The 230686-nt window shown below is 62.4% G+C and carries 213 protein-coding genes and 3 pseudogenes (1 of these 216 cut by a window edge); 104 read left to right on the plus strand and 112 right to left on the minus strand.

The window, feature by feature from the left end; genetic code table 11:
- Positions 1 to 181: 181 nt before the first annotated feature.
- Positions 182 to 1093: a cation transporter gene (locus PCS43_RS06580; protein WP_058228554.1), complete on the minus strand. Its 912-nt coding sequence runs from the start codon at positions 1091 to 1093 to the stop codon at positions 182 to 184.
- A 72-nt stretch (positions 1094 to 1165) separates the two neighbouring features.
- The gene (locus PCS43_RS06585) at positions 1166 to 1864 is read right to left on the minus strand and encodes a haloacid dehalogenase type II (RefSeq protein ID WP_007735269.1); all 699 of its coding nucleotides are present in this window, start codon (positions 1862 to 1864) and stop codon (positions 1166 to 1168) included.
- A 110-nt stretch (positions 1865 to 1974) separates the two neighbouring features.
- Here PCS43_RS06585 and ggh point away from each other — a divergent pair, with 110 nt between their 5' ends.
- The 3 genes from ggh (at position 1975) to PCS43_RS06600 (ending at position 9073) form a co-directional block, all read left to right on the plus strand.
- Positions 1975 to 3312 carry a glucosylglycerate hydrolase gene (gene ggh / locus PCS43_RS06590; RefSeq protein ID WP_042449890.1) on the plus strand — a complete coding sequence of 446 codons (1338 nt, stop codon included), beginning with the start codon at positions 1975 to 1977 and terminating at the stop codon, positions 3310 to 3312.
- A 107-nt stretch (positions 3313 to 3419) separates the two neighbouring features.
- Positions 3420 to 4115, plus strand: coding sequence for a glycoside hydrolase family 25 protein (locus PCS43_RS06595; protein ID WP_374192586.1), 696 nt, complete (start codon positions 3420 to 3422; stop codon positions 4113 to 4115).
- A 986-nt stretch (positions 4116 to 5101) separates the two neighbouring features.
- A complete protein-coding gene (locus tag PCS43_RS06600) occupies positions 5102 to 9073 on the plus strand; it encodes a DUF7927 domain-containing protein (RefSeq protein WP_245361515.1) in 3972 nt (1323 codons plus the stop codon).
- A 79-nt stretch (positions 9074 to 9152) separates the two neighbouring features.
- Here PCS43_RS06600 and PCS43_RS06605 read toward each other — a convergent pair whose 3' ends face one another.
- Positions 9153 to 11234 carry a PhoX family protein gene (locus PCS43_RS06605; protein WP_058039323.1) on the minus strand — a complete coding sequence of 694 codons (2082 nt, stop codon included), beginning with the start codon at positions 11232 to 11234 and terminating at the stop codon, positions 9153 to 9155.
- Between the two features lie 234 nt (positions 11235 to 11468).
- On the opposite strand from PCS43_RS06605, the gene PCS43_RS06610 reads away from it, so the two are divergent.
- The 7 genes from PCS43_RS06610 (at position 11469) to PCS43_RS06640 (ending at position 16956) form a co-directional block, all read left to right on the plus strand.
- The gene (locus tag PCS43_RS06610; protein ID WP_223304396.1) at positions 11469 to 11705 is read left to right on the plus strand and encodes a hypothetical protein; all 237 of its coding nucleotides are present in this window, start codon (positions 11469 to 11471) and stop codon (positions 11703 to 11705) included.
- Positions 11702 to 12640 carry an ABC transporter ATP-binding protein gene (locus PCS43_RS06615; protein WP_064442868.1) on the plus strand — a complete coding sequence of 313 codons (939 nt, stop codon included), beginning with the start codon at positions 11702 to 11704 and terminating at the stop codon, positions 12638 to 12640. The genes PCS43_RS06610 and PCS43_RS06615 overlap by 4 nt, the downstream gene beginning before the upstream one ends.
- Positions 12637 to 13428, plus strand: a complete 792-nt coding sequence (locus tag PCS43_RS06620; RefSeq protein ID WP_209910614.1) for an ABC transporter permease — start codon at positions 12637 to 12639, stop codon at positions 13426 to 13428. Before PCS43_RS06615 ends, PCS43_RS06620 begins: the two co-directional genes overlap by 4 nt.
- A gap of 21 nt (positions 13429 to 13449) precedes the next feature.
- Complete coding sequence (locus PCS43_RS06625; RefSeq protein ID WP_007735262.1) at positions 13450 to 14592, plus strand: sensor histidine kinase; 1143 nt, start codon at positions 13450 to 13452, stop codon at positions 14590 to 14592.
- A complete protein-coding gene (locus PCS43_RS06630; protein ID WP_003946002.1) occupies positions 14589 to 15203 on the plus strand; it encodes a response regulator transcription factor in 615 nt (204 codons plus the stop codon). Before PCS43_RS06625 ends, PCS43_RS06630 begins: the two co-directional genes overlap by 4 nt.
- Positions 15204 to 15355: 152 nt before the next feature.
- Positions 15356 to 15763: a YciI family protein gene (locus PCS43_RS06635; RefSeq protein WP_003945999.1), complete on the plus strand. Its 408-nt coding sequence runs from the start codon at positions 15356 to 15358 to the stop codon at positions 15761 to 15763.
- Positions 15764 to 15771: 8 nt separating this feature from the next.
- Positions 15772 to 16956 carry an RNA polymerase sigma factor gene (locus tag PCS43_RS06640; RefSeq protein WP_209911745.1) on the plus strand — a complete coding sequence of 395 codons (1185 nt, stop codon included), beginning with the start codon at positions 15772 to 15774 and terminating at the stop codon, positions 16954 to 16956.
- On the opposite strand, the gene PCS43_RS06645 is transcribed toward PCS43_RS06640, so the two are convergent.
- From PCS43_RS06645 to PCS43_RS06695, 11 genes are all read right to left on the minus strand, one after another.
- Entirely contained in the window at positions 16942 to 17688 is a 747-nt protein-coding gene (locus tag PCS43_RS06645) for an amino acid ABC transporter ATP-binding protein (RefSeq protein WP_003946070.1), read from the minus strand. The two genes, PCS43_RS06640 and PCS43_RS06645, sit on opposite strands and share 15 nt — an antisense overlap.
- 4 nt (positions 17689 to 17692) lie before the next feature.
- Positions 17693 to 19510 carry an ABC transporter substrate-binding protein/permease gene (locus PCS43_RS06650; RefSeq protein WP_003946057.1) on the minus strand — a complete coding sequence of 606 codons (1818 nt, stop codon included), beginning with the start codon at positions 19508 to 19510 and terminating at the stop codon, positions 17693 to 17695.
- A 151-nt stretch (positions 19511 to 19661) separates the two neighbouring features.
- The gene (locus tag PCS43_RS06655; protein ID WP_209910610.1) at positions 19662 to 20576 is read right to left on the minus strand and encodes an SMP-30/gluconolactonase/LRE family protein; all 915 of its coding nucleotides are present in this window, start codon (positions 20574 to 20576) and stop codon (positions 19662 to 19664) included.
- A 31-nt stretch (positions 20577 to 20607) separates the two neighbouring features.
- Positions 20608 to 21807, minus strand: coding sequence for a zinc metallochaperone GTPase ZigA (gene zigA / locus PCS43_RS06660; protein ID WP_042450649.1), 1200 nt, complete (start codon positions 21805 to 21807; stop codon positions 20608 to 20610).
- Positions 21808 to 21905: 98 nt separating this feature from the next.
- Positions 21906 to 22544 carry a nitrile hydratase subunit beta gene (gene nthB, locus PCS43_RS06665; RefSeq protein ID WP_209910606.1) on the minus strand — a complete coding sequence of 213 codons (639 nt, stop codon included), beginning with the start codon at positions 22542 to 22544 and terminating at the stop codon, positions 21906 to 21908.
- Positions 22545 to 22570: 26 nt separating this feature from the next.
- Entirely contained in the window at positions 22571 to 23194 is a 624-nt protein-coding gene (nthA, locus tag PCS43_RS06670) for a nitrile hydratase subunit alpha (RefSeq protein WP_003946052.1), read from the minus strand.
- Positions 23195 to 23267: 73 nt separating this feature from the next.
- Entirely contained in the window at positions 23268 to 24833 is a 1566-nt protein-coding gene (locus PCS43_RS06675) for an amidase (RefSeq protein WP_064075483.1), read from the minus strand.
- Positions 24834 to 24947: 114 nt separating this feature from the next.
- On the minus strand, positions 24948 to 26354 hold the full coding sequence (locus PCS43_RS06680; protein WP_050655937.1) for a substrate-binding protein: 1407 nt from the start codon (positions 26352 to 26354) through the stop codon (positions 24948 to 24950).
- A 44-nt stretch (positions 26355 to 26398) separates the two neighbouring features.
- Positions 26399 to 26767 (minus strand): ArsR/SmtB family transcription factor, encoded by a 369-nt coding sequence (locus tag PCS43_RS06685; RefSeq protein ID WP_007735244.1) that lies wholly within the window; start codon positions 26765 to 26767, stop codon positions 26399 to 26401.
- A 115-nt stretch (positions 26768 to 26882) separates the two neighbouring features.
- On the minus strand, positions 26883 to 27944 hold the full coding sequence (gene oxdA, locus PCS43_RS06690) for an aliphatic aldoxime dehydratase (RefSeq protein ID WP_050655939.1): 1062 nt from the start codon (positions 27942 to 27944) through the stop codon (positions 26883 to 26885).
- Positions 27945 to 28148: 204 nt separating this feature from the next.
- The gene (locus PCS43_RS06695; protein ID WP_003945977.1) at positions 28149 to 29129 is read right to left on the minus strand and encodes a helix-turn-helix domain-containing protein; all 981 of its coding nucleotides are present in this window, start codon (positions 29127 to 29129) and stop codon (positions 28149 to 28151) included.
- 175 nt (positions 29130 to 29304) lie between these two features.
- On the opposite strand from PCS43_RS06695, the gene PCS43_RS06700 reads away from it, so the two are divergent.
- Genes PCS43_RS06700 through PCS43_RS06710 form a run of 3 tightly spaced genes read left to right on the plus strand, consistent with a single transcriptional unit; the run spans position 29305 to position 33184 of the window.
- A complete protein-coding gene (locus tag PCS43_RS06700; protein ID WP_030537647.1) occupies positions 29305 to 29940 on the plus strand; it encodes a TetR/AcrR family transcriptional regulator C-terminal domain-containing protein in 636 nt (211 codons plus the stop codon).
- 36 nt (positions 29941 to 29976) lie between these two features.
- Entirely contained in the window at positions 29977 to 31482 is a 1506-nt protein-coding gene (locus tag PCS43_RS06705) for a class I adenylate-forming enzyme family protein (RefSeq protein WP_030537646.1), read from the plus strand.
- 10 nt (positions 31483 to 31492) lie between these two features.
- Positions 31493 to 33184, plus strand: a complete 1692-nt coding sequence (locus tag PCS43_RS06710) for an acyl-CoA dehydrogenase family protein (protein ID WP_058228167.1) — start codon at positions 31493 to 31495, stop codon at positions 33182 to 33184.
- Here the strand turns inward: PCS43_RS06710 and PCS43_RS06715 are convergent.
- Positions 33181 to 34059: a LysR family transcriptional regulator gene (locus PCS43_RS06715; RefSeq protein WP_058228176.1), complete on the minus strand. Its 879-nt coding sequence runs from the start codon at positions 34057 to 34059 to the stop codon at positions 33181 to 33183. The genes PCS43_RS06710 and PCS43_RS06715 overlap by 4 nt on opposite strands.
- A 146-nt stretch (positions 34060 to 34205) precedes the next feature.
- Here PCS43_RS06715 and PCS43_RS06720 point away from each other — a divergent pair, with 146 nt between their 5' ends.
- The 3 genes from PCS43_RS06720 to PCS43_RS06730 are packed head-to-tail and all read left to right on the plus strand — an operon-like array spanning position 34206 to position 38517.
- Positions 34206 to 35576 (plus strand): MFS transporter, encoded by a 1371-nt coding sequence (locus PCS43_RS06720; protein ID WP_058228168.1) that lies wholly within the window; start codon positions 34206 to 34208, stop codon positions 35574 to 35576.
- Positions 35576 to 37291: an acyl-CoA dehydrogenase family protein gene (locus PCS43_RS06725; RefSeq protein WP_058228169.1), complete on the plus strand. Its 1716-nt coding sequence runs from the start codon at positions 35576 to 35578 to the stop codon at positions 37289 to 37291. Before PCS43_RS06720 ends, PCS43_RS06725 begins: the two co-directional genes overlap by 1 nt.
- Positions 37288 to 38517 (plus strand): CaiB/BaiF CoA transferase family protein, encoded by a 1230-nt coding sequence (locus PCS43_RS06730; RefSeq protein WP_058228170.1) that lies wholly within the window; start codon positions 37288 to 37290, stop codon positions 38515 to 38517. The genes PCS43_RS06725 and PCS43_RS06730 overlap by 4 nt, the downstream gene beginning before the upstream one ends.
- On the opposite strand, the gene PCS43_RS06735 is transcribed toward PCS43_RS06730, so the two are convergent.
- Positions 38439 to 39233, minus strand: coding sequence for an LLM class F420-dependent oxidoreductase (locus tag PCS43_RS06735; protein WP_209910600.1), 795 nt, complete (start codon positions 39231 to 39233; stop codon positions 38439 to 38441). The two genes, PCS43_RS06730 and PCS43_RS06735, sit on opposite strands and share 79 nt — an antisense overlap.
- A gap of 283 nt (positions 39234 to 39516) precedes the next feature.
- Here PCS43_RS06735 and PCS43_RS06740 point away from each other — a divergent pair, with 283 nt between their 5' ends.
- Positions 39517 to 40125, plus strand: a complete 609-nt coding sequence (locus tag PCS43_RS06740; protein WP_007735229.1) for a ClpP family protease — start codon at positions 39517 to 39519, stop codon at positions 40123 to 40125.
- 4 nt (positions 40126 to 40129) lie between these two features.
- Positions 40130 to 40717 (plus strand): ATP-dependent Clp protease proteolytic subunit, encoded by a 588-nt coding sequence (locus tag PCS43_RS06745; RefSeq protein ID WP_003945993.1) that lies wholly within the window; start codon positions 40130 to 40132, stop codon positions 40715 to 40717.
- Here the strand turns inward: PCS43_RS06745 and PCS43_RS06750 are convergent, their stop codons facing one another.
- The 3 genes from PCS43_RS06750 to PCS43_RS06760 are packed head-to-tail and all read right to left on the minus strand — an operon-like array spanning position 40718 to position 42463.
- Complete coding sequence (locus PCS43_RS06750; protein WP_003946041.1) at positions 40718 to 41086, minus strand: helix-turn-helix domain-containing protein; 369 nt, start codon at positions 41084 to 41086, stop codon at positions 40718 to 40720.
- 58 nt (positions 41087 to 41144) lie between these two features.
- A complete protein-coding gene (locus PCS43_RS06755) occupies positions 41145 to 41642 on the minus strand; it encodes a TIGR04338 family metallohydrolase (protein ID WP_039973474.1) in 498 nt (165 codons plus the stop codon).
- Positions 41639 to 42463, minus strand: a complete 825-nt coding sequence (locus PCS43_RS06760) for a DUF2786 domain-containing protein (RefSeq protein ID WP_030537724.1) — start codon at positions 42461 to 42463, stop codon at positions 41639 to 41641. The genes PCS43_RS06755 and PCS43_RS06760 overlap by 4 nt, the downstream gene beginning before the upstream one ends.
- Positions 42464 to 42577: 114 nt before the next feature.
- Here PCS43_RS06760 and PCS43_RS06765 point away from each other — a divergent pair, with 114 nt between their 5' ends.
- The 6 genes from PCS43_RS06765 (at position 42578) to PCS43_RS06790 (ending at position 49674) form a co-directional block, all read left to right on the plus strand.
- A complete protein-coding gene (locus PCS43_RS06765; protein ID WP_003946073.1) occupies positions 42578 to 43651 on the plus strand; it encodes an ABC transporter ATP-binding protein in 1074 nt (357 codons plus the stop codon).
- A 170-nt stretch (positions 43652 to 43821) separates the two neighbouring features.
- Positions 43822 to 45111 carry an ABC transporter substrate-binding protein gene (locus PCS43_RS06770; protein ID WP_007735225.1) on the plus strand — a complete coding sequence of 430 codons (1290 nt, stop codon included), beginning with the start codon at positions 43822 to 43824 and terminating at the stop codon, positions 45109 to 45111.
- A 20-nt stretch (positions 45112 to 45131) separates the two neighbouring features.
- Positions 45132 to 46307: a carbohydrate ABC transporter permease gene (locus PCS43_RS06775; protein ID WP_209910596.1), complete on the plus strand. Its 1176-nt coding sequence runs from the start codon at positions 45132 to 45134 to the stop codon at positions 46305 to 46307.
- On the plus strand, positions 46304 to 47140 hold the full coding sequence (locus PCS43_RS06780; protein WP_003946046.1) for a carbohydrate ABC transporter permease: 837 nt from the start codon (positions 46304 to 46306) through the stop codon (positions 47138 to 47140). Before PCS43_RS06775 ends, PCS43_RS06780 begins: the two co-directional genes overlap by 4 nt.
- A 22-nt stretch (positions 47141 to 47162) precedes the next feature.
- A complete protein-coding gene (locus PCS43_RS06785) occupies positions 47163 to 47372 on the plus strand; it encodes a hypothetical protein (protein ID WP_019746112.1) in 210 nt (69 codons plus the stop codon).
- Positions 47373 to 47484: 112 nt separating this feature from the next.
- Positions 47485 to 49674, plus strand: a complete 2190-nt coding sequence (locus PCS43_RS06790; RefSeq protein ID WP_158171299.1) for a transglycosylase domain-containing protein — start codon at positions 47485 to 47487, stop codon at positions 49672 to 49674.
- Between the two features lie 24 nt (positions 49675 to 49698).
- On the opposite strand, the gene PCS43_RS06795 is transcribed toward PCS43_RS06790, so the two are convergent.
- Both PCS43_RS06795 and PCS43_RS06800 read right to left on the minus strand, forming a co-directional pair.
- Positions 49699 to 50997, minus strand: a complete 1299-nt coding sequence (locus PCS43_RS06795; RefSeq protein WP_209910592.1) for a T3SS (YopN, CesT) and YbjN peptide-binding chaperone 1 — start codon at positions 50995 to 50997, stop codon at positions 49699 to 49701.
- Between the two features lie 140 nt (positions 50998 to 51137).
- Positions 51138 to 52196, minus strand: coding sequence for an SDR family oxidoreductase (locus PCS43_RS06800; RefSeq protein WP_042450615.1), 1059 nt, complete (start codon positions 52194 to 52196; stop codon positions 51138 to 51140).
- Between the two features lie 91 nt (positions 52197 to 52287).
- On the opposite strand from PCS43_RS06800, the gene PCS43_RS06805 reads away from it, so the two are divergent.
- A complete protein-coding gene (locus tag PCS43_RS06805) occupies positions 52288 to 52599 on the plus strand; it encodes an ArsR/SmtB family transcription factor (protein ID WP_007735219.1) in 312 nt (103 codons plus the stop codon).
- A 150-nt stretch (positions 52600 to 52749) separates the two neighbouring features.
- Complete coding sequence (locus PCS43_RS06810; RefSeq protein ID WP_209910590.1) at positions 52750 to 54174, plus strand: amidase; 1425 nt, start codon at positions 52750 to 52752, stop codon at positions 54172 to 54174.
- On the opposite strand, the gene PCS43_RS06815 is transcribed toward PCS43_RS06810, so the two are convergent.
- Positions 54139 to 54864 (minus strand): MBL fold metallo-hydrolase, encoded by a 726-nt coding sequence (locus PCS43_RS06815; RefSeq protein WP_209910588.1) that lies wholly within the window; start codon positions 54862 to 54864, stop codon positions 54139 to 54141. The genes PCS43_RS06810 and PCS43_RS06815 overlap by 36 nt on opposite strands.
- A gap of 97 nt (positions 54865 to 54961) precedes the next feature.
- Between PCS43_RS06815 and PCS43_RS06820 the strand changes: the two genes are divergently transcribed.
- Positions 54962 to 55507 carry a hypothetical protein gene (locus PCS43_RS06820; protein WP_230691665.1) on the plus strand — a complete coding sequence of 182 codons (546 nt, stop codon included), beginning with the start codon at positions 54962 to 54964 and terminating at the stop codon, positions 55505 to 55507.
- Here PCS43_RS06820 and PCS43_RS06825 read toward each other — a convergent pair.
- The 3 genes from PCS43_RS06825 to PCS43_RS06835 are packed head-to-tail and all read right to left on the minus strand — an operon-like array spanning position 55475 to position 58021.
- Positions 55475 to 56134 (minus strand): enoyl-CoA hydratase-related protein, encoded by a 660-nt coding sequence (locus PCS43_RS06825; protein WP_007735215.1) that lies wholly within the window; start codon positions 56132 to 56134, stop codon positions 55475 to 55477. The two genes, PCS43_RS06820 and PCS43_RS06825, sit on opposite strands and share 33 nt — an antisense overlap.
- Entirely contained in the window at positions 56131 to 56790 is a 660-nt protein-coding gene (locus tag PCS43_RS06830) for a TetR/AcrR family transcriptional regulator (RefSeq protein ID WP_003946066.1), read from the minus strand. Before PCS43_RS06830 ends, PCS43_RS06825 begins: the two co-directional genes overlap by 4 nt.
- Positions 56791 to 56833: 43 nt before the next feature.
- Complete coding sequence (locus tag PCS43_RS06835) at positions 56834 to 58021, minus strand: CaiB/BaiF CoA transferase family protein (protein WP_007735214.1); 1188 nt, start codon at positions 58019 to 58021, stop codon at positions 56834 to 56836.
- Between the two features lie 282 nt (positions 58022 to 58303).
- Here PCS43_RS06835 and PCS43_RS06840 point away from each other — a divergent pair, with 282 nt between their 5' ends.
- From PCS43_RS06840 to PCS43_RS06850, 3 genes are all read left to right on the plus strand, one after another.
- Positions 58304 to 59419 carry an XdhC family protein gene (locus PCS43_RS06840; RefSeq protein ID WP_007735213.1) on the plus strand — a complete coding sequence of 372 codons (1116 nt, stop codon included), beginning with the start codon at positions 58304 to 58306 and terminating at the stop codon, positions 59417 to 59419.
- Positions 59420 to 59521: 102 nt separating this feature from the next.
- Positions 59522 to 61165 carry a PucR family transcriptional regulator gene (locus PCS43_RS06845; protein ID WP_007735212.1) on the plus strand — a complete coding sequence of 548 codons (1644 nt, stop codon included), beginning with the start codon at positions 59522 to 59524 and terminating at the stop codon, positions 61163 to 61165.
- A gap of 148 nt (positions 61166 to 61313) precedes the next feature.
- The gene (locus PCS43_RS06850; protein ID WP_003946008.1) at positions 61314 to 62747 is read left to right on the plus strand and encodes a uracil-xanthine permease family protein; all 1434 of its coding nucleotides are present in this window, start codon (positions 61314 to 61316) and stop codon (positions 62745 to 62747) included.
- A gap of 87 nt (positions 62748 to 62834) precedes the next feature.
- On the opposite strand, the gene PCS43_RS06855 is transcribed toward PCS43_RS06850, so the two are convergent.
- The 4 genes from PCS43_RS06855 to upp form a co-directional block, all read right to left on the minus strand.
- On the minus strand, positions 62835 to 64346 hold the full coding sequence (locus PCS43_RS06855; RefSeq protein ID WP_007735211.1) for a carboxyl transferase domain-containing protein: 1512 nt from the start codon (positions 64344 to 64346) through the stop codon (positions 62835 to 62837).
- Positions 64343 to 65569, minus strand: coding sequence for a CaiB/BaiF CoA transferase family protein (locus PCS43_RS06860; RefSeq protein ID WP_007735210.1), 1227 nt, complete (start codon positions 65567 to 65569; stop codon positions 64343 to 64345). The genes PCS43_RS06855 and PCS43_RS06860 overlap by 4 nt, the downstream gene beginning before the upstream one ends.
- A 289-nt stretch (positions 65570 to 65858) precedes the next feature.
- Complete coding sequence (locus PCS43_RS06865) at positions 65859 to 67556, minus strand: PucR family transcriptional regulator (RefSeq protein WP_003946020.1); 1698 nt, start codon at positions 67554 to 67556, stop codon at positions 65859 to 65861.
- 92 nt (positions 67557 to 67648) lie between these two features.
- A complete protein-coding gene (gene upp / locus PCS43_RS06870) occupies positions 67649 to 68272 on the minus strand; it encodes a uracil phosphoribosyltransferase (RefSeq protein WP_209910586.1) in 624 nt (207 codons plus the stop codon).
- A 223-nt stretch (positions 68273 to 68495) separates the two neighbouring features.
- Between upp and PCS43_RS06875 the strand changes: the two genes are divergently transcribed.
- A complete protein-coding gene (locus tag PCS43_RS06875; RefSeq protein ID WP_007735206.1) occupies positions 68496 to 69605 on the plus strand; it encodes a ring-opening amidohydrolase in 1110 nt (369 codons plus the stop codon).
- Here PCS43_RS06875 and PCS43_RS06880 read toward each other — a convergent pair.
- The gene (locus PCS43_RS06880; RefSeq protein ID WP_155277953.1) at positions 69599 to 69739 is read right to left on the minus strand and encodes a hypothetical protein; all 141 of its coding nucleotides are present in this window, start codon (positions 69737 to 69739) and stop codon (positions 69599 to 69601) included. The genes PCS43_RS06875 and PCS43_RS06880 overlap by 7 nt on opposite strands.
- Here PCS43_RS06880 and PCS43_RS06885 point away from each other — a divergent pair.
- The 10 genes from PCS43_RS06885 (at position 69731) to PCS43_RS06930 (ending at position 84203) form a co-directional block, all read left to right on the plus strand.
- Positions 69731 to 71209, plus strand: coding sequence for an amidase (locus PCS43_RS06885; protein WP_209910582.1), 1479 nt, complete (start codon positions 69731 to 69733; stop codon positions 71207 to 71209). The genes PCS43_RS06880 and PCS43_RS06885 overlap by 9 nt on opposite strands.
- 40 nt (positions 71210 to 71249) lie before the next feature.
- Entirely contained in the window at positions 71250 to 72473 is a 1224-nt protein-coding gene (locus tag PCS43_RS06890) for an aminotransferase family protein (RefSeq protein WP_047269349.1), read from the plus strand.
- Positions 72474 to 72765: 292 nt separating this feature from the next.
- Complete coding sequence (locus PCS43_RS06895; RefSeq protein ID WP_208690052.1) at positions 72766 to 74205, plus strand: uracil-xanthine permease family protein; 1440 nt, start codon at positions 72766 to 72768, stop codon at positions 74203 to 74205.
- 89 nt (positions 74206 to 74294) lie between these two features.
- Positions 74295 to 75197 (plus strand): FAD binding domain-containing protein, encoded by a 903-nt coding sequence (locus PCS43_RS06900; protein WP_042448023.1) that lies wholly within the window; start codon positions 74295 to 74297, stop codon positions 75195 to 75197.
- Positions 75198 to 75199: 2 nt separating this feature from the next.
- Entirely contained in the window at positions 75200 to 75844 is a 645-nt protein-coding gene (locus PCS43_RS06905) for a (2Fe-2S)-binding protein (protein ID WP_003946048.1), read from the plus strand.
- Entirely contained in the window at positions 75841 to 78363 is a 2523-nt protein-coding gene (gene cutA / locus PCS43_RS06910; protein WP_270923005.1) for an aerobic carbon-monoxide dehydrogenase large subunit, read from the plus strand. Before PCS43_RS06905 ends, cutA begins: the two co-directional genes overlap by 4 nt.
- Positions 78360 to 79031 carry an SRPBCC family protein gene (locus tag PCS43_RS06915; protein WP_054187233.1) on the plus strand — a complete coding sequence of 224 codons (672 nt, stop codon included), beginning with the start codon at positions 78360 to 78362 and terminating at the stop codon, positions 79029 to 79031. Before cutA ends, PCS43_RS06915 begins: the two co-directional genes overlap by 4 nt.
- Positions 79032 to 79312: 281 nt before the next feature.
- Complete coding sequence (locus tag PCS43_RS06920; RefSeq protein ID WP_007735491.1) at positions 79313 to 81412, plus strand: hydantoinase/oxoprolinase family protein; 2100 nt, start codon at positions 79313 to 79315, stop codon at positions 81410 to 81412.
- Positions 81412 to 83355 (plus strand): hydantoinase B/oxoprolinase family protein, encoded by a 1944-nt coding sequence (locus PCS43_RS06925; protein ID WP_007735492.1) that lies wholly within the window; start codon positions 81412 to 81414, stop codon positions 83353 to 83355. The genes PCS43_RS06920 and PCS43_RS06925 overlap by 1 nt, the downstream gene beginning before the upstream one ends.
- Positions 83356 to 83369: 14 nt before the next feature.
- Entirely contained in the window at positions 83370 to 84203 is an 834-nt protein-coding gene (locus PCS43_RS06930; RefSeq protein WP_030537953.1) for an NmrA family NAD(P)-binding protein, read from the plus strand.
- Positions 84204 to 84209: 6 nt separating this feature from the next.
- On the opposite strand, the gene PCS43_RS06935 is transcribed toward PCS43_RS06930, so the two are convergent.
- The 11 genes from PCS43_RS06935 to PCS43_RS06985 form a co-directional block, all read right to left on the minus strand.
- Positions 84210 to 85220 carry a YdcF family protein gene (locus tag PCS43_RS06935; RefSeq protein WP_209910578.1) on the minus strand — a complete coding sequence of 337 codons (1011 nt, stop codon included), beginning with the start codon at positions 85218 to 85220 and terminating at the stop codon, positions 84210 to 84212.
- A gap of 25 nt (positions 85221 to 85245) precedes the next feature.
- Positions 85246 to 85551: a hypothetical protein gene (locus tag PCS43_RS06940; protein ID WP_245361514.1), complete on the minus strand. Its 306-nt coding sequence runs from the start codon at positions 85549 to 85551 to the stop codon at positions 85246 to 85248.
- 20 nt (positions 85552 to 85571) lie between these two features.
- Positions 85572 to 86855 (minus strand): reverse transcriptase family protein, encoded by a 1284-nt coding sequence (locus PCS43_RS06945; protein WP_209910575.1) that lies wholly within the window; start codon positions 86853 to 86855, stop codon positions 85572 to 85574.
- 240 nt (positions 86856 to 87095) lie between these two features.
- Entirely contained in the window at positions 87096 to 88037 is a 942-nt protein-coding gene (locus PCS43_RS06950; RefSeq protein ID WP_003946000.1) for an ABC transporter substrate-binding protein, read from the minus strand.
- Between the two features lie 41 nt (positions 88038 to 88078).
- Positions 88079 to 88792: a class II aldolase/adducin family protein gene (locus PCS43_RS06955; RefSeq protein WP_209910571.1), complete on the minus strand. Its 714-nt coding sequence runs from the start codon at positions 88790 to 88792 to the stop codon at positions 88079 to 88081.
- Positions 88789 to 89943, minus strand: coding sequence for an LLM class flavin-dependent oxidoreductase (locus tag PCS43_RS06960; RefSeq protein ID WP_007735501.1), 1155 nt, complete (start codon positions 89941 to 89943; stop codon positions 88789 to 88791). The genes PCS43_RS06955 and PCS43_RS06960 overlap by 4 nt, the downstream gene beginning before the upstream one ends.
- Entirely contained in the window at positions 89940 to 91049 is a 1110-nt protein-coding gene (locus PCS43_RS06965) for an LLM class flavin-dependent oxidoreductase (protein WP_030537944.1), read from the minus strand. The genes PCS43_RS06960 and PCS43_RS06965 overlap by 4 nt, the downstream gene beginning before the upstream one ends.
- Positions 91046 to 92086, minus strand: coding sequence for an ABC transporter substrate-binding protein (locus PCS43_RS06970; protein ID WP_209448160.1), 1041 nt, complete (start codon positions 92084 to 92086; stop codon positions 91046 to 91048). The genes PCS43_RS06965 and PCS43_RS06970 overlap by 4 nt, the downstream gene beginning before the upstream one ends.
- Complete coding sequence (locus tag PCS43_RS06975) at positions 92070 to 92912, minus strand: ABC transporter ATP-binding protein (RefSeq protein ID WP_209910567.1); 843 nt, start codon at positions 92910 to 92912, stop codon at positions 92070 to 92072. Before PCS43_RS06975 ends, PCS43_RS06970 begins: the two co-directional genes overlap by 17 nt.
- Complete coding sequence (locus tag PCS43_RS06980) at positions 92909 to 93766, minus strand: ABC transporter permease (RefSeq protein ID WP_209910562.1); 858 nt, start codon at positions 93764 to 93766, stop codon at positions 92909 to 92911. The genes PCS43_RS06975 and PCS43_RS06980 overlap by 4 nt, the downstream gene beginning before the upstream one ends.
- Positions 93767 to 93770: 4 nt before the next feature.
- Positions 93771 to 94823: an NrtA/SsuA/CpmA family ABC transporter substrate-binding protein gene (locus tag PCS43_RS06985; RefSeq protein ID WP_209910559.1), complete on the minus strand. Its 1053-nt coding sequence runs from the start codon at positions 94821 to 94823 to the stop codon at positions 93771 to 93773.
- A gap of 247 nt (positions 94824 to 95070) precedes the next feature.
- On the opposite strand from PCS43_RS06985, the gene PCS43_RS06990 reads away from it, so the two are divergent.
- The 4 genes from PCS43_RS06990 (at position 95071) to PCS43_RS07005 (ending at position 98517) form a co-directional block, all read left to right on the plus strand.
- Positions 95071 to 95820 carry an IclR family transcriptional regulator gene (locus PCS43_RS06990; RefSeq protein WP_209910555.1) on the plus strand — a complete coding sequence of 250 codons (750 nt, stop codon included), beginning with the start codon at positions 95071 to 95073 and terminating at the stop codon, positions 95818 to 95820.
- 118 nt (positions 95821 to 95938) lie between these two features.
- Positions 95939 to 96409, plus strand: a complete 471-nt coding sequence (locus PCS43_RS06995; RefSeq protein ID WP_270923019.1) for an NfeD family protein — start codon at positions 95939 to 95941, stop codon at positions 96407 to 96409.
- A complete protein-coding gene (locus tag PCS43_RS07000; protein WP_030537940.1) occupies positions 96406 to 97221 on the plus strand; it encodes a slipin family protein in 816 nt (271 codons plus the stop codon). The genes PCS43_RS06995 and PCS43_RS07000 overlap by 4 nt, the downstream gene beginning before the upstream one ends.
- 57 nt (positions 97222 to 97278) lie before the next feature.
- Positions 97279 to 98517: an HNH endonuclease signature motif containing protein gene (locus PCS43_RS07005; protein ID WP_209910551.1), complete on the plus strand. Its 1239-nt coding sequence runs from the start codon at positions 97279 to 97281 to the stop codon at positions 98515 to 98517.
- A gap of 65 nt (positions 98518 to 98582) precedes the next feature.
- Here PCS43_RS07005 and PCS43_RS07010 read toward each other — a convergent pair whose 3' ends face one another.
- Positions 98583 to 99290 carry a pyridoxamine 5'-phosphate oxidase family protein gene (locus PCS43_RS07010; RefSeq protein WP_161120463.1) on the minus strand — a complete coding sequence of 236 codons (708 nt, stop codon included), beginning with the start codon at positions 99288 to 99290 and terminating at the stop codon, positions 98583 to 98585.
- Positions 99291 to 99387: 97 nt separating this feature from the next.
- Here PCS43_RS07010 and pdxR point away from each other — a divergent pair, with 97 nt between their 5' ends.
- Both pdxR and PCS43_RS07020 read left to right on the plus strand, forming a co-directional pair.
- On the plus strand, positions 99388 to 100773 hold the full coding sequence (pdxR, locus tag PCS43_RS07015) for a MocR-like pyridoxine biosynthesis transcription factor PdxR (protein WP_042448051.1): 1386 nt from the start codon (positions 99388 to 99390) through the stop codon (positions 100771 to 100773).
- A 59-nt stretch (positions 100774 to 100832) separates the two neighbouring features.
- A complete protein-coding gene (locus tag PCS43_RS07020) occupies positions 100833 to 102950 on the plus strand; it encodes an NAD(P)/FAD-dependent oxidoreductase (RefSeq protein ID WP_193594736.1) in 2118 nt (705 codons plus the stop codon).
- 8 nt (positions 102951 to 102958) lie between these two features.
- Here PCS43_RS07020 and PCS43_RS07025 read toward each other — a convergent pair whose 3' ends face one another.
- The 6 genes from PCS43_RS07025 to PCS43_RS07050 form a co-directional block, all read right to left on the minus strand.
- Positions 102959 to 104017: an isopenicillin N synthase family dioxygenase gene (locus tag PCS43_RS07025; protein WP_230793187.1), complete on the minus strand. Its 1059-nt coding sequence runs from the start codon at positions 104015 to 104017 to the stop codon at positions 102959 to 102961.
- Between the two features lie 143 nt (positions 104018 to 104160).
- Entirely contained in the window at positions 104161 to 105264 is a 1104-nt protein-coding gene (locus PCS43_RS07030; protein ID WP_003945979.1) for an inositol-3-phosphate synthase, read from the minus strand.
- Entirely contained in the window at positions 105257 to 105820 is a 564-nt protein-coding gene (locus tag PCS43_RS07035) for a PadR family transcriptional regulator (RefSeq protein WP_003946014.1), read from the minus strand. The genes PCS43_RS07030 and PCS43_RS07035 overlap by 8 nt, the downstream gene beginning before the upstream one ends.
- Positions 105821 to 105936: 116 nt before the next feature.
- The gene (locus tag PCS43_RS07040) at positions 105937 to 106707 is read right to left on the minus strand and encodes a DUF1707 SHOCT-like domain-containing protein (protein ID WP_193594737.1); all 771 of its coding nucleotides are present in this window, start codon (positions 106705 to 106707) and stop codon (positions 105937 to 105939) included.
- Positions 106708 to 106716: 9 nt separating this feature from the next.
- Positions 106717 to 107538 (minus strand): DUF1707 SHOCT-like domain-containing protein, encoded by an 822-nt coding sequence (locus tag PCS43_RS07045; RefSeq protein WP_209910548.1) that lies wholly within the window; start codon positions 107536 to 107538, stop codon positions 106717 to 106719.
- Positions 107539 to 107547: 9 nt separating this feature from the next.
- A complete protein-coding gene (locus PCS43_RS07050; protein ID WP_007735521.1) occupies positions 107548 to 108387 on the minus strand; it encodes a DUF1707 SHOCT-like domain-containing protein in 840 nt (279 codons plus the stop codon).
- 128 nt (positions 108388 to 108515) lie between these two features.
- Here PCS43_RS07050 and PCS43_RS07055 point away from each other — a divergent pair, with 128 nt between their 5' ends.
- The 3 genes from PCS43_RS07055 to PCS43_RS07065 all read left to right on the plus strand — a co-directional run bounded on the left by PCS43_RS07055 (position 108516) and on the right by PCS43_RS07065 (position 113262).
- Positions 108516 to 108935, plus strand: coding sequence for a DUF5318 family protein (locus PCS43_RS07055; protein ID WP_042448217.1), 420 nt, complete (start codon positions 108516 to 108518; stop codon positions 108933 to 108935).
- A gap of 562 nt (positions 108936 to 109497) precedes the next feature.
- The gene (locus tag PCS43_RS07060) at positions 109498 to 111645 is read left to right on the plus strand and encodes a transglycosylase domain-containing protein (RefSeq protein ID WP_007735524.1); all 2148 of its coding nucleotides are present in this window, start codon (positions 109498 to 109500) and stop codon (positions 111643 to 111645) included.
- Positions 111646 to 111684: 39 nt separating this feature from the next.
- On the plus strand, positions 111685 to 113262 hold the full coding sequence (locus PCS43_RS07065; protein ID WP_064073503.1) for a glycosyltransferase family 87 protein: 1578 nt from the start codon (positions 111685 to 111687) through the stop codon (positions 113260 to 113262).
- Positions 113263 to 113264: 2 nt separating this feature from the next.
- Here PCS43_RS07065 and PCS43_RS07070 read toward each other — a convergent pair whose 3' ends face one another.
- Positions 113265 to 113564, minus strand: coding sequence for a helix-turn-helix transcriptional regulator (locus PCS43_RS07070; RefSeq protein WP_003941253.1), 300 nt, complete (start codon positions 113562 to 113564; stop codon positions 113265 to 113267).
- Between the two features lie 186 nt (positions 113565 to 113750).
- On the opposite strand from PCS43_RS07070, the gene PCS43_RS07075 reads away from it, so the two are divergent.
- Positions 113751 to 117593: an nSTAND1 domain-containing NTPase gene (locus tag PCS43_RS07075; protein WP_209910545.1), complete on the plus strand. Its 3843-nt coding sequence runs from the start codon at positions 113751 to 113753 to the stop codon at positions 117591 to 117593.
- A 6-nt stretch (positions 117594 to 117599) separates the two neighbouring features.
- Here PCS43_RS07075 and PCS43_RS07080 read toward each other — a convergent pair whose 3' ends face one another.
- Genes PCS43_RS07080 through PCS43_RS07090 form a run of 3 tightly spaced genes read right to left on the minus strand, consistent with a single transcriptional unit; the run spans position 117600 to position 120364 of the window.
- Complete coding sequence (locus PCS43_RS07080; RefSeq protein ID WP_003941240.1) at positions 117600 to 118379, minus strand: DUF4190 domain-containing protein; 780 nt, start codon at positions 118377 to 118379, stop codon at positions 117600 to 117602.
- Between the two features lie 45 nt (positions 118380 to 118424).
- Positions 118425 to 119009, minus strand: a complete 585-nt coding sequence (locus tag PCS43_RS07085) for a GNAT family N-acetyltransferase (RefSeq protein ID WP_054188362.1) — start codon at positions 119007 to 119009, stop codon at positions 118425 to 118427.
- Positions 119009 to 120364: a glycosyltransferase family 87 protein gene (locus tag PCS43_RS07090; protein WP_209910542.1), complete on the minus strand. Its 1356-nt coding sequence runs from the start codon at positions 120362 to 120364 to the stop codon at positions 119009 to 119011. The genes PCS43_RS07085 and PCS43_RS07090 overlap by 1 nt, the downstream gene beginning before the upstream one ends.
- Before the next feature lie 210 nt (positions 120365 to 120574).
- Here PCS43_RS07090 and rpsF point away from each other — a divergent pair, with 210 nt between their 5' ends.
- The 5 genes from rpsF (at position 120575) to dnaB (ending at position 125373) form a co-directional block, all read left to right on the plus strand.
- Complete coding sequence (rpsF, locus tag PCS43_RS07095) at positions 120575 to 120862, plus strand: 30S ribosomal protein S6 (protein WP_003941237.1); 288 nt, start codon at positions 120575 to 120577, stop codon at positions 120860 to 120862.
- Between the two features lie 64 nt (positions 120863 to 120926).
- The gene (locus PCS43_RS07100; RefSeq protein ID WP_003941248.1) at positions 120927 to 121451 is read left to right on the plus strand and encodes a single-stranded DNA-binding protein; all 525 of its coding nucleotides are present in this window, start codon (positions 120927 to 120929) and stop codon (positions 121449 to 121451) included.
- Between the two features lie 39 nt (positions 121452 to 121490).
- Positions 121491 to 121733: a 30S ribosomal protein S18 gene (rpsR, locus tag PCS43_RS07105; protein ID WP_003941245.1), complete on the plus strand. Its 243-nt coding sequence runs from the start codon at positions 121491 to 121493 to the stop codon at positions 121731 to 121733.
- An 18-nt stretch (positions 121734 to 121751) separates the two neighbouring features.
- Positions 121752 to 122207, plus strand: a complete 456-nt coding sequence (rplI, locus tag PCS43_RS07110; protein ID WP_007735531.1) for a 50S ribosomal protein L9 — start codon at positions 121752 to 121754, stop codon at positions 122205 to 122207.
- A gap of 508 nt (positions 122208 to 122715) precedes the next feature.
- Positions 122716 to 125373 carry a replicative DNA helicase gene (gene dnaB, locus PCS43_RS07115; RefSeq protein WP_270923006.1) on the plus strand — a complete coding sequence of 886 codons (2658 nt, stop codon included), beginning with the start codon at positions 122716 to 122718 and terminating at the stop codon, positions 125371 to 125373.
- A 98-nt stretch (positions 125374 to 125471) separates the two neighbouring features.
- Here the strand turns inward: dnaB and PCS43_RS07120 are convergent, their stop codons facing one another.
- The 14 genes and pseudogenes from PCS43_RS07120 to PCS43_RS07185 form a co-directional block, all read right to left on the minus strand.
- Positions 125472 to 125822 (minus strand): hypothetical protein, encoded by a 351-nt coding sequence (locus tag PCS43_RS07120; RefSeq protein ID WP_245361512.1) that lies wholly within the window; start codon positions 125820 to 125822, stop codon positions 125472 to 125474.
- Between the two features lie 163 nt (positions 125823 to 125985).
- On the minus strand, positions 125986 to 126447 hold the full coding sequence (locus tag PCS43_RS07125) for an Hsp20/alpha crystallin family protein (protein ID WP_099698640.1): 462 nt from the start codon (positions 126445 to 126447) through the stop codon (positions 125986 to 125988).
- Positions 126448 to 127701: 1254 nt separating this feature from the next.
- Positions 127702 to 128142: a DUF1931 family protein gene (locus PCS43_RS07130; protein WP_024487875.1), complete on the minus strand. Its 441-nt coding sequence runs from the start codon at positions 128140 to 128142 to the stop codon at positions 127702 to 127704.
- Between the two features lie 13 nt (positions 128143 to 128155).
- Positions 128156 to 129883: an FAD-dependent oxidoreductase gene (locus PCS43_RS07135; protein WP_007735546.1), complete on the minus strand. Its 1728-nt coding sequence runs from the start codon at positions 129881 to 129883 to the stop codon at positions 128156 to 128158.
- Positions 129861 to 130127 carry a UBP-type zinc finger domain-containing protein gene (locus tag PCS43_RS07140; protein WP_007735548.1) on the minus strand — a complete coding sequence of 89 codons (267 nt, stop codon included), beginning with the start codon at positions 130125 to 130127 and terminating at the stop codon, positions 129861 to 129863. Before PCS43_RS07140 ends, PCS43_RS07135 begins: the two co-directional genes overlap by 23 nt.
- Positions 130124 to 130576: a thioredoxin gene (trxA, locus tag PCS43_RS07145; RefSeq protein WP_007735549.1), complete on the minus strand. Its 453-nt coding sequence runs from the start codon at positions 130574 to 130576 to the stop codon at positions 130124 to 130126. The genes PCS43_RS07140 and trxA overlap by 4 nt, the downstream gene beginning before the upstream one ends.
- Positions 130577 to 130592: 16 nt before the next feature.
- Positions 130593 to 133226, minus strand: coding sequence for an ATP-dependent chaperone ClpB (gene clpB / locus PCS43_RS07150; protein WP_054188357.1), 2634 nt, complete (start codon positions 133224 to 133226; stop codon positions 130593 to 130595).
- On the minus strand, positions 133208 to 133537 hold the full coding sequence (locus PCS43_RS07155; protein WP_020971358.1) for a chaperone modulator CbpM: 330 nt from the start codon (positions 133535 to 133537) through the stop codon (positions 133208 to 133210). Before PCS43_RS07155 ends, clpB begins: the two co-directional genes overlap by 19 nt.
- Positions 133534 to 134439 carry a DnaJ C-terminal domain-containing protein gene (locus PCS43_RS07160; RefSeq protein WP_007735552.1) on the minus strand — a complete coding sequence of 302 codons (906 nt, stop codon included), beginning with the start codon at positions 134437 to 134439 and terminating at the stop codon, positions 133534 to 133536. The genes PCS43_RS07155 and PCS43_RS07160 overlap by 4 nt, the downstream gene beginning before the upstream one ends.
- A gap of 6 nt (positions 134440 to 134445) precedes the next feature.
- On the minus strand, positions 134446 to 134970 hold the full coding sequence (locus PCS43_RS07165; RefSeq protein ID WP_209910534.1) for a nucleotide exchange factor GrpE: 525 nt from the start codon (positions 134968 to 134970) through the stop codon (positions 134446 to 134448).
- Between the two features lie 8 nt (positions 134971 to 134978).
- Positions 134979 to 136853, minus strand: coding sequence for a molecular chaperone DnaK (gene dnaK / locus PCS43_RS07170; RefSeq protein ID WP_209910531.1), 1875 nt, complete (start codon positions 136851 to 136853; stop codon positions 134979 to 134981).
- Between the two features lie 1072 nt (positions 136854 to 137925).
- On the minus strand, positions 137926 to 138339 hold the full coding sequence (locus PCS43_RS07175) for a GlcG/HbpS family heme-binding protein (protein WP_007735555.1): 414 nt from the start codon (positions 138337 to 138339) through the stop codon (positions 137926 to 137928).
- A pseudogene (locus PCS43_RS07180) lies at positions 138336 to 138467 on the minus strand (DJ-1/PfpI family protein); the annotation flags it as partial. The gene PCS43_RS07175 and the pseudogene PCS43_RS07180, both read right to left, overlap by 4 nt.
- Before the next feature lie 85 nt (positions 138468 to 138552).
- The gene (locus PCS43_RS07185; protein WP_024487877.1) at positions 138553 to 139692 is read right to left on the minus strand and encodes a glutathione-independent formaldehyde dehydrogenase; all 1140 of its coding nucleotides are present in this window, start codon (positions 139690 to 139692) and stop codon (positions 138553 to 138555) included.
- A gap of 350 nt (positions 139693 to 140042) precedes the next feature.
- Here PCS43_RS07185 and PCS43_RS07190 point away from each other — a divergent pair, with 350 nt between their 5' ends.
- Positions 140043 to 140339, plus strand: coding sequence for a putative quinol monooxygenase (locus tag PCS43_RS07190; protein ID WP_020971354.1), 297 nt, complete (start codon positions 140043 to 140045; stop codon positions 140337 to 140339).
- A gap of 1935 nt (positions 140340 to 142274) precedes the next feature.
- On the opposite strand, the gene PCS43_RS07195 is transcribed toward PCS43_RS07190, so the two are convergent.
- From PCS43_RS07195 to PCS43_RS07230, 8 genes are all read right to left on the minus strand, one after another.
- Complete coding sequence (locus PCS43_RS07195; RefSeq protein WP_042922064.1) at positions 142275 to 142802, minus strand: AAA family ATPase; 528 nt, start codon at positions 142800 to 142802, stop codon at positions 142275 to 142277.
- Between the two features lie 365 nt (positions 142803 to 143167).
- Positions 143168 to 143362: a hypothetical protein gene (locus PCS43_RS07200; RefSeq protein ID WP_193594744.1), complete on the minus strand. Its 195-nt coding sequence runs from the start codon at positions 143360 to 143362 to the stop codon at positions 143168 to 143170.
- Positions 143363 to 143553: 191 nt separating this feature from the next.
- Entirely contained in the window at positions 143554 to 143982 is a 429-nt protein-coding gene (locus tag PCS43_RS07205; protein WP_007735566.1) for a limonene-1,2-epoxide hydrolase family protein, read from the minus strand.
- Positions 143983 to 143990: 8 nt separating this feature from the next.
- The gene (locus tag PCS43_RS07210; protein WP_064445145.1) at positions 143991 to 145127 is read right to left on the minus strand and encodes a PDR/VanB family oxidoreductase; all 1137 of its coding nucleotides are present in this window, start codon (positions 145125 to 145127) and stop codon (positions 143991 to 143993) included.
- A complete protein-coding gene (locus PCS43_RS07215; RefSeq protein ID WP_161120473.1) occupies positions 145124 to 146029 on the minus strand; it encodes a metal-dependent hydrolase in 906 nt (301 codons plus the stop codon). The genes PCS43_RS07210 and PCS43_RS07215 overlap by 4 nt, the downstream gene beginning before the upstream one ends.
- A gap of 78 nt (positions 146030 to 146107) precedes the next feature.
- On the minus strand, positions 146108 to 146761 hold the full coding sequence (locus PCS43_RS07220; protein ID WP_020971347.1) for a TetR/AcrR family transcriptional regulator: 654 nt from the start codon (positions 146759 to 146761) through the stop codon (positions 146108 to 146110).
- A 40-nt stretch (positions 146762 to 146801) separates the two neighbouring features.
- Positions 146802 to 147992 carry a CaiB/BaiF CoA transferase family protein gene (locus PCS43_RS07225; RefSeq protein WP_037133871.1) on the minus strand — a complete coding sequence of 397 codons (1191 nt, stop codon included), beginning with the start codon at positions 147990 to 147992 and terminating at the stop codon, positions 146802 to 146804.
- A 2-nt stretch (positions 147993 to 147994) separates the two neighbouring features.
- On the minus strand, positions 147995 to 149944 hold the full coding sequence (locus PCS43_RS07230; RefSeq protein WP_051649580.1) for a flavin-containing monooxygenase: 1950 nt from the start codon (positions 149942 to 149944) through the stop codon (positions 147995 to 147997).
- A gap of 153 nt (positions 149945 to 150097) precedes the next feature.
- On the opposite strand from PCS43_RS07230, the gene PCS43_RS07235 reads away from it, so the two are divergent.
- Complete coding sequence (locus PCS43_RS07235; RefSeq protein ID WP_231782708.1) at positions 150098 to 151744, plus strand: class I adenylate-forming enzyme family protein; 1647 nt, start codon at positions 150098 to 150100, stop codon at positions 151742 to 151744.
- Complete coding sequence (locus PCS43_RS07240) at positions 151731 to 152411, plus strand: TetR/AcrR family transcriptional regulator (protein ID WP_007735574.1); 681 nt, start codon at positions 151731 to 151733, stop codon at positions 152409 to 152411. Before PCS43_RS07235 ends, PCS43_RS07240 begins: the two co-directional genes overlap by 14 nt.
- A gap of 79 nt (positions 152412 to 152490) precedes the next feature.
- Here the strand turns inward: PCS43_RS07240 and PCS43_RS07245 are convergent, their stop codons facing one another.
- The 8 genes from PCS43_RS07245 to PCS43_RS07280 form a co-directional block, all read right to left on the minus strand.
- A complete protein-coding gene (locus PCS43_RS07245; protein WP_209910528.1) occupies positions 152491 to 153660 on the minus strand; it encodes an iron-containing alcohol dehydrogenase in 1170 nt (389 codons plus the stop codon).
- Between the two features lie 997 nt (positions 153661 to 154657).
- Entirely contained in the window at positions 154658 to 155674 is a 1017-nt protein-coding gene (locus PCS43_RS07250) for a hypothetical protein (protein WP_209910525.1), read from the minus strand.
- A gap of 595 nt (positions 155675 to 156269) precedes the next feature.
- Complete coding sequence (locus PCS43_RS07255) at positions 156270 to 157253, minus strand: NAD(P)H-dependent flavin oxidoreductase (RefSeq protein WP_208690067.1); 984 nt, start codon at positions 157251 to 157253, stop codon at positions 156270 to 156272.
- Between the two features lie 80 nt (positions 157254 to 157333).
- Positions 157334 to 158470, minus strand: a complete 1137-nt coding sequence (locus tag PCS43_RS07260) for a CaiB/BaiF CoA transferase family protein (protein ID WP_209910518.1) — start codon at positions 158468 to 158470, stop codon at positions 157334 to 157336.
- Positions 158467 to 159564 carry a hypothetical protein gene (locus PCS43_RS07265; protein WP_209910515.1) on the minus strand — a complete coding sequence of 366 codons (1098 nt, stop codon included), beginning with the start codon at positions 159562 to 159564 and terminating at the stop codon, positions 158467 to 158469. Before PCS43_RS07265 ends, PCS43_RS07260 begins: the two co-directional genes overlap by 4 nt.
- A gap of 50 nt (positions 159565 to 159614) precedes the next feature.
- Positions 159615 to 160571 carry an ABC transporter substrate-binding protein gene (locus PCS43_RS07270; protein WP_003943065.1) on the minus strand — a complete coding sequence of 319 codons (957 nt, stop codon included), beginning with the start codon at positions 160569 to 160571 and terminating at the stop codon, positions 159615 to 159617.
- 60 nt (positions 160572 to 160631) lie between these two features.
- A complete protein-coding gene (locus PCS43_RS07275; protein ID WP_037126877.1) occupies positions 160632 to 161405 on the minus strand; it encodes an ABC transporter ATP-binding protein in 774 nt (257 codons plus the stop codon).
- An 11-nt stretch (positions 161406 to 161416) separates the two neighbouring features.
- Entirely contained in the window at positions 161417 to 162289 is an 873-nt protein-coding gene (locus tag PCS43_RS07280; RefSeq protein ID WP_030537155.1) for an ABC transporter permease, read from the minus strand.
- A gap of 234 nt (positions 162290 to 162523) precedes the next feature.
- On the opposite strand from PCS43_RS07280, the gene PCS43_RS07285 reads away from it, so the two are divergent.
- The 3 genes from PCS43_RS07285 to PCS43_RS07295 all read left to right on the plus strand — a co-directional run bounded on the left by PCS43_RS07285 (position 162524) and on the right by PCS43_RS07295 (position 165384).
- Positions 162524 to 163414, plus strand: coding sequence for a LysR family transcriptional regulator (locus tag PCS43_RS07285; RefSeq protein ID WP_209910512.1), 891 nt, complete (start codon positions 162524 to 162526; stop codon positions 163412 to 163414).
- Positions 163411 to 164337 (plus strand): LysR family transcriptional regulator, encoded by a 927-nt coding sequence (locus PCS43_RS07290; RefSeq protein WP_209910510.1) that lies wholly within the window; start codon positions 163411 to 163413, stop codon positions 164335 to 164337. The genes PCS43_RS07285 and PCS43_RS07290 overlap by 4 nt, the downstream gene beginning before the upstream one ends.
- A gap of 186 nt (positions 164338 to 164523) precedes the next feature.
- Positions 164524 to 165384, plus strand: coding sequence for an alpha/beta hydrolase family protein (locus PCS43_RS07295; RefSeq protein WP_050654936.1), 861 nt, complete (start codon positions 164524 to 164526; stop codon positions 165382 to 165384).
- Positions 165385 to 165447: 63 nt separating this feature from the next.
- Here the strand turns inward: PCS43_RS07295 and PCS43_RS07300 are convergent, their stop codons facing one another.
- Together PCS43_RS07300 and PCS43_RS07305 are read right to left on the minus strand one after the other, a co-directional pair.
- Positions 165448 to 165936, minus strand: a complete 489-nt coding sequence (locus PCS43_RS07300; protein ID WP_209910493.1) for a hypothetical protein — start codon at positions 165934 to 165936, stop codon at positions 165448 to 165450.
- A gap of 67 nt (positions 165937 to 166003) precedes the next feature.
- Complete coding sequence (locus PCS43_RS07305) at positions 166004 to 166903, minus strand: LysR family transcriptional regulator (RefSeq protein ID WP_054188344.1); 900 nt, start codon at positions 166901 to 166903, stop codon at positions 166004 to 166006.
- 119 nt (positions 166904 to 167022) lie between these two features.
- Between PCS43_RS07305 and PCS43_RS07310 the strand changes: the two genes are divergently transcribed.
- The 5 genes from PCS43_RS07310 to PCS43_RS07330 all read left to right on the plus strand — a co-directional run bounded on the left by PCS43_RS07310 (position 167023) and on the right by PCS43_RS07330 (position 171865).
- A complete protein-coding gene (locus PCS43_RS07310) occupies positions 167023 to 168249 on the plus strand; it encodes an MFS transporter (protein ID WP_209910489.1) in 1227 nt (408 codons plus the stop codon).
- Positions 168250 to 168287: 38 nt separating this feature from the next.
- The gene (locus tag PCS43_RS07315) at positions 168288 to 169748 is read left to right on the plus strand and encodes an amidase (protein ID WP_209910485.1); all 1461 of its coding nucleotides are present in this window, start codon (positions 168288 to 168290) and stop codon (positions 169746 to 169748) included.
- 54 nt (positions 169749 to 169802) lie between these two features.
- Complete coding sequence (locus PCS43_RS07320) at positions 169803 to 170321, plus strand: MarR family winged helix-turn-helix transcriptional regulator (protein ID WP_003943230.1); 519 nt, start codon at positions 169803 to 169805, stop codon at positions 170319 to 170321.
- 238 nt (positions 170322 to 170559) lie between these two features.
- Positions 170560 to 170943: a hypothetical protein gene (locus PCS43_RS07325; RefSeq protein WP_270923007.1), complete on the plus strand. Its 384-nt coding sequence runs from the start codon at positions 170560 to 170562 to the stop codon at positions 170941 to 170943.
- A gap of 10 nt (positions 170944 to 170953) precedes the next feature.
- Positions 170954 to 171865, plus strand: a complete 912-nt coding sequence (locus tag PCS43_RS07330; RefSeq protein WP_245361511.1) for an NmrA family NAD(P)-binding protein — start codon at positions 170954 to 170956, stop codon at positions 171863 to 171865.
- 42 nt (positions 171866 to 171907) lie between these two features.
- Here the strand turns inward: PCS43_RS07330 and PCS43_RS07335 are convergent, their stop codons facing one another.
- Entirely contained in the window at positions 171908 to 172156 is a 249-nt protein-coding gene (locus PCS43_RS07335) for a DUF3253 domain-containing protein (RefSeq protein ID WP_030537164.1), read from the minus strand.
- Between the two features lie 105 nt (positions 172157 to 172261).
- Here PCS43_RS07335 and PCS43_RS07340 point away from each other — a divergent pair, with 105 nt between their 5' ends.
- Both PCS43_RS07340 and PCS43_RS07345 read left to right on the plus strand, forming a co-directional pair.
- Positions 172262 to 172888 (plus strand): class I SAM-dependent methyltransferase, encoded by a 627-nt coding sequence (locus PCS43_RS07340; RefSeq protein WP_209910478.1) that lies wholly within the window; start codon positions 172262 to 172264, stop codon positions 172886 to 172888.
- 128 nt (positions 172889 to 173016) lie between these two features.
- Positions 173017 to 173484 carry a hypothetical protein gene (locus PCS43_RS07345; RefSeq protein WP_031331426.1) on the plus strand — a complete coding sequence of 156 codons (468 nt, stop codon included), beginning with the start codon at positions 173017 to 173019 and terminating at the stop codon, positions 173482 to 173484.
- A 19-nt stretch (positions 173485 to 173503) separates the two neighbouring features.
- Here the strand turns inward: PCS43_RS07345 and PCS43_RS07350 are convergent, their stop codons facing one another.
- The 3 genes from PCS43_RS07350 to PCS43_RS07360 form a co-directional block, all read right to left on the minus strand.
- The gene (locus tag PCS43_RS07350) at positions 173504 to 173941 is read right to left on the minus strand and encodes an SRPBCC family protein (RefSeq protein WP_007735601.1); all 438 of its coding nucleotides are present in this window, start codon (positions 173939 to 173941) and stop codon (positions 173504 to 173506) included.
- A gap of 96 nt (positions 173942 to 174037) precedes the next feature.
- Positions 174038 to 174724: a hypothetical protein gene (locus tag PCS43_RS07355; RefSeq protein WP_054188336.1), complete on the minus strand. Its 687-nt coding sequence runs from the start codon at positions 174722 to 174724 to the stop codon at positions 174038 to 174040.
- Entirely contained in the window at positions 174721 to 175641 is a 921-nt protein-coding gene (locus tag PCS43_RS07360; RefSeq protein ID WP_054188335.1) for a LysR family transcriptional regulator, read from the minus strand. Before PCS43_RS07360 ends, PCS43_RS07355 begins: the two co-directional genes overlap by 4 nt.
- A gap of 95 nt (positions 175642 to 175736) precedes the next feature.
- On the opposite strand from PCS43_RS07360, the pseudogene PCS43_RS07365 reads away from it, so the two are divergent.
- The 3 genes and pseudogenes from PCS43_RS07365 to PCS43_RS07375 all read left to right on the plus strand — a co-directional run bounded on the left by PCS43_RS07365 (position 175737) and on the right by PCS43_RS07375 (position 178658).
- A pseudogene (locus PCS43_RS07365) lies at positions 175737 to 176883 on the plus strand (YbfB/YjiJ family MFS transporter).
- Positions 176884 to 176928: 45 nt separating this feature from the next.
- A complete protein-coding gene (locus PCS43_RS07370) occupies positions 176929 to 177957 on the plus strand; it encodes an NAD(P)H-dependent flavin oxidoreductase (RefSeq protein WP_047272371.1) in 1029 nt (342 codons plus the stop codon).
- On the plus strand, positions 177954 to 178658 hold the full coding sequence (locus tag PCS43_RS07375; RefSeq protein ID WP_042448125.1) for a hypothetical protein: 705 nt from the start codon (positions 177954 to 177956) through the stop codon (positions 178656 to 178658). Before PCS43_RS07370 ends, PCS43_RS07375 begins: the two co-directional genes overlap by 4 nt.
- A gap of 18 nt (positions 178659 to 178676) precedes the next feature.
- Here PCS43_RS07375 and PCS43_RS07380 read toward each other — a convergent pair whose 3' ends face one another.
- From PCS43_RS07380 to PCS43_RS07390, 3 genes are all read right to left on the minus strand, one after another.
- Positions 178677 to 179162: a hypothetical protein gene (locus PCS43_RS07380; RefSeq protein WP_042448127.1), complete on the minus strand. Its 486-nt coding sequence runs from the start codon at positions 179160 to 179162 to the stop codon at positions 178677 to 178679.
- A 20-nt stretch (positions 179163 to 179182) separates the two neighbouring features.
- Complete coding sequence (locus tag PCS43_RS07385) at positions 179183 to 181018, minus strand: acyl-CoA dehydrogenase (protein ID WP_042448130.1); 1836 nt, start codon at positions 181016 to 181018, stop codon at positions 179183 to 179185.
- 397 nt (positions 181019 to 181415) lie between these two features.
- Entirely contained in the window at positions 181416 to 182438 is a 1023-nt protein-coding gene (locus PCS43_RS07390; protein WP_042448132.1) for a zinc-dependent alcohol dehydrogenase family protein, read from the minus strand.
- A gap of 134 nt (positions 182439 to 182572) precedes the next feature.
- Between PCS43_RS07390 and PCS43_RS07395 the strand changes: the two genes are divergently transcribed.
- The gene (locus PCS43_RS07395) at positions 182573 to 183469 is read left to right on the plus strand and encodes a helix-turn-helix transcriptional regulator (protein ID WP_042448134.1); all 897 of its coding nucleotides are present in this window, start codon (positions 182573 to 182575) and stop codon (positions 183467 to 183469) included.
- A 27-nt stretch (positions 183470 to 183496) separates the two neighbouring features.
- Here PCS43_RS07395 and PCS43_RS07400 read toward each other — a convergent pair whose 3' ends face one another.
- The gene (locus PCS43_RS07400) at positions 183497 to 184705 is read right to left on the minus strand and encodes an MFS transporter (protein WP_042448245.1); all 1209 of its coding nucleotides are present in this window, start codon (positions 184703 to 184705) and stop codon (positions 183497 to 183499) included.
- A gap of 178 nt (positions 184706 to 184883) precedes the next feature.
- On the opposite strand from PCS43_RS07400, the gene PCS43_RS07405 reads away from it, so the two are divergent.
- Both PCS43_RS07405 and PCS43_RS07410 read left to right on the plus strand, forming a co-directional pair.
- Positions 184884 to 185969, plus strand: a complete 1086-nt coding sequence (locus tag PCS43_RS07405; protein WP_042448136.1) for a PQQ-dependent sugar dehydrogenase — start codon at positions 184884 to 184886, stop codon at positions 185967 to 185969.
- Positions 185970 to 186078: 109 nt separating this feature from the next.
- Positions 186079 to 186483, plus strand: coding sequence for a DUF4259 domain-containing protein (locus tag PCS43_RS07410; protein ID WP_042448139.1), 405 nt, complete (start codon positions 186079 to 186081; stop codon positions 186481 to 186483).
- A 25-nt stretch (positions 186484 to 186508) separates the two neighbouring features.
- On the opposite strand, the gene PCS43_RS07415 is transcribed toward PCS43_RS07410, so the two are convergent.
- Positions 186509 to 187192: an SDR family oxidoreductase gene (locus PCS43_RS07415; RefSeq protein ID WP_007735616.1), complete on the minus strand. Its 684-nt coding sequence runs from the start codon at positions 187190 to 187192 to the stop codon at positions 186509 to 186511.
- 77 nt (positions 187193 to 187269) lie between these two features.
- Between PCS43_RS07415 and PCS43_RS07420 the strand changes: the two genes are divergently transcribed.
- A complete protein-coding gene (locus PCS43_RS07420; RefSeq protein WP_214660268.1) occupies positions 187270 to 187878 on the plus strand; it encodes a TetR/AcrR family transcriptional regulator in 609 nt (202 codons plus the stop codon).
- Between the two features lie 93 nt (positions 187879 to 187971).
- Here PCS43_RS07420 and PCS43_RS07425 read toward each other — a convergent pair whose 3' ends face one another.
- Entirely contained in the window at positions 187972 to 188937 is a 966-nt protein-coding gene (locus tag PCS43_RS07425; RefSeq protein WP_054825301.1) for a hypothetical protein, read from the minus strand.
- A 283-nt stretch (positions 188938 to 189220) separates the two neighbouring features.
- Here PCS43_RS07425 and PCS43_RS07430 point away from each other — a divergent pair, with 283 nt between their 5' ends.
- Positions 189221 to 190117: an SDR family oxidoreductase gene (locus PCS43_RS07430; protein WP_050654950.1), complete on the plus strand. Its 897-nt coding sequence runs from the start codon at positions 189221 to 189223 to the stop codon at positions 190115 to 190117.
- A 39-nt stretch (positions 190118 to 190156) separates the two neighbouring features.
- Here PCS43_RS07430 and PCS43_RS07435 read toward each other — a convergent pair whose 3' ends face one another.
- Positions 190157 to 190783 carry an FMN-binding negative transcriptional regulator gene (locus tag PCS43_RS07435; protein WP_209910474.1) on the minus strand — a complete coding sequence of 209 codons (627 nt, stop codon included), beginning with the start codon at positions 190781 to 190783 and terminating at the stop codon, positions 190157 to 190159.
- 79 nt (positions 190784 to 190862) lie between these two features.
- Between PCS43_RS07435 and PCS43_RS07440 the strand changes: the two genes are divergently transcribed.
- Both PCS43_RS07440 and PCS43_RS07445 read left to right on the plus strand, forming a co-directional pair.
- Complete coding sequence (locus PCS43_RS07440; RefSeq protein WP_223257969.1) at positions 190863 to 192197, plus strand: aminotransferase class I/II-fold pyridoxal phosphate-dependent enzyme; 1335 nt, start codon at positions 190863 to 190865, stop codon at positions 192195 to 192197.
- 108 nt (positions 192198 to 192305) lie between these two features.
- Complete coding sequence (locus PCS43_RS07445) at positions 192306 to 193010, plus strand: SDR family NAD(P)-dependent oxidoreductase (protein ID WP_209910471.1); 705 nt, start codon at positions 192306 to 192308, stop codon at positions 193008 to 193010.
- Between the two features lie 50 nt (positions 193011 to 193060).
- Here the strand turns inward: PCS43_RS07445 and PCS43_RS07450 are convergent, their stop codons facing one another.
- Positions 193061 to 193429, minus strand: a complete 369-nt coding sequence (locus PCS43_RS07450) for a hypothetical protein (RefSeq protein WP_042448254.1) — start codon at positions 193427 to 193429, stop codon at positions 193061 to 193063.
- Between the two features lie 25 nt (positions 193430 to 193454).
- Positions 193455 to 194801 (minus strand): APC family permease, encoded by a 1347-nt coding sequence (locus PCS43_RS07455; protein ID WP_270923008.1) that lies wholly within the window; start codon positions 194799 to 194801, stop codon positions 193455 to 193457.
- 146 nt (positions 194802 to 194947) lie between these two features.
- Here PCS43_RS07455 and PCS43_RS07460 point away from each other — a divergent pair, with 146 nt between their 5' ends.
- Both PCS43_RS07460 and PCS43_RS07465 read left to right on the plus strand, forming a co-directional pair.
- The gene (locus PCS43_RS07460) at positions 194948 to 195619 is read left to right on the plus strand and encodes a DNA alkylation repair protein (RefSeq protein WP_030537444.1); all 672 of its coding nucleotides are present in this window, start codon (positions 194948 to 194950) and stop codon (positions 195617 to 195619) included.
- 99 nt (positions 195620 to 195718) lie between these two features.
- Positions 195719 to 196834: an ABC transporter substrate-binding protein gene (locus tag PCS43_RS07465; RefSeq protein ID WP_270923009.1), complete on the plus strand. Its 1116-nt coding sequence runs from the start codon at positions 195719 to 195721 to the stop codon at positions 196832 to 196834.
- A gap of 8 nt (positions 196835 to 196842) precedes the next feature.
- Here PCS43_RS07465 and PCS43_RS07470 read toward each other — a convergent pair whose 3' ends face one another.
- Positions 196843 to 197787 carry a GlxA family transcriptional regulator gene (locus PCS43_RS07470; protein WP_003942841.1) on the minus strand — a complete coding sequence of 315 codons (945 nt, stop codon included), beginning with the start codon at positions 197785 to 197787 and terminating at the stop codon, positions 196843 to 196845.
- Positions 197788 to 197992: 205 nt separating this feature from the next.
- On the opposite strand from PCS43_RS07470, the gene PCS43_RS07475 reads away from it, so the two are divergent.
- The 4 genes from PCS43_RS07475 (at position 197993) to PCS43_RS07490 (ending at position 200968) form a co-directional block, all read left to right on the plus strand.
- Positions 197993 to 198667: a DJ-1/PfpI family protein gene (locus PCS43_RS07475; RefSeq protein ID WP_042448156.1), complete on the plus strand. Its 675-nt coding sequence runs from the start codon at positions 197993 to 197995 to the stop codon at positions 198665 to 198667.
- Between the two features lie 34 nt (positions 198668 to 198701).
- On the plus strand, positions 198702 to 199172 hold the full coding sequence (locus tag PCS43_RS07480; RefSeq protein WP_064689078.1) for a DUF2269 family protein: 471 nt from the start codon (positions 198702 to 198704) through the stop codon (positions 199170 to 199172).
- An 82-nt stretch (positions 199173 to 199254) separates the two neighbouring features.
- The gene (locus tag PCS43_RS07485) at positions 199255 to 199920 is read left to right on the plus strand and encodes a HEAT repeat domain-containing protein (protein ID WP_197487711.1); all 666 of its coding nucleotides are present in this window, start codon (positions 199255 to 199257) and stop codon (positions 199918 to 199920) included.
- A gap of 13 nt (positions 199921 to 199933) precedes the next feature.
- Positions 199934 to 200968 carry a HEAT repeat domain-containing protein gene (locus tag PCS43_RS07490; RefSeq protein WP_042922925.1) on the plus strand — a complete coding sequence of 345 codons (1035 nt, stop codon included), beginning with the start codon at positions 199934 to 199936 and terminating at the stop codon, positions 200966 to 200968.
- Positions 200969 to 201012: 44 nt separating this feature from the next.
- Here the strand turns inward: PCS43_RS07490 and PCS43_RS07495 are convergent, their stop codons facing one another.
- Entirely contained in the window at positions 201013 to 201384 is a 372-nt protein-coding gene (locus PCS43_RS07495; RefSeq protein WP_209910468.1) for an SdpI family protein, read from the minus strand.
- Positions 201385 to 201758: 374 nt separating this feature from the next.
- Between PCS43_RS07495 and PCS43_RS07500 the strand changes: the two genes are divergently transcribed.
- From PCS43_RS07500 to PCS43_RS33425, 3 genes and pseudogenes are all read left to right on the plus strand, one after another.
- Positions 201759 to 202235 (plus strand): hypothetical protein, encoded by a 477-nt coding sequence (locus PCS43_RS07500; protein WP_030537437.1) that lies wholly within the window; start codon positions 201759 to 201761, stop codon positions 202233 to 202235.
- Between the two features lie 133 nt (positions 202236 to 202368).
- Positions 202369 to 202527, plus strand: a pseudogene (locus PCS43_RS33420) (mini-circle protein); the annotation flags it as partial.
- Between the two features lie 79 nt (positions 202528 to 202606).
- Complete coding sequence (locus PCS43_RS33425; RefSeq protein WP_370852753.1) at positions 202607 to 202699, plus strand: mycothiol transferase; 93 nt, start codon at positions 202607 to 202609, stop codon at positions 202697 to 202699.
- Between the two features lie 62 nt (positions 202700 to 202761).
- Here the strand turns inward: PCS43_RS33425 and PCS43_RS07510 are convergent, their stop codons facing one another.
- On the minus strand, positions 202762 to 203223 hold the full coding sequence (locus PCS43_RS07510) for a DUF6389 family protein (RefSeq protein ID WP_054188324.1): 462 nt from the start codon (positions 203221 to 203223) through the stop codon (positions 202762 to 202764).
- Between the two features lie 356 nt (positions 203224 to 203579).
- On the opposite strand from PCS43_RS07510, the gene PCS43_RS07515 reads away from it, so the two are divergent.
- Positions 203580 to 204236 carry a response regulator gene (locus PCS43_RS07515; RefSeq protein ID WP_030537435.1) on the plus strand — a complete coding sequence of 219 codons (657 nt, stop codon included), beginning with the start codon at positions 203580 to 203582 and terminating at the stop codon, positions 204234 to 204236.
- 27 nt (positions 204237 to 204263) lie between these two features.
- Here the strand turns inward: PCS43_RS07515 and PCS43_RS07520 are convergent, their stop codons facing one another.
- Entirely contained in the window at positions 204264 to 204638 is a 375-nt protein-coding gene (locus PCS43_RS07520; RefSeq protein WP_030537434.1) for a response regulator, read from the minus strand.
- Positions 204639 to 204713: 75 nt separating this feature from the next.
- Between PCS43_RS07520 and PCS43_RS07525 the strand changes: the two genes are divergently transcribed.
- Complete coding sequence (locus PCS43_RS07525) at positions 204714 to 206540, plus strand: sensor histidine kinase (RefSeq protein WP_030537433.1); 1827 nt, start codon at positions 204714 to 204716, stop codon at positions 206538 to 206540.
- Between the two features lie 120 nt (positions 206541 to 206660).
- Complete coding sequence (locus PCS43_RS07530) at positions 206661 to 207482, plus strand: alpha/beta fold hydrolase (protein WP_030537432.1); 822 nt, start codon at positions 206661 to 206663, stop codon at positions 207480 to 207482.
- A gap of 111 nt (positions 207483 to 207593) precedes the next feature.
- On the opposite strand, the gene dmpG is transcribed toward PCS43_RS07530, so the two are convergent.
- Genes dmpG through PCS43_RS07545 form a run of 3 tightly spaced genes read right to left on the minus strand, consistent with a single transcriptional unit; the run spans position 207594 to position 210387 of the window.
- Positions 207594 to 208622: a 4-hydroxy-2-oxovalerate aldolase gene (gene dmpG / locus PCS43_RS07535; RefSeq protein WP_020909650.1), complete on the minus strand. Its 1029-nt coding sequence runs from the start codon at positions 208620 to 208622 to the stop codon at positions 207594 to 207596.
- Positions 208619 to 209563, minus strand: a complete 945-nt coding sequence (locus tag PCS43_RS07540) for an acetaldehyde dehydrogenase (acetylating) (protein WP_003943168.1) — start codon at positions 209561 to 209563, stop codon at positions 208619 to 208621. Before PCS43_RS07540 ends, dmpG begins: the two co-directional genes overlap by 4 nt.
- On the minus strand, positions 209560 to 210387 hold the full coding sequence (locus PCS43_RS07545) for a 2-keto-4-pentenoate hydratase (RefSeq protein ID WP_007735684.1): 828 nt from the start codon (positions 210385 to 210387) through the stop codon (positions 209560 to 209562). The genes PCS43_RS07540 and PCS43_RS07545 overlap by 4 nt, the downstream gene beginning before the upstream one ends.
- A gap of 69 nt (positions 210388 to 210456) precedes the next feature.
- Here PCS43_RS07545 and PCS43_RS07550 point away from each other — a divergent pair, with 69 nt between their 5' ends.
- Entirely contained in the window at positions 210457 to 211218 is a 762-nt protein-coding gene (locus PCS43_RS07550; RefSeq protein ID WP_003942865.1) for an IclR family transcriptional regulator, read from the plus strand.
- Here the strand turns inward: PCS43_RS07550 and helR are convergent.
- Positions 211180 to 213402, minus strand: coding sequence for an RNA polymerase recycling motor ATPase HelR (gene helR / locus PCS43_RS07555; protein WP_209910465.1), 2223 nt, complete (start codon positions 213400 to 213402; stop codon positions 211180 to 211182). The genes PCS43_RS07550 and helR overlap by 39 nt on opposite strands.
- 281 nt (positions 213403 to 213683) lie before the next feature.
- Between helR and PCS43_RS07560 the strand changes: the two genes are divergently transcribed.
- From PCS43_RS07560 to PCS43_RS07575, 4 genes are all read left to right on the plus strand, one after another.
- On the plus strand, positions 213684 to 214148 hold the full coding sequence (locus PCS43_RS07560) for a hypothetical protein (protein ID WP_270923010.1): 465 nt from the start codon (positions 213684 to 213686) through the stop codon (positions 214146 to 214148).
- A 302-nt stretch (positions 214149 to 214450) separates the two neighbouring features.
- Positions 214451 to 214687, plus strand: coding sequence for a microaggregate-binding protein 1 (mbp1, locus tag PCS43_RS07565; protein WP_003943084.1), 237 nt, complete (start codon positions 214451 to 214453; stop codon positions 214685 to 214687).
- Between the two features lie 142 nt (positions 214688 to 214829).
- Positions 214830 to 216998 (plus strand): catalase, encoded by a 2169-nt coding sequence (locus PCS43_RS07570; protein ID WP_209910462.1) that lies wholly within the window; start codon positions 214830 to 214832, stop codon positions 216996 to 216998.
- Between the two features lie 87 nt (positions 216999 to 217085).
- Positions 217086 to 217355, plus strand: a complete 270-nt coding sequence (locus PCS43_RS07575) for a DUF7218 family protein (protein WP_003943161.1) — start codon at positions 217086 to 217088, stop codon at positions 217353 to 217355.
- A gap of 57 nt (positions 217356 to 217412) precedes the next feature.
- On the opposite strand, the gene PCS43_RS07580 is transcribed toward PCS43_RS07575, so the two are convergent.
- Positions 217413 to 217718, minus strand: a complete 306-nt coding sequence (locus tag PCS43_RS07580; RefSeq protein WP_007735689.1) for a hypothetical protein — start codon at positions 217716 to 217718, stop codon at positions 217413 to 217415.
- A 159-nt stretch (positions 217719 to 217877) separates the two neighbouring features.
- On the opposite strand from PCS43_RS07580, the gene PCS43_RS07585 reads away from it, so the two are divergent.
- Together PCS43_RS07585 and PCS43_RS07590 are read left to right on the plus strand one after the other, a co-directional pair.
- On the plus strand, positions 217878 to 219026 hold the full coding sequence (locus tag PCS43_RS07585) for a glutamate--cysteine ligase 2 (RefSeq protein ID WP_136471030.1): 1149 nt from the start codon (positions 217878 to 217880) through the stop codon (positions 219024 to 219026).
- 77 nt (positions 219027 to 219103) lie between these two features.
- Entirely contained in the window at positions 219104 to 219631 is a 528-nt protein-coding gene (locus PCS43_RS07590) for a CinA family protein (protein ID WP_050654955.1), read from the plus strand.
- 298 nt (positions 219632 to 219929) lie between these two features.
- Here PCS43_RS07590 and PCS43_RS07595 read toward each other — a convergent pair whose 3' ends face one another.
- Together PCS43_RS07595 and PCS43_RS07600 are read right to left on the minus strand one after the other, a co-directional pair.
- On the minus strand, positions 219930 to 220550 hold the full coding sequence (locus PCS43_RS07595) for a hypothetical protein (RefSeq protein ID WP_245361510.1): 621 nt from the start codon (positions 220548 to 220550) through the stop codon (positions 219930 to 219932).
- Between the two features lie 138 nt (positions 220551 to 220688).
- Positions 220689 to 221387: a TetR/AcrR family transcriptional regulator gene (locus PCS43_RS07600; RefSeq protein WP_225320187.1), complete on the minus strand. Its 699-nt coding sequence runs from the start codon at positions 221385 to 221387 to the stop codon at positions 220689 to 220691.
- Between the two features lie 219 nt (positions 221388 to 221606).
- Between PCS43_RS07600 and PCS43_RS07605 the strand changes: the two genes are divergently transcribed.
- The 3 genes from PCS43_RS07605 to PCS43_RS07615 are packed head-to-tail and all read left to right on the plus strand — an operon-like array spanning position 221607 to position 225108.
- Positions 221607 to 222977 (plus strand): MFS transporter, encoded by a 1371-nt coding sequence (locus PCS43_RS07605; protein ID WP_042448184.1) that lies wholly within the window; start codon positions 221607 to 221609, stop codon positions 222975 to 222977.
- A gap of 14 nt (positions 222978 to 222991) precedes the next feature.
- Positions 222992 to 223456 (plus strand): MaoC family dehydratase, encoded by a 465-nt coding sequence (locus tag PCS43_RS07610; protein WP_209910459.1) that lies wholly within the window; start codon positions 222992 to 222994, stop codon positions 223454 to 223456.
- Between the two features lie 14 nt (positions 223457 to 223470).
- Positions 223471 to 225108 (plus strand): AMP-binding protein, encoded by a 1638-nt coding sequence (locus PCS43_RS07615; protein WP_161120592.1) that lies wholly within the window; start codon positions 223471 to 223473, stop codon positions 225106 to 225108.
- A gap of 7 nt (positions 225109 to 225115) precedes the next feature.
- Here PCS43_RS07615 and PCS43_RS07620 read toward each other — a convergent pair whose 3' ends face one another.
- The 3 genes from PCS43_RS07620 to PCS43_RS07630 all read right to left on the minus strand — a co-directional run bounded on the left by PCS43_RS07620 (position 225116) and on the right by PCS43_RS07630 (position 226726).
- Complete coding sequence (locus PCS43_RS07620) at positions 225116 to 225478, minus strand: hypothetical protein (RefSeq protein WP_225320185.1); 363 nt, start codon at positions 225476 to 225478, stop codon at positions 225116 to 225118.
- A gap of 88 nt (positions 225479 to 225566) precedes the next feature.
- On the minus strand, positions 225567 to 225974 hold the full coding sequence (locus tag PCS43_RS07625; protein ID WP_270923011.1) for a hypothetical protein: 408 nt from the start codon (positions 225972 to 225974) through the stop codon (positions 225567 to 225569).
- A 26-nt stretch (positions 225975 to 226000) separates the two neighbouring features.
- Positions 226001 to 226726: a TetR/AcrR family transcriptional regulator gene (locus PCS43_RS07630; protein WP_209910452.1), complete on the minus strand. Its 726-nt coding sequence runs from the start codon at positions 226724 to 226726 to the stop codon at positions 226001 to 226003.
- Positions 226727 to 226826: 100 nt separating this feature from the next.
- Here PCS43_RS07630 and PCS43_RS07635 point away from each other — a divergent pair, with 100 nt between their 5' ends.
- Complete coding sequence (locus PCS43_RS07635; protein WP_030537422.1) at positions 226827 to 227204, plus strand: VOC family protein; 378 nt, start codon at positions 226827 to 226829, stop codon at positions 227202 to 227204.
- Here PCS43_RS07635 and PCS43_RS07640 read toward each other — a convergent pair.
- A complete protein-coding gene (locus tag PCS43_RS07640; protein WP_209910448.1) occupies positions 227192 to 228808 on the minus strand; it encodes an AraC family transcriptional regulator in 1617 nt (538 codons plus the stop codon). The two genes, PCS43_RS07635 and PCS43_RS07640, sit on opposite strands and share 13 nt — an antisense overlap.
- A gap of 105 nt (positions 228809 to 228913) precedes the next feature.
- Between PCS43_RS07640 and fepB the strand changes: the two genes are divergently transcribed.
- Together fepB and PCS43_RS07650 are read left to right on the plus strand one after the other, a co-directional pair.
- Positions 228914 to 229927, plus strand: coding sequence for a Fe2+-enterobactin ABC transporter substrate-binding protein (gene fepB, locus PCS43_RS07645; RefSeq protein WP_058038432.1), 1014 nt, complete (start codon positions 228914 to 228916; stop codon positions 229925 to 229927).
- Between the two features lie 4 nt (positions 229928 to 229931).
- On the plus strand, positions 229932 to 230686 hold the 5' portion of the coding sequence (locus PCS43_RS07650; RefSeq protein ID WP_242430651.1) for a FecCD family ABC transporter permease. The gene runs 292 nt beyond the window's last position; 755 of the gene's 1047 nt are visible here — the first part of the coding sequence; the start codon lies at positions 229932 to 229934; its stop codon lies off the right edge, out of view.

Consider the following 230686-nt stretch of genomic DNA (forward strand, 5'->3'; position numbering starts at 1 on the left):
ACACCCACGGCGGAGCTGTTGACCACGTCGGTGACAGCATCTTCGGTGATGTTGATCGTCATGAGAACCCCCCGTTCTACCTTCCATCATACTCGAACATACTTTCGAGTCAAGGGCGTTTTCGGGAAGGTGAGGTGGGCCCGGCCGTCGTGATTCTGTTGTTCGAGAGCAGATTCCGTCGCTAGAGCATCAGCGCCGGATCTGTAGTCAGTTCGATGTTCAGCCACGGTTCGTAGGGGAGATCGGCGAGGCTGGTGGCGAACGAGCGTCGTACTGCGTCTTCACCGTCGATGTCCCAGCTGTGTGGCGCGACCATGAACGTCGCTTCGACATACAGCTTGCGACCCACCTTGCTCATGGTGAGAGTCGGTTCGTCCAAGCCGAATTCGTCGCGGACGACGGCGATGGCATCGTGCACGCGGGCCTGAACGTTTTCGCCGGGAGCACCTTCGAGGAGTTCGATCAGTGCGGTTCGCAGAAGTGCGTACGGTTGCGGGACCAGCATCGCGCAGCCGAGGAGGACCAAGACGGAGTCGACATATCGGTCGGCGTCGGAGAAATCGGTGCGGCCCAGGATCATTGCGACGACAGCACCGACTGCGACCAGCGCGCTGAAGGCAGTCGACGCTCCCCATTGCCTGGCTTCGGCGACGAGCAGATCAGATGTGCGGTCGACTTGTCGGACGTAGCGCCAGATGATGATCGACACCACCGCGCTGACAGCGCCGTATGCCACCAGAGACCCCGCGGTGACGTCGGCTCCGCCCGCGAGGATGACACGAACTGCCTCGACTGCAGCGTAGGCGAGCGTCGCCAGTAATGCCATGCCCTGGACAGCGATGACGACCGGGATCAATGCCTCCTTACCGAACGGGAAGCGTGCGGTGGGGCCCGAGTCGGCTATCCGCGAGACCCGCAGTGAGAGCGCCGTCAACACCATTCCGATGAGGGCGTACACACCGTCGAGCAGGATCACCTGGGACTGCGAGATCCAGCCCCAGAATGCGGCGAGCACAGCCAACGCCGTTGCGACCACGAGCGAGTACCGCAGGGCCTTGCGTTCGCGGGTAGCGCTGTCTTCCTTGGTGCCCATGAATTCCAAACCGCCTGTCCGTTTCGATATTCCTTCACGTAGGAATACCAGCAACGACGCGCAGGCACGGGATCAGTGGACCAATTGCGCTGCCAGATCGAGAAAGTCCTCGGCGTTGATGTCGAACTCGTCGGAGAAGGACACATCGGGATTGCCCCTGGCTCCGAATTCGAGTGGTCGAGCTATGAAGGCTGTGCGGAATCCGAGAGCTTTGGCCGCCCGGATGTCATATTTGTGACTGGCAACCATCATGATCTCGGCCGGGTCGTACCCGAGATATCGAGCGGCCAGGTGGTAGATCTTCGGATCTGGTTTGAAGACGCCGGCCATTTCGGCAGTGAAGACGGCATGCCATGGCAGATTTCCGTGCCGGGAGATGCTGACTGCGGCATTCACGTCGGCGTTGGACAAGGCAGCGATTGTGTACTGCTGGCGCAGGGTTGTCAGGCCGGCGACAGTGTCGGGCCACGGGTCCAGGAATTTCCAGGCGGTGGTGAGTTCTTCCTGTTCGGCATCGGAAAGTTCGATGCTCTCGCGGGCCAACAGCTTGCGCAGAGCCTCGCGGTACACCGAATGTACTGTCACCCATTCGCCTGTGGAGTCGTCGGCCTCGGAGGTGTTCGCGAAGTACTCAGCGCGCCAGAGATTGACGAATCTTGGCCAGTCCACGTCGGCGTCGGTGATTCGACGGGCCTCTCGGCACAGTGTGCTGTGAAAATCGGTCGCTGTGCCCTGGACGTCGAACAGCAGTGCTTTGATCTTCTCGCGCACTAGGCCTCCTCTCCGAGATCACCTGACGGACTTCCTTCATTATTGCGGCTGCGGCGCCGGATTCGTGCTCGGTGAGCGCAAAGGCTCGACGCGTCGCAAAATAGACATCTATGGCCGACCGCGGATTTACCCCGACTCAGCTCGCCGCCCGAGCTGCCTACTTGCTGCGCGGAAACGACCTGGGCACGATGACCAGCGCTGCCCCGAAGCTGTATCCCCACATGTGGAGCTGGGACGCCGCGTTCGTGGCGGTAGGTCTGGCGCCGCTCAGCGTCGAACGGGCGGTAGTAGAGCTCGATACCTTGCTCTCGGCTCAGTGGAAGAACGGAATGATTCCGCACATCGTGTTCGCGAACGGTGTCGACGGCTACTTCCCCGGCCCGACGCGGTGGGATGTCAATGCGTTGGCAGCGCATGCTCCTTTGGGTACCGCTACATCGGGAATCACCCAACCCCCCGTTCACGCGATCGCGGTGCAGCGGATTCTCGATCATTCGCGTCGGCACGGACGTACGACGCGTGCGGTCGCGGAAGAGTTTCTCGACCGGCGCTGGAGCGATCTGGTTCGGTGGCACCGGTGGTTGGCGGAGGCCCGCGATCTCGACGGCAACGGCCGTATCGCGCTCTATCACGGGTGGGAATCTGGGATGGACAACTCTCCGCGTTGGGATCTGGCGTACGCGAATGTTGTTGCGGGACAAGTGCCTGCGTATCAGCGTGCTGATCTCGCTGTGGTGACGGACCTGTCTCAGCGGCCCACGGATAACGAATACGACCGCTACCTTTGGCTTCTCGAAGAGATGAAGGCCGTGCGGTACGAGGATTCTCAACTCGCCACTGCCATGAGTTTTGCCGTCGAGGACGTGTTTGTCAGTGCGGTTTTCTCGATGGCATGCGACGTCTTGGCAACTATCGGTGAGGAGCATTCGCGGCCGAACTCCGACGTCCGTGATCTGCGCGGTTGGGCAGATCGATTCCGGCAGGGCGTGATTGCCACCACCGATGAACGATCAGGTGCAGCAAAGGATTTCGATCTTCGCACCGGGCGATGGGTTCATACCGAAACCATCGCGATGTTTGCGCCGTTGCTGTGCGGCGGCCTGAGCCGCGATGCCGAGCGCGCTCTGTTGCGCACTTTCGAGGGGCCCAAATTCTGTGGTCACCCGGACATGCGGTTTGCTGTCCCACCGTCGACGTCTCCGGTTTCCGGCGATTTCCGCCCGCGGGAGTATTGGCGTGGCCCGGTGTGGCCGGTGATCACGTGGTTGTTCTCGTGGGCGTTCGCGCGTCGGGGGTGGGCCGAGAGATCGCACGTGTTGCGTTCGGAGGGTTTGCGGCAGGCCAGCGATGGCAGTTTTGCCGAATACTACGAGCCTTTCACCGGTGAGCCGCTGGGCAGTATGCAACAGTCGTGGACCGCTGCGGCTGTTCTCGATTGGCTCGGTTGAGTGAACATTCCTTGAATTAGGGGACAAAACGGACTAGTCGACCTTAGTCTCGGGAAATGGTCGAGCGACGGATCGTCAGGACACTGGGCAAGCTCACCCCGATCGCGATGGCAGCTGCCATCGCGATCACGGCACCTGGCCTCGCCGCTGCCGACGCTCCCCGTGGCCCGGACGTCTCTTCGTGGCAACACGTGGACGGAACCGGAATCGACTGGTTCCGGGTCAAGGCGTCAGGGCACGAGTTCGCGATGGTCAAGGCCACCGAGTCGCTCAACTACGTCAATCCGTACTTCATCCAGGATTGCCTGGTCATGCGTGCTGCCGGCGTCTCGCGCGGGGCCTACCACTACGCAGACGTTCGCCAGTCCCCCGAAGCCCAGGCCGCCTTCTATTCGGCGATCGTCCTGGGTATCAACGGACCTGGTGACCTCCCGCCCGTTCTGGATCTCGAGGACGCGAAGGGACTGCCCGCCGGGCAGGTCATCGACTGGACTCATCGCTACTTGAATACAGTCCAGACACTCACCGGGCGGCAGCCCATCATTTACACGTATCCCAACTTCTGGCGTACTCAGATGGCCAACACCACCGAGTTCAACCACTACCCGCTGTGGATCGCCGATTACAACGGGCAGAACGCACCGGGGCCGCTACCCGGCGGTTGGTCCAACTGGACTTTCTGGCAGTACACCAGCACCGGACGCATCCCCGGAATCACCGGAAACACAGATATCAACGTCTACAGCGGAGCCCAGGGCGATTTCGATCGCTACGCCAACAGTGTGGGGTTCGGCAGCAGCTAGGTTGCGGCGGGGCCTTTGGCTCCGTGGCGCCCGTTTCCCGTTTCGGGCCCTTTCCCCCTCGAGGCATTTGTCGCGAGGCATGTGGAAGGGCCCTTTTCGACGCCTTTGCCTCGCTTGGCTGGTTAGTCCGGTTGTTGCTCGACAGTTACGAGAATTCTGCCGGGCGGTAGCCACGGTCGCTGAACTTTCGACTAGCTGAGCAGGATCGGAAAATAGCTACGGCAGAAAATGAGCAGAACTGCTCTGCCTGAAAAGCTACAAAACGGACTTGAAGTTGGGTTTGAATCGAAGGCGGCCGCCCGGTTTCAGGCGAAGTTGGTGCCTCGCAATCCAATTATCGGAGCCTCGGGATGCTTCGTTACCGGCAGCCGTCGCTGAGTGTGGTCTGGATCAATTCGATCAATTTCGACGGGCTCGCACGCGTGATCGGACTCCATGCAGGACGGGGTTTCCGAACGTCGTTCGAGGGTCTGTGGCGCATCCAACAGGCCTTATCCATATTGGGCATTTGTCCAGATTCCATATCTTCCTCGAGGTTGGTCGTCACCCGATCTGGTCAGCGGAAACGTTGAATGTCATCGCGTTCGCCGCGGTGCCGCACTCCGAGGGCTGAATTGTCCGCTCGGACAACACTGCTCCTCGAAGCTTGTCCGATCTACGAACAAAAACGTCGATCGGTCTGCTTTGTCCGACTTTCGATGGGCAAGCTCCCGGTTATCTGTTATCTTGTTCCTGATAACTGGAAGGTTGCTCTCGATTTGCGCGGATTTCGAGGGCCAAGGTCCTGTTCAGGGCGGCTCTTCCAACACGCAGGTGTTTCCGAAGAGGAGCTCGAATGACAGGACCGGCAACAGCGTCCGGTGTGAGGTCGATCAGCCGAAAACAGGCGCATCGACCCGAACCAACCGATCAACCGGGAGTTCGCGCCAGCGCTCTCGCATCTCCGTCCATCGAACATCGATCAGGCACATCCTGGGGAGTAAGAAATGCCTAACGACATACCGCCGACAAGGTCGGCCATATTCACCGCAGGGCTCCCGCCCTGGGTGCGAGCGTGGACGGTGGTGTGGACCGCCATCGCGATGATTCTCGGTATCTCCGGCGCGACGGCAGTGGTTGCGTCAGCGCAGCCGGCCGCGACGCTCGGCGGCCCCGTTCAGGCTCAGGCGCCGGCTCGCGCCGCTGTTCTTCCGGATGAACAGCCTGCAAAAGGCTGCGCATTCAGCGCCCCCGGCACCGGTCCGTTCTCGCAGAACATCTGCTGGATCGATATGTCGACGCTCGATGCGGCAACGGCTGCTTCTGCGGCAGGGCAGTCGATGGAAATCCAGCTCACCGACGGTTACAAGATCAACTTCAAGGCTTTCCTCACCGACTCGGTAGCGGGAAAGACACACCAGGGGATCGAAACCAGGGAACTTCCCACCCTGCACTACGCAGCTCTTGGCTCGTCTGCGTACACGGGTGTGCCGTCGACGATCAAGCCTGCGATCTATCAGAAGTCCGCTGACAATGGTCAATCCGGCGGAACGGTGTCGCTGAAGAACATCGTGATGACCGGGCCGAACGGCCCGATTTACAACTACGGCCTCGTCGCTGCTGACGCCGAGTCGACTGACGCCAACACGTCGACCGACAAAGAGTTCCTGACCTTCAATTCTGACAAGCCTCTCCGCCAGATCGCACGCACGGTTGGTGCGGATGCGCCCGGCTACCCCGGAATTCGGGCTTGTGACGGTGGGCTGACGGCTATGCCCGCCACCACCGTCCGATGCGATTCGTGGAACCTGGTCAACAACAAGGAGTATTCGCCAGGCACTTTGGTTGTGGCATCGACCGCTCCGACCAACTTCGCGGCGACGTTCGGAAATACTGTTCTGGACACCTCTCGTCAGGGTCTGGCGTTCGGTGTTTTGCTGTCGAAGGTCAAGATCGACAAGGACCTCACGCGCGTCACCCCCGGTGACGATTTCACTATCGGCATGAGCACCGGACACCACGCTGATGCAGGCGCCGCTGCAGCAACCGAGATCAAGAGCACCACGACCGGTGCGACTGATACGACGGCATCGACTGGCTGGCGGACGCTCCTCGCAGATACCACGCCCACCCCTGTCACGTTCTGGGAGAAGCCAACTACCTCGGCGACCAAGACCGCGAACTATGCGACATCGTGGGATTGCCAGGTAAACGGCGTGACCCAGGCCCTCAGGGTCGGTGACGTTGCGCAGGCAGCACTTACACCGGGTGACAACGTGTATTGCAAGGTCAAGAACACCCCGGTTCTCGTGAAGAAGTCGTCGTCACCACCTACCGGTGAGACGGTCAATATCGGCCAATCAATCACCTACACTCTGAATTTCGAGAATCCGGGCACTGCGCCGGCAACGATCGACTACACGGACTACCTCGCCGACGTCATTGATGACGGAACGGTTGCGGTCGGTGCTGCAACCGGCGGACTCACCGCCGCATTGAACGGCGCCGACAAGATCAAGGTCGGCGGCACGTTGCCGGCCGGCGGCAAGGGGACAGTCACATACACCGTCACTGTCAAAGACGGCGGCAACAAAGTTCTGAACAACTATCTGGTTCCGGGGACTACAACTCCCCCCACAACATGTGATCCTGCAACCAATCTCTGCACGACGCATCCCATGCCTGGTTTCACGCTGACCAAGACGGCTGATCCGGTTTCCGGTTCGACGGTTCAGGCCGGCGAGTCGATCAAGTACACCGTCACCGGTGCCAACACCGGCAGGACGGCCCTGACTCCCGCGACGATCACCGATGATCTGAGTGCGGTTCTCAACAATGCTGCTGTCGTTCCGGGCTCGCTGAAGGCGACCATCGACGGTGCTCCTGTTGCTGCTCCGACTCTTTCGGGCAGCACTTTGTCGTGGTCCGCGAATCTCCCGGCCGGTAAGTCTGTTGTTCTGACATACCAGGTGAAGGTCAATGCCGGCGTTGCCGCGGGAACGGTTCTGAACAACAAAGTCACCGGTACTGCGAAGCCGCCGACCGGTCCGGACATCACTCCTCCTCCGGTGGAAACGAATCACTCGGTTCCAGGTTTTACGCTGGCGAAGACTGCCGATCCGATCTCCGGTTCGACGGTTCAGGCCGGCGAGTCGATCAAGTACACCGTCACCGGCACCAACACCGGCAAGACGAAGCTTGATCCGGTACAGATCAATGACGATCTGGGTGCGGTCCTCAATAATGCTGCTGTCGTTCCTGGTTCGCTGAAGGCGACCATTGACGGAGCTTCCGTGGCTGTTCCGACTTTGTCGGGTACGACGCTCTCGTGGACTGGCGTTCTCGAAGCCGGCAAGTCGGTTGTCCTGACCTACGAGGTGAAGGTCAACGACGGTGTCGCTGCGGGTACGGTCCTGAACAACAAGGTCACGGGTACTGCGAAGCCGCCGACCGGTCCGGACATCACTCCGCCGCCGGTTGAGACGAATCACTCGGTTCCCGGTTTCACTGTCGCGAAGACTGCGGATCCGGCATCGGGTACCGGCGTCAATGCTGGTCAGACGATCACGTATACGGTGACCGGTACGAACACCGGTAAGACGACGCTCAATCCTGTTGTGTTGACTGATGATTTATCGAAGGTTCTCGACAACGCGACGTTGGTGGACGGTTCGCTGAAGGCGACTGTCGACGGTGTCGACGGTGCTGCTCCGACCCTGTCGGGCACCACGCTCACCTGGACCGGTGGATTGGAAGCTGGTAAGTCGGTTGTTCTGACCTATCAGGTGAAGATCAATGCCGGTGTTGCCGGTGGCACGTTGATCAACAACAAGGTCACCGGTACTGCGAAGCCGCCGACCGGTCCGGAGATCACTCCTCCGCCGGTGACGACCGAGCATCCGGTGGATGGCACACCCGCGATCGAGGTACTGAAGTCCTCTGTTCCGTCCACCACGAACCGTGTGGTTGGCGGCCAGGAGATCACGTACACGCTCACGTTCAAGAATGTGGGCACCGCGGATGGTGAGATCAGTTTCTACGACGATCTGACCGATGTTCTCGACGATGCAGTAATGACGAAGGATCCGGCTACCACTTCCACGCTGGTTGTTTCGGGTGTCGTCGACAACGTCTTCACGGTCACCGGCAAGCTGGCCAAGGGTGAGAGCGCGACCGTGACGTACACCGTCAAGGTCAATCCTGAGATCGGAACGTTGTCAGGTCCCGGATTCACTCCGGGTGTCCTGAACAACTACCTGGTGGTTGGTGGCGAGAACCCGCCAGTGGACTGTGTCCCGGGCGACGCTCTCTGCACCGAACACCCGATAGACCCGCCGGAGACCACCACTACGGTGCCGCCGACGACCACCACGACGCCGCCGGTCACGACGGAGCCCTGTGTTCCTCCGACGACGACCACGCGGATGGTTCCGACGACAACGGTTGCGACGACGACGGCTAGCGCGATCACTGCCGGTGACGCTGATGTGACCGGTACGGAGGAATCCACCACCGCGGAGGAGACCACCACAGAGGAGACCACGACAGAAGAAGTTGTCGCGGAGGAGATTGTGGATCCGTGTGGCGTGACGACAACGACGCCGCCGACGACAACGCCGCCGGTCACGACAGTTCCGCCGACCACGACGGTTCCGAACACGACGGTGCCGGTTACACCGACGATCATCATTCCCCCGATCGTCGTTGTGCCTCCGATCGTCGTACCGCCGACGGTTCCGGGTCAGCCGGTTCCGAGCACGGTTCCGGGACAGCCGAAGCCGCCGACAGCAAACCCGGGTCAGCCGGGTCAGCCGAAGCCGTCTGCTCCTCAGGGCGGGACGATCAACTCGGGTGGTGGCGCTGGTGAGAGTGGCGTGAACACCGGGTTGCTCGCAGCAGGTGGATTGGTTCTGCTGCTGGCGCTGGGAACGGGTGTTGTTCTCCTGACGCGTAAGCGTCGCGAGGACGGTGACAACTGATTCTCTTGAGAATCTGAGGCAAACGACGTGGGGCAGATCGCAGAGTATGCGATCTGCCCCACAGTCGTTTTCGTGTGTGTTACGAGCCGAGCCGAGATCCGTCCTTCTTCCAGGCTGCAACTACCGACGGGCGAGGCTGGGCGGAACCACCGTCGGGCCAATGGGATGCGGGGCTTTCTATGCTGGCGTCGTCGGTCTCGCCGGGGTGCTGGACGCAGACGATGACGCGCTTCTCGTCCACGATGGGGCCGCAGGTTTCGGCGCCGACGGGAACGGTGAGGAACTGCTTTGTCTCACCGCGGTTTTCGCCTTCGAGGACAACGCTGAACAGCCCGTCGTTGGACTTGAGTGCGTTGCCGTCGGTGGAGATCCACAGATTGCCGTGCGGGTCGAAGGCAAGGTTGTCCGGGCATGAGATGGGGCTGACCTTGCTCTTGTCGAACCCGCCGAAGTAAGTATCGGCTGTGGCCGGATCTCCGCAGACGAGAAGAAGATTCCAGCCGAAGGTGGTGCCGGCGTGGTCGTCGGTGATTTCGAGGACCTGGCCGTTCTTGTTGTTGTTCCTCGGGTTCGCCTCGTCGGCCGCGGCGCCACCGTCGACTCCGCGCTTGGTGTTGTTGGTCAGTGCGACGTAAACCTTGCCGCTCTTCGGGTTTGCCTCGAAGTCCTCGGGGCGGTCCATCTTCGTTGCCCCGACCTTGTCACCGGCCTGGCGGGTGAAGACGGCGACCTCTTCGGCGCTCATACCGTCTACCAGCGATTCGCCCTTGCCGTCTTCGCCGGTGCGCAGGATGGCTACCCACTCGCCGGTTCCGTCGAACTTGCCGTCCGACGGAAGTTTGCCGCTGCCGTCGATCTCGCCGGCGGAGTTTCCGCTGAGCTTTGCGACGTACAGTGTTCCGGCGTCGAGCAGAGTCATGTTGTGGCGCATGGCTGCTTGACTCTTGCCGTCCTGCATCTTTCGGCTGGAGACGAACTTGTACATGTAGTCGAAGCGCTCGTCGTCGCCGCTGTAGGCGACGACGGTGCCGTCCGCCGTGATGTAAATGGTGGCGGCTTCGTGCTTGAAACGTCCGAGCGCTGTGTGCTTGATCGGAGTCGACGACGGATCCCAGGGATCGATCTCGACGACGTATCCGAATCGGTTGACCTCGTTGGGTTCTGCGACCAGATCGAACCGCTTGTCGAAGCGTTCCCACTTGCGCTCGGAAGCGGCGCCGGCAAGACCGTAGCGCTTCAGTCGCGCTGCGACCGTGGGATCGGTGACACCCTCGGCGTTCGCGAAGTACTGGTTGAAGTTCTCTTCGCCGGAAAGCACTGTGCCCCAGGGGGTGACGCCGCCGGCGCAATTGTTGAGGGTGCCGAGCACTTTGGTTCCCGTGGGATCGGCACTCGTCTTGAGGAAGTCGCTACCTGCAGCGGGGCCGGTCACGACAAATTCCGTGGTTCCGGTGATGCGGCGGTTGTTCGATCCGATCTCCGGTACGAGCTTGCCGTTGTCGGATTCGCCCTTGACCTGGACGACCGACAGTCCGTGGCTGGCGAGGCCGATCTTGAACTGCTCCTCGGTCGGGTTCTCCGCATCGTAGCCGCGGAACATCGCCGGCTCGGTGGAGTATTCGTGATTGACCACGAGTAGGTAGGTGTTGGGCTGCCCGTCGACCGGGAGCAATCCGGCGAAGTCGTTGTTGAATCCGAACTGCAGTTCCTGCGCTGCAGCAGTCTGCTTGTCGAAGTCGAAAGCCGGGGCGCCGGCGAGAACGGCGTCACCCCAGCGAATCACGACGGCTTGATCGTATCCGTCAGGGACGGTGACCTTGTCTTCCTTGTTGGGCGCGACGGCGCCGAAGTTCGTCCCCGCTGGTGTTGATCCGCTGCTGCTGCCGCTCGTCGATCCGGTTCCCGGTTCGGCACTTGCGGATTCGTCCGAACAGGCAACGAGGGCGCTGCCCGCTCCCACCGCGAGCACTGCCATGCCGCTGCCCCGGAGCAAGCCGCGACGACTCAGCGCTGTGCGTGCGATGTCGCGGAAGTACTCGCCGCCCGAGGTGTTGGGGACCTCGTGAGAGCACGCGTTTCCGCACTTGTACTGGCAGGTGATCGACGCGCGTGCAGACACGCCGTCGTGTTTGACGAACAAGGCCAAAGGCTTGATAGCCACCGTGAACTCCCGAGATTCGATGTACGGACTTCGGGAACCGTAGAAGCTCGAAGCAAGGGTAAAGGAACGTAAAAATGAACGGCAAAACAACGAGGTGACCCTTACCCGCGGTTTACGACGCGTCCCCGCGGGGACGTCGCATGACATTTGTCATCGCTGATCCGTGACGGTGTCACCGCAGGTGATGACGCTGTGCACTGTTTTCGGCTCTGACTTCCCGCGAAGCTTGGATGCATGAGAGAACCACATGAGGGAAGCCTCCTGACGGACCTGATGGACATCGGACCCGCACCCACGATGGGCCGCGAACTTGTAGTGATCGTGGTGAACATCGCGATCGTCGGAGTGGTGTTCGCGATCATCGGCTCCAATCCGGTGTTCTGGATCCTTGTTGCCGCTCTCGCTGTCTATGCGGGTATTCGATTCGCGATCGGACTGCGCGGCTGGAACCGAGCGGAGGCGCAGCGATGAAGGGCGATCCCGTGATCGACGTAGTCGGAATGTCGCGGCGTTACGGCTCCGGTAAGGAGGCGTTCGATGCTGTTCGCAATCTGGATCTGAGTGTTCAGGAAGGCGAGCTGTTCGGCCTCCTCGGAACCAATGGTGCCGGCAAGACATCCACCCTCGAAGTGATTCAGGGTCTTTCACGAGCCAGTGCCGGAACGGTGCGCGTTCTGGGCATGGATCCGGTGCGCAACCGCAAGCAGATTCGCCCGTCGCTTGGCATCATGCTCCAGAAGGGTGGCTTGCCCCAAGACCTGACTGCTCGTGAGAGTTTGGCGATGTGGGCCGGAACCTGCTCGAATCCGCTGCCCGTGGACGAGGTGCTCGAGCGCGTGGACATGCGTGACCGTCGTGATACCCGCGTGAAGTTCCTCTCGGGAGGTGAGGCGCGGCGACTGGATCTGGCGTGCGCGATCATCGGCCGGCCACTCGTCCTGTTTCTCGACGAGCCGACTACTGGTTTGGATCCCGAAAGTCGACGTAACACTTGGCAATTGATCGCTGACTTGAAAGCGTCGGGCGTCACCATCATGTTGACGACGCATTACCTGGACGAAGCCGAGTCCCTGTGCGACCAGTTGGCGATCATGCACCGAGGATCGGTGGTGCGCAGCGGAACCGTGGCGGACGTCGTCGCGGATCATCCTGCCCAGATCAAACTGCACCGTCCCGGTCTTCCGCTCCCGGCCCTGGCCGGCGCCGAGGTACGCGTCGAAAACGATCTGGTGGTGATCACCACTCGCACAGTGCAGGAGACGCTGACGGAACTGCTGCTGTGGGCACAGCACAACAACATCCTGCTGACCGGCCTGGATGCCCGCGCGGCATCCCTGGAGACCGTATTCCTCTCCATTGCAGACCAATTCGATCATCACGCAGCTCTCGAAGGAGCGTCGGCATGAACCGCATAGCAACCCTGTCTCGTTCGGAGTTCACGCTCCTGGGACGAAATCGACTGTTGCTCTTCAACGCAATCGTCCTCCCGTTGATCTTTCCCGTGGGAATGCTGTACCTGTCGCGCGATGGCGGGTTGTCCGACAAGTCGGTGTCGGCAGGCCTCGAGGTGTTTGCACTCTTCCTGCTCGTGTTCGTGGTCTTCTACAACCTCCTGTCGGTGTACGCGACGCGTCGTGACGAGTTGGTTCTCAAGCGACTACGGACAGGGGAATGCAGCGACGCCGAGATCCTCGCGGGCCCGGCAGTGCCGTCGTGGGTTCTCACCGGCCTGTTGACGGTGGTGATCGGAATCGCCGTGATGGTTCTGGGCGGTAGTGCTCCGGTCAATCCGGTCCTGGTGCTGGTCGCGGTGATCGGCGGCGCCGCGCTCTTCACGGCGCTGGCGTTGATCACTTCGGCTGTCACGCGAAATGCAGAGGCGGCGCAGATCACCTGCATGCCGATTCTGATTCTGGCGACGGCAGGTATGTCCTCGATCAGGAATGTCCTGCCGGACAACGTTGCTCGCATTCTCGATTTCACCCCGCTGGCCGCAGTAGTGGACCTTCTCAATCTCGGATGGCTGGGGCGGACCACTGGCGAACTGGCTGATCTGGGCGATGCGCCCGGTGCGGCAGCGGGATTTGTCGACACCTTCGGTTCGGCTGCGCAACCGCTGTTGGTCATGCTGGCGTGGATCGTCGGTTCGGTTCTGATCGCGAACGTCCACTTCCGCTGGGAACCGCGTTCGTAGAACTCTGAGAAGGTAGTGGGCATGATCGCGCAGAACTTCGGACGCTGGAATCCGAGACGGACGTGGCGAACCGCGTCGAACGTCGACAAGGTTCGCCTCTACACGCGGCAATCGTTCATCATGGTCGCAGTGGTTTTCGGTGGCTTCGGTGCGGTCACCGAGATAGTTGCGGATCGGTACCTGTCGGGTGTCTTCCTCGGAATCAGTGCCGTTGCGTGCGTCATCGCCGTGTCTCGGATGCCTGATCTGGGCGGAGTCGTGGCCAAGCCCGTCCAGATTCCTCTTGCCGTGATGACGTTGTCGGCGTTCTGCTCGGCGGGAATTGCCTTGGGAAGCAATGGCGAGAACGGCCCGTACTTCTGGCTGGCGGCAATCCTTGTCGTGCCCCTTGCGGGGTTGACGTCGTTGCGCTGGCTGATCGTGGGCTCGGTGGCCGCCGGGGTTGTACTGGGACTGCTTGCGGGTCCGGAAAGCGGCGTGTCCGTCGGAATCGTCGCCGCCTTCATGGGGCTGACCGTCTACATGTCGGTGTGGCTGCTGCGGATGGTCACCGAATTGGACGAGGCACGCGGAGCCGCTGCCGCTCTGTCCGTCGCCGAGGAACGGTTGCGATTTTCACGCGATCTCCATGACGTCGTCGGGCGGGCACTGTCTGCAATTGCGGTGAAAAGTGAACTTGCAGCTACTCTTTCACGACGCGGCGACGATCGTGCCGCCGCGCAGATGGACGAAGTACGCGAACTTGCGCAAGATTCACTCGACGAAGCGCGCGAGTTGGTTCGGGGATACCGGTCCATCGCCTTGGCGTCCGAGCTGGCCGGTGCGCAGTCTCTGCTCGAGGCCGCCGGAATCTCCACTGCGATACGTGGATCGGCAGATCAGCTGCCGGTGGAACTGGCCGAAGCTGCCGCCTGGGTCGTCCGTGAAGGCGTCACCAACATTCTCCGGCACTCCAGTGCCGAGAATTGCAGCATCGAAGTGTTCGCGGACGGCGTCGTGATCGCCAACGACGGCGCACGGATCGCAGAGCCGAACAACGGAACCGGCCTGAACGGATTGCGCGAGCGCGTCGGCGCCGTCGGAGGAATTGTCGAAACCGTGCAGGATGAAGATCGCTTCACCCTCACCGCCCACTTTCCGTCCCGAACGAAGGAGTCTCGGTGACCGAGCCGATCAAGGTACTGCTGGCCGACGACGAGAACCTGATCCGCTCGGCTCTGGCCATGATGTTGTCGCTCGAGGACGACATAGTTGTCGTCGCGGAAGCCGAATCGGGCGAGGATGCCGTGGTCGCTGCTGCAAAACATCAACCTGACGTAGCCGTGCTCGACCTTCAAATGGCAGGTATCGACGGCATCGAGACGGCGCAACAGATTGCGCAGACGGTCTCGGGGTGCGTCTCGATCATCGTGACGAGCCACGGGCGTCCCGGGTATCTGAAGAAGGCACTGTCAGCAGGCGTCCGAGGATTTCTGCCGAAGACGACGCCTGCGGCGACGCTCGCCGAGGTGGTCCGCAGCGTCCACGCGGGCGGGAGGTACGTCGATCCGTCGTTGGCTGCCGAGGCAATCGGCGCCGGCGACTCACCGCTTACTCCGCGCGAAGCGGACGTACTCGAGTACGCGGCCGACGGAGCATCCATCGAGCAGATCGCTTCCCGGGCACACCTCTCGGCAGGAACCACCCGGAACTATTTGTCGTCAGCTGTCACCAAACTCGGTGCAGCCAATCGGCACGAAGCTGCAGTGATCGCCCGCCGGCAGGGGTGGATTTAGGGCCTTCGGCCCCGTGCGCCTTTCTGGTTGCGGGCACTACCAAAAAGGCGCACAGGGCCGAAGGCCCCGCAATGTCGAGAATCCCCGACTTGCTTCGTCCCTGTAGTGAAGTGCGACCAGAATGGGTGGCACCGACACAGAGGAGATTCACGATGGCCAAGTACTTGCTGCTCAAGCACTACCGCGGCGCTCCGGCGGCAGTCAACGACGTGCCGATGGACCAGTGGACGCCGGACGAGATCACGGCCCACGTGAAGTACATGCAGGACTTCGCGGATCGGCTCGAGAAGGCGGGCGAGTTCGTCGACGGTCAGGCTCTCGCTCCTGAGGGCACTTTTGTCCGGTACGACGGTGAGGGTCGCCCGCCGGTCACCGACGGTCCGTTCGCGGAAACCAAGGACCTCATTGCCGGCTGGATGGTGATCGACGTCGACAACTACGACCGTGCCGTCCAATTGGCCGGCGAGCTCTCGGCCGCGCCCGGCGCAGGCGGGAAGCCGATTCACGAATGGCTCGAACTGCGCCCGTTCCTCACCGAGCCGCCGACCATCACGGACTGAAACCTGTCATGGACGACGCCCTGCTTCGGAGTCTGACTCCGAGTGTGCTCGGCATCCTCGTCCGCCGCGGAGCAGATTTCGCGTCGGCCGAGGACGCCGTGCAGGACGCTCTGCTCGAGGCGGTCAGGGTCTGGCCGGACAACCCGCCGCGGGACCCGAAGGGCTGGCTGGTCACGGTGGCCTGGCGGCGGTTCCTCGACGGGATCCGGTCGGATGCGGCTCGCCGTAAGCGGGAGTTTCTGGCTGACGAGCAGCCAGGCGAGCGGCCGGTCAGCGGGTCGGTGCCGGGCGTGGACGACACACTCCAGCTCTACTTTTTGTGCGCGCACCCGTCGTTGACGCCGTCGTCCGCCGTCGCACTCACGCTGCGCGCTGTCGGCGGGCTGACCACCCGCCAGATTGCGCAGGCCTACCTGGTGCCCGAGGCGACTATGGCTCAGCGCGTCAGCCGAGCCAAGCGCACGGTCTCCGGCGTCCGGTTCGAGCAACCCGGCGATGTCGCCACCGTCCTGCGTGTCCTTTATCTGGTCTTCAACGAGGGGTACTCCGGCGACGTCGACCTGGCTGCCGAGGCCATCCGGCTCACCCGGCAGTTGGCGGCCGCGATCGATCACCCCGAAGTCGCAGGGTTGCTCGCACTGATGCTGCTCCATCACGCTCGTCGAGCCGCGCGAACTGCCGCGGGCGGCAGTCTGGTTCCGCTAGCCGAGCAGGATCGCAGCCGGTGGGACACCGATTCGATTGCCGAAGGAGTCGCAATCCTCCAGTCAGCTCTCGCCCGCGACCGGCTCGGTGAGTTCCAGGCCCAGGCCGCCATTGCCGCACTCCATGCCGACGCTTTCACAGCAGACGAGACCGACTGGGTGCAGATCGTGGAGTGGTACGACGAACTCGCAGCCTTGACCGACAGCCCGATCGTCCGGCTCAACCGAGCGGTGGCCGTCGGCGAGGCAGACGGACCACGCGCCGGATTGGCAGCTCTTGCAGCGCTGGACGATTCACTTCCACGCCATGCCGCAGTCGAGGCCTATCTGCGTGAACGCGACGGAGACCTCGAGTCGGCGGCGAGGTTGTATGCCGATGCAGCGCACAAGGCATCCAACCTCGCCGAACGCGACCATCTGATGCTTCAGGCGTCCAGGATCAACGCCCGTCGATCTCCTGCAAGCGCCCCTGAGTCAGAGAACCTGTGAGAGGAACGCTTGCAGTCGATCTGTTTCGGGATCGTCGAAAAGCTGTTCCGGAGTACCGGTTTCGACAACGGCACCGCGATCCATGAACAGCACCTTGTCGGAAACGGAACGCGCGAAACCCATTTCGTGCGTCACGACGACCATAGTCATGCCGGACTTCGCGAGATCGGCCATCAATGCCAGAACACCCTTGACCAGTTCGGGGTCGAGAGCTGACGTCGCCTCGTCGAAGAACATGACCTCGGGCTTCATCGCCAGGGCGCGGGCAATGGCGACGCGCTGCTGCTGACCACCCGAAAGGTTGCCGGGCCGCGAGTCGGCCTTCTCCCTGAGCCCCACCAGATCCAGCTGCTCGAGCGCGAGCGCCCGAGCTTGCTCCTTCGACAAACCCTTGAGCTTGTTCGGCCCGAGTGCGATGTTCTCGGCGACGGTCTTGTGTGGGAACAGGTTGAAGTGCTGGAACACCATGCCGATCCGCTGGCGTAGCTCGTCGGGGTTGTCCTTCAGGACGGACTTCCCGTCGAGCAGCACGTCACCCTGCTCGGGCTCGTGCAGACGGTTCAGCACGCGCAGGAGCGTCGACTTGCCCGAACCGGAGGGCCCGATGACGGTGACGGTGTTTCCGGCGTCGACGTGCAGGTTGACGCCGCGAAGCACCTTGTTGGTGCCGAAGGACAGATGCAGGTCCTTGCCGGTGAGCGATACGGACTTCAGTTCAGAGCTGGTAGTCATGTCCTCAGCCCCTTTCCACGACGATGGCCTGCTCGAGCGGATCCAACGTGCCTGAAGTGTCGGCGCGTCCGGTCCGGAGTCGGTTGTCGATGTAGTTGACGAGGTGCGTCAGCGGGATGGTCAGAGCAAGGTAGAACAAGCCTGCCGCAACGAGCGGGGACAGGCTGCCGGTCTGGGCGTTGAGATCACGTCCGACGGCAAAGAGTTCCCGCTGGGTGACGAGCAGACCGAGGAAGTAGATCAGCGACGAGTCCTTGATCAGCGAGATGAACTGGTTCATCAACGCCGGCAGAACGCGTCGTACACCCTGCGGGATGACGACCAGCGACATGGACTTTCGGTAGCTGAAACCGAGGGCACGTGAAGCCTCGAGCTGCCCGGACTCGACGCTCTGGATTCCGGATCTGAAGATCTCACCGATGTATGCCGACGCGAGCAGTGACAGCGCCGCGACACCGAGCCAGTACGGATTGCTACCGGTGATTCCCTTGACGATCGGTCCGACGCCGAGCCCGATGATCAAGATGATGACGACTGCGGGCAGGCCACGGAAGATATCGGTGTAGACGCGGGCCGGCCAGCGCAGCCAACGGGTGCGCGAGATACCGGCGACAGCGAGCAGCATGCCGAGGATCGTGCCGATGATGCCGGACGCGAGCGCAAGGATCAGGGTGTTGGGAAGACCGGTCTTGAGGAGATCGGGGAATGCCTTCTTGTACAGATCCCAGTCGAAGAACGTGTCCTTGAGCTGTTCGAGCGTCGACTTCGGTTGGTACGACGCGGTATCGCCACCGTCGCCGTTTGCTGCGTTTTCCGCGGCAATGGCTGCGAAGTCGGGCAGTTCCGGAGTGGCCGCGGCCTTGGATCCGGGCTTCCAGCCTTCAGGGAGTTGGCGCGGTACCCAGTCGGCGTACAGCTGAGACCAGGTTCCGTCGTCGATGACTGCGTCGAGGCCGGAGTTGAGGGCGTCGATCAGCGGCTGGTTTTCCTTGTTCACCGCCCAGCCGACGAAGTTGTTGACCGAGAAGGTGTTCTGGATGATCGAGGTCGGGTCACCGGGAGCGATTGCACCTTCGGCCTGCTGAGACGGAGCTACCCAGGCGTCGATCTGTCCGGACTTGAGGTTCGCGTACGCCGTGGCGTAGTCGGGAAACTTCACGGGATCGAGCTTGAGCGTGTTCACGACGTAGTCGTCCTGCACGGTTCCCTGCACGACGCCGATGCGCTTGGAGGCATCCAGGTCTCCGAAGCCGGTGATCGGGCTGCCGTTAGGCACGACGAGGGAGAAGTATCCGAAGTCGTAACCGTTGGTGAAGCCGACGGTGTTGCGACGGTCGTCCGTGGTGGTGATGGACGACGAGCCGACGTCGAAGCGTCGACCGGCAACCTGGGCGAGAAGCCCGGCGAACTCGGTGCCGACGAACTCGACCTTCAGGCCCAGCTTGTCCGCGACGGCCTTCAGCAGCTCGTTGTCGTATCCGGTGTACTGATTCTCGGAGTTGACGCAGATGCTCGGGGGCGCGTCACCGAGCGTGCCGACCGTGATGACCCCGGGTTTGATCAGATTCAGCTTCGAGGTGTCGATCTGATCGACCGGGGTGACGGTGGCCGTGGTGTAGCGGTCTTCGGCGCCCGCACCCGCTGCCGCGTCCAGATTGGTGGGCGCCGCGGTTGCAGCTCCCACTCCTGGAGGTGCACACAGGTCTGTGGGGGCTGCCGACGAATCCGAGCCACTCGAGCACGATGACAGAGTCAGCGCCAGGAGGGCAGTGAGGAGCAGTGCCACCACCAGGCGGATCTTCGCTGCGACGGAAGAAAACATGCGTGCAGCGTAATCCTAAGGGTAGCCATTTCTCCGTGTAGAACTGTTGACAGTTTTCGGACAAGGGGCCGTTGCGCTGCGGGCATGCCTTCAAATCAGCGTGATTTTAAGTATCGCCAGGTCGGGGAATCTCGTGCCGTAGAGATCGGCGTCAGCGGACGGGTGCGAGTTCGACGCCCGACGGAGGTACCAGGCGGCGCAGCGTTCCGTCGAAGCCGGTGACGTAGAGCGCCCAGCCGTCGCCGTCCTGTCCTATACGCACTGAACTCGGCCCGTTCCACCCACTCGACAGACCCGAAGCGACGACGCAGGAAGTGCCGGTTTCAGGGTGTACGCGATAGATCGAGCCTTCGACGTGAGCAGCGGCGTAGAGCATTCCATCCTGCGACATGGTCAGATCGTCGAGGCCGGGTATCAGGCTCGGGACCGTCGCTACAACTGTCCACGCGTCAGGGGTATCCAAGGGCACTCGAATGATCTGACCGGTGAACAGGTCATCGGTGTACACGGCTCGATGATCCGGACTGAGCGCGAGTCCCTCCGAACGCGGCACTGTCGACCAATTGGGAACGACGGCTCCGGAGTCGTGCAGATAGCGCGAGACGCCCTTTGGCGGACCTCCTTCTGTTCCGACCCACGTGGTCAGCAGATCGCCGTCGGGAAGCCGGAGCAGGCCGTTGCCCGCGAAGTCGACGGGTGCGGACAGCTGATCCGTCGAGGTGTCCAGGTGCCACAGCTTGCCGTCCTGTCTGGTGAGGAAGGACAGCCTCGAACCGTCGAGTTGCAAACCGCCAGGGGCAGCCATGTCGTCGAGGACAGTTCGTACCTGTCCTGCGGCGTCGACGTGATAGATCTTCGACTCGCCGGAGAGGTAGAACCCGCCGTCGTCATCGGGCTCGAGGTTTTCGAGCTGTTCCAACCCTTGGGCTACGGTCTCGACCTGCCAATCGCCGCAGATCGGCGCGGTTGTCCAGGTGGCCTTCGCCGGCGTCGCCGCGGCAGCGGTCCCGGCTGCGATTGCCGCGACGATCAACAACGCCCGAGTTCGGTTGCGTGATAACCCCATTGCGCACAACTTACGGCAAACCGGACCAATATCAAACGGTCTGGTCGGTATAGCCGACGCCCAGGGGGTCGCTCCAGGTGGTCCACACGTCTGGCCCGAGTTCGATCTCGGCTGTGGTGAGTAGACACGCGTCGAGTTCTCGGTGCAGTCGAGACGGGTCGATGGATTGGCCGATGAAGACGAGTTCTTGTCGGCAGTCTCCGACGGGTTCTTCCCACTTGTCGAGGATTCCGTCACGACGGTAATCGTCGGCCGGCCACTCGTCACGGGGTAGAAACTTCCACCAACGGCCGACGTATCCGTGGCGAATGAGATGACCGGCCTGAGAAATACTCCCGATCTCGGTGAACCGGCCGGCATTCCAGTAGTAGCCCTTGGCCCGAAGTAACTTTCCGTTGGTCCACTCGCTGCTGAGGAAATCATGCAGCCGTTGGGGGTGGAAGGGTGCGCGCTCGCGGTACACCACCGAACTGATTCCGTACTCTTCGGTTTCGGGGATGTGTTCACCTTGGAGTTCTTGTAACCATCCGGGGGCCTGTGCAGCCTTTTCGAGTGAGAACAAACCGGTGTCGAGAATCGTGTCGAGTGGGATGCGACCGAGCGTCATCGGAACTATCGCAGCGGATGCGTTCAAAGAGCGCAGGACTGCGGTCAATTCGACCAGGTGCTGGTGCGAGACGAGATCTGCCTTGCTCACCAGGATGACGTCGGCAAATTCGATCTGATCGACAAGCAGATCCGCGATGTCTCGTTCGTCTTCCGGGGCATCGGCTTCGACGCGGCCCCCAGCCGTGTAGTCGCGCAGAAAACTGTGGCCGTCGACGACGGTGACCATGGTGTCGAGTCGGGCGACGTCGGCGAGGGCGTGGCCGTCGGTATCGATGAATGTGAACGTCTCTGCGACGGGAAGCGGTTCGGAGATGCCGGAAGATTCGATGAGTAGGTAGTCGAATCGGCCATCGGCGGCCAAGGCACTGATCTCGGAGAGAAGATCCTCTCGCAGAGTGCAGCAGATGCAGCCGTTCGTCATCTCGACCAGTTTCTCCTCGGAGCGACTGAGCGAGATCTCACGCTCGACTTCTGCACTGTCGATGTTGATTTCGCTCATGTCGTTGACGATCACCGCGACCCGCCGACCCTCTCGATTTCGCAGGATCTCGTTGAGTAGTGTCGTCTTCCCGGCGCCCAGGAAACCTGACAGCACCGTGACCGGAAGTCGTGTGTCGACCATGATTTCCAGTGTCCTTCCGAATGAGAGAATTGCTGTGATCAGGCGGCGGTCACGCGAAACGCTGTGATCGCGTGACCGCCGCCCGGAATGTTGGACGATCAGGCCGCAGGCTCGAGGTAACCCTCGAAAAGGTCGACTACGACGCTGCCGCCGTCGGTGTCGCTACCGAACAATTCCTCGGCGGCGAACTTCACGTGGTACGTCGGTTCTTCGCCGGCGTCGTTGCGCCCGTGGCCGATTGCGTCGGGAAATGGCCACTTCTCGGTAGTCCGATGAGAGATGGTTCCCACTCGTCCGCGGCAGTACGCAGGCATTCGAATATGCCCCGGAACGTACTCGTCGCGCACGCGTACTCGCTGACCGATTTCGAAGGTGGTCGTCTCGACGGGTGCCGGACGCCCTTCGGATTCGCTGGGCCGCGACAGTGGGAACGGTCCCCCTGCAAGGCTTTCGAGTTCATCCTGCGTCAGGATTCCCTTTTCGACCATCAGTGTCGCGACGCCGATGACGTACCTCTCGTAGTACGGGGTCATCATGTAGTGGCGTGGTTCCATCCGCTCGACGACGTATCGAACTTCGTCGACGCTGAATGCCCCGAGTTCGGCGACACCGGCGAACATCAGGCTGTACGGCAGGTGTTCCCACTCGGCGTGGAAGGTGGGGCCGATGTCGGCGTTGACGGTATGCGGGACTTTGCCGAAGCCTTGAACTCCGGCAAGATCGTGTACTCCATCCATGGTGTGCTTCTTTCTTGTCGGGGTGATCAGACGGTGGGGACCTGCGGGACTGCGACGCCGATCAGGCAGTCCTTGGTGACGATTTCCTGCAGTTGTTCCTGGCTCCAGCCTTCGGTGCCTGCGGGACGTTGCGGGAGAACCATGTAGCGAGTTTCGGCGGTGGTGTCGTAGACGCGGATCTCGACGTCCGACGCGATCTCGGTTCCCATCTCGGAGAGAACCTTCCGTGGCTCACGCACCACTCGCGCACGGTATTCGAAACTCTTGTACCAGGTAGGGGGCAGGCCGAGAATGGGCCACGCGGTGCATGAACACAGCGAGCACACGATCACGTTCTTGAGGGTCGGGGTGTCTTCGACTGCCACGATGTACTCGCCCTGGGGGCCCAGGTATCCGTACTGGGCAACCGCGGCGGTACCGTCGGTGAGAAGCAGTTGCCGGAAATCGGGGTCGGTCCAAGCCCGCGCGACCAATTCCGCTCCGCGCCTTGGACTGAAGTCCTCCTCGAAGGTTTTCTTCCATCCTTCGACGTAACCGTCGGGTACCAATCCCTTACCGTCGAGTGCGCGGAACAGGGCCCACGCGCGATCGGAGACCGGCGCCTGGGCCGGTGCGGCGTTCTCCGTTGTGTGGTCGATCGTTACTGACATCTGGTTCACCTTTTCTGTGCGGGCTGATCATGTGTGAATCGGTGGAATTTGTTGTGCAAGTGCGGATACAGAACTAGGTGAGGCTGAGTTGTGGTGCAGAGTCGGAGATGTGGTCGGCAGGCGTCGGAAACGCGCCGCGAAGCTTTTCGAATGCGCGCCCGACCCGGAGGACCGTCGCATCGTCGAAGGTCTTGCCGGTGATCATCATTCCGACCGGAAGCCCGTTCACCAGGCCGGCGGGAACGGACAGGGACGGATGTCCGGTCACGTCGAACGGTGCTGTGTTGGCGATCATCCCGAGAGCCTTCGTGATGAAGGTTGCACGATCCACGTCCTTCGCCGGTAGTTCGGATGCGACGTAGGGCAGTGTGGGCATCACCAGGACGTCGAATTGTCTCAAGGCAGTGTCGTAGGCGGCGCGGGCGAGCGGTACGAGGTTCCGGGCTTTGCCGTAGCTCGCGCCGCCGAGGGTGGTGATGCCGTGGTGGCCGGTCAGAGCCACCAGTTTGACGGTTTCGGACAGAGCGTCGGCGTGCTGAAGGCGTCGAGAAGCAAAGTGTGCCATCAGTTCCGGATCGTACAAACCTTCGGCGTTCATGCCGTATCCGTTGCCGTCCAACATCTGGTAGGCACCACCGTCCGTGGCGATCACGTTCCAGATGTGGAAAGCATGTAGGTGCCACGGGATGTTTACTTCCTCTACCGTGCAACCGATTTCGGCCAGACTGTGTGCCGCTGCGCGGACTGCGTCGTCGACCTCGGGCTGTGAGACCGCGTGCCCGAAACCTTCTCGAACGATCCCGATTCGCAGACCATCCACATCGGAGTCGAGGGTGGACAGATAGTCACCTGCTTCGACGCTGTCGGCTTGGCGTGGGTCGTTACCGTCGCGACCGGCGATGACCGAGAGCATCAGTGCGGCATCGTGGACCGTGCGTGTGATCGGGCCGAGATGGTCGATTGTTCGCTCGATGGGAAATGCCCCGGTATACGGGACGAGCCCGAACGTCGGCTTGTGTCCGACGACGCCGCAGAATGCCGCCGGGATCCGGATCGACCCGCCCTGATCCCCGCCGATGGCAAAATCGACGTCACCGTTTGCGACGAGAGCCGCACTGCCACCGGATGATCCACCTGCTTCACGCTGTGGGTCCCACGGATTACGGACCGGTCCGCTTGCCGGTGTGAAGCTCGAACCGGAGAAACACAGGTCCTCACACACAGCTTTGCCCGCGACGGTTGCACCGGCCGCCAGTAGTCGAGTGACCACAGTCGCGTCGCGAGACGGAGTGAACCCCTCTACTGTCCGAGACCCGTTCATCATCGGAACTCCGGCCACGGTCACGTTGTCCTTGATCGCCACGCGTCGGCCGGTCAGGACGCCGTCCGACGTCGGCGGGATGCTTGTGGTCACATACCAAGCGCTCAAAGGATTTTCGCTCGCTGTTGGCACCGTGTGCTCACGTGACGTGGTCGGCGGGGTTGCCTCGTCGGCGTACAACTGGTCGACGACGTCGTAGGAGCCCAGTGCTCCGTCGATCAGTGCCGGCCACTCGAGCCGGGCTGATTGGTCGAGAGTGATGCCGTAATGCCTTGCGGCGGTGTCTATTGCATTGTCGTCAGGTCGGATTGTCGCCATGAGAAGTGTGCTCCTGATGTGATCGGCTTCACTTGTCTTTCAGCCTAGGGCCGGATCCATAATTGCGTCAATAGGTATCGACATATTGACTCGTTAAGTTCGGGTTACGCGCGCTCAGAGAGAGCGGGGGTACAGGCGCCCACGGCGTGATTCAGCGAGCAGAATCGGTCGATGCAGTGGAACGCCGTTGTTCGTAGAGCTTTTCGATGTCGTGACAAGCTGCCGAAGTACTGTTTCCGGATCGCCTGCCGACGTTCGTTCGACTGCGCGTGCGTAAGCGACGATCGCTTCGTATGTTGTCTCCGACAGGGAACTGAGCGGAGGCAGGAGTTCGTTCGAGCTCGCGCTGTATCGCTTTTCGAGGTCGTGATCGCCGGCTGCGGATTGAAAGTAGCCGAATGCCGCCCAGACTCCGTCGGCATCGGAATTGCCGATGAGCTGCTGAGTGGCCTCGTCGAGGACCAATGCAAACGTCCGCGTGGTGGCCCGCAGTCCGTGCTGGGCGCATTGTCGTTCGAAGAAGACCTCGTCATGGCCCACCAGGGTGGAAAGAATCAGTTCGGCCCCGGAGTTGGCTATCGACTCGATGATGCGTGAGAAGTCGGTTGTCCCCAACGGTACGTAGACTTCGCCGGCCACCGAACCTGTGGATTCGGCGATCACACGCCGGGCCGCCCAATGCGCACCGAACGACCACGAATACTGCTGGCCGACCAGGAACCAAGTGCGAGAACCGGTCTCGGACATCATTGCGGGTATACCCGCTCGCGTCTGGTCGAGTGGGCGCTCACCCAATCGAAGGACTCCCGGACGCGATCGACCTCCCTCGTTGAGAACTGTGTGCACCAACAGCACACCGGTGTTCTGCAATGCAGATGCAGCGGCATTGAAGGTCGACGATGTCACGCACGCGAAAACGGCGCGACATCCGCTTTTCACCAATCGCAGTGCGGTCGCCGCTCCGGCCGCCGAGTCGGAAGCGTCATCGCCGATCACCAAGTCGACGAGAACGCCGCCGATGCCGCCGTCGGCGTTGATTTCTTCCACGGCCAGTGCTGCGAGTGTTTCTGTCGCCTGGGCGAATACAGCTGCCGGGCCGGATTTGCTGACCAGCAGCCCGATCCGATGTCGGTCGGAACGCGGAGGTTCGGGTGGAGCGAATCCGCGCTTGTTGGCAAGCCAGGAAATGCCGTCCTGATCGAGGCTGGACTCGAGAACGATCCGGGTCCCGGCGCCGTCGGGAAAGAACCGGATCGTCAGGCGGCCGCGCCACGGTTGGTGGTGCACGATCACGACCGATCGGCCCCGCTTCACGCCGGCGACGTATCCCAACAGCGTGATCGGCATTCCGACTGGATCTGCGCGTGCGCCGTCGCCGACGGGAAGGGAGATGGCGGCAGCGGCCCCGACCGTCAGTTGCTCACATTCGAGTTCGAGCAGTTGCCCCGTTTCGAGGCGCTCGAAGGCTGACCCTGGTGGGTCGGTCGTCACGATCTGTGCCGTTACGGAGAGACCTGGCACGTTCTACTTCCTGCCTGAAATAGGTGCTGGGGCTCAACAGGGCCTCACGCTCGGCGACGCACCGATGCGACGTCTGAATCCTCAGTCGCAGTGGCCGGCAACTCGGAGGCGTTCGAACCTGCTTCCAGCGCTCGCCCGAGGACGTCGCGCAGGAACTGGAGTGCATCGTTGGCGGGCCCCGATGGATCTATCGAGAACAGGCGATGACGTCCTTGACGCCGTTCGACGATCACGCCGGACAACCGCAGCGCCTTGAGATGTGTGGATACCGTGGTGCGACCGACCGTCGAAATTTGATCGCTGATGAAGCCCGCGTTGCACTCGCCGTGGGTAGCCAGCGTGTCGAGAATCTGTCGACGCACTTGGTCGGCCAGCACAGCAAACGCCAACTCTTCGTTTCGTTGAGTAGTCACTGTCTGCTGTCCGCGCTTCCTCGATGGTCTCTACTGAGATATGTCGACACCCGTCAACATATCTCGAGTTGCCTCCGAGGGAAAGAATGTGGCCGAAGATTGCCGGCGACTTCGGTCAGTGCTCGGCGGTGATCACCGCGTCGCGCAGCATTCCGGTCCCGGGATGGCAATTGATGTACTCGTAGAGCTGATCGGCGGCATCGAATACCGAGACCTCATGGTAGAGACGCAATTTCGACAGGCCCTCGGCCACCCGGAAGAACGTCGTGAAGATCCGTAGATGGGTCGGGTGGGATTCCGACCACCGTTCGAGTTGGTCGAGGGAGGCCCAGTGGCCGATGTTGTAGCTCAAGTCGAGGAAGTTTCCGTCGATGTCGATATTGCGTACGAATCGGTTGCTGTAGCACCCGACGGCCGAGCCGTTGTCGCGGAGGAAGTCCATGCCCGATTGAAGAGTGGGCAGGATTTCGTCCAGGTAGAGGCTGCGCTCGTCTGCTTCCGCGTCGGCCCAGTCCTGCCCGGACCTGATCAGTGCGATGTTGTCGTGTCCCCGCACTACTACGCGTCCACCTACGGCGGGGTCACCGGCGACGACCCGCAGTTCGCCCGAGGCCTGCATCCAGTCGGTTTGGGAGATCGGAAACCGCTCGCGCATCGAACCCCAGTAGCCGTGCTCGTTGATTTCGCCGCTGACACCGTCCATGACAGCTCCCACCCCGGGGAGGTCGTCTTGGAACGCGTAGAGCGTTTCGAATTGTTCGGCTCTCGGTGCCACGATCTCGCGGAAGAACCCCAATCCGTCCGACAGGCGGTCTTCGGACTCCCACCAGGAGGACACTGGAGGTGATGTGCTCCAACGATGTTGGGAAGAAACATCTTTCCAGTAACCGACCACGATCAGGTTCTCGTAGCCCTGGTTGTCGATGTGATGGGTGAGATCGTGGTGTGCCGGTCCGTCCGGCAAGTCGAAGCCGGCGACGATATCCCGCATCGCCCGCAGTGCTGCCGGGCGCTGATCCTCGCCGCGGAACTGCACGCCGAGATAGCCCATCACGACCTGGTGCAATGTGTCGTCTGCGCGCCCGACCCACATGGGAAACGGTGGCGTATAGGTATCCGGGACCCGCCTGGTCAGAGTGCGCGGGCATTGAAGGTGTTCGCCGATTGCAGATTCCATGAGTGCTCCCTGTGATGTAGGTGGTCGAATCGGGTGCCTGGCACTTGGCAACGCCGTGCCGAAAATCTACGCCCGCTCAGCCGAGCAAACTTGGCCGTCAGCGCCCGATGCTTGGCCTACCGTGCCAAGAATTGTGGATACGCTTCGGCGACAGAAAATTTTGAACACCATGTTCAATGGGTAAGTGTCCGAAGATGTTACAGATCAGCGGGTAGTACTTGTGGGGGCCGCTGCTTGCGACCGGTACCGCCGCGGGCTGATCCCGAATTCCGCCTTGAAGGCTCGACTGAAGGCGGCCAGGTCGGTGAATCCCCAGCGGTGAGAAATCTGGGTCAGCGACCGCTCTACTCCGTGTCGTTGCACGATCTCACGACGGCAACCGTCGAGTCGACGGCTGCGAATCGACCGTGACACCGTCGTGCCGTGTTCGGCGAAGGCTCGGTGCAACTGGCGAATGGAGACTTTGACCGATCCCGCGATGTCCACCGGAGACAGGGCCGGGTCTGCGATGCGGGCGTCTATGACCGACAGGGCGGATTCGTAGAGGCTGGTTCGCCGCGAGGTGATCGGTCGCGCAGTTGTGTGAAGAACGGACTTGACCAGGTTGCCGATCTCGTTGACGACTTCCTCTTCGTCTCCGCTCGCGTCGGACGTCATGCGGACGGAGGCAAGATCGTGAAGAAAGCGACCGAGCAGGCCACTCAGGCCCGCGTGTCCGTCGAAGGCAATGGCCGTCAAACTCGTGACCTCCGCGTCGCTGAGTGACAGGTATGACCGTGGCCAGGTGAACACCTCGAGTCCCCAGATGCCGTCGTGTGCGTGTCCCTCGATCTGCCAATCGAAGGGGCGCGTGGTGTCGTACAGGACGTAGTCGCCACGTCGCAGGACGCATTCGCGGTCGTCTTGCCGCACTACCGCGCTACCGCGGCGGATCATCCCGATTTGCAGATAGTCCGCACCGTCGCTCTTGATCAGGCTGCTGCTACGGACTATTCGTTGTTCCATCGATTGAACTGCGGACACCCGAACGTGTGCGAGTTGGGCCGAGTGCACGGCCCCGCTGAATCGATCGCCGTCTTCGATATCGGATACGTCGAGCGCGACAAAATGCTCACGCAATAAATCTGCCCAGTCGCCCGTGAGAGTCGTGCGTGTGGGCAGGGAGAAGCCGGATCGCGCGAGCATTGCAGGGCGCCTCCTCGCAGAAAAGCCGAAGTTCTCGGGTGCTCGATGTTCAGAGAGTAATCCCGCACATCGGACATGTCGATAGGAGTCGACATGTCATCACGTCGGGAGAAATTGTTTGCCATACAAACAACGCCGAGTTATTGTTTGTCGTACAAACAAGTAGGAGTTCGTGATGGCCACCGAGGCAGTTCCCGCAGCGCGCGCGACGCGTGAGTCGGGCAAGCAGACGCGCATGGCACTGTTCAACGCTGCAACCGAGCTCTTCCTCGAACATGGCGACAGCGTGTCCATCGCGCAGATCTGCACCGCCGCCGGCGCCCATCCCAACCAGGTGACCTACTACTACGGCTCCAAAGAAAAGCTCTTCGTCGAGGTGGCGTGCGCGGCCGTTCTGCGCGCAGGCAAGCGTGCCGAGGTCGATGCCGCCGACGCCGACACGGTCGGCGATTACACCGAGAAGCTGGTCGGATCCCTCCTGGGCTCGGGCGCTCCCAGCGTCGAACTCTTCGTGGAAGCGATGATGATGACGGGTCGTCGTGGTGAACTCCGCGACCTGATCTCCGAAACGCTTCGCACTCTGCACTCCTCGGGCGAAACCGCCCTCCTCCGTACCTTGATCCGCACCGGCTGGCAGCTGCGCGCGGGCATCGACGTCGAGTCCAAGGCCTTCTGGTCTGCGATCTTCGGCCTCGTCATCCAGAAGACTGCCACCGGCGAGAGCTTCGGCTACTCCCTCGAGGAGGCGGTTGCCGTCATCTTCGCCACCCTCCAGATACCCGACGCCGTACTCAACAGCTCGATGGAATGAACTCTCTTCGAGCGTGATTCTCCGACAAGGACTTCGATGAATATCGTTCGCGTATTCGACAGCAACGTCACCAAGACCCCGGACAAACCCTTCCTGATATTCGACGGTCACGATCACACGTACTCCCAGGTTCAGGACGGAAGTCGACGCGCCGCAGGCTATTTGCAGTCGCTGGGCGTGCAGCCGGGCGACCGCGTCGCGCTGATGTGTTACAACACTCCGGGATTCGTGTACGCGATGCTCGGTGCCTGGCGCTTGGGCGCCGTCGTGGTCCCCATCAACCACAAGATGCAGACTCCGGAAGTTGCCTACGTGCTGGGACACGCGAAGGTGTCGGTGTGCGTCTTCGACGGTGAGTTGGCGCCGGTTGTCGGTCGACTGGAGACAACGGCCAAGCTGATCAGCACGGACTCTGTCGCAGACGGTTTCGACTTCTTCGACGACGCCATCACCCGCCAGGACGGCGTTGACGGTATCGACATCGACGAGAACGATCCGGCCGAAATCCTCTACACCTCGGGGACTACCGGCTCGCCCAAGGGCTGCGTCCACAGCCACCGCAACGTCGTCGGTGTTGCCGTCACCGCGGCCCTCGCCGTGTCGACGACTCGGGACGAGCGACTGCTCATGGCCGTCCCGATCTGGCACGCTTCCCCGCTCAACAACTGGTTCATGTCCACGCTCTACATGGGCGGAACCGTCGTGCTGCTGCGCGAGTACCATCCCGTCAAATTTCTGGAAACAGTTCAGGAACAACGCATTACCCTCTGCTTCGGCCCGCCGGTCATCTATACCACCGCACTCAACCTCGTGCCGAACTTTGCCGACTACAACCTCGGAAGCGTTCGTGCGTGGTTGTACGGCGGGGGACCGATCGGCGCGGATGTCGCTCGGCGACTGGTGGAGTCGTACGGCACCACCGAATTCCGGCAGGTCTACGGCATGACCGAGACCGGGCCAGTGGGCACCGTGCTGTACCCCGAAGAGCAGTTGAGCAAGGCGGGCTCGATCGGCCGCGTCGCGCTGGCCGGCGTCGACCTGCGCCTGGTTGCCGATGACGGCACCGACGCGGAGCCCGATCAGATCGGTGAGATCTGGCTGCGCGCCGACACCGTCATGCAGGGGTACCTCGACGACCCCGCTGCCACGAAGGCTGCTTTTGCCGACGGCGGTTGGTATCGCACCGGCGATCTGGCGCGCAAGGATGCGGACGGTTACCTCTTCATCGTCGACCGCGCGAAGGACATGATCATCACGGGCGGCGAGAACGTCTACTCCAAGGAGGTCGAGGACGTGATCTCCGGCCACCCGGACGTCGTCGACGTCGCCGTTGTCGGAAAACCCAACGAAGAATGGGGCGAGACCGTCGTCGCGCACGTCGTCTGGCGTGAACCGGATGTCATCAGCGCCGACGACATCAAGGACTACCTCTCGGACAAGTTGGCGCGCTACAAGATTCCGCGTGAAGTGGTGTTCGCGACGATTCTTCCGCGTACACCGACCGGCAAGATCCAGAAGCACCTCATCCGCGCAGCGAGCTGAAAGGCCTGTCATGACTGATATTTCCGAGAAGACCGTCACCCACCCGGCTCCGCATCGCACCCATGCAGTGCTCAACCAGTCGGTACCGCGCACGGACGTCAACGAGTTCCTGCTCGATACGGTCCTGGCCGAAGGCGTCGCGCGTCACGACGCCGATTGGGCCACCAGTGAACTCACCGATATCGGTGAACTGGTCGGCAGTGCCGGGTTCCAGCACGACGCCGAGCTGGCCAACACGGTGATCCCCGAATTGAAGACCTTCGATCGCTGGGGAAACCGCATCGACGAGGTCGAATACCATCCGTCGTATCACCGGATCATCTCTGCCGCCGTTGCGCACGGTGCTCACACCTCTGCCTGGGCTGACCCCAAGCCGGGTGCCAACGTGGCTCGGGCCGCGGCATTCATGCTCTTCTCCCAGGTCGAACCGGGCCACGCGTGCCCGATCTCCATGACGCACGCTGTGATCCCCTCGCTCGAGCTGCAACCGGACGTGGCCGCTCTCTGGACGCCGCGAGCCCTTTCTCGCAGCTACACCCCCGAGTTGGACGCTCCCGGAAAGGCATCCGCGATCTTCGGAATGTCGATGACGGAGAAGCAGGGTGGCTCCGACGTGCGAGCCAACACGACCATCGCCAAGCCTGCCGGACGTGGCGGCCCGGGTGCGGACTACCTCCTCACCGGACACAAGTGGTTCTGCTCCGCGCCGATGTCCGACGCCTTCCTGGTTCTCGCTCAGGCCGAAGGTGCTGCCGGCGAGGGACTTTCCTGCTTCCTTCTCCCCCGCATCCTGCCCGACGGCACACGCAACGTCTTCCGCATCCAGCGTCTGAAGAACAAGCTGGGCAACAAGTCCAACGCGTCGTCCGAGATCGAGCTCGACGGCACCGTCGGCACCATGATCGGCGAACCGGGACGTGGCGTGCGGACCATCATCGAAATGGTGTCCCAGACGCGACTCGACTGCATCCTCGGCAGCACGGCAGGTATGCGTCAGTCGGTCGCCGAAGCGGTGTGGCACGCACGGCACCGCAGCGCTTTCGGTGCCGTCCTGGCAGATCAGCCGGCGATGACCTCGGTGCTTGCCGATCTGGCTCTCGAATCCGAAGCCGCGACCATCACCGCACTGCGATTGGCTCGTGCGCAGGACGAGGACGCGAATGAGCAGGAAAAGGCGTTCCGCCGACTCGCGACGGCTGTTGCGAAGTACTGGATCTGCAAGCGCGGCCCGCACCACTCCTACGAAGCCCTCGAGTGCCTGGGCGGCAACGGTTACACCGAGGACTTCCCGCTTGCCCGTCGCTACCGTGAGCAGCCCGTCATGGCCGTGTGGGAGGGGTCGGGCAACGTCATCGCGCTCGACGTCCTGCGCGCGATGACCCGTGAACCCGACTCCGTTGCCGCCTTCGACCACGAGATCAACCTCGCCCGCGGCAACAACCCGGTCCTCGATCAGCACCTCGATCGGGTACGACGCCAACTCGGTGAGCTCGCCACGATGGCACCCGCCGACGCCCAGCTCCGCGCTCGGACCGTCGTCGAGGCTATGGCGTTGGCGCTGCAGGCTTCGCTCATGGTGCGCCACTCCCCGGCCGCCTCGTCCAATGCGTTCATTGCCGCTCGCCTCGGCGCCGACCGTGGTCACGAGTACGGAACTCTGCCTGTGGGAACAGATTTCGCGGGAATTCTCGCGAGAGCCTAAGGCTGCTCCCTCAGTACCCTGGTGACGGTGTGTACTGCCGGCGTCGGATTGTTGGGTCGCCATGCCATCGCGATTTTCAGCGTGGGCGTGGCCCCGGCGATCGGCAGGTACACGACCCCGTCCATGGACAGATGCGCCGTCGACTCCACGACGACGGCAATCCCGACCCCCGCTCCGACCATGGCCAACAGGCTGTACGGATCGGGGGCTTCGTGCGCGACGGTGGGCGTGAAACCTGCTGTAGCGCAAACGGACAATGTTGCATCGCGCACCACCGAGCCGTGCTCGGCGGGATACATCACGAATCGCTCGGTTGCCAGGTCTTCCGGTGACACCGAGTCATGCGCACCGAGGTGATGCCTGGCCGGAACCGCGACCATCAAGGTTTCCTCCCGCACAGTGTGTGTTTCGAATCCGCGCGGAATGGGCAGGCCGACTATGCCCATGTCCAGTGCTCCGCGTCGGAGAGCGTCGAGCACCTCACCCGAGTACATCTGCGGCCGTAGTTCCAGTTCGATTCCCGGATGGGAGTCGGCCAAGGACCGTGTGAGGGCCGACAGGACGGTGTAGCCGCCTGTTCCACCGAAACCCACTGTGACACAGCCCGTCTCGCCAGTCGACGCGGCCGATGCGATTTCTCGTACCACGGCGATCTGCGCTTCGATGATTCGTGCGGGCGTGACCAAGGCTTCGCCGGCTGCGGTCAGTTGCACTGATCTGGTGGTCCGGACGAACAGGTCGGTGCCCAGTTCGCGCTCGAGCGCCCGAATGGTCTGGCTGAGCGGGGACTGCCCGATGTGGAGTCGCTCGGCGGCCCGGCCGAAATGAAGTTCGTCGGCGACTGCGAGAAACGCGCGCAGCTGACGCAATTCCATGTCGCTCCTCCCGGTCTTCATTATGTGGTTCTCCCACATAAATCAGTCGAACTAAGTCTTGGACTCTACATGGATTTCGGACGATAGTGATTCACGCCTCACATTGCATCCTTTGGTGATGCCCGACGCGAGAATCAGGGAGAACCGTGGATCAACACCCAGGTCAAGACACCAATCCGCCTGAATACAACACCAAACAGGCACGCAAGGCCGGAATCACGGCATTTGTCGGAACGACCATCGAATGGTTCGACTTCTACATCTACGGAACCGCATCCGCCTTGGTGCTCGGCCCGCTGTTCTTCCCGGATGCGTCGCCGGCGGTGGGGACACTCGCAGCCTTCGCGACTTTTGCCGTGGGATTCGTGGCTCGTCCGGTCGGCGGAGTGGTGTTCGGTCATTTCGGAGACAAGTTCGGTCGCAAGAACGCCGTGATCATCACCCTCGCCCTCATGGGGTTGGGAACTGTCGGTGTCGGCCTCCTCCCTACGTACTCCCAGATCGGGATCTGGGCGCCGATACTGCTTGTGGCACTGCGTGTTCTCCAGGGCATCGCCATGGGCGGCGAATGGGGTGGCGCCGTATTGATCGCCACCGAGTTCGCTCCCCCGAAGAAAAAGGTGCTCTACGGCGCGTTTGCGCAGCAGGGTTCACCGGTCGGCAACCTGCTCGCGACGCTGGCCTTCCTCGGCCTGACGTTGATGTCGGATTCCGTGTTCGAGTCGTGGGGTTGGCGTCTGCCGTTCCTCGGATCCGCAGCTTTGGTGATCGTCGCTCTCTACATCCGTCTGCACATCTCCGAGACACCCGAGATGAAGAAGGCTGTTGCGGCACAGGAGCGTACACGGATGCCGCTGGTCGAAGTGTTGCGGTTGCATCCCGTCGAACTTGCCCTCGGAGTCGGCGCTGTGGTTGCCGGTGTTGCCATCACGTACGTCAAGACAACCTTTGCGCTCTCTTGGGCGACAACGGATCTCGGCTTCGAGCGTAGTGACTTCCTCCTCGTGATCACCGTGGCACTGGTAGCCCAGGCGCTCGTACAGCCTTTCGGCGCTGTGCTGGCCACGCGGATCGATCCGTCGAAAGCGGTCCGTTGGATGCTGCTTCCGGAGATCGTGCTCCTACCACTGATGTTCGTGCTGGTTCAGACGGGCTCCGTGCCCTTGGCGATTCTGGGTATGGTCCTCGCGACGGCGCCTCACGCAATGTATTACGCCGCGTTGGCCGGCATTCTGGCGCAGGTTTTCCCCACCAATGTTCGGTATACCGGCATCTCTCTGTCGTACCAATTGTCGACCGCCATTTTTGCCGGAACGGCCCCGATGGTCAGCCAGTATCTGCTGACGCGAACCAACTCGATCTGGCCGGTCGTAGCTCTAGGGCTCGTGTATGTCGTTCTCTCCCTTGTCTGTATGACTGCATTGTTGCGCAGGAGTGCGCTGCACGGGCAAGGGCTGGAGTCGACGAGCTCCTCGAACATGACCGATGCTTCCACCCTGAAAGGCGTTGACCACTGATGAACTTTGCACACACCGACCCCGCTCTGACAGCGGTAGTGGACAGATGGACCGCCGGGGCGGACCGAGAGACGTTGAACGGATTGCTCGACCGACTGGGCCGAGATGCCGCCGGCCGTTTGTCCGAGCTTGCCGACATCGCAGACAAGAACCCGCCGGTGCTGCAGCAATTCGACAAGGCCGGTGACCGCGTCGACCGGATTTCCTATCACCCGGCCTACCTGGAACTGTGCCGGGCGGCGTACAACGAGTACGGCCTGTCCGCCATGTCGCACCGAAAAGGGTTGCACGGATGGGACTCCGTGCATCCGCCACTCGCGAAGTACCTCGCGTCGTACATCTTCGTGCAGGCAGAGTTCGGGCTGGCCTGCCCGGTGTCGATGACAGATGCTGCTGCGCGGACCCTGCGTATGTTCGGTGATCCGGCCGTGTTCTCGCCCTGGATCGACGCGTTGACGTCGACGGACCCCGAGCAGGCGAAGACGGGTGCGATGTTCATGACCGAGATTCAGGCAGGCACCGACATCGCCTGCACCGAAACACGCGCCGAGCGCGACGGTGACGGATGGGTTCTGACGGGCAAGAAGTGGTTCGCCTCCAACCCGGATGCCGATGTGATCATCACCCTCGCAAGATTCCCGGGCGGACAGGATGGTTCGACGCGTGGAGTCGGAATGTTCATGGTGCCCAAGACCTTGGGATCCGGCGAGCGCAACAACCTCACGATCGATCGTCTCAAGGACAAGCTGGGTACGCGTTCAATGCCGAGCGGCGAGGTGACGCTGAACCGGGCGCACGCACTCCAGGTCGGTGAACTCGATCGAGGGTTCCGCCAGATGGCTGAAATGGTCAACACATCTCGCCTCTCCAATGCGATGCGTTCGAGCGCTCTCATGCGCCGAGCAGTCCGTGAAGCCGTCGAGCATTCGAAGAGCCGAGTCGTGTTCGGTAAGAGGCTCTTCGACCAGCCGCTGATGCGGGCGACGCTTCTTCCCCTTGCACTCGATGCCGAGGCTTCGCTGGCCCTGGTCGCGTACAGCGCACAGTGTCTTCAGGCAGCAGACGGCGGCGACGAACAGGCGCGCGCACTGATCAGGGTACTGACACCGATCGCCAAACACTTTGTCTGCAAACGCGCGCGGGTGGTCACCGGCGAGGCCATGGAGGTGCGCGGAGGAAACGGCTACATCGAGGAATGGGCCAACGCGCGACTCGTCCGGGACGCTCACCTCGGATCGATCTGGGAAGGGTCGAGCAATGTCATTGCGCTGGACGTACTTCGGTGCCTACGTAAGTTCAACTCGCACCGCACTGTCGCGGGAGCGATGACGGACATCCTGTCCACCGTCGGACCGGATTGCGAAGCCGGGTCCGGAGTTCTGTTGCGGCGCTGGGAGGAACTGGTCGATGAAGGAGATCGTCTGATCTCCGGATCTGACGATGCCGCGCAGGCTGCGAGTGCAAGGTACTCCGACGAGTTGGCTCGTACCGTCATGGCGACCCTGCTCTTCGACCTTGCGGACCACGGCATCCGACACGGTAATGGGTACCGGTCACTGCTGGTGGCGAATTCCTACCTGGCCGGTCTTGTGGGGAAGGTGCCGTCGGCTGCACTCGGCAATCTCGACGTGATCACCGACGGCGGTGACGTCGAGCTGGATGATGCACGTGACGTCGTAGCCGAGTTCCTCTCCGTAGCAGGGGTTCACCAGTGAATTCTCCAACAGGCCCCACACCCTTGGCTGGTGTCCGCGTGCTCGATCTGTCGAAGATCCTTGCCGGGCCGTACGCAACCATGTCGCTTGCCGATCTCGGAGCCGACGTCACCAAGATCGAACACCCTGAAGGCGGCGACCCCACGCGTTCGTGGGGGCCTCCCTTCGTCGGCGTAGATGCCGCCTACTACCTCGCGATCAACCGCGGCAAGAAGTCGGTCACGATCGACCTCAAGTCCACCGAAGGACAGGAGATCATCCACCGCATGCTCGAAGAGACCGATGTGGTCGTGGAGAACTTCAAGCCGGGCAGCGGATTACAGAAGATCTTCGACTACCAGGCACTGTCCGAGCGATACCCGCATCTGATCACCCTGCACATCTCTGCCTTCGGTGAAGAAGGACCGCTGCGCGACGAACCGGGGTACGACATGATCGCGCAGGCCGCGGGTGGGCTCATGTCGCTCACCGGTGAACCGGGTGGTGCTCCGATGAAATCCGGGTTTGCGTTGGGAGACTTGGGCGCAGCGCTGTTCGGACTGGTCGGTGTCCTGGCTGCATTGGTCGAGCGAGGCCGGACCGGGCGCGGACAGTACGTGACCACGTCGCTGTACGAGTGCCAACTCGCGATGCACGTGAACTGGGCGACCAGTTACTTCGCCACCGGTGAGCGCCCGACTGCGTTGGGCTCCGGTCATCCGAACCTTGCTCCGTATCAAGCATTTCCTGCCAGCGACGGGTACTTCGTCATCGCTGTCGGCAACGACGCGATGTGGGCGTCGCTGTGCGAGGCCATCGGAAGGAGTGAACTGGTCACCGATCCGCGTTTTGCCCACAACCGCGACAGGGTGGAGAACCGCGAGAGTCTGGAACGAGAACTCACCAGCGCCTTCGCATCGGAGACCGTCGAACACTGGTGCGCTCTTCTCGCCGAACGCGCCGTACCGGTCTCACCGATCCGGCATCTCGACGAGATCTACTCCGATCCCCACACCGCCGCGCTCGGCATGGTCGGAACCGTCGACCATCCGACGCTCGGACCGTTGAAGCAAGTGGCCTTTCCGGTCAACTTCTCCGGCCAGAGGCCACGTCTGACGTCGGCGCCGCCCGTTCTCGGCGCCGACAACGACGAAGTCCTTGGTACCGCTCAGGCCAGCCCGCTCAACGCAGGCGGCGTGTTGTCGTCGCGCCAACCGATGGCCTCGGCAAGCGTCGTGAGGTCGTAGTCCGGTCCGCTGACGCCGACGGTGAAGAGTGAGACACCGTCGGCGACCAGGTCGGCTGCATTTTCGAGCCCAGGCCACGGAACCGAGTGCTCTACTTCCAGCGGGTTCCGGCCCACGTCGGCGCAGTGGTCGGAGAGGATGTCTGACTTGCGCAGGTGTGTCTCACGGTCGCCGAAGCTGTGCCAGACGTCGGCGTACTCGGCGACCAAGCGCAGGGTCTTCTTCTCGCCGCCACCGCCGATGAGGACCGGGATGTTGCGCGACGGCGGCGGGTTGCCCTTCGCCAGGCGGCCCGTGATGTGGGGGAGGTATTCGCCAAGCAGTTTCAGCCGTGAACCGGGAGTGCCGAAGTCGTATCCGAACTGGTCGTAGTCCTTCTCGAACCAGCCGGCACCGATACCGAGGATCAGGCGCCCACCGCTGATGTGGTCGACGGTTCGCGCCATGTCGGCCAGCAGATCCGGATTGCGGTAGCCACCACCGGTGACCAGGGCGCCGATCTCGACGCGTTCGGTCTGCTCGGCCCAGGCGCCGAGCATGGTCCAGCATTCGAAGTGTGCGCCGTCGGGATCGCCGGTCAACGGGTAGAAGTGGTCCCAGTTGAAGACGATGTCCACCCCGGCGTCCTCGGACCGCAAGACGGCGTCGCGTATCAACCCGTAATCGGGTGCGTGCTGGGGTTGGAGTTGAACACCGATGCGTACCGGACGAGTCATGCCACGCTCCTGACGAGAGGAATGGTTGTCTTCTCCCATCATGGCCGGGTGTGCGCGGTACCGCTACCGCCGCCGTCGGTGACGGGTTTGCCCGATCTTGTGCCCACCCCTTTTCGAGCGAACGGTACTTTCGGCGCCTTAGATCGACTGAACGTGCCGTTCGCTCAAACAGGGGGCAGTCAAAGGGGGCGGGTAAAAACAGGGGGGCGGGTAACCATAGGGGTGGTCTGCCCACAGCAGACAGGCGGGGCCGCGGCACTGCCGCGCCGGTAGGAATGGATTCATGACTACTGAAGCTCCCACCGATACCGGCTACCGTGACCTGTTGACAGACAGGCTCTTCCGACAGCGAACCATTCTGCTCACCGGCGAGGTCAACGACGCCATGGCCGAACGTGTGTGTTCGGAACTGGTGCTCCTCGCCACCACCGACCCCAAGCGCGACGTCGTGCTCTACATCAATTCACCTGGCGGATCGGTGTTTGCCGGCCTGGCCATCTACGACACGATGAAGCTCATCCCCAATGACGTCGTGACGGTCGCGATGGGCTTCGCGGCCAGCATGGGCCAGGTGCTCCTCTGCTCCGGCACCCACGGCAAGCGAATCAGCCTGGCGCACAGCCGCATCATGATGCACCAACCTTCGGCAGGTATCGGTGGCACTGCGGTGGACATTGCGATCCAGGCCGAGAGTCTCGAGCTGATGAAGCGTCAATCGCAGGAAATCCTCGCCGCCGAAACGGGCCGGACCGTCGAAGAGATCGAGACCGACAGCGATCGGGATCGCTGGTTCACCGCCGAGCAGGCGCGCGAGTACGGAATCGTCGACCGCGTCGTGACGTCCTTCGCCGAGATAGCACCGCAAGCTACCTTCCCCAAGATCGGATTGTGACGTCATGTCCCAGTACACGATTCCCAGTGTCATCGAGCGAACACCAACGGGTGAGCGATCTTTCGACATCTTCAGCAGGCTGCTCAACGAGCGCATCGTCTTTCTCGGCACAGAGATCGACGACGGCGTCGCCAACGTCGTGATGGCTCAGATGCTGCATCTGCAAGCCGACAACCCGGATCGCGAAATCGGTTTGTACATCAACTCTCCCGGCGGTTCCACCACGGCGATGCTCGCGATCTACGACACCATGCAGTTCTTGAAACCGACGATTTCGACGTACTGCATGGGTCAAGCGGCTTCGGCTGCTGCAGTGCTTCTGGCCGCCGGCACTCCAGGCCATCGGCATGTTCTTGCCCATTCGCGGGTGCTGCTGCACCAACCGTCGACGCAAGGTAGTGGCACCATCTCGGACCTCGCGCTTCAAGCAGCCGAGATCCTGAGAATCCGGGAGCAGACCGAGGCGATTCTGAGTAAGCACACCGGTCAGAGCGTCGAGCGGCTCCGTAAGGACACCGATCGCGACAGGATCTTCACTGCCGACGACGCTATCTCCTACGGACTGGCTGACACCCTCATCGAAGGGAACTGATCAGGCTGCCATCAGGACGGGACCGGAGATCGGGGCGGGAGAATGTCCGAAGGTGAGGGAGTTGAGCGCAACGATCCTGTTGCCCGCTCGGAACAGCAGGTGCTCGAGCGGCATCCCGAGCGCTTCGCAGATGGCGCGCAGAATTTCCGACGACGGTTCCTTCTTGCCCCGTTCGATCTCGGAGAGGTACTGCTTCGACATCCCGACCTTTGCGGCTACGTCGTCGAGAGTTCGGTCCTGATCGCGTCGAACCTCCCGCAGCACTCGTCCGTAGGCTTCACGAATCAGCGGGGGTTTGCGCACGGCGACAGCCGGATCGGGGAGTTCCGACTCACCCTTGACCAGGACCAGTCTGCGCGGCGCATCCATAGGCCGAGTATTCCAGCCGACCGGTTCGCACACCACCCGGTTCACCGAGGGCTGACATCTAGTCCGTTCGAACACCACCGGCAAGGAACATCGCTCGAAGAACGAAGGCCGCCTCGGGCCCGATGATCTCGCCGACAAGGCTGGTGTAGCGGTCGACGAACTCGGGCCCGTGGGAGGCCTCGTCGGAAGTGGGGTCGCCGAGGTGGTGCGCCAGTTCGTGCAAGACAACGAATTCGCGTAGCGCCCACCGGCCGTCACGGTCGTCCGGGACGGCGATGACGTCGTTCGAGTAGTGAGCGGCGGCATTGCCGCCGCGGGAGCGTACGGACACCGGAATGGTTGCGCGAGTCCAGGTCTCCCGTACCCAATTCAGCCCGAGTAGCTGATCGCAGTACGCCTGGACCGACTCCACGGAACCGAATTTGCGCTCGACCGGCAAGGTGATGGTGGAACCCATGACCTCGACGCTCCGAAGTCCACGCTGGTCGGCGCGATCGAACATGGTGCGCACCAACGTCTCTGCCTCGTAGACGGCGCTCCGCTGCGTATCCCTCACGAGTCCAGCTGCCCGCGTACCCCGCCGATCTCCGGAAGGTTCCCCAGACGTGCGGAGCGCGCCGCCCGATCACCCGCTCGTCGAGCATGTGAGGAATGCCCGGCGCTTGCGCGGCCGCCGCCCCGCCACGTCCCACGCGCTTTGGAGTTGGACGAGTAGTAGTCCTTCAGCTCGATTTCCTTGTTACGCAGCACGAGTGCGGTTTCGGAAGACGACGTGGCAGATTCTGCGATCGCGGTCTTCTCCGTCTCCTGCTTCGTCTCGGCCAACCGCGCGCCGATGCGGGACGCGTACGCCATCTGGAAGTTCAGGCGTGCCGTCACTCCGGCCACCGGCTTGCGGACCTGCGTGCTGACGCGTCGTCGTCCACGAGTTTCGACGACGGTCCGCACGGACGTTTCGCCGCGGTACGCCCCGGAACGCACGTACGCGTCGGAGTCGCGCACCATCTGGAAGAGCAGGCTCGAATACAGGGCCTCGCACACGTCGATGTCGCCGGCGAAGCCGTAGGCGTAGATTACGGCCGACGTCTGCGCGATGTCGCATTGCACGTCGTTGGCAGCGGCGATGGCGATGAACAACTGGGCGTACGTTCGCAGTCCGCGCTTGCCCGGTTCGCCGATGGTGATGAGCCGTTGAGTGGGCGTCGCACGCTTTTCCGAAGACGCGGTGTGCGCACGCGCGACCGCCAGGTCGATCGCGGAACTGGTGGCCAACCGCTGAGCGGCAGCCATGAAGGCTTCACCTTCGTGTGGATTGTCGGTGGACTCCGCTTGGCGAAGCAGCGCACCGATGCGGGTCAGCATCTTCTCCGAACTCACCGTGAAAGACTACGCTCGCGCGCCGACACGGACGTTTATGCTGCTAGCGCACACGCTCACCCTCGACTTGGATCGTCCGGCACGTTCCTGCCGGTAGAAGGGATCAACCCCGTCATGGCTTCAGTGACTTTCGAGAGCACCACCTGCCTGTTCCCCGGATCGAACACTCCGGCAGTGGACAAGCTCGACCTCGAGATCGAGGACGGCGAGTTCCTCGTCCTCGTCGGACCCTCCGGCTGCGGAAAGTCGACCACCCTGCGCATGCTCGCCGGGCTCGAAGACGTCCACAGTGGACGCATCCTCATCGGCGACCGCGACGTCACCGGTCAGGAGCCGAAAGAGCGCGACATCGCGATGGTCTTCCAGAACTACGCGCTGTACCCGCACATGTCGGTGGCCGAGAACATGGGTTTTGCGCTCAAGCTCGCCGGAACCAACAAGACGGAGATCCGCGCCCGCGTCGAAGAGGTCGCGAAGATGCTCGATCTCGAGCCGTACCTCGATCGCAAGCCCAAGGCGCTGTCCGGTGGCCAGCGTCAGCGAGTGGCGATGGGCCGCGCCATCGTTCGCCAGCCGCAGGTCTTCCTGATGGACGAGCCGCTCTCGAACCTCGACGCAAAACTCCGTGTGCAGACACGTACGCAGATCGCTCAGCTGCAACGACGCCTCGCGACGACGATGGTTTACGTGACCCACGACCAGGTCGAGGCCATGACGATGGGTGACCGCGTCGCCGTCCTCGAAAAGGGAATCCTGCAGCAGTGCGCCTCGCCGCGCGAGCTGTACAACAAGCCGAAGAACGTCTTCGTCGCCGGCTTCATGGGTTCACCCGCGATGAACCTCTTCACCCTCCCCGTCGTCGACGGCGGCGTCGCATTCGGTGACGGGATCGTTCCGGTTCCGCGCGAGACGATGAACGGCGTCGTCGAAACCGAGGTTGTTCTGGGTATTCGCCCCGAGCACCTCGAGATCGCCGCCGAAGGCCTGCCGATGGAGGTCGACGTCGTCGAGGAACTGGGCTCGGACGCCTACGTCTACGGCCGGACCACGATCGGCGGACGGTTGCAGCAGATCGTCTCGCGTGGTGACTGGCGCAATCCGCCGCAGAAGGGCGAGCGCGTCAACCTGCGCGTCGACCCCGAGAAGGTGCACATTTTTGCCACCACCGACGGGCGTCGCCTGGGTTAGGTCGACCTGTCAAACGACACATGACCGATTCAGGTTCGGCGTAATACCCACAAGTACGGGTGTCTCGTGCCACAGTAGGGGCCGATGCCGGGAGCCGGCACTCATGGCGCATGCCGTGAGCAGGCTCTCGGTGACCGTCTATTTGTCATACACATACGGGGAGCGAATCCATGGTTCTGAACTCGAAGGCGATGCGCCGCGCTGCAATTGCAGCCACGGCAGCGTCCATGCTGGTACTGGCAGGCTGTTCGTCCGATTCGGACAAGGACAGCGGAACCAGCACCACGGCCGCATCCGGGGGATCGTCCTCGAGCGAAGGCCGCGGACCCATCACGATCGTCGAGGGGCAGGATGCCCTGAACGAGGCGCTCGAAAACATCATCTCCGACTGGAATGCCGAGCATCCGGACGAGAAGGTCACGCTCAAGCCGCTGGCGAAGGAAGCTAACGCGCAGGTCGACGACATCACCCAGCGCATGCAGGCCAAGAGCGACGAGTACGACCTCATCGGCGTCGACGTCGTCAACACCGCCCAGTTCGCCGCAAACGGTTGGCTGCTGCCGCTCGAGGGTGACCTCGCGATCGACGAGTCCGGCCTCCTGCCGTCGACCGTCGCTTCGGGCACCTACAACGGCAAGCTCTACGCAGCGCCGAAGAACACCAACGCAGCGTTCCTGTACTACCGCAAGGACCTCGTCGAGAAGGCCCCCACCACGTGGGCCGAGCTCAAGGAAAACTGCCCGAAGGCTGTCGAAGCCGGCATCTCCTGCTACATCGGTCAGTTCAAGAACTACGAGGGCCTGACGGTCAACACCACCGAGATCACCAACGCCTTCGACGGCCCGTGGGTCGGCCCGGACGGACTCACCCCGGCCATCGACGACAAGACGAAGGCAGGCGTTCAGTCGATCGTCGACAACTTCGCCGACAACACGATCCCGCAGGAAGCGCTGACCTACTCCGAGGGCGAGTCGCAGACCGCGTTCGGCGACGGCAAGGCACTCTTCATGCGCACGTGGTCCGGCTTCTCGGTCGACGGTGAGAAGACCTCGGTTGCCGGCAAGTACGGCTACACCGTTCTTCCGGGTGTCGACGGACCGGGCGCTTCGACCGTCGGCGGCTACAACGTCGGCATCAGCGCGTACTCGGACGCACCCGCCACGGCTCGTGACTTCCTCGAGTTCATGCAGACCAAGAAGTCGCAGACGTACTTCACCGAGGTCGGCGGCGCACCCGTCCTCTCGGCTGTCTACGACGATCCGGCAGTGCTCGCTCAGTTCCCGTACTTCGCGACCCTGAAGGAAGCACTCGCCACCGCTCAGCCGCGCCCCGTCACGCCGTACTACACGCAGGTGTCGAAGTCGATCTCCGACAACACCTACGCTGCTATTCGCGGCGAGAAGACCGTCGAGCAAGCCTTGGCGGACACCAAGGCCGGCATCGAAACCGCCGGTAACTGATCTACCAGGAGCAATAAGCAATGGCAGAACCGCAGGATCCTTCCGCGGCTGTGCCTACCAACCCCACGGTCGGGGCCGGTTCAACCGGTCCCGACCGTTCGGGCGTTGGTGGGAGACACCGTGCACCGGAACCGCTAGAAGAGCCGTCGGCATCCGAGGCAGCAGGGACATCCCTGACCAAGGTTCTGCCTGACCTTGCAGCTGCTCCACCCCCGCCGACCTCGCCCCCGCCTGCGTCGGCCGACAAGCCGAAGAAGCGTCGACGAGTTCCGGTGTGGGCGTTCGTCGCACCGTCGCTGATCGTTCTCGCCGTCATCATTCTGTATCCGCTCGGACGAGCGATCTGGATGTCGATGCACAGCGACGGCAAGAAGCTCGATCCCGAGACCGGCATGTTCGTCACCGGTCAGTTCACGTGGTTCGACAACTACAAGAACTGGATCACCCAGTCCTGCAACACCGCCAACGGCTCGATTCCCTGCCCGCCCGGCACACTCGGATCGCAGTTCTGGCAGTCGATCGGAAATACGTTCGGCTTCACCGTCGTCACCGTCCTGCTCGAGACGGTGATCGGTCTGTCGATGGCGTTGATCATGGCCAAGACGTTCCGCGGACGCGGTTTGCTCCGCGCTTCCGTGCTGATTCCCTGGGCCATCCCCACCGCCGTCACCGCGAAGCTCTGGTTCTTCATCTTCGCCAACGACGGCATTGCCAACAAGATCCTCGGCACCAACATCCTGTGGACGGCGGACCCCTGGCCGGCGCGATTCGCGATCGTCGTCGCCGACGTCTGGAAGACCGCGCCGTTCATGGCGTTGCTGATCCTCGCGGGTCTTCAGATGATTCCCGCCGACGTCTACGAGGCCGCCAAGGTCGACGGTGCGACGGCGTGGCAGCGGTTCCGCATGATCACGCTTCCGCTGGTCAAGCCCGCACTCATGGTGGCGGTGCTCTTCCGCACGATGGACGCGCTGCGCATGTACGACCTGCCCGCGATCATGATGGGATCCAATCCCGCCACCTCCACCATCTCGGTTCTGGTGGTCGATCAGATGCGCGTCGGCGCCAATTCGGCGTCGGCACTGTCCACCATCACGTTCCTCATCATCTTCGCTGTGGCCTTCATCCTGGTCCGATTCCTCGGAGCCAATGCGGTCAGCACGCAGGAAAAGCAGCGGAAGGGGGAGCCGGTATGAACAAGGCACTACGCGGCAAGATCGGCACCTACATCGGCGTCGTACTGATCATCGTGTGGGGACTCGCTCCCTGCTACTGGATGATCGTGACGGCGCTGCGCGACCCGGCGGACACGTTCTCGACGTCGCTGTGGCCCACCAATCTCACGCTGTCCAACTTCACCGCGGCGCTCGATCCCGACGCGAAGGTGAACTTCACTCGTGCACTGATGAACAGCCTCATCATCGCGGGCGCGACCACGCTGATCGCCTTGGTCATCGGCGTGTTCACGGCGTACGCGCTCTCGCGTTTCGATTTCCGTGGCAAATACTTCGTCACCGGAATCATCCTCGGCGCGTCCATGTTTCCGGTCGTCGCCCTCGTGACCCCGCTGTTCCAGTTGTTCACCGACATCGGCTGGATCGGCAGCTACAAAGCGCTGATCATCCCGAATATCTCGTTCGTGCTGCCGCTGACGGTCTACACGCTGACGTCGTTCTTCTCCGAGCTTCCGTGGGAGCTCGAGGAGGCGGCGCGTATTGACGGCGCCACCCGTGGCCAGGCCTTCCGTCTGATCATGCTTCCGCTCGCCGCGCCGGCCCTGTTCACCACCGCGATCCTCGCCTTCATCGCAACGGTCAACGAGTACCTGCTCTCGCTCCAACTCTCGAGTGACAAGACCGCACCCGTCACCGTGGCGATGGCCAAGTTCTCCGGAACGGACCCATTCGTCACGCCGTACACCTCGATCATGGCCGGCGGAACCCTCGTGATGGTCCCGCTGGTCATCATGGTTCTCATCTTCCAGCGACGCATCATCGCCGGTCTGACCGCAGGCGGCGTCAAGTCGTGATGCGCGCTTGCGCACGGTTTCGATGAGGCGGGCTTCGCGCGCCCAGCGTATGGAGCTGATTGCCGGCTTCATCTCGGTCTTCGCCCTCATGGCGTTGATCGGCGCTGTGGTCGCGATCGTCAAGGGAGACCCCGGCGTGATGCCGTCTTTGGTGCTGCTCGGTTGCGTCGTCGCTCTCGGGCTCGCGTTCCGCGGATATCGGAACGCGGTCCGAGCAGAACGTCGCGAGTAGCCAGCCCGGTAGGGTGACATTTCGGTATCGCAGTTGCCGGGAGTTATCTGATCGAGATATCACCCTGGTGGAATGGTGCCGGTAAGTCCGGATCCACGACCGGGAGTGTTGAGTGAGTCCATCGAACAGATCGAGTGCGACGGGTGGCGATCAGTCGTCGGCTCGATCGGGCAAGTCGGCTAATTCGCCCCGGTCGAACAAGTCGGCCAAGCCCGCGAAAAAGCAGCGCTCGAAGTGGCGGTTCGTCCGGCGGACCATCTACGTGCTCGTGCTCCTGATGGTCATCGTGCCCGCGTCGGTTTTTGCTGTCGCGTACAGCCGGACCGACGTCCCGCGCCCCTCTGACATGCAGACCAATCAGGTGTCCACCATCTACATGGCCGACGGCACGACCGTGCTCGGCAAGGTAGTGCCGGCGGAGGGAAACCGCACCGAGGTCGCGTTGTCGGCCATCCCGATTCACGTCCGCGATTCGGTGCTCTCGGCGGAGGATCGTAACTTCTACACCAACCCCGGATTCTCGATCTCCGGATTTGCTCGCGCTGCCCGCGACAACGTGATGGGCAAGGAAAGCGCCGGCGGTGGTTCGACGATCACTCAGCAATACGTGAAGAACGTCTTGGTCGGTGACAAGCGCAGTATCGACAGGAAGCTGCGTGAGCTCGTCATCTCCGCCAAGATGGCGCGCGAATGGTCCAAGGACGACATTCTTGCCGCGTATCTCAACACCATCTACTTCGGTCGCGGTGCGTACGGCATCGCCGCCGCGTCGAACGCGTACTTCGACAAGCCGGTCAGTGAGCTGAGTGTCGAGGAAGGCGCAGTTCTCGCGTCCGTCATCCAGAGCCCGTCGTTCCTGGACCCCGAGACCAATCTGTCCGCGCTGCAAGCGCGCTGGGACTACGTTCTCAACGGCATGGTGGAACTGGGCAGCCTGACCAAGACGGATCGCGACGCGATGCAGTTCCCGGTCGTCGCCCCCGCCAATCGGCCGACCGATCTGAACCAGGCGCCAGGACCCGAAGGCCACATCAAGACCCAGGTACTCAAGGAACTGGCCGAGGCCGGTATCAGCGACCAGACGCTGAACACCGCTGGTCTGCAAATCACGACAACCATCGACCCGGTTGCGCAGGAAGCTGCGCTGAACGCCGTCAGGCGGAATCTCGAGGGCGAGCCGGAAGACCTGCGGACCGCAGTAGTGTCCATCGACCCCAAGACCGGTGGCGTCGACGCCTATTACGGCGGTGACGACGGAGCAGGCTTCGACTACGCCCAGGCGCCGCTGCAGACCGGTTCAGCGTTCAAGGTCTTCGGCCTGGTCGCAGCATTGATGGAAGACATTCCGCTGTCCGCACGGTTCGACAGTTCACCGCTCACGATCAACGGTGTGACCATCGGAAACGTCGGCGGCGAATCCTGTGGTCGATGCACCATCGCCGAGGCACTCAAGCGTTCGCTGAACACCAGCTTCTACCGGTTGATGCTCTCGATGGAGAACGGTCCCCAGAAGATCGCCGACGCCGCCCACCTGGCCGGCATCCCCGAGCACATTCCCGGACTCGACTACCCGACGCTCACACAGGAGGGTGGTCCGCCGGAGAACGGAATCGTGCTCGGCCAGTATCAGTCTCGCGTTATCGACATGGCGTCCGCTTACGCGACGCTCGCCAATTCCGGTGTGTACCAGCAGCCGCACTTCATCCAGAAGGTCGTGACGGCCGAAGGTGAAGTCCTGCTCGATCGCCCGGTCTCTCCCGGTGAGCGTCGTCTCGATGCTGCCGTTGCCGACAACGTCACGCAGGCGATGCTGCCGATCGCGTCGTACTCGAACGGTCACGCGCTTGCCGGTGGACGCCCGTCTGCAGCCAAGACCGGTACCGCGCAGTTGGGTGACACGGGCCAGAACAAGGATGCGTGGATGGTCGGTTACACGCCGTCGCTGTCCACCGCGGTGTGGATCGGAACTTCCGACGCTCAGGCCATCACCAACTCCTACGGTGGTTTGATCTACGGCTCCGGAGTGCCTGCGGACATCTGGAAGAGCACGATGGACGGCGCGCTGAAGGGATCCGACTGGGAGAGCTTTCCGTGGCCGGACCCCATCGGCGGGCAGGCCGGCGTTCCCGCGAACTCCGGCGTGACCTCGGGGGACGGGACGGGCACGCCCACGACGGGCGCGGTCGCTCCCCCGGCGCCCATCGAGGTGCCCGGCCTACCGCCGATCGAAGTACCGCCGCTCCCCCAGTTGCCGCGTCAGATCGAGATCCTGCCGGGCATCGTCATCCCACTACCGGGCTGACAAGCAGCGCCCGATTTCCGGTTCTCAGGCCTGATCGTCGAAGAGACCGAGTTGGGTGGGCGCTGCATCCTTGGCGGGCAGTACGACGACGCGCAGTCCGCGCCTGAGGTTGCGGATCGCGTGCGTCCACGCGCGCTTCTCGCCCGCACACAGGTCGGTGTCGTCGTCATTGCGCCGGATGGACTCGGTCAACGCCTCGTGCCAGGCAGTCTCCTGCTCCTGGCTGATCCGCAGGTAGTCGAGAATGGTGTCGCGGTCGTGCTCACAGATCACGGCAACCTCTTCGGCGCTGAGCTCGCCCGTTCCGTCTGCGTCGAGTTCGAGGAGCGCCATGAGAGCCGGAGGAAATTCGTGGCACTCGTGTGACTCGTATTCGGCACCGGGATCTTCGTGCTCGGAGGCCATCCCGTCGTTGAAGGCGGTGTCTCCGGTAGCGCGAATGGGTTGCCCGCCCAGTTCTTCGGCGAGTTCGTCAGATGCTTCGGCCAGTTCGGCGAACGAGCGCAGAGCCCGCAGCAGGTGCTCGGCGACGAAGGGTGCGCCGTCCACGCGGACCACGCCCAGCACACTCTGCTCGACGAGAATGAGCTTGATGGTCGGCCATTGCCGATTGAGCTGAGCAAGAATTACAGCAGCGTTCTCGAGGTTCTCCACCGAATGCACGACCCGCGAGAACACCTCTACGTACTCGTCGTCCTCGAGGACACGAACATAGGTGACCTGCTCACCGCGGACCAGCGGGATGTCGCCGTCGTCGTCACGCTTGGGCGGATGACCGAGAAGGCGCTCGACGGCCCCGTCGACCAGGATCCGCAGCATGTCGCCCGAACCCGAGGGAGCGTGAGACGGCGTCGTGGCGAACGCCGGCGTCGACTCGCGCCCACTGGTGCTGGCACGCAGGAACGACGGGTGCGCAATGCTCCACATTTCACGGAAGACGCGCAACACCTTTGTCACCAGTTCCTCGGGACGAGCGCGGTCGACGTCGATGTAGAAGGACATGGACCCATTGCCCTCGGGTTCGTGCTCGCACAGATCGGGAGCGTTGAACCCCATGTCGAGCAGCGCTGAATGGTCTTCCGGTTCGAGCATCCGCAGTGGATGCAGAAACCTGTTGGAAGGAACTTCACAGCGCACGGAGGTCTGGTTCCATGCGAAGAACTGGATGCACGCGGGTGCGTCGGCCAGTTCGTCCATGCTGTCGTAATGCGACTCCACCACGAGGGTGTCGTCGTCCTCCATCACGGAGATGTAGCGAGCGAGATGAGTCTCGAAAGTAGTCCAGGCACTCAGGATTTCCAGATCGAAAGTATTGTCCGACATCGTCGCTCCTCTGGTCCGGGGGGCGCATGGGGCCCTACCGACGACTCGCCGAAACCCCTGCTTTTCAAACCCCGCCTACGACGTTAGTCGTGGGGTCCGACAGTGACAGTGTTCGTAGGATCCGGGTGACCGTGTTTCAGTCAGGGGATTATCTTCCGAGCCTGCAGATTGGCGAAGATGTCGAGGAACATCGCTTCGGTGTCGACGTGGCGGTGAAATCCGAACCGCCGAGCTTTCGATCCGTCAGCGAAAAAGTCGTAGTCCCATCCGAATACGAAGTCACCGAACCCCCAGGACGAGACATCGGAATACGGGGTCCGAGCAAGTTGGTGTTCCTCGACGAGTTCATCCCACACCGACTCCTTGTCCGCCATTGCGACATCGAGGGACATCGGGAGCGGAGGTGCGACGTCCATGTCGAAGAAGGCTGCGATCTTCGGCCACATCTCCTGCCAGCGGAACAGGTCGCCGTTGTTGATGTTGAACGCCTGATTTGCGCACTCGGGGTTGGTCGCGGCCCAGACCGTCGCTTCGGCCAGGAGTCCGGCGTCGGTCATCTCGATCAAGCTGGTGTACGCGCCGGGTTTGCCGGGGAATCGGAGTGGGACACCCAGTTTCTTCGAGATGGTCGCGTAGACGGCGATGACCATCGCGAGGTTCATCGGGTTACCCAGTGCGAATCCGGAGACGACCGAGGGTCTGATCGCCGACCATGTCCACGACTTGCCGAGCTGCCTGCGTTCGAGGAACTGCTGTTGGTCGACGTTGAACTCGGGTGGCATGTGCGGTGGATCGCTCTCGCGGGCCGGAGTTTTGAACGGTCCGAGGTGTGCCCCGTAAACCTTGTAGCCCTGCATCAGGCTGACGTGCTCGAGTCCGCCCGCAACGGGCTCGATGGCGTCGAGAGTGTTGACCAGCATCGCCAAGTTGGGCGGAACCAGCTCGGCCCATGTCGCGCGGTCTTGATAGGCGGCGTAGAAGACGTGAGTGACGTCGCCCAGTCCGCTCAGTGCCGCTGCAGTCCGGTAAGGATCGAGCAGGTCGACTGCGATGTGTTCGACCCGGTCGGTGTCCGTACCGCCTCGCCGCGAGAGTCCGATGATCTTCCATTCTCCGGTCGACTCGAGGTGATCGATCAAGTTCCCACCGATCACGCCTCGGGCTCCGACCACGAGTGCCACTTTGTCGTGCTGCACCATTTCAGCCTCCCATTGGTATATCGCGATGTTGCGATATAGGGAGTGAACCACACATATCGGCATTTCGCGATCTAGCGGTATGCTCACGAACATGGAAGACGCAACAACCGAGTGGGAAACGGCGTTCAAGGCGCTGGCCAACCCGATGCGTGTGCAAATCCTGCAGTGGTTGAAAGACCCCGGGAGCTTTCCCCCTCAGCTCGAGCCTGCTGAGGAGGTCGGAGTGTGCCTCAAGCACATTCAAGCGAGGGCGAAGGTGTCGCAATCGACGGCGTCTCAGTACATGGCCGCACTCCAGGCCGCGGATCTGGTGACCACCACACGAATCGGTCAGTGGCGGCATTACAAACGAAACGAGCAACAGATCGAGAAGCTTGCTGCATTCATCAGGCAGGGTTTGTAGGTACCAGCACCTGACCGATCCCTCCGGGGCCGCCAACGTTGTGGCAAAACCTCACATCGCCGGCGCCGTCGGTATGTGCATTGTGGTCGTTTCTCGGGTTGCTCGTTGTCCTTACGCTCGGCAGAGGGTACTGGCAAGGAGAGGCGTGCGATGAGTCGTGAGAGCTGGGTGGGCCGTGATGCCCGATCCATCGCCGAGGCCGTGCGGTCGGGTCAGGTGTCGGCGCGGACCGTCGTCGAAGAACATCTCGCACGGGTCGACGAATGCAATGTCGAACTCAACGCACTGGTCACCGTGTGCGCCGAGGAGGCTCGCACGGCCGCGGATGCCCTGGACGAACGACGCCTTCTCGGCGAGACACTCGGTCCCCTTGCCGGGGTTCCGTTCACGGTCAAGGACTTGATCGCTACTGCCGGCGTGCGTACCACCGCCGGTTCTCGAACTCTGGCGGACAACGTCCCGGCCGTCGATGCACCGGCCGTTGCGGCGTTCAAGGCTGCCGGCGCAATTCTGATCGGCAAGACCAACACCCCGGAATTCGGCGCGTGCGGCCTGACTCGCAACGAATTGTTCGGAACCACGGCCAGCCCGGTGCGACCGGACGGCGTCGTCCGGTCCCCCGGCGGATCGAGTGGCGGCGAGTCCGCGTCGGTTGCTGCCGGAATGAGCGTGCTCGGACTCGGTACGGATTTTGGTGGCTCGGTGCGTTGGCCCGCCCACTGCACCGGCCTCACTTCGGTTCGCCCGACGCTCGGACGTGTCGATCCGGAAGGTCAGTATCCAGGCGTGCTTTCGGATGGACGGGTACTCGCCAACCCTGCGACGATGCACGGCACGATCCAGACCATCGGCCCACTGGCCCGCAACCGCGGTGATGCGGCGCTTGCGTTGCGCGTCCTGTCGATGCCGCATCTCTCGTGGAGCGAGCCTGATTCGGTCGACGTCGACGACCTCGACATCCGCTGGGCCACCGGCGAGGGAACGATTCCCGTCGACGAAGAAATCCGGTCAGCGGTTCGGACGGTGGCGATCAGCCTGGACGCGAGCGAGTACGACGGTCTGGCTCTGCCGCGGGCCAACGCGCTTTTCGGTGCGTTGCGATCGGTCGAGACCCACGCGGACATCTACTCTCTCGCCGCAGGTTCAGCGCACGCTTTCGACGCGGACATCACCGCCATGCTTGCGGCAGGCCGTGATCGCAGTTCCGCCGAGGTGGAAGCGCTGTGGGCGGATCGCGCGGTGTTGATCAGCGAATTCCTCGGCGAGATGGGAGACGCACTGATCCTGCCGGTTGCGTCGGTGCTCGCTCCGCCGCTCGGTGTGGAGAGCTTCGAGGTGGACGGTCGCAAACTCACATGGATGGATGCGCTCGCGAGTTGCCGGGCGATCAGTGTGCTCGGCCTTCCGTCGGTCGTGGTTCCGGTAGGACTCTCCCGCAACGGTTTACCGATCGGGGTGCAGGTGGTGGCGAGACCGTTCCGCGAGCACGTTGCGCTGTCCGTGGCGGCGCGAATCACGTCGAAGGCGCAAGCTCTAGTCTCACTTCCATTTTTCGGTTTCGGCTGCGAAACGTGATGCGTACGAGTCGGCAAGGTCGTGAAGAGTGGTGACGCAATCGCCGTAGTACGTCGGTGCATGCATGGTCGCCAGAATCCGCGGCTCGAGGTCGGCCAGGGCACGGATCGTGGGTTCGAGATCCGGGGTGAGGCAGGTGGCGTGGCCCAAGTCTTCGGCTTCCAAAGCGGGACCGACGATTTCGTGCTCGGTGGTCGCGGGGTGGTGCCCGAACGCGGTGAAGAGGTCTCCGCAGAACAGCGTCGACGTCGTCTCCTCGAACATCAGGCCCGCGTCCCAACCGTGTGGGACGTGTGGGGTGTCGATGTGCCGGACTCGGCGGCTGCCGGTTTCGAGTACGTCGCCGTCCTGTAAGGGAAGTGGCGCCCGATCGGCCAGATCGTTGACCTGGACGAAGCACCCCATCGCACCGTGTGCAACTTGCGCTTCGGGGGCCGCCGCAAGCCAGGAGTTCATGGACCCGCATTCGTCGGCCTCGACGTGACCGAACGTGATCCATTTCAGACGGTCGATGTCGATCAGCGTGGAGAGTGCGTCGGAAGCCGAGGTGAACAACGCTCGCTGCCCGGTGTGGAAGAGCAAGGGTTCCTCGCCGTCGACGAGAAACTGGTTCATCGTGAGGTTCGCTTCGTCCACGAAGGTCGACAGTCGGTAGATGTCCGGCGCGATTTCGGTGATCGTGGTGGTCATCGCTGTGCTCCGATCAGGGCTGTTGTACACGTCAATCTGTCTTCTTCAGCCTTCTCGCCGCCCCGCGCCTGCACAAGGCTCTGGAATAGTGGAGGACGTGTTCGTACTACTGCTGACAGGCCCGCCGGGCGCGGGGAAGAGTTCCGTGCTGACCGCGCTTCACGATCGACTCGGCGAGGCCGGGGTGAGCAACGCGATGATCGAGGTGGACGAACTCGAGCGGTGCTATCCGCCGCTGGGGGCCGAACGGGCAATCTCACACGTCGGGATGCTGTCCGCGTCGTACCGGGAAGCGGGGTACGGACTCCTGTTTCTCACGGCGACCGTCGAAGACGACGACTACGGGCGCGCCCTGCTGGCCGCGACCGGCGCCGAGGGGCACCTGCTGGCGCGCCTCGAGGCCGATCCGGATACGTTGCGTACCAGAATCATCGAACGTGAACCGGCCGGCTGGGCCGGGTTGGACGAGTTGGTGGAGGCGTCACAACTGCTGGCCGGTTCGATGCCGACGCTCAGTGGAGTCGACGTGGTTCTGAGCACCGAAGGCCGCGATCCCGAGAGTGTTGCCGACGATCTGGAAGCGGCTCTGCGAGAACACAGTCCGTCGCTTCTAGCCGTCGGTGTTCAGAGCGGTGACCACTGAAGCGAACATCGTCGACTTGATTGCCCCCAGTGTGCCCGCATTCTTCGGGCCGATCGGTGCAACCATTTCGATGGCCTTGGCGGTCAAAGCGTCGACGGATGCGGTGAAGTCCACCAAACCGGCTGCGAATGCGTCACTTCCGCCGTATCGCCGCCCCGTGGTCATGGCGACGATTGCCGACGCCGGGCTGAGTTTGGCCTGGATGAGAGCTGCCATTCCTTCAGTGAAGGGGATGTTGATGTCCACCTCCGGGAAGCAGTAGTAGCCGCGATCATCGCGCATGACGCGGTAATCGTGCGCGATGCCGAGCATGGCGCCGGCTCCGAAGGCGTGGCCGTTGATCGCCGCGACGGTGGGCATCGGGAACGTCAGCATCCGAGCGAACAGCGACTGCACCTGCTGCACATACCACTTCGCCTTGTCGCCGTTCGCGCCCAGCCAGTCGAGGTCGAGTCCGTTGGAGTAGAACTTGCCCGTCGCCGTGGTGACCAGGGCATGTGCGCTTTCGCTCAAAGCCTGGTCGAGTAGCTTGTCGACGGAATCGAGCCACTCCGGCGAGAATCGATTCTCGTCCTCGCCGAGATCGAGAACGGCGATCTTGTCTTCGAAGCGCAGAGTTGCGGTCATGATTGGCCTTTCCTGTTGCGTGGCTTGGGCAGTGGTGGGTCGAGATGCAGAACCGCTCGAACGGCGGCATCCAACCGCGCGCGTGCTGCGGCGTCGGGGACTCGCCAACCGTCGGCGCGTTTGGCGGGATGAATGAGTAATCCGGTAGGCAGGCCGACAACACAGGCCTCGATTGCCTCGACGGCTCGGCCGTCCTTGCGGCCCCAGAGCGCGGTCGACAACCGGATGAACAACTCGACCAGAGACCGGTCGAGTTGTGTGAGTTGCTCGGCGATGTCGGCAGGGACGTCGGTGCCGAGCAGTTCGTCGCGCTGGATCGTCAACAGCAGCAACGCGGATTGTGGGTAGTCGAGCGCGAAGACGGCCGGAACTTCGGCGGCTGCGACGACGGCGGAAACCGCCGAAGTCGGCGACGGGTCCGCGAGAGCGTCGTCCACTCTCGATTGTTGAAGCGCGAGAAATCGTCGCGCAGCACGCAGCCACGCGCTACCGACCAGTCCACTGCGAGAGCCGAATGCGTGATAGATCGCCCCGTTGGATACACCGGTGGCGTCGGAGACTGCCCGGACCGTGACAGCGCTCGGTCCGGCAGTGGCGGCAAGTTTTTCGGCAGCGTCGAGCAGGGTGTCGAGGTCGTGGACGCGTGGCCGAGGCATGAACGCACAGTAACAGAGCGTCTGCTCTGTTAATAGTGTGCGGTCAGATCACCGAATTTGCGCGAAGATCCTCGATCTCCTCCGGACGCAGGCCGAAGTCGGTGAGTACGTCGTCGGCGTCACCGCCGAGAGTCATGGGTGGCGCATTCCTGACGGGAAGAGTCTTGCCGTCCACCCAGAACGGTCCGCGGACAACGGGAATCGACTTTCCGTCGGCGCTCTGGGTCTGCTCGACCATCTGCAATGCCTCGACCTGAGGGTCGGAGAACACCTGATCGATCGAATGGATCGGGCCGCAGGGGATTCCGGCACCGCGGATCTCGGAGATCCATTGCGCCGCGCCCTTCGTGGTCAGTAGGTCCTCGAGTTCTTTGGTCAGTTGGTCTCGGTGCGCCAAACGTTCTTTACCCGTGGCATATTCGGTACGGAAGGCGAGCTCGGGGTCGCCGAGTACCGAGCACAGTGCGATCCAGTGCTTGTCCGAGCCGGTGGCAATGTTGATCGGGAAGTCGGCAGTGTCGAAAGCGCCGTACGGCGTGATCGTCGGGTGCGTATTGCCGTTCGGCGTCGAAACCCGCCCGGTGCTCAGGTAGTCCTGCGCCTGGAAGGTCATGATCGAGATCGCGGATTCCAGCAACGAGGTCTGCACGCGGTGCCCACGACCATCGCGACCGCGAGAGGCAAGCGCCGCCGTGATGCCCAGCGCTGCGTAGATGCCCGAGACCGTGTCGATGATGGGGATACCGACCCGCATCGGGGTCTGTTCCCCGGCACCGGTGACCGACATCAGCCCGGACATACCCTGGGCCACCTGATCGAGTCCGGGCGCGAACTGGTCAGGGCCCACCGGGCCGAAACCACTGATGCTCATCACGACGAGCCCTGGATTCTCCTGCTCGAGCGAGTCGGGATCGAGCCCCATGTCGGCCAGTACTCCCGGACGGAAGTTCTCGACCAGCACATCTGCGTCGAGGGCCAGGCTGCGAAGCAGTTTCCGCCCGCGGTCACTGCGCATGTCGATGGCGATCGACCGTTTGCCGCGGTTCACGGAAGCGAAGTAGAGGCTTCGATCGCCGTCGAACGGCGGCCACTGACGCGAACTGTCGCCGGAGCCACGGGTTTCGACCTTGACCACGTCGGCGCCGAAGTCCGAGAGCAGCGACGTGCACAGAGGGCCCGCGAGAGCGCGGGTGAGGTCGAGAACTTTGATACCGCTGAGCAATTGGTCCATGGGGGAAACCTCGGTTCTGTGGTGTGCAACGTCGCCCACTCGATCCGTCGCACCATCTGCGTGAATTGCCGCTGCAGTGATCGTCGGAGAGGGGAAGAATGAAGGTCAGGCCTGCTTTCGGCTGGGCTCGGTGACAACACTGGTCGAGAGCGCAAGGTGATGCGACGGCGACATTGCACAACTGCAGGGCCCGGATTTAGGCGCATTGTGTGACAGGCAGGATTGCGGTGGGCCGATACCGTGAACTCTCTACGGACGGCGATGCAAGCGGGAGGCGAGGCGATGCGCGACATTTCCACTCAGCTGGCGCAGTGGCACGCCCGCGGCGAGGATTTTGCACTGGCGACGGTTGTCCGTACCTGGCGATCCTCACCGCGCATGCCCGGTGCTTCGATGGCCGTCTCACGCTCCGGCGAGGTGGTCGGCAGCGTCTCGGGCGGGTGCATCGAGAGTGCACTGTACGAGATCGCCCAGGAGGTTCTCGCCGACGGCACCAGTCGCGTCGAGGTCTTCAGCGTCTCCGACGACGACGCCATCGGAGTAGGGCTGACCTGCGGCGGAACCATCGAAGTGTTCGTCCAGGCCGTCGGAGCCGATTTCGTCGAGTTCGGTCAGGTCTGTGAACGGATCGAGGCCGATACGCCCGTCGTCGTGGTCACCGAAGTGCGTCCGGGAGCACCGGCACGGCACCTCGTCGTCGAGCACGGCCGACGCAGCGGAGATCTGGATGCCACGGAGGACGAGGTGTCCATCCTGCTGCGCACGATGGACACCGGTGAGTCCGTCGCTTTTGTCGCGCCGGCGGGAACTCTCATCGATTCGCAGCACGACCTGCTGGTCGAGATCTTCGCGCCACTACCGCGGATGTACGTGTTCGGGGCCATCGACTTCGCGGCATCGATGTGTACATTGGGCGCCTTTGCGGGTTACCGAGTGACCGTCGTGGACGCACGGCCGGTCTTCGCGACACGGGCGCGTTTCCCCGACGCCCACGATCTGGTCGTCATGTGGCCACACAAGTTCCTCGAAACCGCACCGATCGACAACAAAACCGTCCTGGCCGTGCTCACGCACGACGAGAAGTTCGACATCCCCCTGCTCGAGATCGCGCTGCGTTCGCCGGCTGCGTACGTCGGCGCGATGGGAAGTCGTGCGACGCATGAGCGTCGGGTGGCGCTGTTGAAGGAGCGAGGCGTCACCGACGCCGAGTTGGGGCGTCTGCACTCACCGATCGGGTTGGATCTCGGCGCGAGGACACCGGAGGAGACTGCAGTGTCGATCCTCGCCGAGATGACCAAGACCCTTCGCAATGCCTCCGGTTTGGAACTGCGGGATCTGCAGGGGCCGATCCACCCGCCACCTCAGGAGAATCCGACCGCCCTGCATCGAACGGCCTGAGTCGACTGCGCTGAATTCGGACATCTTGTGTTCGGTGGGGATAGGATCGTTTCTTTCGTGAACCATCTTCCGTGATCCGAATGAAATCGAGGTGCCTGCCAAGTGGCAAACCCGGCCGTACCGGCATCCGAGGTGAATGCTGTTCTCTCCGAACTTCTTCGAACCCAGCTCCTTCCTGGTGTTCGAAAGGTCGCCGGCGGCTGCGAAGACCCGACGGTAGCCCGGGTGGGATTCATGGCGGTTCCGGACATCGGACCGTGGCTGCGGCACGGACAGTTGCTGATCACCACGCCGGAAACCCTCGCCAGGGTCACCGAAACCTTCAAAGCATTTGTCGGACGGTTGTCGACGCGAGGTGTTGCGGCACTTGCCGTCCAATTCGGCGCAGACGGGGACACTCTCGCGCCGGAGCTGGTCGACGCGGCCGAAAGCGCCGGCTTCCCGCTCCTGGTTTTTCACGGTGCGTGCGATCACCCTGCGGCGAGAGACCGTGAGCAGACGGAGTCGGCCCAGATCGACGCCATGTTCGGGGCCGAGCGCTTGCGACGGCTGCTGGTCGACGTCGTGATGGGCGGCGGCGGCCTCCCGCAATTGACCGAGGTCATCGCACGGGAGATGAAGGGCGCTGCCCTGATCACCACCTCGGACGGACGCGAGATCTGCCGCGCCGGGGACGCCGCGGAGCGCAAGCATCTGTCTGCCTGTCCCGCCGTCGATTCCACCGGTCGTCTGCGGACCGACACCGTCGAGGGCGGATTGGGTCTGCACGAGTTCGACGGTCAATTCATCGCGGTGTCCGCGATTTCCGCCAATCACATCGACCACGGGCGTCTCGCGTTGTTCACCGGTGAGCGCGTCATGACGAGTTACGACCAGTACCTGGTCGAGCGGGCCGCGTCGGTGTGCGCGTTGGTCATCACCCGTGAGCAGGCCGTTGCGTCGGTGGAAGAACGCCATCGCGCCAACTTCGTTCACGACCTGCTCCTCGGTCGGGCCGGGGACCACGATCACGTTGTCTCCCATGCCAAGACATTCGGTTGGGACTTCGACCGCCCGCTGGTGATCGTCTCGATCGAGCCGGACCCGATCGACGAACCGGCCTCGGCGGCGCCCGCTCGGCTGCCCGTCGTCGATCGCCAGGCGATGGCGTTCTCCGGCGCGATCGCCCACCGTGATCCCGGTGCGGCGGTGACCGCGCTGACGGGCGAGACGGTGATCGTGATGGGCGTCGGCACCGACACGATGGCATTGGTGCGGGACCTCGTCACGGTCGTTCGCGGTGAAGGTGGCGGCGGGAGAAGGCCGTTCAGTGTCGGGGTGTCCCGGCCGACAGCGGCGATCGACGCCGTTCCGGCGCTCTACAGTCAGGCGCGCACCGCACTGACCGTCGGGCGACGGATCTCCGGTCCGTGGACGGTGACTCAGTTCGACGATCTGGGCGTGTACAGACTGCTCAGTCTGGTCGAGGACGAAAACGAGCTCGAGACGTTCGCCCGCGAGACGCTGCGGGAATTGACGGAGGAAACTGCCGAAGCGCAGGACATGCGCAAGACATTGGAAGTCTTGCTCGCGACCAACATCAACATCGCCGAGACAGCGCGCAAGCTCCACTTCCATTACAACACACTGCGTTACAGGGTCGTTAAGCTGGAGAAAATGCTGGGACCCTTCACGGCGCAACCCGAGCTACGGCTGGATCTGTCTCTAGCACTGAAGATAACCGCGATGCGCGGCATCAATCACTAATATTGCCAATCCGAGTCCGTGGGTTCTGGCAGATTGTCATCACGTCGATACCCCTGCGCTGTAATAGCGTTTCACTCCAGTCACGGTGTTTTGTGAGCTGGAGCACACTCAGCGTTCGGACACCTTCCTCTGCACGAAAGGTCCCATCATGCCGATTTGGACGTTGCACGGAGATGGAAAGAACATCAAACCGGGTGAAGTGGTCGCTCCCGGCGAGCGGCTCAGCTGGGGAAGAACCATCGGGCTGGGCAGCCAGCACGTGGTGTCGATGTTCGGCGCGACGTTCGTCTTCCCGATCATCATGGGGCTCAATCCTCAACTTGCCGTGATGATGTCGGGTTTCTGTACGCTCTTCTTCCTGCTGGTGGTCAAGGGACGCATCCCCAGCTACCTCGGTACGTCGGCGGCCTTTGTCGGTGGTATCGCCGCCATTCGTGCCCAGGGCGGAACATCCGCAGAGGTGACCGGCGCGATCCTGGTGTCCGGACTGGTCCTGGCAGCCATCGGTATCGCGATCCACTTCCTCGGTGGCCGGGTCGTATTCAAGGTTCTTCCCCCGGTGGTGACCGGCGCAGTGGTGATGCTGATCGGATTCAACCTGGCACCCGTCGTCGCGGGGCTGTACTGGCCACAGGACCAGTGGGTGGCTCTGATCGTCATGGTGGCCCTGATCGTCATGAGTATCGCGCTACGCGGCTTCATGGCGCGCATCGCCATCTTCCTGGCGCTGATCTTCGGCTACGTCCTCTCCTGGATCCTCGACCGGGTCTCGGGGACGATCACCTCCTACGACGCAGGCACCGGTCAGATCACCGAGCACTTCCGCGTCAACTGGGATTCGGTGCAGTCGGCGTCGTGGTTCGGGCTTCCGCCGTTCTCGGACGAGGCCAACGGAATCGTCGGCATCCACGCTCCGTCGTTCAGCCTCACGTTCATCATCCTGGTCCTTCCGGGTGTCATCGCGTTGATCGCGGAGAACGCGGGCCACGTCAAGGCCGTGGCCGAGATGACCGGGGACGACCTCGACCCGTACATGGGACGTGCGCTCGCCGGTGACGGTTTCGCCACCGCTATCGCCAGCAGCGTCGGCGGTTCGCCCACCACGACGTACGCCGAGAACATCGGTGTCATGGCAGCGACCCGTGTGTACTCCACCGCCGCCTACGCGGTTGCCGGCATCGTCGCCATGATGCTCGGCTTCTCCCCCAAGTTCGGTGCCGTCATCTCGGCGACGCCCGGCGGTGTTCTCGGCGGAATCACCGTGGTGCTCTACGGCATGATCGGTCTGCTCGGCGCCAAGATCTGGAAGGAGAACGGCGTCGACTTCGGCAATCCGCTCAACCTCATGCCGATCGCGGCCGGCCTCATCATCGGTATCGGCGACACGGCTCTGAAGTTCAGTGACACGTTCTCGCTCAGCGGCATCGCGCTCGGCACCATCGTCGTGATCGGGATGTACCACCTGTGCCAGTTCATCGGTTCGAAGAACCCGGAACTGAATGCGAAGAATCCGGAACCGAACAAGCCGGATTCGAAGACTCCCGGCGGCGATCGGGAGGAACCCGCCAAGCAACTCACGTGACGCTTGGCTGAGTGTGCTCGATCGACGAAGGCCGGACATCCTCCGCGGAGGATATCCGGCCTTTCCGGTGTTCTGGGTACTGATCGATCAGACGGAGGTACTGGCTTCGACCAGGCCGATACGGTCGATGCGTTCGGTGCGGGTGTTGAGCCGTTCAGTCGCATCGGTAGCACTGAGCACGCTCAGCTCGTAGTGCAGTACCGCTCCGACGCGAGTGCAGAAGGCGGCGGATTCGTCCGCGGCATCGGGAAATTCGGGGATGACCCGATCGACGATGCCGCCCGCGAGCAGATCGAAGGACCTGATCCCTTGACTGGCTGCCATGTCTGGCGCGTGCGTGACGTCGTGGAACATGATCGCGCTCGCACCTTCGGGAGGTAAGGGCGAGAGCCAACCGTGGCGGGCCGCCAGCACTCGATCGGCCGGAATCAGTGCCAGGGCGCCGCCGCCCGTGCCCTGCCCGAGCAGGAGGGAAATGGTGGGGACCTCGAGTGAAATCATGTCGGCTATGCACCGAGCGATCTCGCCCGCCAGTCCACCTTCTTCGGCCTCCTTCGACAGTGCCGCGCCCGCTGTGTCGATGATCGTCACCAGCGGCAGGTCGAGTTCTGCGGCCAGCCGCATACCTCGCCGAGCCTCCCGCAGAGCGCCGGGGCCGAGTGGGGAGTGAGCAGTCTGTCCGCGCCGGTCCTGTCCGAGAAGGACGCAGGGCATGTCGCCGAAGCGAACGAGCGCGAGCATGATGCCGGGATCGTTCTCGCCTTGGCCGGTTCCGTTGAGCGGGAGCATGTCCGAGGCGGAATTGAGCAACACTTCCCGTATCCCCGGTCGGTCTTCGCGCCGGGATGCGACGACGGATTCCCACGCCGACGTATCGGGTGGGCAATCGTACGAGCACGGGTCACTGGGCAATAAGTACCCACGATGCGCCCCGGTGATGATGCGCAATGCGCGTTCGACGATTTCGGCGAGCTGGTCTGGCGGCCTCACTGCATCGATGAGTCCGTGCTCGTGAAGGTTCTCCGCTGTCTGGACACCGGCGGGGAAAGGTGAGTTGTACAAGGCCTCGAACACTCGAGGGCCGAGGAATCCGACGAGGGCCCCCGGTTCCGCGATCGTCACGTGACCGAGTGATCCCCAGGACGCGAATACGCCTCCGGTGGTGGGGTTTCGGAGATAGACGATGTAGGGCAGGTGCGCTTCTTTGTGCTTGATGAGCGCCGCGGTGATCTTGACCATCTGCAAAAACGCCGTCGTCCCCTCCTGCATACGCGTTCCCCCGGACGTGGGAAGCGCAAGAAGGGGCAGCTGCTCTTGGGTGGCTCGACGGATGGCGACGACGAGGCGTTCTCCCGCCGCCACGCCGATCGAACCACCGAGAAAACCGAACTCGCAGACGATGATTGCCACACGGCGGCCTCGGACGGAGGCGCTTCCGGTCAGGACGGACTCGTCGAGCCCGGTCTTCTCCTGGGCCCGCAGAAGTGCTTCGGCGTAATCGGAGTCGGTCGCGACGGGAATCGGAGGGGTATCCCACGACTCCCAGGTGCCGGCATCGATTACCAGGTCGAGCAAGTCGCGAGCCGTCAGGCGGTTCATCGGGTGAATCCTTGTAGCCAAGACATGATTTCGTCAGTGTCTTCACCGAGAACCGGAGGTGCAGTGTGGCGGGTCTCCGTCACTTCGGTTCCGTCCGGATCGAAAAATCGTAGCGGTGGACCGGGCAGTGTGATGTTTCCGAGCGTGCTGTGGTCGACGTCGACGAGCAATCCCTGTGATCGGGTCTGCTCCCATTCGTACACTTCGGAGATCGTCCGAACCCGTCCTGCCGGTACTCCGATGCGGTCGAGTTCGGTCAGAAGCTCGTCACGCGAGTACGGCTTGAAGGTACGTTCGATCAATTCGACGACCTGGAAATGATTTTCGACGCGTTCGGCGTTTGTTGCCATACCCGGGGCGTCAGGGTCGAGGTCGAATCCTTCGCAGAATCTTCTCCACAGGCTTTCGCTGCCGACCGAGATCTGCACTGCGCCATCGCCGGTACGAAAGAGCCCGTACGGTGCGATGGAGGGATGGTGGTTGCCCTGCGCTGTGCCTACCTCACCGGCGACGGTCCACTTCGTTCCTTGAAACGCGTGAACACCGACCACGCTGGCCAAGAGCGACGTTCGGACAACGCGGCCTTTCCCCGTCTGTTCGCGTTCCTTCAAAGCCGCGACGACACCGAACGCCCCGTACATTCCGGCGAGAAGATCGGCGATCGGAACTCCGACTCGTTGAACGTCGTCCGGACTCGAGCCGGTCAGCGACATGAGTCCGGCTTCCCCCTGGGCGATCTGGTCGTAGCCGGCGCGACCGCCTTCCGGGCCGTCGTGGCCGAAACCGCTGATGGACAGAACGATCAGTCGAGGATTGAGTTCGGCCAGCCGCTCGGTCGAGAATCCGAGTCGATCGAGAACTCCGGTGCGGAAGTTCTCCATGAGAACATCGGCGCGGCAGACGAGATCTTCGAGGGTCGCGCGCCCACTGTCGGATTTCAGATCGAGCGTGATCGACTTCTTGTTCCGGTTCGTGGACAGAAAATACGTCGATTCCCGTTGTGTGTTCGGTGGTTCCAACGTGGGCTCCACAAAAGGCGGCCCCCACCCACGGGTGTCGTCGCCGCCGTGAGGTGATTCGACCTTGATCACGTCGGCACCCAGATCGCCGAGCATCATTGCCGCGTGAGGACCCGCGAGTGCGCGCGTGAGGTCGACGACTATCACGTCGTGTAACGGACCACTACGAGCACTTGTGTTGTGAGGCTTCGAAGTCGAGTTCATGTCGCACCGCCGTGTTCTGGTGTAATTGGCTGAGCCAGTTGGTGGTTGAGGCCTCCGTAGTTCGGTCGACTCCGGTCCGCTGGACCGAGAAACCGGCCAGGGCCACTGAAGGAGGTATGTGCGGCCCGTCTTTCGAACCGTAAGCGGGCACCGATGAACGGCACATGGGTAACCTTGCCGACGACGGGTGTCAGTGGTGGGTAAGAAGTGACGAACGCTCACCGGGCGGCGCGATTGCGGTTGTATCGAACCGTTATCGGGACGTTCTGTCAGCTCATATCGTGCGAAGTCATGACATTTCGTGCATCTTCATGACCTGCAGGGCGAGTGAGACGTTCAATCGAAGGACGGGGTCGTCGGTGAACGATCCGACGACGCTCTCCAGCTTTCCGATTCTGTAACGCAAAGTGTTGTAGTGCATGTGCAGCGCCCGGGAGGCCTCGGCGACATTGCAATTGCAGTCGAGCAGGGTCTGGAGTGTCAGACGCAGGTCAGCGGCTTCGGCGTTGTCCGCCGACAAGGACTTCAGAACGTCATCGGTGAACGAACGCAGTTCGCTCTTGTCCGTCTGGAGCGAGAGGAGTCGGTGTACACCGAGTTCGTCGAAGTGTGCGATCTGCCCCGGCCCGTTGATACGTCGGCCGACGACCACGGCTGTACAGGCTTGGTCGTAGGCCGCGGGTAGATCGGCCAGGGAGTAGATCACCCGGCTCACTCCCGTGCTGAAGGATCGGCGGCCGCTGGTGCGATCGCCGGCAACCTTGCGCACCAACCCTTCGATGTCCCGAACCGCACGGTCGGTGCTGGTCGGGAAAAGCGTGACCACCTCGTGTCGAAACCCGACGGACGGCGCCGTCCGCTCGTGTGTTCGGACCACTTGTTGCCAGCCGTCGCTGAGTCGATCTTGGTCCGTGCGAGTGGAATTCGCGTGCTGGGATTCCGGGTGATCGACGTCGAGTTCTGCAACCACAACGGCAAGTGGACGAGTGACATCCCACCCCAACTGGGTGAAGTGCGCGCTCACTTCCGCAGGCGAGCCGGCTTCGCCTATCAGTGCGTCACGGAGGAAGTCGCCGCGGAACTTGGATTCCACTGCCGCAACTGCCAGCTGTTTGGTGACGGCCAGCGCGGCAACGGTGGCCGCTCGCTCCAGCGCTTGAACGACAACTGCGCCGAGTTCGTGGGTGCCGGCGTACGCCACCATCCGGCCGTGGTCGGTGCCGCCGGCCACCACTCGGGTGAGCGCCAACTGGCCGGGAAATCCCTTGGGCGCGTTCTGTAAACCGACGGCGACCCGCTCGGTCAGGAACCGACCGGTGCTTTCGAACAACGGAAGCGCGTTCAGCGCGGCTGAATCCCCGGCCTCGGTCAATACCCTTCCGTCCGGCGAGCAGATCAGAACGCTGACGTCGAAGAGCGCGGCGAATTCTGCGGCAATCTGAGGTAGATCGCCACCTTCCAAGACGATCGACGTCAACGAGCGGTGAAGTCGATCGGCAATGTCGAGTGCCGCGGACTGCTTCGCCACCAACTTGGTGAAGACCTCCGAGATCACCTCGTCGAATCCCGCGGTGACGGGAAGAACCAACAGCGGAAGCCCTCGCTGCTCTGCCATGTGCAGCATCGCCTCGGGCAACTCGTCGAGATAGCGGCCCGTTTTCACGGCAAGTGCCGCGACTCCTCGACGTGCAAGACCGTCGACGAGGTCACTGAGATCTGTGTCGTCGAGAAGCTCGCCGGTTCGCCCGTAGCGCAGCGGGAACCCGGTTGTCACCAACAACTCGTTCGGCTTCACCCAAGCGAGGATGTCCGGTACTTCCATCACGTTCACCGATTGAACGAGGTGGCGTAAGCCCCCGTGCCCGGCAAGGACTTCGGCTCCACGCAGACTGGGCAGCTCGAGGACATCCCGAACTGTGAGTCTGTAGTCGCCACCCTCTGGCAAATGTTGAAGCTCTTCGCTCGAATATTTGGCAGATCTATCCATGTCGCGAGACTACGCTCGATCACGCGACGAACATTGTCAACAGTTGACGAAAATAGCCTCTCGAAATGAGCGGTTCTCCGTATGTCTGCCAACTACCGCTGCCCGAATTGGCGATCGCCCGCGTCTCCGAGTCCAGGTATCAGGAAAGCATTTTCGTTCAGGCCGTCGTCGATGCTCGCTGTGAGGAGCCGGACCGGATGTCCGGAGTTCTTCAGTGCTTCGATCCCTTCCGGAGCCACGACGACACATATTGCAGTCACATCGGTGGCTCCGCGTGCAATGAGCAGATCGATTGTGCGGACGATGGATCCACCGGTCGCCAACATCGGATCGAGGACGTAGACGGGGGTGCTCGACAGATCAGCTGGCAGGGACTCGAGATACGGAACCGGCTGGTGTGTCTTCTCGTCTCGTGCCATTCCCACGAAACCGACGCCTGCCTGCGGAATAAGGGCACTCGCCTGTTCGACCATGCCGAGGCCCGCTCGCAAGACCGGGACCAGGAGCGGTGGATTCGCCAGCCGCACCCCCAGCGTCGGAGCAACTGGCGTCTCGATGTCGAACTGTTCCAGTTCTGCGCCGCGCATGGCCTCGTAGACCAACATATGGGTCAGTCTGCGCAAGGCGGACCGGAACGTTGCGTTGTCGCTGCGAGCGTCGCGCATGGTCGTGAGCAGCGATGCCGCCAGCGGATGGTCGACAACAGTGGTGTCCATGGTCGAATCGTAAGTGAGAACCGATGTGGCGGCGCGCAACCGGTGAATCGGAGTCGAAATAACCAATCGCGGTTTTCGTTTGGGCAAGTATTGACGATGCAGATGGGTTCGAGTCGTCATAGCGTGGTCGACACGGCAGTTCCGAACCGCTCGGCTGCACTGAGCGCCCGGAGCTGTCAAGGCCCAATTTTGCCTCCACGATTCCCTATACAAGGAGATGCCAATGCCCGAAGCAATCGAGGTCCGTAAGGTTCCGCTACACAGCGTCTCCGACGCCAGTGAGCTCGCCAAGCTGATCGACGACGGTGTCCTCGAGGCCGACCGCGTCATTGCAGTCATCGGCAAAACCGAGGGTAACGGCGGCGTCAACGACTACACGCGCATCATCGCGGACCGAGCGTTCCGAGAGGTTCTCTCCGCCAAGGGTAATCGCAGCCCCGAAGAAGTGGCGGAGGTGCCGATCGTCTGGTCCGGCGGCACGGACGGCGTGATCAGCCCGCACGCGACGATCTTCGCGACCGTGCCGGCAGACAAGGTCACCAAGACCGACGAGCCGCGACTGACCGTGGGTGTCGCCATGAGTGAGCAACTGCTGCCCGAGGACATCGGCCGTACGGCTATGATCACCAAAGTTGCTGCGGCAGTGAAAGACGCGATGGCCAATGCCGGCATCACCGATCCCGCCGACGTGCACTACGTACAGACCAAGACTCCGTTGCTGACAATTCACACCATCCGTGACGCCAAGAGCCGCGGCAAGACTGTGTGGACCGAACAGACTCATGAGTCGATGGACCTGTCCAACGGCGGAACGGCTCTGGGGATCGCGGTTGCGCTCGGCGAAATCGACATGCCGACCGACGAGGATGTCATGCACAGCCGCGAACTCTTCTCCTCTGTCGCATCCTGCTCGTCCGGCGTCGAGTTGGACCGCGCGCAGATCGTCGTCGTCGGTAACGCACGTGGCGTCGGCGGACGCTACCGGATCGGCCACAGCGTGATGAAGGATCCGCTCGACCAGGACGGCATCTGGGCGGCGATCCGTGACGCCGGACTCGAACTTCCGGAGCGGCCGCACTCGAGCGACCTGGACGGTCAACTCGTCAACGTGTTCTTGAAGTGCGAGGCCAGTCAGGACGGAACGGTCCGTGGCCGTCGTAATGCGATGCTCGACGACTCCGACGTGCACTGGCACCGCCAGATCAAGTCGTGTGTCGGCGGAGTCACGGCAGCTGTCACCGGCGATCCGGCAGTGTTCGTCTCGGTATCGGCAGCGCACCAGGGTCCCGAGGGCGGCGGCCCAGTCGCTGCCATCGTCGATCTCGGTCAGTAGTAGGCAAGAACCTCGCTGGAAACCTCGACAGTCGCGCCGCCACCGGCAATTCGTCCTCGAATCAGTTGCCGGTGGCGGCGAGTCCGCCGCGGCGTACCCCACTTCACTGCTTGAAAGGATTCACGATGGTTCATGCTGCTGACCCTGTCGACGAGAGCGTTTCCGGTGCGCCCGAGAATCGCGAACTCGTCATGGTCGATGCGGTCACGCTCAGTGGTCTGATACGCAGGCGTGAAGTGTCGTGTGTCGAGGTGATGGACAGCTTCCTCGATCAGATCGAATTACATAACCCGGCGGTGAACGCGATCGTCGCATTGCGGGATCGGGAAGCGTTGACGGCGGAGGCGCGCGAGCGTGATTCGCAGTTGGCGAGTGGGGAGTATCTCGGTTGGATGCACGGGTTTCCGCATGCGGTGAAGGATCTTTCGGCAGCCAAGGGTCTGCCGTTCACGTCCGGGTCGCCGATGTTCGCGGACCGAATCGCCGAAGATGACGAACTGTTCGTCAAGCGGATCAGGTCTGCCGGTGCCATCGTGATCGGCAAGACGAACACACCGGAGTTCGGGCTCGGATCCCAGACGTACAACCCGGTGTGGGGTACGACGGTGTCGCCGTACGACAATTCGCGCACTGCTGGCGGTAGCAGCGGAGGCGCCGCCGCGTCGTTGGCGCTCCGCATGCTGCCGGTGGCTGACGGAAGCGATTACATGGGTTCGCTCCGAAACCCGTCGGCATTCAACAACGTTGTTGGGTTTCGACCATCCTGGGGTCGGATACCGGAGACGGGATTCATCGCTCAGGGCGCCGTTGTGGGCCCGATGGGCCGAACCGTCACCGACGTGGCTCACCTGCTTTCCACGATGGCGGGGCCGGATGCTTATGCACCGTTGGGGATTCGTGAGGATCCCGCGGTATTCACCGAAAGCCTCGCACGTGATCTGAAGGGCTCTCGGATCGCATGGGTCGGTGACTGGAACGGTTACCTGGCAACCGAACCTGGAGTTCTCGAGTTGTGCGAATCCTCGTTCGAGGTCTTCGAACAGTTGGGGTGCCGCGTCGAGGCGGCGCTTCCCGACTTCAAACCCGAGGACATCTGGCAATTGTTCTTGCGGTGGCGTTGGTGGGCACAGCTCGGCTTGATCGATCAGTACAACGATCCGAGCTTGCGCGAGTTGATGAAGCCCGAACTGTTGTGGGAACTCGAGCACGCGGTCACACTGTCGGCTCTCGACGTGACCAAGGCCGCGGAGGCCCGCAACGGCTGGCTGTCGGCCATTACCAAGATGTTCGAAACCTACGACTACATTCTCGCGCCGAGTGCTCAGGTGTTTCCTTTCGACAAGAACACTCACTGGCCCGAGACCGTCGACGGCCGATCGATGGACACGTATCACCGGTGGATGGAGACGGTTGTTCCCTGGACGATGGCCGGGGTTCCGGTTGCGGGGATGCCGGTCGGCTTCGACGATCGTTCGCTTCCCATGGGTATCCAGATCATCGGTCGGCACGGAGCCGACTTGGACGTACTCCAACTCGCCTACGCATTCGAGCAGGCAACCCAGTGGGTCGAGCGGGTTCTTCCGCCCGCACTCCGCGTGAACTGACCGATCTATTTCGAACGTATCCAGTTGGGAGAGAAAGACGATGGCTTCGGCATTGTGGCACGGGTTCGCGGACATGGGCGCTGTGGAGAAGAACGGCGCGTTTGTCGTCTCACGCGGTGAGGGCGCGTACATCTGGGACCGCGAGGGCACTCGGTATCTGGATGCGACGGCGGGCCTGTGGTTCACCAATGTCGGGCACGGGCGCACCGAGATCGCGGATGCGGTGGCGGCTCAGTTGTCGAAGATCGCTCATTTCTCCAACTTCGGTGATTTTGTTCCCGAGACCACGCAGGTGTTGGCCGAGCGGTTGGCGACGATCGCGCCGGTTGCCGGGAGCAAGATCTTCTTCACCTCGGGTGGTTCGGATTCGGTGGACACTGCGGCGAAGCTGGCTCGCCGGTACTGGCACGAGGTGGGGCAGCCGGAGAAGGCGATCATCGTCGGTCGTCAGAAGGCGTATCACGGAATGCACGTTGCGGGAACAGCTCTGGCGGGTATTCCGGTGAACCGTGAGGGGTACGGCGAGCTGATGGCGGATGCGGCCACGGTCGGCTGGGATGATGCGAAGAGTCTGCTCGAGTTGATCGAGCGGGTCGGTGCGAACAAGATCGCGGCGTTCTTCGCGGAGCCGATCATCGGTGCGGGTGGGGTGTATCTTCCGCCGGAGGGGTATCTGGCCGAGGTGCGTGACATCTGCCGCGAGCACGACATTCTGTTTGTCGTCGATGAGGTCGTGACCGGTTTCGGCCGGATCGGTGGTGAGTGGTTCGCGTCTACTCGTTTCGATTTGCAGCCCGACATGATGACCACGGCAAAGGGTTTGACGTCGGGTTACGTTCCGATGGGTGCGGTGTTCATCGCGCCGCGGGTGGCGGAGCCGTTCTATGCCGGTTCGTGGTGGCGTCATGGGTACACCTACGGCGGTCATGCCGGTGCTGCTGCTGCGGCGATGGCGAACCTCGACATTCTCGAGCGTGAGAATCTGCTCGCGGAGTCGAAGCGTTTGGAGGCGTCGTTGCATACGCATCTGCAGCCGTTGGCGGAGCATCCGCGGGTGGCGGAGGTTCGTAGTGGGCTCGGTGCGGTCGCTGCGGTGCAGTTGGCTGATCCGGCGGAGGCGTTGCCGTTCGTGAAGACGCTTCGCGAGCATGGTATTTCGGGTCGCGCCGCGGGTCAGGGTGCGATGCAGATTTCGCCGACGTTTGTCATGACCGATGATCAGGTCGCGGAGATGGCAGCAGGGATCCTCGCAGCCCTCGGCTAGGACTGTCGTTTTCCGTTGACAGACATCGTGTTACGGAATCATTAAGCCGAAGAAAATGTTTGGGCCCTTCGTGGCGTGGTCCTCATTTCGGTCGAAACTGCCTCCAACACTGACGATGACCCCTGCCCGCATCATCTGCCACCATTGTTGCCAATCTCGGTGAGTGGGTTCTGGCAGATTGTCATCACGTCCAAATCTCGGTCCTGCATTAGCGTTTCACTCCAGACACGGTGTTTGTGAGCTGGGGCACAAAGCATTTCGAACACCTTCCTCCTTTGCGAAAGGTCTCGTCATGCCGATCTGGACGTTGCACGGAGACGGAAAGAACATCGGAGCCGGTGAAGTGGTCGCTCCCGGCGAGCGACTCAGTTGGGCGAGAACCATCGGGTTGGGCGGCCAGCATGTCGTGTCGATGTTCGGCGCGACGTTCGTCTTCCCGATCATCATGGGCCTCAATCCTCAACTTGCCGTGATGATGTCAGGCTTTTGTACGCTCTTCTTCCTGCTGGTGGTCAAGGGGCACGTCCCCAGCTACCTCGGAACATCCGCAGCTTTTGTCGGTGGCGTTGCCGCCATTCGTGCCCAAGGTGGAACGACGGCCGAAGTGACCGGTGCGATTCTGGTGTCGGGGTTGGTTCTGGGATTCGTCGGCATCGCCATCCACTTTCTCGGCGGTGGCGTCATCAGTAAAGCGCTACCGCCGGTGGTCACCGGCGCTGTGGTGATGTTGATCGGCTTCAACCTGGCGCCCGTTGTCGCGGGGTTGTACTGGCCGCAGGATCAGTGGGTGGCACTGATCGTGATGGTTGCACTGATCGTGATGAGCGTTGCGCTACGCGGCTTCCTGGGACGTATCGCCATTCTCGTCGCGCTGGTTTTCGGCTACATCTTCTCGTGGGTCCTCGACCGGCTCTCCGGTCCGATCACGTCCGCCAGTGGTAGCGGCGCACCCACCGAGCACTTTCGTGTCAACTGGGATTCGGTGCACTCGGCGTCCTGGTTCGGGTTGCCGCCGTTCTCGGACGAAGCCAACGGGATCGTCGGTATCCACGCTCCCTCGTTCAGCCTCACGTTCATCGTTCTGGTGCTTCCCGGTGTCATCGCACTGGTCGCTGAAAACGCCGGCCACGTCAAGGCGGTCGCCGAAATCACGGGCGACGATCTCGACCCGTACATCGGACGCGCCATTGCCGGTGACGGTTTTGCCACCGCCATCGCCAGCGCAGTAGGCGGCTCCCCTACGACGACTCATGCCGAGAACATCGGTGTCATGGCTGCCACGCGGGTGTACTCGACCGCCGCGTACGTGATTGCGGGTTTCATCGCGATCCTGCTCGGCTTCTCGCCCAAGTTCGGAGCAGTCATGGCGGCGACGCCCGGCGGCGTCCTGGGCGGAATTCTTGTGGTTCTGTTCGGCATGATCGGTCTGCTCGGCGCCAAGATCTGGAAAGAGAACGGCGTCGACTTCGGGAACCCGCTGAATCTGATGCCGATTGCCGCCGGTCTGATCATCGGTATCGGCGACACGGCGCTGAAGTTCAGTGACACGTTCTCGCTCGGAGGTATCGCGCTCGGCACCATCGTCGTGATCGTGATGTACCACCTCTGCTGGCTCGTGGGGTCCTGGAACCCTGAACTGAACAGGCCGAAGTCCGGGAGGCGGCCGGGCGCAACGCCGGGGGCGAATGCGTCAGATGACGAACTTGAAGAGCCCATGGCGCAGCTCACGTGATGCCAAGTTGAATGTATGCCAGGTATGACCCGTGACCGTTGTCACATCTGCACAAAACGTGAAGTGACTCATAGAGGCAGGATTGAGTAATGAAACCGTCGCCGCTGACTTATCACCGACCGTCCTCGGTCGAGGACGCGTGCCGAATCCTCTCCGAGGTCTCTCACGAGGGGAAGGTGCTCGCCGGTGGGCAATCGCTTGTGCCGCTGCTGTCCATGCGCCTCGCCGCGCCCGCCCACATCGTCGACATCGGATCGATCCCGAACCTCGCCTCGGTGACCTCGTCCGAAGACGAAGGAGTGCGGTTCCAGGCCCTGGCCACGCACTCGGTTCTGGCGGCCGACGAAGGTGCTCGTCGAGTCCAGCCTCTGCTGAACCGTGCTCTGCAGTTGGTAGCGCACCCCACGATCCGTAACCGCGGGACGAGCGTCGGCTCCATCGTCCATGCCGATCCGTCGGCGGAGATGCCGGCAGTCCTGACGCTGCTCGGGGGCAGCGTGACCGTCCAGTCGGTGCGTGGCACCCGCGAGATCGCGTCGACGGATCTCTTCGCCGGCCCTCTCGAGTCGAGCCTGGAATCGGACGAGATCGCGGTGTCGGTGTCGGTGCCCGCCGCCGAACCCGGCGTGGGAACCGCCATCGACGAGATCGCGCGCCGTCACGGTGACTACGCACTGGTCGGTGTCGTCGCACGGATTCGCGTGGTCGACGGTCTGGTGGCCGAAGCGCACATGACGTACGTGTCCGCCGGAGAGCTGGGACAGGTCGTGGACTACACGGACGTACTGGCGGGGGCGTCGGCGACGGATCAGCGGGACCCGCGGTGGCGCACCCTCGGGGAATGCGCCCGCGCGCAGATAGATACCGAGGCAGACATTCACGGGACGGCGGCGTACCGCTCGCAGTTGGTGTCCGCGCTCACGGCGCGGGTCGGCTTCGCGGCGGCAACGGATGCTCTCAGTGAGAACGCAGTACTGGCAGGAAAGTGGTGACAATGTCCAAAAACGATCGCTCCATCGATGATCAACTTGCCGAGTTGGCAGCGGATACCGGTGAGCACCATGTAGCTGTCACGTTCACGCTCAACGAGGTGACGAACACCGTCGTTCTTCCCTCCCGCACTCTGGCTTCGGATGCCATTCGTCACCACCTCCGTAAGACGGGCACGCACGTGGGTTGTGAACACGGCGTGTGTGGTGCGTGCACCGTGCTGCTCGACGGAAAGCCTGTTCGATCCTGTCTCGTCCTCGCGGCCAGCCTCGAAGGTCGATCGATCACCACCGTCGAAGGCCTCGTCGAGCCGGACGGCACTTTGCATCCGGTTCAGCAGGCGTTCAAGGATTGTCACGGTCTGCAGTGCGGATTCTGCACTCCGGGATTCGTGACGACCATCGCGGCATTTCTCGAGGAGAACCCCAACCCCACGCGGGAGGAAGCTACCGACGCGATAGCGGGAAACCTCTGCCGTTGTACGGGGTACCAGAACATCAGGGCGTCGGTTTTGCGCGCAGCCGAGATCAAGCGTGAACGGGCCGGGCAGTTCCCGCTCGGAATCGACGACGCGTCCACTCGGGAGGCGTTGGATCGCAAGGTGCGGGGAACAACGAATCCTGTCGGAGGACGGGCGGGTAAGGCATGAGTACTCCGGTCAAACCAGCAAAGCGCAACGGGGCGAAGCACCCCGCTTCCGATCATTCGACGGCCGATCATTCGGTTGCCGACGACGGCAAGTTCTTCGGTAAACCGATTCCGCGCGAGGAAGATACGCGTCTGCTCAGCGGTCAGGGGCGATACCTCGACGATCTGGGCCACAACGCGCTGATCGCGGCATTCGTCAGGTCGCCGCACGCTCATGCGCGAATCATCGACATCGACATCGACCCGGCGCTGGAAGTGCCTGGTGTGCATGCCATCTACACCTACGAAGATCTCCTGGCCGACACGCCGGAAATGGCGGAGAACCTGCCACTGCTCATTCCGCATCCGGGAATCATCGCTCCGCGCAACGGGTATCCCCTCGCGAAGGACGAGGTTAAGCATGTCGGAGAAGCCATCGCCATGGTGGTCGCCGATAACCGGTACATCGCCGAGGACGCTTGCGCGAAGATCGACGTCACCTACGAGGCGCTGAAGCCTGTAGTGGGGATCGACGTCGCTCGCACTGCCGCCAACGCCGTCCACGCCGACGTTCCGGACAACGTCGCCGCTCACCTGCAGCACGGGTTCGGAGATCTGGATGCCGAACTGGCCGCCGCGCCGCACCGACTGACGCTGGATCTCGAAATCGAGCGTTCGGCTTCCATGCCGATGGAGGGCAAGGGTGTCTACGCGCGCTGGGACGGCGACGAGAACACCCTCACGTTCTGGACCTCCACCCAGACCTCCACGTCCGCCCGCGCCGCAATCGCCGCGCGATTGGGGATGGCGCTGAACAAGGTTCACTGCATCGCTCCTGACGTCGGCGGTGGATTCGGCGTCAAGATCGTTCACCCGTGGCCCGAAGAAGTGATGATCACGTGGGCCGCTCGACGCCTCGGCCAGGCCGGCATCTCCTGTGAGGTGAAGTGGGTCGAGGATCGCCGTGAGCACTTCATCTCGAGCGCGCACGAGCGTGGGCAGATCCAGAAGGTCGACATCGGATTCGACGACGAGGGTCGCCTGTTGGCGTTCGACTTCACGTTCTGGCACGACAACGGTGCCTACCTGCCGTACGGGATCATCGTCATGATCAACACCGCGACGCAGGTTCTCGGGCCGTACAAGCCGAAGTCGTTCCGGGTCAACGCCTATTCGCTGTACACCAACACGGTCATCGTGACCCCGTACCGCGGCGCCGGACGTCCGCAGGCAGTGTTCGCTATGGAGCGATCCATGGACGCCATCGCCAAGTACCTGAACAAGGACAAGATCGCGGTGCGGGAGGCGAACTTCATTCGCCCCGAGGACATGCCGTACGACTTCGGCCTGATGTTCCAGGACGGACGCCCGTTGATCTACGACACGGGCGACTACCAGGCAGGCATCGACAAGCTCAAGAAGCTCATCGACTGGGACGGATTTCCCGAGTACCAGAGGAAGGCTCGCGCCGAAGGGCGGTCGGTCGGAATCGGTATCGGTGCGTACGTCGAGGGAACCGGCCCGGGACCTTACGAGGGTGCCCACGTCGTGGTCGAGACGTCCGGAAAGGTCAAGGCGGCAACAGGCTTGACGACGCAAGGCCAAGGCCATCAGACCGCGTTCGCCCAGATCGTCGCGGACGATCTCGGAGTCAAGGTCTCCGACGTCGAGATCGTCACGGGTGATACCCGCCGGTTCGGTTATGCCGTAGGCACTTTCGCATCGCGTGGGGCGGTCATGTCGGGTTCGGCCTTCCATGTCGCGGCGCAGATGGTCGCGGAGAAGGCGAAGAAGATCGCCTCCGGAATCTTGGATCTGCCGGAAACCGAACTGGAACTCCGGGAAGGCCACGTGTGCAAGATCGGCACCGAAGCCGGTGTGGAAGGTACGTCCGTACCGCTGAGTGTTGTTGCCGTGCTGTCGAACCCGCTACGATATGCGTTCGACCGTGAGTCGAAGCTGGCCACCGGTTTCGCCAAGACCGACACGGACATGTCGAAGCCGCCGATTCCCGAGGGTGAGCAGCCCGGTCTGGAAGCAACCGGCTACTACTCGCCGCCCAGTTCCACCTTCGCTTCGGGAGTGCACGCGGCGATCGTCGAAACCGATCCCGTGACAGCCGAGATCACGGTCCGTCGTTACGTTGTCATCCACGACTGCGGAAACGTGATCAACCCCCGCATCGTCGAAGGTCAGGTCATGGGCGCCGTCGCGCAAGGTATCGGCGGCGCACTCTACGAACGGATCGTCTACGACGAGCACGGGCAGATGCTCAACGCGTCGTACATGGACTTCTTGATGCCGTTCGTCACCGAGATGCCGGATTCGCTCGAGATGGATCACACCGTCACGCCGTCAGGGCTCAACCCACTCGGAATGAAGGGTGCCGGTGAGGCGGGTGTGATCCCCACCAGCGCCGTCATCGCGGCTGCCATCGAGGACGCCGAAGGAATCTCGATCACGTCCATGCCCATTTCACCGTCCGAACTGTTCGAACTTCGACTCGCACATGCGGGTTCGTCATCAGAGGAGAATGCATGAGAATCGCCGGCACCGCGCAGCTGACGGCACCTCGCGAAGAGGTCTACGACAAGCTCCAGGACGGTCGTGTACTGGCCGCGACCATTCCCGGTGTGCAGTCGCTCGAGCAGCTCACGGACAATCACTACAAGCTCTCCATCATGGCGGGAGTTGCGTCGATCAAGGGCGTCTACGACGGCGAGGTTGTTCTGTCGCAACAGAATCGGCCCAATTCGTTTGTCATGACGGCTTCGGGGGCGGGTGCTCCCGGCACGGTGAAGGCGGACGTCACGGTCACCTTGACGGAGAACGAGGGTGGCACGCTGCTTTCGTATGACGCCGACGCCGTGGTCGGCGGGATGGTCGGCGGCGTCGGGCAGCGCATGATCACCGGTGTAGCCAAGAAGATGGCCGGGGTGTTCTTCAAGAGCATCGACGGCGTCATTGCCAACGGCATCCCCGAGAAGGTCACTGCCGCCGTGGCGGCGGCGGTACCGGCAGTGGCGGTCGAAGGCGCGCCGGTAGTTTCCGGAGCTGTCGCGGCACCGGCGGTTCTTCCGGCCGCCGCACCGACAGCGGGCAGCACAGATGCTCGCACGGTGATGGTCAGCGCCGTCGTCGGCGCAGCCATTGCTTTGTCAGGTGTTGCTATAGGCGGATTCCTGGCGCGTTCTGGTTGTCGCAAGTAGTTCACTCAGGTGTCAACAGCTGATTCACGATGAGGGAAACGCCCCGAACCGACCAGGTTCGGGGCGTTTTTCACGTCCGCGTAACCCACGGGGGCGCCGGCGAAGATCCGCTCGTGATCGTGCGCCGAACCTTGGTCCCCCGATTCGGCGAATTGTGACAAAGAATCCGCTCTTCCGAACCTGTGGAATAGCTCTACACGTCAGGTACGAGCCACTTACCGGCTAGGCCGCAACCGTCGATCGGTACCAGACGAGACGAGCCAAAGATCTCAGGAGGAAGCGTGGAACCCAGGAAGATTCGGGTCGGTATCGATACCGGCGGAACGTTCACCGACATCGTGGCAGTGGACGACGAAACCGGCGCCATCGTCACCACCAAGACCCCGTCCACCCCGGCGGACCCCGCCGAGGGCTTTCTCGCCGGTATCGAGAAGGTACTCGCCAAGCTCGGTGAGAGTGGCGACTCCATCGGTGCGGTCAGCCACGGCACGACCGTAGCGACGAACAAGCTGCTCGAAGGCAAGGTCGAGAACCTCGGCTTCATCACCACCGAGGGCTACGAGCACGTTCTCGAGATCGCTCGTCAGTCGGTGCCGGACGGTTACGGCAACTCGTACTTCTGGGTCAAGCCCGAACGCATCGTCCCCGCCGATCGTGTACGCACCGTCGGTGGACGCCTTTCCTTCGACGGCAGCGAGATTCGTCCGCTCGACGAAGAGAGCGTTCGCAGCGCAGCGCAGTTCTTCAAGGACCGCGGGATCCGGACCATCGGCGTCTGCCTCATGCACTCGTACGCCGATCCGACGCACGAGGAGCGCGTACGCGACATCCTCTTCGAAGTTTTCCCCGATGCGACGGTGAGCATCTCGAGCCAGGTGCTGCGTGAGTACCGCGAATACGAGCGGTCCATCACCACACTCGTGGACGCCGCGGTCAAGCCGAACATCCGCAACTACGTGAACAACATCGCCAATCGTCTGCGTGAGTTCTCGACCACCGACGGTGAACCCCGCGACATCCCGTTCTACGTCATGAAGTCCAACGGCGGTGTCCTGTCGGCCAAAGAGGTTGTTCACCAGCCTATTACGACAGTCCTGTCGGGACCGGCCGCCGGAGCCCTCGGTGCTGCGCTGATCGCCGACGCCGCCGGCGTCGAGCAGGTGTTGACCTGTGACGGCGGCGGAACGTCGACGGATGTCACCGTCGTGGTTCGCGGCGAGCCCGCGCTGACCACCGAAGGGCGAGTGGGCAACTACCCGTCGAAGATCCCGATGATCGACGTCGTGACCGTCGGCGCCGGTGGTGGGTCGATCGCGTGGATGACGCCGGAACACACCCTCCGAGTCGGCCCTCAGTCGGCCGGCGCCGATCCCGGACCGTTGTGCTACGGCAAGGGCGGCAGCGAACCGACCATCACCGACGCGCACGTCCTGCTCGGTCGCATCCCACCCCACCTGCTCGGTGGCGAGATTCCTCTCGACACGGAATTGGCACGCAAGGGCCTCGAAGAGCTTGCAACACAGCTCAGTCTGGGCTTCGAGGAGTGCGCGGTCGGCGTCCTCGAGGTCTCGGCGTGGAACCAGGCCAACGCCCTGCGTCAGATCACCGTCAAGCGTGGCCTCGACGTTCGCGACTTCACCCTCGTGACGTTCGGCGGTTCCGGCTCCCTGCTCGCCTGCCGTCTCGTCGACATCCTGGGTCTGAAAGACGTTCTCGTCCCGCTCAATCCGGGCAACGTCTCCGCGTTCGGTCTGCTGACGGTCGATGTCCGCAACGACTACGTCCAGACGCACGTCAGTCGTCACGACCGGTTGAAGGCAGAAGACCTGCAGAGCCAGTTCGACGCGCTGGCCGGCGAAGCCGAGATCGCGCTTGCCGAAGAGGGTTTCGACGAGACGCAGCGCAAGTACTCTCGCACTGCGGATCTGCGTTACCTCGGTCAGGCCTTCGAGGTACGCGTCCCGGTGGCGGAAGGTACCGTCACGACGCAGATCATGGACGACGCGGCCGAGGCGTTCCACCAGGCGCACCGCGAACTGTACGGCTACGACTTCCGGGGAGACCCGTCGCAGCACGTGGAATGGGTCAACCTGCGCGTGAGCGGCATCGGCCCGATCAAGCGTCCGACGCTCAAGGAGATCCCCGCCGGCACCGGCGCCGACACCGCCCGAACCGGTTCGCGGCAATCGTATTTCGACAGCTGGGTCGAAACTGCTACCTACGATCGCACACTGCTCGGTGCGGGTGACGTCATCGAAGGACCGGCCGTGATCGAGGAGTTCAGCTCGACTGTCCCGATCCATCCCGGATTCTCGGCACGTATCGACACCTTCGGGAACATTCGTATCTCGAAGTCTTCCGACTCGAACGGAGTGAAGTGATGACCGCCATTCTCGATGCTGCTGCTGCCACCGCGGCCAAGCCGTACCGACTCACCGCTACCGACGGCGCGTCACCTGACCCGATTCTGGTCGAGATCGTCGCCGGTTACCTCGCCAGCGTGGAAATGGAGGTGGAGACCTCCATTTCGCGCACCTCGCGCTCACCGATGATCCGTGACGCTCACGACTTCCGCGCCGGTATTCACGACCGGAACCTCCGCAAGCTCACGGGCCGTTCGTATTCCGCCCTGGTTCATCCGATCGCCCGGGACTTCCCACTCGAGACGATGAAGCCGGGAGACGTGTACTTCCACAACGACGTCTACCTGTCCGAAGGTGGCATCGGCCATCTCCCCGACCTCTGCGTCACGGTGCCTGTCTTCGCCCGCGTCACCCCCGATGCCGAGCCGAAAGTTGTTGCGTTCGTTCAGGCATTCGGTCACCACGACGACATCGGCGGTTGCTGCCCCGGCTCCATGCCGTCCGGCGCCACCACGGTGTACGAAGAGGGACTGATGGTTCCGCCGATCAAACTGTGGGACCAGGGAGTTCCCAACGAGGCGGCACTGCGCATCATGACGCGTAACTCCCGCATGCCCGACGCTCTCGCAGCTGACCTCGACGCCGAGTGCTCGGCGTGCCTGATGGGTGCGCGTCGACTCACCGAATTGTTCGAGCGCTACGGCGTCGACACCGTCGAGTCGTGCTTCGACGCGATGATGGACGCGACCACCGAGACGTACCGCCGTGAGATCCTCAGCAAGATCCCGGTCGGTGAGTACACGTGGGAGGACTACGCCGAGCACGACGGCGTCGACGAACCGATGCTCCACATCCAGCGCATCACGCTCACGAAGACGCGGCCGGAGGACGAGGGCGGCGAGCGACTCATCCTGGACTTCAACGGAACCGGACCGCAGGCAAAGGGCCCGATCAACCACTGCGGTGACTACGCGGACGGAAACTTCCTCATCAAGTGGTTGGCCCCGATTCTGCGTAACCTCGCGGACACCCCGGAGCGCATGGCCGAACTGGATGTCAACGAGGGCGTCGTACCGCTGATCGAGATGAAGTTCCCCGAAAAGGGAACACTGATCACCCCGATCTTCCCTGCCCCCACCAACGCGCGCACGTTCGTCATCCTCCGTCTTCTCGGAGTGCTGGCCGGCGTCGTCGCCAAGGCTGTGGACGGCAACATGCCCGCCGATCAGGAGACCATCAGGTACACCGGCGTTTACGGTGAGGACTTCGAGGGTCACTCGTACCTCATGCGTGAGGTGCTCGGCGGCGGTTCGGGCGGACGCTACTACGCCGACGGTGAGGACACGATTCACGTCGTTCCCGATTCACGGAACCTGCCGACCGAGTTCACCGAGAGCCGTTTCCCCTTCATCGTCGAAAAGCTCGGTCTGGCCATGGATTCGGGCGGAGCCGGACGTTACCGCGGCGGCTTGGGATACGAGAAGCACATCCGCATGCTCAAGGATGCTCACTTCATGTCCATCGCGGACCGTTCGATTCTCGCCTGCTGGGGAGTCAAGGGTGGCAAGGCCGGTCGGCCGTTCTCCGTCGTCCTGGATCCGGGTGGACCGAACGAGCGTGAGTTCGACGCGCTGACCGATGCCGAGCCGATCAAGGCCGGCGAGGTCGTACGGATTCGCACCACCGGTGGTGGTGGTTGGGGAGATCCCCTGGAGCGCCCGACCGAAGAGGTCTTGCGAGACATTCAGTGGCGCAAGGTTTCCGTAGAGGGTGCACGCGACGACTACGGCGTTGTCGTCGTGATCGAGGGTGACGAGCCGACCGTCGACGAGGCTGCTACCACGGAGCTACGGGATCAGTTGCGCTCGGAACGCGGTGAGAACGAGCCCTTCTTCGATCGGGGTCCGGGCTACGCGCAGCTTTCCGGTGGCGCCACCTCAGCGGTCTACGACTACGTCTAGGACGGAAAACTCTCATGGAGAACGGAATTGCTCGCGGCGCCGACATCGCGGTGATCGGCGCCGCGGGTAAGACCGGTGAGGCCGTCGTCGCCGCACTGCCGCCGAGCGTGACAGTTCGGCGACTGGTGCGAAAGGCGCGTGTCGACGGGGACTTCGAGGTAGAACTGGAAACCGGAAGCGGACTGCGCAAGGCGCTCGCCGGGTGCCGAGGCGTGTACTTCATTGCCCCGAACGTCCATCCCGACGAGCCCGCACTGCTTCGCAATGCGCTGACGGCAGCGGCTTCGGCGGGAGTGGAGCACTTTGTCTATCACTCCGTCGCGTGGCCGTTCAGCCCGTCCATGCCGCATCACCTGGACAAAGCCAGGTGTGAGGACGAGCTGCATCGTTCACCCTTGAAATGGACTGTGCTGCAACCGTGTGCGTACGCGCAGAATTTCGAGGCGGTACTCACTGGTCGGTCTGACACCATCGTCCTGCCGTACAGCGCGGAAACGAAGTTCTCGTTCGTGAGTTTGGCGGACGTGGCGGCTGTTGCCGCGGTCGTACTGAGCGAGGGCTCGGGTGAACATCACGGAGCGACGTACGAGGTGGGCGGCCCGCAAGCTCTGAGCGTCATGGAGGTGGCACAGATGGTGGAAAAGCAGACGTCACGGACCGTCGCGATAGATCAGATCAGCGTGGATCAATGGCGCGAACAGATCGGCAGCAGCCTTGACGTCAACGCCAGCTCGCGTCTGGCGGCGATGTTCGAGTTCTACAACCACCATGATTTTCTTGCCGGCAGCGCGGCCGTCGAACTGCTTCTGGGTCGCCGACCGATGGGCGTCGAGAGCCTGATTCGCTGAATCCGGCTACGAAATGCCTCCGACCGCCCAGACCACCAGTGGGGGCAGGGCGGCCAGGATCAGGCAGACAGTTCCGTTGAGCCACTTGTGCTCCACCGTGACGGCGGCGAACTCGCGCAGAATGGCGCTCGGCAGGTAGTACCGGGCGGTGTGGGAACCGATGACTTCCGCATCCAGATCGAGGCTTCGGGCAAACGTCGCGGTTCGGAGGATGTGGAAGTTGCTGGTGACCAGAATCATTCGAGGCTTCGTGGTGTTGGCACGGAGAAGGTCTCTGGTGTACTCGAGGTTCTCGAGCGTGGTGGTCGAGCGGTCCTCGAGAATCACGCTCTCGCGCGGTATCCCGTGATCGACGAGGTAGACGCACATTGCCTCCGCCTCGCTGACCACCTCGTCCGAACCCTTCCCGCCGCTCACGACCAACAGTGGTGAACGTCCTTCGCGGACCTCGGCGCGAAAGACGTCGGCCGCCTTGTCCAAACGGCTGGCAAGCAGGGGCGTCACGTCGGCGCCCGAAAGCCCGGCGCCGTGAACCACTATCGCGTCCATTCCGGGCTGATACTTCTGGCGTCCGTAGACGTAGGAGTAGAGCAGAAAGCTCGTGAACAGAAACCCCAGGTACGACGCGACCAGGCTGAACGAACCGAGAACGACTGCGAGCCAATATCTCTGCGTCAGCAGCGCTGATGCGAGCAACACGTAGGGAACGAGCAGGCCGAGTCCGGCGACGAGTGAGAGCAGATTCGCGACGCTGAATCCCTCGCGCCGCAGCATCGTGACCCCGTTGACGATCAGGAATCCCGCGAGCAGGAGCACCAGCAACGGTGAGAGCAGAGCGATCGTCGCGATGACAAACGACGGAACCTCGGTTCCCGGCGCACCCGACTGCAGCATCCACAGACCGGTGAAGATCAGTCCGAGAAGTAGATAGACGCCGTTGCTCAGCCTCCGCCGATCCTGCCTGAACCGGTAGCCGCAGAATCCGAGCAGCGCGAGGCCGATGAGGAGAAGGATCACGGAGCCAGCCTAAGCGAGGCGCCCACTACACGGGCGCCACCACCTTCGACTGCTGGATCGCGGACAGAACCCTGGTACGACACTCGATGAACAGTGGGTCCGCCTTGGTGGTCAGTTGATCTCGAGCTCCGGTCAACGGGACGTCGACGATGTCCTGCATCAATGCCGGAGTTCCGCCGAGGACGACCACTCGATCGGACAGGTACACCGATTCGTCGACGTCGTGGGTGACGAGGAGGACGGTGATGCCAAGATCACGCTGAAGCGTCAGCAGCAGGTCTTCGAGTTCCGCGCGGGTCTGCGCATCGACCGACGCGAAGTGGGTGCGCACATGGAAGTCCAATGCATGGCCTACACCCCGCGGGTCTGACTGCTCGCGGGCACTAACCCGTCCCAATCCACACGTTCAGCCAGGCGCAGCAATGTGCGTCGGCGTGTAGTGCTGGTTTCGCCGATGTGCGCGATCCGGCCGTAGATGTGGGCGCGGAAGTTCTCCACGCCATCCCGATTCTGTTCCTGCGCAGAAGTACTGGCGGCATTGTGCAGCAGGGCGCGCAAGCGATCGTAGTCGTCGCGCGGATACGAGGGTTGGTCGTTGATCACCAGCCCGGTGAGGTGTTGGCGTCGATGAGGGCGCATCACCTTGGTCTTTCGTGGATGGATGGCAAACCCTTCGTCCCTGGCGATCTGCTCGACCGTCCAGAGGAGGGTGCCGACGTCGGCTACTTCGATTCCAGAGAACGCGAGGTCGTCGGCGTATCGGGTGTAGGTGAGCCAGTTCGCTTGTGCGAGTCCACTCAAGTGGATGTCGAGTTTGCGTGCGACGAGATTCGCCAGTGCAGGCGAAGTTGGCGCGCCTTGCGGAAGATGCGCGGTGCGTAGCTGTGATGCCTGTGCATACGGAAGGCCGCGCAGGGTATCGGCAGGTGTTGCAACAGTGCACAATCCGGTGAGAACACCTGCCACTGCGGGTGGATAGCCGAGGGCTGTGAAGACGGCGTGAACGCGGCTGCCGCTGATCGAGGGGAAGAACTGCGCGAGGTCGACGCCGATCACGATTTCCGACTGTGCGTGCGGCGCTGCAAAAGTCAGAGGGCTTCGACCACGGACAAATCCGTGTGCCGCGTCGTGCGGGGGCACCAGGTCGAGGATGCGGCGCAGGATCTTCCGCTGAATTTCGCGCAAACGGGGTTTCGGTACCTCGAGGAGGCGAGCGCCGGCCTTCTTGCTGATCTGCATCGGCCGGTAGTGGCGTAGCGGTCGGGGTTTCGTGCGGAGCCATTCCCCTCGGTCGGCGAACCACTCGAGTTCGGAGATCGTCAGATCCAGTGAACGAGCCAGGTCCACACTGGTGTTGTAGCGGGGAACGTCGAACCGCCACAACGAGGTTTCATTGGTGTCCAGTGAGAGAGGAACAGGCCGCAGGCGAGGTAGTTCGCGAAGCAATCGATACAGAGTCTGCGGTTCGAACGGTGGAGCGGGCATGAGGTCGAGAACGCGCACGGCCAGGAGCGTCGGGGAAACGCCGAAGACGGTTCCGAATGCCTCCTCGAGGCCGCTGAGGGTCCACGGAGCGTCAGCGGCCGCAACGGCCAGACGACGCGCCAACTCGGGATCGAGCTCGAAGTCACGCATGATTCGACTCCGGGATGCGACGGGGCGGGGTGACCAAATCCTTTGTCCGGTGCGGCGGCAAGCACGCGGAGCGTGCCGAACGCCGGTGGACGCAGTATCCAATTCTTCTGGCCGACCCAGGGGTTACCCCTGAGACTGGTCGCGTGGACCAACTCTCACCCACGCGCCGCCGCATTCCTTCACAATGGCAGACCGTTCGGTATCTGTCACGTGTGAAGCGGATCTGTCAGGAGTGGGTCCTCAGATCGACGAACGATCCGAACCGACGAACTCGCTGATCCACGGCACGACTGCTTCGCGGACGGTGACCGCCTTCGGTAGTAGTCCGTTGCTCAGCAGGAGATCGGCCGCGCGCTGCTGCTCGTCCAGGAACTCGTCGGTGACAGGGTTGACACCGAAAGGACGTCCGCGCAGTGCAGCTTCCCAGGCATCGAGGCTCGCGGACCCGCCACGCTTCTCGACGTCGTCGACGAAGACCTGGGCGGCTTCGCGGGGGTTGGCTTCGATCCAGGCGTCGGATTCCTGCAGGGCCTCGATGATCGCCTGGAGGGCCTCCGGGTTGGTATCCGCGAAATCGCGCCGGGTGAACCACAGTGAGGGGTGGCTGAAGAGTCCGTCGGTGGCGATCAGCGTGCGCAGTTCGTGGTTCGCTTCGATGTCCGTCAGCCCCGGGTACGCGCCAACCCAGGCATCGATGGTGCCGTCGACGAGGTCCGCTCCACCACCGCGTACGTCGGTGTCGACGGGGACGATGTCGGACCAGGTCAGCCCCGCCTGATCCAAGGCGAACAACAAAAGTGTGGTCTGCCACGATCCGTGCGCGATGCCGACGCGCTTGCCGCGCAGGTCCTCAACCGTGTTGATCTCGGACTCTGCCTTGACTACCAGGCGCCCGTTCTCCACACGTGGGCCGGAGATTCCGATGTAGACGAGATCGCGGCCCTGAGCCAATCCGGTGACGGGCGGCGTGAATCCGGTTCCGATCACGTCGTATCCGCCCTCCTCGAACAGCCAGTCCGAGTGCAGGGTCGGCAAGGCGTTTTCCGGGTTCACTGCAGGCTTGGCGGGAAGCTCACGCAGGTCCACCCACTCGACATCGGGGAGACGGCGTTCGAGGATTCCGGTGTGGCGCAGTACGAACAGCGAATTGTTGTGTGGGAAGTATCCGACGCGAACGGTCATGAGATCTACGGTTTCCTGTTCTGAATCAGTGATGGGGGTGGCTAGATGAGGCCGCGTCGACGCGCCTCGTCGGCGAGTCCGCTACGGCCCCACTGCACGGCGAGGTTGGACGGATCGAATTCGACCGAACCGCCGAGGGATTCGGCGATCGCCTGGAACTGGGCGCCCTCCTCGAGGAGGACGACGAACTTCGCGAGGTCGAGCAACCCGCTGCGGCCGATGACGTTGACCCCGCCGTTGGCTTCGAAGATCGCCATCAGATCGGGATCGTGTTCGAGACGCTCGAGAATGAAATCGCCTGCAGAACGGGACCGATCGATGTGCGGCGGAATCTCTCGGGAGAGCGTCAGCCTCTGCGAAGCCGCATAGCGGATGGGTAGCGTCCGATGTGTCTGTGCCCAACCGCCGAGCCACGGTGTGTGGATGTGGACAACGCTGGTGATTTCCGGATGCTGACGGAAGACCGATGCGTAGCCGGTGACAAATCCGGCCGATCCGTTGCCGGACAGCACCTCTCCATCGAAGGTGGCGACAACCGGTGACACCGACGGATCGTTCGCCCACGGTCCCGGATCGTTCAGGGCGACCGCGATTTCGGTGCCGGGTACTCGTTCGACGAAGTTGACGGTCCCGTTGGCTGCAACGGTTCCGGTCTTGCGGAAGACGTCGAATGCTTTGTCTGCTGCTTTGCGAGCTTCTTCGACGAATGCTGCGGTATCGGTATCGGTGTCGAGTCGAGTTTCGGTGGTGGTCATCGAGTCTCCAGTCCAGAAGGTGTGATCGGGGTGCGCTGCAGGAGGGGAAGAACTTCTTCGCCGACGCGGTATGCCTCTTCGAGATGCGGGTTACCGGCGAGGATGAAGGCGTCGACGCCCAGTTCGCGCAGCTCGTCGAGTCTTTCGGCGACCTGCTCGTAACTGCCGACCAGTCCGAACGCCGGTCCGCCGCGGATGAGGCTGAAGCCGCACCACACGTTGGGTTGCACTTCCAGATCTCGGTAGCCGGTGATGTGTTCGGGTACCCAGCCTTTGATGCGGGCGGCGCCCACCGAGTCACCCTGGGCTGCACGGTCGGCGGCCCCCTTGTCGACGAAGGCCCAGCCTTTCTCGATCTCGGCCCACGCGGCTTCTTCGGTGTGCCGGGCTACGACGTCGATGCGTACGGCGAATTTCGGCGTGCGTCCCAGTTTGGCCGAGTTCTCCCGCACTCCGTCGATCTTGGCTCTGAGATCGGCGTACGGCTCCAGCCAGGAAAGGTAGTAATCGGAGTGCAGTCCGGCGGCGGCGACGGCTGCGGCCGAAGATCCGGAGAAGTACACCTCGGGAAACGGTTGGCCGGCCAGTCCGGTTGGCAGTGCGGCGCCGTGGGTTTGGAAGAAGCGACCGTCGAAGTCGAAAGGTTCGCCGTCCCACACACCCTTGAGGACATCGAGGAACTCGGACGTTCTGGTGTAGCGATCGTCGTGGTCGACTTTGTCGCCCCACCACAGCTGAGGCGCTCCGCCTCCACCACTGATGATGTTGTAAACCAGACGTCCGCCGGTTGCTCGCTGCAGACTGGCCGACATCCGCGCTGCCTGTACCGGGTGAAGGAACCCCGGTTGGAACGCAACCATGAAACGGTAGGTGGTGGTCTCGGCGGCCAACGCTGCTGCGGTCGCCCACGGATCCTCGGTCATCGGGAAAGACGGCAGAAGTCCACCGAGGAACCCTGCGGACTCGGAAGCCTTTGCCACCGCTGCCATGTGGTCGATGTAGCTGTATCCGTCCAATTCGCCGCCGCGGATCGCGGGAGCAATGTTGCCCGGCCCGTATCCACCGGCATCGCCGCGGTTGTAGCGACGCGGAGTACGCAGCGACGCGTGGTCGCCTTCCATCCCGATCCGCCAATAGAAATCGATGCTCATGCGGTGGCCTTCTCTTCTGTGGTGGCCTTCTCTTCCTTGCGAATCCGACCCTCGGGATCGACCAGGTGCAGGAGATGCTCGCCCGCCCGGTGCAGCTCTTCGATGTGTGGCCGACCGGACAAGACGAAACCGTCCACGCCGATATCGCGATACGACGACAATCGCTGCGCCACCTCCTCGTAGCTTCCGACGAGGCCGATACTGTGCTCGTAGCCGATGCGGTCGAATCCGGACCACAGGATGCCGCCCCGATCGATCTCGAGTGCAGCGGAATCGGCTTCTCTCAGTTGCCGTTCGACGCGAGCCCAGGCTTCGTCCGCTGTTTCCCTCGCGATGATCGGGATGCGCAGGACCTTCTCGACGGTCCTGCCGAGTTCGGATGCTCGGTCGTCGAGGGTGGTGATCCGTGTCGACAACTCGCCGCCGGCAAGGGTGAACTGATGGACATCGGCATGGTGGGCCGAGAGTTCCAGAGCTTCCGGTGAGTCCCCGGTCAGATGCACTCGGGGAAAGCGGAGTCCCGACAAGATGCCTCGGAATCCGCCGCCGAGTACGTCGTAGTACTCGCCGTCGAAGTCGTAACCCGTGCCGCCGAATCCGCCAGGGAGAATCTGCTCCTCGTTCCATACGCCACGGGCGACGGTCAGGAACTCCGCGGCGCGCGCGTAGCGGTCGGCTCCTCGAACCACGTCGCCGCGAGCAGCGGCGTCTTCGGGGTCCGTCTCTACCTTCACTCGCCATTCGAGACGACCTGCCGACAGGCGCTGAAGTGTCGCCGACATTTTGGCGGCGTAGACGGGGGTGCCGAAAGTGGGGTGAAACTCCACGACCACTCGCGAATGACGCGTCTGACGTAGGGCGGCGGCAGCAACGATCCAGGATTCTTCGCCATTCGGATCGTACGGTGCGACAACGCCGTCGACGCCCGACAGTTCGGCTGCGAGAACTATCTGTGCCAATTCGTCGAAGGGCCCGAAGTTTCCGGGACGAACATCGGTCGCAACGGTAGTCGGTCGCTGCGGCCCGAAGCCGCCGCGACTGTTCAGTGCGGCCACCGCCCGGCGTCCGTCACCGCGAGACGGTAGCTCCCAGTAGACGTCCGTCATTCTGCTGTGCCCTTCTGCGCAACAAGGTTGCGTGCCTGTTCCAGTGGTTCGTGCGCCACCCAGGACTGCAGGTCGAAGTCGGCGGCAAGGAAGCCGTGCGCATACAGGAATTGCTTCTGCACCCCGAGCAGGTCCACACGCTCGTCAGACAGGCTCAGATGCAGTCCGGTGTGGAAGTTCTCGCCGTATGCTGCCACCACACCTTCGGGCCCCGACTGTGTTTCGGTTTGCAGAACGGCTCGGACCTCGTCGATGTTGGCCGCGGCCCAGTCCGCCGCTCTCAGGCTCTCGGCAAGGAAACCCACGACGATGTCCGGGCGCTGTTCGAGTAGATCGGCGTGAACCGTGATCGGTCGTGGGGTGCCGTTGTTGACGCGATCACGCAGGGAAGCAGTGGAATCGAGATCGACGGCCACCGCGAGACCGTGTTCGCGGGCAACTTCCTGGGCTCGGGCGCCCTTGACGTAGATTGCGTCGACGTCGCCGCGTAGCAGGGATTCGACGCCCCACGTCGTGTTGCGGGTGGACGAGGCGGTGCGGACCTCGGGGGCTGCCGTCGTCGCAACCTCGACGAGGGTGACGTCGGCAAAACTCGACTCGCCGAGTCGAAGTGCGGAGGCGAAGCCGTGCAGGGCCATGGCACGAGGAAAGCTCCTGGCCTGATCTGCCGCCCAGGCCGGGATGCCGATCCGAGCGCCTGCCAGAAGACCGGCTTCTCGGATGTCGGAGTCTCCGCGCACCAGGATTGCCTGGGCCTCGTCGATCCAGGTGAGCCCGATGAGCCTCGTCGGAGAACCACTGGCACGCGCGGCCAGTGCGGGGACGTTGCCGCCTTCGCGAATGAGTCCGGAGAGGTGGTGATCGAAATGGCGCACTGCCAATTCCGGTCCGGCATCTTGCAGTACGCCGAAACGCACTCCGGATTCGTTTGCCGTCCGGTCGAGCCAACCGAGACTGTTGGCGAGGCCGCTGGCGGTGGGAACGGGGCAGCGGGTGTACCAGAGTGTGTCGATTGCGGAATCAGCGATCAATGTCATGACTGTCCTGTCCGTCGGGGAAGGTGCGACCGACGCCGAGTTCCTTCAGGAAACTCGCTCGGTAGCGCAGAGATTCGGGATCGTTCCGATCGCGGGGGCGTGGCAGGTCGATGTCGACATCCACGGCAAACCCGCCCTTGTCGAGGATGAGCACACGGTCGGCAAGTCGTACGGCTTCGTCGACGTCGTGCGTGACGAGCAGTACTGCCGGACGGTGGCGGGCGACCAGATCGCCTACCAAGTCTTGCATTTGGAGCCTGGTCAAAGCGTCGAGGGCTGCGAACGGTTCGTCGAGCAGTAATAGTTCAGGTTCGCGAACCAGAGCACGAGCCAATGCGACGCGTTGGGCCTCGCCGCCGGAGAGGGTGGCCGGCCAGGCGCGGTGCTTGTCCGCGAGGTTGACCTCGGCGAGTGCGTTGCGTGCATTCTCGGTCACCTGACGTGACCGTTTCTGTCCGACTGTGACATTGGCCAGAACTCGCTTCGACGGGATCAATCGCGGTTCCTGGTAGACAACCGTGCGGTCGCGCGGAACCAGCACATCGCCGCTGTCCGGTGCTTCCAAACCGGAGAGCACTCGCAACAGGGTCGTCTTGCCGGTGCCGCTGGGGCCGAGGAGAACGACGAACTCGCCGCGTGTGATCTCGAGGTCGATACCGCCCAGAACAGTCTTGTCACCGAACGACTTACGCACTCCGGTGAGCGAGACCGCTACCGGTGATCCGGCACGTCGCTCGGCCGCAGTGGTGCCGGTCCGCTCACGGGCTGCCAACGGCGGCAGAGGTGCTTCGGTGGACGGCAGCGAGCCGATGGTTGTATTCGTCATCGCGCCACCGACAATCTCCGCCACGGCATGGAGTACCGCTCGATCAGTCTGACGATTGCGTCGAAGATGAGTCCCAGTGCCGCGTACATGACGATGCACAGAACCATGTAGTCGGTGCGGTTGTATTCCTGCGCCAGGGTGACCAGATATCCGATGCCCTCACGTGTGCCGACCTGCTCGGCGGCGATCAATCCGGTGATGCTGAGCGACAGGCAGATTCGAAGCCCCATCAGAACACCGGGGAGGGCGGTCGGAAGAATCGCTCCGAACACCAGTCGCCAACCCGTCAAGCCGAAACCTTGTGCCGCTTCCACCATCTTGCGATCGACTCCGCGCACTCCCAGGTAGGTGTACGCGTACATGGGGGCGACGGTCGCGACGGCGATCAGGACTACCTTGAAGGTTTCGTCGATACCGAACCAGGCGATGAACAACGGAACGAGCGCGAGGAACGGAACCGCGCGGTTGATCTGCATGGTCGAGTCGATCAGTTCTTCGCCGAGCGAGGAGAGACCGGACAGAACCCCGAGCACCAATCCGACGATCACACCGACCGAAACACCGAGTGCGGCACGTTGAAGCGACGCGAGACCGAAGTCGACCAACTGACCCGACTGGTACAGCTCGGCGAATGCCGTCCACACCGCCGGAGGTCCGGCCAGGATCTCTTCGCGGATCAGTCCGGTAGCGGATCCGATCCACCATCCGGCAACCAGCAGCGCGGGCACGAGGAAGCGGAGTGGGATCGAGACCCACTTGGGCCTGCTGCGATTGCGGCGGTAGCGGGGTGTTTCGAGTTGCGGATGCTCCACTGACGGCGACTCAGTTCGTGCGGGCCGGGTCAGCGTCACCATCGGGTCACTTCCCCTCGGTGGTGGGTGCTGCCGCTGCCGAACCTGCCACAGCACCCTGGAGGTCGAAGATCACGTCACTGCCCTTGATCGGCTGCTGGATCACCTTGTTGTCGGCGAACAACGTGGAGATCGATTCGAGGTCGGTAGCGTCGGCTGCAGTCGGGTAGCGGAAGTTGGTGATCTGGCCGCCCAGGGTGATCGCGTCGTCGAGTCGCTGTCCGGAGAGTGCGCGCGGACCGGTCTGTTCGAAGACGTTCTCGAATGCTGCCGGGTCGGCCTGCTGCTTCGCGGTGAGTTCCTGGGTGACCTCGAGGAACTTCTGGACCACTTCGGGATGCTCTTCGAGTACTACGGTGCGGCCGGCGATGATGGTGCTGTCCACGGAGTCGATGCTCGCCTCGGTTGCGATCTCGACCGCGCCCTTGGCCTTGGCCTCCTGATACGGAATCAGGAACGATGCCCACGCGTCGACCTGCCCGGTGGAGAACGCCGACGCCGCGTCAGCCTGTTGCAGCGGAACACGTTCGACGGAATCGATCGGCACTCCGGCCTGTGTCAGAGCCTTGAGCGTGATGTACTCGCCCTTGCCTGCAGGGTTGACGGCAATGCGCTTGCCGGCCAGATCTGCGACGGTCTTGATGCCGGACTCCGGAGTGGCGATGATGCCGGCCTGGTCCTTGTTGTACGGGTCGGACGTGGCGAAGATGCGGACACCCACGTCCTTGGACAGTGCGCCGACGACGGGACTGTATGCGCCGGTTTGGATGTCGAGTTCACCGCTGTTGAAGAGTTTGAGGTTGGAGCTGAATCCCGGTGTGGTCTTGACCCATTCGATCTTTGCGCCCAGCGGTGCCAGCGCCTCGTCGTAGGTTCCGTCACGCTTGCCGACGGCGATGGCACCGGAGTTTCCGGGATCGAAAACTTTGAGCGTGAAGTCGGCGCTGGAATTGCCTGCGGCGCTGTTGGAATCGGAAGACCCACACGCCACCGCCAACCCGGCCAGCGGGATCATGGCGAGCGCAGCGGCAGCTCGTGGCAGTCGGCGGAAGCGGGACATGTATGTGGCTCCTTCAGGCGTTGAATCGTCAGAACTGACGACGATGACGCTATTGGGTGCTTGTCCCTTTTACCCCCGTTTGTTTTCTGGAGATTGGAAATCTTGACAACATCGGAAGTCTGTTCATCTGGGCTTTTGTAGGTCCACGTTCGGTTCCTTTCCATCTGATGGAAAGGATGGCCGGACTGCTGGGTCCGTGTTAGCGTCCGATTCTCAGGTCGATCAGGCCACAGCGAAAGGATCGTTCGTGACGGACGCACGCGGCGCGGGAGTTCAGACGGTAACCCGTGCCCTGACCATGCTCACATGTTTTCGCAGTGGCGAAGAACTGGGAGTCTCGGAAGTTGCGCGGCGACAAGAGCTTGCGGTCAGCACCACGCATCGATTGCTGCAGTCGCTCGTCGACGCGGGATTTCTCGAGAAGGACGACGCAACCAGTCGGTATCGCATCGGCGCGGCGCTGGCGGCTTACGGACAGGTCTCCTACCGGCAGCATCGGATCTATCTGTCCGAGCCCTATTTGGAGCAATTGGCCGCGACGACAGGAGCATCCGCCTCCCTGGCAGTGCGAAGCGGAAGTGAGGTGGTGTTGCTCGGATTCAGTCGGTGGCGCGAGGCCGACGGGCACGTGCTGCAGGGTGTCCGCCTTCCCTTGCATGCGAGCGCACTGGGGAAAGCCTTTCTGGCTTGGTCCGATGTCGACGATTCCGAGCTGGCTGCGCTGCCACGTGAAGCGACCACTCAGCGTGCGATCACCGATGTCGCCGGTATCCGCCGGGAACTGGAACTGACTCGTGAGCGAGGATACGGATTCAACGACGAGGAGTTGACCCCGGATTTCCGAACGGTCGGAATTCCGATCATCGATGGATCCGGCACTGTGCGTTACGCTCTCGGGCTTCGTGGTCCGGTCGAGCTGATGATCGACGAACGGATTCCGTTTCTCGCCGACCTTGCCAAGGTGACTGCACGACAGATCGGTGAGGTCCTTCTCTGACGTGATGTGAAAGCGCTTGTGGCAGATCCGGCCGAGCGTGATTACCGTTGAAGTCGAGGGCGCGATCGCACAATGGCTACGCGACGTGACCGCGTCCTCGCGAGCGTGGAGACGAGTGATGACGACGATCGGTGTCGTTGCCCTGTTGCTGGGCGTCCTGTTGATCGTGGTCGAGGCGCATGCCCCAACCGCGGGGGTGCTCGGTGCGCTTGGAGCACTCATGATCGGTGCCGGCGTCTGGATGCTCTTCACATCCGACGGTATCGGCCAATTGATCGCGATCCCGGTGACGGCGGGGGTCGCGGTAGTCGGCCTGGACGTGGTGGCGGTAGCGAGTCGAAAAGCGCTTACCGCGCGCCGCGCTCCCGTGCGTACGGGGACGGAATCTCTTGTCGGCTCGGACGCGACCGTTCGCAGTTGGACCGGTGCGCAGGGTCAGGTCGAGCTCGACGGCGGATTATGGCGTGCTCGAATGGAATTCGGGTACGACGATTCTGTGCCCGCCGTGGGCGAATCCGTCGTCGTAGAGCAGGTTCGAGGCCTGACTCTGAAAGTGCGCCGTCGTGAACCGTGGGAGCTGCCGCTATGACCACCGTGCTTGTCGTGTTGTCCGTGGTTGTCGTGCTGATTGCAGTCCTTGTGGGCATGTCGGTGAGAGTTCTGCGCGAGTACGAGCGCGCGGTGGTGTTCCGCCTCGGTCGACTGATCACCTTGAAGGGTCCTGGTCTGGTGATTCTGGTGCCGGCGATCGATCGCATGGAGCGGGTCAGTCTGCGAACCGTCACGCTGAAGATACCGGTCCAAGAAGTGATCACTCGCGACAACGTCCCCGTGAAGGTCACCGCCGTCACGTACTTTCGGGTCGTCGACGCTGACCGTTCGATAGTCGAGGTCGAGGATTTTCTGGCCGCCACCTCACAGATCGCCCAGACCACACTGCGCTCCATTCTCGGTAAAGCTGAGTTGGACTCGCTGCTCTCCGAACGTGAACGGCTCAACGAGGACTTGCAGAAGGTAATCGATCAGCAGACCGAGCCGTGGGGAGTCAAGGTCACGACCGTCGAGATCAAGGACGTCGAGATTCCGGCCAACATGCAGCGCGCCATCGCCAGGCAAGCAGAGGCCGAACGAGAGCGGCGAGCCAAGATCATCAACGCCGACGCCGAGTTTCAGGCTTCGGCCAAGCTCGCCGAGGCGGCCGAGGTGATCAGCCGCAATCCGACCACCCTGCAGTTGCGTTATCTACAGACGCTTCACGAGATCGGTAGTGAGAACAACTCCACCGTTGTCTTCCCCTTGCCGCTGGATCTTGTCCGGCCCTTTATCGGTGGCGGAGTTGCGGCAACTCCCGCGACCCAAGAACCTGCCCGTTTCGTCTGGAATGCGAAAGTTGTTGATTAGCATCTAGTTTCGGTTACCATCCCTTGTATTCGAACTTTGTTCGATTAAACTTTGAGCATGGACAGTCGGGATGCGTGGCAACTGGATGGTGAGGACCTCAAGGGTGAGGTTCTGGATCTGGTGCGTGTCCGGCACGAGTTGCAGTCGCGGATGGTGTTGCTGATCGTGGAGATGTTTTCCCGGGAGGTTCTCGGTGGGAAGGGTTTTCGGGCGATCGCGCAGTGGTTGCATGGTTCGACGAATCTGGAGATCGGTGAGTGCAGTCTGCTGGTCGGGTTGGCGCGGTTGTTGATGCTCGAACCCGTTGTGGGCGATGCGTTTCATCGCGGTGACGTGGATGCGTTGAAAGCCCGTCAGGTGGCGTCGTTTTGTCAGCATCCGCCGAAGAACATGACCCTGGCGGATGTGGACAAGGCTCGCGGGATTCTGTTGGGTTTGGCGTCGAAGAACATCGCCGATTGTGATGCGGTTCGGGCAGCGATTCGGCGGATCGAGAAGCAGTACGGCAAGCGTGAGGACGGTGTTCCGGTGGGTGAGGATTCGGAGCGTAACGAGTTCTATGCCTCGAAAGGTTTGTACGGGCGGGTGTCGGTGAAGGGTGATCTGGATGCGGTGAACGGGGCCCGGTTGATCACGTTGTTGTCGAGTCTGTCTGCGCCGACGCCGGAGAAGGACGGCGTCAAGGACACGCGTACTCCGGCGCTGCGGCGGGCGGATGGGTTTTGCGAACTACTGCGGCGGTATGAGCGGGCGGGGTTGGGTCCGATCGAGGGCGGGGTGAAACCGCACATCACGGTGACTGCGTCGGCGAAAGACATGACAGACCTCAAAGCCTTGAAGGATATGTTGCCGTCGACTCAGGAGTTGGGTTTCGCGTGGGCGGATTGGGTGGGCCCGATCAGTATCGATACCGCGCGGATGTTGGCGTGCGACTGCACGATCACGCGGATTTTGTTGGATGAGAGTGGTGTTCCGCTCGACTGCGGTAAGGAAGCGAGAACGGCGACGGTGCCGCAGCGGCGGGCGTTGGCGGTTCGTGATGGTGGGTGTGCGTTTCCGGGGTGCGGGACTCCGTCGGGGTGGTGCGATGCCCATCATATTGTTCACTGGAACGATGGTGGCCCAACGGATCTCGACAATCTGATCTTGTTGTGCGGTCATCACCATCGGACGCTGCATCACACGGAGTGGCGGGTGGAGATCGGTCCGGATCGAAAAACGGTGTTCTATCCACCGATGTCGGTTGATCCGTATCAACATCCGATCGGCGGGAACAGCCCACCTACAGCAGCCTGAACGGGCGCAACTGAATACGTACACACCGGGGCTTAGCCATGCCCCGGTGTGTACGGCGTGTGCGGTCAGAGCATCGTCGAGATATGGTCCGGCAGCGCGACACCGGAGTCGAGATCCTCGGACGGGATCGGTTCACCGAAGTGCGTAGCTGCGGGAACTACTCCAGCCCAGACGGTTTCGATACCGATGTCGGCGGCATCGTCACCGGGGCCGCCGGTGCGAGCCTTGACGGAAGCCTCGTACAACGGCAGCGCAAGAACGATGGTTGCCGCCATTTCCTTGCGCGTGTGATCCCGCAAGTGTTGGGAACGTCCGGGAACCACCTGGTCGACGATCAGATTCAAAGCCTTCACGCGTTCGTCGCCGTCGGTCACGACTCGAGGTGATCCGATGATGACGCCGCTGCGGTAGTTCATCGAGTGGTGGAAGCCCGACCGAGCCAACACGAGCCCGTCGAGGATCGTGATGGTGATGCAGATTTCGCTGTCGGGAGCCAAGCTCCGTGAAGCGACTGAACCGTGAACATAAATAGATCCGCCGCGGTCGGGGCCGTCGAGGTCGAACCCGTAGGCGGTGGGAAACACCATGGGAACTCCGCCGACGGTCACACCCATGTGGCACAGCTTCGCGGACTGCAAGACGTCGACGAGTGCCGCGCGTTCTGCGACGCCGTGGTGGCGGGCGCGCTTGTGCGTCGTACGTGCTGTCGGGGACAGCGGAACAGGTGCAGTGGGGGCAGGAGCAGGGGCAGCAAAGACAACGGAATCTGTCATGCAGACAATGCTGGTGGCAAAGTGGCTTCAAGTCATGGTCCAATCAGTGGAGACTTCGATAGGCCACTTCGATTTGCCACTTCCGGGAGGGTTCTGAATGTTTCTGCCTTCGGCGGTAGCCGTCGTCCTCGACCGGACAGATCGGCGGGCGCTCCCGGTCCAGATTGCCGACCACCTCAGAGCTGATATCCGCAGTGGTAAGGCGGCAGTGGGTCTGAGGTTACCCAGTTCCCGGAAGCTGGCGGCGGAGCTCGAGGTGGCGCGGGGCGTCGTGGAACGGGCGTATGAGCAGTTGATCGCCGAGGGTTGGCTTGTCGCTGTGCACGGCTCAGGCACCTTCGTTGCCGAGGCGCCCTCCCCCATGGTCACTCCCACGACTACACCGAAGAAGGCCGCCGACAAGATGTCACCCAGGGTGCAGCTCCGGCCGGGCGTGCCGTGGACGCCACCGCGTGCATCGGCAGCGTGGCGGCGGGCGTGGCGTGACGTCGGGTCCAAACCACCACCTTTCGAGGATCCCGATCCTGCGGGTGACTACGAATTGCGTTCGGCACTATCGGAATTACTGGCAAGAGCCCGCGGAATGTCGGTTGAACCCGAGAGAATCCTGATCACCTCAGGTGCCACGCATGGTCTCGGCCTCGCCCTGTCGGCTCTGCGTACCCGTGGTGCTGTTCTGGCGATGGAAGATCCCGGATACCGGTATGCGTCCTCGGCCGCTACAGCCTGTGGATGGTCGCTGCTCGACGTGCCCGTCGACGCTCATGGTCTCTGTGTCGACCAACTCGAAACTGCGTCGGAGAGCGTCCGTGGCGTGTATGTGACACCGTCCCATCAGTATCCGACGGGTGGGCTGCTTCCGGTAGGTCGGCGCAACCAGTTGATCGAGTTCGCCCGCGTCCGCGACGTCGTCCTGTTCGAGGACGACTACGACTCCGAATTCCGTTACGACGTAGCGCCTTTGCCTGCGCTTGCCCAGTTGGCTCCTGATCGGGTGGTGTATCTCGGAACAGTTGCCAAGACGCTCGGCGCCGGAATTCGATTGGGCTGGTTGGTAGCTCCCCTCGACCTGGTTGACCGCATAGCAGTACACCGCAAGCGAATCGGCGACTTCCCGTCGGTTCCGCTGCAGCAAGCACTCCTGTCCCTGCTCCGTGACGGCGAATGGGATCGAGCGGTGCGTACCGCCCGGCGCAGGTACCGGGAGCGTGATCGGGCGGTCGAGGAAGCGCTGTCATCGTTCGGTGAACTGCGGGGTCTCGGCGCCGGCATGCACACGACGCTCATGCTCGACGCGGATCTGGCAGCCGCCGTCGCTCGCGAGGCACTTGAACACGGCGTCGAAGTGCCCACCCTGGTCGAGTCCACCCGAACGCACGGAGACCCCGGCGGATTGGTCATCGGCTACGGACGGGTGGAATCCGCGGACCTCGAATATGCGCTCGAGGTGATAGCCGAGTGCCTCGCACGTCACAGCGCGTGAAGTCTCGTTGATCGGGAGTGCGGCAACGGATGGGCGTGGTCCAGTTCTAGCGTCTGCTCGTGACGATCCGAAGCCAGACCTTTCCGCACCTGCTCGCACCAGGCACCATCGGCCCGATGACCGTGCCCAATCGCGTGGTTCTCCCTGCGATGGACATGAACCTGTGTGAAGACGGGGAAATCGAAAAGGGCGACATCGACCACTTCGTGGCGCGTGCAGCTGGTGGAACGGGTCTGATCATCACCGGTTGCTGCGCTGTTGCGTATCCGCTGGGCTGCACCAGCCGCAAGGAACCGGGGCTTTCGGAAGACCGGTTCATCCCCGGTCTCAAGGCGTTGGCCGACGCAGTCCACGACGCAGGCAGCAAGCTCTGTGTGCAGATGACACACCACGGCAAGGTGGCGCGCATCGATACCCTCGACGGCCGACCGCAGTTGGTCCCGTCCACGCCGAAGCCGCCGGGTGACATGAGCGCGATGGCCGATTGCACGCCAGAAGAACTGGGCAAGATGGCTGCCATCAACGAGGGCAAGAGGGCTACGTACCACGAGGCAACCAAGGAAGATCTTGATTGGCTGGTTCGCATGTTCGCCGAGGCTGCCGGACGGGTGAAGGCGGCGGGCGGCGACGCCGTCGAGATTCACTGTGCCCACAACTACGTCCTCGGAGCGTTCCTGAGTCGGTACACGAATCAGCGCAGCGACGAGTACGGAGGTTCCATGGAGAACCGTGCTCGCCTCGCTTGTGAGGTCATTCGGGCGGTCAAGGAGGAGGTCGGTGGTGCGCTCGCCGTCATCGTGCGTCTGGCCGGTCAAGAGTACGGCGAAACCGACGGGCTGACGGTCGACGAGGCTGCTGCGGCCGCGAAGATGTTCGAAGAGGCCGGCGCTGACGCCATTCACGTCACCGGTACCGCGCTGAATGCTTTTGCCAACTTCACCGACGGCCCCCTGCCCGACAAGGTCGGCTACTACACCGACAATGCAACGCGAATCAAGCAGGCGATATCGATCCCCGTGATCACGGTCGGACGTATGCTCCCCGAGGTCGGCGAGAAGATGATCGCGGAAGGTCGCACGGACTTCGCCGCAATGGGCCGCCAGCTCCTGGCCGATCCACAGTTGGTGAACAAACTCAAAGACGGTTTACCCGAGCGGGTTCGGCCTTGCATCAATTGCTACGTCTGCGTGCAGGAGAACTTCTGGGACGAGACCCCGCTGTGCGCGGTGAACCCTGCCCTGGGCAACGAAGCGCTTCTCCCCTTCGTTCGGACCAGCACTCCGAAACACATTGTTGTGGTCGGAGCGGGCCCCGGTGGTCTCGAAACGGCTCGCGTGGCCGCTGAACGTGGGCACCGAGTCACGGTGTTGGACAAATCCGATCGCCTCGGCGGCACCCTGTGGTTCTCGAGCCTCACTACCCCGGACAACGGGCGTCTGCTCAGCTGGTTGAAAGTGGAAATCGAGCGTCTCGGTGTCGATGTTCGACTGAAGACCGAAGCCTCGGTTGCCTCGATCCGGGCACTGAACCCCGACGCCGTAGTCGTGGCCACCGGTGCGGTTCGTGAGCGGCCTAGCGTTCCGGGCGGTGATCTCCCGCACGTGCACACCGGTGATTCGTTGCGCGCGTTGATGACCGGAGCGGGAGACGTCTCACAGGTACCGCCGTTCCTGCGGACGATGGCCAAGTTGGGCAAGCTGTCCGGTATCACCAAGAGCCCCGCGGCGATCCGAGCTGTGACCCGCAAGTTCCTGCCCATGGGTAAGGACGTTGTCGTGATCGGTGGTTCGCTTGTCGGACTCGAGCTCGCGGAGTTCCTGGCCGAGCGAGGTCGCAATGTGACGCTGATCGAAGAAGGCCAGCAGTTGGGCATTCCGATGGCGATGCCGCGCCGCTGGACGGCGGTGCGGCACGCCAAGCATGTCGGCGTGAACATTCACCGCAATTCAACGGTGCAGCGCATCACCAAGGAGCACGTCGAATTCCGTTCCGGTGACAAGACACTGACCGCTCCGGCCGACATGGTTGTCGTCGCCTCGGGAGTGTCGGCGCAGGCGCCACTGGCCGACGCTCTGATCGGCGTCGTCTCCGACGTGCACGTGGTCGGTGACGCGGTGAACGTCGACTACATCGAGGGCGCGATGCACACGGCGTGGAAAGTCGCGATGGATCTTTGACCCATCCCCTAGGTAGCGCTTTGTGCCGCAACGATGTCCGGCCACCAGCGGGCCGCGACATCGGGGTGCGCACGTAGTCGACTCTTGAGGGCGTTCGCCCCGTAGGAATCGTGGATCGGGTTGTTCGCGTCCACGGTGACGCCGGTGGCGCGCGCCGCGAGCTCGGGCGGTAGGTCGAACTCCGGGATCTGCGCTGCGTAGTTCGGGTTGAAGAAGAACGGCACCGAGATACGTTCACCGTCGCCCTCGGGTGAAACTACCCGGTGCACAGTCGCTTTCAAGTAGCCACCGGTAGCGACCTCGAGCAGTTCGCCGATGTTGACCACCAGCGCCCCGTCGATCGGCGGCGCGTCGATCCAGTCGCCGTCGTGCTCGACCTGCAGACCGCCTTTGCCCGGTTCGACATAGAGCAGAGTCAGCACACCCGCGTCCTTGTGTCCGCCGACGCCCTGGGAGCCGGCACCTTTCGGGCGGCCCGGGTAACGCACCACCTTGATGAGGATCGACGGATCGTGAGCGAACGCGTCGTCGAAGATGTTCGCATCCTGGCCCAGGGCTACCGCCCATTCGCGTAAAAGGCTCAATGCGATCGAGGTGAGTGTGTCGTTCCACTCGGTGATGACGTCGCGAAGTTCGGGAAGGGCGTCGGGCCACTGGTTGGGGCCCTGCAGGATCGCCCAGGCCGGTGAGGTGTCGGTGCGCTCGGCCGCGGGCTGTTCGGCCCCGATGTCGATCTGCTCGCGCCAGTCCTGCTTGCCTTCGGTCAGTTCGCCGCCGAGCCGGGTGTACCCACGGAAGTGCGGGCTGCGGACGTTCTCGATCGCGAGCTTCTCGGCAGTGGGAAGCGCGAAGAACTCGCGGGCGACGTCGAGGAGGCGTCGCTGCAGTTCGTCGGGAATCCCGTGGCCGACCAGGTAGAAGAATCCGACCTCGTGGGTGGCCTCGCGGAGCTGAGTGCGGAACTGCTCGGCGGTGTCGGGGTTCTGCGCAAGCGACAGATCGAGCACTGGCAGCGACGTAATCGACATGGGGTCCTCGATCCGTGTGATGGTTCTGATGTCCATCATTCCACGCTGAGCGGCACCCGGACCCGCACGGCAATTCGGCAGCCGCAGGCGTGATTACCCGCGCGGATGCGGAAACACCCTGCGGATAACAGAATCGGGGCCTTGCGCCGTTGGCGCAAGACCCCGAATCAGCGTGAACTAAATCAGGCCTCGTCGGCTCCGATGATGAACGCTTCGAGCTCGATGCGAGCCTTGTCGTCGGCCATCTGGACCGGCGGGGACTTCATCAGGTAAGCGGAAGCCGGGTAAACCGGTCCACCGATGCCGCGGTCCTTGGCGATCTTGGCTGCGCGGACGGCGTCGATGATGATGCCGGCAGAGTTGGGCGAATCCCAGACCTCGAGCTTGTACTCCAGGTTCAGGGGAGCGTCACCGAAGGCGCGGCCTTCGAGGCGGACGTATGCCCACTTGCGGTCGTCGAGCCACTCCACGTAGTCCGAGGGACCGATGTGGACGTTGCGGTCGTGAACCTTGCCGGCAAGTGCGCCGGTCAGGTTGGACGTCACGGCCTGGGTCTTGGAAACCTTCTTGGACTCCAGGCGATCACGCTCGAGCATGTTCTTGAAGTCCATGTTTCCACCGACGTTGAGCTGGTAGGTGCGGTCCAGCACGACGCCGCGGTCTTCGAACAGCTTCGCCATCACGCGGTGGGTGATGGTGGCGCCGACCTGGCTCTTGATGTCGTCGCCGACGATCGGGACGCCGGCGTCCTTGAACTTGGCAGCCCACTCCGGGTCGGAAGCGATGAAGACGGGCAGGGCGTTGACGAATGCAACGCCTGCGTCGATCGCGCACTGTGCGTAGAACTTGTCAGCGTCGTCGGAACCGACGGGCAGGTAGGAGACGAGGACGTCGACCTGAGCGTCCTTGAGTGCCTTGACGACGTCGACGGGCTCGGCGTCGGACAGCTCGATGGTCTCGGCGTAGTACTTGCCGATGCCGTCGAGGGTCGGGCCACGCTGAACGGGAACGTCCAGGGGCGGGACGTCGGCGATCTTGATGGTGTTGTTCTCGCTCGCGAGGATCGCCTCGGAGAGGTCGAAGCCGACCTTCTTGGCGTCGACGTCGAACGCAGCGACGAACTGCACGTCGCGGACGTGGTACTTACCGAACTTGACGTGCATGAGGCCGGGGACCGTCTGGGTCTCGTCGGCATCCTTGTAGTAGTGGACGCCCTGAACCAGGGACGAGGCGCAGTTACCCACGCCCACAATGGCTACGCGCACCGCGGTGCTGTTCTCACCCATGGTCGGGTTCTCCTTCTTTCCGGGATGTTCCTGTTGTCGATTGCTCGGCTGCGATCAATTCGTTGAGCCAACGCACTTCGCGTTCACTCGATTCGAGTCCGAGCTGATGGAGCTGACGGGTATAGCGGTCCAGCGATCCGCTGGCCCGACCGACGGCCTCGCGGAGCCCCTCACGGCGCTCCTCGACCTGGCGTCGCCTCCCTTCGAGGATCCGCATCCGCGCTTCTGCGGGGGTGCGGCTGAAGAAGGCGAGGTGAACGCCGAAACCGTCGTCGGTGTAGTTCTGCGGCCCGGTGTCGGCGACCAGTTCGGTGAACCGTTGCCGACCTTCCGGAGTGAGCTGGTAGACGCGACGCGCCCGACGCTTGAGCGTGCCGGTGGCAGTGTCGACGTCTTCTGAGATCAATCCGTCGGCTTGCATGCGCCGCAGTGCCGGGTACAGCGATCCGTACGAGAACGCGCGGAATGCGCCGAGCAGACCAGTGAGCCGCTTACGCAGCTCGTATCCGTGCATCGGTGACTCGAGGAGCAGCCCGAGGATTGCGAGTTCGAGCAACTGACAAACCTCCCGAGTCGTTGAACCTAACCGCTTGATGCGATAACCAACTATATCGCGCCGATATATAAAACCACACTGCGGACCGATACGTGTACCAGGGTGTCACGGCTAGATCAGGGGGTGAACGGGTAGATCGACATGATTTCGCCATCGAGGGCAGCGGTCAGGTACCCGCTCTCGTCGAGGTCGTTGCCAACGTGAATCTGGATGGTCGGAACATTTTCGGTGCTGTCGACAGAGACGTACCGAGTGGTCGGATTCTGCACGGAGGTGGTGGTTCCGGCGCCGTCGAGCAGGGCGATCACGATGCGAGGATCGAGCTGTCTGACGTCGATCTGTGTCACGTCGGGTTCGCGTGATCCTCCTGAAGTCGTGTCCTCGAGGTCGCCTCGGTAGTAGCTGTCCAGGCTCTTGCGCGGCGCGGCAGGATCGGCGCGCGTTACGCGTGCATAAGTGGGATAGATGGTCATCTCGTCGACCAGTCCGCTGCCGTACTCCGTTTCGATGGCATGGAACATCGCCCCCAGGCCGTCGACGGTGTGTAACTGTGGCTCGGGGCTCGAGAAGATCGTGAAGTCGGACGCGGCGTATTTGATTCCGAAACCGACAGCCGAGACCAGTGACAGAGCGATGATCACAAGGGCGATCAAACGCGTGTCGAGCGAAGGTTCTTTCCGGAGAACAGGCAGAGACGCTTCGGTCTGCAGATCGGACGTCAAATCTTCGAGATCGCCGAGAGTGACTGCCACCGCGGCGAGTTCGGTCAATTCGTCGTGCTCGGTCGCCGTGAGTTGTCCGTCGGCGAAGGCGGAGTCCAGCACTGCGCAGGTAGCCTCGCGATCGGCATTGCGAGCGCGGGTGGTCCTGGTCAGATCGTTCGGCATGTCCGGGGCCTATCGAGGAGTGAAGGGAGACAAGCGGATCGGGCGGCCATCCGGGGTCAAGTCCATTGAGCCGCTCGCGCCGAGGTTGTTGCTGGCGTAGATGGAGACGCGTGGATCGTCGCTCGACGAACTCATGCTGATGTGTGTGATCTCGGCGTCGGGGACGTTGAGATTTGCGGACACTCCTGCCAGATATCCGGCGAGTTTGTCGATGTCGACGGCAGCGAGGTCGAAGGTGACGGTGCTGGCTGCTCGAGTCGACGTGCTGTCGCGTGGTGTGAAACCGCCTCGAAAGTCGATGTCTTCCTCCAGGTTCGGCGAGACAGCGGCGGCGCGAGTGACGCTTGCATAGCCGTCGTAGAAGTTGGCGGAATCGATTATCGTCGTGCCGTACTTGGCGCTGTATCTGGTGATGAATTCCCCGATCCCGCTTGCGGTGACCGTGTTCAACGTCGAACTCACAATGGGGGCAAGCGGTTCGACGTTTTCGGCTGCCGCCGGTGGAGGCGGTGGGGGTGAAGGGTCGGCGGACAAGGTGAGGTACCCGATCAGGCCGGCGAAGGTAGTCGATGCGGCTGCGAGGTACCAGATCTTGTCGATACGGCGAACTTTGGCGACGGCGTTGCGCAGCGTTGCTTTCTGCAGATCGCGGACCAGTAGATCGAGCTGGCCGAGGGTGGTCGCGGTCATGGCCGCAGCCGTCCGGTTCGCGTGCTCGTCGACCGTGATCTGGCCGTCGGACAGAGCCGTATCGAGAACGGCGCAGGTATCGGAACGGTCGACGTCGCGCGCACGGGTGCGCGTAGAGGTAGTAGTCGGGGACCCACTCACCGGCTCACCCTAGCTCCCGTACGGGTAGGAACGAGAGATCTCGCCCCACGGCGTGACCTCGATGCGTCCTTGGTGGCCGAGTCCGTTCTCTGCATAGATCGCGATCTCCGGGACGCCGTAGTTCGCGTCCACGATCAAGTGGGTGATCGCGGCGTCCGAAACATTGACATAGTCGCCGATGTTCACCATGTACGGCGCGAGCTTGTCGATCTGGATGGAACCGAGGTCGAAGGTCGGCTGGCCCGTTCGCCGCGGAATGGACGTCACTTCCCTCTCGAAGCCGTCGCGAAAACTGATGGACTCGGTGAGAGCGGGAGCATCGGGGACCGCCCGGCTCACTGATGAGTAGTCGCCGTGGAAGCTGGCGTCGTCTACGAACATGTCACCGAACTCTTCTCGATACCTCTCGATGAATGCGCCGATTCCTTCCGGCGTCAACGTGTCGATGTGTGCGATCAGGATCGGTTCGACGGTCGGCTCCGGCACCGGGGTGGTGGTCGGCAACGGCGGAGCGAGGGAAGTAGTGCTGGCATAACTGGCTGTGATGTCTTCCGAGGGCGTCAACGGTGACCGACTCCACGCCACTGCTGCGATCGCGCCGACGACGATCAGAGCAGCAGCACCGACGAACACGGCCTTTCGTGCCGTCGACGTCCGAGGCACCGTTTTGGTCTCGATCTTCGGCACCTGCAGATCGTTGACCAGGCGTGCGAGTGCGAGCAGGGTCTTCGCGGACTTCGCCTTCTCGGTCCGGTCGAAGTAGTCCTCCGCGCTCAACTGCCCTTCGGCGTACGCGGCGTCCAACACATTGCACGTTTCGACGCGATCAAGATCACGAGCGCGCGTCATCGGAGAACGAGAAGACTTCACAGGAAGTGATCGTAATGGCTGGTCGCCATGCCCCCAGCCCCCGAAATGTGTTCATCGTGACCCTCCCGAACCGTCCGTCGCGGCACGGACGCACGTACGCTGGTCAGGTGCGGATACAGCGGCAAGTTGTGGACTACGCGCTCGCGCGTCGGTCTGTGCTGGCCGAAGTGTCTGCGGGTCGGACCGACGTCAAGCAGGTGTGTGACGCCGATCCGTACCTACTCAGAGCCGCGAAGTTCCACGGCCGGGGCAGCGACGTCGTCTGCCCCATTTGCCGCAAGGAACAGTTGACGCTCGTGTCCTGGGTGTTCGGCGACAAGCTCGGTCAGGTTTCGGGATCGGCCCGAACCTCGGACGAGCTCGCTCGGCTTGCGGAAACAGCAGAGGAGTTCACGGTGCACGTTGTAGAGGTGTGCCGTACCTGCAGTTGGAACCACTTGGTGCAGTCCTATGTGCTCGGCGCAGTACCTGCGCCGCCGCGACCGCGGCGAGCACGCCCACCAAGCCGGCGCACCGCCAGCGAGTAACGCCACACCCGAAGAAGGGCCCGATCGAAGTCTGCACGTGATCGGTCCGTGACCACTGGAGATTTGATTCGTGAGTTCCCCCAGCAACAACAACCCGGGCGGCAACAACCCGGGTGGCCGTCCCGTCGGTCCCAACCGTCCCGCCGGACCTCCTCAGGGTCGTCCGCCGCAGGGACGTCCCATGGGCCCACCACCGCAGGGACGCCCTCCGATGGGTCCGCCCCCTCAGGGTCGTCCGCCGCAAGGTCGTCCTATGGGACCCCCGCCCCAGGGTCGTCCGCCGCAAGCCCGACCTTCGGGCCCGCCTCCTCAGGGCCGCCCCGCCGGTCCCCCTCCTCAGGGTCGTCCGCCGCAAGGCCGACCTGCCGGCCCGCCGCCTCGAGATCGCGCCGTAGGCGCTCAGGCGAACGAACCGACCCAGCGCGTCGCGGCAGCAGCAGCGACCACCCGTAGCAACGCGGGCACCCGCCCGCCGGTCGGACCTCCACCGACGAAGCCACCGACAGGTGGCTCCGGTGGCGGTGGCAACGACGGACAACCCCCGAAGGGAAGTAAGAGCACCGTGAAGAAGAAGTCCAAGTGGCGCACAGTTCGCCGCTCGGCCTACGTCTTGGTGGCGCTCGGTCTTGTTCTGCCCGTCCTTGCCTTCATGGCGGCGTACATCGTGCAGGACGTCCCCAAGCCCGGTGACCTCAAGACCAATCAGGTGGCGACGGTCTTTGCCGCCGACGGCACCACGGTGATCAGCACTGTCGTCCCGCCAGATGGCAACCGCGTCGAGGTCTCGCTCGATCAGGTACCGCCGCACGTTCGCAACGCTGTTCTGGCCGCAGAGGACCGCGATTTCTACTCGAACCCGGGCTTCTCGATCTCCGGTTTCGCACGCGCGGCCCGAGACAACGTCCTCGGTCGCGACAGCGCCGGTGGTGGCTCGACCATCACGCAGCAGTACGTCAAGAAGGCGCTTGTCGGCTCGGAGCGTTCGCTGACGCGAAAGATGAAGGAACTCGTCATCTCCTCGAAGATGGCCAACGAGTGGTCCAAGGACGACATCCTCGCCGCGTATCTGAACACCATTTACTTCGGTCGCGGCGCATACGGCATCGGCGCAGCATCCAAGGCTTACTTCGGTAAGCCCGTCGACCAGCTGTCCATCGAAGAAGGCGCCGTCCTGGCGTCGTCGATCCAGCTTCCGTCGCTCCTCGATCCCGAGACCAACCCGACCGGCGCGAAGTCCCGTTGGGATTACGTGCTCGACGGCATGGTGTCCGCCGGCACGCTGGATCAGGCCGCGCGCACGCCGATGCAGTACCCCGCCTACATCCCGCTCGCCCAGGTCGACAACAGCAGCCAGGGCTCGACCGGACCCGAAGGCCTGATCAAGCGTCAGGTGCTCAAGGAGATCGGCGACGCTGGAATCAGCGAGCAGTTGCTCAACACCGAGGGCTTGCAGATCACCACGACCATCGACCCGCAGGCTCAGGCCGCAGCGGTCGAGGCAGCCCGTTCCAACATGGAGGGTGAGCCGGAGAATCTGCGTACCGCAGTTGTCTCGGTCGATCCGAAGACCGGAGCCGTCAAGGCGTACTACGGCGGTGAGGACGGCGCGGGATACGACTTCGCGAATGCCGGACTTCAGACTGGTTCCTCGTTCAAGGTGTTCGGCCTCGCAGCCGCCCTGGATCAGGGAATCCCGCTCTCGCAGATGTATGACAGCTCACCGCTGACCGTCAACGGCATCTCCATCGGCAACGTCGAAGGTGAAAGCTGCGGCACCTGCACCATCGCAGAGGCGCTCAAGCGTTCGCTGAACACCAGCTTCTACCGTCAGATGCTCAGCCTCGACGGCAACGGCCCGCAGGAAATCGCGGACATCGCTCACAAGGCAGGCATCCCGAAGGACATCCCGGGCGTCGGCCCGTCGCTCACCGAGGCTGACGGTTCCGGCCCCAACAACGGCATCGTGCTCGGCCAGTACCAGGCCCGCGTGCTCGACATGGCGTCGTCGTACGCGACACTCGCCGCGTCCGGTACGTATCACGCACCGCACTTCGTGCAGAAGGTCGTCGCGGCCGACGGCACCGTGCTGCTGGACCGCGGCGCGCCCGCCGGTGAAGACCGCATCGACGCTGCCGTGGCGGACAACGTGACGGCTGCGATGCAGCCGATCGCGGCGTACTCGCGCGGCCACAACCTGGCCGGCGGACGTCTGTCGGCGTCGAAGACAGGTACTGCGCAGCTCGGTGACACCGGAGCCAACAAGGACGCGTGGATGGTCGGCTACACGCCGTCTCTCTCGACCGCGGTCTGGGTCGGAACTCCCGACGGTGAAGCGATCACCAACTCGGGCGGCGCGATGATCTACGGCTCGGGTCTGCCTTCGGACATCTGGAAGGACACGATGGACGGCGCCCTCGAGGGCACCGACAACGAGAAGTTCCCGACGCCGGGCAAGATCAACGGTCAAGCCGGTGGTGTTCCGGAGTACACGGCTCCCGCACCGCCCAAGACGTCGGCGCCGCCGACCACCGCACCGACGACGACGGAAACCACTCCGCCGCCCGTGGTGACAACGACGCAGGTCGAGGTTCTGCCGGGCATCACGATCCCGATTCCGGGCATCTCCCGGCCGACGACAACCACGCCACAGGTACCAGGGGCAGGCGAGACCACCGAGGAAGAACCGGCAGGTGTGAGCCCCGGCCAGTAGTTGGAGGGTGGTCGGTTCGAAAGACGGTAACCTCGCGGAGTGGCCGCGAATGCTGATGATGCCGAACCGACCTCCCCCGCTCCGCTGGCCGAAGATCTTCGTTCGGCGGATTGGCGGGACGTTCCCAGTCGCAACGACGCGATGGTGTCTGCGCTGTCGGGAACCGTCGGCGGTCCGGTAGGTCGTCACGCACTGATCGGGCGCACTCGCTTCTTCACACCGATGCGAGTGATCCTTCTGCTCGCCGTGGTGTTCTTGGCTTTCGGCTGGTTCGCCAAGGCGGGCTGTATTCAGCAGGCGCCGGTCGGCGAGAGCGGGCAGGTCGGCCTCGACTGGAGTGGCAGCCGTCAGTACGTGGCGATGTGTTACTCCGATACCGTTCCGCTGTACGGAGCCGAGCGCCTCGATCAGGGAGCATTCCCGTACAAGACGTCGTGGGAAGAAGTACGCGGCGACGGTTCGATCCAGATGCGGTACATGGAGTATCCGGTCATCTCGGGGCTCTACCAGTACGGCGCAATGAAAGTCGCGAAGGCGTGGGATTCGATCACCTGGCTGCCGGGCGCGATTCAGGTGGCGCTCTATTTCAACGTCGTGGCGTTCGGGTTGGCGTTGGCGTGGCTGGTCACCGTGTGGGCGAGCACCCTGCTGGCCGGACGACGAGTGTGGGACGGCGCTCTGATCGCGTGCTCCCCTTTGGTGATCGTGCACGTGTTCACGAACTTCGATCCTCTGGCGACGGCGTTCGCGGCGGGTGGGTTGTTGGCGTGGGCACGCAAGCGGCCCGTGCTCGCGGGAATCCTGCTCGGCCTGGGCGGCGCCGCAAAGCTCTACCCGCTGCTCCTACTGGGACCGCTCTTGGTCCTGTGTCTGCGCGCGGGCAAGACGAGGGACTGGCTGGTGACCGCTCTCAGCGCGGTCGCGGCATGGCTTGCGGTGAACCTGCCCATTGCCGCGCTGTACCCCCATGGTTGGTACGAGTTCTTCCGGCTCAACTCCGAACGCGGGGCCGATCCGGATTCGCTCTACAACGTGATCGCGTCGTTCACGTCGTGGAAGGGCCTCGACGGTCCTCTCGCACAGGGTGAGTCGCCGTCGAATCTCAACGCCGTCTCTCTGCTTTTGTTCGTGGCCGTCTGCATCGGTGTCGGATACGTCGCCCTGACGGCGCAGCGTCGTCCGCGAGTTGCGCAGCTGTGCTTCCTGTTGGTGGCGGGCTTCCTGCTCACGAACAAGGTGTGGAGCCCGCAGTATTCTCTGTGGCTGGTGCCGCTGGCCGTGTTGGCCTTGCCGCACCGCAGACTCCTGCTCGCGTGGATGACCATCGACGCCCTGGTCTGGGTTCCACGAATGATGTATTACCTCGGTGTGTCCAACAAGGGGCTGCCCGAGCAGTGGTTCACCGGAACCGTCGTGATCCGGGACATCGCGGTACTCGTTCTGTGCGCGCTGGTGCTCCGGCAGATCTACCGGCCGTCGGAGGATCTCGTGCGGTACGGGTTCATCGACGATCCGGCGGGCGGTGTTCTCGATCAAGCACCGGACAAACAACCCGCCTGGCTACCCGGTTGGTTGAAGCCGTCCAAGGCGAAGGAACCGGAACCCGTCGCGGTCTGAGGTCACCACTCGTCGAGGGTGGTGTACCCGTCCTGAACCGCGCGGGCGAACAACGCTGCCTTCGTGGGAGCCGGCCGCCCGACGTCGCTGTACTTCGTGCGGATCCGAGTGATGTGTGTGTTGACGGTGCAGACGCGTAGGCCGAGTGTCTCGGCGACCTCGGACTTGGAATCCGAACGTAGCCAGGCAAGAAGTACTTCGATCTCACGGACGCTCAGCTTCGGCTTGTGCTTGCCGTGCTTGGGGTTGCCGACTCGGGACACGTTTGCCTCGATCTTCGGAGAAATGCCGATTGAAGACATGCGAGTAGCGCCTTTCGACGGAAGGGATGGGCGTCGACTGCCGTATTTGCAGAAGGGCTGCTGGCTCAGGGTGCGACTGAGACGAGTATTTCGATCGAGGTGTCTCAGTGGAACGGGTGCAACTCTCTCGATACAGAGTCCATACAACGGACAAATCCCCTACCTGCTCCGATAGAGTGCGTCGCTATGAACTCGAAGGCGGAAGCCGGTACGCACAATCAGGTCGATCCCGCCCGGATCGAGTCGCGTGGGCAGTTTGCTGAGACGCTCACTGCACTGCGGAACGCAGCCGGACTGACGGTCCGCGAAGCCGTCGAGCGTTCGGGTGGTTTGCACGGAACCGTCAGCGGATGGTTTGCCGGCCAACACCTGCCGACGCCGGCGAGTACCCCGATGTTTTTCGCGCTCCTCGAGGCCTGCGGCGTCGATTCCGAGGATGAGCGGGAGCGCTGGATCAGTGCGGTGCAACGAGTGAGACAGCTGACGGCCAGACGACGCGGCGACGCCACCGTTCCGTATCGAGGTCTCGAGTCGTTCCGGCAGGAGGATGCCGAGTGGTTCTTCGGTCGAGACGAACTCACTGCCAACTTGGTCGAGCGGGTGGCGTCGGCGATACGAGGTGATGGTCGCCGTCAGTTCATGGTGATCGGTGCTTCAGGATCGGGTAAGTCGTCGTTGCTGCGGGCCGGGCTCGCCCCCAAGATCGCCGGGGACGATCCACGGTTCGACGGTTGGCGGGTGGAAACCCTGCAGCCGGGTACGGGAGGAATTCCGTCGTCGATTTCCGACGAACCAACGGTCTTGATCCTCGACCAGTTCGAGGAACTGTGGACGCAGTGCGATGGTGATCGGCGCGAGGAAATACTGCAGACACTCGCGGAACTCGGTGAGAACACCATCGCCGTCATCGGAATGCGCGCCGACTTCTACGGGCTCGCGGCGGAGGAACCGCTTTTGGTGCCGCTGCTCGACGATTCGCCGATGGTGGTCGGGCCGCTGACCGACGAACAATTGCGCGAGGTGATCGTCGAGCCGGCGGTCAAGGCCGGGATGACCGTGCAGAGCGAATTGGTTCAGGTTCTGGTCGGCGAGCTGACACCACGCGGCTCGCGTACGGCGAGCGACCCCGGAGCTTTGCCCTTGCTGTCACACGCACTGTTGGGGACCTGGCAACGGTCGACGCGTAAGACTCTGACCGTCTCGGATTACTACGCCACCGACGGGATTGCCGGAGCCGTCCAGCAAAGCGCGGAGGAAGTGTACGGCGAGCTCACAGAGCGGCAGCAGCAGTTGGCGCGCAGGATCTTCCTCCGGTTGGTCAACGTCGACGAAGTGACGCAGACGCGTCGGCGGGCACCGCGCACCGAACTCTTCCTCGGTGACGACGTCGACGACGTGAATACCGTCATCGACCGGTTCGCCTTACGCCGCCTTCTCACCGTCGACGAGGAGACCGTCGAGGTTTCGCACGAGGTCTTGCTGTCCGCGTGGAGTCGGCTTCGCGATTGGATCGACTCGGACCGCGCCGGCCTGGCGGTGCATCGCCGGTTCACCTACGCGGCGCAGGTGTGGGAAGACAGTGGACGCGACCCCGGCGCGCTGCTCGGACCCGCACGTCTTCATCTGACGGAAGAATGGCTGCGTTCGGGCGAACTCGGGCTCCCACTGGAACCGAGTCGGACCCGCGCCGCCGACCTCAATGCCACCGAGCGGGAGTACCTCGCCGCGAGCATCGAGCATCGTGATCAGCAGGAATTTGCCGATCGCCGACGTACACGCGTGCTACGACGGCTCGTGACTGCGCTGGCAGCCGCGTCGGTGATCGCTCTGGTGTTGGCGGTGGTTGCGACCGTCGCCGGTATCGGAGCGAATCGTCAACGTGTCCAAGCAGATACCGCGCGAGACGAGGCGATGTCGCGTCAGGTGGCCACCGAGTCGATCAGGATGCGCGAGCGGGATCCGTCGCTGGCGTCGCAGCTTGCTCTGGCGGCATTTGCGGTCAACGAAACGACCGAAGCCCGCTCGGCGTTGCTGGATGCGTCGGGCGTTCATTCGGCTACTCGCATCATCGGACCGCCCGGCGCGATGAAGGCCCGGATAAACCCAGCCGGAACTGTTGTGGCGGTGGGTGGTTCGGATGGGAAGGTCAGACTTTATCCGATGGTGGACGGTGTGGCCTCAGCTGTTCCGCAGGCGGAGTTCCTCGGAGTCTCGGAGGGCACGGCCCTCTTTGCCGTCGCCTACAGCCCGGACGGACGGCTGCTTGCGATCGGTGGCGCCGGCGGCGCTGCGCTGTGGGACGTGTCGGATCCCGAAAATCCGGTCCGTGGAACACTTCCCGTCGACGGTGAACGCGTAGTGCAGGACATGGAGTTCAGTCCAGACGGAACCAAGCTGGTCGCCGGTACCTCGACGCCCGACGTCCTGCGATGGAACATCGACGTTTCCACGAATGCCGTTGCTTTGCCTGCTCTTCCGCACCCAGCTGACGGCATCGTCACCGCGACGTTCAGTCCTGACGGACGTTTCCTCGTGGCGGGCGGGCGTCAATCGACACTTCGTGTGTGGGACGTCGCAAAGTGGGGTGAGGAATCGGCGCCGATCTTCGCGACCGAGCCGAACGGCACCACCGTCCATTACCTCGGCGTCGCCTTCAGTCCGGACGGGCGCGAGCTTGCGGCGGGAACCACTGGCAGGGAGGTGGTTCGGTGGGACATGAGCGATCCGGCGCGCCCCACTCCCCTGCCGGCGCTGACGGGATTTTCCAGCTACGTCAACGAACTCAACTACGGCAAAGACGGAACACGTCTTGCCGCAGGAAGTTCCGACAACTCCGTGCGCGTGTGGGACCCCCGAACCGGGGCGTTGATCGAAACACTTCCGGACAGTGGGGCGGTGACCACAGTCGACTACAGCGACGACGGCCGCAACCTGGTCACCGGAGGACTCAACGGTGTGACTCGCGTGTGGGCTCTACCGGGTCCGGTCTGGGCGGGAGCTCGGGACACGATTTTCACCAGTCCCTTTGCCGCGGACGGCTCGCGTCTGGTGGCCGGCGTCGGTGCCAGGGGCGGCGCGATGTTGGCGTGGAACACCGAGGATCTCGATCGCCCCGCGGTGATGCCGGAGTTGAAACCGCAAGGGGACGACTCTTTCAGCGGTGCGTCGGCGGTGTCGGCAGACGGGAACCTGGCTGTGAGCGGCACCGGCGGCGGCGGTGCATATCTTTGGGACCTGAGTGATCCGGCGTCGCCACGTATCTACGGCGAGCCTGCGGTATATGTGAAGGGCATCGTGGCGGTTGTCGCGCTGAATCCCGCCGGAGATCTGCTGGCGGTGTCCTCGCAGGACGACAACAGTATTGCGTTGGTCGACGTTTCCGACCCGTCGGCTCCGAAACTGTTGTCGTTGACCGATGTCGGCTCCTACCCGCAGATGATGGCCTTTCAGCCAGGTACCGACATCTTGGCGATCGCGAACGCCAAGAACGAAGTGGATCTGTGGGACGTGTCGAACGCAGCGTCGCCCCGGGTGGCGGCGACGGTGGGTGGATTCGAAAGCTACGCATTAGCAGTGTCTTTCAGCGCCGACGGAACGCTGTTGGCCGCTGGAAGTGCGGATCACGGTGTCGCCGTGTGGGACGTACGCACACCGTCGGCACCCGAGGAACTCGCTCGTCTCGTCGGCCCCGAGGGCGCAATCTATTCGATCTCGTTCAACCGCGCCGGTGATCGGCTCGCTGCCGGTGTCGGCGACGGAACCGTCTGGCTCTGGGACATCGAGACTCCCTCGCAGGCAACACGATTTGCGACGCTGTCCGCCTACCCGGGTCGCGTCAACGACGCTCAGTTCGCCGGCGAGAGTGACATGATCGCGGGTAGCGGGTCGGACAAGACCGTTCGCTTGTGGGGAATCGACCCCGACGGCGTCGTTGATCGATTGTGCCGCACCGCAGGATCTCCCATCACGGAAGCCGAATGGGAGCGGTACCTGCCCGGTGTTCCCTATCAGGATCCGTGTGCCGGCTGACGCGCTTCAGTTCATCCAGAACTCGAGCGCCGGTTCCCGACCCAGCTCGCCTCCGCTGCCGGTGATCACCAGTCCGGCGGAGGTGAGCTTGTACGTCACGTCCTTGTTGGTGACGGTGAATCCGTTGCCCGTGGGCGTCGGATCGTCGAGTTCGATGGTGGCGCCGTCGCTCAGCCGTTGACCCTTGTAGTAGTAACGCCCGACTCCGGTTTCGCAGATGACGATTCGTGATCCGGTCGTGACGGCGATGGCGACGGCAGGATTGGTGGAGTTGCAACTGGGGCCGCCGGAGATGAAGCCCTGACGGTTGGTGCCCGAGACGGTCGGCGCTGGTCCGATCGAGGTTGTGACGCGTGGGGGCGTCGTCGTTTTCGGCGCTGTGGTGGGTGCACTCGGCGCCCGAGTCGTGGTCGTGGAGTACGAGTACGGCGTCGTATAGGTGAGACTCCGCGAACTCGCTTCATTGGCGGCGTTGCCGAAAGCGGCGGCGAGCAGCCCGAAGAACGCGATCCACACGATCACGGCCAGGATGCCGAGTGCGGTGAAGATGTAGCCGATGATCAGTCCGGCAAGGGCGAGTCCGTCGCCTTCTTCGCCGGTCCGTTTGATCTGGCCGCGAGCGATGTGCCCGAAGACGATCCCCAACGGCGCGATGAGGAACGCGAAGACGAGGGCGAGTACCGCGAGTGTGTTCGTCGGGCGCCTGCCGTACGGATCGGGCTGCCCGTACGGAGACGGTTGCCAATTCTGATTGCCCTGGTACCCGTACCCACCCTGATCGCTCATGAGGTGAATCTTGGCATGGACTTGGCCGAAGAGTGCAGGTGATCGCTAGTTTCGGGTACGTGTCTCGAGCTGAGGTGCGATGGTCGGCCAATCGTCGTCGGTCATCGCGAACAGCGCTGTTGTACGCCAACTGCCGTCGGCGCGGCGTCGGTGCTTGCGCAGCAGGCCCTCGAACTGAGCGCCGAGCTTTGCGATCGCTGCCCTGGACTGTTCGTTGAACTCGTCCGTGTGCCACTCGACGCGTACGGCTTCGAGCTGGTCGAAGGCGTGACGAAGCAGGAGCAGCTTCGATTCGGGATTGATCCCGGTTCCCTGAACCGATCGCGACAACCACGTGTACCCGATTGCAAGACTACGGTTTACCGGGTCGATCTGGTACATGGACGTAGTGCCGACCACGGCGTTCGTCGCGATGTTCACCTGCGCGAAGGCGATCCGATTCGGGTCGTCGGTTGCTACAGCGATGTACTTCTGTGCCTGTTCCCGATCGGTGATGGGCGATGCGGTCCAACGAAAGATCGCCGGGTCGTCGGCAGCAGCGAGCAGAGCGTCGGTGTGCGCGACGCCCAGGGGTTCGAGTCGGACACGATCACCGGTCAGCGTCGGTGATTCGAACCATGATGCAGTCATCAGGCGTGCTCCCGTGAGTGAGTCGGAAGGTTGTTGTCGGAGTTGGCAATCTGATCGGTCCCACCGGCAAGCGGATACCGCAACGGGACTTGCAGGAACAGGAAGAAGAACACGGCGAGCAGGACGACGTGGCCCCACACACTCGCCTGGACGACGGCTTCGTACTTGCTCGGATCGAGATTCATGTCCAGTTGGTAGAAGTACCGGAAGATGCCGATACCCAACGCTGCGTCGGCGATCAGATAGGCGACGATCCAGAACCACCGGATCTTGAACAGTACGAGGAAAGGCAGGATCCACAGTGTGTACTGCGGTGAATTGACCTTGTGCAGCAACACGAATCCGCACAGCATCGCGGCACTGACTGCAATCCACGGAAAGTAGCCGTCGCGGACGTAGCGGCGCCAACCCAGATACATCGCGAGCGCGAACGACAACAGGATCATCACCGGAGACAGGATGCTCACCAGTGCGTCGTAGTCGGCGTTGAGTTCGCGAACTCCGAAACCGTAGAACGGGCGCAAACCCCAGAACCACACCGAGTTGGTGGTGATGTCCGCGCTTCGCTTCTCCTGGAAGCTGAACGACGCGCGCCAGCCTTCGTAGGAAATGAGGGCGAACGGCAGGTTGACGAGGACGACGGTGACGATCGCCGCGCCCGCCGTCATCAGCGCTCCACGAACGTCGTAGCGCTTGCCTTCGGTGCCGCGTAGAAGCACGTAGGCCATGAGCGGCAGCACGAACATTCCCGGGTACAGCTTCAAACAGAAACCGATCGCCAGGATGACGGCCGCCAGAACCGCGCGAGTTCGCAGCGGGATCCGCTCGAACGTCATCAGAAAGATCGCGCCGACGCTGGTGGCCACCACCGGGAGCTCCCAGTTGTGGAATGCGTACAGAACCAGGGGCGGAGTCGCCGACCACACGAGCGCGTACGCGCCGCTCATCTTGCCGAGCATCCACGCCGTGAGCAGTCCGAAAGGAGCCAGGATCAGGGCCGAGTGCAGAAGGAAATCGGTGTCGGTGTGTGAGCCGATACCGCCCAGCCACATCAGAATTCCGCTGAGCACCGGGTATTCGACGGTTCCGCCGGTCAGGAATCCTTCGGGCGTTATCCCTCCGGTGACGAAGGGGAACAGATGCTGATCGATACCTCGTCCGAGCCAGAGCAACTGAATGTCGGAGTAGCAGACGTCGATGTTCTTGTTGACGTCGAAGTTCAGGCTTCGTCCGTCGGGCGCGAACGGTGCACCGCCGCATCTGGCCTTGTTGAAATAGCCCAGCGCCATCGTCAGCCCGCACAATCCGACGACCAACGCCAGGATCGACGCCGGGGTCTTGCGGTCTGTTCGCATGATTCTCACCCTAGGGGGCGCAGTGGCTCGCGGGGTGATGCGTCTGCACCACGCGTCGCGCATCGACCTGGCGGTCTTCCCGGAGGGCCGGGACGATTTCCCTGGTCAAGGCCCCTCGTGTAACCTACGAGGGTTGCTGACGCAACGACCCTCCTGCCACGGATAGTCCGTGGCCGTTTTCACTTAGTCCACAGGAGGTGATGAGGTCTTATGCGTCATTACGAATTGATGGTCATCCTTGACCCCAGCCTGGACGAGCGCACTGTCGCTCCTTCACTGGATACGTTCCTCAATGTTGTGCGCCAGCACGGCGGCACGATCGACAAGGTCGATGTCTGGGGTAAGCGTCGTCTCGCCTACGAGATCCTGAAGCATGCTGAAGGTATCTACGCGGTGATCGACATCAACGCCACTCCCGCCACCGTCGCTGAGCTCGATCGTCAGCTCGGTCTGAACGAGTCGGTTCTGCGCACGAAGGTTCTGCGCCACAACAAGTAATTACTGTCGGTAGCGAGCTCTACTCTCGCGCCCAACGGTCTTACATCAATGCAGGAGGAACCACATGGCTGGCGACACCATCATCACCGTCATCGGAAACCTGACGGCTGATCCTGAACTTCGTTTCACCCCGGCGGGTGCCGCGGTTGCAAACTTCACGGTTGCTTCCACGCCCCGCACCTTCGACCGTAATTCCAATGAATGGAAAGACGGCGATGCGCTGTTCATGCGTTGCAACATCTGGCGCGAAGCAGCCGAGAACGTCGCGGAGAGCTTGACCCGTGGTTCACGAGTAATCGTGAGCGGCCGGCTCAAGCAGCGTTCGTACGAAACTCGCGAGGGCGAAAAGCGAACTGTCGTCGAGCTCGAAGTCGATGAAATCGGTCCTTCACTGAAGTACGCCACGGCAAAGGTCAACAAGGCCAACCGTGGTGGCGGCGGTGGAGGCGGCAACTTCGGCGGTTCCTCCGGCGGATCGGGTGGCGGACGTCCGAGCGCTGCACCTTCGGGTGGAGACGATCCTTGGGGCAGTGCGCCTCAGGCTTCGGGCTCCTTCGGTGGTGCGGGCAGCGACGAACCGCCCTTCTGATCCGTACCTGATCAGGAACATCCAGAAAAGAGCAAAGACATGCCGAAGCCGCCCTTGCGCGACAAGGTTATGAAGAAGAAGGTCTGCACCTTCTGCAAAGAGAAGAACACGCAGATCAACTACAAGGACACGACGTTGCTTCGTAAGTACGTCAGCGATCGCGGAAAGATCCGTGCTCGCCGTGTCACCGGCAATTGCGTCCAGCACCAGCGCGACGTTGCCATTGCCGTCAAGAACTCACGTGAGGTAGCACTGCTGCCTTACGCCACCGTGGCTCGCTAAGGAAAGGGAGGAAAGAACATGAAGCTCATCCTCACCGCTGACGTGGACAACCTCGGTGCGCCTGGCGACACCGTGGAGGTCAAGGACGGCTACGGCCGTAACTACCTGCTCCCCCGCGGACTGGCAATCGTCGCCACCCGTGGCGCCGAGAAGCAGGTCGAGGGCATCCGTCGTGCACAGGAAGCGCGCGCTGTGCGCGGCCTGGATCACGCCAAGGAGCTCAAGGCAGCTATCGAGGGCCTCGAGTCCGTAACGCTGACGGTCAAGACCGCCGGTGGCTCGGGCAAGCTCTTCGGTTCGGTTACCGTCGCTGACGTCGCTGCTGCGATCAAGGCTGCCGGTGGACCGGTTGTCGACAAGCGCTCCATCGTGTTGCCGAAGGCTCACATCAAGAACACGGGCAAGCACGCCGTGGTCGTGAACCTGCACCCCGATGTGGTTGCCAAGTTCAACCTGAACGTCGTCGGCGCATAGTCGACTGTTCGTCTCGTCGGGCCCCGCACACTTCGGTGTGTGGGGCCCAACGTTTTGCTTCGGGGTGCGGTGTGCCGCCTGGCAGCGTCCCGAATCGGACCTGGGGATAACTCTCACACTGTGATGTTCGACTTGGTGATCAGTGACGAATCGGGCGAGGCAACACGCCCGACACGCCGACGCGCCGACTGTGGAAAAACTATTTTCATCAACAGGCCTGTGAAATTGTGGATAGCCATCTACCTGGTCTTATGTAGTTACTATGCAAAGTAGTCCCCAAATGCTCCACAGGCGGTGCACACCGTGGGGCGGGAGTTTCCACAAAGCATCCACAGGTTTATCCACAGTCCGGTTTGTATGCGGACCTACTAGTCCCTAACGTCATCTCGGCGTCTATCTACAGCCCGGCCGAATGCGGCTAGGGGATGTCGGTGGGGGCAGGTACAAATGATGAGGGCGCTGCGGTTTCTGGCAGTGTCGTCGAGTGTTTTACGGGAAGGTCTCGCTTGTGGCTGTTGTAGATGATCGAGGACCTTCCGACTTCTCAGGGCCGGACTACCCGGGCCCTCCCGAGGCCGAGCCCGACCAGGAGTTCGGACGCCAGCCACCTCAGGACATGACTGCCGAGCAGTCGGTGCTCGGCGGCATGCTGCTGAGCAAGGACGCCATCGCTGACGTCCTCGAGGTACTGCGTCCGGGTGACTTCTACCGGCCCGCCCACCAGTCCGTCTACGACGTGATCCTGGACCTCTACAGCCGTGGCGAGCCCGCCGACCCGGTGACGGTCTCCGCCGAGCTCGACCGTCGAGGTGAGCTCCGCCGTATCGGTGGTGCTGCCTACCTGGTGACGCTGACCCAGACAGTGCCCACAGCCGCCAACGCCGCCTTCTATGCCGAGATCGTGGCCGAGAAGTCCGTGCTGCGTCGTCTGGTCGACGCCGGTACGCGCATCGTCCAGTACGGCTACGCCGGCACCGAGGGCCAGGACGTGGCCGAGGTTGTCGACCGCGCGCAGGCCGAGATCTTCGAGGTCACCGAGCGTCGAACCACCGAGGACTTCGTACCCCTCACCGAGCTCCTCCAGCCCACGATGGACGAGATCGACTCCATCGCCAGCCGCGGCGGAATTTCCCTCGGTGTGCCCACCGGATTCAAGGATCTCGACGAGATCACCAACGGCCTTCACGCTGGTCAGATGATTATCGTCGCGGCCCGTCCTGGTGTGGGCAAGGCGCTTGCCCTCGATACTCCCCTCGCGACGCCCAGTGGCTGGACCACGATGGGTGACGTTGCTGTCGGCGATCTGTTGATCGACAACCACGGCAAGCCGACGCGGGTTGTTGCCGCTACCGACGTGATGGTTGACCGTCCTTGCTACGAGGTCGAGTTTTCCGATGGAACAGTGTTGGTGGCCGACGAGCAGCATCAGTGGTTGACGGAGACGCGTGCTTCGCGCCGTTCAGCGCAGAACGCCAAGACAGGTTACAACCGCTATAAGAATCAAAAGACATTCGCCGAGGTCCGAACCACGGCGGAGATCGCATCGACGGTGCGATGCGCAACGGCGGATGGCCGCGTTAATCACTCTGTCGTGAATGCCAAGCCGCTCGACCTACCAACGCAGGATCTCCTTGTCCCGCCCTACACACTTGGCGCTTGGCTAGGTGACGGTTCTACTGCCTGCGCACAATTCACCACTGCTGATCCTGAGATCATCATGTTGATCGAGGCCGAAGGCCTGGTTGCAGTTCCGTCCAAGTCGGCGCATTTGCGCTACAGCCTTCAATTAGCCCCGGAAGATCCCGTCGCTCCGCGCGATTGCGTTGTGTGCGGAAAGAGCTTCGTGCCGTTCACCAGTCAGGTGCGAACGTGCGGTCAATCATGCGGCGGCAAAGCACGTTTCATGTCTGACCCTGTACCTGCGCCAACCTGTTCACACTGTGGTGGACCTTCGATCGGGCTGCGACTGTGCCAGAAGTGCCGCAATGAGTACGGCACGGTTCAAGGACGCCTACGTACGGTCGGTGTTCTGGGCAACAAGCACATCCCTGTCCAGTATCTCCGTGGGTCCGAGGCGCAGCGTCGTGCGGTTCTTGCGGGGCTTCTCGACACTGATGGAACTGTGACTGCCGGTGGCTCCGTTCAGTTTTCGGTAACCAACGAGCGCCTCGTCCGCGATGCCCAGGAATTAGTGGTCAGTCTTGGCTATCGCTGCCAAATGAGCACAAAGCGAGTCAACGGTCGCACCGAGGCTTCGTCGACTGCATTCACCTTGACCTTCTCGACTGATGACGAAGTGTTCGGTCTTACGCGGAAAGCGATGCTGCACAAGGAGCGTCGAGCGAGTAAAAGCACTGCGCGCAGCGGGTCGCGCTACATTGTCGATGTTCGACCAATTGCGAGTGTTCCGGTTCGCTGCGTCGAGGTCGACAACGCCGACCACATGTACCTGGCCGGTCATGCGATGGTCCCGACGCACAATTCCACGCTCGGAATGGATTTCCTGCGTTCCTGCTCCATCACGCACGGCATGGCCAGCGTCATGTTCTCGTTGGAAATGAGCAAAACCGAGATCGTCATGCGTCTGCTGTCCGCAGAGGCAAAGATCAAGCTCGGCGACATGCGCTCCGGAAAGATGACCGACGACGACTGGACCAAGCTCGCGCGTCGTATGAGTGAGATCAGCGAGGCGCCGCTCTTCATCGACGACTCCCCCAACCTCACCATGATGGAAATTCGCGCAAAAGCGCGGCGGCTCAAGCAGAAACACGACATTCGCCTGATCGTCATCGACTACCTCCAGCTGATGAGCTCCGGTAAAAAGGTCGAGTCCCGTCAGCAGGAAGTCTCCGAATTCTCACGTAGCCTAAAGCTTTTGGCGAAGGAGCTCGAAGTTCCGGTTGTCGCGATCTGTCAGCTCAACCGTGGTCCCGAGCAGCGAACCGACAAGCGTCCGCAGGTCGCCGACCTTCGTGAGTCCGGATCGCTCGAGCAGGACGCCGACATGGTGATTCTGCTGTACCGCCCCGACGCGACCGAGCGAGACGATCCCCGTGGCGGTGAAGCCGACCTGATTCTGGGTAAGCACCGTAACGGCCCGACCGCGACAATCACTGTGGCGCACCAACTTCACCTCTCGAAATTCGTCGATATGGCGCGGGGATAGTGGCTGCCGCCATCGCCTGAAGGTGGGACGGATTTCAGATCTTGTGAGATCCTGCTACAAGCACCAATTCGATTCCACTAGTGCAAAATTCGGTTTTTCTACAGGTGGGGTAGTGCTGCAGTGAGGAAGACGGCGCCGAAGGCGATTCCGGCAATGCCGGTGAGGATCCCGACCACGCCGGCGGTGTTGTCGCCCAGATCGCGTCCGGGGGTGTCGGGTCGGCGCGCTACCAGGGCGGTTCCGATGGCGGCGGCACCGAGGAGGATGCCGAGGCCGAACATCCAGAACGTCAGTATCGAGAGTGCACCGAGCATCAACGCCATGTCGCTGTATTCATCGCTGGTGATAGGACGGTGGTGATCCCACCAATCGGGTGGAGTGTGCGCGCGGGATTCGGTGTTGTCGGTGTTGTCGGATTGTTCGTGCGGGGGGATGGTGGATGCAGTCATGGCAGCTAAAGGGTTCTCGCGCTGATTCTTTCGTGTGGTGGATGTACCGGTGTGCGCCACGGGTGTGCAGTGGGAGATCGAAGCGATGGTGGGTGAGGCCCGAGAACCCATCGCGTGTCCTCGGGAGTCACCCCACCATCAAGCGGTGTTCGGGCCAGGCGGATCAGGCTTCGATCTGCACCTGTGTTGTCGATCCGGCGTTATCGGTTCGGGAGGGTGGTCCGGAGGAGACCTCGATCCTCCGCGGTTTCGCCTTCTCTGCGATCGGCAACGTCACCGTCAACACGCCGTTGTCGTACGAGGCCTCGATCTGTTCGGCGTCGATGTCGTCGCTGATGGACAGCTGCCGTTTGTATGTTCCAGCGAAACGCTCACTCGCCAGCCAGCTCACACCCTCTTCGGAGATGTCGGTGCGGTGCGCGGTCAACGTCAGGGTCGAGCCGTCGATGCGGACGTCCACTGATCCTGGGTCGACGCCGGGAAGATCGGCGTGCAGGACGTACAGGTCCTCGACCTTGTAGAGGTCCATCGGCATGAACCGTGGACTGCGTCCGTTGCCGGTTCCCGCGGCGAGTACGGACTTGGTGATCGCGTCGATGTCGGTGAAAGGATCGAAACGAAGCACAGCAACACACCTCCCATGTCGTGAAAAGAAAGGTCACCGCCACTGTGGCGGTTGACCGAACTTACTGTGCGAGAACATGATAACCACACGAATTAGCACTCTGCAACCGAGAGTGCCAGAAGCTTTGGGGAAGTGTTCCGGTCCCTGAAGATCGCTGCTTTGCCTGGTCCCGACAAAAGCGGTGGCCGCCTTCGGCCTCGATTCGAAGCGGGCGGCGCGGTACGGCACTTCGTCAGTAGCGGCGTTGCGGCAACGGATCCGCCGGAGCCCCGACTCTGCGTGTGCGAGTCGGGGCGTATGACCGACGTCGGCATTGAGCACACAACACCGATGACCCACTATCCGTGCGAAGTCGACGTTCATGTCGTCCGCACATCTTCAACCATAAACAGTGCGATCGGTATAAATCATGTTCAGTCGCCTTCGATGCCAAGAAGTGACATGGCCGTTTGCATGGCAAGGTGAACATCTTGGTCGTCACGCTAGCGGCGCAGTAGCCGCGGTGCCTGGAAAGGTGGCCCGTGCCTGGTATTTGGTTTGCAGACGTCTGTTCCGAATGCTTTTGCAAAATAGGTCTTTTCCCGATGTTTGCGGGTGGATCGGGCATCGAACATCGCGGGTGCTCGTTCGTCGGAGTCGCTGCGAACGATGTCGGTGTTCGTGCACACACCGAACCGGCTGTAAGGGAGAACACTTCGGCTACCGTCAAAGCTTGCTCATCACAATGGAACTGGGACTTTCGACCCTGTCGTCTACAAGCAGTGCGCAATAACCTTCGTCGGGTCGGGGGCACCCGTTCCGTTCGAGGGGGCAAACAATCGGGCGGGTGTTCGTCAAGGCAAGGCCATATCACCCTCACTGGTCTCCTTGCCGGGCCTTGAGCTGTGCGCGCCCAGAAGTGCTCAGGGCCCGCCCGATGCGGGGATCGAGAAAGTGAAGACGAAAGGTTCTCAGATGAGCCGAAGGAGCGATCGGCGATCGACAAGTTCTGCTCGCCGCCTGGTCACGCGGACTACCGGTGTCAGAGGTTCGGCGTGTAAGCCGAACTCGCTCACGGCAGAAGATCTGAGGGCTGTAATCGAGTCCCTCACTGGAGTTCTCGCTGCTCGAGAATCGAGCGCGGAAACCGCACCTCTCGCCGGAAATCCTCCGTCGTCGACGCCAACTGACAGGCAGTTCTGAATCGCACCGGTATTTTCGCAGCCGGACGGCATATTCGAACTCAGACGCGCTGTCAGCCGGGACGGGTGGTAATCACAGAAGTAGGTGGAAGATGTCGAAGGCGACTGTCCATTGGGCTGTGCCGGGGTTCTTGCGGTCCGGTTCGACCGTGGCGAAGGTTTGCGCCAGCGCTACGCTCAACCCTCCTGCGATCAGCGGCAGTCGTTGCTCTGTCTCCTCTGAGAGGGCCACGTCCAAGGGCGGGCGGGCCGTGAGCTGATCGAGCAGCGGTTGAAGTTCGATCTCCTCGTCGAGTTTTTCGAACCGGTGGATGCTCTCCTGTAATCCCTTGGTGATCGGCAGGTCCCACGGTTCGATCACGTCGCGCAAGTTTGCTTTCGCGGAGGCTTTCCCGATCAGGATCACGTCGTAGATCTTGTCGTCGATGAAATCGGTATAGCGCTTGAGATCGTTCCGGTCGACCTGCAGTCCGGCCGCTGCCCTGAAGAACCGCTGGAATTTCACGGTGCCCATTACTGGCATGTCGTCAGCTCCTTTCGAAGTATTCATGGATTTGGCGTACGGCCATCGCTCCTTCACCGACGGCGGATGCGACTCGTTTCACCGAACCGCGGCGGATGTCGCCCGCCGCGAACAGGCCGGGCAGGCTGGTTTCGAGCGTCCTGGACAGGCCGCCGTTGATTGGCAGGCTGCCGTCCGCTCGTGCGTGGATCGCGTCCACACCGGTGAGGACGAAGCCGTGGTCGTCGAGTGCGATCGCGTCGGCAAGCCACCCGGTGTGCGGTACCGCCCCGATGAAGACGAACAGGGCGCGCACCCGAATCGTGTCCTGGTCGCCGGTGCGATTGTCCTCGACCGCAATTGCTTCGAGGTATTTCTCGCCGTGGACCGCACGAATCTCGGTGTGCCGGTGCACGGTGACCCGCGGATGGTGTTCGATCTGGTCGACCAGGTATCGGGACATGCTCTTCCCGAGGTCATCGCCGCGGATGAGCAGGTGCACCTGTGAGACGTGCTCGGCGAGGAAGACGGCGGCCTGGCCGGCGGAGTTGCCGCCACCGACGATGGCTATCGGGTCGGTGCCGCATATCCGTGCTTCCTGATGCGTTGCGGCGTAGTACACGCTTGTTCCTTCCAGCGCCTCGATCCCCTGAACGGCCAACTTGCGGTACCGCGCCCCGGCGGCGAGCACAACGGCCCGGGCGTGCACCGACCCGCCGTCTGCCAGTCGGAGCACATGGTTCCCGGCCTCGGATCCCAAACCGGTCACTTCTGCCGACACCAGGATTCGGGCGCCGAACTTCCCGGCCTGGAGCACGGCTCGTTCGGCCAATTCGGAGCCGGAGACCCCGGCGGGGAATCCCAGATAATTCTCGATCCGGGATGAGGTACTGGCTTGGCCGCCCGCAGCGATCCGCTCCAACGTCACCGTGTTCAACCCGTCCGAGGCGCCGTACACCGATGCGGCCAGGCCGGCCGGTCCGGCACCCACGACGACGAGGTTGTAGACGTCCTTGGCTGCGTCCGCGACGGGTGCCGGGACAGGAAGCCCGACGACGCGTGCGAGTTCCGCATTCGTCGGATTGCGCAGCACCTTCTCGCCGTGCCAGATCACGACGGGTGTGTCCTCGGGTGCGACGTTCAGGCTGCGTAGCAGCTGCTCCACTCGTTCGTCCTGTTCCAAGTCGAACCACTTGTGGGGCAGACGGTTTCGCATCGCGAACTCACGAAGTCGCAACGTATCCGGGGAGAAGCAGGAGCCGATGATCCGGAATCCGGAGCCGAGCCCGATCAGCAAGTGCCGACGCACAAGGTAGGCGCGCAGGATCAAATCGCTGAGCACGGGATCGTGGGCAATCAGCTCGCGTACCTGCTCGGCCGGGACGACGAGTATCTCGCCGTCCTCGATCGCTTCGGCGGTGAAGAACGCCACCTGACCTTCCAGGAGTCCGAGCTCGCCCAGGAAACGCCCAGGACCGTGCACGCGCAGTATCCGGCGCTCGCCGTCCGCGTCGCCTTCGTCGACGACTACGATCTTTCCGGAAAGGACGACGACGAAATCGTTGTCAGGCGCGCCTTCTCGGATCAGCACCTCGCCGGCGTGAACCGGTCGACGCGAGCCACCGACCTCGAGCTTCGCGACCTGGTCGTCCGTCAGCCGCGGGAAGGCGCCCTCCTCGTCCGGGGTCTCGTCGTCGACCGGCGGGCTGTACCCGATGGGTGAGGCGCCCTCAGACGAAGTTCTGGTCGACATAACACCACCGCCAATCCTCGCCGGGCTCCATCGACTGGACGATCGGATGCCCGATGGCGTGAGCGTGAGCACTCGCGTGCCTGCCCGGCGAAGAGTCGCAGCAACCGACGTGTCCGCACGTCAGGCACAGCCTCAGATGCACCCACGGGGTGCCGAGGCGAAGACATTCCTCGCAGCCCTGCGGGGTACGGGGCACCACGGCCCGGATCGCGGTTACATGTGGGTCCGCATGGACAGGACTCATGACTTCGCCTCCTCGCCGGCATTTTCCGAGAGCGCCTGATCGAGCCACGTGCGCAGCTGGGGGACCGGAGCTGCGCCCGACTGGCGAGCGAGAACCTCACCCCGGTCCATCACCAGCAGAGTCGGCACGGCGCGGACGGTGAATCGTTCAGCCGTCCGGGGTGCAGCATCGACGTCGACCTTGACCAGCTTGATCTGGCCGGCGTGTTCTCTGGCGAGCTGCTCGAGCGCGGGGCTGACCATGCGACACGGGCCGCACCACGTCGCCCACAGATCCACGAGCACAGGCACCGAGGATTTTTCGACGATCTCCGCGAAGTCACCGTCTCCCGCCGCGGCGATCCAGGGCAGCGGCTCGTGGCAGTTGCCGCAGCGAGGTTTTCCTTCCCCTGCTGCCGGGATGTTGTTGGTCTTGCCGCAGTTCGGGCACTTCACCTTTTCGGATCCCATGACCAGTTACCTCTTCTCAGGCCGCCGCGAAGGCGGGTTCGGCATACGCGACGGCAAGCTCGCCGCCGTCCACCGTGACGCTGATGGTGCCGTCCGGTTTGATCTCGCCGCGCAACAGTGCACGGCCGATCTTGGTTTCGACCTCGTGTGCGATGTATCGGCGCAGCGGCCGCGCACCGTAGACAGGGTCGAACCCGTGTTCGGCGATCAGTCGGCGTGCCTCCGGCGTGATTTCCAGGTGTATCTGTCTCTCCGACAACCTGTTTCGAAGGTCGGTGAGTTGCAGTTCCACTATGTACTCGATCTGGGGCAGGGTGAGTGGGGAGAACAGCACGATGTCGTCGACCCGGTTGAGGAATTCGGGGCGGAAATGCCCGCGCAGTTCTGCCATCACCCGTTCCCTGGCGTCCGGCTTGATTTCGCCGTCGGCTGTGACCCCGTCGAGGAGATGCTGGGATCCGATGTTGGAGGTCATGATGATCACCGTGTTCCGGAAATCGACTTGCCTCCCTTGAGAATCGGTGATCCGGCCGTCGTCGAGCACCTGCAGCAGGGTATTGAAGACGTCGGCGTGGGCCTTCTCGATCTCGTCGAAGAGCACCACGGAGTACGGCTTACGCCGCACCGCCTCGGTGAGCTGGCCACCTTCGTCGTACCCGACGTATCCGGGAGGTGCACCGATGAGCCGACTCACCGTGTGCCGTTCCTGGTACTCGCTCATATCGAGGCGCACCATGTTGTCTTCACTGTCGAATAGGGCGCTGGCCAATGTCTTTGCAAGCTCGGTCTTTCCGACGCCCGTCGGGCCCAGGAAAATGAACGAACCGATCGGTCGACGAGGATCACGGATACCGGACCTCGCCCGGATCACAGCGTCCGCGACCAGTTGCACCGCCTCGTCCTGACCGACGACCCGCTCGTGCAGGATCTCGTCGAGCTTCAACAACTTCTCCCGCTCACCTTCTTGCAGCCGGGCGACCGGGATACCCGTCCATGCGGCCACGATCTCTGCGATCTCGTCTTCGGTGACCACTTCACGCAGCAACGGATTTCGGCCTTGTCTGGTGGCCAGTTGCTCCTCCGCCGCCTCGAGCCGGCGTTCGAGCTCGGTGATCTCGCCGTATCGCAACTCGGCTGCCCGATTGAGGTCGTAGTTGCGTTCGGCGGCCTCGGCCTCGACGCGCAACCGTTCCAAATCTCCTCGCAGTTCTTGCACCCGCCGGATCGCCTGCCGCTCCGCCTCCCATTGAGCGTGCCGGGCGTCTGCCTCGGCCCGCAGGTCGGCCAGCTCCTTGCGCAATTCTTCGAGGCGCGCTTTGCTGGCCGCGTCCGTTTCCTTGGACAGTGCGGCCTCTTCGATCTCCAGACGGGTCACCTTCCGGGTGAGCTCGTCGAGTTCGGCAGGCATCGAATCGATTTCGGTGCGGAGCCGAGCGCATGCCTCGTCTACGAGATCGATCGCCTTGTCCGGAAGGAAGCGGTCGGTGATATACCGGTGCGAGAGGGTCACGGCGGCCACCAATGCACCGTCTTGAATTTTCACGCCATGGAACACCTCGAGGCGTTCTCGAAGTCCGCGCAGAATCGAGATCGCATCCTCGGCACTGGGCTCGTCGACGAGAACGGTCTGGAATCGACGCTCCAGTGCCGCATCGGATTCGATGTGCTTGCGATACTCGTCGAGAGTGGTGGCACCGATCATGTGCAGTTCGCCGCGTGCGAGCATCGGTTTGAGCATGTTGCCGGCGTCGAGAGACCCCTCGCCGCCGACCGAGCCCGCTCCGACCACGGTATGCAACTCGTCGACGAACAACAGGATGCGCCCCTCGGCAGCCTTCACCTCGGACAGCACGGCCTGCAGTCGCTCCTCGAACTCGCCGCGGTACTTCGCACCGGCCACCAGAGAACCCATGTCGAGCGAGAAGATCGTCTTGTCGCGTAGGCCCTCGGGCACGTCGCCGCGGACGATCCGCTGGGCGAGACCCTCGACAATCGCAGTCTTACCTACACCGGGGTCGCCGATCAGCACCGGGTTGTTCTTCGTTTTCCGGCTCAAGATCTGAGTTACCCTGCGTATCTCGGCATCCCGGCCGATGACCGGATCGAGTTTGCCTGCCCGTCCCTCGGAGACGAGGTCGCGCCCGTACTTCTCCAATGCCTCGTACGCCCCCTCCGGGGTTGCCGACGTGACACGCTGATTGCCGCGCACCTTCGTCAGCGCTGTGAGGAAGGCGTCCCGTGTGACCCCGTGACTGGCGAGGACCCGCCCGGCCGCGCTGGCCGATCCTTCCTCGGAAAGGGCCATCACAAGATGCTCCACCGACACGTAGGAATCCTTGAGTCTCTTCGCCTCCCGCTCTGCGGCATCGAGCAGCTTGGCCAGACGCTGGGTGATCATCACCTGACCGGGGGTCGCGCCGGGGCCGCTGACCTTCGGCCTACGCGACAGTTCACGATCCAGATCGGATCGAAGTGCTTCGACATTCGCGCCGGCCTGTTCGAGCAGTCGGGGCACCAACCCATCCTGCTGATCGACCAATGCGAGCAGCAGGTGCTCTCCGTCGACTTCGGTGTGGCCCATTCTGGTCGCAACATTCTGGGCTTCCTGCAAGGCTTCTCGTGACTTTTCGGTCAAGCTGCCGGTGTCCATGAGGATGTCCTCCTTCTGCGGGCCGCTGTTTCGAGCCTTTCGATTCGATCCAGCAGATCGAGCACGAGCCCGATTGCCGAGTAGTTGAGACCCAGACCCGTCCGCAGTCGTTGGATGCGTGCGGCGTGGGTCACTTCGGATGGGTCGAACGACATCTCTCCGCCGGCGTAGCGGTGGGCGTCGAGCAGTCCGAGAGCCACGAGTTTTCGTGCCAGATCCGGGTGCAGGCCAGTACGTTCGGCGAAGGCGTCCGGCGACAATCCGGTTCGGCGAACCAATACGTACTGAGTGATCGGCGTTGAGGTGCTCATGTCTCTTTCCTCGGATTGAAGTTCGATTCGGCGCCCAACTGCTCGAACAGTTCGCGTTCACGTGCTGTCGGTTTCGACGGAACCATCACCTTGATTTCGGCGTAGAGGTTGCCGTTGGCACCGCGCGGATTCGGCATTCCCTCTCCGCGCAGGCGCAGCTTCCTACCAGTCGAAGAGCCAGGCACCACTTTGACTTTCGCCTCTCCGCCCGGTGTGGGAACGACGACTGTCGACCCGAGAACCGCCTCCCATGGCGATACGGGCAGATCGACGTAGATGTCCCGACCCTGCACGCGGAACCGTGAATGCGGTTTGATCCGCACCACGAGGTACAGATCCCCAGGCGGCGCGTCACCGTTGCCTCGGCCTCCTTGCCCGGCCAACCGGATTCGCTGGCCGTCCAGGACGCCGGCTGGAATGTCGACGTCATACTGCCGTCCGTCCAGTCTGAGAGTGCGTTTTCCGCCCTGATAGGCCTCTTCCAGAGCCAGTTCCAGTTCGGCCTCCTGATCGGCGCCGGGAATCGGTCCGAACCCACCGCCTCCGCCGAACATCTGCCCGAAGAGGTCTTCGAAGTCGACGGCACCCTCACCACCGACACCGTGGCCGAAGTGCACCCGTCTCCCGCCACCGCCGTACCCGGCGGCGTTTGCCCGCACCCGTTCGTCGTAATCCTCGGGTACATGCCGGAAGTCGTCACCGAATCGGTCATAGCGTTTCCGGGTGTCCGGGTCGGACAACACCTGATAGGCCTCGTTGACCTCCTTGAACCTGTCCTCCGCAGTGGGATCCTTGTTCACATCGGGGTGGTACTTGCGGGCCAGCTTGCGGTACGCCTGCTGAATTTCGTCGGTGCCGGCGCCCTTCGGTACGCCGAGTACTTCGTAGTAGTCACGGGCCATCGGTGCTCACCCCTCTGGGCGGCTGACGACCACCGCGGCGGGCCGCAACTGTCGCCCGTCCTCTCCATAACCCGGGCGCAAGACCTCGACCACGGTCCCGGACGGAAGGTCGGGTCGGGTTACCACACTGACCACTTCGTGGAGTTCCGGGGAGAACGGCACACCGACCTCGTCGTGGCGCTCGAAGCCGAGTCGTGAGAGCACCTGTACCGCCTGGTCCCGGATCGCCTTCACACCGTCGACGACGGCCTGCGGATCGCTGCCTGCGTGTGCAAGCGCAAGCTCCAAGTTGTCCAGTATCGGCAGCCACGCCGCCGAAACCTTCGCTACTTCCGCGGCGCGTTCACGGTCCAGATCTTTGGCGTATCGCTTGCGCAGGTTGTCCAGATCTGCGACGGCCCTGCGCCAACGGTCCTCGAGTTGAGACAGCTCGTCTGCCGTCTCGGCGCGATCGGACTCGGTCTTGCTTTGATCCGTGTCGGCGCTGTTGGTAGTCGGCTCAGTCGTCGAATGATCTGCAGACATTTCCATCGTGCGCCTCAGCTTCGATCGAATTCGGCGTCGATCACGTCGCCGTCATTCGACGACGCAGCATCAGCGCCGCCTGCTTGGCCGTCGTCCGACTGGTCCGGCACAAGTCCGTAGAGCAGCTGTTGCAGCTCCGAGGTGAGTGGCTGAACCTCCGCGGGTGAAGCGCCGTCCTGCAAGGCCTTTCGGGCGTCGGCAACCAGCATCTCGGCCCGCGCCTTCTCATGCGGCGGGGCACTGTCACCGAGTTCGGCGAGTCGCCGCTCCACTTGATACGCAACCGAATCGAGCCCGTTGCGCGCGTCGACCGCCTTGCGCAGCGCCTCGTCCTCACCCCGGTTCCGTTCGGCCTCCGCCAACATGCGCTCGACCTCACCCTGATCCAGGTTGCCCTGTTCACTGATCGTGATGCTCTGTTCCTTGCCGGTATCCTTGTCGCGAGCGGTGACGTTCAGGATGCCGTTGGCGTCGATGTCGAAAATGACTTCCACCTGGGCCTCGCCACGTGGCGCGGGGCGGATGTCTTCCAGCCGGAACCGGCCCAGCACCCGGTTGTCGGCCGCACGTTCGCGTTCGCCCTGCAACACCACGACGTCTACGGCGGACTGATTGTCTTCCGCCGTGGAGAACACTTCGCTGCGCCGTGCCGGGATCGTCGTGTTCCGCTCGATGATCTTCGTCATCACGCCGCCCTGCGTCTCGACGCCGAGGGACAGTGGGGTGACATCGAGTAACAACACATCGGAAACCTCGCCTTTGAGCACGCCTGCCTGGACTGCGGCTCCGAGGGCAACGACCTCGTCCGGGTTGACGCCCATGTGGGGGTCCTTGCCGCCGGTCAGCCGGCGAACCAGCGCCTGTACAGCCGGGATACGTGTCGAACCGCCGACCAGTATCACTTCGTCGATGTCGTTGGCGGCGACCTTGGCGTCACTCATGGCCTGCTTCACCGGGCCGAGGCACCGTTCCACCAGATCGGCAGTCAAATCATCGAACTTCGATCGCATGATCGTAGTGGTGAGATGTTTGGGACCATTCGCGTCAGCGGTGACGAAAGGCAGGTTTACCTGGGCCTGGGTCACCGAGGACAGCTCAACCTTTGCCTTCTCCGCGGCTTCGAACAGTCGTTGCAACGCCTGCGCATCCTTACGCAGATCGATGTTCTCCGCGCGCTGGAATTCGTCGGCGAGGTAGTCCACCACGCGTCGATCGAAGTCGTCGCCGCCCAAGTGGGAGTCGCCGGCCGTGGAACGAACCTCGACTACCCCCTCTCCGACGTCCAGCAGGCTCACATCGAAGGTTCCGCCGCCGAGGTCGAAGACCAGTACGGTTTCGTGGGTCTGTTTGTCCATGCCGTACGCGAGTGCCGCAGCGGTCGGTTCGTTGATAATCCGCAAAACCTCGAGGCCTGCGATACGGCCGGCGTCCTTGGTGGCGTTTCGTTGCGCGTCGTTGAAGTAGGCAGGAACAGTGATGACCGCTTCCTTCACCTTCTCACCGAGGAACTTGCTCGCGTCGTCGACGAGCTTGCGCAGCACGAGAGCGCTGATCTCCTCTGGTGCGTATTTCTTGCCGCGCACGTCGAAGCGGGCCTCACCGTTGTCACCCGCTACGACGTCGAAGCTGACCGCTTTGGCTTCCTCGGAGATCTCGTCGTAGTGACGTCCGATGAAGCGTTTCGCCGAGTAGATCGTGCCCTTCGGATTCAAGATCGCCTGCCGTCGGGCAAGCTGGCCCACCAGACGCTCACCGTTCTCGGTGAACGCCACCACCGAAGGCGTCGTCCGTGCTCCCTCCACATTGGAGATCACCACCGGCTCGCCGCCTTGCCAGCTTGCGATGACCGAGTTGGTTGTGCCCAAGTCGATGCCTACAGCAGTTGTCATGACTCAATTCCTTTCGATCGGCCCGGCCGTTGAGCAAGTGCGATTCCGCCCGCAACTTCGCTCGATGTCGGCAAGGACTTCGTAGTTCCCTGGTTTTGGCGAGTGGATTGGGTGAAGTCACGGAGACCGAGCAGGGCGCCGATAACGGCGCCCGACACCAATCCGTGGATGGCGGGCGTGAGGCTCGAGAGCGGCCGAGGGTAAGGGTTTCCGCCACTGTGCTTTGACATCACGCCCCTCAGCGTTGATGTTGTGGGGTTCGCCGGGCCTGTGTGTACTGACAGGGCCCGACCGCCGGTCAACCGGTTGAGCTCACGAACCACCCAGCCATGATGAGTCTTTTCGTCCGCCTAAAGGGCGTCAACAACATTCGCCTGATGGGCGGGGCGCAACGGGGCAGTGGCGACCACACCTGCCCTTGATCGAAGATGCCCGCCGGAACCCGATCGAAGCGGCCATCGCATGAAACTCCGAGTATCGGCTTCGACACGAAAACTCGAGTGTCGGCCGCTACTGCGGTACGTCCACACTACCGCGGCGCATGCAAAAGGAGAACTCCCTTTGCGAAAGATCGTCACAGTCAGTGAACAGCAGCTCCGTTGAACCCGGACGAGATTCATTGTAGTTCTATCGAATCGCCTTGTGACAGAAAGGTAATGAGCCACTACTGGCCGGTTCCGATTGGTTGCGAGTAGGTGGCGAACACCCGCGTGCTGCACGGTTCAACGTCCCGTTCTGTGGCTGGTCAACAGACCGCTCAGGCGGGAGCTATTGCAATTCAACATGTTTCGGCCACCGTCACTACGGGACTTACGTGGTTCTCGTCTATTCCTGTGCTACATCATTTGGCAGGATTTCGATCGAGGGGTCGGTTTGCTCTCGCCCCCGTGGTGGCGCAGGTGTGCCAGGTCTGGCCGTGGTTGTGTTCGTCTCGGCTCGGAGCCGCCTCAGGGATGCAGTACGACTTTGGTCCAACCGTCGTCGTGAGCGTCGAAATGCTGGTAGCCGGATTCGGTTTCGCCGAGCGGGCTTGGCCGGCGTCAATTCACCTGACGCGCGGATGAAACAGAGCTCACAGCGCCGCCACGGCCGCCTCGGCGACGGTCTTGTCCTGCTCCCCGGTGCCGCCGCTGACGCCGACAGCGCCCACGACCTGGCCGTTGTGCCGCAGAGGCACACCGCCTGTGAAGATCATGATGTGTCCGCCGTTGGAGGCGTGTATCCCGTAGAACTGCTCGCCCGGGCCCGCGTTGGCCGCGAGGTCCTCGGTCGAGACGTCTAATGCCCGCGCGGTGAACGCCTTGTTGATCGAGATGTCGATGCTGGCGATCCAGGCACCGTCCATTCGCACGTGAGCCACGAGGTTGCCGCCGGCATCGACCACCGCAATGTTCGACGGCGACTCGATCTCGGTGGCTTTGGCCTGTCCTGCGGCGATGACCCGCTGCGCATCGTCGAGGGACACCGAGGTCTGGTTCACGGTCATGACGCACCTGCCCCGAGCTTCGCGAACTGCTCGACGATGGCCTGACGGAACGCAGGAAGGTCGTCGGGCGAGCGGCTCGAGATCAGGTTCCCGTCGATCGCGACCTGTTCGTCTACGACTTCTACTCCTCCGGCCCCGTCGGCAGTCGGTATCGCTATCTGCTTGCCCTGCAGTGGCATTGGCATCGTTGTGCTCCTCTCGGTTCTGGCCGTGTCAGGGATGCAGGACGACTTTGGTCCAGCCGTCGTCGCGAGCGTCGAAGTGCTGGTAGCCGGATTCGGCTTCGGCGAGCGGGAGTTCGTGGGAGATGATCCAGGAGGGCTTTGCCCGGTCTTCGTGGATGAGGTCGCGCAGTTGCCGGTTGTAGTGTTTGACGTTCGCTTGTCCGGTGCCGATCTTCTGGCCCTTGAACCAGAATTTGCCCATGTCGAAGGCGATCTTGCCGTTGCGCTCGAGTTCGTCGGGGCCGTTCTGGTCCTGGGGAAGGAAGATGCCGACCACCCCGATGTGGCCGGTGAAGCGCACCGAATCCACGAGCCGGTTCATCGTCATGGCGGCGTCCTCGTGGCCTTGCGGGTCGTGTGCCTGATAGCCGACGCACTCGCACCCCTTGTCTGCGCCTTTCCCGTTGGTTTGCTCGAGGACCTGCTCGACGGGGTCGCCCTTCGAGTCGTCGATGGGGACGACGCCGATCTCTTCGGCCAGGCGTAGCCGGTCGGGGTGGCGGTCGACGATCATCACCTTGCTCGCTCCCTGGATCATCGCCGAATACGCGGCCATCAAACCGACTGGGCCAGCGCCGTAGACCACCATCGAATCGCCGGGTTGCATGTCGGCCAGGCGGGTGCAATGCCATCCGGTGGGAAAGATGTCCGACAGCATCACGTAGTCGGTTTCCTTGTCCTGGGCATCCTCGGGCAGTCGCAGACAGTTGAAGTCGCCGAACGGCACTCGCAGATATTCCGCCTGTCCGCCCCAGAACGGGCCCATCCCCGCGAAACCGAATGCAGCGCCGGCCATCTTCGGATCGGGGTGCACCGTCAGGCAGAATGCGGTCAACCCTTCCTCGCAGTTTCGGCAGAAGCCGCAGCCGATGTTGAACGGCAAGCACACTCGATCCCCTGGCGATACTTTGACCACTGCATTGCCGACTTCGGCGACGATGCCCAAGTTTTCGTGACCGAGGACCATTCCGGGCTCCAGATCGGTGCGGCCTTCGTACATGTGTAGATCCGACCCGCAGATGTTGGTGCTCGTGATCTTCACCAGCACATCTGTCGGATTCTCGATCCGCGCATCGGGCACGTCCTTGACGTGGACCTCTCGAGGCCCGTCGTATACTAGCGCTTTCATCGCGGCACTCCCTTGTCTTGTAGCTGCGGCTTTCCGGTTGATCTCGTCGGCCGCAGGCGTCCACGCGTGAGCGACCGACCGAATGAATCGTGCTGTTCGGGGAAGGTCCACGGGGCGCAGAAGTGAAGACCGCACCAAAATGTCGGCGCACCAACATTTTTCCTGCCATCGACGCAACTGCGGCTGCATCCAGGCATCGCATTCCCTCACCATGGAGTCTCCTCCTTCGGCTCCACGATCGCTAGGGGGTTGGGATCGGTTTCCTCGAACGGTGGGTTTGGGTACCTTCCATTAACCGATGGATGGTGTGATGCTTGACAGTGTTCACCACCTCGAAGAGGAGATCCGATATGGCCACCAAGGCGCTGCTGGTCCGACTTGAAGCGAAGCCCGGCAAGGAAGAAGCGGTCGAGGAATTCCTCCGATCGGCACTGCCGCTCGTCGAGCAGGAGCCCGGCACGAAACCCTGGTTCGCGGTGCGGTTCGGGCCCTCGTCGTTCGGCATCATCGACGCATTCCCGGACCAAGCTGCCCGCGAGACACATCTCAATGGTCCGGTCGGCAAGGCCCTCGGCGAACGCGCCGACGAACTCTTCGCTGCGCCGCCCGAAATCAGCTACCTCGACGTTCTCGCTGAAAAAGTCTGAACAACCGACTGGAAAATGTCTTGTCGATGGCGGTCACATTCGGTTGTGAATACAGTTGTGCCACAGCCATACCCGAATCACGGTAGCTTTGCCGGCGTGCGCGGCTGTGGCGTACTGTCCGTCGCTCGCTTCCGCCCAGGTATCGGTAGATCACGAGCAGGGCACTCAGTCGAGCCAACTCGCTACCCGTGTAGGAAGAGCATTTCAAACTCGTTTCATTGCAAAGTGTTTCGAGTTTGAGGTGACCTTCCTGGAGTGAAGTAGGACTCCTTGTTCTTGGAGGAGGGCTTAGTGGAGCACCACGGATCATCGAGCAAGGACGATTGGTGCTAGTCCTGTTGGAAAGATGGTCATAGACGATGGCAAAGGTGAGGTCGGATGGATTCACCATCACCGTGCGCCGGTCACCGACCTGGGGTAGCACGTTACCTTTGGGTGCCTCGCAGTCAGCGTCGAACATGTCCAAACCCGGGCCGCTGATACGGACGGTCAGTTCGGCGGTGTCTTGGCCCTCGTTGAGGTCCCGGATGCGGTTGACGGCGAAAATTTCTGCAGTCGCTGCAATACCGACGGCCCGGAATCGCTTTCCTCCCAGCGCCATCCATAGGTACTGACTGCAAGCCCGATTCCGATCGGGAAGGTGAAGACTCCCCACTACACGGCCGGTCGATCGAGTACGTCATCATCCCGGCGGCGAAACCGATGAGTTCGACCTGCCGCGGTTTGTCCGTGTTCTTGTTGGACAAACCGACACCCTGAGTGAGGGGGTGGTTTTCGGGTGGCTGTTTCAGGATTGAAAAGCGGTGATGCCGCGTCCCCGTGTGGTTGGCGTCGGAGCGGTGTGAGCCCGGATTGCCCTGGACTGAATATTGTTGCAGTCGTTAGCTGTTCGCCGTTTGATGCGATCTCGTTGTGTGCGGTTTTGTTGGTTGCCGACCATATCATGTTGCCGTTGTTGCAAAGCGCCAGTAGGTGTTTGTTGGCATCAACGACGGCTGAGGTTGGAAACGCCATGGACGATCTCCGCTGGCAAATTATGTAAGGGGTGGTGGGTGCCCCTTGGAGCGCTCGGAATGCTCGTGGGAAGTCGCGGCCACACCTGTTGCCACAGAACCATGGCGATAGGTCACCTGTCGGGTCGGGGCCTGGTGCTGGAAAGGTTCGAACCTAGTCAACAGTTTCCGTCGGCAGTCACTCCCGGTCGTCGACACACTGGTGAATCCTGACGCCCCGTGCCTCGTTCGTAGCTCCGTTGCTAACGGTTTCATCCCGTCGAGTCCAGGGAGAGGGGCAGTGTTGACCGACTGCTGGTGGATTGTTCTCAGCTGTCGAAAAGGCCATCTTTGCCCGGAATTTCAGCGCCAACTGTCGCGTAGTTTTTCGAAAGTCGCAGGTTGATCTGACAAATAGATCGGAATCTACAGCCGCCATCGCCTGAAGGTTGGACAAGAATCGGTCATGGTGGGATTCGGGGCGAGCACCAGCGATTATGTCGATGTTGGGCGGCTGCCGAGCGGTTACGGTGTTTGTCGAATCAGTCTCGGAGCCCGACGAACATCCGGCCACGACAAGTGCGACCGTAGCGAGAATCGCAACAGAAAGGATGGGTACGCGGCGACTGTCACGCTGGACTCCGTTTCCTCGGTTTCGCGAAACTTACCAGGACAACCGGCTCTCGGAATTCACTCTGAGCCACGAGATGCCTGTTTTCGATACCCGCCGCCAGAGAGTGAGCCCGGGAACGCGCGTTGCTGAGCAGCGCTCTGCGGGGCGGCAAACTGAAGGGACGGCAGCACCAGCTCACCCGAGAAGACGTACATCCCTTGCGATTTTAGAGACCGGCCAGCCATAAACCGAAGTTTCATCAGGTCGATCATCACGAGTAACACTCAGTGCCAGCATCTTTCGAACGCACCCAGCTCGACGATTCCGGTGTCACTGCAAAGCCGAGAGAACCGTGTCGACCCGCCCACGGAGTGGGCCGTCAAGCTCGACAACTACCAGGGAGTCACACACCTGCATCGGATCGGCGTACACCAAATCCAGCAACGCGTCGTTCACCGCGCGCTGCAGCTCCGGCATCCCCACCGCAGGCAACTTCTGCACTGTTTCGACGGTAATCGGCACCACAACCAGCACGTCGAGAGTACGTAGCGCGGACCTCACAATCGCCGCCTCGACTTCTGCCTCCGGATCGACACCACACGCCGACAAGTACGCCAGGAAGTCGAGCGGCGTGCGATCGAATACAACACCAGAAGAAGGTGTAGTCAGCAATCGCAGTGAACGACGAAGCTGCGCACGGTAATCATCAGCCGAGGGTGGAAACTCGAACTCGCGCCCCTCCTCTTCGAGCACGAAATACGGTTCATCGACCCGAATGTGCCCCGCGAGGCGGCCACACAACTCGTCGACCAGCGTGCTCTTGCCGGTCCCGTGCGGGCCGGATACTCCAATACGCATTAGTGGGACCCTCTCGAAGAAAGTTACGGAACTACCCGTCAGTTGAGCACCCGTCGACCGCCGGCTCGATACCGACCCCTGGATGCCCCGACCCGTCGACAATTCTCGTTGCACCTCGGTCGAGTCGTACTGAGGGTATCGAGGTGAGATCGGATCACCGTGGTGATCTGCTCGGAGTCGGTGGGCATCTTCGACGACTGCCTGCCCTCGGTAGTGGGATCTGCTGAACTTATCGTGCATCCCGAGAGCAGCAGTGCTGCAAGGGCTCCGCCGAAGAGGATCGATTCCACCGATCGCCGGCGGTAGTGGTTTATGGGTGGATTCACCGAAACTCCATTATTCGTGAACATGTTGCGCCCGGAAAGTCATCCAGCCGTCGGCCAGAAGACAAACGCGGCGGACAGCAGAGCAAGGCTGAGGACCGCGGTGGCATTGGCGGCGCGAACAAAGACGTACTGCTCCGCATCCTCGGCGCCGAGACACAGCGGGGTCAGCTGCAAGGCCAGCGACAACATCCCGGTACCGAGCGCGCCGAGGGCGAACAATTGTCGAGAATCCATCAGCGGTATCCAATCCCGTTGCAGTCCAAAGGAACAACGAGCTGGTCACATGCGCGAACGTAGACTCGGCGAGAGTTCTCCGCACCAGCGGCCGAACTCCTGAACCGAGGATGCAGTCGAGAAGCTGCAGGGGGAGATTTCAGCATCTGGTGAGGACTCCCCGGCAAAATGCGACACAAAACGTCGCTACTTCAGGTGGTTGGGCCGAATCGCAATCCGCGGAGCAGTCGGCGGTAGGAGAAGCGGTCGTCCCAAATGCGAAGCAGGCCGTTTGCGAATGTGTAGTGGCCGTCTACGTCGAGGTGCATGGCAAACCATCCGATGCGGATGATCTCTCGTCGCCGGGAGGACACGGTGTTGTGGTCGGTGGTCATCGTGAGCACTTCCACGACCTCGTACCTGGTGATCAGGCGAGAGACGATCGTGAGCGCCAGTTCGACGCGTTTGCTTCCACGCACGCTGGGCAGGCCGGTATTGCGCCATTCGATGTCGGGATCGACGAGTGCGCGCACGGCATCGGCGTCCATTTCTTCCAGTGCGATCAGCAGGTCCACCACCCGCGATGTCAGTTGATCGTCGTTCAACAGGTACTCCGGTTGTCTGGAATTGTGTTTTCTCATCGGTGGATTCATGTGGTGACCGTCAGGCAGGGACTGTTGCTCCGCGAAACGCACAGGAGCATCTTGCCGGCGGCGCGCTCGGCTGGGCTCAACGAATTGTCACGATGATCGACGTCGCCGTCGCTGACGTGGACCATGCAGGTGCCGCAGAAGCCCTGACGACATGAATAGGGGGCTTTCGGGTTCACACGCAGCACCGCGTCCAGTGCGGTCTGGTCGGCGGCGACATCGATGACCTGACCGGTGCGAGCCAGTTGGATGCGGAAGGGTCGTCCATCGACGACCGGTGCGGCGGAGAAGCGTTCGGCGTGCACTTCCACACCGGGCTCGTTGCGCACACTAGCTGTGATCAGGTCCAGCATCGGGACCGGACCGCAACAGTAGATCGCGTCGCCGCTGCGGACATTCGGCGGGAGAAGATCATTCGCTGCGGGTAGGCCGTATTCGTCGTCGGTGCGGATGGTGACCCGATCACCAAACGGCGACAATTCCTCGAGGAACGGTAGTGTGCGGCGCTCGCGACCGACGTACATCAGCGACCAATCCAGGCCCATGCGCTCCGCCTCGCGGACCATCGGCAGTATCGGTGTGATGCCGATGCCACCCGCCACGAAGTGAACGCGCTTCGCGCGCTCGATTCGCCCGGGTTCGACGAACCCGAATGCGTTGCGTGGACCGCGAACGCCGACGACGGTACCGACTGGCAACTCGTCGTGGACCTCGTTCGATCCGCCGCCACCATCAGGAATCCGGCGTACCGCGATCCGGTAGCAGCGTCGATCGGCGGGATCGCCGCACAGCGAGTACTGACGTACCCGTCCCGAGGGCAGGTACAGGTCGAGGTGTGCCCCGGGATACCACCGTTCGAGGTCGCTGCCGTCAGGTGCTCGCAGTTCGAGACTGACCACGTCGTTGTCGGTGGCCACCGTCGTGCGCTCCGACACCGTGAGCGTTGTCTTGTACTCGTCGATCCGGTTTTCCGGTGGCTCGTCGCGATGAATCAAGACCGCCAACTTGACCTGCGTGGAGACCAGGACATCCAGAATGCGCAGAATCGAGTCGCGGCGCTTGCCGCGACGTAGGTCGACCGGGATCTCGCGGGGGGCCGGCCACCGCTGTGTGAGTTCGGGCGCGTTGGGTGTCATGTGTTGACCCGCTTGGCCGCTGGCGATTGCGCGACGTAGGCGAGGGCCTGGGCGGTGGACCCCACACTGTCGGGGTGAAATCCCGGCACGAACGTCGACACACCGCTCCAGAACCATTTCGATACACCAGGCACCAGTCCGCGGCGTCCGGCGCGGACGAATTCCAGTAGCAATCGTGGATAACCGATGTTCGGCGTGTTGGGGTCGTTGCGACTCAGATACATCGCAGCACGGAGCAACCACCCCAAAAAGATTGGCCACGTGATGATCATGGAGATACAGCGGCGAAAGTAGCCGACTCCGAAGCACGTGGCGACCTCGTGTGCCACGGCACGATGCTCGACCTCTTCGGCCCCATGCCACCGATAGAGGTCAAGCATCTGCGGATCCGCGCCGAATTTCTCCAAGTCCGCGTTCAACGCCCAGTCGCCCACGAACGCGAACATATGCTCCGAAGACGCGCAAATCCCGAGACGCTCGATCAGACGCTGCCGGATGGCCCGCGGATCGGGGTCGTCACCGACGCCCAAAGTTCTACGGAAGAAATACTGCATCTGGCGGTTGAACGGGGCCGGGTCGATCCCGTGCCGTGTGAACACCTGATTCATGACCTCGTCATGCGCCTCTGCGTGCAGCAGTTCTTGACCCATGAAACCGAGCATGTCCTCGCGAAGCTTCTCGTCGTGCACGTCCGGGAGGGCCTGCTCGAAGGCCTGGATCATCATCCGTTCGCCCTCCGGGATGACGAGGTTCATCGAGCTGAGGAGGTATGAGGCGATCGGCTCGTTCGGCAACCACACCAAAGGCGCTTTCTCCCAGTCGAAATCGACTCGCCGCGGACGGATCGCTACCCGGCCGGGCGGTGCGATCGGACTCTGTGTCAGTCCACTCGTAATTCGCATGACCACTCCTCATTCATAAGTACGCAGCAGTACTTATGAATGAGCATGGCGATCTACCCTTGGCTTGTCAACACCGGACTACGAAGGGTTGGACGAGAGATCCAGTACCCGTTCAAGGAAGGACATGATCGGCGCATGAAGATTCATGTACGAATTCGACCCGTCAACCACCTGGCGGTAGAACAACTCGTTGCAACCGCCGATCGCCGCGAGAAACACTTCACGCCCCGGGGCTTCTGAAGACTTGGACGAGTAGCCGACGAGCAATGCATCGGCGAGCAGTTCCACGTACTCGTTGCGCTTCGCCACCCCGGCCGGGCCGGCCACAGGTAGGTCCACCACCCAGGCTCGCACGAACTCCGGTTCGGACGAACACGTCTCGAGATACTTCTCGATGACAGCCGAAAGCTGTTCGTGTAGAGATAAATTGGCGGTCGAGCTTTGTGTCGAGGTGATGTTGGAGACGATCACCTCGATGCCGGCGTCGATCGCCGCGATCAAGCACGCTTCTTTGCTCTCGAACTGCTTGTAGAAAGCTTGACGAGACACCCTGGCACGCCCGACGACATCGGCGATCGTGGTCGAGGCGATCCCCTTCTCCGCCGTCGACGAGATCACCGCACGCAGAATGCGATCGCGTTGCGCGTCTTGGACCTCGTCCACAGCCAGTCGGCCGCGGCCACGCGGCAACCCGGGGAGGTCACGATCGAACGATCCAGCCAGCCTGCGCATACCGAAATCGTAGCCCGCCTGGCGCCATCGGTTCTCTCGCTCACCACGTCTGTGGACCAACAGCCATGCGAGTGGACCGATGTCGAGTGGAATTGCCCCCGAGGTGCTCTGAGGCAATCTCCCATCGCGACACGGTTGCGTCCAGTTCGTCGTTTCTCCGTGGTGGGGCTGCTCCCTGTGACGAGTCCAGCCGTGGTGCGGCGGAGGGCATCGAAAAGCCTCCTGCATCGACGAAGGCCGTCCGCTGTATTGCATGGTCGTGGAGTGTTGCCTCGTGGAGTGTGAGCACGGGTGTGACACAAGCGTTCAGGCCGTCGAAGACCTCGACCCAGGCGTCGCGATCGTGTGTGGCGAAGGTTCTGCCGAAGCGTTCGGACAAGTCGTCCCAGTTCGATTGGTCCCAGCGATTCGGCAACGAGGCGGGATCCAATCCGAGTCCGAACACGAAGCGGTCGTAGTACACGTCTTCGAGGGCCCCTACCGCCATGTACCTGTGGTCTGCGCACTCGTACGCGCGGTAGAACGGGGCAGATCCGTCGAGGAGGTTGGTTCCACGACGGGCTGACCAGCGGCCGGCATGCTGCCACGATCGGACGAGCGCAGTCAACGAACTGGCGCCGTCGACCATCGCTGTATCCACCACCTGGCCTCGGCCAGTGCGTTCTCTTTCGTGCAGCGCGGCAAGTACTCCTACGAGCAGGAACATCGATCCGCCGCCGAAGTTCCCGACGTAGTTCAGCGGCGGTGACGGCGGCCCGGAAGCCGGTCCGAGCTGTTCGAGCGCGCCCGAAAGCGCAAGGTAGTTCAGGTCGTGCCCGGCTTCTCGGGCCATCGGTCCCTTCTGGCCCCAGCCACTCATTCGGCCGTAGATCAGCCCCGGATTGTCCTGCAGGCAGATCTCGGAGCCCAGGCCGAGCTTCTCCATCGTGCCGGGCCGAGAGCCCTCCATCAGGACGTCCGCTCGGCCGATCAGCCTGCGCACCTTGGCGAGATCTTCGGTCTTGGTCAGATCTGCAGTGAGTTCGGTCCGCCCTCGGAGCATCCCCGCATTCGCATCGTCGATTCCGTCATCTGCTCCCATCGAGATGGGGCGCACGATGCGCACGACATCGGCGCCAAGATCTGCCAACATCAGACCGGCGTGCAGTAGCGGCCCTATGGCCTCCATTTCAATGACCCGGATACCCGACAGCGGCCCGCCGTGCACTCCGCCGGTGGCTTCGTCCTGCATGATCACCCTCGCGCGGTCGGAGTCGGGACCGACTCGGAGCGTGCCGGCTCGGTACGAAAATCTGCCGGGTCGACTCGGTAGGTCATGGCCCAGTAGTCGTTGATCCGCCATGGAAGGACCGACACGACGCGACCGTCCGGGTTTCGGTACCAGTTCTCCATTGCCGGATGGGTCCAGACCATCTGTGCGTGCTGTCGGTCGACGGCCTCGTTGTATCGATCGTTGACCTCGGCCCGGCACTCCATCGCGCCGAGGTTTTCCGATTGCATCAACTTCAAGGCATCCATGATGTAGCGGACCTGACATTCCAGGATCGTGATGAAGCTCCCCCCATGTCCCAGGCCGGTGTTCGGTCCGGTCATGACGAAGAAATTGGGGAAGTCAGGAACTGTGATTCCCAGGTAGGCGCGCGCGTCGTGCTCGCCCCAGATTTCTCCGGTGGACCGGCCGGATCGACCGACGATGTCCATCGGGTAAAGAACGCGCACACTGTGGAAACCCGTCGCCATGACAATGACGTCCAGCTGGTGCTCGACGCCGTTCGTGTCGACGAGTCCAGAAGGTGTCAGGGCGTCGACTCCGTGGGGCACCAGTGTGACGTCGGGCTTACGAAGCATCGTGAACCAGCCATTGTCCAGCAGCATTCGCTTACCAAAGGGCGGATAGTCCGGAAGAGATGCCTCGATCAGATCTGTTCGATCACCCAGCTGATCGCGGAGATAGCGTTCGTAGAACTTGCGATGACCATGGTTGGTCGCATTGATCGAGGCGCTCGGCTCTGGCCAGTCGGGGTCGACCTGGAGGGACGAGTACACCTTGTCGTTGAAGATCCACGACAGACGCGCCCGGTACCACTCGCGATAGCCGGGGATGTTGTCCATCAGCCAGTGGACGCCGTCGTCGATGGTCGTGAAGTAGTCGTCGTTCGGTGCGATCCACTGTGGTGAGCGCTGGAAGATCGTCAGCGATCCGACACGATCCGCGATGGCCGGGCCGATCTGCATAGCACTGGCTCCGGTACCGACGATGCCCACTCGCTTTCCGCGGAGCGACTCGGGATCGTCGAGCTCGTTCGGCCACTCGGCGGAGTGGAAGAGGCGACCACGGAAGGTCTCGATTCCCGGTAGATGCGGGATCTTCGGACGATTGAGCAGACCGACCGCGCTGATCAGGATGGGAGCCTCGAGGGTCTCCGGCGCCTCACCTGGTCGCTGGACGGACACACGCCAACTCTGTTTCGACTCCTCGAACTCGGCGCGCGTCACCTCATGGCGGAAGCGGACATTGCGCCGGATGTCGTTGGCCTCCGCAAAGTCCTCGAGATATCCCTGAACCTCGTCGCGCTTGCCGAAATGGGTCGACCAGTTACGAGGGAACGACGAGATCGAGTAAAGGTGGCTCGGTGTATCAACTCCGGCGCCCGGATAGCGGTTCTCCCACCATGATCCGCCGACGTCGTCGTTCTTCTCCAGGATCACGTGAGGGATTCCAGCGCGGGTGAGCTCGACGGAGGCCAGCATCCCCGCGATGCCGGCTCCGATCACGATGGCGTGGAGTCGCTCGTCGCACTTGGCGGTGGCAGGCTTGATCTGCGGACCATTGACTATCTCCGCCATCATCGGCGCAAAGTCCGGCGGCACGGTCTCGCTGCAGGTGAAGTTGAGGATTCGCTCGACTTCCGAGCTGTCCAGCGTCCGCCGGGACGGCTCGTCCAGCGTCCACCAGCGTTCCACTGCGTCGATCAACGCGCTCCGGATTTCGGACTGAACGTCCTCCGGAAGTCCTCCCGTGGAGTTGTCATCCATGCCCCGACTGCGCGTGGGTTGATAGCGGGGTGCCACCCACCGCTCATCGGCGGTCAGCTCCAGCAACACGGCGAGCATGGTCGGAACGTTGCCCCGTAACACCGCCGAACGCAGGTGGTCACGGTCCAGGTCAGTGACGATAGTCATGTCATGCAGGCTAACAGCCGTTAGCGACACAACCAAGTGTGATTTCGATATTCCCATTGTTGCTTGGAAACTCTGCTTGACCCGCGTGGATGCCGATGACAGTATGAGCCACATCATACTAACCGCGGTAAGCATTCAGGAAGTTGAGGAACCATGGATCTGTCGACAAGTGTCGAATCGGATGCCACTGATGTGCGACGGAGTTCAGGTCCGCTTGTCCGATCCCTCACAGCGACCCAGTCGTCACCGCTAGGGCGAGCGACGTTGGGCGACCAGCTACGCCGCCACTCGCAGAGTCGATACTCGAAGCCGGCGATCGTGTCGTATGCCCCAGGTGGTCGACGCACCGTGACCACCTACGGTGCGCTCAATCAGGATGCCAACCGGGCATCCCATATGTTCCTCGGACTCGGTGTTTCCCGCGGTGACCGGGTCGCCGTGATGGCCCGCAATCGCGTGGAGTCGATCGTCGCCTACTACGGTGCTCTCAAAATAGGGGCGGTGTACTCCGGCATCAATGTCCTTTTCGGACCGAACGAAGTGGCTCAACAGATCGGGCACCTCGAGCCCGCGGTTGTGGTCGTGGCCGCGGAATTCCTGCCATTACTGGAAGAAGCGCTGGCGGGACTCGGTACCCGCCCCGAAATCGTTGTTCTCGACAGCACGGACGAGTTCGGCGGTCACTGCTTCGATCAACTCCTCGCGTCCTCGTCGCCGACAGAGCCGGATTGCGATGTCGACGAGCACGATCTCGCAATGATCGTGTACACCAGTGGAACCGAGGCGGCTCCGAAGGGCGTCATGCTGCCGCATCGCAACTACCTGGTCTCCACCGCACCTGCGTACACATGGGGACTGCGATGCCTGGACGATGACGTCTGGCTCTACGTCATGCCATTCCACACTATTGCCGGAATCGGCTCCCTGACCTCGCTCCTGCTATTGGGAGCGACGCTCGTGCTCCCGGCCAGCCTCGCGCCTGCCGACGCTTTGCACATGATCAAAGCGGAGCAGATCACCGTCCTGGCTCAAACCCCGACGTTCTTCATCTCGCTCGCAGATCATCCTGACTTCGGTCCTGAGACTGTCGGGACCATCCAGCGCTGCCTGACCTATGGAGGTCAGGTCTCGCCGCGAACGGTGGACGCATGGCACCACGCGGCGCCCGCATCGGTGTGGGGCACCTACTGGGGTCAGTCCGAGTTGACGCAGTTGGGCTCCGTCGGCTGGTTCAAGCGACTCGAGGACATTCCCGATCAGGATCCGACCTGGATCGGCAAGCCTGTAGGCCATCTCGAGGTCAAGGTGGTCGATGCCGACGGAAATGAAGCAGAGCGAGGTGAACTCCTCTGTCGCACGCCGTCGGTGATGCTGGGTTACTACAAGGATCCCGAGAAGACCGCCGCTGTCCTCGACGGTGGTTGGGTCCACACCGGCGACATCGTACGTCGCGATTCGGAGGGCAACATGTTCTTCCTCGATCGCAGCAAGGACATGATCAAGACGGGCGGCTACAACGTGTCCTCGCAGGAGGTCGAGCGCGTACTACAAGCCCACCCCGAGGTGTCGCGCGCCGCCGTCGTGGGACTTCCGGACGAATACTGGTCCGAGGCGGTCACAGGCTTCGTCATCGTCATAGACGGCAGCGACCTCACCGGCCAGGAGTTGCGAGACCACTGCAAGACCGTGCTCGCAGGCTATAAGGTTCCAAAGGCGATCAAGATTGTGGATGAGCTGCCCACGGACCCTCAGGGGAAGCTGCTCAAGAGAGAACTACGCCGCCTGTATGCAAAGGACTGAAACGCTGAACATCGATCCTGCCAGCAGCGCGACACCCGGATCCGGTCGACCACGGCTTGAAGGGCTTCCAAGCAGACGTGACGACATACTGGCCGCGGCGGCCGAATACTTCGCTGATCAGGGCTACCACTCGGCAGGCATGCGTGGCATCGCAGATTCGGTGGGAATCAAGGGCGCGAGCCTCTACAACCACTTCACCTCGAAAGAGGAGATCCTCTACGCGATCGCGCTCAAGATGACCCGGGACCCGGTCGAGGAGCATCTACTTGTCCTCGACGAGACTGGAACTCCGGTCGAGCGACTCACCTCGCTGATCGATGTTCATCTGCGGTATTTGGCGATGAACAGGGTCGAGCATCTGGTAAGCCTACGAGAGATCTCGGCGCTTACCGACGAACACCGTATGAGGGTGCTCGAGTACCGCAAGTACTACCAGAGGCGTGTGCGCGATGTGATTGCTGCCGGGGTCCGCGCCGGAGAGTTCGAGATCGCCGACCCACAGCGTGCGGCTGTTGCGGTGCTCGACCTCATGAATGGCGTGAGCTGGTGGCTTCGAGACGACCACGATATCGAGGCGCTGGTGGCAACCTACGTGGATTACATCGTCGTCGGAATTCTCCGTCACCGTCCCGGAACGCAGAGTGGTAACGGCGGTACGCCCAGCTGACGGTTACGCCCGTTCAGCCCGAAAACAGGTGATCCCCCTCCACCCGACGTGGAGGGGGATCACTTGTTTTCGAGCTCGATCAGAGTGCCCGCCGCAACAAAGGAACCAAAGCATCCGGATTCGCGATGGGGTTCGGGTTGGTCCCGCACCAGATGTCCTTGAACGTGTACGTAGCCAGACTGGGGAGGTCGTTTTCGGTCAGTCCGACTTCTCCCAGCGATCTCGGCATGCCGAGCCGCCGGATGAGCGAGTCCGCCAACTCGTGTGCGGGCGTTTGCGGCGCACCCAAGGACGCACTGATCAGCGCCTGGCGATGCTCGTTGACTTCGCGGTTGTACTCGAGCGCGAAGGGCGCCATGATGCAGGAGGTGTACCCGTGTGGGACGTTGAACGAGCCGCCGAGTGCATGCCCGACGGCATGGCTGACGCCCATGTCGAGGCCTGCGACGATCGCGACCATTGACGACCACGCACCGACCTGGCACATCAGCCGCGCATCCACGTCGTCGGTGTTCTCCTTCACTCGGACGAGTCCTTCAGAGAGCAGTCGTATGGCATTCATCGCCATCCCGTCGTAGTACCCGTTCGATTCGAGTGAGCCCAGGGTCTCGAAGGCGTGGTCCAGTGCGCGAACCCCGGTCGACAGCCACAGCCACTCCGGAGTGTGCAGCGTGAGTGCAGGATCGAGGATGACAGCCTTCGGGGTCATCGCCGGATGCAAGTAACCCTCTTTGACGTTGCTCGTCTCATCCGTCGACCCGGCCAACGCGTTGAACTCACCTCCCGCCAGGGTCGTGGGCGCCACCACTACCGGGATCTTCGGGGCGGAGAAGGTGGGGGCGGTCACCGATGTGTCGGGATTGACCTGCAGGTGGTAGGCGTCCATTTGTGATGCTTCGCGAACTCCGTGCTCCAGAGTGATTGCAAGGATCTTCGCCAGGTCCGTCGCCGATCCGCCGCCCACGCACAACAGCATGTCCGGATCGGCGTCGGCAGCAACTCGGGTGGCAGCAATGACGTCTTCGCGCGGTACATGAGGTCGAACCGCATCGAACAGTCCCACGAATCGATCACCCAATGCCTCGATCACCCGAGCGATCTCGTCGGTCTGCGAGTTGAGCGTCCCGCTACATACGACGAAGACTCGGTTCGCCCCGAGCAACTCTGCTTCCTGGGCCGCGGCCTCCGCGACCGGAGCGCCAATGCGGACTCTCTCCATGGACGGCAGAGAGACAAGTGATGACTGCACGGCAATACCATCTTTCTTTCTTGATCCTCAATCCACCACGACGTCGTCAAGAGCGCTCAGCTCTCGCTCGGTCTGTTCAGGAGTGGGATAGAGCGTGGATCCGGCGCTGGGAAATGTCTCGCACCCCGTCGCAGGCTAACAGTGGTTACCCTATAGGAGATTTGTGGCGCACGCCACAATCGTTTGTCTTTTTGGCCAGCGGAACCAGAGGGTGAGGTTAGTCCGTGGGCGTCAATACTGACTTGATCTGCAGTTTTTCAGAAATCCTCATGGCTCCCGGCGGCGCGCCGTTGCATCTCCAGTGGAGGGCGAGAATCGGTTACGGTGGATTCGAGCCCCAAAATGTCGAAGTACCTAACAGCCGATTGCCTAATTTCGGGAACAGCTGCGCGATGACGCCTGGGTTGAGTACTGGGGCTGTAGCCATCACTGGCACTCTTGTGACGGACGCCGAATCCAGTGCGCACCCTTCCCTGCACTCAGGTGCATGGTGTCGACGGCGCGACATGCATCGACTTCGCCGTGGAGAAACGCCTCGAACTCGCCTTGGTCGGAACAGCGGCACTGAGGTGAACAATTATCGCGAGGCGTGCCGCGGGCCGATCCCGCTGCAAAGAGACTTTGCATATCGGGGACGAAGGTTCTTCTTCCGAGATTCACTCCGCCGAAGCTGACCATTGCAGTCGGTCCGGCAAAGTTAGTCGAGACCCTCGGCTTCTGCTGGGGCTTCGAGACTGGGCATACCCACGGTAAATCCGCTGCCGCCGCACGACGCGAACTGTTTCTTCGACTGGATGGACCGTCAGCTAGAGGACATGATTTTCGGGGTTCGATTACGTGCGTATCGAAAGGAGGTGCTGCGTTGTCTGCGTGAGCAAGGGGGCACCGAAGAGGAGAGCACGATGATGTTGCGTCACTTCGGTTCTGAGAGCGCGGTGCCACATCGGCAACCACCCTTCTGCTTGCCGCGCCACACTCGCCGGAGGCTCTGGTCGTGTCACTCGCCCTCGATCAATGGATCTTCCAGTTCGAGAAGCGCGACCTCGTCCGGATTCAAGTTTTCGTTCGGATCCACGGATCGGGTCAACCGGTCGTTTGGACCCAATTCGTCTGGCGCCTGGATGATCTGAAGACCTCGTGCCAAGATCTCGACTCGTCCACGGTTCTCGTTGCTCGTGAGATCTGCTGCGAAAGCAGCAGCTACGGCGTCGCGTGCCAGAGCCTCCGCCAGGTCCCAATCATGGATGTAATCCTCGACCGAAAGGTTCGCTTCTCGCCGGCTCAGCGCGGCCGAAGTGCATCCTTGAAAGTAGAGAGCGACCAACTCCTGAGCACCGTCCCATTCCGCCTCCAGGCCGAGGGCTACCGTGTTCTCCCGCAACGCGGATCGAAGGTCGAGCGCGTCAGCTGCTCTCATCGGGGGTGACGCGCGCACCTTGCTCACGTACTCCTCGAACCCGATCGCGGCGACAGTCCCGACGACATCGATTACTGCGGGCCAATTCGGCCCCAGATGGCTGCCGAGGTCGACGTCCGTGATGGTTGTCGACTCGATGTGTCGGACAAGCGAATCGAGCGAACGATCTGCGTCGTCGTAGAGTCCATCTCGTTGCGCCTGACGAAGCCACTCCGCTTCTGCGACTATCGCATCTCCGGGAATCGAACCGGCGTTCTCGAAAGCTTCATCAATGGATAGCTCAGTACCGACAGCGACTTGGGGCCCCCAAGCCGCTCCGTTGACTCGCAAGAGCTCCGCGGCAGTCTGTACCACGTTCGTCAAACGAACCGACGCGTCAGAAGAGCGACGCAACGCAGCCACATCGGGCCTCGACGGGATGGGTTCACACGCTGGATTGTGCCGTCCACGTTCCGCTTTCGTGATGGTCTCTTCGACGTTCGCAGAGGATGGGCGTGCAGCGAAGATCTTCGATACACCGATAGCACCAGCAGTAGCCACAGCGATGATCAATCCCGCTGCAACGAATTTCGCCCTCCGGGTCGGTACCGCATGCATGCTCTCGATTCCCCTTCGGTGTGCCCCGGACGATGCGAGCGAAATATCGGATTCTATCGCGAACGCTATCGGGCTCGTGGGACTTCAGTATTCGGTCAAGCGCAAGATTGTTGCGGGGATCGTAGCGCCATAGGGACTAGGTGCCTTGAAAGGGTAGTGAGACGACTTCGACGATCGCACAGTCGGGACGGGTGCGCCGGGCTCTCGTCCTTGCGGTATGCAGTCGAAGCCAAGAAATGTCGGTGGACGTAATGGGGGAGCTGCTGCGGGCCGACGGTGATGTTTTGGTAGCCCCATGGCCACAACGTCGAGTAGATCGTGTTCGGTGCCGATCGAAATCCTTGCGGTCGTCACTCTGATGACCCCAAGCAATTCGGAGTACACCTCCTTTCCTCGTCCTGACGTCAATGATCGTCCGGATGCACCCGAAATGATCGAGCGGCGATGGCAAGCCGCGAGGCGATCTGGAAGAGCTCCCCGTCACCGCACGACGCATCGAGGACGAGGTATCGGCGGCACGCGGGTCGACGAGCGCAACGGCAGGGGCATTCGCGAAGAACTGGCCGACGGTAGCGCCCAGTGGGTTCGGACGTAGTCAGGCGCTGACCGGGTCCAGGAGGCCGGTAAGCCGTCCGGCAATCAGTGCTTCGGCCTCTGTGACAATTCGTTCCACCAATTCACCCACTGTGGGGATGTCGTGAATCAATCCTTGCACAGTGCCAGCCGTCCAGATGCCAGCCTCCTGGTCGCCGCTGTCGAACACCGCTCGGCCCCGCGCACCGGCCACAAGATGTCGAACGTCTTCGAATTTGCCACCACTGGAGAGAATTTCGACAACTTCTTGGCTGATGCTGTTGCGTGCTACCCGTGCGGTATTGCGTAGTGACCTGAAAATCAGTTCCGTGTCGACCTCCGAGGCAGCGACTATCGCCTCTTTGATGTTGCGGTGAATCGGAGACTCCTCGGTGCACATGAACCGGGTACCCATGTTGATGCCGTCGGCGCCGAGCGCGAGGGCCGCCACTAATCCTCGCCCATCGGCAAATCCACCGGACGCGATCATGGGAATGCTGATCCGCTCTGCTGCTGCAGCGATGAGGACGAGACCCGGTACGTCGTCTTCCCCTGGATGCCCGGCACATTCGAACCCGTCGATGCTGATGCCGTCGACGCCGAGGACTTGGGCTTTGACCGCGTGGCGGACGCTGGTGCACTTGTGGAGAACCTTGATGCCTGCGCCGTGAAAGTGCGGCAGATGGGGCGCGGGAGACGATCCAGCTGTCTCGACGACTTTCACTCCGCAGTCGATGATCACGTTGCGATACTCATCGTAGGGCGGAGGTGTGATCGTCGGGAGGATTGTGAGGTTGACCCCGAAAGGTTGATCGGTGAGCTCGCGCGTTCGGGATATTTCTCGGGCAAGATCGTCAGGTGTCGGCTGTGTCAGGGCAGTGAGCATGCCGAGCGCGCCGGCGTTTGCAACTGCCGCTACGAGTTCTGCTCTCCCCACCCATTGCATGCCGCCCTGCACGATTGGGTGGCGAACTCCGAATGTCTCGGTAAATGCGGTGGTCAGCACTGGACATCTCCTCGATGGTGCATGGCTATCTGTTTGTCAGTTACGTTGGTGCAAAGTCAATTTCGACCCGAACGGCGCATTCAGCGCGTCGATGTTGTCCACTCGTTCAAGGCCGGAACCTGTGAAAGTTCAGTTCGTGCCATCGGAGGTTCGGCGCGATAGGGCATGGCAGGCGTCAAATACTGTTCGCCATGTTCGTTGGTGCCGGGGATGAAGGTACGGTTCGCAATCACATCGTCGGCGCAAATTACCTGGTCGTAGTCACGCACAACTGCGGCAACCACTCCGGCCGCAGTGAGATGCTCTACTGCCTCAGCGGCGCTGCGGTAGCACAGCTGCTTCTCGATCGTGGCGACGAGGTCAACACGGTTTTCCACGCGCAGCGCGTTGGTGGTGAACCTCGGGTCGTCGGCCAACTCGGGTAGGTCGATCGCCTTGCACAGTTCGATCCATGCGCGCGGTTGGTATCCGCTGATCACCAGCTCGCCGTCGGCGGCGCGAAAGACGTCTGCCGCCGGTGCGACGCTTGGTTGTCCGTTCCCTTTGCGACTCATGGGCTTTCCGGATACCTGCCACTCGATCCAGTTGGCGGTCTGCAAGTGGATTGCGACGTCCAGCAGGGAGACTCGGACGGAGGAGCCCCTGCCGGTGCGTTCGCGCCGCAGTAGCGCTGCCAGTGCCGCCTGCGCGACGACATAGCTCGTTGCATGGTCTATGACCGGTGCGCCCACACGTTGTGGCGGGCTATCCGCCTCACCCGTCACCGACATCAGTCCGCTCTCTGCTTGCGCAGCGATGTCGAGCCCGGCGCGGGTGGCGGACGGACCCTCCGCACCGTACCCGCTGACCGAGACGCTGATGATTTCCGGTCGCAGACGTTGGAGTTCGGCATCGGCGAATCCCAATCGATCAAGGGTTCCCGGACGCAAATTGTGCAGCAAGATGTCGCTCGATGCGATCAGATCCCGAGCTCGCTGCAGATCGGCGGAGTCTTTGAGGTCGAGGCAGATTGAACGCTTTCCACGGTTGTACCCGTAGAAGATGCCGCGCGCGTAGTCGGCGTCGATTTGTCGGGCCGGTTCACCACCTGGAGGCTCGAGCTTGATGACCTCGGCGCCGAGATCGGACAACTGCTGCCCGGCGCTGGGTATTGCGATCAGTTGACCGATCTCCACTACTCGGACACCTGCCAACGGCAGGTCTACTTCGTCGGTCATCGAATGATCTCCACATGAGGCGAAGTGACATCCTCAGCGGGCTCCAGGCAGCGCGCCAACAAGATGCCTTCGGTGTGGTTGCAGGGGTTCAATCGATTTCTGTCACCTTCTACTCCCCCGATTCGGATCGTCACGGTTCCATCGTCATTGCGCTCGAAGTGCGCGTCGTTGAGATTGACGGTGTGGTCGCGGTACTCGAAGGACTCGAACCAGTGGTTGTACAGCATCACTCCGAAGTAGGTGCAGTCCGGGAGAGTAAATGTAATATCCACGGCAGTAGCGTCTTTCAGTGACCACCAGCCGGCAATGTATTGGTTGGAGCTGGTGCCGTAGAAGTCTCCCCACCCTCGTTGCTCCGAGGTCACGCGAATCTCGTTGGGAGACTGACTGAGTGTTTCGATGAGCTGAAGACTGCGTCGAAGGCTCACGTCCATGCCACGAGCAAGTTTCGTGAGGCGCTGGGCCAGCCACGCCGTGTCGAGATCGGGGCGTGCACCAGGCGGCGGACCGAGGCGCTCGATGTGGAGAACGGGATCGATCTCCGCGTTACGCGTCTTGTGATACACACGCACTACAACGTCGAAGCAGCGCTCATCCAGCCGAATACCGCTGCGCCCCTCCAGCTCTTGTGCGACGAAGATCTCGAAGTTGCCGTCCGCGTCACACACCTTGTCGTCGATGACGATGTTGTCGGCGACCCGGTCGGTCCCAGACGCGCCCACACGATTGGCGAGGACGGCGACGTAGGGCACTGTGCCACGGTTACCGTGAATGCGATATGTCTCGTTGGGGTCGATCATCGCAGTCCAGTAGTCGACGTCGATGCCGTCTCCCCAGAACTTTCGCATCGGTGACATCAGGGTGAAGAGTTCAGGCCGGAGCACGTCTTGGCGCTCGATGTTCATCTCGGCGAGATATCCGAACAGGCGAAGTGCGTGCCGTACACCTTCGGCGCTGTCCAGCAGCGATCCGGTAGCGGCAGCTGTCGAACCGAATGTCGCAAGGCTGTCGGTGACTGCAGACCAAGCCTCGGTGAGCTGCCGGCGATCGTGCTGGGACTCGGATTGTGTTGACTGGTCAGCGAGTTGTGTCATCTTTTCTTCTCTTTCGTGGTAGACGAACTGGATTGTGTATGGGGCGTTGGTCAGCAGAGGGGGTCGAAAGGAACGTCTGCGTCGGACTTGCCCGAGGTCTGGTTGTTCACCCATCTGACGTTCTGGGTCCATCGGTCGGCCGAAATCTGCACAGGCCAGAGACTCTTCTGCGAAGCCCACACCTGGTTGGCTTTGTCAGCAGGAACATTCATTCGCTCGGTGAGAAGTTGAGCTCCTGCTTGCTCGTTCGCAGGATCGGCTATCCACCCTGCTGCGGCCTCGAGCGCCGCACACACGGGGGCAGCAGCATCGGATTCAGCGAATGTGGCTGTCGTGACGAGCACCGTGCCCAGGCCGTATGAACTCACGCCGTCAGAGCCCACCGGGTCTACTTCTGTAATCGCCGTCATCGGAATTCCTTGAGCATCGAATACGGCCTGGCTGGCAGCGGTGAGAACGGCGGCATCTATGTCGCCCTTTCGTGCGAGTGGTATCTGACTCGCGGTGGGTGCCGCTGCGATGAATTGCACCGTGGAGGCGTCGATGTTTCGTTCTGCGAGAAGCTGATTGACGAATTGCTCGGCCGCGCCGCCACGTGACGGTATGGCGATCCGCTTGCCGGGCAAATCCTCGATGGTGGTGATGCCGCTGTCTTTCGTCACGGCGATGGCAAGATCGATCGACCCGTAGGGGGACAGTGGCCGCAGACTCTGCCCTTGCTCTATGGCCGGCACGACGGTTCCGGGTGCACCGACCGCGAGATCGGTTGTGCCGCCGATGAGACCGCTGATGAGTTCGGGCCCGTTCTTTCCGTCGATGAGCTCGACGTGGAGGCCTTCCTTGTCGAACATTCCTTGTTGGACAGCGACGTAGACAGGCAGGGACAAAGCACTCGCAGGGTAGACCCCGATGGCGACGCTACCGTCGTTCGGACGCCCTCCCCCTCCACACGCGGAAAGCAGTAGGGCCGCTGCAATGACTGTGCCGACAAAAGGTCGAAGTTTCATGGGATTCCTGTTCCTTGATGGCTGGGCGCATCAGAAATCAAGCTGAGTTGGCTGGGCACATCAGTGGTCGAGCTGACCACGCAGCCGGTTGAAGATTTCGATGTATCGAGGTTCGGCGGTGAGGGTTTCGAGTTCGCGGGGGCGTTCGATGTCAATGCTGACGTCGTCAATCACCCGGCCGGCCCCGAGCAGCAGAACGCGGTCGGAGAGACAGATGGCTTCGCCGAGGTCGTGGGTTACGAAGATGACCGTCCGGCCTACCTGGGATTGCCAAAGCTCGAGGAATTCTCGCTGTACTTCGACTCGGGTTTGCGCATCGAGGGCGGCAAAGGGTTCGTCCATCAACAAGATGTCCGGATCCAGTGCCCACGTTCGGGCCAACGCGACACGCTGGCGCATCCCTTGGGAGAGTTGCCAAGTCCACAGCCGTGACGCCTCGGACATTTGAACGGCCGCAAGCCAGCGCGCTGATTGAGTTCGTCTCTCCGCCTTGGGTACTCCCCTCAATTCGAGACCGTACTCCACGTTCTTCTGCGCTGTTCGCCACGGGAACAGCGCATCTCGGGCCATCATGAAGCCCATCCGAGAACGAGCGTCGAATGGTGTTGTGCCGAGGACCTCAGTCTTCCCTTCTGTTGCGTCCACCAATCCAGCGAGCGCGTTGAGCAGAGTGGTCTTTCCGCAACCGCTCCTGCCGACCAAGCTCACGAACTGTCCGCGAGGGATGGTGAGGTCGAGATTGTCGACCACAGTTTTTGTCGACCCGTCGGGTGAGGGGAAGGATATCGTCAGTCCGTCGAGTTGTACGGCGGGTGTAATCACGTTGGTATCCATGATGATTCCTGTCATCGTCGAGCCGGCGGCTGCCACCGAAGGAGGTAGCGCTCGGCGAAGTTCATGACCTGGTTGAGGACGACTGCGACGATTGCGAGAAGTATGAGGATCGCGTAGACCGCTTCCATCCGGAACTGGGCCGAGTAGATCGACACAAGCTGGCCCAGCCCGTCCCGTGACGAGATCAGTTCCGAACCGACAACGCCAAGTAGCGAATAGATCAGCCCCAACCGAAGACCGGCAAAAATGCCAGGTGTTGCGACGGGGAGGAGGATGTGCCAGAACACCTGTGTCTTACTGGCATTCAGGACAGTGGATAGTCGGAGCCATTCGTCGTCCACCGACTTCACACCGGCTCGTGCACTCGAGCAGACGATGAAGAAGACGAGTGTGAACGCGAGAGCGACCTTCGCCGTCATCGTGATCCCGAAGATGACGATAAGCAGAGGCGCCAGCGCAAGACGTGGCATGGCATTCGCCGCATCCAGGAACGGACTCATGATGCGTTCGAGGGTCGGAAGCAGTCCGAGAGAGAGTCCGACCGCCACCCCGACTGCGCTAGCGAGGATCCACGCGATCACGACGGCAGTCATCGTGGCACGCAAGTTCGACGAAATCTCGCCCGACTGCACCGCTGCGGTGAAGTAGGCCCAGGCCTCGCCTGGCGTTTTGGCCAGAACTGGCTCGATCCAACCGTGCGATGCGACGAGCTGCCACGCTCCGAGTAGGACCAGAAGCAGCGCGACCTGGGCCAGTCGTACCCCGATGGTGAGTCGCGTACCGGATCGACGCTGTCGAGCGGGCTTCGGCTCAGAGCGCGCCCGCCTCACGGAACGGGGTGACGTAGCACCGGATGGCGAACTTGCGGTGATGGTTTCGGTCATTTCGGCGCCTCCTCCGTAGTGCTCGCAGGCGGCGATAGGTGCTCGACAAAAGCAGACGGGTGCCTCTGGTCGAAGCTCCCCGGGTTGTTGCTCACTGCGTTCATATGTGAAGCAGATCACGGGATTCTTCTTCCCGTCTACGCCACATTCGAGAGGTATGCCATAGGGTTTCCCTATGTCTGACGGGCGCAAAATCGGGCGCGCGCGAGGACTGCCAGGAGAAGGGAACCCCGAATGGACCGGCGTCATCTGGAATACTTTCTCGCTCTTGCTGATCGGGGCAGCATTTCCGCTGCGGCTCGCGGACTGGGGGTCAGCCAGCCGACAATCTCGGAGGCTCTGGCCAGGATGGAGAAAGAGTGCGGCCTGACGCTCGTCCGCCGTGGCTCGCGGGGAGTCACCCTGACCGACGCTGGACGCGTTCTCACAGGTCCGGCGGCCCAAGTACTTCGGGCATACCGGGATTTGGATCACGCTTTGCATCCATTGAACGTCGTGCAGCGGGGTCGGCTGACGGTCGTGTGTCCGCGAACATTGGCGCGTGATCCAGCGGCCACGGCCCTGGGTGCGTTCAAAAGAAAGTTTCCGAACGTTGCGGTGACGATGCTCAGCAATGACACCGACGGAATCGGAACGGTGGTCGCCTCGGGTCAGGCTGATATCGGCCTCGGGGTGGACGAGGTGTTCGACGAGGGCGTTGAACGTATCCTTCTCGGCCGGCAACAAATCGTTGCGCTGGTGCCGGCCGCACGAAGTGAAGGCGAGGGGGCAGCGGCGTTGACGGATCTGTTGCGAATCGGATTGATAACCAGCCCGCGTGACGATGTCACTCGGCGACTGTTGGCGGAACGCCTGGGCGAAGGCACTGTGGACGAGGCGGTGGTTGCGGAGACTATCTCTGTGGCTTCGATGATCCCACTTGTACGCGCGGGAGTCGGCGTCGCTTTCCTTCCCGAATCTGTCGCCGATACAGTCGGAGAAGGTGTGGTGCTGTGTCGTACTCGGCCCCCGCTCACTCGTGATATCTGGATGTTCCACGGTTCGACGCCATCGCCTGCGGCACAAGCGTTTATCGAGACGACCAGCCGATTACGTGACGAAGGTGGAATGGGGAACGCCGGATGAGCAAGTTCGGAGAGTCCGCCACCCCGCGAATCGATCCGCGGCAGCTACAAGACTTCCTTGCCGTCGTCGAACACGGCAGCATCACGGCGGCAGCGGCAAATCAGTTCACGGGAACATCGAGCGTCTCTCAATCAATTGCGCGGCTCGAAAGACGCGTCGGAGGACGGCTTTTCAATCGAGGCCGGACCGGCGCGGCGCTGACTGCGCGCGGACGGAATCTCATCGATCCAGCACGCGAAGCGCTGGCCGCGCTCGACCGATTAGTGGTCGAGCGCGAGTTCTTACTGTCAGCAGTCCCCCACCTCAGTGTTGCCACGACAGCGAGCCTTGCGGACGATCCCGCAGCGGTACTGCTCGGAGCGCTGCGCACGGAGGTGCCGAACCTGAGGATCACCATCTCGGATCCGCCTGGGTCGTCCGTGGCCGATGCGATTCACCCGGTCATGGCAGGCACCGCTGACGTGGCAATAATGGAGTCGCCGCCCACCGGTGTTCCCGGGACGCGCACGGTGCGCCTTCCGGACCACAAGTTGCGGCTCGTCTGCCCGCCCGGTACCCCGCCACCGGTGGACGGGGTATTCATCGGCGAAGATCTCATGCGCATCGGCTTGGTTGTCGCACCACGGTTCGAAACTTCCGATGTCTATCGCCATCTGCGGTCGATCGAACCGCGAATCGACCACGCATTCGTGATGAGGTCACAGCACCGCGATGCCTTCGCGGATTTCGCGTACGAAGGGATCGGTGCTGTCATCCTCGAACTCTCCAGTGCCGAGCGAGCATCCGAACGCGGGTGCACTGTGGGCGAGATATTCGAACTGCCACCACGGAAGATCGCAGCCGTGGCAAGGGACGGCCAGAACACGCAGATCGTCGAACATTTCCTACGGCTGTGTGCCGAGCAATCCGCGCGGAAGCCGTAGGCCGAGGCGAACTCGACCTTGCGCTCTGGGGATTCGCGTCGGCCGGGCGTCCACCGAGAACGATGATTTTGTCCACAGACACAACACTTCTGGGATAGTCCGTTTCCTGAAACAAAGCCGACGGGTTGCCTTCCCGTGAATATGTAATACACGTCACTCCGGATCAACTTCGAAAGGTTGACTTTCATGCGAAAGTCTCTGAAACATTTCGTGAATGCTGCAGCGGCGGTTGCGTTGTGCGCGACGCTAGGACTCACGGGCGCAACCGGAACAGCGGCTGCCGATGCGCCCGGCATCCCGAGCGTCGGGCACGATTGGGCGAGTGCAGGGCCGTACACGCCGAACGTCTCGATCGGGCTGGTGCACACTCTGTACTACCCGCGCCAGCTCGGCGCGCGCGGCGAGAAGCACCCTGTTGTGATCTGGGGGAACGGGACCGGTGTGCTCCCCGGTGCGTACACCTCCTTGTTGCGCCACTACGCCAGCCACGGATTCATCGTGGTCGCCGCCAATACACCGGCAAGCAATTTCGCCATCACCATGCGGTCGGGAATCGACCTCATCGCGGACAAAGCGGCCAGCCCGTCGAGTGTCTTCTACGGCAAAGTCGACCTGGAACACATTGGTGCGGTGGGGCACTCGCAGGGCGGGTCTGCGGCGATCAACGCGGCGATCGACGACCGCGTCGACACCGCCGTCGCGATCCAACCAGGCCCGCTCAATGATGTCGATCTCATCGACGAGCCGGTTCTCTATCTGGCCGGCCAGGCCGACGCAATCGTTTGGCCGGCGATCGTGCGGGCGATGTACGAGGACGCCGACCACGTGCCTGCCGAGTATCTGGAACTGCGCGGCGCCACGCACTTCGGTACGGCGATCACCGGTGGCGATATGCGCGGTCCGAGCACGGCGTGGCTGCGGTACTGGCTACTCGACGATCCGAACGCCCGCACCGAGTTCTTCGGAGCGAGCTGTGGATACTGCACTGACACCCAGCAGTTCTCCGATTTCGACCGCAACGATCTGGCCATGCAGATCCCGGGGTGACGGTCAGATCCGGAGTTGTCGAAGACGAACAGCCTTCCAATCAGGTCGGCGGAGTCGCGAAGCTCAGATGACGACGTAGCCGTACATCCGTTCGCCCTGAGCCACAGCTCTGGTCGCTAGTTCGGCGAAGGCGGTCAGGAACGGCACTGAGTCCTCCGACGGTTCACTCGTCTCGTCGATTGCCCAGGCCGCCGCAGCGGCGGCGACACCGTCAGCGTTCAATTCCGCTAGTGCATCACGCAATTCGTCGGTAACCGTGAGCACGAGGGTGTCGCCGTCGTCGCTCATCGCGACGAGTTTCCCGCAGCATGGACCTTTTGCAACTTCGTCGTAGGGGCGAGCGGTGAGGGCTGCTTCCAGTCGGCCGAGCGCGACAACTGGATCGACGCCTTTCGCCTGCAGAACTGGAGTCCCACTCGCAGCCAACTGGATCCGCGGGCGAGAAGCTGCGTTCGCCTCCATCACCTCTGGTTCCAAGTCGACGAGTCCCTCGAGGGCAGAGGTGGCATGTTCATCCGTGCGCGCGGTGAAGTAGTCGGTGATCGCAGACATGGCGCGATCATCTCACACACGATGCATCTCAACGCCCCGGACTCCTTCCGCGACTTACTGATCGACGTCAGGAGGGACAGGTGTGTGCTTCCTCGATTGCTTTCGCGAAAGCGCGAAGTCGTGGGCTTTCGAGATCGGTACGCCACACGAGACCCAAAGCAGATTCGGGTAATCCGTTGATCGGTACGAATGTGATGTCCGAGCGCTGGCTGTATGCAGCGGTTGCAGCGCAGAGGATGAGGCCGACCTGACTGAATGCGACCTGCGATAGGCCTTCCTGAACGGTGCTCGCCCCACCCTGCGTGGGAATCGTGGCTCCGCCCGGCGTCGTGCTCGGGGAATTCACACGCTGCCAATAGTCGGGGGCGGGGCCGGTGATGGGTACCAGGCAGATCTGCGCCAACTGCTCGGCGTCGATCACGCCCAGTTCGCTGAACGGGTGATGGACTGAGACGGCGAGGGTCTGGGGCTGTCGAGAAAAGACGAGCCCGGTTGTCAGTTCCGGCTCATCTACGGGGAGAAGGGCCACTGCCGCATCGATTCGCCCGGCGAGTACATCACTGAACGGATCACCCAGGGGTAATTCTTTGATGGTCACGCATGTTTGCGGATGTTGTATTTCGAAACGAGAGACAGCAGCCGCGATCGAATCGTAAATTGCTCCTTGGAAACCCACCCGAAACGGCGTCGGCGTGTTGCGTGCTCTCGATTGAGCGTCCTCGATTACTCCGACGAGCGCCCGATGGGCGGGAGCCAACGACGCAAGAAATTCGGCGCCGAATTCAGTCAGGTGAACGCGGCGACTGGTCCGCGCTACCAGGCGTGTGCCGATACGACGCTCCAACGCGCTGATCAGCTGACTCACTCGGCTCTGGGAGATGAACAGCCGCTCGCCGGTGCGACCGAAGTGCAGTTCTTCAGCGAGAACGAGGAAGCACTCGATCTCACGCATCGGGGGCTCCGACATTTTCACTCCGACCCTGGACTCATTCGACCACTCCATCATGGCTCATCGATGAATTGAGCTAATGGTTGGATGAGCGATTCGCCGTTGATCCATCGGCGTGCAGGAGCTTCTCTGGTTACATGCCCCACTCCGCATCTGTACAGAACAGCCCTGCGTCCACGTCCTCAACCCACGCACACACCATTGAGAACCAGTGGGCTGCGGTCGCCCTGATCGCAGCGTCCACCTTCATCGTTGTCGCGGCAGAGATGATGCCGGTAGGGCTACTCACCCCGATCGGTGCTGACCTGGTGGAAAGCGAAGGGACCATCGGGCTCTCACTGGCCATTACCGGATTGGTGGCAGCGGCCACTGCCCCGTTTGTGCCCATCGTGACCCGGCGCTTCGATCGTCGGTCGACGCTCATCGTCTTGATGCTGTTAGTCGCAGCGGCGAACGCCCTCACGGCCCTTGCTCCGAGCTTCGTTGTCCTCGCTGTGGCTCGCGTCCTTCTAGGCGTGAGCATGGGTGGAGTCTGGGCGCTCGCCGCAAGCCTGGCTCCCAGGTTGGTGGAGACCAGATCCGTCGGGTTGGCGACCACGATCATCTTCAGCGGAATCGCGGTCGCCTCAGTTCTCGGTGTCCCCGCGGGGACGTATATCGGAGCAGCGGCCGGGTGGAGCGTGGCATTCTGGACTCTCAGCTGCGCCGCGACGCTGATCGCGCTCGCCATGTTCGCTGTCCTACCCGTGATGCCAGCTGATCAAGCTTTGTCGCTCGGCAGTCTCGTGGTGGCTTTTCGGAACCCGGGAGTCCGGGTCGGAATCGCGATTACCGCGCTCATCGTCACCGCTCATTTCGCGGCGTACACCTATGTGCGTCCGGGGCTGGAGTTCTTCGCAGGATTGCACCCTGCGCAGATCGGCACGATGCTCTTGATCTACGGGGCTCTGGGCGTTGTCGGCAACTTCATAGCCGGGCCGTCTGCTACCAAGTCACCGAAGACTGTGGTCATCATCCTCAGCGCGGGAGTAGCGATCACCCTTGCCCTGTTCCCGATCTCGGCTACCACCTTGATCACAGCTGCTCTGCTCATGGCGGCTTGGGGCCTCTTCTACGGTGGTGTATCGGTGAGTACTCAAACATGGATCGCACAAGCCGCTCCCGTTCACCGAGAGGCCGCTGCGGCTCTGTGGGTTGCAGTCTTCAATGCAAGCATCGCGCTCGGTGCGTTCGCGGGCGGACGCATTCACGACCACTCTGGTTCCGAAACGGTCTTCTGGACAGCCGCGGGAATCGCAACTCTGGCAATGCTGCTCGCGACATTCCGCAGTCCCGTTGTGGCAAAGCGCGAACTGACAACCTAATCGCCTACACAAACCTTCATAGAGGCAGGACAACAGATATGCACCAGACACCCGCTTCGGCATTCATGGATGTGGCCGAGTTGCTCGAACGCTACCGGGACAAATCGCTTTCTCCGGTGGAAGTGCTCGAGTCCACCATCGAACGTATCGAGGCGCTCAACCCAACCTTGAACGCAGTGGGACACACTTTCTTCGCTACTGCACGAGCACAAGCGAAGTCAGCGGAACGCCACTACGCCCGCGGCTCGGATGTCAGCCTTCCGCTCGCCGGTGTTCCCGTTGTGGTGAAAGAGGATGAACCGGTGCAAGGACAACCTTGGACTCAAGGGTCCAAGGTCCATGAGGATGTGATCGCCACTCACACTTCCACTTTCGTGCAGCGAATCATCGACGCCGGTGCCATCGTCCACGCGCGATCGACGGCACCCGAATTCTCCTCGTCCGCGTTCACACAGTCCGAGTTGTGGGGCGTCACTCGCAATCCGTGGAACACGAAATACTCCTCCGGCGGGTCTTCCGGTGGATCGGCAGTCGCACTTGCCACGGGGATGACGCACTTGGCTACCGGTTCCGATGTTGCAGGATCGATCCGAACTCCGTCGTCTCTCAACGGAATTGTCGGATTCAAGCCACCGCATGGCCGTGTCCCCGTCGATCCGCCCTTCAATCTCGATCGCTACTGCCACTGCGGTCCGATGGCGCGCACCGTAAGTGATTGCCTCACAATGCAGTCGGTCATCGCGGGACCGACCTCCACTGACATTGCCTCGCACGTACCGGCATCGCAGTTACCTACCTTCGCAACGCGTTCGTGCGCGGGAATGCGGATTGCCGTGATTCCCGCATTGGGTGACTGGCCGGTTGATTCGGACATCGCCGAGAACACGGCGAAGTTGGTGGACACCCTCACCGCTCTGGGTGCACGCGCGGAGATCATCGAAGTCGACTTGTCACGCGCTGCAATCATGCGTGCGGCCGCCATTCACTACGATCACGTGTTCGGTGCATCGATCTCCGCCGAAGCGTCCGCGCACCCCGACAAAGTCACGGAGTACGCGAAGGAATTCGCGCGATGGGCACGCCGCACCCGTGGTGACGCGACTTTCCTCGACGGACTCGCGATCGAAGCCGAACTGTATTCGTCGATCGGATCCCTGTTCGACACCTATGACGCGTTGATCACTCCGGCAGTGGCGACGGAGGGCTTTCTTGCCGGCGACGACTACGTGGGGCACGGAATCAATGTGGCTGGAACAGAATTGGAGTTCTACCTCGAGGCTGTACCGGCCATCACCTTCAACATCCTGAGTAGCTGCCCGGTGCTGACAATCCCCACCGGTTTCGCTCGGAACGGAATCCCCACGGGCACAGAGATAGTTACGCGACCGTACGACGACCAGACGGCCTTCGCGATTGGGCTCGCCCTCGAGAAGGTCCTGCCGTATCCCGGCAATCACCCGGACTGTCATGCGGCCCCGCAGGTATTGTTCGGCGTTTGAAGCTAGCTCTGGTGGAGGGTTGACCAAAATGTAGTTAGGTGCCATATTAGTTGCATGGCAGTGGACGGAACCGATCACGACTCACCCACGTTGGATCAGGCGCGGCGGCAGTTGGAGCACTACGGCCTCGGGTCCGATCCGCAGGCTGTGCTGGTTGCGGTGCGGCTGATCTCGGCGGGCGCGCGGCTCGGTCGAGCAACCGAGGTTCACTTCGCGAGGTATGGACTGTCGACCGGCCGTTACCGACTGCTTGCGGATCTGGAAGACCACGACGGGGAGAAATCTCCCTCGCGACTGGCCGCTGATCTAGGCGTCTCGCGAGCCACGGTCACCGGCTTGGTCGATGGGCTCGAGCAGGAGGGTTTGGTCGCTCGACGTCCGTCCGCGGAGGACGGGCGTGGTGCGGTGGTCGTCCTGACTGCTCGTGGCGCTCAGCGGTTACGTGACATGGCGCCCGAACACTTTGCTCGTCTCGAGGAAATGGTCGACGAGCTCACTGTCGACGAGCGTGCGGTTTTTTTGGATCTGCTCTCGCGGGTCGTTCGCGGTATCGGTGCGCTGACTGCGGAGTAGTCGGCTGGGATTCCAAGTATTCGCGTAGCGATTCGAATCGTCGTCAATTCTCGACAGAGACTTCTCTTTTCATGCCCAAATAGTTAGCCACCTAATTATAATCGGAAAGTTGGTCTCCTTCATGTCCGGACTCACCCCACCGATCCGTCGCGAAAACAAAAGGGAGATAACCGATTCCAATCGATTCGACTCGGTTGCCGATCGTCGCGGCGCACGACCTTTCATCCTGTGGAGAGAGGTGCTGGTCGCCTACCTTGCCCCCGCGCTGATGGCGGGTGCGGGCGGAGTCGCATCCGGCCAATCGGGCCTCACGACGGCGGCATTTACGTCCATCGCGGGCACGTCGGCAGTGGTGGCGTTGCTGATCGGCTCCTGGCTGCAGCGTCGCGGGAGGTTACGACCGTGGACCACGGCCCTGCCTCGCGTCATGGTGGCGGCAATTCTTGCCGTCGGAGCCGCTGTGATTGCTGGTCTCGTCGGGTGGTTCGCCTCCCGTTGGCTACCAGCTCACACGAGTGTGGTCGACACCGCTTGGCTTGCTCGCCTGCAACTCGATCTACCGATATCTGCTGCTGTGGCTGCCGTCATCGTGAGCTGGCGATGGCGCCGTCAGAATTCTTGACCGACAACACATGTCAAAGATCCCCGGCTTCGCGGGGAAGACCGAAAGGAACACGATGATCGTCATCATGGGAGCGTCCGGAACCACAGGCGGCGCGTTGCTACGCAGTCTCGCATCCTCGGGTGTGCCGAGCAGAGCGCTGTCCCGCGACCCGGACAGGCTGCGCGCCCACCTCGGCGATTTGGCCGACGGTTTGGTCGAAGTAGTGCCGGCCGATGCCGCAGACCCAACTTCGCTACGGACGGCTTTCAAAGGGGCCGAACAACTTTTCCTCGCCATGGCCAACGGACTCGAACAGGTCGAGCTCGAAACGCGTGTGATCGACATAGCCGCCGAGAGCGGCGTCGAACACATCGTCAAGATCTCCGACCCCGCCGCCGCGGCCGACTCCCCCATCGCTCTCTCCCGCGGCCACCATGCCGTCGGCGAACACCTGCGTGCATCCGGGATCCGCCACACTCTGCTCCGCCCTTATGCGTTCATGCAGAATCTGTTGCTCCTGGCTCCGGCGGTGGCTGCGCAAGGGGTGATTCTGGGCGCGATGCGGGACGCGCCGTGCAACTGGATCGACTGCCGAGATATCGGTGACGTCGCCGCGGCCGTGCTCACACGCGCCGACCTCGCCGGCGGCACCTACGTCCTGACGGGCAGCGAGGCAGTCGGCTACGGCGGCATCGCCGATTCTCTGACCCGCATGCTCGATCGCCCCGTCCAATATATCGACCTGCCACCGCACGAACTTCGGCAAGACCTCGTCGATCATGCCCACATGCCTCCGTGGCTGGCCGAGCACATTCTGGAGATCCAGCAACTTGCCGTCTCGCGCCCGGAGTCACCCACCGACACGGTGGCACGTGTCCTGGGGCGTGAGCCACGAAGCCTGGATGCGTTCCTGCGTGAGCATCTGGACCGTTTCCGCTGATTCACGCTGCGAGAGCAGTGCCGCCAGCAGTCATGCGGTTGATCAACGAGCCCACCGAATCCTGATCGGACCTCGTACGGATTCCGGGTCGACGACTTCGCCGCCCTGGGTGATCTGCACTTCGCCGTGGGCCACCATGTGGCGGGCAGCCTCTCGGACGGGTTCCATCAGCGGACGCCAATTGTCGGGTGCCGCTGCGCGGGCCACGTCGGAGGGGCAGATGCTCGACTCGGCCGATCGGGCATTGAGTAGTTCGCGGATCTTCGCCGCCAGTTCTTTCTCTTCCACCATATGACCTCAGTTTCCGGACGTGACCGTAGGCCTTCAACAGAGTATGAACCTTCGGTTCGGCGAGTTGTGGCGAAGGAATGGTGCACATCGATAATCATTGACGGCGTGGAGAATTCGAGTGCAACGCGCCGCGACGTAGTCCGAGAGTCGTATTCGGCCAGATCCCAGGAGTACACGGACCTCTTCGGCTCGATGGATTCGACGCACGTATCTGATCGGGCCCTGGTGACCAGCTGGGCTGCCACTTTGACCGGCCCCGTGCTCGACGCCGGGTGCGGGCCGGGGCAGTGGACAGACTTCCTGGCCCAGAGCGGGCTGGCTGTGAGCGGGATCGATCTCGTGCCCGAGTTCGTCGAACGAGCCCGCACCCGATACCCGGATCTTTCCTTCGAGGTCGGGGGCTTCGAGGCATTGGACGCGAAAACGAATTCACTGGGCGGCGTGCTGTCCTGGTACTCGCTCATTCACCATCACCCGCAAGATATCGAGGCACCGCTCGCTGAATTCGCGCGCGTGATCCGCCCAGGTGGTGGGTTGCTGGTGGGCTTCTTCGAAGGCACAACGGTAGAGCCTTTTGATCATGCCGCGACGACTGGTTATCGATGGCCGGTGACCGAACTTGCCGAGGTGCTGGTCACAGCGGGTTTCGACGTGATCGAGACCCATACCCGGACGGGGAGCGGCTACAGGCCGCACGGCGCAATCACTGCCAGCCGGCGCGGCGTCGAATAGCGGATCGAGACAGCGGATCGAGACAGGGCGAGCAATTCTCTTTCATTCATTTCGTGTGAGTGGTGTGCTGGATGAGTCACTTCCCGGCTTTTTCAGCACCGGATCATCCACAGTTGAAAGAAGGCGCCATGACCACGATCCATCTTCACAAGACGACCACTGCGACGCCCGAACAGGTCCTTGCCGGCCTGACCGACTTCGGCCCGGGCCGTGAGGAAATCTTCGGCCGCAGTGCGGACAGCTACCTGAAAGTGCACCAACAAGGACCCCACGATGCTGATGTCACCGAGGGCTCCAGTGGTATCTGGGAGCGTCTGCACTACGACTGGACCGACCCGCACCGCGTCGTGATGACAACCACCGACTCCAACCTGTGGGGCGGGGCGTCGAGCCATACCTACACGCTGACCCGGCAACCGACGGGTCTGACCGATGTCGATGCCGTCGTGGTCCGGGACGGCAAGAACCTCAAGGGAAAGCTCCTGGCGTCGGTACTCGGACTCGTCGGCACCCAAGTGCTGGGAAAGTCGTTCACGAAGTCCATCGACGCCATCGAAGCTCGCAACGGTGGCGCGAGCGGCGGCAACCCACAGTGACAAGAACCTGACGGACTTGTCAGAGCGCTTCGAGGGCTTCCGTCATCTTCTTCACCGTCTCCGGTGCCACTTTGGCTTCGAATCCCGCCTTCAGGAGAGGCGACGCAATCTTGGCGGCACCGTTGAACTCGACGTTCGCGTGATACTCGATCTCGGTCGAGTTCGGACCCACCGAAGTCAAGGTGATGTCGTCGGTACTGGTGGCAGTCTTGTTCTTTCCTTCGAGAACAACGTGATTCAGCTCGTCGGTCACCAGCGTGTACGTCAGTTCCGTGGTGACGCCGAACAGCTTCGACACGTTGTGCCATTGGGTTCCGACGCCGACAGGACCGTCGGAGATCTGCGTGCAACTCTCGGTGCCCGGATCCCACGTCGGCGCATTGGCGAAGTCGCGGAGAAACGCCGCAGCCTTCTCGATCGGTACCTCGGCGGTGAATTTGCGGGTGACGTCAACCATGCGGTGGGCCTTTCGGTTCATTTTTCGGCGGTAGTGCCGAGGCGAGACTTCGTTCCGACGCCCGGGCTACCCAAACTCGACGAACGGTAACCGCCTTCAGAAGACTGCGCGGTCCAGTGGACGTGGAAGCGGATCGAGTGCGCCGGTCTCGCGCAGGCGCTCGTACGCCCGAACGACCCCATCGACGGCCCCGATCTGTAGCAACACGCCGCCCGGTAACGCGGCAACGCCTGCTGCCAGGTCATCCGGGATCGCGTCAGCGCGAGCGGACGAGAGGTAGCCGACTCGGCCGATCACGGGATCACCGACGCGATAGTCGGACTCGTCTTCGAGAGCGTCGAGGATGTTGTCGTCGGTGACATCCCCGAAGTCCGGTTCCCACACCGCGGCGAGCATCCGAAGTAGTTCTGTCTCAGGAACTTCGGCGGCGTCCGGCGCGCTGACAGCGAGAATCATCGACTGTAGGACGATTTCCGGTTCGCCGCCGGCCAACCCTGAGAGTTCGAGCCCCCATTCGGGCCCTCCGCCGGATGCGAGCCTCAACCCGATTCCCAGACGATCCGACCAGTCTTCGGCGGCCTGCGCGATCTCGAGCACGTGTGCCAACTGGTCGACGGTCACGGCAGTAGCAGGTCCAGCGGAATGGATCTGTTGCCACGACCCGCCGACCACCTCGGGCAACAGGAATTCGACTTGCTCCAACGTCCGACGCCACCGGGAGGCCACGGCCTGCACCGATTCCGGCCGTCGTCCCCAGAAAACTCGAATAGCGCGTCGTGTCATCGAGTCCTCCGGTAAGGATCGTCCATGGGTAGCCATCTCCCGTCCTCGTGGATTCCGAGATCAGTGACGCCGCGGGTGAGAGCGTCGACGGCCGCGAGAACGGCAGGGCGCGTTTCGTTCTCACGACACAGGAGTGACCACGTCCAGATTGCCGCCGGGTCGATCATCGGGCGTGCCGTGAGATCGCTCGGCAGCGTGATGGTCTGCCCTTTGGGCGAGTTGACGACCGGACGGCCGACGGCACGGACGTGATCGAAGAATGCCGGGCCGGTGATACCACCGTCGTTGATGCGCATGATCTGTGCGCCGGTATCGCGAGCGAATTCTTCGGCGAAGACGTTCCACGAATACCAGGAGGTGGTGTCGTCGTCGACGAGCACGACGACGTCGCGTGCCCGCACCGGTGTGGTGTCCTCTCCGGTGGAGACGGCGTAGAGCCGATCCGCACCGAGCAGTCTGGCGTTCAAACCGTTTTGGGCGACATCGTATTTACGTACCCAGGCGATCGCCAGATCGAGGCTGCCGTCTGCCACCCGCGCGGCCTGTGCGTGTGATGGCACCACCCAGGCGTCGACGTGCAGTTGCGCGACCCCTGAAGTGCGCGCGATCAGATCCGTGGGGAGCCAATTGACGTAGCCGATCCGGACGGGCTCCGCTCCGGACAGACGCTCCGCGCGGCGTCGCAGATTCTCGGCACTCTCGAGTAGCGCACGGACATCAGGGAGCAAGGCCGCGCCGGCTGGCGTCAGAGCGACGGAACGGCGGTCGCGGACGAACAGCTTGACGCCGAGGTCGCGTTCGAGTGCCATGATCTGCTGCGACAATGACGGCCCGGCTATCAGTAGTCGTGCCGCGGCTCGGCCGAAGTGCAGTTCCTCGGCGACGACCTCGAAGTATCTCAGCTGACGCAGCTCCACGATCCTTCATGCTACGTGCGGTGGGAGGTTGCGCCTATCAGTCAGGAGCAAAGCGGTCGTGGCGGTCCGGCGCGGCCGGTGCACACGATAAGACCATGACCACAGTCCACAACGGTGTCGACCCGCGAGCACACGCTGTCCAAGCTGCCGCTGCGCTGGCGGCGAGCATGGGAATCGGTCGATTCGTGTACACACCGATTCTGCCGTTGATGCACACGCAGGCCGGTCTGTCCGCCTCGCTCGGCGCAACCTTGGCGACAGCGAACTACCTCGGGTACCTCATCGGCGCGCTCGCGGGAATCCTCATTCCCGGCGCGGTGCGCTCGGCAGCGGTGATGCGTACGTCGTTGGTGGTCCTCATTGCGACTTTGGCACTCATGCCCACTACCCACGACGGATCCATCTGGTTCGCCCTGCGGCTCGTCGCAGGCATTGCCAGTGCCCTCGTGTTCATGATCGCCGTCAGCGCTTTGCACGCGCACCTTCGGGGGCAGTCCCAATTCCTGGCCGGATGGGGATTCGGCGGAGTTGGGCTGGGTATCGCCCTGTCCGGGGTCCTCGTGTTCGTCGTCCGCTTCATCGGTACCTGGAGCACAGCCTGGCTGGCATCTGCGGGCCTTGCAGTGGTGTGTGCGGTCGCCGCCTGGGGATTGACGCCGGAACCGCGTCCGATCATCACGCCGGACGCGCCGGGAACTCCCAGTTCCCAACGCGGGTTCACCGCCCTGTTCATCAGTTATTTCCTGGAAGGCATCATGGGTCGGCAGCGGCGCTTGGATAGTGGTCGGGTTGGCCGCATTTCCGTCATGCGTCCTGTGGGCTTGGCTCAGCTTGCGCTGGTCGAGGCCGACTCTGCTTCTCGTTGCCCTGTTGATTCAGGCGGTAGGCATAGCGCTTCCTGCTGTGATCGGAGGCGTCGGCCCCGCACTGATTTCAGCTTTCCTGTTCGGTGTCACCTTCCTTGGTATCGGGTCAATTGTGTTGGCAATCGGCGCGCACCTGCAGTTCCCACGCGCCGTGGCGTTGCTGACCGCTGGATACAGCGTCGGTCAGATTCTCGGCCCACTCGTTGTCACTCCGTTGCTGCGAGACGGGTATCGCGACGCTCTGCTGTTGGGTGCGGCCGTCGTTCTGGGCGCAGCAGTGGCCGCCGCGGTTTTGCGGTTCCGATTCCCTTCCGATCTCGATGCGGACCCTCGGACGGCCACCTCGACTGAGGAGGTAGTTTTTGATGTCAGATGACGAAACCGCCGGAGCACTACCCGACGTAGGACTGGAGATGTTCGAATGAGCGCACTCACAACCGATCTCGACCTGAAGGTCCCTGTCATCGCAGCCCCCATGGCCGGCGGCGCTTCCACACCGGCACTTGTTGCTGCTGCCTCTCGCGCAGGCGGTCTCGGATTCCTCGCCGCCGGGTACAAGACGCCTCAGGCTCTGTCCGACCAGATCGACGCCGTGCGCGCCGAGGGAGTGTCGTTCGGTGTCAACGTCTTTGCACCCAACCCGGTGCCTGTCGACGTCGATGCCTACCGTGCCTATACCAGGGCGATTCAGGTCGAGGCGGATCGCTATGGCATCACACTGGCTGACGGTGAGCCGGTCGAAGACGACGACTACTTCGAGGACAAGATCGATCTGCTCCTGGCCAGCCCGGTTCCGGTGGTCAGCTTCACCTTCGGCTTTCCCGCACCCGGCGTCATCAAGGCGCTGCGCGCTGCCGGTTCACTTGTCGTCCTCACTGTGACTTCGGAGGCAGAGGCGCTCCTTGCCGTCGACGCCGGTGCCGATCTGCTTGTGGTGCAATCGTCGGCTGCCGGCGGCCACTCCGGAACGCTCACTCCCCTGCAGGTTCCGGCAGAAACACCGATCACCGAACTGATCGCACAAATCCGTCATCGCACCTCTGTTCCGCTATTGGCGGCCGGTGGACTGGCGACCTCCGCCGACGTCGCTGCAGCCTTACGTGCCGGAGCGGACGCGGCAGTGGTCGGTACCGTACTGCTGCGCACCGAGGAGAGTGGTGCCTCGGCTCCGCACAAGGCAGCTCTGGCCGACACGTCACGCGGGAACACGGTCGTCACAAGAGCTTTCACGGGACGTCCTGCACGAGCACTTCGGAACGAGTTCATCGATCGCTACGACGCACGGGCGCCCATCGGGTATCCGGCCATCCATCACCTGACCAACCCGATGCGCAAAGCCGCTGTTGCGCAGGCAGATCCCGAGCGCATGCACCTATGGGCCGGCACCGGCTATCGCCACGCGACGGAGGAACCAGCCGGGGTAGTGCTTTCGCGATTGGCTAACCTGTGACGGCGCGGACACCGGAAGCCGCATTGCCCGAGGTAATGACATACGACGGGTTGCCCGGGTCCGCCGGTGGTGCACACTCGCTTCGAGTCAAGCGTCCCGATGTTGCATTTCAGCGGCTGCAGACATTCCTGGAATCCTGCACCGAACCAGTGTCGTTGCCGTCGTGGACGTTCGAGATCTACCAGAGGGGGCCATCCGAGCCGACCGCGCAGTTGTCATCGTTCGCTACCGAGCTCTTCGGTGGGCCCCGCTACAAAGCGCAAACCCATACCGAATGGAACGTCCCACCTGGTTCTGTCAACGAAGCGCTCGATGCCCTCGTTGGTTGCGATGCGGTCACAACCCACGGACGTTCTTTGGCGGCACTGACCTACAGTGCGCCCGTACGCCTGATCGACCCGGACAACCACGCGCCGTATCCCGACATCACGCCCGACGCGTTCGGCCGCTTTGCCGTCGACGGATACGGCCGGACTCTCGGCGAGTCAGGCATACGCGCAACCCTTGGGAACGCGGCATCCTCACTGTCCCTGTGGCTCAACCTGCCAGCAGACGAACGGTTGTCGTCCGGTGCTCGTCACCTACAAGACCATCTCCCGTTCCGGTTGTCCGCGAAACACTGGCGTCTCTGGCGGCCGAACCGGAGCGGAGACTCGTATCGTTCCAACAAGATTCCGTCGCCGGTTCACGACCACGTTTGAATCACGCAGCAAGCATTTTCATCTCGGGCAGAGTTCGCCGATCTCGGAGACAATGCGATCAGCGCTGCGAACCACCCATACCGCGCGTCCGCCACGCAACGTCGGCATCAAGAGTCGGTCCTTTTCGATGGGCCAGTGCACAAAGGGAAATCCGCCGGCCAGCTCGTCCTGGACTTCGCCGGCGATCAGGGCCGTCAACTCCTGTACAGGCTGTTCGGTGTGCGGCCCGCCAAACCCGAAGCCCCTCAACGGGCTGGTTCCTGCACTCTTGTGCTTCGGCCGTGGTCCAGCGTCGAGCGCGAGGTGGCAGTGGCCGTCATCGAGCAACGAGACCGTCCACAGGCAGTTCTCCATGTACGTATCGGGGCCGTGCCAGCGGCATTGCAGATCCTTGCCGACAGCCTGGCACGCCTCGACGACGTTGGCGGGAGCGTCGTCTGGTGCATCCGGCCCCATGATCGGAAAGCTCCAGACCCCTACGTACTCGATTTCGGGCAGATACATGCCTTCACTGTGGCACGTTGTCAGAATGCGTCTTCCTCGAGTTCCATGATCTCGTTGTCGAGGGAACCCAGGATTTCTTTGGTCGACGCCAGGACGGGCAGGATGTTCTTAGCGAAGTATGACGCGATGACCACCTTGCCCCGATAGAACGACCGGTCCTTTGCCGACGCGTCACGGTCCAAGGCTGCCAACGCGACTTCCGCTTGCACCAAGAGGCGCCATCCGATGAGCAGGTCGCCTACCGCGTACAGAAAGCGCACCGAGCCGAGGCCTATCTTGTACAACTCGGAGGGTTGGTCCTGGGAAGCCATCAGATACCCGGTGAGCGTCCCGGCCATCTCCTGCACGTCGGTCAAGGCGATCTCGAGTATGACTCGCTCGGCCTTGAGTCGACCGTTCCCGGCCTCACTGTCGATGAACTCTCGTATGCGACCGGCTACGTGAGCGAGTGCAACGCCGCGGTCGCGTGCGATCTTCCGAAAGAAGAAGTCCTGCGCCTGGATTGCCGTGGTGCCCTCGTACAGGGTGTCGATCTTGGCATCGCGGATGTACTGCTCGATGGGGTAGTCCTGAAGATAACCGGAGCCGCCCAGGGTCTGCAGGCTCTCGGTGAGCAGTTCGTAGGCCTTTTCGGAACCGACGCCCTTGACGATCGGCAGCAGCAGATCGTTGACCCGCGCCGCCAGTTCGGCGTCCGCCCCCGAAACCAACTCGGCGACATCGGCATTCTGGTGTGCAGCGGTGTAGAGGTAGACCGCTCGGAGGCCTTCGGCGTAGGCCTTCTGCATCGCCAGGCTGCGTCGGACGTCGGGGTGGTGCGTAATGGCCACGCGGGGCGCGGTCTTGTTTGTCAGCTCGGTGAGGTCTGCGCCTTGAATTCGTTCTTTCGCGTACTCGAGGGCGTTGAGATAGCCGGTGGACAGTGTTCCGGTAGCCTTGGTGCCCACCATCATTCGAGCGTTCTCGATGACCTGGAACATCTGGGCGATACCGTTGTGGACATCACCCACGAGCCAGCCGACGGCAGGAACGTCCGTCGCTCCGAAGGTGAGCTCGCAAGTCGGGGAAGACTTGAGACCCATCTTGTGCTCGACGCCGGTGACGTACACGCCGTTGCGCTCTCCCAGTTCAAGTGTCTCCGAGTCGAAATGGGACTTCGGAACGTAGAACAGGCTCAAACCTTTGGTTCCTGGACCGGCGCCCTCGGGCCGGGCAAGCACCAAGTGGAAGAGGTTCTCGGCCGTGTCTCCGACGTCGCCACCGGAGATGAACCGCTTGACGCCCTCGATGTGCCAGGTGCCGTCGTCCTGCGCGATTGCCTTTGTTCGGCCTGCGCCTACATCGGATCCGGCGTCTGGTTCGGTGAGCACCATCGTTCCGGCCCATCCGCGCTCGAATCCTTCTTTGGCCCAGTGTTTTTGCTGTTCGTTTCCGATGGTGTAGAGCACGCTCGCCATCAGTGGACCCATGTTGAAAAAGCTTGCGGATCCGTTTGCCGCGACCAACATTTCGCCGATCGCCCAGACCAACGGTGCAGGAGCAGGAACACCACCCATGCCTTCTGGTAGGCCGAGTCGCGACCAACCGGCCTCGTTCACCGCCTCGACCGTCTTGCGCAGAGGTTCCGGGACCACAACTGCGTGATTGGGTGCGTCGAATTCGACAGGGTTCCGATCCGCGTCGGCGAAGGACGCGGCGACCGGGCCTTCTGCCAGTCTCGCTACTTCCGCAAGAATGTTGCGCACAGTGTCGGTGTCGAGGTCCCCGTAAGCGCCGACATCCAACAGTTCGCCGATCCCGAGTACCTCGAACAGATTGAACTCGATATCACGCACGTTGCTTTTGTAGTGACCCATTGTTCTCCGACCTTGGTTCGTCAGCAATACGATTCGTCAGCAGATACGGCTCGTCAGCAGTACACAAGAAAGCCTGCCCCACAAGGAATTCAGTACGCAACCGTAGGTAGAGACGAGTTTCGTTGCTACAAAGTAGCGCCGAGCCGCTCTCATTGAAACACTCACTCGTACAATCGGTTTCCGCTGGCGGGGGTGCATATCAGTCGCGTAGCATCCTCTTGGGTCAAAGCAGCTGCGCACCAATCGAAGTGCCCATCCTCGCCTTCGGCGTCAAACGCATTCGCAGTGATCAGTGAACATGCTGCTCGGTAAACCAAGAGCGCCTCTCGTTGGTAGCCGAGACGTTCCTCGATCGGCGTGGAGAGCCCAGTTCTGTCTCGTGAGCCTTTGGTATCGGTCAGAGGGTGAGTAGCACTTTGGTGGCGCGCCGCTCGTCCATCGCCTGGTAGCCGGCGGCGGCGTCCTCCAACGGGAGAGTGAGGTCGAAGACGATGCCCGGGTCGATCTGGTCGGTCATGATGAGCTCGATCAGTTCGGGTAGGAATCGCCTGACCGGCGCGGGACCGCCGAGCAGGCTCACCGTCGCGAAGAACAGGTTCATGCCGTCGAGTTCGACGCCGTGGGATACCCCGACGTAGCCGACATGTCCGCCGGGGCGGGTAGCTCCGATAGCCTGCATCATCGATTCTTGGGTGCCTACGGCTTCGACGGTCGAGTGGGCGCCGTAGCCGCCGGTGAGTTCCTTGATCTTCGCGATGCCCGCGTCCCCCCGCTCTTCGACGATGTCGGTGGCGCCGAATTGTGTGGCGAGTGCCTGCCGGTCGGCGTGACGTGACATGGCAATGATCCGCTCGGCGCCGAGTTGTCTGGCAGCGAGGATCGCCAAAAGTCCGACTGCGCCGTCGCCGACGACGGCGACTGTTTTGCCAGGTCCGGCTTCCGCAGCTACGGCGGCGAACCAACCGGTGCCGAGTACGTCGGAGGCTGCAAGGAGGCTGCGGGCCTGCCGCTCGGTCGGCTCTCCGTGGACAGGGACGAGGGTGCCGTCCGCGAGCGGGATGCGAGCGTATTCGGATTGGGTGCCGACCGAGCCCATCATGACCTGGTGGATACAGCGAGACTGAAAGCCGGCCTCGCAGATTTCGCAGGTGTTGTCCGACGCGACGAACGAGCCCACGACGAAGTCCCCAACTTCGATGTCGTTGACGTCGGGGCCGACCTGTTCGACGACGCCCACGTATTCGTGTCCCATCGGCGTCGGGCCATTCAGCTCTTCGATGCCGCGGTACGGCCAGAGGTCGGAACCGCAGACGCAGGTGGCTGTAACGCGAATGATCGCGTCGGTCGGTTCGACGATCACCGGCGCTTCGATCTCTTCGACCCGGACGTCGCCGGGGGCATGCATGACGACAGCGCGCATGACGTGGCTCCTCACCATCGGTTTTCTCGTGTCACTTCAACCTGATCACGATTCGGCGGCGTGCGGGAGTCCCGCGCGATAGTGGTACTGCGAGGGACTCCCTCGCTACCGGTCACTGACTTACGCTCGATGGCATGGACGATCGAGCGCAAGTACGCGAATTCCTGACCTCGCGGCGCGCCCGAGTCACGCCCGAACAAGTTGGACTTCCGGCCGGATCGAACCGCCGCGTGGAAGGTCTACGTCGAAGTGAAGTGGCAACCCTCGCCGGCGTGAGCGTCGAGTACTACACGAGGCTCGAGCGCGGAGCGATCAGCGGCGCATCGCCGGGTGTACTCGACAGTATCGCGAAGGCCTTACGACTCGACGGCGCCGAGCGCGCCCACCTTTTTGATCTCGCGCACGCGGCAAGCCCGGTAGCCAGGCCCCCGCGTCGGCGAAATGCGAAGGGCTGGAAGCCCCATCAGAGCCTGCAGTGGGCGCTCGATGCAGTCACCGCAGGACCCGCTTTCGTGCGGAACGGTCGCATGGATCTTCTTGCGGTCAACCCACTCGCGCGAGCGTTTTACAAGGACCTGTACGACATGCCGGGGCAGCCCCCGAACATCGCGCGCTTCACGTTCCTCGACGATAGGGCTTTCGAGTTTTATCCGGACTGGAACGCGTTTGCCGAGGTGACCGTCTCGATTCTGCGAACCGAGGCCGGGCGAGATCCTCACAACAAGGAATTGCACGATCTGATCGGTGAACTCAGCACTCGGAGTGAGGAATTCCGGCGTCGGTGGGGCGCGCACGACGTCCGCCATCACGGCACCGGATTCAAGACTTTTCACCACTCCGCCGTGGGGGAGCTGACGCTTGCCTTCGAAGGTTTGGAGATGGCCGCCGAGCCAGGGTTGACGCTCACGATCTACACCGCAGAGCCGGGATCGCCGTCCGCGGAACGGATGCAGCTACTCGCCTCGTTGGCAGCCAGTGAGAATGCGGACTCTGCTCCTCACGTGTCGGAGCGGTCGCTGACGGACGGCTGACGAACTGCGCGACGGTTGATCGGGTCGTCAGTTGACGACTTCGACGGTGGTGCGCTTCGTGCGTTCCTTGCGCAACAGGATCATTATCGGCAGAAAGTAGAGAGCGGCAACGCCGGTGCCTACCAACACCGGCCCAGTGGCACCGAGACTCGAGGCGAACGCGAACCCGGCGATCCAGGAGCCGACCGCCGTGCCCAGATTGAACGACGAGGTGCTGAGAGCAGAAGCCATCGTCGGCGCCTGATCGGCATAACGCACAGCCATCCCGATCAGGATGGGATTGGTCGACATGCCGAACAGTCCCAGCATGACTACGAGAATCACCGTCACGATCACGTTGTGCGAGAAGAGGCAGAGCGCCCCGAGTACGAGAAACGTCATCGCTGCCGAGACGAACAAGACCCCGTACTGATGCTTCGCACCGAGTCGACCGCCGAGATTGGAGCCGACGAACGCACCGAGTCCGTAGCCGACAAGCACTAGCGGCACTGCCGACGCAGCAAGTCCCGTGTTCTCGGTCAACAGCGGAGAGATGAAGCTGTACGCCGCCAGCGACGACCCGCACACGACGGCGCAACCGGACAGAACGAGCCAGATGCGTCCGTCCCGTAGACTCGCGATCTCCGCTCGCCAGGACGGCACCGCACCGGAGTCGGTGTCGGCGGGTACCAATCGGTGGACGACGGCCGCGGCAACGAGTGCGAGGGCGGCGAGGGCCCAGAAAGGACCACGCCACCCGATGCTCTGACCGGCCAGAGCGCCGAGCGGAACACCGATGACGTTCGCGAGCATGCCTCCGCCCAAGACGATGCCGAGCGCGCGCGAGGAAGACGCCGGGCCGGCCGCTTTTGCTCCGACCACTGCGGCGACTGCCCAGAATGCGCCCGTCGCCACGGCTGTGAGGAAGCGGGCGCCGAGAATGAGTCCGAAGTTGGACGAGAGCGCGACGATGACGTGTCCGATCGCGAAAACAACCAGCGCCGAGCTCAAGGTCACGCGTCGAGGAACCCTGAGTGTCAAGATCGCCATCGCCGGCGTGCCGACGATCATTCCGATCGCGAAGACGGTGATCATCAGGCCGACGTTCGCTATCGACGTACCGAGGTCACCCGCGATCTCGGGAAGAATGCCGGCGACGACGAATTCGGTTGTACCCATCAAGAAAACTCCGACGGCCAGCACGTAGATCACGAGCGGCAGGCGGCCGGTTTCTTCGACGGTCGGGGCGGAAATCATGAGGTGGTCAGTTCTCTTTCTGTTGACGACGCGCATGTCGTGGCGCACCCGTCCAGGGCATCACGCCTGTCGCCTGCGAGGGAGTCCCGGTCGTTGGGGGTACTCGAAGGGACTCCCGGTGTGGCCGATTGCGCGCTACCGTCGGCGCAAAGACTGCCTGAACCCGGGAGGCGCGCCCATGACACGACGACAGATCCGGGGGCTCGGCGCCGCCGTGCTTGTCTCGGCCTTGATGACTGCTTGCAGTACCGAGGACGCTGAGGGGCCCGGTCCACAGGCAAGCACGACAACACGATCGGCGCCCGCCGCGGCCTTCGGTGAACCCGAGACCGTCGCCGACGGCTTGGACGCGCCCTGGTCGATCGCATTCCACGGCGATACACCACTAGTCAGTGAGCGCGACAGCGCGCGAATCCTCGAACTCGACGCCGGCGGAAACAGCCGCGAGGTGGGAGTCGTCGACGGCGTCAGCCCAAGAGGTGAGGGCGGTTTACTAGGGATCGCAGTACGTGAAAACCGCCTGTACGCGTACTTCACCGCGAACGGGGAGAACCGGATCGAACGCTTCGACATCATCGGTGCTCCGGGGGAATTCGCGCTCGGGCCGGCCGAGACGATTCTCGACGGGCTCGCTTCGGCCAACTACCACAACGGTGGTCGCATCGCGTTCGGCCCGGACGGGATGCTGTACGTGACCGTCGGTGATGCCGGTAGTCGAGACAGAGCTCAGGACCTCGACTCGATGTCCGGGAAAATTCTGCGCATGACTCCGGATGGTGATGTGCCGCAAGGTAATCCGTTTCCGAACTCGTTCGTCTACAGCTACGGCCACCGCAACTCCCAGGGCATTGCCTGGACCGAGGACGGCACGATGTACGCCAGCGAGTTCGGGCAGGACACCTGGGACGAACTCAACCGGATCGAAGCCGGTGGCAACTACGGGTGGCCCGAGGTCGAAGGGATTGCGGGTGAAGACGGATTCATCGATCCGCTCCAACAATGGTCACCGGATGATGCCAGCCCCAGCGGAATCGCCATCCACGACGGCTCGATCTACATTGCCAACCTTCGTGGTGAGCGACTCCGCACGGTGCCGTTGGCTGACCCCGCGACCGCCGACGAGCAGTTCGTCGACGAATACGGGCGCCTCCGTGACGTTGTAGTCGCACCGGACGGGTCGCTGTGGATACTGACGAACAACACCGACGGACGCGGCGACCCCAACCGCGGTGATGACCGCATCCTTCGCGTGCCGTTGCGCTGATGTCGATTTCCGGCGAACGCAGTACTTCCAGCCCGAGGGTCCTGGCCGAAGCCTGTGATTCACTAATATCTTTACGACAGGTGCGCCGGGTACGGATCGGAGAGACAGCATGGGGACTTGGGGTTCAGGACCTTTCGACAACGACGTAGCGGGCGACCTGCTCAGCGCAGTACAGGCGGGTGACTACGACATCGACGATTACGCTAGCCACCCCGATGGCGGTTATCTCGATGCCGATGATGCTCAAACAGCAATCGCCGTCGCCGAGATTCTTGCGGTTGCGCACGGCGTTGCGCCGAAGCCTGTGCAGCTGGATGGAATTGACGCCGCCGGGTACGTCAGCACCTTGAGCCCGGAGCAGAAGAGTTGGGTCCTCGCCGCACTCGAGCGTGCAGTTTCCGACAGCGACACTTCGGAGTTGTACGAGTTGTGGGAAGAGAACGGTCCGGAAGACCTCGCAGCTTGGCGGGCACCGATCCTGAGCAGATTGGCCAGCCTCAAAACGGTGGGGTAAGCGTCACTCGTCTGCAGTCCCTTGCTTACTCGGAGTTCGACGAGGACAGACTCCCCTTGACGTACCGGGTGGTGTCGTCAGCGAGGATCTCGGCGAGCCCGCTTTCGATACCGTCCAGTGCTTGCGCGGCGACGTCGGCAGGATCGATCTTCTGTTCGGCGGGTACGCCAGCGGCCATGTCGGTATCCATGTATGCGACATGCAGTGCCGATACGGAGATTTTGCGCGGCGCAAGTTCTTCTCGAACGGCGTCGGTCATCGCCCAGGCCGCTGCCTTCGACGACGCGTAAGACCCGAGCGCGGCTGGATGGAACCAGGACAGCACCGACAGAACGTTGAGTATTGTTCCGCCGTCGTTGTTTTCGATGACGGGAGCAAACGCCCGGGTCACGGCGAGCGGGCCGTAGAAGTTGACGTCCATCTCTCGTCGAATGTCATCGATGTCGCCCCCGATCAAGGGCGCCGAGGTAGAGATACCTGCGTTGTTGACCAGCAAGGTCACATCCGATGCGATTTGCGCGGCGGCGGTTATCGATTCGGCGTCCGTCACGTCCAACCTCAGGGGGATGACGCCGGGTAGATCGACAGTTTCCGGATTGCGCGCAGCCGCGTACACCTTTGCGCCGCGCTCGACGAGTCCCGCAGCCAGATGGCGTCCGAGCCCGCGATTGGCTCCTGTGACGACCGCAACCGTCTTGTTCAGGTCCATGATTCTCCCAGAGTTGTGATTGCTCGTGACATTTAGATTATGAATCAAATCTAAGTATCAGTTAGGATAGATGTCAAGTGAAATCCAAACTGGAAGGCGTTGTGATGGGCCGCGTATCGCAGCAACAAGCGGAAGAGAACCGTCGGCGCGTCGTGGAAACCGCAGCCCGACTGTTCCGAGAGAAGGGCACTCACCTCAGCGTCGCCGACCTGATGAAGGCGTCGGGGCTGACCCACGGTGGCTTCTACAAGCAGTTCGCGTCCAAGGACGCTCTCATCGACGAAGCGACCACCCACGCCTTCAAGGAACTGGCTCAGCTGCACTCTGCGGGACTCGAAGAGTATGCAGGGCAACGTGACTCCGCCCGAAAAGCTTTGATCGATACCTATCTCTCGGTGGCGCATCGCGACAACCCGGCAGACGGATGCCCCGCTGCTGCGCTCGCCGCCGACATGGCGCGCGAGCCTGCAGACAGCGAGGCCCGTCGGGTTTACACGGAGGGAGTGGGGGATTTTGCCGCAGCTCTTGCCGACGACGAAGCTGTCGGTCTCCTCCGGCTCTCCACCATGCTCGGTGCACTGGTTCTTTCGCGAGCTACCAAGGGTTCCCCGCTCTCCGAGGAAATTCTCGATTCCGCGCGCGTCGAACTGATCAGAGGGCTTCGAGAGCCGCTGTCATCTTCTTGACGGTCTCGGGTGCCCTGGCCGCGAATCCCGCTTTCACGAGGTCCAGTTCTCGCGGTTCCGAGAGTCGGACTCTCGATATGTCGATTGAACGCTCTAGTTGATTCCGACGACTTCCTGGGCGATCGCTGCGAGTCTTGCCTGTGCAGCGGATACGACGCCGTGGCGGTTCTTGTGCGCTTCCTCGTACGCAACGATGTCCTGCACCTGTGCGGCTTCGGTCAGTTCCTTCACGGCGGAGACGGCTTGGGTGACGTTGAGTTCGTCGAAGTCTTCGATGGGAAGTTCAGTGGGGTCGAGTAGCCCACTCGACTTCCTTACCGAACGGAAGACGTCGGCGGCACCGTCAGCACCTTCTCGGCGAGTGACCTTCTCAGCCGTGGCGATGGCCGCATCCCTACTGGCCGAGAGTGTTTTCACAGTCACGTCACCGGCATATGCGCCCCAGCTGATCAGCTCACCCAGTACCGGCGGTGAGGTGCGAACAGCGTCGATGGCACGGTCGAGACTGCGGGTGGACCAGGAGACCGGAACGTTGACCAGCCGTATCGCCGCGCCGGTGGCAGCTTGCATCGGTGTGCGGCGCAAAGCTGCCGGTCCACCGAGTGCCTCTTCGGCCAAGACAGTCGTGAGCCAGTCCACGGTCGCGGAGTGTGCAGCGATGAGGCGGTCGGCCAACGCCGCGACGGTCTGATCGCCGCCGGCAGTGGCCAGGGCCTTGAGGTAGCGGGAGCGGTCGAGGAGTTGATGTTCGAGCGCAAGGTCGCCCAGTACAGCTTCGTCGAAGGGTTGGGCCTGTTCGACCATCGCTTTCACTCCGGCTGTCGCGCGTCCGAGGAATGGACCGACCAATTCCGGAACGCCACCCAGATCGCGAATCGTGGACTCGATGGAACTCGCCCTTTCACGGCCGTTCTCTGCGTTTTCCGTGAGTTCGCGTCGAACCGCTTCGGTTCTGGCCTGTGCGACGCGCGTTTCGGCGACCTGGATCTCGGAGTGCGTCAGACCGAGGAGGATGCGTAACTGGGTGATCAAGGCGGACGTGGTTTCGGAGTTGCTCATATCGGGGTCGTCCCTTCGTCGGTGCGTGCTTTACGTGATGTTCAGCTTCTGCTCGACGAGTGCTCCGCGGGTCGCGGAGCCACCGCCGCTACGCGGGCTACCCCGACCTACCGCGTAGTAACCACAACGAACAAGTGGGCTCGACGCACCGAGATCGTCGGCGCCAGGACGAGTGAGATCCCGGCCACCCCGAGGTTTCGATTTCTATTCGGCGGGAAGGAGGCATGTGCAGTGCATCCATCCAGAAGCCCGCGAGAAACTGCGTCACCCGAGGAGTATCGATATGCCGGACCAGTACGCAATGCAGGACCCGACCACGCGGTTCCCCGCTCCTGTGCGTGAGCGGCAGGCGGAGATCGCACACCCCGGTCTCACCGCAGACATGATTTCTCCTCCCGACCACGGTGAAAACACCTATCGAGGAAGCGGTCGACTCGAAGGAAGGCGTGCGATTGTCACCGGAGCAGATTCGGGCATCGGACGTGCGGTCGCGATTGCATTTGCCAGAGAAGGCGCGGACGTTGTCCTGAGTTATCTCGACGAGGAAGAACAGGACGCTCGGGAAACCGCTCGCTGGGTCGAGGAGGCAGGTCGCAAAGCCGTCTCGGTGCCGGGAGATCTCCGAAGCGAGGAACACTGTTCTGCTTTGGTCGAAACCGCGGTGCGTGAACTCGGCGGACTCGACATCTTGGTGAACAACGCCGCGTTTCAGATGGTGCAGATGGGCGGCATCACCGATATCACCACCGAACAATTCGACCGTGTGATGAAAACCAACCTCTACGCACTATTTTGGCTCTCCAAAGCAGCGATCGCGCAGATGGAGCCCGGATCGACGATCGTGAATACCTCGTCCATCCAAGGTGCGTCCCCGTCGCCCGAGCTGCTCGATTACGCCACGACAAAGGCGGGCATCATCGACTTCACCAAGGGGTTGGCCGCCGATGTCGCACGAAAGGGAATCAGGGTCAATGCCGTTGCACCTGGACCGATTTGGACGCCACTGATTCCGGCGACGATGCCCAAGGAGAAGTTCGAGACGTTCGGGGACGACGTTCCGCTCGGGCGGGCAGGTCAGCCGGCCGAGCTTGCTCCCGCCTATGTATTTCTCGCCTCTGGTGAATCCAGTTACACCACTGGGGAAGTCATCGGCGTGACGGGTGGAAAACCGCTCACCTGAATGTGCGACTAGACAAGGCGTACGACGACGGCGTAACGGTCAACCGTTGTCGAGGCCGGCGGCGACCATCGCTGCGGCGGTCTCTCGTTCGGAGAATGAGCCCTTCTCCAGACCCCGGATGACGCCGGAGCGATCAGCGGGGGAACGGTTTTGGTTCAACTTCGCTTTTCCGTAGACACGGGCCACGTGCAGTTCGATCCCCACAATCCCTCGCAGCTGCGCATCGACGAACTGCGGCGGCGCGTCGGTGACCTTCCATTCGTTCTCACGGCCGGATTCATGTCGAGCTGTCAGTGCGGTGACGTGCGCACGCAGCCACTGCTCGTCGTCGTGCGCAACCAGTTGGCCGTAGACGTAGAGAACTTCGTAGTTCCACGTCGGGACAACCTTCCCGTGGACGCTCTTGCTCGGGTAGAACTCGGGGCTCACGTAGGCGTCGGCGCCGGGGAGGATCACCAGAGACTCCGATGTCCCGGTGTATCGCCAATGCGGATTCGTCCGGGCGAGATGCCCCTCCAACACGTTTCCGTCGGCGTTGTACAGCAGTGGCATCGACGTGACTTCGAGGGTCTCGGGGCCCGGTGTGACCAGGTGTCCGAATCCACCGGCGTGGAGAGAGTCGGCGACCGCGTCGTCGGAGAGGCGGAATTGTCCGGGCAGAATCATGTGTCTCCTCACAGATTTTTTGTCATGTGACAATGTGTCACAGCGTGGAGGTTTTGTCATGTGCTAATAGAGTGAGCCTGTGACCAGCACTGTGGCGGACCAGGTGAGGCTCTATGTCGTCCGCGGGACAGCGGGCGAGATTTCCGAGGGCATCCGCAATCTCATCAGTGCTGGGGTACTGGCTCCAGGGGATGCGTTGCCGCCCATACGGGCCTTGGCCGACGATCTCGAGGTTCACCGGAACACAGTTGCCGGAGCCTATCGCTTGCTCGTGGCGGCGGGAGTTGTGGAGACACAGGGCCGGCGCGGCAGCTTCGTGCGAGCCATACCGTTCCTGGAAGGAGAAGGCGGTATCGCTCTTCCTGGCAGCGTGGATCTCGCCAGCGGAAATCCTGATCCGGCATTGCTGCCTGATCTCAGAGCCTCGTTGGACCGGACCACTTACACGCCCCGGTTGTACGGCGCCGCAGCCACCGAGCCTCTACTCGATTCCTGGGCACGTTCCTCGATCGAGGACGAGGTTCCAAGGCCGTGCTCGATCACCATCACCAACGGTGCCGTTGACGCGGTCGAGCGACTGTTGACCGCTCATTTGACCCGAGGTGACGCCGTCGCGATCGAGGATCCGTGCTTCCTGGCGAGCATCGGAACGCTCAAAGCCAACAGCTTCCGAGCGGTACCGATGGACATCGACACTTCGGGTATTACCCCGCAAGGGCTGCTGCGTGCTCTCGAAAGTGGTGTGCGCGCGATTATTTGCACCCCTCGTGCGCACAACCCCACCGGGGTCAGCATGAGCGCCGACCGAGCGGCGATTCTCGGAAGCATCCTGGCCGAGTTCCCTCACGTTCTGGTAATCGAGGACGATCACTTCTCTGCCGTGTCCAGCAATCGGTACTGTCGGCTCGCTCCGATGAGCACGACGCGGTGGGCGCTTGTTCGTTCCGTGTCGAAATTTCTCGGGCCCGACCTGCGCGTGGCAGTGGTCGCCTCGGACCTCGACACCGGCATTCGGCTGAGCACTCATCTCCGGTCGGGCGCCAACTGGGTCAGTCACCTGCAGCAGCGCTTGAGTGCTGAACTGCTGAGTGATCCGACGGTGATCGACGGCCTCGCCAATGCTCGCGCTGTCTACGAGCGCCGCCGAACCCTTCTGAAATCTGCACTGTCAGAACATGATATCGAGGTTCCTGACACTTTCGACGGACTCAATGTCTGGGTTCCGCTGGATCGGGATTCCGAACCGATTGTCGAGCGACTCGCCGAGTCTGGCTGGCTCGTGCGGGACGGAAGTCAGTTCTCGGCGACGCCGGGTCAGTGCCACCGGGCACTTCGTGTGACCGCCTCCACCATCACCTCTGACCAAGCACGCGAGTTCGCCAGTGCCCTGGCTGAAATATTGGCGAGCCCGTAGTTGTCCAGCTGCACTACGGTGCGAATCTGAGTCTCTCGCTTCTCGACGAAACTACCGGCGACGGCTGGATCGATAGGATCGGTTCGAGCGACGACGAAGGGTGTAATTGTGGCGAGGGCGGTTGTTGTCGGTGCGAGCCGAGGTCTTGGTCGTGCTTTGATCGAGGGTCTGAGGAGCGATGGCGACGAAGTTCTCAGCATATCGCGTCGGCGTCCTGACGGGTTCGACGTCTCCGAGTGGATCGAAGTAGACCTGACCGATCCTGTTACGGCAGCGAATTCGATCGATCAGGAGCTTGTCGGTGGTGTAGATACCCTGATCTGCAACGTCGGAATTTGGGAAGGGGATGCCTTCACTTCCGATTATGCGTTCACAGATCAATCCGATGTCGAAATGCTCGAAATGATCAACGCCAACATCACGGCCACAATTCTCCTGCTCAAGCGCCTGATCCCGAGAATGATCGGCCGTCCTCGACCTCGGATCATCTTGACCGGGTCCACCTCGGGACTCCCGCGAAGCGGTAGGCCGGAGGTTGCGTTCGGTGCATCGAAGTTCGCGATCAACGGCATTGCCGACGCGTTGAGAGAGGGCTATCGGAAGGACAGACTCGCCGTGACTGTCCTTCATCTCGGATATCTCAATACAGAAGACGGACTCGACGTGCCCCGAGACGTCGCTGCCGCCAGGGGAGAGGGATCTCTGGTCCCGGTACATGACGTTGTGGATACGGTGCGCTCGATCTCGAGTTTGTCGTCTTCGACGTCAGTGCCGGAAGTAGTCCTCACTGCGATCGACGATCCGCGATTCTGATTTGCGGCGGTCGACTCAATCTGGTTGCTGAACAGACGTATTCAGAGAATCTAGACCCCGATCAAGAAGTAAGCTCCGGTCAGATACGTCAGGGTGAGGCCCGCCAAGGTCCACGCCATGTACGGCCGGATGTAGAGGCGCCGCAGGCGGTGCAATCGCAGGGAGGCTCGCAAGAACGCGCCCACGGTCCCGAGCAGCAACATCAGGCTCGGGACGAAGACCGCCAGTCGGCGATCCTTCTGTGAGCACAGCAAGGTGTCGGTACCGAAGCATTCGCCCCGCCGGGAGCCCAACCACACGATCGCGATAACCAAAACCGCGGTAGCCAGAACGACTGACACGCCGTACGTCAGGGTTCGCCTGTTGATCTTTCGCTCTCGACGCTGAATTACATCTGACGCGTCAGAACTGTCGGTCATCACACCGGCTCCTGTACATCGCACCTCACTTCGTGGATCGGCGGTGGGAGAGGGCGTACAGCACTACTCCGACGGCCAAGAGTAATGATGCGCGTAACCACGTCGCAGCGCTCTGCTGGGTGAGCAACGCAACGCACGTACCGAGAGCGAGGATCGGGAAGATGATCGGCGTTCGGAAGTGTTTGTGTTGCACTGCGTCACGGCGCAGAACCAGGACGGCGATGTTGGTGCTGATGAATACGAAAAGCAGCAGGAGTACCACCGTCTCCGCCAGGGCTGACAGCGATCCGGTGACGCAGAGAGCCATGGCAACTGCTGTGGTCGCGATAATCGCCACCCAGGGGGTCCGTCGCTGCGGCAGTACCCGAGCGAAGACGCTCGGGAGCAAGCCTTCCGATGCCATCCCGTATGTCAGCCTGCTCGCCATGATCATTGTCAGCAGTGCGCCGTTGGCGACGGCGACCAACGCGATCAGGCTGAACAGGCGAGGCGGAACGCCGACGTCGGCAGCTGACACAACTTCCAGCAGTGGCCCGGAGGATGCGGCAAGTTCGTCGGCGGGCAGGACCACCGAGACAGCCAGGCCGACAAGGACATAGGCGGCGCCGGCTGTCAGTAATGCTCCGAACAGTGCGCGTGGGTAGACCTTGCTCACGTTCTTCACTTCTTCGGCGACGTTCGCGGACGTTTCGAAGCCGACAAAAGAGTAGTACGCGAGGAGTGCCGCAGCCAGCACCGCGAGTGCAGGCGATCGGCTGTCGTCGAACTCCACGACGCGGCTCAGGGTTCCGTCGCCGCGCCCGAGAACTATGCAAGCGAGGACGACAACGAGGACGAGCCCGGTGACCTCCACGACTGTCATGACGACGTTGGCGCGCATCGACTCCTTGATGCCTCTGGCATTGAGAAGTCCCACCAGGAGCAGGAAGACGAGCGCCGCTGGAACGGTTGGGACGTCGATGAAGGCTTTGAGATAGTCGCCCAAGAAGGCGAGGGCGAGTCCCGCCGCACTGGTTACGCCGGCCGCCAGCATCGAGAAGCCGACAAGGAACGAGATCAGTGGTTTCCGATACGCCCGTTGGGCGAAGACGGCTGCGCCGCCCGCTCGCGGATATTTGGTGACCAGTTCGGCATACGACGTTGCTGTCAGCAATGCCATGACGAGCGCTACGAGCAGTGGTACCCAGACGGCTCCACCAACTTCACCGGCGATGACGCCCACCAACGCGTAGATACCGGCGCCCAGAACATCTCCGAGTATGAACACGAAAAGGAGTGGGCCGGTTATCGCCCGGGTCAGAGTGTTCGTACCGCCGCCTTCGTCGCGGCGTGCGGTTTCGTCCACGTTCTCGGCCCTCGCGGCGCGTCGCATGTGCAAGGTTCATCCTGTCTTCATGGTGACGTGCCGCCACCTCAGGAGCAGTCATGTACCCATTGGCCGAGGTTTCAAACGTAGGTCGCCCGCCTTCCCGTGCTTTGCTTGTAGGGGAATCGCAGAAGTAGTGACTGGAGGACGAAGTGGCCGAAACGACGGTTGCCGCGGTGATGGACGAGTTGGCTGCTCTCGAAGATCCGAAGGCGCGTGCGGTGAACGAGAAGCACGGTGACGATCACGGTGTGAACCTCACAAAACTGCGCGCTGTTGCGAAGCGATTGAAGACTCAGCAGGAACTCGCACAACAGCTTTGGGCGACGGGCGATACCGCGGCGCGATTGTTGGCCCTTTTGATCTGCCGCCCGAAGGCGTTCGAGCGTGACGAGTTGGATGTCATGTTGCGAGAGGCCCGCACTCCGAAGGTGCAGGACTGGCTCGTCAATTACGTGGTGAAGAAAAACCCGCATGCCGAGGAGTTGCGGGTGGCCTGGACCGCTGACCCTGATCCTGTGGTCGCTAGCGCCGGGTGGGCTCTGACCACCGAACGTGTCGCGAAGAAGCCCGAGGGACTTGACCTTTCAGGGCTACTCGACGTCATCGAGGCGGAGATGAAGGATGCTCCTGACCGCCTGCAATGGGCGATGAATCACTGCCTGGCTCAGATCGGGATCGAACATGCCGAGTACCGCGCCCGGGCAATCGAGATCGGTGAGCGACTGCGGGTGCTCGAGGATTACCCGACTCCACCGAACTGCACCTCGCCGTTTGCGCCCATCTGGATCGCGGAGATGGTGCGACGACAGAGGGCAAAGTAGAGCGCACGACAACTGAGGATAGGGTTACCTTCGTGCTACGTTAGGCGCCGTCACCCGCTCGGGGTGTCTGAGCAGGTCGATCGACCGGGAGGTCCTGGCGTGGCGAGAATTTTGGGACGAGGGCTGTCAGAGCGACGAAGTGGTGGCAGCCGTGTCCGCCGGGTGGTAGCCGTCGTGGCGGCGTGCGGGCTGGCGGCCGGAATGGCGGCCTGCAGCAGCAACGGCGACAAAGACAGCACCGACGACAAAGACAGCACCCGGACTTCATCCGCAGTCGACGCCGCGTTCCCGGTGACGATCACGTCGGCCCTCGGCACGGCCGAGATCAAGGAGGAGCCCAGGCGGGTCGCAACCTGGGGATGGTCCAATCAGGACGCCCTCCTGGCGCTCGGTGTCGTCCCGGTCGCGATGCCCACTTTCTCCGGACCTCAGTACGGGGCCGACGCGCAGGGCATTCTGAAGTGGGACGCCGAGGCACTCGACAAGCTCGGTGGCGAGCAGCCGATCTTGTTGTCGGGTGACGGAACGGGCGAAGCACCTGTCGAGCAGTTCGCCAAGGCTGAACCAGATCTCATCTTCGCCCCGTACTCCGGGCTCACTCAGCAGGAATTCGACGCACTGTCGAAGATCGCGCCGGTGGTTTCCTTCCAGGACGAGCCGTGGACCGCGTCGTGGCAGGACCAGGTGACCATCGCTGGTCAGGCGCTGGGTAAACAGGCCGAGGCCGGCACGCTCATCGACAAGACCAACGCCGCGATCAGCGCGACGGCTGCGAAGAACCCTGCGTTGCAAGGTAAGACCGTCACCATCGGACTCCCGAACAGTCCGAGCACCTTCGCGGTGAGTAAGAACGCCGACGTGCGTGTCGAGTTCCTCGAGCAGCTGGGTCTGAAGAACGAGCCGACGATCCAGCAGGCCGATCCCGCCAAGGATCCCGAGGCCGTGTACTTCGAGCTGAGCACCGAGCAGGCGCCGCTGATTGCGTCTGACGTGCTGTTCGTGGTGGCCTACGACAAGGACTCTCTGAACGCGTTCCTCGCCGAGCCACTGGTGGCAGCTCAGCCGGTGATCGTCGATGGGCGTACGGCATCCACCAAGGACTTCAGCGTCGACAAGAACTTCGCGTTCGGCGGACTGACGGTCCTGACCATCCCGTACATCCTCGACGACGTCGCCACAGTTCTGAACACCGCTGCCGGCAACGTCAAGGGCTGACCGGCCCGCTAGCGGGAAGTTCGAAACTGTGTCCGGTACCGCTGTGGGCTGGTGCCGACCAGGTCTCGGAAGCGTTCGCGGAACGTGGTGACGGCATTGAATCCGACTTGTCCCGCAACACGTTCGATCGAGTGGTCGGTAGTCTCGAGCAGAAATTGCGCTTGGCGGAGCCGCGCGTGATGGAGCCACTGCAACGGCGTCGTACCGATTTGTTCCTGGAATCGGCGGTTGAGCGTGCGAGTGCTCATCGTTGCCTTGGCCGCGATTGTCGTGATGTCGAGTTGCTCCCCGAGGTTCTCTTCCATCCAGTTCAGTAGCGGCCTGAGGGTTGTCCCGCTGGGTACGGGAGGCTCGTGAACGATGAATTGTGCTTGCCCTCCGGCACGTTCGAGCGGCATCACACTCAGCCGCGCCGTGTCGGCGGCGACCGCGGACCCGTAGTCCTGACGGACCATGTACAGACACAGGTCGAGTGCGGCCGCGGCGCCGGCGGAAGTCAGGACGTGCCCGTTGTCTACGTAGAGAACGGCGGCATCGACGTCGATGGCCGGGTGCCGACGCGCCAACTCCGACGCAGCCGCCCAGTGCGTCGTCGCGCGAAGTCCGTCGAGCAGGCCTGTGTCGGCGAGGGTGAATGCGCCGACGCACAGTGAGGCGATGCGCGTGCCGCGATCCGCGGCAGTTCTGAGGGCTTCGATGATCTCGGGGTCGATCGGCACATCGAGATCGGCGGTGCCCGGGATGATGATCGTGCTGGCCTGGGCGAGACGTGACAGTCCGTGCGGTACGCGCATCGTGAACGTTCCGGTCTCCACCTCCTCGGTGAGCGCGCACACGGCGGTCCGGTAGGCCGGTGCGCCTGAGGGAAGCCTGCATCGTCCGAAGACTTCGAGGGGTGCTGCCAGGTCCATCGGCACCACTCCGGGCAACGCGAGAACTGCAACGTCATGCATGTCTGAAACGTAGCGTATGTGGCGCGAGATTCTGTGATCTCGTGTCGTGAAATATCCTCTCAACTGGTATTTCACAGAATATGTGAGGTTGGCTGAAAGCCGTCGAAGGTTGGCTTTCAGCCGTCGCCGCAGGGGTCAACTTCCTCCTACTGTCGTAGGAACAGCGACGCGCACAGGAGCGCGTCGCACAAAATCGGAGGTTGCAGTGCACGCGCAGATCGTGTTGTTCGACGGATTCGATCCCATGGATGTCGTGGGTCCGTACGAGGTGCTCTACGCCGGGGGTCTCGCCAGCGGTGGGGCGTTGAGTGTCGAACTCGTCAGTGCGGAGGGGCCTCGGACCGTCCTGAGCGGAAGTGGTGAACTCGCTATGACCGCCACTGCAACCCTCGATGTCGAACACGCGGATCTGATCATCGTTCCCGGAGCATCGGGTCTCTTCGAACCCGATGCGGACCAGTCGGGCACCAGTTTGCCGGAAAGACTCGCGGCCACAACGGAAACCGAACTGCCCGTCATGATGCGGCGTGCACTCGACGATCCTGGTGTTCTTGTTGCGACCGTCTGTGGAGGATCTTTGGCGCTGGCGATGGCGGGGCTTCTCGAAGGGCGCCGCGCCGTGACACACCATCTTGCCGTGGACGCACTGGCGGCCGGCGGCGTTATTCCGATCCAGGCGCGAATCGTCGACGACGGTGACCTGATCACCGCCGGCGGTGTGACGTCCGGTCTCGACCTTGGCCTGTACCTGTTGGAACGATGCCTCGGGCCCCGGATAAGTCTCGAGGTCGAAGCGCTCTTCGACTACGAGCGTCGTGGAACGGTGTGGTCGGCCAAGGGCGCCGAGCCTGTAATCACCTTCGCCCCGGACGCTGCGTGAATACGCTTGTGCGTACCGAAACGCGAGAAATCTCATGACCGGAATCCTGCTGTCCCTCCACGTGATTGCGGCCATTCTTGCCATCGGCCCCGTCGCTGTGGCGGCGAGTATGTTCCCGGTGGCGAGCCGCGCCGCGCTCGCCGATCCGGACAGCGCCAGTGTTGCGACGACGGGCATGCTGCATCGCATCGTTCGGGTGTATGCCACGATCGGCATTGTCGTTCCGATGCTCGGTGTCGCGACCGCCGTAAATCTCGGGGTGCTCGGCGACGCGTGGCTCATCACCTCGATTGCACTCACCGCCGTTGCCGCCGTAGTACTTACAGCGGTAATGCTTCCCGCCCAGCGGCTGATTCTGGCGGCGATCGAAGGAGCTGGGTCCGGCGTGGACGTCGCAACGCGGCTCACCCGCCGACTGGGTGCCGCGACGGGAATCTTCAATCTGCTGTGGGTCGTCGTCGTTGTGCTGATGATCTTTCGGCCAGGATCGACAACCGGCGTGTGATCCGAGGCGATATTTCACGTGTCGGTGACAGCGCTGCTTGACCTTGACACAGTGACAAGGACTCCAATGTTCGACGAAGGAGGTGGTTGTCGTGAACACAACCAACCACGATGGGCAGAATGCTCACCTCGTCGACGCATTGGCCGCAGCTGATCCCTCGGTTAGGCTGCGCGCCGCGCTAGCCGCCGGCACACGCCCGGACCCTGAGCTGACGGTTGCCCTGGTCGATCGGTGTGCCGTCGAGCCGGATTTCTTCGTCCGCGACATGCTGACCTGGGCGTTGTGCCGCCTGCCGGCCGAAATCACGGTACCGAAGCTGATCCGTGAGCTCGGGTCCGATGGTTCGCAAGCCCGCAGTCAGGCGCTCCACACCTTGTCCAAGATCGGCGATCCGACCGCGTGGCCCGCGGTCTCTGCGCTGGTGCACGACCAGGACGACGAGGTCGTGCGCAGTGCGTGGCGCGCCGCAGTGGCACTCGTGCCGGCAGGAGTCGAGGGTGCACTCGCAGCGGATCTGGCGACCGAACTCGGGCGGGGTGAACTGCAGATGCAGCTCAGTCTCAGTCGAGCTCTGACAGGACTCGGCGAGGCTGTACTCCCGGTGCTCGACGCGGCCGGTATGAGCCCGAATCCGCGTGTCCGGGCGCATGCTGATGCTACAAAGCAACTCTGGCACGACCCCGACGGTGGGTTCGCACTCTCTCACGAGTTGGCGAAGCGCGTCGCGGCAATCGGCCCGGACGCGTAGGAAGGGGAGACGGATGTTGATCGGCGAGGTCTCGCGGCGTTGTGGTGTCAGCACACGGATGCTGCGTCACTACGACACCTTGGGACTGGTGAAGCCGACGGGCCGCACGTCCGGCGGTTACCGGGAGTACTCCGCCGACGACATCCGTCGACTCTTCCACGTCGAGAGCTTGAGGACGTTGGGGCTCTCGTTGAACGAGGCCAAGCGTGCACTGGACGAACCCGACTTCGCGCCGGCCGATTTGGTGGGTGAACTTATGCAACACACTCGGCAACGGATCGCGGCGGAGGAGGAATTGCTGACCAAACTCGAAAGGGTCGATGCCAGCGCCCCTTCGGAGTGGGACGACGTCCTACGCATGGTCTCACTGTTGCGTGCACTCGAATCCGAGTTCGCTGCTCATCGTCAGCAAGCGATCCTGTCGCAGGAGCTGAATGCGGCGTTGCCCGTCGACGCACTCGTCGAGGCCATCCTGTCGGAGAAGGATGCCAACGTGGCCGGAGCGTTGCAGTGGGCGTTGGCGAGGACCGAAGGTGCGGGCCTTGCAGGTCTCACGAAGGGCCTCGAATCGGAGGACGTCGAGGTTCGACGCCGCGCGACGTCGGCCATCTCCGGGATCCACACCGAGGAAGCAACTCGGGCGCTGAAGCGAGCTCTCGATGATTCGGACGCGATAGTCCGCGCTGATGCCGCTCTCACCCTCGGATCTCGCGGAGAGGCCGTCTCGATGCCCGCTCTCCTCGAGATGGTCGCCGACGGGCGACGCGACGTCGAGGCCGGAGAGGTGCTCGGTCTTCTCGCGGAGCACTCACCGACAAGCGGTGAGGTCGTCGATGCCGTGCAGGCAGGGCTCGACGGCACTGACGACGCCCCGACGAGGTTGCGAATCACGCAGGCACTCGCTGAGATTCCCGGCGCGGCGGCCCGGGAAGCGCTCGCCCGGCTGACACGCGACGACGACAAGACGGTCGCGTCCACGGCAGCCGCGATCCTCGAGATGCGGGACCGTGGACCACGCCGGCGCGAACGACCGCGTATCGGGAACTGAAATCGGAGAACTAGGGCACCTCTGACAAATGCGGGCCCGGGTGGTCAGCGCCGCAACGATTTTGCCGCGGCGTTGCCCTTCAACGCTGCACAGAGCAGGACAAGGAGCACCGCTAGAAACACGACTGTTGAGGCGACAGCCGACACCACAGATCCGAAACCTGTCACGACACCGATGGCGACCTGCATGCACAGTCCCACTACGGCTGTCCACACCGTCCGGCGTAGAAGGGGCCACGCAATCCGATGGGCCAATTGCCACGCCTCGGGGCTCGAGATCGTCGCCTTCGTGCGTATGCCGACAACGGGATTCGGTTCATCACCGACGACTCGCGGAAGAATCCCGGCAACGAACGCGAGGACAAGCGTCGACGACGACAGCGAGGCCGTCAGACCCAGCAAATCAGGCGGTCCCACCCGTCCAGCCCCCTATCGGCAGATTTGACACAGCGGACATTCCAGTCTGGGTTGCCGCTGGGACACACCCGACCGTATGCGAACGAATGCATGTACGGCTGTGCGGGTGACGCACTTTCAAGCTTTGCCGAATGAGCAGTGGACTCGATCTCGGACTAGTTTTCAGACAAGCCCTAGTGTGGATTGCCTAGGCAGAAAAGGTTTCCCGCCGGATCCGCCAACACGTGCCGGATGATCCGCCCGAATCAAGTCGAGGTGAACCGTATTCCTTTGGCTGTGAGCCTGATCCATCTCAGGCAAAGCCTCGAAGCTGCTGCGCACCCGCTGCGCGGTGATCAACGGATATGGTCTCTCACGTGGTGGATCAACGGCGAATGAGTTTGCGACGCAGGTACCTGAGCCTCGGTCTTGGCGAACTGGCCGCCGCGGGAGTGTTTGCCGCCGTGGCTGTCAGCGTCGTGATGCCTCGGCTCGAAGGTCCGAAAGACTCCGCGGCGCTGTGGTCGGCGCTGGCCCCAATGCTCGTGGTTCTCGTGCAAGCGGGTGTCTATTGGCTGCTTGCCCGAGGCTGGGTCGAGCAGGCGCCGATGCCTGCCCGCCTCGCGGCGCTCTACCGTGTGTTTCGGGTCCTCGACATTGTCGTCTTGGCGGTCGGTCTCCTCGGCGTGCTCATTTGGCTACCAGATCATTTCGTCACTGCGGCGGCCATCATGGTGGTGTGGGCTTTCGGCGTCGTCGAATACGTCAATTACTTCGTGGCCCGTCTCGCTTATCCGCTGCGGCGGTGGCCGTTCGAGGTCGGCAAGTGGCGGACGCCTCAACTTGTGCGCGACCTGCATTCGGCGCGGTGATACCGGCAATTAAGCCGGCCTTTGCCGCAACGGCAAAATTTGATGCGGGATCGGCGTGAGTTCGGAAGGATCGGTACTGCCTATCCAGGAATGAAGCCTCTTCGTCGTTCTTCACCGAGGAAGGAGATCCACCATGGCAACGTCGCGTCGGAGCCGCCGTGATGTCCCACCGCCCCGGACAGGGATTAGCGAGACCGATACGCTGCGCGCGTTTCTCGACTACCTGCGTGATTCGATCGCTGCCGAGGTTGAAGGTGCTCCGGAACCTCAGGTGCGCACCACAATTGTTCGGTCGGGAACAACCTTGCTCGGGCTGGTCAATCATTTGACCTTTGTCGAACGATCGATGTTTCTCGCCGAAAACGTGACGGATTGGAAAGCGACGTTTCAGCGAAGAGACCGGGCGCCATGCCGGGCACGCTGACATCCTCCGCGAACTTATCGACGGTTCGACCGGTCGGTGACATCGCAACATCGATCACAACAGTGGTTCGAAGTCGTCCGTCTCGCCGACAGCTTCCGCGCTTCATTGAGGCGAATGTCCACTACCGAAATCGGGGCCCACAGGTATCGGGTCGGTCGCTCCGTCGGGAGTTGTTACTTCCCAGTGCAGTTCGGATGCAGTCGGGGGAACGAGCGCGCCGATCCACTCGGCAACGACACCGACGATAACTTTCTCGAGTTCCGTGCGTGACCACTCTCGCGGACGAGTGGGAACCGGTGGCTCCCAGCCTTCCTCACCCCAGATCACGCTGAAAAGCTCCCGCTCGTCGCCGATCTGCTGATTCAAACTGAACGCATCCGGATCGTCGAATCGCGCCCAGACGCCGAAAGTGCCCTCGCCGTCCTGGTCCACGGAGACGTCGATGACAATGCCTTCGGCATGTGCTGTCGCCGCGGCGCGCATCGCCGCCAGCCGGCTTTCGACTACCGACGATGTGGTGTCGAGGACGGACCTCAGCGAGTCACGGTATTCGGTAGCTTCCACGGACTCAGAATATAGAACTCGTGGCTTCGAGCATGGTGGTATCGGGTCTTGGCCGAAATGTGGAGCGATGACGAGACCTGGGGGACTCGCAGTGCATCTTCGTGTCAAAGGATAACCGTTCGCCTGCAAGCATTTTCGGAAATCGATAGGGTTTGGCTTGTATTGATGTGGGGAGACTCGCAGCGTTGAGTGCGGAATCTGCGCACGACGGTTTCGCTCCTCGAGATCAGAGCGGTGAAGGTGGCATATGTCCGTTATCTTTTAAGCGGTGGTCCCATCTCCGGCCGCCACGCACTTGCGAGTGCGGACTGCAAGTGGAAGGCGGCCCTCGTGCAACAGGTATCGAGCCGAGTCTTGTGACGGCCCTGCGAGTGGTCATCGCCGACGACGACGTGCTCCTACGGGAGGGGGTGGCCAGCCTGCTCACTCGGGCAGGCCTGGAAATCGTCGGACAGGCAGGGGATGCGGACGAACTGCTGACACTGGTCGACGGGCAAAATCCGCAACTGGCCATCATCGACATCCGGATGCCACCGTCACACACTTCGGAAGGGCTCGACGCAGCGCTGCGTATAAGAAGAGAGTTCCCCTCCGTTGCAATGCTTTTACTGTCAGCACATGTCGAGGTCGATCATGCGTTGGAGCTTCTCGACGGAGGGAAGGGGATCGGGTACCTCCTCAAGAGTCGAGTGACCGACGTAGACGATTTCGTCGCGACGCTCGACAGGATCGCAGCCGGCGCCTCGGTCATCGATCCCGCTCTGGTCTACGAATTGGTGGCGGCCAGGCGACGTGACGACCCGTTGGCGGCACTTAGCGTCCGCGAGCGAGAAGTGCTGACGCTGATGGCAGAAGGCCTGTCGAACGTGGGGATAGGGCGTCGGCTGTGGATCACCGAGGGCACCGTCGAAAAGCACGTGCGGAGCATCCTCACCAAGCTCGATCTGGAGAGTACCGCCGACGACCATCGCCGCGTGCGCGCAGTCATCATGTATCTCGATGCCGTCAGCTGACGGGTGTCTGCGTTTGAATCGGCACACTCATCCTTGCGAAAGAATCCGCGCAATCGAGTCTGCGGACAGTTCGAACTTCGAGAGGAATCCGATGGCTGAACTCGATTCGACAAGATCGGCGAAGTCTTCTTCGTCGTGTGTCGACACAAGGATGATGGCCGGCGTCGGCGCCAAACCGGCGGCGTGGAGAATCTCCACCACGTCGAATCCGCTTTCGAAACCGAGGTCGATGTCCACCAGGACCAGGTCGGGGTGGGTAGCTTCGGCCACTGTGATGGCCGTGCCGAGGCTGGATGCGGTTCCGACAACCGTCATACCCGCGGCCTCGAGCACTCGTCGTGCAGCGGTGCAGAATGCATCGCTGTCGTCGACGATGAGGCAGCTCCGGTCGGAAGACTTCACCCTGTCAAGGCTGTCAGACGTCGGCGCACCCGGCATTACCGCTACCCGTAATTTCTCGGGGAACCCGGGCGTCCGATGACTTCGTCAGTTCCGTTGCGCGGCCGTCTCGTCACGTCCGTGCTGCGTCCGAGCGCTCCTCCCCTCGGTTGGGGCATCGCCCTGGCTACGGGATTGATTGTCGTGGAGATTCTTCTCGTTCTGATGTTGAAGCGGATTGCACCCGAGAATGCGTTCGGCGCGGTTTTTCTTTTCGGTGTCCTCGTCGTTTCGGCAGGCTGGGGATTTCGGCTGTCAATTGCGACGGCGGTTGCCAGCACTGCCGCGTACGCCTACATCCACGTCGTCGAAAGCCGTGAAAGCCTTGTACCGGCAGTGGTGGTTTTTCTCGTCCTGGCCTTGCTGACCAACGTTCTCGTCGGTCAGTCACGTCTTCGCGCCATGGAATCGGATCAGCGTCGTCGTGAGGCGGATCTGTTGGCTGCGCTGGCTCGGACGATGCTTCGGACGTCGAATGTAGTGGAGATGCTTGACGACGCGAGCGTGCGATTGTCCGCCGTGCTCGACCTGCCCGCGCCGTATGCGAAGTTAGGGCCCGCGGATGCCCCGGTGGGGCGCGGGCAGAGGCGGATCGTTCTACGGGATGGAGCCTGTGTCGCGGGTTCGCTACTTGTACCGGCAGAGTTGACCCAGGCCGATGCTCGCCGCGTTCAACGAATCGTACCGTCGCTCGAGGCCCTGCTTGCCGCTGTGCGAGATCGCGGGGTACTTCTCGAACAGACTCTCGCGTTGGCGCGTCAGCAGGCTTCACTGCGACGCGTAGCGACACTTGTTGCCTCGAGAGCCGAACCCGACGATGTCCATCATGCTGTCGCCGCGGAGTTGGCCGACGGACTGGACATCGAACACGTGTCGGTCGTGCGTTACGACGACGACGACTACTTCACAATTCTCGCTGCGCGGGACGATACTACAACCGGAGAACGATTGATCCCGGGTGAACGCTTCCCTGTCGGTGGATACAACGTCTGCACGATCGTCGAGACTTCGGGTGCGCCGATTGCCATCGACTTCACCACTGCGACAGGGGCGATCGCGGGGAGGCTGCGCGGACGCGGGTTGCGTACGGGAATCGGGGTACCGATCAACGTCGACGGTCGGACGTGGGGAGCTGTAATCATCGGCGGTACGGGACGTGTTCTCGCGAGTGACGTCGAGGACCGGTTGACCGACTTCGCAGACCTGCTCGCAACCGCGGTCTACAACGGTGAAACCAGGCGCGAGCTCACACGGTCCAGGGCGCGCGTCGTGGCTGCAGCCGACAAAGCCCGCCGAACCATCGAACGTGACCTGCACGACGGGGCGCAACAGCGGATCGTCACTCTCGGGATGGAGTTACGCGGCGCTCAGGCCGCAGTTCCCGACGGATTCGATGAGCTGCGAATCAGCTTGGCCCGCACCGTTGAGACACTGGCTCAAGTCAATACCGATCTTCGTGAACTCTCGCGAGGGATTCACCCGGCGATCCTGTCCCGCGGGGGTCTCGCGCCGGCGCTGAAGACTTTGGCTCGCCGCAGTCCGATCCCGGTCGCGCTCACAGCCGAGATCGTCACTCGACTAACCGATTCTGTGGAAGTCGCGGCGTACTACGTTGTCGCTGAAGCGCTCACCAACACCGCGAAATATGCCGACGCGTCCGTGGTTACGATCGCGGCCGTCTCGCAAGAGGGTCGTCTGGACCTCACCATCAGTGACGATGGCAAGGGGGGAGCAGACGCCGAAAGCGGTTCGGGTCTGATCGGGCTGCAGGACCGCGTTGCCGCGGTTGGAGGAACTCTGACGATCTCGAGCCCGGTCGGTGGTGGCACCACCATCACCGTTCGCATCGATCCCTCTACCAGTTAGCCGGTAGTGGGTTCCCCGGGTAGCGCTCCCCCACAATGGAAGCCAGCAGCGACGACATCGCTCCTGAAGTGGACGAATGTTCTTGTTACCCAACGAGAACCTTTCGCCCAGGAGGACATCATGCCGTACATCACCACTTCCGACGGAACCGAGATCTACTACACCGAACAGGGCGCCGGGAGGCCTGTGCTGCTCAGCCACGGTTGGCCCCTCTCCTCGGACGCCTGGCAGTTGGAACTCAAGGTGCTCGCCGACGCCGGTTACCGTGCCATCGCACACGACCGTCGCGGCCACGGCCGGTCCTCGAAGACCTATCAGGGCAACGACATGGATACCTATGCCCGTGATCTGGCTGAACTCGTCGAAGCGCTCGACCTCCACGATCTGACGCTCGTCGGTCACTCGACCGGAGGCGGCGAGGTCGTTCGGTACGCAGCGCAACACGGCGCAGGGCGTGTTGCCAAGGTGATCACCGCCGGCGCCGTTCCGCCGATCATGGTGAAGTCGGAGAACAACCCGGAGGGCACACCGATCGAAGCGTTCGACGACATCCGGTCCGGAGTTCTCACCGACCGTTCGCAGTTCTATCGCGACATCGCCGAGCCGTTCTTCGGCGCAAATCGCGAGGGGTCGAACGTGTCCCAGGGGGCGAAGGACGATTTCTGGCGCCAGGGAATGCTGGTCAATCTGGCAGCTGCCTACGACTGTGTCAAGGCGTTCTCGGAGACGGACTTCAGCGAGGACTTGAAGGCGTTGACCGTTCCCGTCTTCATTGCGCAGGGTGACGACGACCAGATCGTTCCCATTGGCGCAGCCGCCCTCAAGGCAATCGAATTGGTCAATGACGGCACATTGAAGATCTACAAGGGTGCGCCGCACGGAATCTACGGCGACTACCAGAAGGCTTTGGACGCAGACATTCTCGACTTCATCGCCAAGTAAGCCATTCAGCCCAGGCCGGTGGTGACCGTATGGTCACCACCGGCCTTTACGTGACAGAGTCCCGCCCTCGTCCGGAGACGGGACTCGGGTGTCAGCGAACTCGGCAGCGCGTCAGACTGCTTCCTTTGTCGCCTGCGCTGCGAGGGTGAGCGCGATGTCGACGATCATGTCCTCCTGACCACCCACCAGACGGCGGCGTCCAGCTTCGAGCAGCAGTGTGCGAACGTCGATTCCGTAGCGCTCCGACGCGGCTTCGGCGTGGCGCAGGAAGCTCGAGTACACGCCGGCGTAGCCGAGAGTGAGGGTTTCGCGATCGACGCGGACCGGCCGGTCCTGCAGCGGTCGGACGATGTCGTCGGCGGCATCCTGCAGGGCGAACAGGTCGCAGCCGTGCTCCCACTCCTCGATGTTGGCGACGGCGATGAAGGCCTCGAGGGGGCAGTTGCCGGCACCGGCGCCGTGACCGGCAAGCGAAGCATCGACGCGGGTGACGCCGTTCTGCACTGCAACAACGGAATTGGCAACCGAGAGCGAGAGATTCTCATGGGCGTGGATACCGATTTCGGTGCCCTCGTCGAGGATGTCGCGGTATGCACGAACACGATCCGCGACGTCGTTCATCACCAGACGTCCACCCGAGTCGGTGACGTAGACGCAGTGCGCGCCATACGATTCCATCAACTTGGCCTGCTTGGCCAGTTCCTCGGCAGGCGCCATGTGGCTCATCATCAGGAAGCCCGAGACGTCCATGCCGATCTCGCGGGCGGTTTCGATGTGCTGCGCGGAGACGTCGGCCTCGGTGCAGTGCGTGGCAACGCGAACCGAGCGAACACCGAGGTCGTAGGCATGCTTGAGTTCACTGATCGTGCCGACACCCGGAAGTAGCAGCGTGGTGAGACGAGCGTGCTCGAGTACCTCGGCCGCTGCTTCGATCCATTCCCAGTCGGTGTTCGAGCCGGGGCCGTAGTTGAGCGAGCCGCCGGCGAGGCCGTCACCGTGTGCTACTTCGATCGCGTCGACGCCGGCAGCGTCTAGAGCTGTGACGATCCGCTTGACGTCGGTGGGCGAAATGCGGTGGCGGACAGCGTGCATGCCGTCACGAAGGGTGACGTCCTGGACGAAGATCTTGCGGTTGCTCACTTGGTTGCTTCCTTCTGCTGGGCGATGCGCTCCGCGATCTGCATTCCGGCGGACGTCATGATGTCGAGATTGCCGGCGTACGCAGGCAGGTAGTGTGCCGCGCCCTCGACCTCGAGGAACACCGACACCTGGTGGGTGGGGCGATTGCCGTCGACGAGCAACGTCTCGACGGGCTGGTCGGCCGGGATCTCGGTGATCTGGACTTCCTGCTTGAGTCGGTAGCCGGGGACATACGCGGAGACGTCGCCGACCATCTTCTCGATCGACTGACGGATCTCGTCGTGAACAGCCGGGTCCGGTGCGTCGACGAGGCAGAAGACCGTGTCGCGCATGATGAGCGGCGGCTCAGCGGGGTTGAGGATGATGATGGCCTTGCCGCGACGAGCGCCGCCGACTGCCACGATCGCCTCGGACGTGGTCTCGGTGAACTCGTCGATGTTGGCGCGCGTTCCGGGACCGGCCGACTTGGAGGCGATGGACGCGACGATCTCCGCATACGCCACCGGGACGACCCGAGAAACAGCGGCAACCATCGGGATGGTGGCCTGGCCGCCACACGTCACCATGTTGACGTTGGGTGCGTCCAAGTGCTCGTCCGCGTTGACAGCCGGTACGACGTACGGTCCGATCGCGGCAGGCGTCAGGTCGATCATGCGCTTGCCGAGGGGAGCCAGCCGCGCGTTGTTGGCCACGTGAGCCTTTGCCGAGGTGGCGTCGAAGACGATCTCGATCTCGTCGAAGTTCGGCAGACCGACAAGGCCTTCGACGCCTTCTGCCGTGATCGGCACGTTCAGACGCGCGGCGCGAGCGAGGCCGTCGGACGCGGGGTCGATACCGACCATCGCGCCCATCTCCAGGTAGTCGGAGTTGCGCAGCACCTTGATCATCAGATCCGTGCCGATGTTGCCCGATCCGATGATCGCGACCTTGACCTTGCTCATGCGTTGTCCTCTTCGCTGGAGAAACTGGTGGTGACGGAACCGAGCCCGGAGACGGTCACGGTGACTACGTTGCCTGCGGTGACCGGTGCCATGGGGCCGAGAGCGCCGGACAGGATCACCTGCCCTGCGGTCAGCGGCTGCCCCAACTCACGTGCAGTGCGGGCGAGCCAGACGACGGCTTCGATCGGATCGCCCAGGCAGGCGGTTCCGACGCCGGTGGACACCTCGGTGCCGTCGACGGACATCGACATGACGACGCCGGCGGGTTCCACCTCGTCGAGGGTGCGTCGTTCGGTTCCCAGGACGTACACGCCCGAGGACGCATTGTCGGCGACGGTGTCACCGAACTTGATGTCCCACGACTCGATGCGGCTGTCGCAGATCTCGATCGCGGCGACGGCGTAGTCGATCGCACCGCGCACCTGCGCACTGTCCAGCGGTCCGTCCACGAGGTCGGCACCGAGCACGAAGGCAACTTCCGCTTCGACCTTGGGCTGGATCAAACGGCTCATGGGGATGGCGCCGCCGGCGGGGAACTCCATGTCGGCGTACAGCACGCCGAGGTCGGGCTGGTCGACACCGAGCTGCTGCTGGACTGCCACCGAGGTCAGGCCGATCTTGCGGCCTACGACCACGGCCCCCGCCTGCCGACGGATTTCGTCGACGCGGCGCTGGACGGCGTAGGCGGCGACGAGGTCGTCGGCGCCGATCAGATCGCGCACGGGCGCGCAGGGAGTGCCGCTCGCGATGGCGGCTGCGAGGCGGTCCGCAGCAGCTGCGATGTCGGTCTCGCTAGCTGTACTGGTATTCGTGGGCTGGCTCATGGCCACTACTTTCGCCGCGGCACCGAGATTGCGCCAGGGAACTGTCTCACTCAGCGATACGCTGGGGAGGTGACTGGCAGCGCAAACCTCGACACCGTGCTCGGCAAGGCGGTGACGATCCTGCGCGCCTTCCGGGCCGACGACCACGTGTTGCCTCTGGCCACCCTGGTCCAGCGGACGGGCCTGCACAAGGCGACGGTGCACCGCCTGGCCAACGAACTGGTCGCGAACCGGCTACTCGACCGTATCGACGGTGGCTACCGGCTCAGCGGCGGCCTCTTCGAACTCGGCATGCTCGCCTCTCTCGAACGGAGCCTTCTGGAGATGGCGATGCCGTTCCTCCAGGACCTGTACGAGCGGACCCACGAGACAGTCCACCTGGGGGTCCGTGACGGCCACGACGTCGTATACGTCGCGAAGATCGGCGGACACCGGCAAGCCAACTCGCCGTCCCGGACCGGTGGCCGGATACCGCTGTATTGCACCGCGATCGGCAAGGCGCTCCTGGCATTCTCCGACAATGAGTTTCGCCGCGAGGTGCTGTCGGAACCGATGACGCGCCGAACCCCACACACAATTGTTGCGCCCGGCATTCTCAATACCCAACTGAACCGAGTGGTCGAGACCGGTATTGCGTTCGAGCGCGAGGAATCAGCGCCGGGTCTCGCGTGCGTTGCAGCGCCGGTATTCGGAACCAACGACAAACCCGTCGCCGCCATCAGTGTCACCGGTCCCACCAGTCGCTTCGTCCCCGAGAGCCAGGTGTCCTACGTTCGCGCCGCTGCCGAAGGCCTACACAGCACCATCGCTCGCCGCGAACGACTGCGGTGATCTGGCCGTCCCGACCCGGACGAGCCCGGTCAATGCGTGCGGCAATGGCCCCTCGTGTAGGACGCCGAGACGTTGGGTCGCGCGGGTGAGGGCGACATAGAGTTCAGACGCACCGCGTGGGCCGTCGGCGATGATTCGCTCCGGTTCCACGACGAGCACGGCATCGAACTCGAGGCCCTTCGTTTCCGAAACCGGCACAGCGCCGGGCACGTCCTCAGGTCCGATGACGACGCTCGTACCCTCGCGTCCGGCCTCGTCCTGATTGAATTCGTCGATGGCGGAGGCTAGTTCGTCGGCGGAGATTCGCTTGGACCACGGTTGGACCCCGCAGGCGCGGACGGACTCGGGCGGCTGGACGTCTGGCGCGAACTCGGCGAGCAAGGCGGCGGCGACGCTCATGATCTCGGCGGGGGTGCGATAGTTCACCGACAGGGATCGGTAGATCCAGCGGCCGGGGACGTACGGCTCCATCATCGTCGCCCACGAGCGAGCACCTGCGGGTGAACGTCGTTGCGCGAGATCACCTACCACCGTGAAAGACCGGTCCGGGCAACGGCGCATCAGGACTCGCCAGTCCATCTCGGACAGCTCTTGTGCCTCGTCGACCACGATATGCCTGTACGTCCAGTCTCGGTCAGCAGCAGCGCGTTCGGCGAGCTCCCGGGTATCGCGTTCGACGAAACGATCCGCCAGGTCCTCGGCGTACAGCATGTCTTGGGCGAGGAGATGATCCTCGTCGTCCATCAAGTCTTCACGACTGATCATCATGTCCAGCACGCCCGCTGCATACGCAGCCTCGTCGCGGCGTTCACGTTCGGCACTCTGGTCGACGGGCTTGTCCCGGCCGAGCATGTCCACCAATTCGTCGAGAAGCGGAACGTCGGACACCGTCCAGGCATCGCCCTCTCGGCGCAACAGTGTCTCGTCTGCGCCTGCCTTGCGTAGGCGTTCCGGCGAAGTAAACAGCTGTGTCAGTAGCTCTTTCGGTGTCAAGATCGGCCAGAGTGCGTCGAGTGCGGCGGCAAACGCGTCATTCTCCGCCAACTCTGCGGTCAGATCTGCGCGCACTTGTTCCCAGGCTTCACGGTCACTGCGTGTCAACCATCCCTTGCCGATCTGCGCTATCGCCCGCTCGGTCAGTGCCCAGGTGACGATTTCGGTGAACACAGTCCGAGCGTCGTTATGGGGGAGTCCGCTCGAACGAGCTTCTTCTCGGGCCCATTCCGCAGTTTCGGCGTCGATTCGCACTGTGACGTCCGCCAATTCGATCAACAATGGGTTCTCGGGCAAGCGCTGATGATCGGCAATCGCTGCGCCGAGAACGTCCAGGATCTTCAGCGAGCCTTTGAGCCCAGCGGCCTCCGGAGTGTCCTCGGCAGTGACGCGTAGACCGGGAACGAGATCACCGGTGGTCATGAACACCACGTCGGACTCGCCCAGCGAGGGCAGCACGCGGCCGATGTGGTTCAGGAACGCCGGGTTCGGCCCGACCACGAGAACGCCGTGACGTTCCATTCGCTCTCGCTGCGTGTAGAGCAGGTAGGCGACGCGGTGCAAGGCGACGACGGTTTTCCCGGTACCGGGGCCACCTTCGATCACCAGCACCCCGGGGTGTTCGAGTCGGACGATGTCGTCCTGCTCGGCCTGGATCGTGGCCACGATGTCGCGCATGCCCTCACCTCGCGGTGCGTTAACCGCAGCGAGCAAGGCGGAATCGCTGTGGGTGTCGTGTTCTGCGCCGTCAGGGCGCCCGAGTACCTCGTCGGTGAAATCGACCACGTGTCGACTGCGTGTGTGGAACTGACGGCGTCGACGCATGTTCTCCGGGTTTGCAGCGGTGGCAACGTAGAACGGGCGAGATGCCGGCGCCCGCCAATCGAGCAGCACCGGTTCGTAGTCGTTGTCCGCATCGAGAAGGCCGATTCGGCCGATGTACGAAGTCTCACCCGACAGTGAGTCCAACCGGCCGAAGCACAGGCCGTTGTCGGCTACGTCCAGCCTCTTCACCTCTTTGGCGAGCGCGCGCACCTCTGCATCGCGTTCCATGAGTGCTTCGCCGTTTCCGCGCAGAGCGGTGCTGTACCTGCCCTTGACTCGGGCGCGCTGCGCATCGAGGCGTGCGTAGAGCGCCTCCACATAGTTCCGCTCGGATCGCAGTTCTTCTTCGTATCCCTGGGTTGGCACGTGCCCTCACTTCCGCTGGCTGTTCCGATCCCGTAGTGGGTCGTGCGGGATCGGAAGAGCCATTTTGCGGCACTACCCGGGCCTTGCCGCAAGGCCCCCGGTGCGATATACATTGATAGTGGAAGGGAGTGTCGATCCTCCCCCGGCTTTTTCCCACAGATCCTCTCGCGACCCCCCAGCCTGATGCACGGCTCCCAGCCTGGTCGATGTTTGGACCCCGAGTGCCACGGGTACAAATCCAGTGACCGGTGTTCCAAAATCGGTTCCCCTCATGAACTTACGTGGATCGAGGGATTGTGAAGGCGATACTGGCAACGGCCGCGAGCATCCTTCTGGTGGTTGCCTTGGCCGTCGCCGTCTTGCTTCTCCTTTCCGGATCACCGCGCGAAGGTACTTCGCACGAGCTCGCCGATACGGTTCACACGATCGGTGGGAAGCCGACAACCTGCACCGAGTTGTTCGGTGAAACATGCAGCTTTGCTTTGCAGTCGGACTACAACCAGTGGGGACAAAACCTCGAGGGTTTTGTCAATGCCGGGGCCCTCGGACCTTTCGCCCGCAGTATCGGCTTCGTGGCGGAGGCGAAACTGAGCTTGCAGGCATGCGAGGTCAGCGCAACCGCCGGGCGGACGATTCTCGATTTCTACACTCTCGCCGAGATCGACCACCCCACGGCCACCACCACCGACCTCTTCCCCTTCTGGAACGAGTCCCGCCAATTCCTGTGCCCGGTAAACAGTTTCTGAGAATGCTGTTTGCTATTTGAGATGTTCGAGACGCATCGCTCGATCGGAGCCAGGTTGGGCGCAAGCGCGCGAATCGTGGACAGCGTTCCGCCCACGGGGGGATCGGTCTGTAGCTGGCTCATGAGCACTGAATAACACACGAGAGTGAACGGCACTCCCCTCGGTGGCCGCTTCTTGTACGCGTTGCGGCGTGTCGGTGCACGGATGTTTATGCGAATTTCGATGGGGTAGGGCCTTCTGTGGGGGATTCCTACCTGTGTGGGATTCCTGAGCAACAATCCGAAACGTATTGGAGGGTCAACGTGCCAGATGACAAGAGCGGTCCCAGCGAGGGAATCAAAGGCGTCGTAGAGGACGTCAAGGGTAAGGCCAAGGAAGCCGTGGGTGCGGTTTCCGGAAACGACAGTTTGACCCGAGAGGGCCGCGCCCAGCAGGACAAGGCCGAAAGCCAGCGAGAAGTCGCGAAGAAAGAGGCAGAAGCCGAGAAGGCTCGCGCAGAAGCGGCCGCGGACGAAGCGCGACAGAAGTCCGAGCAATAGCCCTGACGCACTCGTCACCCTCGGCCTGGGATTGATCCCAGCCGGGGGTGAGTCGTGGCTCCGCGTTCAGTTTGAAATCTCTACTTACATAAGGCGTAACAAGATTCTTGCGCCCAGCATGACGATCAAGAGGAGCTGTTCGATGCCTTCATCTCAGTCCGTCCCAGGTGCACCGGCCCCGAAAGCGCCGGACCTGAAAGAGCCGGTCAAGCCTCGACAGCCGTTGCCGCCCAAGGATGACCAGCGGCAGCCGGAGGTGCGTACCGTCGCGGGTGCCGAGGAGAAGGTGAAGGGAAATGGTCGCGGCCAGCGGGGGGAGTACCTCACCACCGCAACCGGTACACGTCTCTACGAGACCGACCACTCACTCACTGCCGGCGAGCGCGGCCCGACTCTTCTTCAAGACCACCACCTGCGTGAGAAGATCACACACTTCGATCACGAGCGAATTCCGGAGCGCGTCGTCCACGCCCGCGGGGCGGCTGCACACGGAACGTTCCTGGCGAATGGCGCGGCCGAAAACATCTGTAAAGCATCGGTGTTCGCTTCCGGTGCTCGAACCCCGGTGTTCGTGCGGTTCTCGACGGTGCTGGGTTCACGAGGTTCGGCGGACACCGTACGCGACACACGCGGTTTCGCCACCAAGTTCTACACCGACGAAGGTGTCTTCGACCTGGTGGGCAACAACATCCCGGTGTTCTTCATCCAGGACGGCATCAAATTCCCGGACATCATCCATGCCGCGAAGCCCCACCCGGACCGCGAGATCCCGCAGGCGCAGAGCGCGCACGACACATTCTGGGATTTCGTGTCGCTGCACACCGAGGCCACGGCGCACACATTGTGGAACATGTCCGATCGCGGCATCCCGCGCTCCTATCGCATGATGGAGGGCTTCGGTATTCACACGTTCAGGCTCGTGAATGCCGACGGCGAGACGAATCTGGTGAAATTCCACTGGAAGCCGGCCGCCGGAGTGCATTCACTCGTGTGGGAGGAAGCGCAGATCGCCGGCGGTGTGGATCCGGATTTCCATCGACGCGATCTTGCCGACGCCATCGAGGCGGGCGCATATCCGTCCTGGGATCTGGGCGTGCAGGTGTTCCCTGATACCGAAGACGAAATGTTCGAAGGCATAGATCTATTGGATCCCACCAAGATCGTGCCCGAAGAACTCGCGCCGGTTCAGGTCATCGGAACGATGACACTCGACGCCAATCCGACGAACTTCTTCGCCGAGACCGAGCAGGTTGCATTCCATCCGGGTCACTTGGTTCCGGGTGTCGACATCACCAACGATCGTCTCCTGCAGGCACGTTTGTTCTCGTACCTCGACACCCAGATCACGCGACTCGGTGGCCCCAATTTCGATCAGATCCCGATCAACCGGCCTCACGCGCCTGTCAACGACATGCTTCGCGACGGCTTTCATCAGGACGGTGTACATACCGGAGTTGCGCCGTACCATCCCAATTCGTTGGACGGTGGGTGCCCGTTCTTGGCCTCGGCGGAGAGCGCGGCCTATATCGAGGTGTCCGAAGAAGTTTCAGGGCGAAAGGTGAGGCAGGCGCCGGCATCGTTCGACGATCACTTCTCGCAAGCTCGACTCTTCTATCGCAGTCTCTCCCCTGTCGAGCAGGAGCACGTCGCGCAGGCGTATACCTTCGAATTGGGTAAGTGCTACGAGGAGAACATCAAGACCCGGAATCTGGGCATCTTGGCGAATATCGACGCGGGTCTCGTGTCGATCGTCGCAGGGGGGCTTGGCCTTCCGGTTCCCGAACCGACCGAGCCGTTGAGTGATCCGGAGCTCAGCCCTGCACTGTCCCAGGTTGGTGCGGAATGGCCGGTAGACGGAAGGATCATCGCACTACTGGTCGATGAGAACTCCGATCTCGAAACGGTTGTCGCCGTTCGAGACAAGATCTTCGACGCCGGCATGGTGCCGCTGATCCTCGGCCCGCACGGCGGAACCATCGGGGACGGTGACGACGCGGTGACGGTGCAGCGATCCTACCTCACAGCTCGTTCGATCGAATTCGATGCAATCCTGCTGAGCGGCGACGTTTCTCGGATCGGCGAGGGCAAGTTGGATCCACGGGTGGAGACTCTGCTAAACGAAATGTATCGTCACAGCAAGGCAATTGGTGGTTGGGGAGAGAGCATGAGTGCGCTGGCTGCGGCCGGTATCGACGAGTCTGCATTGGGAGTCGTCGTCGATGCAGACGCGGAAGGAGCGCTCGCCTCGCTGGCTCAGCTTCTGAAGACGCACCGCGTGTGGGGGCGTTTCGAGGTGCCGCCTACATCCTGAGTGCCGACGTACGTTCGAACCTGCGGTGTGGCCGAATTGCCAGTTCGGCCACACCGTCGGAGTGAAGACGAGTGAAGGGACGAAACAGTGGCTCGCAAGGACTCACAACCTCAACTCAAGGATCAAGAACTCTACGAAGAGCTACGCGAGAAGGGCGATTCCAAGGAGAAGGCGGCCCGAATCTCCAATGCGGCCGCCAATCGAGGGCGGTCGAATGTCGCCAAGTCCGGCGGACAATCCTCGCCGTACGAGGAGTGGACAGTCGACGAGCTGAAGAAACGTGCCAAGGAACTCGATCTGCACGGCTATTCGAAGCTGAACAAGGGTGAGCTGATCGAGCAACTCCGCACTCACTGAGCTGTGTTCTGCTCGAGTCGTATTCTGCTTGTGCAGAATACGACTCGAGCGGTCGGTTCAGTGCCCTTCTTGATCGAAGAGTTCCTGACCTTCCAGTCGTTTGACCCGTCGGTGTTCCATCAAGATGGCCAGTGTTCCGACGATGAAGGACACCACGCACACGACGCCGGCAATGACTGCCCAACCACGAAATCCGTAACCTGCTGCCACCAAGGTCAATCCGAGTGTTGCCAGGCCCAGCCCGATCAGCAGGTATCCGGGATAGTTGCGACCGTCGCTGATTGCCTCCCCTACGTGCGATCGATTTGTGTGTTCGTCATCTACCGGTGAACTTTCGCTCGCGTTTGTCACGGCACACTCCATCCTGAGCTCATGAAGACTTGCGATTCTTCGCTCGTCGTCGGTTCACAGGGCAACTACCCGATCGGCCACTGGATGAAACGGTTGGAGTAGTGCCGAAAGGGTAGAAGGTCGTACGCTCGAAGTATCGGATGTGGATGAAAACCGGTGCGAGGAAGCCCTATGAACGCGAAGCCGACTCCCGACATATTCTCGGTAGGTACACCGACTCTCGGTGTCGAAGAGGAGTTCTTGCTCTGTGATCCGCAGACTGGACATCCCACTCTGCGCAACTCCGAGGTTGCTGCCGCCGGGCGGGAACTCGGTATCTCGCTGCAACTCGAACTCACGCGCTGTCAGGTGGAGACGTCCACGTCGATCGGAAACCATATTCGTGATCTTCGTGATCAACTCTGTGAGTCGCGTGCCGTCACCGCCGACGCCGCTGCCCGTGTGGGTTGTCAACTCATCGCAGTCGGGACGCCGTTCTACGATCCGCCGGTAGACGAGATCACTCAAACGTCGCGATACCAGCGAATGGCCGGTCAATTCAGAGCGATCACCGAAGGTGTGATGTGTGGTTGCCACATTCATGTCGGTGTGGAAGATCGAGAACGATCGGTCCAGATCATCAACCACCTGCGCCCTTGGTTACCGACCTTGTTGGCACTGACGGCGAACTCTCCGATCAGCGCCGGTCGCGATACCGGTTATGCGAGTTGGCGTTACGTTCTGTTCGGCCGATGGCCCAGTTCGGGTCCGCCGCCCTACTTCGAGTCCGTGGCGCACTACGAAGATGCTGTTGCAGCGATGCTGGAGACAGGGGTCATTCTCGATCCACACATGGTCTATTGGGATGTGCGCATGTCGGATCACCTTCCCACCGTGGAGATTCGGATCAGCGACGTGCCCGCCACCGTGGAGGAGACGATGACTCTGGCCACACTGGTGCAGGCACTCGTCGGTACCGCATCCGCCGCGATCACGAAAGGTGAAGCAGCGCCTGCTGTCGATCACGAGCTACTCCGCGCGGCTTGCTGGCGGGCGTCGCGTGACGGACTCGACGGGAGGTCGCTGGACGTGGAATCCGTGCGCTTGCTGACTGCACACCAGGCGGTTCGGCAATTGGTGGATCACGTCGAACCTGCGTTGACTGCATTCGGAGAATTCGAGCAGGTCACGGCCTCCTTGGACAAGGTGTTCAGCAACGGAAACGGGGCGATCGTGCAGCGTCGTCAACTCACGCGTCGGTCACGTGTAGCTGATGTGATCGACGAGTGCGCTCGACGCACTTTCGAAGGGTGCAGTTCGCAAGGGGGCAGTGAACTGTAAGGCACGGTTGGAATGGGCATTCGAGAACTTTCAATGTCTTGTCGAAGTCACCGATCGGACTGCAGGAGGAGGAACATATGAATGGCGATCCACGACCCGAGCTTCCGTCGGGCAAGGATCTCGACGATATGTGCAGGCAATTGGCTGCGGCAGTAGAGGAACACGGTCTGTCGGTGGCGACGGCGGAATCGTTGACTGCCGGGAACATCGCCGCACATCTGGGAAAGGCGCCGGACGCCGGATCGTGGTTTTGTGGTGGGATCGTCGCGTACACCCGCGAGGTGAAACATTCCGTACTTCATGTTCCGGACGGGCCAGTGGTCTGCGAAGAGGCAGCCAGGGTCATGGCGCACAGCACCGCCACACTGATGGGTGCGTCGCTAACGCTGGCCGTCACCGGTGAAGCCGGTCCTGATACCCAGGAGAACGTTCGACCCGGAACTGTGTGGTTCGGAGTCGTCGACCATGGGACCGCCGAAACGGAGAAGCAGGTTTTCTCGGGCGACCCCGAAGCTGTCCTCGGTGCAACTGTCGAGCACGCGATCCAACTACTTCTGCGTCACGCATCCGGTCGCCACACACCGAGTTCGAGAGTTGTGAACTAGTCGAGTTTTCAACTCTTCGAACGGTTCTTCTTGTGACGACCTGTGTGTTTCGCAGGCGCCTGCGCGGTTGGAACCAGATGACCGTCGGCCGTGTATTTTTCGACTACGAGGTTCTTGCTGACTCCTCGGTTCGCATCCACTGCGCAAGTGATTGCTTCCTTGTCGGAATTGAAAGGTTCCTCGGTCGAAGAGCCGTCGGGCATCGTGATTTTGTACCGATCCATACATCGACTATTGCGGGTTGATCCGTCTCCGACAACCCGAGTTCACGGAAATATCGGTCTGGGAGTCAGGCGGATCAGCGGGTCCAATACTCTTCGGAACGTTGACCCGGACGGAATCCGTAGTGCGCGAGCATCGCGGTCGCTTCCGGAAAATTGGCTGCCAGAGCTTCGGGCACATGTGCATCGCTGCCGAATGTCACCGCTTTACCTCCCTCTTCGCCCCACCATTGGGGTATCCAGGGCAACAGCCGACGGGTGTTCATCTCGAGGATCCGGTCGCTGTCGGCGATGGCGCGCATCGCATTTCGGAATCCCTCTTCGAATCGACGGGGATCGAAAGGTCCGGCACTTTCGATCGGCCATGCACGCACCGGGTAGTCGATATGGGCGAACACCTCGAAGGTCCGAGAGCCAGCCACCATACGCGGGATCTCATCGAGGTATGCCCACATGACTTCGTCGGCGCTCCACTTTCGAAACAGAGTGTTCGGTTCACTCCGATCGTCGCCGACTTCGAGCGTGTGCAAGGAACCCAATACCCGGTCGATGACACCGAGATCAAGGAGGTGCGACGCCTGCGCTTCGTGCAGGTGCGGTTGTCTGAACTCGACGCCGGTGAGTATCCGCAATTCAGGAAAACAGTGTCGGCATCGTTCGATGCTGTCGAGATAGCCGTCGACGTCGAGGATCGGCACGCGCGCAAGTCTGTTGCATTCGTCCGGATGCGTGCGACAGCGGTCCGCCGGTATCCCACGACCACTCGCTGTGAACATGACTGTCCGCGGGTAGTTGCATGTTCAGTTCGTACCAGAGCCGGGAGTTTCGGGGGGCGGTTAAAGCTCGGACTGTCGCGCGAATTCGCTCTGTGCAGTGGTTCCCCAGATCTCGGAGGACTGAGTCTCGGGCTCGCTGTCCAGCTTTCGGACGTCGTGAATGAACTCCACACCGTGCAGTTCGTCGGACGGAACCGACAGAAGCTTGCACGTGGTGCTGACGAAGAATCGCTGGACATCTTCCAACTCGAGACGCCCACCGGGCCGGTACCAATGCGCGACCCCGGTACACATCTCGAGTATCGCGAGTCGGCTCAATGCCAGATCTTCGATGTCGAAGGCGCCCACGCGTTGTCCGCGTTCGAGGATCTGTCCGAAAAGTTGCTCGTACTCGTCGCGCAGGGTCTGCAACTCGATGCGGTTGTCTCCGGTCAACCCGCGCATCTCGTACTCGGCGACGCGGGCAGTCAGTTGGTTGACGGCGGTAATGCCGACGTGTGACGACACCAGGCCGGCGAGCTGGACTACGGGATCGGCGCTTCGGCGCATTGCCCGCTCTCCCGACTGCGTCAGCTCGTCGAGGCAAGACCGAATGATCGAGGCCAACAGTGACTCTTTGCTGCCGACGTAGTGGTAGAGCGTTGCCGAGTTGATGCCGGCTTCGGCTCCGAGCTCACGAATGCCGGTGGCGGCGAATCCTTTCGTCGCGAACAGCGTGACTGCCGCCCGTTGAACGCGCCCCAGGTCCATGATCCTCATTTCGGTTGGTTGCCCAATCATGCTAGCATCGCCGCCGAAATCGACCGGCTGTCAATCAGTCGATTGATAGCTGTTTGTGTACTGGCAAATTGCATCTCAACTAATCAATCGATCGATTGAAAAAAGCTTGACTGTGCCCTGGGTCACTGCATAGTCTCCTTGTCGAGCCTCCCTCTCGGTGCGAGAGCTAACAGGGCACTCCATACAAGGAGCAATGACATGAACGACGCGAATCCTCCATCTCCCGCAACTGTCGACAGGCCTGCCCTGCGGCGTGTGGCCGGATCGGTTCTGGTCGGCACCACGATCGAGTGGTACGACTTTCAGATCTATGGCGCCTCCGCCGCGTTGGTCTTTGCGCCGCTGTTCTTTTCGGGCGCAGACCCCGCGCTGGCGACAATTCTTTCCTTCGCCACCTTCGCGGTCGGCTTCCTGGCGCGGCCACTCGGCGGTGTTGTGATGGGCCACTTCGGCGACCGCATCGGACGCAAGAAGGTCTTGGTGCTCGCACTTCTCTTGATGGGAGCAGCGACGTTCCTGGTCGGCGTCCTTCCGACCTCCGCCCAGATCGGTGTGTGGGCCCCGATTCTTCTCGTATTGCTGAGACTGATTCAGGGCTTCGGCGTCGGGGGTGAGTGGGGCGGTGCAGTTCTGACTGCTGTGGAATACGCACCCAAGAACCGTCGCGGTTTCTACGGCAGTATGCCGCAGGTCGGTGTGCCTGCTGGCCTTCTGCTGGCGACGGCCGTCATGTTCGGCACCAAGGCGCTCACCGGGGACCAATTCCTGGTGTGGGGGTGGAGAATTCCCTTCCTGCTGAGTATCGCGTTGGTCGCCGTCGGGCTTTACATTCGCACCGCGTTGGAAGAGACTCCCGCATTCGCTCGCGTGAAGCAGCAGAACACTGCGGTCAAGATTCCGATGGTCGACGCGTTCAAGAACTACCCTCGTCAAATCATTCTTGCCGCAGGTTCGATGATCAGCACGGGCGCTTACTTCTACATCCTCAACACCTACAGCCTGACCTACGCCGATCAGTTCGATCTGCTGTCCGGAAACCTCATGCTCGGAGCGGTCATGGTGTCCGCGCTCGTTGCAGTCATCTTCATTCCGATCTTCGGTCAACTGTCCGAAAAATTCGGCCGACGCCGGATCCTGATGGTCGGCATCACCGGCATGGGAGTGTGGGTCTTCGTTGCATTCGCCGCGATAGATACCGGCAACTTCTGGATCACCACCGGCGCATTGGCAGTCGGCGCATTCATGCTCAGCATCTCGTACGGGCCGCAGGCGACGTTCATCGCGGAACTGTTCGACGCACGGGTGCGGTACAGCGCAGCGTCCATCGCTTTTCAGATCGGGGTGCTCTTGGGTGGTGCAATCGCGCCGATGGTTGCCGCCATGTTGGTTCGCGCAACCGGTGGATCGTTTGCGGTCGCTGTGTATATCGCTGCCCTGTCTGTTATTTCGCTGATCAGCGTCTACTTCGTCCGTGACACCGACCTCGACGAAGGAAGTCGCGACATGTACATCGATGACAACGGGGCGTATCTGCCGCCGGTCGATCAACGCTCCACGGTTGTCAACTAATAGAGGAAACTTCAATGATCACAAAGAGTTTCGAAGAGATCTCTGTCGGAGACATTGCGGTGACGGACCCGCGGGTCGTCACCGAAGACTATGTGCGAAGTTTCGCCGACCTCACCTGGGACCGCCATCCCCTTCACCTCGACCCCGACTACGCGCAGCAGACGCGCTTCGGTCGCCAGATCGCCCACGGTGCCCTCATGGTGTCCACCTTGCTCGGTCTGGTGGAGTTGGACCCCCGTTACCTGCAGTGCTTCTACGGGCTCGATCAGGTCAGATTCCACCGGCCGACTTACCTCGGCGACTCGGTGCATGCGGTGTCGGAAGTGCTGTCGGTGCGCCCTCGCTCGGACGGTGAGACCGCGATCGTGACGTCGAAAGGCTCACTCGTCAACCAAGACGGAGACCTTGTCTTCTCCGGCGAATTCTCATTCCTGGTAGGCGAGACCCATTCCCTCGACCTCGAAGTGGGTGCTCGGTGAGTTCTCGGCGGCATATGTCATGGTGGCAGGACCTCGAAGCAGAACACTTCGAATGGGCTGTGCCAGAGCACTTCAACATTGCGCACGCATGTGTCGATGTACAGAATCCCGATGATCTGGCCCTCGTCGTAGACACCGGTGGGCACTGGGCGCGGTACACATTCGGTGAAGTCGCCACGATGAGCCGAAAGTTCGCGACCGTGCTCGCGGATCTCGGCCTGGTCTCAGGCGATCGCGTCGGTGTGATGGTCCCACAGGGAATCGAGGTTCTGGCGACACATCTGGGCGCCTTCCGATCCGGAATGGTCACCGTTCCACTTTCGGTCAAGTTCGGATCGGATGCGTTAGTACATCGGATGCGTGACTCCGGCGCGAAAGTTCTTGTGGTCGAGAAGGACTGCTATGAAAGAGTTGCCGACGGAATCGGTGAGATACCGGGTCTCGAAGCCGTAATCGTGGTCGGAAGGCTCGATCGGCTCTCCGATTCGACGCCCGTGCAAATCCTCGATTTCCACAGCCTCGTCGACGATGCCGCAGAAAGTAGTGAACTGGTAGCCACGGGCCCCGATTCACATGCCATCATCATCTACACCTCAGGGACGACCGGGAATCCGAAAGGCGCGCTCCACGGGCACCGAATTCTCCTGGCGCACATGCCCGGTATGCGGACGGCGTTCGACAATGCTCCGCAGCTGGGAGACGTCTTCTGGACGCCGGCAGACTGGGCCTGGATCGGTGGTTTGTTCGACGTACTGTTCCCCGCACTTGCGTTGGGGTGCCCCGTAGTTGCGACGCCCGACAAATTCACGCCTTCGCGTGCGGTCGAGATTCTGAGCCGTCACAAGGTGACGGGCGCCTTCATTCCTCCCACTGCCCTCAAGCAGATGCGAAGCATCGGCGTCGACAAGAATGCTGCGCGTGGTATTCAGCTGCGGGCATTGGGAACCGGTGGTGAGGCACTCGGTGACGCGCTGCAAGCCTGGGTTGCGAGCACTCTCGGCGTAGCTGTCAACGAGTTCTACGGGCAGACGGAAATGAATCTGACCATCGGCACGTCGCGGTCGAAGTGGAGTCCCGCCAGCGGTTCGATGGGCCGCGCCTTCCCCGGCTTCGAAGTCACCCTCCTCGATCCACTCGGCGAGCCGGTCGAGATTGGTGAGGTAGGCGAGATCTGTGTGAAGGCAGGCAACCCCGGACAGTTCCTCGGATATTGGAACCAGCCGTCGAAGACCGATGAAAAGGTGTACGACGGTTGGATTCACACCGGTGATCTGGGTCGGACTGATGACGCCGGGAACTTCTGGTACCAGGGACGTGCCGATGACGTCATTTCGTCCGCGGGGTACCGAATCGGCCCCGGAGAGATCGAAGAGTGCCTGCTCTCGCACGACGAGGTAGCCATGGCAGGTGTCATCGGTGTTCCGGATCCGTTGCGCGGCGAAGCGGTTCACGCTTTTGTCGTACTGTCCGAGGGGTCGAACTCCTCGGAGGAGCTCCGTTCGGAGTTGCAGACCCACGTGAAAAGTCGCCTTGCTTTCTACCAGTACCCGAGGGAGATCACGTTCATCGACAGCTTGCCGCTCACCACTACCGGCAAGATCCTCCGACGTGAACTCCGAGCGCTGGCCACCTCCGCGAACGGACTCGGCTAGCAGAGGGCTACATGTTGGGTAGGACCACGACGAAGAACCAGCCGCTCAGTGCCAGACCGATGAATCCGGTGAAGAGGCCGACTATTGCATCCCATGGCAGCTGGCGGGCATTCGAGAGCAGATGCCCGCCAGACTTCTTCGGGTGACGTCGGAGCGCGAAGATTCCTGTTGTGATCGCGCCGACGCCCAGCAGGATGCCGAAGCCGAAAGCCCAGAACAGGAGTACCGACAGCGCGCCGAGCATCTCAGACCGCTCACTCCAGCGTGCGATGCGCTGTGTTTCGGTGGGCGGAGGCCACTTGTGTGAAGGCGACAGAGCTGCTCCGAAACGGCGGGTGTGGTGACGAATTGACTGGTCGCTGAGAAACATTGTCCACCACGCCTGGAGTTGAGTCGATGTGCCGCTGGTATGTACTCGTCTACCCCGTCTTCGCGGATGTATTCCGCTGATTTCGAGGCTAGGTGCTTGCCGCTTCTTCCCAGCAGTTTCCGTTCCACACGATGGAGATGGGGTATTCGTTGTTGACCCCGTTTTCCCAGTAGTCGATGACGCCGTGGCGCTCCGATTCGAGTTCGATCCAGCCGATGCTGAATCCCCCTCGAAGTACGCGTTGAGCCCGGCGGTCGATCTTGTCCAGTGAACTGCAGAGTCCTCGCACGCGGGAGTCGATCCAGCCCGCAGAGGCATCAAGAACGGTGATCTCGACGATGCTCGCGTCGCTCAGCGGAATCTCGATGAGAAGCTCGCCGGAATCTCGTACCACTCGGGTCGATCGATTCTCGTAGGCGTGCAACAGCTCTCGCGGTTCGAACAACGAAGGGCCGCCGTCGGACCGTCGAGACCAACCGAAACGCTGCACGGACACATTGTCTCCCACAAATTGCAGGATTGTCATTCGATGTGAACAAGGCCGTCCAGGGCGTCCAGTACCCGGTCCAGCCCGAACTCCCACGCCGCCTCGGGGCTGTACGGGGAGTTCTTGGCCTCGCCGGCCGCCCCTCCGACTCGCTGCGCCAGCGGGAAGTCGTCGCCGAGATAAGCAGCTAGACGCTGGTTCCAGGACGACCACACCTCGGCCATGTCGGCTGCTCGGGGGTCAGGGCGCCGCGCTTGCGCCGAGGATCGGGCGAAGTCGGCGACAAATGTCAGGGCGGAGTCCCGGTCGATGTCGCTCAGTCCCGTGCCGTCGAAGGCGTGAAGTTCGTGGTCGTACTTCGCGATAGTTCCCGGACCCAACGCGGAGCGCTGATCGGAGATGTCCAGTAGCCACCAATGCTCCGTATAGAGGGCAAGTTCTTCCTCGGCGACCCGACGCACACGTTGGCGCCAGGTCATGTTCCCGTACGGCAGGAGTGGGCTGTGTCCGTGTACGGCGTCGACCATGAGCACCAGCAGATCGTCGCGGGATCCGACGTGGGTGTACACCGCCATGCCCGAGATTCCGAGTTCGGCGGCCAATCGGCGGACCGTCACGGCGTCGAGGCCGTCGGTATTCGCGACGGAGATCGCGACGTCGACCGCCTGTGAGGTGGTGACCTTCGCTCGCGGGCCGCGGGTGCCACCCTTCGGCGCGAGGGGGTGATCGCGCCAGAGCAGGTCGATCAGTTCGCGTGCCATCAGTCGTCTCCAGAAATCGGGAATACCTCAACGGTGGTATACCTTATACGGTGCATACTGTATGCACTGCATAAGGTTTATCGATCATGGGAGGCCCACGATGAAAATCACCAGCACTGCTCTGTCCTTGAACGTCGCCGACACCGACGCATCGGCAGACTTCGCGAAAACCCATTTCGGTTTCACCGAGGCCATGGCCGATGACGGCTTCGTTTCCCTGAATCATCCGGATGCCGGGGTCAACGTGGTCTTCCTGCGCACCGGGCTCGGGACGTTCAAGCCCGACTTCGTCGCAGGTCCGGCCGGTCAAGGCTTGCTCATTGCATTCGTGGTCGACGATGTCGACGCCGAGTTCGCCCGCATCGCTGCTGAAGGTGCCTCCGTCGTCACCGAACCGGAGACGGAACCGTGGGGTGAGCGTTACTGCCAGTTCGTCGACGCCAACGGAATCGTGTGGCAACTCGTTCAGTGGGTGTGAAGAACCCGAGCGCTCGGCTCCGCGGCGCGCGGCACAGAACGTAACCAGAGGGCGCGTTCGACGGACTGGGCTTGGAAGCGCTGCGGTGAGATCCCGTGCGCAGTGCGAAACGCTCGGCTGAATGCGGGCAGGTGCGCGTAACCCAGGTTCCTCGACACCGTGCCGGGTGCAACCCCGAGTTGGAGTTGGGTGCGTGCCTGGGTCATCCGTGAAAGCGATCGCCACTGCGGATACGTGGTGCCGGTTTCGATACGGAACTCCCGGCGCAGCCTGGCCGCGTCGGTACCGAACTCTTGCGCCCACTCGTCCAGAGTGCGAGGGTCGGCCGGGCGGGCGGCGGTCGTCGCTGCCAGTCGTGTGGCAATCGAAGCGGCGGGCGAGGTGTTCGAAACCGGTTGTGCAAGAGGGCCGGTGGCGATGATGTCGAATGCCATGGCGCTGTCGTGGCCGCGCGGGCGCAAGGGCGTGTAGGCGGCGACGAAAGTGTGCAGCAATGCCAACTCGTCAGCGGGGGAGAACTGCACGGTCTCGAGGGCGTCGGCAGATACGGTCGACCCGTTCGAGGAACGGAAGCCGAGCGGCAGAAGCAGTGAACCAGTCGGAACCGTGACGGTATTGAGGACGCCTGCAGGAAGAATCATGGCCTCTCCGGTGCGCAGTTCCCAGCTGCGGTCCGCGACGTCCACCCGGGCTTGGCCTCGGTAGACCCACACGGCGACGTGGGCGCCGTTGACGCGCGGCCACGTCGCATTGGCCGGTATCGGCGGCGCTGTTTCCCCGGGCTGCCTGGTCTCTGCGAGCATGCGGACCAATGCTTGATCGTTGTCGGTGTCCACGCTGCGATCGGTTGGACCGGAGAGGGCCCGGCGGCGATAGTCGCTCGGGCTCTCTCCCATCTGGGACCGGAACGCACGCGTGAATCCGCTGCCCGTTTCGAAGCCGACTTCGTTTGCAATCCAACCGATCTCGCGGTCCTGCTTCAGGTACTCCAACGACGCGGCGATCCGAGCTCGAAGCCGCCAGCGCGTGAAGGTGAGGCCGGTTTCTTCCACGAAGTATCGCTGGAGCGTTCGAATGCTGATCCCGGCACGCTTCGCGAATTGTGCCTCGGTGTCGTCGGTGCCAGGTGTTCGCAACAGGGCGTGCGCGATCTCGAACGCTTCCCGTGATTGCGGCAATTGCGGCAGCGAGGTGGCCCCGTCGTCGGCCCGGGTAATCATTTCGAACAAGGACGACGGGTGTGCAGCGTCGCCGCGCAGATAGCCCAGGTTGTGAACGAACTCGTGGATCAGTCTGTCTTCCCATCCGGGCGGAACGCGCAGACGCGTCACGGTAGCCGGCCCGGCGCTGACGCCGTTCGAGGGCGGAAGCAGGATGGGAAACGCGACGGAATCCGAGTCCGTCTCCATCGAATATCGCACGCTCGCCGGGATCCACAACAACTCGCCCGCCGGCACCTCGTAGACGGTCGATCCGGTCCTGACGCGTCCACTACCTGCGAGAACCCAGAACAACAGCGGTGAGCGGCCGATGCTTGGCTCGGTGCGGCAGGCGCGGATCGGCCCCAAGTCGATTGCGTCCGACCTTCCCGATAGTGGTAACACGTTGGCGCTCCTGGACAACCCTTGCGACTTAAGTATGGCTAACTTTACCTCTGCCGACTGTGTTCGCAGCGGCGCACTCTCGTATCTTCAGAAAGCCACATACTCATGCGCAGATCTCTACGCCCGACGGCGGCAGTACTCGCCGCGGTCGTCGCCCTCGCTCTTGCCGGCTGCTCGAATTCGTCAGGTAGTGACACCGGAACCGAGGGCACCCAGGAAACCTCCGGGGCCACCGAGGGCTGGCCGCGCACCGTCGATCACGGCGGCCGCAGTACCGAGATCACTGCAAAGCCGACTCGGATCGTGTCCACCTCGCCGTCGTTGACCGGCACGCTGCTTGCGATCGGAGCGCCGGTGGTCGCGAGTGCGGCGACAACGCCGTCGGGAATGACCGATGACCAGGGGTTTTTCTCCCAGTGGTCGGGCGTGGCGGCTGATCGTGGCGTCGCGGTGCTCTACCGAAATCTCGAGCTGGACCTCGACGCGATCGAGACCTTCGAGCCCGATCTGATCATCGGCTCCGCCAACGGCGGCGACTCGACACTCGATGCCTACTCACAGCTGAGCGACATCGCACCCACTGTTCTTCTCGACTACGGCGCCAGCTCCTGGGAGGAGCTCGCTGATCAGCTCGGGACTGTCACCGGACTCGAGAGCGAGGCCGCCAAAACCGTCGACGAATACGACAGCTGGGTCACCACCCAAGCCGCGAAGATCAAACTTCCCGAGCAGCCGGTGACGGCACTGGTCTACATGGGTGCCGACGGTGTCTGGACGTTCCGAGCCGACAGCCCGCAGGGCAATCTGCTGGCCTCGCTCGGCTTCACCTATGCCGAGCCCGCCGAGCAGTTTGTCGCTCCGGACAAGCGGGGTGCCTCCGGCGTCGCGATCGTCAGCTCCGAAAACATCTCTGCCGCACTAGACGGGGCGCAGACGCTGTTTGCCGTCTCGATGGGGCCCAAGGACGTGGAGAAGCAACTCGCGGCCGACCCGCTCCTTGCGAATCAACCTGCGGTCAAGGGTGATCGGGTATACGCGATGGGAACGGCAGCCTTCCGTCTCGACTACTTCAGTGCAAAGCAGACGGTCGAGTCGCTGGTGTCCACGTTCGGTGGATGACCGCGTGGGTGTTTCTGTGCAGTCCCGGACCGAAGCGCCACTGCGGTCCGGGACGGCAGCGCGTGCGGGGTTGTTGGTCCTCGTCTCCATCGTTGTAATCGTGCTGGCATCCGTCGGCGGACTCGTCATCGGCTCACGCAACATCCCCGTCTCCACTGTCCTCGATGCAGTTCTTTCCTACGACGCCGGTAACAACGAGCACCTGATTGTGATCGAATCACGTTTGCCTCGAACAATTCTCGGGCTTGTGGTCGGGGCCGCGCTCGGACTGGCCGGCGCGCTGATGCAGTCGATCACCCGCAACCCTCTAGCCGATCCGGGACTACTCGGTGTGAACGCCGGAGCATCAGCAGCAGTCGTCATTGCGATTGCCTGTCTGGGGGTGACTTCGGTCGGCGGCTATCTGTGGTTCGCGCTTGCCGGCGCGGCCGTTGCCTCGGTAGGTGTGTACATGTTGGGGTCGGCGCATCGCAGCGCCGCGACCCCAGCGCGCATGGCGCTTGCCGGTGCCGCTGTTGCGACGGCGATCACGGCTCTCACCAGCATGGTTCTCATAAGCAACGAGGCCGCATTCAATCAGTTCCGATTTTGGGCAGTGGGTTCGTTGCAAGGCCGCGGCGGAGACGTGATCGTCACTGTTCTGCCCTTCGTCATCGTCGGTATCGTGTTGTCGTTGTTGCTGATTCGTCCACTCAACGCAATCGCGCTCGGCGAGGATGTCGCCAAAGGGCTCGGTGCCAGCACCGGACCCGCACGGGT

This window comes from Rhodococcus sp. C-2, assembly GCF_027854095.1.
In the GTDB taxonomy this organism is placed as follows: Bacteria; Actinomycetota; Actinomycetes; order Mycobacteriales; family Mycobacteriaceae; genus Rhodococcus_F; species Rhodococcus_F qingshengii.

Coding starts and splice junctions, on each gene's coding strand:
- PCS43_RS06580 (WP_058228554.1), bottom strand. CDS start 1,093: ATGGGCACCAAGGAAGACAGCGCTACCCGCGAACGCAAGGCCCTGCGG.
- ggh (WP_042449890.1), top strand. CDS start 1,975: ATGGCCGACCGCGGATTTACCCCGACTCAGCTCGCCGCCCGAGCTGCC.
- PCS43_RS06595 (WP_374192586.1), top strand. CDS start 3,420: ATGGCAGCTGCCATCGCGATCACGGCACCTGGCCTCGCCGCTGCCGAC.
- PCS43_RS06600 (WP_245361515.1), top strand. CDS start 5,102: ATGCCTAACGACATACCGCCGACAAGGTCGGCCATATTCACCGCAGGG.
- PCS43_RS06610 (WP_223304396.1), top strand. CDS start 11,469: ATGAGAGAACCACATGAGGGAAGCCTCCTGACGGACCTGATGGACATC.
- PCS43_RS06615 (WP_064442868.1), top strand. CDS start 11,702: ATGAAGGGCGATCCCGTGATCGACGTAGTCGGAATGTCGCGGCGTTAC.
- PCS43_RS06620 (WP_209910614.1), top strand. CDS start 12,637: ATGAACCGCATAGCAACCCTGTCTCGTTCGGAGTTCACGCTCCTGGGA.
- PCS43_RS06625 (WP_007735262.1), top strand. CDS start 13,450: ATGATCGCGCAGAACTTCGGACGCTGGAATCCGAGACGGACGTGGCGA.
- PCS43_RS06635 (WP_003945999.1), top strand. CDS start 15,356: ATGGCCAAGTACTTGCTGCTCAAGCACTACCGCGGCGCTCCGGCGGCA.
- PCS43_RS06640 (WP_209911745.1), top strand. CDS start 15,772: ATGGACGACGCCCTGCTTCGGAGTCTGACTCCGAGTGTGCTCGGCATC.
- PCS43_RS06645 (WP_003946070.1), bottom strand. CDS start 17,688: ATGACTACCAGCTCTGAACTGAAGTCCGTATCGCTCACCGGCAAGGAC.
- PCS43_RS06650 (WP_003946057.1), bottom strand. CDS start 19,510: ATGTTTTCTTCCGTCGCAGCGAAGATCCGCCTGGTGGTGGCACTGCTC.
- PCS43_RS06655 (WP_209910610.1), bottom strand. CDS start 20,576: ATGGGGTTATCACGCAACCGAACTCGGGCGTTGTTGATCGTCGCGGCA.
- zigA (WP_042450649.1), bottom strand. CDS start 21,807: ATGGTCGACACACGACTTCCGGTCACGGTGCTGTCAGGTTTCCTGGGC.
- nthB (WP_209910606.1), bottom strand. CDS start 22,544: ATGGATGGAGTACACGATCTTGCCGGAGTTCAAGGCTTCGGCAAAGTC.
- nthA (WP_003946052.1), bottom strand. CDS start 23,194: ATGTCAGTAACGATCGACCACACAACGGAGAACGCCGCACCGGCCCAG.
- PCS43_RS06675 (WP_064075483.1), bottom strand. CDS start 24,833: ATGGCGACAATCCGACCTGACGACAATGCAATAGACACCGCCGCAAGG.
- oxdA (WP_050655939.1), bottom strand. CDS start 27,944: ATGGAATCTGCAATCGGCGAACACCTTCAATGCCCGCGCACTCTGACC.
- PCS43_RS06695 (WP_003945977.1), bottom strand. CDS start 29,129: ATGCTCGCGCGATCCGGCTTCTCCCTGCCCACACGCACGACTCTCACG.
- PCS43_RS06700 (WP_030537647.1), top strand. CDS start 29,305: ATGGCCACCGAGGCAGTTCCCGCAGCGCGCGCGACGCGTGAGTCGGGC.
- PCS43_RS06705 (WP_030537646.1), top strand. CDS start 29,977: ATGAATATCGTTCGCGTATTCGACAGCAACGTCACCAAGACCCCGGAC.
- PCS43_RS06710 (WP_058228167.1), top strand. CDS start 31,493: ATGACTGATATTTCCGAGAAGACCGTCACCCACCCGGCTCCGCATCGC.
- PCS43_RS06715 (WP_058228176.1), bottom strand. CDS start 34,059: ATGGAATTGCGTCAGCTGCGCGCGTTTCTCGCAGTCGCCGACGAACTT.
- PCS43_RS06725 (WP_058228169.1), top strand. CDS start 35,576: ATGAACTTTGCACACACCGACCCCGCTCTGACAGCGGTAGTGGACAGA.
- PCS43_RS06735 (WP_209910600.1), bottom strand. CDS start 39,233: ATGACTCGTCCGGTACGCATCGGTGTTCAACTCCAACCCCAGCACGCA.
- PCS43_RS06740 (WP_007735229.1), top strand. CDS start 39,517: ATGACTACTGAAGCTCCCACCGATACCGGCTACCGTGACCTGTTGACA.
- PCS43_RS06745 (WP_003945993.1), top strand. CDS start 40,130: ATGTCCCAGTACACGATTCCCAGTGTCATCGAGCGAACACCAACGGGT.
- PCS43_RS06750 (WP_003946041.1), bottom strand. CDS start 41,086: ATGGATGCGCCGCGCAGACTGGTCCTGGTCAAGGGTGAGTCGGAACTC.
- PCS43_RS06765 (WP_003946073.1), top strand. CDS start 42,578: ATGGCTTCAGTGACTTTCGAGAGCACCACCTGCCTGTTCCCCGGATCG.
- PCS43_RS06770 (WP_007735225.1), top strand. CDS start 43,822: ATGGTTCTGAACTCGAAGGCGATGCGCCGCGCTGCAATTGCAGCCACG.
- PCS43_RS06775 (WP_209910596.1), top strand. CDS start 45,132: ATGGCAGAACCGCAGGATCCTTCCGCGGCTGTGCCTACCAACCCCACG.
- PCS43_RS06780 (WP_003946046.1), top strand. CDS start 46,304: ATGAACAAGGCACTACGCGGCAAGATCGGCACCTACATCGGCGTCGTA.
- PCS43_RS06785 (WP_019746112.1), top strand. CDS start 47,163: ATGAGGCGGGCTTCGCGCGCCCAGCGTATGGAGCTGATTGCCGGCTTC.
- PCS43_RS06795 (WP_209910592.1), bottom strand. CDS start 50,997: ATGTCGGACAATACTTTCGATCTGGAAATCCTGAGTGCCTGGACTACT.
- PCS43_RS06800 (WP_042450615.1), bottom strand. CDS start 52,196: ATGGTGCAGCACGACAAAGTGGCACTCGTGGTCGGAGCCCGAGGCGTG.
- PCS43_RS06805 (WP_007735219.1), top strand. CDS start 52,288: ATGGAAGACGCAACAACCGAGTGGGAAACGGCGTTCAAGGCGCTGGCC.
- PCS43_RS06810 (WP_209910590.1), top strand. CDS start 52,750: ATGAGTCGTGAGAGCTGGGTGGGCCGTGATGCCCGATCCATCGCCGAG.
- PCS43_RS06815 (WP_209910588.1), bottom strand. CDS start 54,864: ATGACCACCACGATCACCGAAATCGCGCCGGACATCTACCGACTGTCG.
- PCS43_RS06825 (WP_007735215.1), bottom strand. CDS start 56,134: ATGACCGCAACTCTGCGCTTCGAAGACAAGATCGCCGTTCTCGATCTC.
- PCS43_RS06830 (WP_003946066.1), bottom strand. CDS start 56,790: ATGCCTCGGCCACGCGTCCACGACCTCGACACCCTGCTCGACGCTGCC.
- PCS43_RS06835 (WP_007735214.1), bottom strand. CDS start 58,021: ATGGACCAATTGCTCAGCGGTATCAAAGTTCTCGACCTCACCCGCGCT.
- PCS43_RS06840 (WP_007735213.1), top strand. CDS start 58,304: ATGCGCGACATTTCCACTCAGCTGGCGCAGTGGCACGCCCGCGGCGAG.
- PCS43_RS06850 (WP_003946008.1), top strand. CDS start 61,314: ATGCCGATTTGGACGTTGCACGGAGATGGAAAGAACATCAAACCGGGT.
- PCS43_RS06855 (WP_007735211.1), bottom strand. CDS start 64,346: ATGAACCGCCTGACGGCTCGCGACTTGCTCGACCTGGTAATCGATGCC.
- PCS43_RS06860 (WP_007735210.1), bottom strand. CDS start 65,569: ATGAACTCGACTTCGAAGCCTCACAACACAAGTGCTCGTAGTGGTCCG.
- PCS43_RS06865 (WP_003946020.1), bottom strand. CDS start 67,556: ATGGATAGATCTGCCAAATATTCGAGCGAAGAGCTTCAACATTTGCCA.
- upp (WP_209910586.1), bottom strand. CDS start 68,272: ATGGACACCACTGTTGTCGACCATCCGCTGGCGGCATCGCTGCTCACG.
- PCS43_RS06875 (WP_007735206.1), top strand. CDS start 68,496: ATGCCCGAAGCAATCGAGGTCCGTAAGGTTCCGCTACACAGCGTCTCC.
- PCS43_RS06885 (WP_209910582.1), top strand. CDS start 69,731: ATGGTTCATGCTGCTGACCCTGTCGACGAGAGCGTTTCCGGTGCGCCC.
- PCS43_RS06880 (WP_155277953.1), bottom strand. CDS start 69,739: ATGAACCATCGTGAATCCTTTCAAGCAGTGAAGTGGGGTACGCCGCGG.
- PCS43_RS06890 (WP_047269349.1), top strand. CDS start 71,250: ATGGCTTCGGCATTGTGGCACGGGTTCGCGGACATGGGCGCTGTGGAG.
- PCS43_RS06895 (WP_208690052.1), top strand. CDS start 72,766: ATGCCGATCTGGACGTTGCACGGAGACGGAAAGAACATCGGAGCCGGT.
- PCS43_RS06900 (WP_042448023.1), top strand. CDS start 74,295: ATGAAACCGTCGCCGCTGACTTATCACCGACCGTCCTCGGTCGAGGAC.
- PCS43_RS06905 (WP_003946048.1), top strand. CDS start 75,200: ATGTCCAAAAACGATCGCTCCATCGATGATCAACTTGCCGAGTTGGCA.
- cutA (WP_270923005.1), top strand. CDS start 75,841: ATGAGTACTCCGGTCAAACCAGCAAAGCGCAACGGGGCGAAGCACCCC.
- PCS43_RS06915 (WP_054187233.1), top strand. CDS start 78,360: ATGAGAATCGCCGGCACCGCGCAGCTGACGGCACCTCGCGAAGAGGTC.
- PCS43_RS06925 (WP_007735492.1), top strand. CDS start 81,412: ATGACCGCCATTCTCGATGCTGCTGCTGCCACCGCGGCCAAGCCGTAC.
- PCS43_RS06930 (WP_030537953.1), top strand. CDS start 83,370: ATGGAGAACGGAATTGCTCGCGGCGCCGACATCGCGGTGATCGGCGCC.
- PCS43_RS06945 (WP_209910575.1), bottom strand. CDS start 86,855: ATGCGTGACTTCGAGCTCGATCCCGAGTTGGCGCGTCGTCTGGCCGTT.
- PCS43_RS06950 (WP_003946000.1), bottom strand. CDS start 88,037: ATGACCGTTCGCGTCGGATACTTCCCACACAACAATTCGCTGTTCGTA.
- PCS43_RS06955 (WP_209910571.1), bottom strand. CDS start 88,792: ATGACCACCACCGAAACTCGACTCGACACCGATACCGATACCGCAGCA.
- PCS43_RS06960 (WP_007735501.1), bottom strand. CDS start 89,943: ATGAGCATCGATTTCTATTGGCGGATCGGGATGGAAGGCGACCACGCG.
- PCS43_RS06965 (WP_030537944.1), bottom strand. CDS start 91,049: ATGACGGACGTCTACTGGGAGCTACCGTCTCGCGGTGACGGACGCCGG.
- PCS43_RS06970 (WP_209448160.1), bottom strand. CDS start 92,086: ATGACATTGATCGCTGATTCCGCAATCGACACACTCTGGTACACCCGC.
- PCS43_RS06975 (WP_209910567.1), bottom strand. CDS start 92,912: ATGACGAATACAACCATCGGCTCGCTGCCGTCCACCGAAGCACCTCTG.
- PCS43_RS06980 (WP_209910562.1), bottom strand. CDS start 93,766: ATGGTGACGCTGACCCGGCCCGCACGAACTGAGTCGCCGTCAGTGGAG.
- PCS43_RS06985 (WP_209910559.1), bottom strand. CDS start 94,823: ATGTCCCGCTTCCGCCGACTGCCACGAGCTGCCGCTGCGCTCGCCATG.
- PCS43_RS06995 (WP_270923019.1), top strand. CDS start 95,939: ATGACGACGATCGGTGTCGTTGCCCTGTTGCTGGGCGTCCTGTTGATC.
- PCS43_RS07000 (WP_030537940.1), top strand. CDS start 96,406: ATGACCACCGTGCTTGTCGTGTTGTCCGTGGTTGTCGTGCTGATTGCA.
- PCS43_RS07005 (WP_209910551.1), top strand. CDS start 97,279: ATGGACAGTCGGGATGCGTGGCAACTGGATGGTGAGGACCTCAAGGGT.
- PCS43_RS07010 (WP_161120463.1), bottom strand. CDS start 99,290: ATGACAGATTCCGTTGTCTTTGCTGCCCCTGCTCCTGCCCCCACTGCA.
- pdxR (WP_042448051.1), top strand. CDS start 99,388: ATGTTTCTGCCTTCGGCGGTAGCCGTCGTCCTCGACCGGACAGATCGG.
- PCS43_RS07025 (WP_230793187.1), bottom strand. CDS start 104,017: ATGATGGACATCAGAACCATCACACGGATCGAGGACCCCATGTCGATT.
- PCS43_RS07030 (WP_003945979.1), bottom strand. CDS start 105,264: ATGGGTGAGAACAGCACCGCGGTGCGCGTAGCCATTGTGGGCGTGGGT.
- PCS43_RS07040 (WP_193594737.1), bottom strand. CDS start 106,707: ATGCCGAACGATCTGACCAGGACCACCCGCGCTCGCAATGCCGATCGC.
- PCS43_RS07050 (WP_007735521.1), bottom strand. CDS start 108,387: ATGACGCGCGCTCGTGATCTTGATCGCGTCGAAACGTGCAATGTGTTG.
- PCS43_RS07070 (WP_003941253.1), bottom strand. CDS start 113,564: ATGTCTTCAATCGGCATTTCTCCGAAGATCGAGGCAAACGTGTCCCGA.
- PCS43_RS07075 (WP_209910545.1), top strand. CDS start 113,751: ATGAACTCGAAGGCGGAAGCCGGTACGCACAATCAGGTCGATCCCGCC.
- PCS43_RS07080 (WP_003941240.1), bottom strand. CDS start 118,379: ATGAGCGATCAGGGTGGGTACGGGTACCAGGGCAATCAGAATTGGCAA.
- PCS43_RS07085 (WP_054188362.1), bottom strand. CDS start 119,009: ATGACTGCATCATGGTTCGAATCACCGACGCTGACCGGTGATCGTGTC.
- PCS43_RS07090 (WP_209910542.1), bottom strand. CDS start 120,364: ATGCGAACAGACCGCAAGACCCCGGCGTCGATCCTGGCGTTGGTCGTC.
- rpsF (WP_003941237.1), top strand. CDS start 120,575: ATGCGTCATTACGAATTGATGGTCATCCTTGACCCCAGCCTGGACGAG.
- PCS43_RS07100 (WP_003941248.1), top strand. CDS start 120,927: ATGGCTGGCGACACCATCATCACCGTCATCGGAAACCTGACGGCTGAT.
- rpsR (WP_003941245.1), top strand. CDS start 121,491: ATGCCGAAGCCGCCCTTGCGCGACAAGGTTATGAAGAAGAAGGTCTGC.
- rplI (WP_007735531.1), top strand. CDS start 121,752: ATGAAGCTCATCCTCACCGCTGACGTGGACAACCTCGGTGCGCCTGGC.
- PCS43_RS07120 (WP_245361512.1), bottom strand. CDS start 125,822: ATGACTGCATCCACCATCCCCCCGCACGAACAATCCGACAACACCGAC.
- PCS43_RS07130 (WP_024487875.1), bottom strand. CDS start 128,142: ATGGGCACCGTGAAATTCCAGCGGTTCTTCAGGGCAGCGGCCGGACTG.
- PCS43_RS07135 (WP_007735546.1), bottom strand. CDS start 129,883: ATGTCGACCAGAACTTCGTCTGAGGGCGCCTCACCCATCGGGTACAGC.
- PCS43_RS07140 (WP_007735548.1), bottom strand. CDS start 130,127: ATGAGTCCTGTCCATGCGGACCCACATGTAACCGCGATCCGGGCCGTG.
- trxA (WP_007735549.1), bottom strand. CDS start 130,576: ATGGGATCCGAAAAGGTGAAGTGCCCGAACTGCGGCAAGACCAACAAC.
- clpB (WP_054188357.1), bottom strand. CDS start 133,226: ATGGACACCGGCAGCTTGACCGAAAAGTCACGAGAAGCCTTGCAGGAA.
- PCS43_RS07155 (WP_020971358.1), bottom strand. CDS start 133,537: ATGAGCACCTCAACGCCGATCACTCAGTACGTATTGGTTCGCCGAACC.
- PCS43_RS07160 (WP_007735552.1), bottom strand. CDS start 134,439: ATGGCCCGTGACTACTACGAAGTACTCGGCGTACCGAAGGGCGCCGGC.
- PCS43_RS07165 (WP_209910534.1), bottom strand. CDS start 134,970: ATGGAAATGTCTGCAGATCATTCGACGACTGAGCCGACTACCAACAGC.
- dnaK (WP_209910531.1), bottom strand. CDS start 136,853: ATGACAACTGCTGTAGGCATCGACTTGGGCACAACCAACTCGGTCATC.
- PCS43_RS07175 (WP_007735555.1), bottom strand. CDS start 138,339: ATGACCGTGAACCAGACCTCGGTGTCCCTCGACGATGCGCAGCGGGTC.
- PCS43_RS07185 (WP_024487877.1), bottom strand. CDS start 139,692: ATGAAAGCGCTAGTATACGACGGGCCTCGAGAGGTCCACGTCAAGGAC.
- PCS43_RS07190 (WP_020971354.1), top strand. CDS start 140,043: ATGGCCACCAAGGCGCTGCTGGTCCGACTTGAAGCGAAGCCCGGCAAG.
- PCS43_RS07195 (WP_042922064.1), bottom strand. CDS start 142,802: ATGCGTATTGGAGTATCCGGCCCGCACGGGACCGGCAAGAGCACGCTG.
- PCS43_RS07200 (WP_193594744.1), bottom strand. CDS start 143,362: ATGGATTCTCGACAATTGTTCGCCCTCGGCGCGCTCGGTACCGGGATG.
- PCS43_RS07205 (WP_007735566.1), bottom strand. CDS start 143,982: ATGAGAAAACACAATTCCAGACAACCGGAGTACCTGTTGAACGACGAT.
- PCS43_RS07210 (WP_064445145.1), bottom strand. CDS start 145,127: ATGACACCCAACGCGCCCGAACTCACACAGCGGTGGCCGGCCCCCCGC.
- PCS43_RS07215 (WP_161120473.1), bottom strand. CDS start 146,029: ATGCGAATTACGAGTGGACTGACACAGAGTCCGATCGCACCGCCCGGC.
- PCS43_RS07220 (WP_020971347.1), bottom strand. CDS start 146,761: ATGCGCAGGCTGGCTGGATCGTTCGATCGTGACCTCCCCGGGTTGCCG.
- PCS43_RS07225 (WP_037133871.1), bottom strand. CDS start 147,992: ATGCAGGACGAAGCCACCGGCGGAGTGCACGGCGGGCCGCTGTCGGGT.
- PCS43_RS07230 (WP_051649580.1), bottom strand. CDS start 149,944: ATGACTATCGTCACTGACCTGGACCGTGACCACCTGCGTTCGGCGGTG.
- PCS43_RS07235 (WP_231782708.1), top strand. CDS start 150,098: ATGGATCTGTCGACAAGTGTCGAATCGGATGCCACTGATGTGCGACGG.
- PCS43_RS07240 (WP_007735574.1), top strand. CDS start 151,731: ATGCAAAGGACTGAAACGCTGAACATCGATCCTGCCAGCAGCGCGACA.
- PCS43_RS07250 (WP_209910525.1), bottom strand. CDS start 155,674: ATGCATGCGGTACCGACCCGGAGGGCGAAATTCGTTGCAGCGGGATTG.
- PCS43_RS07260 (WP_209910518.1), bottom strand. CDS start 158,470: ATGACCGACGAAGTAGACCTGCCGTTGGCAGGTGTCCGAGTAGTGGAG.
- PCS43_RS07265 (WP_209910515.1), bottom strand. CDS start 159,564: ATGACACAACTCGCTGACCAGTCAACACAATCCGAGTCCCAGCACGAT.
- PCS43_RS07270 (WP_003943065.1), bottom strand. CDS start 160,571: ATGAAACTTCGACCTTTTGTCGGCACAGTCATTGCAGCGGCCCTACTG.
- PCS43_RS07275 (WP_037126877.1), bottom strand. CDS start 161,405: ATGGATACCAACGTGATTACACCCGCCGTACAACTCGACGGACTGACG.
- PCS43_RS07280 (WP_030537155.1), bottom strand. CDS start 162,289: ATGACCGAAACCATCACCGCAAGTTCGCCATCCGGTGCTACGTCACCC.
- PCS43_RS07285 (WP_209910512.1), top strand. CDS start 162,524: ATGGACCGGCGTCATCTGGAATACTTTCTCGCTCTTGCTGATCGGGGC.
- PCS43_RS07290 (WP_209910510.1), top strand. CDS start 163,411: ATGAGCAAGTTCGGAGAGTCCGCCACCCCGCGAATCGATCCGCGGCAG.
- PCS43_RS07295 (WP_050654936.1), top strand. CDS start 164,524: ATGCGAAAGTCTCTGAAACATTTCGTGAATGCTGCAGCGGCGGTTGCG.
- PCS43_RS07300 (WP_209910493.1), bottom strand. CDS start 165,936: ATGTCTGCGATCACCGACTACTTCACCGCGCGCACGGATGAACATGCC.
- PCS43_RS07305 (WP_054188344.1), bottom strand. CDS start 166,903: ATGTCGGAGCCCCCGATGCGTGAGATCGAGTGCTTCCTCGTTCTCGCT.
- PCS43_RS07310 (WP_209910489.1), top strand. CDS start 167,023: ATGCCCCACTCCGCATCTGTACAGAACAGCCCTGCGTCCACGTCCTCA.
- PCS43_RS07315 (WP_209910485.1), top strand. CDS start 168,288: ATGCACCAGACACCCGCTTCGGCATTCATGGATGTGGCCGAGTTGCTC.
- PCS43_RS07320 (WP_003943230.1), top strand. CDS start 169,803: ATGGCAGTGGACGGAACCGATCACGACTCACCCACGTTGGATCAGGCG.
- PCS43_RS07330 (WP_245361511.1), top strand. CDS start 170,954: ATGTCAAAGATCCCCGGCTTCGCGGGGAAGACCGAAAGGAACACGATG.
- PCS43_RS07335 (WP_030537164.1), bottom strand. CDS start 172,156: ATGGTGGAAGAGAAAGAACTGGCGGCGAAGATCCGCGAACTACTCAAT.
- PCS43_RS07345 (WP_031331426.1), top strand. CDS start 173,017: ATGACCACGATCCATCTTCACAAGACGACCACTGCGACGCCCGAACAG.
- PCS43_RS07350 (WP_007735601.1), bottom strand. CDS start 173,941: ATGGTTGACGTCACCCGCAAATTCACCGCCGAGGTACCGATCGAGAAG.
- PCS43_RS07355 (WP_054188336.1), bottom strand. CDS start 174,724: ATGACACGACGCGCTATTCGAGTTTTCTGGGGACGACGGCCGGAATCG.
- PCS43_RS07370 (WP_047272371.1), top strand. CDS start 176,929: ATGAGCGCACTCACAACCGATCTCGACCTGAAGGTCCCTGTCATCGCA.
- PCS43_RS07380 (WP_042448127.1), bottom strand. CDS start 179,162: ATGTATCTGCCCGAAATCGAGTACGTAGGGGTCTGGAGCTTTCCGATC.
- PCS43_RS07385 (WP_042448130.1), bottom strand. CDS start 181,018: ATGGGTCACTACAAAAGCAACGTGCGTGATATCGAGTTCAATCTGTTC.
- PCS43_RS07390 (WP_042448132.1), bottom strand. CDS start 182,438: ATGCGCGCTGTCGTCATGCATGCCCCCGGCGACGTCCGGGTCGAAGAG.
- PCS43_RS07395 (WP_042448134.1), top strand. CDS start 182,573: ATGGACGATCGAGCGCAAGTACGCGAATTCCTGACCTCGCGGCGCGCC.
- PCS43_RS07400 (WP_042448245.1), bottom strand. CDS start 184,705: ATGATTTCCGCCCCGACCGTCGAAGAAACCGGCCGCCTGCCGCTCGTG.
- PCS43_RS07405 (WP_042448136.1), top strand. CDS start 184,884: ATGACACGACGACAGATCCGGGGGCTCGGCGCCGCCGTGCTTGTCTCG.
- PCS43_RS07410 (WP_042448139.1), top strand. CDS start 186,079: ATGGGGACTTGGGGTTCAGGACCTTTCGACAACGACGTAGCGGGCGAC.
- PCS43_RS07415 (WP_007735616.1), bottom strand. CDS start 187,192: ATGGACCTGAACAAGACGGTTGCGGTCGTCACAGGAGCCAATCGCGGG.
- PCS43_RS07425 (WP_054825301.1), bottom strand. CDS start 188,937: ATGAGCAACTCCGAAACCACGTCCGCCTTGATCACCCAGTTACGCATC.
- PCS43_RS07430 (WP_050654950.1), top strand. CDS start 189,221: ATGCCGGACCAGTACGCAATGCAGGACCCGACCACGCGGTTCCCCGCT.
- PCS43_RS07435 (WP_209910474.1), bottom strand. CDS start 190,783: ATGATTCTGCCCGGACAATTCCGCCTCTCCGACGACGCGGTCGCCGAC.
- PCS43_RS07450 (WP_042448254.1), bottom strand. CDS start 193,429: ATGACCGACAGTTCTGACGCGTCAGATGTAATTCAGCGTCGAGAGCGA.
- PCS43_RS07455 (WP_270923008.1), bottom strand. CDS start 194,801: ATGCGACGCGCCGCGAGGGCCGAGAACGTGGACGAAACCGCACGCCGC.
- PCS43_RS07470 (WP_003942841.1), bottom strand. CDS start 197,787: ATGCATGACGTTGCAGTTCTCGCGTTGCCCGGAGTGGTGCCGATGGAC.
- PCS43_RS07480 (WP_064689078.1), top strand. CDS start 198,702: ATGACCGGAATCCTGCTGTCCCTCCACGTGATTGCGGCCATTCTTGCC.
- PCS43_RS07490 (WP_042922925.1), top strand. CDS start 199,934: ATGTTGATCGGCGAGGTCTCGCGGCGTTGTGGTGTCAGCACACGGATG.
- PCS43_RS07500 (WP_030537437.1), top strand. CDS start 201,759: ATGAGTTTGCGACGCAGGTACCTGAGCCTCGGTCTTGGCGAACTGGCC.
- PCS43_RS07525 (WP_030537433.1), top strand. CDS start 204,714: ATGACTTCGTCAGTTCCGTTGCGCGGCCGTCTCGTCACGTCCGTGCTG.
- PCS43_RS07530 (WP_030537432.1), top strand. CDS start 206,661: ATGCCGTACATCACCACTTCCGACGGAACCGAGATCTACTACACCGAA.
- PCS43_RS07540 (WP_003943168.1), bottom strand. CDS start 209,563: ATGAGCAAGGTCAAGGTCGCGATCATCGGATCGGGCAACATCGGCACG.
- PCS43_RS07545 (WP_007735684.1), bottom strand. CDS start 210,387: ATGAGCCAGCCCACGAATACCAGTACAGCTAGCGAGACCGACATCGCA.
- PCS43_RS07570 (WP_209910462.1), top strand. CDS start 214,830: ATGCCTTCATCTCAGTCCGTCCCAGGTGCACCGGCCCCGAAAGCGCCG.
- PCS43_RS07580 (WP_007735689.1), bottom strand. CDS start 217,718: ATGGAGTGTGCCGTGACAAACGCGAGCGAAAGTTCACCGGTAGATGAC.
- PCS43_RS07585 (WP_136471030.1), top strand. CDS start 217,878: ATGAACGCGAAGCCGACTCCCGACATATTCTCGGTAGGTACACCGACT.
- PCS43_RS07590 (WP_050654955.1), top strand. CDS start 219,104: ATGAATGGCGATCCACGACCCGAGCTTCCGTCGGGCAAGGATCTCGAC.
- PCS43_RS07600 (WP_225320187.1), bottom strand. CDS start 221,387: ATGAGGATCATGGACCTGGGGCGCGTTCAACGGGCGGCAGTCACGCTG.
- PCS43_RS07605 (WP_042448184.1), top strand. CDS start 221,607: ATGAACGACGCGAATCCTCCATCTCCCGCAACTGTCGACAGGCCTGCC.
- PCS43_RS07610 (WP_209910459.1), top strand. CDS start 222,992: ATGATCACAAAGAGTTTCGAAGAGATCTCTGTCGGAGACATTGCGGTG.
- PCS43_RS07615 (WP_161120592.1), top strand. CDS start 223,471: ATGTCATGGTGGCAGGACCTCGAAGCAGAACACTTCGAATGGGCTGTG.
- PCS43_RS07620 (WP_225320185.1), bottom strand. CDS start 225,478: ATGTTTCTCAGCGACCAGTCAATTCGTCACCACACCCGCCGTTTCGGA.
- PCS43_RS07630 (WP_209910452.1), bottom strand. CDS start 226,726: ATGGCACGCGAACTGATCGACCTGCTCTGGCGCGATCACCCCCTCGCG.
- PCS43_RS07635 (WP_030537422.1), top strand. CDS start 226,827: ATGAAAATCACCAGCACTGCTCTGTCCTTGAACGTCGCCGACACCGAC.
- fepB (WP_058038432.1), top strand. CDS start 228,914: ATGCGCAGATCTCTACGCCCGACGGCGGCAGTACTCGCCGCGGTCGTC.